A 172,236-nucleotide genomic window follows, 5' to 3' on the forward strand; every position below is an offset into this window, starting at 1 on the left:
TGAAGTGGTCATTCGTGGCAACTGGGATGAACTGATCGCAGTCAATCAGGATGTCCGTGATTTCACATGGCAAGCTGAGCGACTGGGAGCAGACAGAGTATCTTATTTGGCGAGCCTTCCCTTCAGTTATGAATTCAAATTAAGCGGACGCACTGTTCGATTAGTTCATGCTTCACCGCAAAGTGTATATCATCGCGTACAGCCATGGGATGAGATGGAGAAGCGACTGGCGATGTTTGATCCTCCGACGGATGATTCAGAGGCTGGTGCGGCTGACGTGGTGGGTTATGGCGATGTGCATAATGCATTTCTGCAATATTTGGACGGAAAAATGCTATTTAATACTGGCAGCGTAGGGAATCCACTTGATCTTCCGCAGGCTTCATATTGCATTCTTGAAGGGGAATACGGCGATGATAGTCAAAAACCGTTTAATCTTCAGTTTGTTCGGGTTCCTTACGACATTGAACATGAAGTACGGATCGCACAAAAAGCAGAAATACCGGCGCTTGAGGCATATATTCGTGAAATACGCTCAGGCATTTATCGTGGATTACAAGAGTAAATGGAGTGTCATGACCGAATAAAGCTGAACAATGACAGGACATACTACAATTTATGTCATTCAATCAGTAGTATCATGCCGGATCATCCTTAGAGCTTGCTTGTCTTACCGGACTAAAGCCCGTTAGGCAAAGGAGTGATTGTCATGCTTAATCGAAATATGCTAATCCAAGGGCTACCAGCCTTATGGACAGAGCGTCTTGTACTTCGGTCATTACGTCAAAGTGATTACATCACTTTATCGGAACTCTTATCTGATCCTCAAGTGATTCGGTACGTCAATCGTGGGAGCCAGCCTCCACCCATTCGGGCGAGAAAATTGTTAAACCAGATTCGGAGCAGCAGTGCCAAGCTGGATTCACTGCATTATGGCATCTGTTGGAAAGGCAGAGAGCAAGTGATCGGCATTACCTCTTTTCAGCATTGGAATGATCAAAAAGGGACTGCACAGATCGGTTACATCTTGGACAAGGCGTGCTGGGGTAAAGGCGTGGCAACGGAAGCGGTGCATCGTTTGCTGACATTCGGATTTGATGAGCTTCATCTGTGGAGGGTTGAAGCACGCTGTTATGAGGCCAATGGTTCCTCTGAACGGGTGCTGCTTAAAATGGGCATGACTTATGAGCGGAATCTTCCGTCATATGGACTGAACGATGAAGAAGACAACGCATTCGAAAGCTCGATGGATGTTAAGGTGTATGGTATGTACCGGGAACAGTTCCAGCATGATCTGTACCTCGAACGGCTTCATAAGTTGGCATCGAACAAGCCGGGAACTTCATAACGTAATAGAAGATAAGGTAACTGAAACGAACTTCAATCATTTGTTACACAATTGAAATATAGTTGCAATTGAACTCTAACAGACAAGGGGTAAACTTATCTCATGACCCCCTTTTTGATAATAGATAATGCTGTTGGAACCCGCGATGAGCGGGTTCATTTTTTTTATAGAAATATTGTGCTCAATCTACTAGGGAATTAGATAAAACAAGAAAAGAAAAGATCCTCACGCGTATTCTTGCTGCGTGGGGATCTTTGTGTTTCGCCATCTTTTATAGAGGAACAACTTGCATTTGCTTTTGTTTGAAATACACCCAATCGGTGAAACCGATCTCCCGCAGACGTGTGCGCACAAGGTCAAGCTCGTCTGCTACCCGGCCCGGGATATGAGCGTCTGAACCAAATGTCACTTTTACACCGTAGTGATTGGCACGCTCCAGAATAGCATCGGAAGGGTACCAACCGCCACTAAGCTTGGTTTTGCCCGAGGTGTTGATCTCAATCGCAACGTTGGCACCGGCTATCACCTGGAGAGCTTCGTCAATCGCATGGTCTGCAATAATTTCGGAGAACGGTGGATAATTGCCTTTCATCGCATCGATATGCCCAAGAATCTGGAACATGCCGCTACGGGCCGATTCTGCGATTAAAGCATAGTAGCCTTCTTTCACTTCAATTTTGCGAGCATTGCTTAGTCCGTTCCAGCGAGTTTTGTTGAAAATACTGATATCCTCCGTGTGATGCACGGAACCGATAATATAGTCGAACGGGTACTGTCCCAGCGTTGTCCGGTACAATTCAGCATGTTTTGGAAAGTAGTCGGATTCGATTCCAAGCAAAACGTCAATTTTTCCGGCATATTCTTCTTTTAACGCGAGCACTTCAGCTACATAATGTTGTAATTCGGATTTACCCATCGCAATTCGTGGATGTGCCTGCTCCAGTTCACTGCCAAAGTAAGGGGTGTGATCCGAGATTCCAATAGCCTGAAGTCCTGCCTCAATGCCTGCTTCAATGTAATCTCTGATGTTGCCGTCCGCATGACCGCAGCGGAAATGGTGTGTATGAAGATCAAATTTCATATGGAATCCCTACCCTTTCTTTGCCTATGTTTTTATTCCGAGCTAATAAATTGAGTCTCCGGCATGCCTTTGAGATCACTCAGAAACTGATGCATCGCCGAATTTAGATAACGACTGGATTTATAGATGACACCTACAGGATGGCTGACCTCCAGTTCACTTAAAGGAATCATTCGGAGTGTACCTTGCCGCAGCTCCTGTGCAACGGATTGTTTGGAGATAATGGCTGCACCGAGATCAATCTCCACCATTCGTTTCACTTCTTCACTACTCGACAACTCCATGACAACATTGGGTTCGATGTTATATTTTTTGAAAACGGCTTCCGTAAACCGACGCCCAACCGTATCCGGGGACAGGAGAATCAGAGGTGTGCTCCGCAGTACATCAACCGCGGCATGTTTTTTCTTCGCCAGCGGGTGGGAAGGGGATACAACAAGTTCAAATGTATCGTAGTATAGCACGGATGTACTAAGGTTAGGGTTCCGTTCTGTCAGATATCCAATTCCGATGTCCACCAGACCATTCTCGACCTGTGTATAAATCTGCGCGGAAGGCAGAGATTGTATGCTTGTTTTAATGAGTGGAAATTGATCCTGAAAGTAAGAGAGCACCCTGGGCAATATTTGAATCGCAATGGACGTTGTTGTTCCGAGTACAATACGTCCTTGTGGTGTTTCATCAAGATCGGACAGCTTTTGTTTCAACTCGTCTACAATATCGAGCATCCGTTCAGCATGTTCCAGAAAAACCTGTCCGCGATCTGTGAGGGTTACTGGCTGGTTCCGATCGACAAGCACGGTGTTGAATTCATCTTCCAGACTTTTGATCTGAGCGGAGACAGCCGGCTGTGTCAAGTTAAGAAGTTCTCCCGCTTTACGAAAACTCATCGTTTTGGAAATAGTAATCAGCGTTTCGAGTTGGCTGATGTTCATATACGGCCTCCTTGCAACAAAATATCCTCTGTATGTCATGTGTCATGCAGTGAATTCCGTGACGGGTTATGTTTCTTTTATCTTAAATTATAGGGGATTACGGAGATCAGAGCAATGAAGGGCAGATGCCTATTTGAAAGTAGACTAACGGACTAAATAAATGGAATAAATGTGAAGTAAGCCAAAATTTAAAATTTTAACTATATACATAACCGGTATAAAAGTCCTAGTTTCTTTTTACAGTGTCAATGAGGGAATAATATTTACTTCCAAAAGTGTAAAGCGACAAAAACAGCTATAAACATTTGCTATTCTAATGACGATAAATTATAGTACACAAGGTTTCCTGAATTCTTAATGAATTCTCGTACGTGATAAAGTATAATAAATTTAATGAATATGGGACTTTTGGTGTGTGACCAATAACCCAGTGTGAGGAGGACATATACAGTGAAAGCGGAAGTAATTAACCCATTCCTGGAATCTGCACGCAACGTTTTTGAACAGCTCATCCAGGTTTCGCCTTCCACCGGGAATCTTGGCGTCAAGAATGTAGAGTACATTGCTGACCATGTCTGGATCGTGATTGGAATGACGGGGCAGTTGAGCGGAAATATTGTTTTTGGTATACAAGAAACGGTGGCCTTGAAAATTGTTTCAGCTATGATGGGTGGTTTTGTCATCACCGAGATGGACGATATGAGTAAAAGTGCGATCTCTGAGCTCGGTAACATGATCAGTGGTAATGCAAGTACAATCCTGTCCAACCAAGGCGTTGTCGTGGATATTACGCCTCCTCAGGTTATGCAATCTGAAATTTTAGCCACATTTACTGCAACGAAGGCGCTTAGTATTCCTTTGTTGATGGATGGGATTGGACAGATGGATATTCAGGTGATGATCTCGTAAAATAGAAGCATAGGCCTTCATGAGGCCCAATGTGTTTTATTACGGGAGGACATCAACCATGCTGAAAGATCAGGTTGTTTTTATAACAGGAGCATCGAGTGGAATCGGTGCGCTCTGCGCGCAAATGCTGATCGAGGAAGGAGCCATCCCGATTTTGGCTGCCCGTTCGCGGGACAAGCTGGATCAGATTGGTGCTTCACTACAGGGGCGGCATGAACTGCTTACGCTGGATGTTACAGACAGTGAGCAGGTTCAGACGGCTGTAGATGCGATGTTACATAAATACGGACGAATCGATATTTTGCTGAATAACGCCGGATACGGAAAATTTGCTGCCATGACAGACATGTCTGTACAAGAATTCGATGAGATGATGGACGTGAATTATATGGGCATTGTCCGCTGTACCAAAGCAGTGCTTCCACATATGTTGGAACGGGGCAAAGGTCAGATTGTAAACGTTGCTTCGATGGCTGGCAAAATTGGTACTGCCAAATCAGCCTCTTATACGGCTACAAAGCATGCTGTACTTGGATTCAGTAATGCCTTACGTCAGGAACTGCGTAAGACGGGCATCACTGTGACGACGATTAATCCAGGTCCCATTGATACACCGTTTTTTGATCGGGCAGATCCTTCAGGGAATTACGTAAACAATGTGCGCTGGCTGATGCTGACACCACAGAATGTAGCGGGCCACATGATTCGCGCCATGAAGAAACGTAAGGAAGAAGTGAATCTGCCACGGCTGGCATCAGCGGGCATTTGGCTGTATCAGTTGTTTCCTAGACTGGCTGACCGCTTGTCACACGGTGTAATGAATCAGAAGTAGAATGTAACGAGTGCACTATATATCGGATGAAGAAGGGCTCCGCAGAGGGGCTTTTCTTTTTTTTGCGCAGACTTGAACATTTCGGCAATAAGATTTGGTAAGCGGGCTTTTTTCGCATATAATGAAAGATAATGTGATGACAGGCTTTGTTTTAAGCGTACAAGCAGGTTTATAGGCGAAATGATATATTTACACGATAACGGAGAGAGCAGAAAGAACCTGGAGAAGCGGAGCGGTCGCATTTATCACCGGATTTCTCCTTAATATAAGGGATAGAAAAAATCTGGGGATAACAGTGATCGGAATGTGATTCTGCTATCGAAGTGTTTAGTGTAAAAAGAAAAAATTGAGCCTGTAAATCATCAAAACGAATAAATTTAAAGGATGGAATACATGACGAATCAAACTTTTGCATCAATTGGCGTAGCAGAGGATCTGGGAGCATTGCTAGCTGAGCACGGCATTAACGAACCTTCCCCGGTACAGGCACAGACCATTCCAGTTATATTGGAAGGCAAGGATGTCGTATCCAAGTCGCAGACGGGAACAGGCAAAACGCTGGCATACCTGCTACCACTACTACAATCCATTAAAAGTGATATTAAAGGAACCCAAAAACTGATTATTGCACCAACGCAGGAACTTGCAATGCAAATCGTACGTGAGGCTCAGCGTTACGGTACGGGTCGTGGCATCGGTGTGCAAGGTCTGATTGGCGGCGCTGCCGTGAAACGTCAGATTGAGAAATTGCGTGAACATCCAGAATTGATTGTTGGTACACCTGGACGGTTGAAGGAACTGATCACACTTAAAAAGCTAAAAATGCACAATGTATCGACGATTGTTATTGATGAAGCTGATCAGGTGTTTCAGCTCGGCGGTGTAAGTGACGTGGAATTTGTGCTGAAAAGCGCGCTGCGCGACCGTCAATTAATCTTCCTGTCAGCTACAATTGACGAACATACGGCTACACTTGCAAAGCGCGAGATGAAAGAGCCTGTTCATATCGGTATTGAACCGGATCGTGCGACGGCTGCCGGACTTGAACATTATTATTTTGTGGAAGAGAGCCGCAACAAGATCGATATGTTGCGTCGTCTTGTTAGACAGTATAACCCGGATCGCGCTATCGTCTTTGTGAATGCAACGGAGGACATCGGTGAGGTTGAGGCAAAAATGAATCACCTCGGGCTGTCCGCAGCTGCGCTGTACGGAGATGCCGACAAAGTGACTCGCAGCAACGTACTCGCCGCCTTCCGTAACGGCAAAATTCAATTGCTGATCGCCTCCGAGGTGGCGGCAAGAGGACTGGACATTGAAGGTTTGCCAATGGTCATCAACTATGACCCTGCTTTTGACTCAGAGCACTATGTTCATCGTGCAGGCCGGACAGGCCGAATGGGACGTTCAGGAATTGTATTGTCCATCGTCGATGAAACGCAAATTTTCATCATGCGTAAATTCGCTCGCGAACTCGGCATTGAATTGCAGGAGCGTACGCTGTTCGGCGGTAAAGTGTTGGTGGCTGATCCGCGGCCAGATACGCGTCCTGAAGGGCATTCGTTCTCGCGGAAACCGGGACAGTCCCGTGATCGCAAACCAGCTCAGGGGAACCGGAAACCAGGGACGAGAGCAACCATTTCGAATTCGGGTCAGCGTCCCGCAAGCGGCAAGCCGAGTAGCAATGGAGGCCGCACAGATAGCGACCAGAACCGCAAAAACAAGGGAGCACCCAAGTGGAGCAAAGACAGAGCGCCGCGCTCTGAGGAATAATCGGATGAAAGGGGTGCAGGGATAGATGGAAAATGTTCAATCGCCTGTGCTGCAAATCAGCGGGCTTAGTGGTGGTTACAGTGCCAAACGGCCAGTGCTTCATGACGTGAATCTGGAAGTAGGCCGCGGAGAAATGGTCGGATTGATTGGATTAAACGGTGCTGGCAAGAGTACAACGATGAAACATATTCTCGGTCTGATGACTCCGCAACAGGGAGAAGTTCGGGTAATGGGCAAAAAACGGGATGAGGATGCACAGATCTACCAATCTGCGATGGCCTTTGTACCGGAATCTCCCGAATTGTATGATGAAATGACCGTCATGGAGCATCTGGAATTTACGGCGAGGGCGTACAATGTGTCCGAGGCGGATTTCAAACAACGGACAGAGAAACTGCTGAACTTGTTCCGCATGAATGAGAAAAGCACAAGTCTATCCACACATCTGTCCAAAGGGATGCGCCAAAAGGTCATGATTATGTGTGCTTTTGTGGCAGGACCGCCACTCTACATTATTGATGAACCGTTTCTGGGGCTCGACCCGCTGGGGATTCGCTCACTGCTTGATTTTATGCTGGAGATGAAAGCAGCCGGGTCTTCTATTCTGCTGAGTTCACACATTTTGTCCACGATTGAAAATTATTGTGATCGCTTCATTGTATTGCATCGTGGACATGTCATTGCTCAAGGAACACTGAACGAATTGCGTACGGAGTTCGGAGAGCCTGACACACCGCTGGAGCACATGTTCTATTCCCTCGTGCAAGGCAGGGATTAGTATGGATCTCAAGCTGTTATGGAAGCAACGTCGGACAGGTTTTTGGAATGGAATTTTACCTTATGTGGGCTATGTCATCCAGAGCGGTGTAGCGATGGTATTTCTGTTTCTCGTCATCGCTTTCTCCGCTTGGTATACATCCTTTGTACAGAATATTCCTGCGGGATTTCCGATTCGCTGGATTGCTTTATTGTTGCTGGCTCCGCTTGCACTGTTTAGCAGTTATCGTACATATCTGCTTCCGGCAGATATTGTCTTCTTGCGGCCGCAGGAGTACCGGATGCAGGATTATTTGAAAAACAGCTTTGTGCGTGGCGTAATTTATAAAATGCTGTTGTTACTTTTTGTATTTCTTACATTGTGGCCACTCTATGTAAGGGCAGATGTAGATGCCAAACCACTGGGCTGGTCAATGTTGTTTCTCGTGCTATGGAAAGTATTGTCCAGTTACGGTGCATGGCAAGAACTGAGGATGGTTCAAGCTGGGGCGTCCAAAGGATATCGGATACTCCGCTGGGCCATAGCTATCCTTGCCGTTGCAGCCTGGTTATGGCAACCGCCGCTACGAAGCCTTTGGTTTCTGTTGCTACTGGCCGCTGTTTATATCGTTGCACTGCGTGTACCTGTCAAACACCGAGTCGCTTGGGAACGTCTGATTCAGGTGGAGCAGACACAAGCAGGCAGAGTCATGCGTACATTAGGCTGGTTTGTCGATGTGCCATCGTCCGGGCAAAAGGTGAATTCTCGCCGCTGGCTCAGTAAATGGGGCAATGGTCTTCCATGGAATGCGGGACAGGCTTATCGATATCTCATGACCAAAACATTTATTCGAACGGAAGTATTCACCATTGTTCTGCGTCTGGTCATCCTGGGTATGTTGCTTTCCTGGTGGACGGCAGGCAGTTACTTCGGAATTGGGGTATATCTGTTCTTCCTGCTACTTACAGGCATTCAACTGGGGGTACTGCGCCGCAGTCACGGTGAATCCTTCTGGATCATGATTTATCCGATCTCAGGAGAGAACCGCCGTTCACAGGTGCTCGGTTTCATCTTCCAACTGCATGCTATAGCCGCATTGCTCATGTGGTTGCCGATGCTGGCAGCAGGAATGGAAGGACTGAGTATCACAGGCATTGCACTCATACTTGGTGTACTTGTCATCGTGCTGATGCGTCGTTCGCAGGGTAGCAAATGGCTCAAAGAGGAAGAGGACGAGTAGAAGAACCAAAGTAGCTTAAGCTTTCGCTGAGCCGTCAGGTTTATTCATCACAAGTGAATTATGCGTAGGAGCAAGAGAAGAAGGGTATTTCGGGCTGTGTCCCGAAATACCCTTCTTTTTGATGTGTGATGTAAACTCATGATGTCTTGTGCGTATACATAGCGAAGGCGTATTAGTACAGGAAGGATTTTGTGATGATGACGAGCAGGATGAACAGTACGAGAATGGCACCAATGTTTGTGAATCCTCCAACGCCACAGTATCCGTATCCGCCTCTTGTATCTTCAACTTGGGACATGGGTCATACCCCTTTCGAGTGATGGTTTGGCACGCCCTTGCGTACATCGTATATTATGTGCCATAGCGTTAGGCTGATTGGGCCTCTGCCCGTGTATATGTGTTTTGGGCTTCTGTCCAGAAAACAAAAGAACCCTTCGGCGATGACATTAGCTTTCGCAATGTGCCGAAAAGGGTTCTATTTTTGAAACCGTCTAAATTAGAAGGTTATATTTACTTATATGCTAAATCGTTTGTAGATCCTGAACGCCGCGGTAGATCGTATCGAACAGTTCTTGCAGACCTGCTTCCTCGATACAAGAGAAGGCAATCCGCAGATCGGATTCACCGAGTGCAATCGTGCCTACACCATATTGGTGCAACAGATGGCTACGGAGTGCTTCAGCACCGACTTGTTTCAGCTTCAGACACATGAAGTAACCGGAGTTGAATGGATAATAATCCCATACGTCTCCATACTTACCGCTGTCCAGGATTGCTTTAACTTTGTTGGCGCGGCCTTTCATAATCTCGAACTTTTCTTGTTTCTGTGCTTCAAACTCCGGTGCTTTCAGCGCATCCAGAACAAAAGTCTGTGAGGGATGTGGCCCGCTGGAAATCGTTGCACGGATGATGCCAAGTGTTTTTTGCTCCAATGCATGCAAAACAGCAGCATCTTCATGAGCAAATGTAATGAATCCTACACGGAAGCCCCATACGAATTCTTCTTTCGTTGCTCCGTCGATCTTCACCGTTAATACACGTGGATGAATATTGGCCAGTTTACCAAAAAGAGACTCATGAATGGAATCTTCAAAAAACAGACCGAAGTATGCATCATCTGTAACCACAACAACATTTACACCGGCTTCTGCAGCTTGACGAATGGCATCTACGATGGCATCTGCTTCTGCGCCGCCTGGCGTGTAACCTGTCGGATTGTTCGGGAAGTTCAGTAGAACAATGGCTTTTCCTTTGTCCTTCTGTGCAAGCAACGCCTGAAGCAGTCCGTTGCTGTTAAAGTTCAATTGATCATCAAACAATGGATAATGAATCAACTGGCCGTGTCGACGAATTCCGAAAGTCAGCTCGTAATTCTCCCAGTTTTTATCCGGATATATAACAGCGTCCCCTTCTTCAGTGAACAGGTCGGCTACGATGCTGAGTCCATGAGTCAGTGCGTTCGTTACAATCGGGTTTCCGAAAGATTTGCCTTCCAGTGAAGGGGTTTCTCTCAGCATCTTTTCTCTCCAAACGGTTCTTAATTCAGGTTTGCCTGCAGGCGGTGCGTAAGGATACAGATCCTTCGGCTGGAATGCGGACAACTTTTCCTGAATCACCGGAAGATGCATAGGCACTCCACCCTCCAGAGCGATACCGATCGTTGCATTATAGGTCTTGGCCAAGCTTGCTGCTTCCGCAGATTGACTTAAGATACCTTCTTTTGGAAAATAAATTTCTTTGCCGAGTTGTGACAGCATGGAGTAGACGTGACTGCTGCCGGCCTGAATACTTTCGTTCAACTGTTCAGCCAGTGGATTCATTTTTTTCATCCTTCCAAGTCTTTGTGATTCACTGCCTAACATTATAACACCTTGACATGGCCCCGTCACGGAAATTACGCAATATGACAGTTATATCACTTCACCGCGTTGTTGCGCGGGGTCAGAATGCAATATTAGCATAAATTTAAGGCTGGATCTGGCGTGTTACTCCTGATGGTACGGACAATATTTTCGCATCATTTCAGCCGTTTCATGATCCCGGCCTTCGTTTCGTTTATGCAATTCACCGCTGATATGATCAAATCGTTCAGGCGTCAGATTCTGCCCGAATTTAAACTTGGCGCTGAGTCGATCCGGTACGATTCGAACTACAGCAACAGCTTTGAGTCGCCCGGTGTAGCGGGAGTCTTGTGCATCAATCGGTACATAACCGCCTTGCGGCTGGAGTTTCTCCATAAACCGCTGCAGTACCTTGCCTTTAATATCAAGATCTTCTACACGCTCTGCCAGACCGGAGGCCATGACACTTTTGAAAAACGAGGTTGCAGGACAAGCCAGTTCAGGATCACTGAAAAAAGAAGGAATCAGCGAGAATTCCTCCGCCACGGTTAAGCTGACGGACGAGTGCTGTTTGATCTGTTTCATTTTTTCCCCGGCTAAACTTCCATGAAAATAAAAGCAACCATCCATATATACAAAATTCAGCGGTGTAACTCTCGGTTCTCCATCCGGGCTGACGGTACCCAGAAACCCAAAAGAGCACTGGTCCAAAAATGTAATGATTTCCTGTTCCTCTTCTACCGAAAATTCTTTGCGTCTCATGTGATTTCCCCCATTATTTTAGTAAGTATTAGAACATGTCAGAAATAGGATTGCAGTATTGTTTTTCATGAAGATAACCATAAAACGAATATTGACAGTAAAATAGATCCAATTTACATTGATTTTTATAGGCCAATTGGGATGGAAGATGATCTTAAGCAGGAAGTAAGACTAGGAAAAGATAGAAGTGAACATAGAAGTAAAGATCAAGAAGACATGTTAAGGGGGAGAACCACATGGAATTATGGCTGCCACTTGATTCATACGAACTCCAATATCGATATAAATATCAAGCGTTATATCACGCACTGCGGGATGCGATCCATTCAGGTACACTGGAAGCAGGAGCACGGTTGCCTTCTACGCGTTTACTGGCGAAACAGTACGACATGTCACGCGGGTCGGTAGCCCAGGTATACGATATGTTGCTTGCGGATGGATATGTCCATGCTTATCCGGGAAAAGGAACCTATGTTACGGAATCCTTGTCCGTGCATCACAACGATCATAGCGAAGCGGTGCTGTCTTTATCTCGATGGGGAGAGCGTCTTCGCGAATTAACCGCAGAACACAAACGTTCACGTGAAGAGATTCAACTGGAACAGGAATCCGTCATCAATTTTCGGATGCAGCGATTGCTTCCAGAACATTTTCCAAAAGCCGAGTGGAAAAGTGCACTCGCTGCGGTTCATCGCAGTGGCTGGCGAGATGTAGGTGGTGCAGCGGGTGATCCAGAGCTACGGGAAGCGATTGCCGCACATCTTCGCTGGACACGTGGTATTCAAACGGAAGCCTCCCAGATCGTACTGTTCAGTGGATCGATACAAGGCATTACGCTGTTGTCCCAATTACTCATTCACGAGGGAAGCCCGGTGGTGCTGGAAAGTCCGGGTTATCAAGGCGTTCTGCATGCGGTCAGATCCTGCGGTGGTGAGGTGATACCAGCTGAGGTTGATGAAGGAGGTATTATCCCGCAAGATTGGCAGGCACAAACGTTATTTGTCACTCCGACTCGCCAGTTCCCGACCGGAGCGGTACTAGGGCTGGAACGAAGGCGAGCCTTACTGAACTGGGCATCAAAACAAAACGCCGTTATTGTTGAAGATGATTACGACAGTGAATTCCGCTGGGGCGGACGACCGATTGAACCACTTAAGGTGCTTGATCGTGAGCAACGCGTGATATACATCGGTTCCTTCTCCCAAACGATGCCTGCTTCGTTCCGGCTCGGTTATGCGGTATTGCCAAGCAGTCTGGTCGAGCCACTTCTGGCTGCCAAAGCTCTGTATGAACCGGTGTCACCCGCGCTGCTGGAACAGCGTGCACTAGCCAGATTTATGACACGAGGTGGATATATGCGGCATTTACGTCGATTAACCCGGCTATATGGAGATCGGCATGACTTTTTTGTGGAGGAAATGAATCGGTGGTTGCCACAAGCCTTCACCATGCAACCAGGTGATGCCGGTTTGACCATTTATGCGATCTGGAACGGGGACAAAGCAAGTTATGAACGGTTTACCAGAGAGGTTTATAAAGAGGGCGTTTTGTTCCGGGATGTGGAGCAGTACCGCTTAACTCCGGGGCATGCTGCAATATGTTTCGGGTTTGCTCATCTGGAAAAAGCGGAGATTCGTGAAGGGATACGGCGGATGCAAGCCGCGTGGGAGAAGTGTACATTTTCGTTTCAGTGAATTCCGCTGTATAATGGGATAAGTGTTTAAAGAGATTAACTGTCAAGGGGGAGTGGCGACATGCTGCAGGCATCGCCGTCATCATTTGTAATTTTGCCCGCTGTCGCCAAAATAGTCTGTGAACCGGGCTGGAAGTGGCAGAAGCGAGAAAAACCGATGCAAAATTATGATTTATTTTACGTGTGGAGCGGTGAAGGCACGGTTATTTTGAATGATCAGCCTTACGAGGTTGGCAAAGGAAGCTGTTTCCTGTTTCGTCCGGGAGACCATACAAGCGCAACGCATAACAGGCAGAAACCACTGGTGCTTACATATATTCATTTCGATGTGGACGAGCCTGTTGTGGATGTGCCTCAGTCTTACCGTGAAGTGCAGGAGACTGTGGAGTTTGAGCATTTACTTGCACGTTACGTAAGGCTGTTTTTGTCCGATGTGTATGGACGTGATGAAGAGAGCAGGCTGATTCTGAAGCAGTTGATGATCCATTTACTGCGTGCGGATACGGAAGAACCTGTGGAGAAAAAGGTAAGTAATCAGTTGTCCGATGTGATTCAGGAGGTAGCGAATTATGTTCGCCAGCATCCCGGAATTACACATCGTGTAGAGGATCTGGCCGCGCGAGCCGGTCTGTCGCCGCGTTATTTCTCAATCAAGTTCAAGGAACTTGTCGGATCATCGGTACAGTCCTATATTATTCGTATGCGTATTGAACGGGCAGAACATCTTCTGGTGCATACCGGTATGAACGTGACCGAAGTTGCGGATGCACTGGGTTATCGGGATATCTTTTTCTTCAGTCGTCAGTTCAAGCAATATACGGGCAAAAGCCCGTCAGAGATTCGTTAAAACCATGTCAGCGTCTCGTATGCAAACATCACAACGTTTCAATGCTGGATGGCTAGGGTAAGTAACTAGCATTCCAGATGACCTTACAAGGAGGAACACGTGATGATGAACGGAAAAAGACGGGTTCGTAGCCGTAGAAATTCCATTAAGGGATGCAGTATTTTTCGGAAACGCCTGCGCCGGCTGAAACCCGTTGAAGAACTGCAGGACGTATGGTTTTAACGTTTGGAGAGATGGCTACACCTTATAATGAACTGGCGTTCCAACCGGAGAGAGGCAGCGCCATGCATGTATACATGAAATGATATTTAGTTAGGCAATTTAGAATGGTAACATTTCATATCATGAATTATAGGCAAATGAAGGATAGAGAATAAAGAGGATGGCATAACACCTGATTGCAGGTGCTGAGCCATCCTCTTTATTTACGTATGAAATTAGGGTTGTTTGGGTTTCAGACGACCAAGTAAAGCTCCCATTTTAACGGAATCTCCAGGTTTCAAATCAGGGAGCGGTTCGAAGGTATCGGTCTGCATAAGCAGTACAACGGTAGAACCGAACTCGAAATAGGCCAGATCATCTCCCTGAGCCCAAGTCTGGGTGTCAATATCGGCATATTGAATACTGCTGACATTCATTGCACCCACTTTGACGACAGCTACTTCACCATAATCATGCTGAATATACGTAATAAGCCGTTCATTGCGGCTGAGCACGGATTTCATATGGGTGAGTCCGAAATCATTCACAGGATAAACTTTGCCTTTGATATGTTCGCTCTCCATCTTACGACCGCTGACAGGTGCATGAATGCGGTGGTAGTCGCGCGGACTGAGATAGAGCACAAATACATAACCATGCTTGTACTTCTCCAGATGTGGAGAGTGGTTTAACAATTCAGCAAGTGTATAATCTTGTCCCTTTACATTCAGAATGGTTCCTGCAGAAATCGGGCCTGCTGCCGTAATTTTAGCGTCGACAGGGCTGATCAATGCATGTTCCGAAAGGTCTAGCGGGCGCATCCCGGGTTTTAATTTGCGAGTGAAGAAATCATTCAGGGAACGATATTCTTTCCAATCCTTCTCGGCTTCCTGTACAGGGATGTTGTAGGTCCGGACAAAATAAGGGATAAATGCTTTGCTTCCCCGGCTTTTGGAGAAAGCTCCCACGGTCCGGGAGATCCATTTGCGCGAAGAAAGCTCAGTCATTAATCGCAACAGCGTTTTTGCCATGAATATCCCCCTTAGGGTTAATACAAACTTCAAGGCCGCAAAAGCGGCCATTCTGCATAATATTGACACAAATCACGAATGAAATCAATACAATCCACGATCATAGGTTTGTGGCTGTCTTGGAATGCTGGAGTTGTGATTGACGAGCAGACGTCCGTACGCCATTGGTTTGTTATATGTCATCTGCCAATGTTCCTGCATGCCAGCCTTACGAAACCCATATCGCTGATCTCTGCCATTGCATTCGATAAAGTAAATGCCTCCATTTTGGGTTACGCCGAGGTCGAGGCCCAGATCAGCCAGATGAGGCAAGTTGGAAGCCAGCGTGTGAGCAATACGAAGGGCGACTATAGTTATTCGGGCTTGCAGCTGGAATAGCTCCGTACTCGGTTCAGCCAGACCAAGTGCTCCAGCCACAGTCATGACTTTGCCGCCTTGCGCAATGTTGGTGACAAACGTATGCGCCGGAGCTGCCTTGGCAAACATGCCAGTGACACTCCATACCCCATCTCCCCCGCGTTGCACGGATACTCTCAGATCAACGGGCCTTCCCTCATACCGGATAAGCGGAATCCGTTCTTCAATCAGATAAGCATGACGGAATATCCGCCTTAGTGTAGCGGAAGGCAACTGTCCCCGGTTCAGCTTGAAGGTGGCCCAGCCTTTACGCGATGCCCTCGTTTCACAGGTTAGTCTCCAATGTCCCTCCTGCTGGAAGAGACGCATAATGCCATGACCAATGCTGCCGCTACACGGTTTAATGACGAGATCCTTATGATGTTCCATCATGTAAGTGAGCGATTCGGGCGTTGCTTTGACTGCGTGTGGCAGATGATCTTTTAAAAAAAAGTCTTGCCGCAGCATATCATGCACATGGTCCTTCCGATAACGATTACGCACGTTATACACCTGGATGCCTTGCAGGAGCAAACGTGTAATCAGTCGCTGTTCCGCACGGCGAAGCTGGAGAGCACGGTTATGGATTACGGAAGGAAACGGTATACGCTCACGGACGTAACGACCTTCTTTTTTCACATAAGCCAGACATGTTTTACGATCCAGATCGATATCCTCCAGCCTTAAAAAGCAAGGCGTTAATCCGTAACAGGCTGCAGCCTGTTCATAATTGGCGAGTGATTCCTGACCGGTCCTTCCGGCCGGTATCCCCCGGTACATGCGTGAATCGAACATAATGCCGATCGTTTCTTGGAGCATGACCGTTCCTCCTTCATTGTTATCGCGCAACCATGAATTTTTTCAGTATGCCGGCCTGTCAATGCATGGTTTTAACATCGCGATAACGCAGACCGGTGTGCAGAGGCACTTTTATACATCCGTTGATGTCCAGACATCTTATCTTATGAAACGAGCGGATGCGGGGCGTGGACAGCCGCCTTCTCTCTTCACTTCGTACAGCCTAATTACGCCAGGGTAGATGTAACGTTAACCTGAGTAGACAGGAATCTGATCACGGATGTGCAAAAGTAGGGCCAGAAAAGTGGCAGATGCCCAGCTCAAAGCATATGATGCCGGAGATGAACGTTAGGGGAAGGAGCTGGCCTCATGAGTAAAAAAGGCAAAAAAAAGGTTGTGACGCCTAAACTGCGTCATATCAGTCCCAAATTCAGGGAGCTGGATCTGATGGATCGGCGACTGGAATTCAGCAAGCCGGAAAAAACAGTGAAAAAAGAGGAGGTTTCGACTTCGGATAGAGTTGCCTCCAAGGAAGTTATTGCTGATACCGTAACGACATCTGATCAGACGACGCCAGATGCATCGGTCAATAAATCTGAAGTTGTGGTGGAAGCGCAAGACATAGTGCAGGAGCAACGGCCCCGGCAGCCGCAACAAATTGCCCCATTAAATGCAGAAAAAAATAATGTGGAAAAGGAAAGCGCAGAAAAGGAACTTCAGATCAGAAGCATTGCGCACCTTCCATTGAAAGAACAGGATAACCCAAGCCGTTCAACAGGCAAGCAGCGTCTTGAACAATTAAACCAGAACCAGATGCCAGGCTATGAAGGACAGTATATTTATACAGATGACCTCAGTGAGTTTGCCGTCACGGAAAGTAAGCTGGCTCCTTTTTCGGTGGACGCCTCCAAGCTGAAATCAGGAGCTGTAGGAAGCGAGGCGCTTCAGGATTATGCAGTAACAAGTATTCATATTGCGGATGGTGCGATTGTTTCTGCTAAGCTGGCTGAGGCTTCGATTGCGGAGGAACATCTGATTGATGGCTCTGTATCAGGTCACAAAATCAGAAATGCATCCATCGCTGGAGACAAAATCCGGGATGGGAGCATTACCTCACAGAAGCTGGGCAATCAGGTCATTGATGCAGCCAAAATAGCGGATGGCTCCATCGGCACAAGGCATCTGAGTCGCCTGCTCGTCACAGAGGAATTAATCCAGAATCAAGCTGTTACTGGTGAAAAAATCGCGATTAGCGGGATCGAGACCCGTCATTTAGCTGGTGGGGCTGTCCATACCTCGAAACTGGCGGATGATGCGGTCACCAGTGCCAAGATTCGTGATGGAGCGGTGACAGGTAGCAAAATTGAAGAGCAATCTATTGATACACGCCACATTCAGGCCGGTTCGGTGAAACAGTCTCATTTGGCTGAAGGTTCTGTTGGACGTAATCAATTGCTGGCAAGCAGCATCGGCAGCGAACAGATTGAGGATGGCTCGATTCATACACGGCATATTGCCGAACATGCCTTGAATGGACGACATCTGGTGGATGGTTCGATCGGATCAGTACAGATTCGAGCTGCTGCTGTAGGGAGCGAACAGATCGGCAATGCCGAAATCGGTAGTGAGCATCTGGTCGATGGAGCGATCATTAGCAGCAAGCTGGCAGATCAATCGGTGGGAACAGCGAAATTGCTGGAGCAGGCAGTGACGGCTTCGAAACTGGCAGATCAAAGCGTTGTCGCTTCCAAAATATCCGATGAAGCTGTGCTCGGGAAACATCTGGCTAAAGGCTCGATTCGCGGGGAACATATTGCCAATCGAGGCATTACACCGGTTCATGTTGATAATGGTGCTATTCATTCCATACATTTGGCGAGTGGAAGCATCGAGACAACACATCTATCCGAGGGAAGTGTGTCTGCGGATGCACTGGCTTCAGGTGTTGTGCTGGAAAAACATCTGGCAGAATCTTCTGTAGGATCATTCCAATTGCAGGATGAAGCAGTCACAACCGCAAAGCTGGCATCAGAGAGTGTCACGGCTGATAAACTCGCTCCAAGTGCGGTTACAAGCAAAGCTATAGCCTCAGGTACGGTCAATTCGTCCCACTTGGCCAAAGCAGCCGTATCAACGGCTCATCTGGCTCCCGGCAGTGTGGATTCCGAAGCACTGAGGCCGTATGCAGTGAGAGCCGAGCACCTGACAGAGCATGCCGTAGGTGCCCCTCACCTGCAGCCGGGCAGTGTTCAGACCGATGCCATATCACGTGCGGCAATTACGACGGACAAAATAGCTCCGGGCAGCGTGACTTCAGCACAGATGGCAGGCGGTTCCATCTTTCCACCACATCTTACAGATCATGCTGTGACATCACCTAAACTCTCACCGGAAAGTGTCTCTACAGATAAGCTGGCTGATCTATCGGTCACCTCGGCCAAACTGGCTGACGGCAGTATCACTTCCGCCAAGATTATGGCTGAAAGCATCGTTGCCAAACATATCCCTGCTGAAACGATTCGTGGATATCACCTGAAGCAGCATACGATCTCGCTGGAGCATCTGTCCGATGAGGTGCGTACGCCAGAATTATTTGCAAACGGCAGCATCCCCGGTAGCAAGCTTCGTCAAAGAACAGTGACAACAGAACATCTGGCCACCGACTCGGTATCTGGCGAGGAATTACAGTACGGGGCAGTGGGAAGCGAACATCTGCAACGAGCATCCGTTGATTCCATGCATCTCGCTGAAGGCAGTATAAAATCAGATCATTTGACTGCTCAGTCTGTCCATAGCGCTCATCTGAGAGAAGAGGTCATTCGCAGTGAGCATATTACCGAGCAGGCGATATCTTCCAATCATTTGATGGCCGGAGCGGTGCATACAGAACATTTGGCTCCGCTCTCTGTAACAGAAGCACATTTACAGCCAGGGCTGATCAGTGGTTTGCATCTGCAGTTGGAATCTCTGGGTGCTACACACCTGCAGCAAGGTGCAGTTCAATCTCGTCATATCCAGGATGGGGCTGTTTTCTCCCACCATATTCAGGAGCGGAGTATTGGAACTGAACATCTGGAAGAAGAGTCTGTCCGCTCCGTCATCTTACAAGATGGTGCAGTTACTACATCTAAATTGGCGGATGGCAGTGTAGACGGCAGTAAACTGACAGAGGGTGCGGTATCCAGCATTCATTTGACCGATGAGAGTGTGCAGTCTGCACATATCGCAGAAGGTGCAATCCGTGCGGATCATATCGAGGATGGAAGCATCACGGCAAGCCATTTGACCGAAGAAGCTGTAAGCACAGCTCATCTGCAAGATGGTGCAGTTACTACGTCTAAACTGGCGGATAGCAGTGTAGACGGCAGCAAACTGACAGAGGGTGCGGTATCCAGCATTCATTTGACCAATGAGAGTGTGCAGTCTGCACATATCACAGAAGGTGCAATCCGTGCGGATCATATCGAGGATGGAAGCATCACGGCAAGCCATTTGACCGAAGAAGCTGTAAACACAGCTCATCTGCAAGATGGTGCAGTCACGGCATCTAAACTGGCGGATGGCAGTGTGGACGGCAGTAAACTGACAGAGGGCACGATATCGTCTGTGCATCTCGCTGATCGTGCTATTGATGGCAGCAAGTTAAGTGAGCAAAGTATCACGTCCAGTCACTTAAATGATGGAATCGTGGGCACATCACATCTAAGTGAAGAGATCTGGAATGCAATTCGTCAGGTCAGTGCAGAAACGCTGGAACAGCTTGCCGAGTTCAAAAGGCAAGAAGCCATGCAGGAAGTACAACAGTTTATACAGTCGGTTGGCCTGCCTAACGAAGGTCTGTTTACCTGGGGAGATGATGCGGAGTCGTCGCCGGATGCGCCTGCTGAGTTCCAAGCCGGAAATTTGAATCTTCAAGAGCTGCTTGGGCTACACAATGATTCGGAAGTAGATGCCATATTAACGGAAGGCGAGTCTGCTACGGGAATCACTGAAGCTGAAGATGCATCGGATGGAGAAAATGCATTATCGCCGGATGTAGCTGACACAGACTTATCCAACTCTATCACCCCTCAAGGGACTGATACAGAGGTGCCAATCTCCTATACCCTTAAGCCTCAGTCGGTAACACAAGAGCATTTGTGTGATGGTTCTGTAGGCAGTGAACAGTTGCAGACTGGTGCTGTTCAAGCCGAACATCTGGCATTCCAGCCGGTACGTAGCGTGAGTAAACAGCCTGCTGTGCAGCAGTTTGGCATGGAAGCTTTTGTTCTGCCGGAGAATGAAACGTGTACCGAAGTGACGATCGTTTTCGAAGAGGCGTTTGATTCAGAGCATTATGTCATTGTAGCCATGAGCAATGACCGTGGATTTCAGGTGTCGCTGTTATCCCAGAGTGAGGATGAAGCTGTGCTGGAAGTAACGCGGACAGCGGATTGCAAGCATACGTATGGTTTGTTGTCCTGGATCGCAGCGGGGCCATCGGCATAAAAATATACAAAAGCGGTGTCCAGAGTATGTCCCGGACACCGCTTTTATTTGATAAGCCTGACCGTTCGGACATGAGGGGTGCCGGAACGAGGCTACTTTTTAACACAAGAATAGAAGGGGAAATAATAAGTTCGGTATCGCTTTTTGTGAAGGTCGCAGATGCTACACACGATCAGTTAACGATTATAGTCCTACAGCCTGATAGGCTTTGGTGATGGCAGTTGCCTCGGCGGAATTCGCACCGTAGAGGTCTTTGGCGGCCTGAATCGTTGCTGTTTTGGCAGCTGCAAATTTCGATGTTGGTGTCAGGTAATTCACCAGCGTGCTATAGAAAACACGTACGGCCTTATCCCGGCCGATGCCGCTAACCGTTACACCGTTATGTGTACCGCCTTGGGCTGCAAGGTAGAACGCTTTGTTGATAATACCGCTGTTGGTGTGCACACCGCCGTTATCTGCACTGCCCGTGTAACGGTCACTATATTTGTCAGGCTGGTTGTACAGGGTAGGGTCGGCCAAAGAGCGCAATGCATCTCCTGGAATGTTAGGAGTATAGATGCCGTCACCCAGCAGCCAGTTTTTACTCTCGATGGTGTTACCCATAATATCAGCAAACGCTTCGTTTAATGCTCCTGATTCATTGCGGTATTCCAGATTGGCGGTGTACTCGATCACTCCATGTGTCAACTCATGACCCACAACATCGAGATCCCCGGAGAAGATACCGAACAGTGAGCCGTCCCCGTCACCAAATACAATCTGTGCCCCGTTCCAGAAGGCATTGTTATACTTGGAGCCATAATGTACGGTAGAGCGGATCAAAAGACCGTTGCCATCGAGGCTGTTGCGGTTAAATTTATTTTTGTAAAAATCATAAGTGGCAGCAGCATAAGCATGTGCATCAACAGCTGCACGGTCCGTCCACACGTTGTTAGAGCTGGTAGACAATGTTCCTGGTAACGAGGAGCGATTGTTTGCTGTATACGTTTGAATGCCTTTTCCACGAGTGGTATCTTTCAGCTGGTAGGTGCTGCCCGATTGCGTTGTGGTCAGCGTTTTGGTGTCACCAAACACCCCGGTACCTGTTCCTGTAGCAAAATTGATAATATCAAACTGGGATACGATGCTTCCGTCCACGGCGTTAATAAAATATTTGGTTCGCAGCGGGGCAGGTTCAAGCACGTTCACTTCGGTAATATAAACCAGATAGGTCTGACCGTCATCTTCATGATGATAAATTTGGAGTTCAGCCTTTGGCTCAAGCTCCGGTGCACCTAACTCGCCGATCCGGGATGTCGCTTCTTCCGAGGCCACTTTAATCGCGTCCTCTGCACTGATACCAGGGATTCCGTCATTAGGAATCGCTTGTTCTTCAACAGGCGGAAGTTCACCAAGAGCAGAAGTCACAGCTCCCGTTTTGTCCAGATGGAGGGTCTGCTCGGCACCGTAGACCGGAATACCTTTGATGTACTGTTGCAGACGGAAGTGCCTTACACCGGAAGTATCCGTGTTACGTTTAATGATTTTGAGCTGGCCTTTGACGTCAGAGTTCAGGAACTGTTCCTGTTGACCAAAATAATTATAGATCGTTTCGTCAGGATTGTTGTTCAAAAGGATACTCTCCTCGGAGGCATAAGGAGCCTCAAGCGGAATGGATAGATCAGATGGCGCTGCAGCAGCAGAGGATACGGAAGCGAGCAAAAGAGCTCCTCCAAGAATTGTTGGCATAACTTTGGCAAATTTCATTGTTAACTCTCCCATTCTCATCATATTTTTGGAAAAAAAGGGTTTATGCCTAACTCGGATGGATTTCCGTCTGCATCTGGCAGGGCGGAGTGAGGGGCTCAAACAGAAGTATGTTTAAGAAGCAGGGGTTGTCCCCCTAGTGATTGCGGCAAACCGAAGGTTCTACGGAGAACCGGGATGTTCAATCCGTGTGTGGAATGCGGGAAGAAGAAGCCGGGTTGGGAACGGCATCACTCCTTTCAAGTTCAAGGTCTGTTTGTGTACAAAACGGAGGAGATCAAACGTCTGAACTAACCGAAGGTCAATAAAAGGACAGAAAGAGGTTTTGGGAACGTGAGTTCTCGACAAGGTTAAAAATGTAAATTGTGTGGCTTGAATCGTATAGTATCACAGTGTAAAAGATTGGAAAAGATACAATTTTAAATTTTTTCGAAAATTGTGTCTAAGGACAGGGAAGAGATGTCATTTTTAAAAATATTGACGAATCTTGTTGGTTCACAGGATGGGTGTACTTACACTCCTGCCCAGAACCTAAGTAAGATAAGGACATACGCCGTTTCCACTGCTCCACGAATACATAGAATAACGTGTACTCCCTTGGCATGATCAGGATGGATTGTGGGAGGTGAATTTGTTGCGGAAACAACGTAATAGAGCCAGTTTTGCAACAAAAACAAGAAAAAAGCGTACCAGACGGGTATCTGAAAAAAGACGAATCCAATCGAGAAGGAAAAAGGGTACAAAGACCTATGTTTTCTCCTTACCACCTAACCACTCATTTCATGCGAACAATCGAAGAGAAGCACATGAGATGATTGGAGAAGTTACTGAGCAAGACAGAGAAGTTCTCCCGCAGCCTGTGCTATCGGTGATTATTCCAGCGATGAACGAGGAACGCACCATTGCTGCTGTAGTCCGTGAAGCGACACGTATATGCCGCGATGCGGAAGTACTGGTTATCGTAAACGGGTCAACCGATGGCACAGCCAATGAAGCTGAACGGGCTGGGGCACGGGTACTCCACTATCCTGAAGCGCTGGGACATGATGCAGGACGAAGAGTAGGGACAGCATCAGCCCGAGGGCAGATTTTGCTGTTCACGGATGCAGACATTCTGATCCCGGCCGAACACCTGGCACCTTTCGTTCAGGCTGTGCTAAATGGAGTCGATGTTGCACTGAACAATTACAACGGTCCGGTGACACGTAGCCCTGTTCATCCGGTCGTTGAAGCAAAACATATGTTGAACAGTCTGCTCTCCAGATCCGATCTTGGTGGTGCTTCTATGACAGCCATTCCTCATGCGCTTAGTAGGCAGGCACTTGAGATCATTGGCATATCTTCACTGGAAATTCCGCCACTTGCTCATGCCAAAGCGATATTTGGCGGCCTTCGGGTGCAAGCTGTTCATCATGTGCCTGTAGGAAAATGGAATGCTGTTCGTTCGACGAAACGAGGCGGTGCTGATCTACTTAGCCAAGTCGTACTGAACGATCATCTGGAGGCGATCCGCTGGATGACAGATACACGGGGGCCACGGGGGGGTTACCCTGATCTGCAGCGTGTTCGCAGTCTGGCTCAATAAGAAGTTTTAAGAAATGAGGGATTATGTGATAGAAACGGCAACATGCGGAGGTGACAGCGATAAAAACACGATCAGGAGTAAGGGCAAAGAGACGGACGCGAGCCAAGCGAATGGCGGCGGGCAGACCCCGGAGCAGAAAGCAAGCTGAGGGGAAACGCGCGCCACGTACCCAGCATCTTGGGTGGAGCCGGCGGAATGTCCGGAAGGTGATGCCGGATCTACGTCCATTTTGGAGAGCAGGCCGGCTTGCAGGCAAACAATTCAGGGCAGACTCCGACAACCTGAATAAACATGCTTCTGATACGTGGCAAGTACACGCGGCGAATCTGCCGGAACAGACTAGCTACGAAGCTGCATTGCAGGCAGGCAGGGTGTTTATTCAAGGCTATGCGAATTCCTCAGGCCATGTACCAGAGATTGTACCGCTTCCCCTTCGACATGTTGCTGCTGCCGTAGTCTGTGCCTGTAATGAGGAACGCACACTTGGGCAAGTGCTGGTACAACTAAGACGTCTACCCCTCCGCGATATTGTAGTTGTATTAAACGGTACGACGGATAACAGTCTGGAACACGTGCTTCAACATTCAGGCATTACACTCGTGTATGAACCGGAACGAGCCGGGCATGATGTGGGTCGGGCGCTTGGAGCCAAAATGACAGATGCAGAGACCGTTTTGTTTGTGGATGGAGACATGGTTATACCTGCGGAGCAGCTGGCGCCGTTCCTTTATGCGATTGACCGGGGGCAGGATGTAGCGTTAAACGATTTGACTTCTTTACTTCCTCCTTTTTCCAAGCAGGACGAAGTCAGCCGAATCAAAGCTTATTTGAACCATACATTAGGTCGGCGGGACCTTGGTTCGAATTCGATGACCGCTGTGCCCCATGCCCTATCTAGGCGAATGATTCAGGCTGTAAAATCTGCTTCGCTGGCCGTTCCGCCGAAGGCACAGATGCTTGCAATCCAGCAGGGATTTAAGGTATCCGCTCCATGCCAAGTGGATGTCATTCGCTCAAACCGACTGCGTGCCGGGAACACGGGTAGTGGTAATGGTGTTGCCAGATTGATTCTTGGGGATCACCTGGAAGCACTGGCAACATGGATGGGTACGAGTGAATATGCCCTTCGGACCAACCTTCCTTCCCGTGCAGAGGTAGCGTACAGGAGGAATGTGAGATGACGCTGACCAGCATCATTATACCCACTTATAACGGACTCTCATTGCTGAGGCCTTGTGTCGAGGCCATCCGAACATACACGGGAGAAGCAACATCGTATGAGATCATCGTTGTAGATAATGGGTCGACGGATGGTACTGCCGAATATTGTGCCAAGGAACGCATCCGGTTTGTTCGTTTACCCGAAAATCGGGGATTCCCTGCCGCTTGTAATGCTGGACTTCGAATGGCCTGCGGGGATGAATTACTCTTGCTGAACAACGATGTTACCGTTACATCATGCTGGCTCGAAAATATGCGCACAGCACTGTACAGTGAAGATGATGTTGGCATCATCGGGCCAGTCACGAACTATGCCAGTGGTATTCAGCAGGTTCATATGACGTTTCGGGATGTGCCACATTTTCAGGAGCTAGCGGCTGCCAATAATGTTTCGGATGTGTCCAGGTGGAAGGAAGTACGCCGAATCGTAGGGCTGTGTATGCTGATGAAACGAAGTGTACTGGAGGCCGTAGGCTGGCTTGACGAAGCGTATTCCCCTGGCCACTATGAAGATGACGACTATTGTTATCGAGCTAGGTTGCAGGGCTTCCGTTTGTTGGTATGCGGTGATGTCCTTGTACATCATCAAGGCAGTGCGAGTTTTCAAAAGACAGATCATACGGAATGGAAACAGTTGCTGGAGCGTAACCGTTCCATTTTCATCAATAAATGGCAAGTCGATCCGCGTGAATTTATGGACATATCCGATGAAGGAGGGAACAAGGAATGAAAGGTGTAATTCTTGCTGGTGGCACAGGAACCAGGCTGTACCCTCTGACCCGGCTTATCAATAAACATCTGCTTCCCGTCGGTAAACATCCGATGATTATGTATGGTATCGACAGGCTTCGTCAGGCAGGGATTGAGGATATTCTGATTGTTATCAACAAACATTCCGCTGGTTTGTATACGGAGTATCTTGGTGGCGGAGCGGATCATGGGGTTAGGCTGACGTATCGTATTCAGGAAAAGGCTGGCGGTATTGCCGAAGCGCTTGATCTGGCCTCATCGTTTGTTCTTCCGGGCGAAAAATTTGTTGTGCTTCTTGGTGATAATCTGTTCAGCGATGATTTGAAACCGTATGTAGAGCGATATATGCAGCAACCTGCGGGTACGGCGCGAGTGTTGCTTAAAGGAGTGGACGATGCGCGTCGCTACGGGGTGCCTGTCTTTGATGAACACCATCCGGAACGTATCGCGTACATTGAAGAAAAGCCAAGTCAGCCGAAGACCTCTTACTGTGTAACGGGCATATACATGTATGATGACCATGTGTTTAGCCTGATTCATAACATTGTACCGTCCGCACGTGGAGAGCTGGAGATTACCGATGTAAACAACCATTATGCATCCGGCGGCGGATTGGAGTATGACATTTTGCAAAAATATTGGAGCGATGCCGGCACATTTGAATCGCTCCAGGAGGCAGCTGTACGCATGAAAGGGCAGCTACCTTAACCGGAAATAACATGATACAGCCGCGGTGCGTTGCGTGGATCGAAACCGATGATCAGAGCAAATGTTGTAAACAAATGATGGAAACAGATGATGGAAACAGAATCCTCGCCGGAGCCTTGAAGTAAGCTCCGGCGTTTTGTGCAACGACCGCGGTCACTCGGGCAAGACGGTGAAGGTGTAAATTACAGTGAAGTGATGCTGGATGCGCAAGGCACGGTGAGAGTAGAGAATAGAAGAGGTATGGGTAATGCGAGTGGTGTGAAGAGTGGAGGCAGAGCGGTGCAAGTGAATAATGCAGGGAAGTGGGGCATGTGAAAGGTACCGTAAGAGCAGGGAGCAGCAAAGGCGGTAGCAGTACGGGTGGTGTGATCAGGATAAGTAAGGCAGGCCGGACTGGAGTTGTGTTGAGTAGGGGCAAGGCAAGTACGGCTGAAAGAGTTGGGAAAGCGAGTACGGCTGGAAGTGTGATAGTCGCTGGCAAAGCAGATCGGATTGGAAATGTGGGCAATGTGGGCAAAGCAAGTCGGCCTGGAGGCGGCATTAGGGTGGGCAAAGCAGCGAGGGCCCGGGGAGTGGGAAAGACGGACAAAGCGCGAAGAAGCAGCAGAGCCGCAGGTGAGAGAGCGAGCAGGGCAGGCGGGGCAGCGCTTGCCCCGCCTGCACAGAGCCGCCTGCGTCAAGGCCCCGACCCGCGCAGGCGCGCTTCTGCGCAGGGCCGGCGCGCCGCGGCCCGCGCCAAGCAGCGCACGGCGATGCGCCGTGCGCCCAAGCCAGCACCGCACACAAGCTCGCCACAGGCGATGCCTGCCAGCGGTGCTGGCCCCGCCCCGCGCCAGGCGACACACCCGCAGGGTGTCGTCGTGCCAGCGGGGCGGGAAGGCGCTGCCGCGAGTGCGGGCAGCGCAAACGGCGTGCCGCCGCCGGCTGCGGAGCATGCCGTGCAGGCGGCAGGGCCCGGCGGTTACGCCGCGGGTTACCGCGACGGCGTATTCGCCGGGGGCGAGGCGCTGGTGGCGCAGCACATCCCGCCGGATCATATTCTGCCCGCTGTCGCGGCGGCAGATTTGATCGCGGCGGGCTTCCGCCAGTATGCGCCCAGCCTGACCCGGCTGACCAGCCCTCATGAGATGGCTGGTCACATCATGGCGGCGCTGGATGCGCAGCGCCCCCTGTCTGTCGTTCGCCTCGGGGATGGCGAACTGCTTACGCTGGCAGCAGACACCGTGCTGCCAGCTACAGAAGTGCAGGAGCTGGCACCGTTTCTGCCTTATGCAGGGGTGCCATGCTCCACGCCGGACATCCGCGCGACGCTTGCGGAAGCGATTAGGGGTGCAGACTGGGTGGGTGTGCCCATCTCACGTGCTCCGACGTTTCAAGGACTATTATTCCCGGTTCTGCGCCATTTCGGAATCGATTGGTCCAGTCTGAAATTGACCAGTTCCACCATCAATTACAGTCTGCATCAGTCTCGTCTGTTGCTGCCGATCTTGCAAGGACGGCGTGTGCTGCTGATCGGCAGCCAGGCGGCAGAGCTGGGAGCCTTGTTACAACTGCATGGGGTGCAGGTTACAGGCATCATCCCTGCGGTAGCAGGCATGGCAGATATTCCGAGGGTAATGCAGCTGACGTCTGAGCACACCTTTGATATCGCTCTGGTCGCAGCGGGCATTCCAGCGGTGGTGCTATGCAGGCGTATCGCTGGAGAACTGGGCAGCATTGCCTTCGATTTCGGACATTTGGCTGACAAATTAGTGACAGGGGAGCTTCAACTCTAGTGAGTCGTCTGGGGCAGGATCACCGGGACCCTGCCTCTGGCACGAGTGGAATGGAGGAAGCAACATGAAGAAATCGGAAATACAGCCTCATCGTGTACGAAAAAATAATCAGAGCAACTTACAGCAGAGAAGTCAGCTTAGAGTGGGCGCGCAATTATCGGGTAGCCATCCTCATCGTATAGGTGCATCTGCTAAGGTTTTTCTTCATGCAGCCGGTGGCCGTAATCGGCGTAATGCTTCACGGAAAGGCAGAAGGGGTCATCGTATTCTTCGAAACACCAAGTTATACAAGCAAGGATATAACCGAGGTTACGAAGATGGTGTTCTTCAGGGACAGAATTCATTCGGAATTGTGTTTGAAGGTGTCAGCATCATCATTCCCACCTACAATCAGCGGGATTATGTACTGCAATGTGTGTCAAGCATTGAGAAACATACCCCGGCTCCTTACGAAATCATCGTTGTAGACAATGCTTCTCAAGATGGTACGGCCGATGCACTGCTTCGCAAAGGCGGTATGGTGAGGGTAGCTGCACTGGAGAAGAATCGGGGATTTGCCGGAGGCGTTAATCAGGGTCTGATGATGGCAAAGGGACGGCATATCGTTGTGCTGAACAATGATACCCTGGTTACCCCGGGCTGGCTGGAGAATATGATGACGTGTCTTAACAGTGATCCGCAGATTGGTGTCGTGGGTCCTGTCACGAACTACATTGGCGGAGATCAGCAGATTGAAGTGCCTTATCGTGAAGTAGAGGACATGTGGTCTTACGCCGCGAACCAGAATCGTCCCGACCCGGAGAAACATCGAGTGACGGATCGGCTCGTCGGATTCTGCTGGCTGTTTTCCAGAGATTTGTTTGAGCGTGTAGGGTATTTGGATGAGGGTTACGCCGTAGGTAACTTTGAGGATGACGATTGGATTGTACGGGTGCGGATGTTGGGATACCGACTTGCTGTAGCAGGTGACGCCTTTATTCATCATTTTGGAAGTGTCAGCATGAAAGCGCTCGGAGAGCAGGACTTTAACACAGTGAACAAGGGAAATGAACAATTTTACAGTCAAAAATGGAGAGATCCCCAAGCGCTCATCGCGGAAACCTCCAGGCTGACACAGACTCCGCACTCAGACCCTCAAACTCGATCTCAAGCGAACGTATCTTCGTTAGCGGCAAAAGGTGATTTACGCCAGAGGGCCGCAGGTTCCTCTTCTGTAAACAGTCCTGCAACATCACCGCTCAGACGAAGCAGTGATTTCTATCCAGAAGGTGCATTTCTTGTTGATCTGAAGGGTGATGTCTATGTACTAAGAAGCGGTCAGCGCCGAAAGCTGAACATTCCTGTTCCGCGCGGCATCTCGCCGGTGCTGGTCGCCAAACCTGATCTGTTGGGCATACCTGCGGGTGAACCGCTGGTGTCCGCTGGAGATATTCGGAACGGGTCGTTTGAACCTGACTTTCCTCTTGCCGTAATCTCTCCCGATCCTGCCGTGGAACCTACTGACTTGAGTATTGTATCTGTTGCTGATACACCGGAAGTTTGGTATCTGGTCACCGAAGGTAAACGTAGGAAGTTTGTATCCATCTATGCAGCGGAACGTTGGGGAATAAGCTCCAGACATGTGCATCAAATATCAACCGAACAACTCCATTCAATCCCGGAAGGATGGCCGATTATTGCTCCGCCCCAGTTGCTGAACAAGGATTTGTGATGGCCACCGCTCGTGGTTTGAAGCAACATGTAAACATGCGGAATGAACAACACTGAAGGGTGCGCTCTTCTTGGGCTGAACGCTCAGCTGATCTGTTCATTCCGTGTGAGGTCTTTCAATAATAGTTATATAATTAAGTGATCAGAGCAAGACTATTATATCTGTAAATACATATATGAAGTTGAAAGACTAATTTACTTCTAGGGAGCCGTAGGTAACGCATGTTAATAAGCTTGGAGGCTGAAAATGAAAAGAGCACTTTTTATTACTTTCTTAATCTTATTATTCTCTCAGGGTGTAATGATCTTGAAAAAATAGACATTAATTCACCATCTTACATGTTTAGCGAAAACTCCGGGATCGCTAGTGAAGTAAAAGTAAATTTAAATGGAATCTTTAACAAAAATGAAAATGCTTTTGAGGGATCTTTATCTATCAATGATATGGCTTTCGAAAAGGTAATCTTCATGCATAAATCTTTACTAATAACTTATGAAGGTGCAAAGAGAACCGTGTTAGGAGATATTATTTTGATAAAAAGGCTAATCAATTTGCGATTATTATTACAGAACCTGAACTATACATGAAATTAACGAATGGAAAATATCAGAATGAAACGTTAGTTATAAGTGCTCCTGCATCAAATCTAGAAGAAGCAAAGATGATTGAGGAGAAGTTAAAAGCATTGGAGTGAGTCTAAACTCACTCCTTTTTTCGAATCAAAATTGATACTGAATGGATAACTCAAAATTTAAATTTATTTTTCCTATTCTGTTATAGGATTGTTCTATTAGCAGAACCATTGACGATGCAAAGGGACGGGAGTACATTTATAGGCATAATTCTTATTTAACAGATTGGAATTAAAGGTATAGGTCGATCCGGTCTGTCTGATGATCTGGAACTATATTATGGAAATCGGAGGTATGTCGATGTCATCATCCCAAAAATGCGGCAGGATGAAGCAATGCTGTCTGAACGGAATGGATTAAGTTTAATAAGGCTAATGCAATAGGAGCACAACGGTTATTTTTACAGGGTGCCATATAGAAAAAATCTATTAGAAGCACGGTTGACCGGTTCGGCGGGGCAATGATAAGCTGTGTGAAATTAAAACAAACCAAACTCATAGGAATAATCAATTTTGATTTCGAGACTCAATCATTTATTTAGATATGCTACATTTTGGTACCATCAAATTACCTTATTTCAGGGAAGGCGGAGTGTACATGACAGCAAAACGAAGTTTGAAATTTGGAGCGATCATTCATGGTGTTGGGGGAAGCAACACAACCTGGAGACATCCGGAGGTTCTATCCGATGCCAGTGTCAACTTTGGATTTTACAAACGTCAGGCGCTGAAGGCAGAAGAGGGCAAGTTTGATCTGGTATTCATTGCAGACGGCCTGTATATTACGGAAAAATCCATTCCTCACTTCCTGAATCGCTTTGAACCGATCAGCATTCTTTCCGCTCTTGCTGCGGTAACTTCACGCATTGGACTTGTGGGCACACTCTCCACATCCTATAGTGACCCCTTTACAGTCGCCAGACAGTTCGGTTCGCTTGATCTGATCAGTGATGGTCGTGCAGGCTGGAACGTGGTGACATCTCCCTTGGAAGGTACCGCAAAAAATTACAGCAAAAGCAATCATCCAACACATCCGGAACGTTACCGTATTGCTAAGGAATATTTACAAGTAACCAAAGGATTGTGGGATTCATGGGAAGATGATGCATTTGTAAGAGACAAGGACAGCGGTGTGTTCTTCGATCCTTCGAAACTACACACGCTGAACCATGAAGGGGAGTTCTTCTCTGTACAGGGGCCATTGAACATCGCTCGTTCACGGCAGGGACAGCCGGTTATTTTCCAGGCAGGTTCCTCAGAGGATGGCAAAACACTGGCGGCACAAGAAGCCGATGCCGTATTCACTGGACACGATAACATTGAAGATGCACAGGCGTTTTATAAGGACGTCAAAACACGGGCAGCTTCCTATGGGCGCTCAGCACAAGATATTGTTATTTTGCCAGGCATTAACCCGATTGTGGGACGGACGGCAGAGGAAGCGGAACAGAAATATCAGGAGATCGCAAGCCTGGTAACCATTGATAAAGCATTGGACTACTTGGGACGTTTCTTCGAGCATCATGATTTCTCCCAATATCCGCTGGATGAACCGTTCCCTGAACTGGATGGCATAGGCAGCAACAGCTTCCGCAGTGGAACAGACAAGATTAAAAAAGATGCCAAAGAACAGGGGTTAACGCTGCGCGAAGTCGCTTTGCGGGCTGCAACACCACGAAGTCAATTCCTGGGCACGCCGGAGCAGGTCGCAGACAAGGTTCAGGAATGGTTCGAGGCAGAAGCGGCAGACGGATTCATTATTGCTTCGGAGTTGCCTAGCGGATTGTCCGACTTTGTCGAGTTGGTGGTACCTATTCTGCAGGAACGCGGCCTCTATCGCACGGAGTATGAGCATGATACGCTGCGTGGCAATTTGGGTGTCCAGGTGCCTGTAAACCGTTATACAGCAGCAAGGACACAGGAAGAGTCAAACGTCATCTAATCGAATGTCAAATGTCATTTAAATCGAACATCATCTAATTGTTGTAATTCATGTTAACTCAAACGCGGTGACTCTAACCTGTACTCACAATCCAATACATTCGGATCAAATACAAGAACAGTTCATCGTTAAAATGAAGCACAAATGCATCTGGATCATAGCGTTAATAAAGTTAATGAATCCTTTTTTTTCTTAAAACCTACTTTTCTCATAGGAAATATAAAATATATACAAGTTTGCTTGGCGTAGCACATTAATGACACCTGTATACACAGAGGGGGAAGCGATATGAACAGGTCTATCTCATGGACAAAAGTGGTGGCGTTGGCAGTAGCATTGGTGATGGTTTTGTCCGGATGCGGAGCAACATCAGGAGGCAAAACCAGCGGTGCGGCACAGGCTTCCGCCGGCGGGGGTCAGGCTGGTAAAGCGGAAGGGGGTAACCTCACCTTTGCACTGGCGACTTCACCGGATACACTCGATCCGCATCGTAGCGGTCTTGCTGTAGCCGTACGAGCGATTCGCACGATCTACGACAATCTGGTGGTTCAGCTGCCAGATGGTTCTATCAAACCTTGGCTTGCCAAGGAATGGAGTGTATCGAAGGATGGCAAAAGTTATACCTTCAAGCTGCGTGAAGACGTGAAATTCCATGATGGAACCCCGTTTAACGCTGAAGCGGTGAAGTACAATCTGGATCGGGTCATTGATCCTGCCACCAAAGCTGCCAATTCCCTTGCCCTGATTAGACCTTATAGCTCCTCCGAGGTCATTGATGAGTATACGATCAAAGTTAATCTGAATGCACCTTCGCAAGCGTTTCTCGGTAACCTGAGTCAGGCATTACTGGGGATCGTGTCTCCAACCGCTGCGAAGAAATATGGGGATCAACTAGGCAAAAATCCGGTGGGCACAGGCCCGTATACCTTTGTGAAATGGGATGGAAACGCGGATATCGTAGTGGCCAAAAACAAGGATTACAACTGGGGCCCGGAAACGGTCGAAAACAAAGGTGTTCCGCATATCGATACGATCACGTTTAAGATTGTACCGGAAGAAGCAACACGTATCGGAAGTGTGCAGAGTAAGCAGGTGCTTGCCGCAGAGACCGTACCACCGCAAAATATCGCTGCGCTGAAAAGTGATCCGAACCAGCAATTGTTGCAAGCCAATACGGTTGGTTTGCCGTATACCCTCTTTTTCAATCTGCGCAAGGCACCTTGGGATGATGTAAAAGTAAGGCAAGCGGTACAATCCGCTGTTGACGTCGAGTCCATTGTGAAAACCTTGTATCTAGGTAACTACGAGCGCGCATGGTCTGCATTGTCTCCAGGCATTCTTGGCTATGACAAGGCACTTGAAGGGAGTATCACCCCGGACATCAACCGAGCTAACCAACTACTGGAAGAGCAGGGCTGGGTTAAGGGGGCTGACGGGATTCGTGTCAAAGACGGGAAGAAGCTAACTTTGCGTTATGTAGATGGCTCCCCTAACCGGGAGAAACGCAATGACATTGCTGCCATCATCCAGCAACAGCTGAAACCGCTGGGCATTGCGGTAGAAGTGGTGATTACCAAAGACATTGCTACTGTGATCTATCAGAACTGGGATTATGATCTGTATGGTAACAGCCAGGTCAACTCCGATCCGAATGCCTTGTACGCCTTCTATCACACCAGTGCGGAAGGGGAGCGTCCGACATTATCCGGTTTATCTGAGCCAAAGATTGATCAACTTCTGGAGCAGGGAGCGGTAGAGACGGATTCGGCGAAAAGGGTAGACATCTACAGTCAGATTCAGAAATATCTCATTGAACAGGCGGTTATTTTGCCAATCTACGTATTTCCGTATACTGTGGCTGCATCCAAAAACGTGGAAGGCATCAAGTTCGATGCACTCGGTTATCCACTCTTTAATGATGTACGTATCCAGCCATAATGCAAATTGCATTATCCAGTCTTATCATTCCAACATGGCGTACAGCCTGTTCCGGTTTCAGAAAGGAGCCATTCCGGTATGATTCAACTGATCTTGTCACGGTTTGCAACGTCGCTTCTCGTTATATTTGGAGCTTCGGTGCTGGTGTACTGCATCATGTATCTTCTGCCGGGTGATCCGGTGCTGTTAATGCTGGACCCGTCCTCGGCTACCCCGGAGATGATTGCTAATCTCCGGGCACAGCTTGGGCTGGATCAACCTTTTTATATCCAGTTTGCGAACTATTTTGGCGATATGCTGCGCGGGGATTTCGGTCAATCCATGGTTAACTCCGATCCGGTATTGCCCAAAATTCTGGAACATTTCCCGGCAACGCTGGCATTGACGGCACTCAGTTCGCTGATTGCCATCACCATCGGAATTACACTTGGCGTTCTGTCGGCCATTCACCGGAATGGTGTGATTGATGTTGTGGCTCGGCTCGTTGGATTGTTCGGCATCTCGATGCCAACGTTCTGGACCGGCATTCTGCTTATTCTGTTGTTTTCCGTACAGCTCGGCTGGTTCCCTGCGATGGGGTCGGACGGATTCAGTTCCTTGGTGCTTCCGGCAGCTACACTCGGACTTGTCGGTGCAGGATTTATTGTGCGGATGGTGCGTAACAGCATGCTTGAAGTGATAAATGAGCCGTTTATCGTTGCTTTACGGGCCAAAGGATTGTCTGAACGGGCCATCATGTATGGTCATGCACTGCGTAATGCCCTGATCCCCGCCGTAACGGTCATCGGTATGTTAATTGGGGATTTGCTGGCAGGAACCGTGGTGGTAGAGACGGTATTCTCCAGACAAGGAATTGGTCGTATTATTGCTGATGCGCTAATGGCTAAGGATCTGCCGGTGGTGCAGGGCGTTGTATTTTTTACATCGATCATCTATGTCGTGTTGAATTTGCTGGTAGACATCTCGTATTCGTACATTGATCCTCGAGTTCGGCGGGCGGTCCGTACATGATCCATATCAGGAACACCGCATCAGGAACTTGCAAAATGTGAAGAGGCAGGAGAAGGAGGCGTTAATTTTTATGAGCATGAAACCTTTGACGGGACACAAAAAGACATGGGCAGGAAATGCCAGAAATACCGGAAGTACCGGAATTGTCGGGAAAGCTCGCCTGTGGAGATGGAACCGCCTGCCTTGGCAGCGCCGTGTTTCATCCGCAGTATCGCAATTGTTTTTGTATACCGCCCTGCTCATCGTCATCTTCACTGTGGCCTGTGCCATCGTACCAGGCTGGATTGCGCCTTATGATCCAACACAGATGATGACGGATGCCATTCTGCAGTCTCCTTCTGCTTCTCACCTGTTCGGTACAGACTATTTCGGCCGAGATATCTTCAGTGTGGTTGTGCATGGTAGCCGGGATTCCTTGCTGATCGGTTTTGCTTCCGTGCTTGTTGGTGGTCTCGTCGGCAGTGCTCTTGGCATCCTTGCGGGATATGCGGGAGGACTGGTTGATACGGTAACGATGCGGGCGGTGGATATTCTTATGGCCGTACCAGGCGTATTGCTCGCCTTATCTGTTGCTGCGGCGCTTGGGCCAGGACTGCTAAATATTGCACTGGCTGTTGCAGTAGCCTCGATACCAGGTTATGCAAGGGTGATGCGCGGTCAGGTGATGTCTGTCAAAAATCTGCCTTTCATTACAGCCACGCGTTCCCTGGGTGGTTCCAATGCCCGCATTTTCTGGAAACATGTCCTGCCACATTCCTTGTCTCCGCTACTCGTAATGGCAACGCTGGGTGTAGGTACATCCATCCTGACTGGGTCTGGACTCAGTTTCCTTGGGCTCGGGGTACTGAAAGAAATTCCGGATTGGGGTGCATTGCTGTCTCAAGGGAGAGGTTATCTGACAGTAGCTTGGTGGATTTGCACATTCCCGGGTCTGGCCATTACGCTGTTTGTTCTGGCTGTCAATCTGATTGGAGACGATATTCGCGACAGGCTTGATCCCAAAGTAAAAGGAGCGGCTTGACCGCTATTCCAAGGAGGAAAATAATATGTCACATGTTGTCATTATCGCCGGAACCCCGTCCAAGCGTTCACGATTGACAGGACTTACGGATTATAGCAGCCATACGTTAAGCAAAGCTGGTATTTCCGTTGAAGTGATTCAGGTGACCGATTTGCCTGCTGAAGATCTGGTACAGGCAAAGTTCGACAGCCAGGCCATTCAGGATGCACTTGCCATTGTGGATGGAGCGGATGCCGTTATTGTGGCTACTCCGGTATATAAGGCAGCTTATTCGGGCGTGCTCAAGCTGTTTCTCGACCTGATACCACAAGAAGGAATTCGGGATAAGGTGACTCTGCCTCTTGTCATTGGCGGTTCAATTGCACATTTGCTTGCTATTGATTATGCTTTGAAGCCTGTGCTTACCGCACTCGGCGGACGATATATCCTTGGCGGTGTATACGCAGTGGATCAGGGAATTGAACGCAATGAGGATGGAACATTTACACTTGCAGCAGATATTACCGCACGGTTAGATCGCTCTCTGGAAGAATTACGATTGACACTGGAAAAGGATGGGATTACGATATCCTAAAACCAAGTAAATTTATAGGGAAATAAGATGATACGGAGGTGCCTATGAATATTGAGAACATTGAAGCATTTGTATATATCAATCATTACGGAAGCTTCAATAAGGCGGCTGAAGTACTCTTCTTGTCCCAGCCTTCGGTTACGGCACGTATTCAATCACTGGAAAGGGAGCTGGGATGCAAGCTGTTCGACCGACTAGGCAAGCAGATTGTGCTGACGGATGAAGGACGCAAATTTTTGCCGTATGCACAGCAAGTGCTGCAAGTGATCCAGAAGGGTAAACAGAAAATTCAGCAGCGGAGAACGACACCTGAGGCATTGCGCCTCGGAAGCACAGTATCGGTGTCCAATTATGTCATCCCCGATTTTCTGCCCCGAATCAAAGAGTCGTACCCCGAAGTCAACATTAAACTGACAACAGCAACAACGGATCAACTGATTGCTAAACTGCTCAGTCAGGAGATTGATCTGGCGTTTGTACGCAAGGTCATGCACCCTGCGATCCGTACCGTTGCTTTTTACGAAGATCCGATACAGCTATACGTGTACAGAGGACATCCTTTCATTGAAAGCGGACATGTCAGCATGGAGGCGATCCGGAATGAACAGCTGGTCTTTTTCGAGTGTGGTTCACTGGACTGGCTTCGCATTCACCGGGCCTTCGACTCCCTGGAGTACCCGCCGGATATTACATATCATGTCGATAATTCGGAAACAGCGAAAAAACTGGTCATGCAAGGTGCGGGCATCGCTTTTCTCCCGGGGTTAACGGTGAAGAAAGAGGTACAGCGTCAGGAACTGTTCCCGATTCAAGTCCATGAGGTGGCAGGTGTGTCGCTACAGATCAGCGTGGTGACTTTAAAAGAAGAATATTCGCCATTTGCAGAGCCTTTTGGAGAACTGTTACGGCAATTATAGATGGACTGACAAGGCGAATCAGATTTCACCGTTATAGATTGGATAAATTAAGCATGAAAGGAGGGCTCAAGATGAAAAGTGATCTGGAGCAGACGAGAGAACAGCTTTTGCAGCCGGAGGAAGAGCAACAGCAAGTTGAGCAGAGCGAGCAAAAGCAGGAGTTCGCGGCACATCTGACCGCAATTCGACGGCATCTTCATCGCAACCCGGAGCTTTCTGGTGAGGAAAAGGAAACAACAGCAGCCATTCGCAGCTGGCTGGAGGAGGAAGGCGTTCGCCTTGCCGATGAGTATAAACTGCGAACAGGGCTTGTTGCTGAGGTAGGGCAGGGAAGTGGCCCTGTCGTAGCGCTACGAGCGGACATTGATGCCTTGCCTATTCAGGAGGAAACCAAGCTGGAGTTTGCTTCGCAGATTGCGGGCCGAATGCATGCATGCGGGCACGATGCGCACACCGCTATTTTGATTGGAGCTGCACGGTTGCTGAGACAGCGTGAATCCAGTTTGCCCGGGAAGGTGCGATTGATTTTTCAACCGTCAGAAGAGAAGGCAACAGGTGCCCGCCAAGTTATCCAGAGCGGCGCACTCGCCGATGTTCAGGCTATATTTGGTTTACACAATAAACCGGATCTGCGAGTAGGCACAGTGGGTATTCGCGAAGGTGCATTGATGGCGGCAGCGGATGGATTTGTCGTTAAAGTGCAAGGGGTGGGCACCCATGCGGCTGTACCTGAAGCAGGCATCGATCCGATTGTGGTTGCTGCACATATCGTTACCGCATTGCAAGCCATTGTCAGTCGGAATGTAGGTGCTCAGGAGAGTGCTGTACTCAGCGTTACGAAAATAAACAGCGGTACAGCCTGGAACGTTATTCCGGAGGAAGCGATACTTGACGGCACAGTGCGCACATTTGACGAGAAGGTGCGCGCCCGTATCCGGGAACGTTTCAACCAGGTCGTAGCTGGTGTGGCTGCAGCCTACGGCACAACGGCGACGGTACGCTGGATTCAAGGGCCACCTGCTGTGGTCAATGATGCATCGCTGGCATTGGACGCAGAACAAGTCGTGAGTGAACTTGGGTTGAATCGTGTCAGACCACTGCCTTCGCCGGCAGGAGAGGATTTTTCCTTTTATCAAAAAGAAGTGCCGGGCCTGTTCCTCTTTCTCGGGACATCGGGCCCGCACGAGTGGCATCATCCGGGCTTTGATGTAGATGAGCAGGCTTTGCCAATTGGTGCACATCTGCTGGCAGAGCTGGCTGAACAGGCTTTGAAACGTCTGCAAGCCTAAATGGCAGTGATGTTGAAAAAAGTTGGACTTTTAATTTTGAATTCAAAATATATTCCTATTCTCGATCTGTAACATTTGTTTCAGAGCTGGCGCTAGTCGTCAGCTCTATTTTGTTTTATGTTCAAAAAATCGGGCAATCCGCAGGAACTTTTCGGTTATTCTAACACCGGAGTGTACGCATAAAATCCGGTTGTACAACAGGTATAGATGGAAATATTTGTTGACGACCCCCAATGAGTGTGCTATATTTTTCTCGTCCTTTAATCGTAATTATTACTATTAATGTCGAAATATGCAACGGAGAACTTCAATTCGAATCCAAAGAACAGGAGCCGCCGCCGCGATGAAACAAGAGATTGATTTTATCAAATGTAGTCCGACACAGAACATGACCCTTCTGGTGAGAACGGATCACGCATCCGAACATTACAGTGATATCGCTTCCAGCCTGATGTCTTATGATCATGTTCACGCTGAACAAGTCGGGTTCATCAAGCAGACACGAAGACCAGAAGCCGTTGCCCGCCTGGAGATGGCAGGAGGAGAGTTTTGTGGCAATGCTTGTATGGCGCTGGCAGCTCATATTGCAGCAGAAGCAGGGCTGGAGAAGCAAGCGTCCATGAATATCAAGCTGGATGTTTCAGGCACAGAGCGCTTGATCAGCTGTCAGGTGAAGCGGCGAGAGCATCGGTATGATTGCCGGGTTACGATGCCTGTTCCCGATCAGATCGAGCGGCGGAAGATTACGTTTGAAGGTATGGAGCTGGAGATAATCATTGTCCGGTATGCCGAATTCATTCACATCGTGATTGAAGTGCAACACGTTGATGACCTGATGAAGCGAAAGGCAGAACACCTTGCACGGTTACTTGGACTCACGATGGGAGACAAAATGATCGGTGTGTTGTTATATCACCCTGCTACGCAAGAGATGGCGCCCCTCATTTATGTCCCGCAGCTGGATAGTCTGATCTGGGAGAGAGGGTGCGGATCAGGTACGGCCTCTTTAGGAGCTTATCAGGCCTGGCTTAGGCAGAGCGAAGTCACCCAGTTGGTCAAGCAACCTGGAGGTGCAATTAAGGTGACCGCTCAGTGGGGGAGCCAAGGGGTGAAGGCCATAACGATTGAGGGAACTGTTGGCATTGTTGCCTATGGCACGGCTTTTATTGATACCTTACAGGAGCAGAGCAGGAGCGTTGTAGAGGTCTGAGCAGGTACCTGAGACTGAGATGTATGATGGTTGACCATGACAAGGTGAGGAGGAGAGGGAATGATCACGTTGATCCACTTGGAAACGAGACTACGTGTTTTTGCCGAACAATTTGGCAAGCTTGCGGTTAGATATGATCAGACGCTTGAGCACAGCGCGGAACTGGAAGCGGTGATTAACGGGTATTCACGGTTTGTGACCGACCCTGATCACAAGATCGCTTGGGGGATGTTGAGGCAAGCAGAACTGAAGGAGCTTGATCCGTTAGTTCAAGCGCTAAGACAAAAGTCCGCTCAGTGTGTCGCGATTATGGAGAAATATCGGGCATTGAAGCTGCAGGATGGAGAAGTGCAGATTGCGGATTATTTTAAAAATATCGAAGAGTGCATCGACAAAGAGTTTGGCAGCTTTCAGGTGACACCTGAATCCAAAGTGCTGCTGGTGGGTTCCGGTTCGTTTCCGATGACCCCTTTACTGATCGCTAAACGTACCGGAGCGGAGGTCGTTGGCATTGATATTGACGCAGAGGCGATTACGCTGGGGAGAAAAGTTATAGAGAAGCTCGGTGCTGGCTTGAACATTCGTTTAGAGCAGCAACTGCTGGAGGATCTGGCGTATACAAGGCAGGCGACACATGTTATTTTCAGCTCCACGGTGGCTAACAAGTATGACTTGCTCGATCAATTATATGCATTGACCAATGAACAAGTCGTTGTAGCTATGCGGTACGGCAATGAGTTGAAATCACTGTTTAATTATCCTATGAAAGAGACGGACGGTAGTAAATGGAGGCTCGCAGACAACATTTTGCGCCCGCATGATGTGTTCGATATCGCGTTGTACCAGAAGGCGTAAGAAGTCGAGTGAAGTGTAATCTGGTCTATGATTTTTTACAGGGAGGTATATATGAGCGGCGTTGAAAGAGTTCTGTTATGCGGCACGGGTCCTGTGTCCATTCAGCTTGCGGTAACTTTGAAAATACATCTGGGCTGTCACGTGGGTATGGCGGGTAGGGAATCGGTGCGGTCAGCATCGTTCTTTGCATCACTGGAACAGAGCAAGCAACACGTTCAGGTGACGATTCAAAATGAGAACCATCGACCCTTGGCAGGGGAATGTACGGTGGATCAGGTGTTTAAGGGATACAACACCCTTGAAGGGGAGTGGGATACGCTGATATTGGCAGTCACCACCGATGCTTATATCGATGTACTCCAAGAAATCAATGATGAATTCGTTAAACAACTGAAATTCGTTGTTTTGGTTTCCCCAACCTTCGGTTCCAGTCTTCTGGTGAGCCAGTATTTGCTTGAGCGGAATGTATCCCCGGAAATCATCAGCTTCTCCACCTATCTGGGCGATACCCGCTGGGTGCATGAACAACCGTCCAATGAAGTGATCACCACGGGAGTCAAAAGGAAGGTTTACATCGGCTCCACGGTTCCCTCTTCAACCTATGTACAGCAATTAAGCGAGTTATTTGAGCGGTTGCATATTTCACTCGCCGTCATGTCTTCCCCACTGGAAGCCGAAACAAGAAATATTTCGCTCTACGTTCATCCACCGCTTTTTATGAATGATTTTTCGCTAGAAGTGATTTTTGGTGAGCAACGTGTTCAAAAGTATGTTTACAAGCTTTATCCCGAAGGGCCGATTACACCCGCGCTCATTCGCAGTATGCGGTCACAGTGGCAGGAGATCCGGCAGATTACAGACAGACTTCATATTCAGGGAGTAAACCTGCTGCAGTTTATGACGGATGACAATTATCCGGTTCGATCAGAGAGTTTATCACGTCAGGATATCGAGCAATTTGATCAATTCGAGGCTATCCATCAGGAGTTTTTATTATACATACGGTACGCCTCATTATTGATTGATCCGTTCTCGGAACCGGATGCTAACGGCACATATTTTGACTTCTCCGCAGTTCCGTTCCGCCGAATATTTATAAACCGCGAGGGTGAACTCGACGTTCCGAGAATGCCCAAGGAAGACTATTACCGCATCAAAATGATTCAGGGCATCGCGAGACATGTGAATGTCGCCTGTCCAACGATAGATCATTTCATTGCCACATATGAAGCAAAGCTTCAGGAAGTGACGCGTACACATCCAGATCAGCGTTTGTCGACCGCGTTTGTGATCCAGTCGTTTGGGCAGGATGTTCGCATGATCTGTAACGGACTTACGGGCGGTAAGGTCTAGTTATATCTGAAGAAGCAGAGTTCAAAGTTTTCTGAAAGAAAGCCGTATTGCGAGATGGTACTGCAATCGAAGTGGCATGGAGTAACAAGCAATGATCTGCTTGAATCTTATTTGTTTATCAGGGGGAACTATGGTGAGAAAAAGGCGTACTTTTACACGCATTATAACACTGGTTGCTGTCATTGCGATGATATCGGGCTGTGCTCAGCGTGCCACAAAGGAAAATACCGAAGCGGCATCATCAGTCGGTAGGATCAATAATGAAATTATCTATGCTTCCGCGAAAGATATTAACGATATGAACCCGCATCTGTACACAGGCTCGATGCCTGCGCAAGGCATGGTGTACGAATCTCTGGTCGAGAACACGGCTGAGGGAATCAAACCATTGCTCGCTGAATCATGGGACATCTCCAAGGATGGCAAAACGTACACCTTTCATCTGCGCAAAGGGGTGAAGTTCCATGACGGCGAGCCATTTAACGCCGAAGCGGTCAGACAGAATATCGAAGCGGTTCAGGCCAATGCCGAGAAACATGCCTGGATCAAGCTCTCCACGAAGCTGAAGGATGTCAAAGTGAAGGATGAATACACCGTGGAGTTGGATCTTTCCGATGCCTATTATCCGACGCTCGTAGAGTTGTCCATGACCAGGCCGTATGTCTTCATCTCACCAAAGGATTTCAAAAATGGTGGAACCAAGGACGGGGTGAACGGTTTCCATGGGACTGGGCCGTACAAGTTGACGGGGCACAAGGTCGAAGAAAACGCCACCTTTGAAGCCAATACGGAATACTGGGGTGGTATACCTGCCATTCAGAAAATTACGGCCAAAGTGCTCCCCGCTGGAGAAACAACCTATTTGGCACTGCAAAAAGGGGAGATCAACTTTGTCTTCACGGATGACCGCGGGGCAGACAGCATTGATGTAGAAGCGATGGATCAACTCGCTACATCCGGTGAGTATCAGGTGGTGCGAAGTGATGCGATGAACACGGCGATGATTGTGGCGAATAGCAGCAAGCAGAACAGCCCGGTTCATGAAAAAGCGGTGCGGGAAGCGTTATGGATCGGTATCGATCGGGAGACGATCAGCAAGGATATTTTTAATGGCACGCAGACGGTAGCAAGTACGTTGTTTTCATCGAATGTGAACTACGCCAATGTCGATCTAAAGGTTCGAACGTATGATCCGGAAGCAGCTAAACGTCTGCTGGATCAGGCAGGCTGGACTTTGGCAGAGGGCAAGACGGTGCGTACAAAGAACGGCAAACCTTTAGCGATGAAGCTGTATTACGACAGCAACTCGTCCTCACAGAAAATGCAGGCGGAGTTCATCCAATATGCGATGAAAGAGATCGGTATGGAGCTTGATCTGACAGGTGAGGAGTCCTCTTCCATTGCGAACCGAAGAGCGACCGGGGAATATGACCTGTTGTTCAACCAGACCTGGGGACTAGCGTATGACCCGCAGAGCACCATCGCCGCGTTTACATCGGATTCGGCGTACAAACATACGACAAGTGGCATTGCCGAAGCGCATGAACTGTATCGGAAAATCGATCAGGTGATGAGCTCGACCGACGATGACTCAACAACCGCATCTCAACATGGGGAATCGAGAAAAGCACTTTATGCGGATATTTTAAACATAGTACATGATGAAGCGGTGTTCATCCCGCTTACGAACGGGCGTGTCACCATTGTTGCTCCGAAACGCCTGCAAGGCATTACCTTTATACAGACACAGTATGAATTGCCTTTTGAAAAGATGAAATTCGAGTAGAGGGGGAGGGATATGGGAAGTTATATTGCCAAACGACTGCTGCTGACCATCCCTTTGCTGGTCGTCATTTCGTTAATTACTTTTCTGTTGATCAATCTTTCCCCACTCGACCCGGCCGTCGTTGTCCTACAGGCTCAGGATGTACCGCAGATCACCGATGAACTGATCGCTCAAACGAATGAAGCGCTGGGTTTTAACCAGCCTTTCCTCGTTCGTTATATGGACTGGATGGCGGCCGTTGTACAGTTTGACTTCGGATATTCTTACGTGTCCGGTGAGTCGGTGTGGTCTTTAATCGGGCCGGCTTTACTGAATACGTTAAAGCTTACGCTGGTGTCATCCGTCTTCATCATCCTGTTATCCATATTACTTGGCTTACTATGTGCTTTGAAAGAAGGGAAGTTGCTTGATCAATCGGTCAGAGGCGTCTCCTTTTTTCTGACAGCGATGCCGTCTTATTGGCTTGCCGCCATCCTGATCTGGTACTTTTCAGTGAAACTAGACCTGCTGCCGACCAGCGGCATGGATTCTTATCGTAGTTACATTCTGCCTGTGCTGGTGATCACGGTCAGTTATACGGGCATTTATTTTCGGACGGTACGCAGTGCGATGCTAAGCAACATGAATGAGGATTATGTGTTATATGCGCGCGCGAGCGGCCTTAGCGAGCGGAAGGTCATGCTGCACATCCTGCGTAACTCCTTGCAAGTCGCGGTGTCCATCTTCTGCATGGCGATTCCGATTGTACTGGGCAGTACCGTTGTTATTGAAAATGTATTTGCGTGGCCGGGGCTTGGCCGGCTAAGTGTAAAGTCGATTCTGAGCCGGGATTTTCCGATCATTCAGGCCTATGTGCTTATTTTGGCGGTAACGTTTGTGGTATTTAACATGCTTTCGGACCTGATCAATGCCGCGCTTAATCCTCGTTTAAGAAAGGAAATCTGATGCGACTATTCAAAAATCTGAGCCGTGACAAACTCGCCGTGACCTCTCTTGCCGTTATTGTCGTGACCCTTGTTCTGGGAATCTGTGCACCTCTCGTTGCACCTCATGACCCTGGAGCTGTCAACATGAAACTACGCTATGCCTCACCTTCCTGGCCTTATCTGTTAGGCAATGACCACCTTGGCCGATGCGTCTTATCCAGACTGATCTACGGTATCCGTCCGAGTGTGTTATGGGTGCTGGCGGCACTCGGTTTCTCGGTACTGATCGGTGCGGCGGCGGGATTTGCCGCAGGGTATTTCAAAGGTAAAGTGGATGCGTGGTTGATGCGGATCTGTGACATTATGCTGTCTTTTCCCGGGTATGTGATGACGCTGGCGGTGGTTGGCATTTTGGGGGCGGGACTGGAAAATATTCTGATCGCCTTTGTCTGCATGAAATGGGCCTGGTTTGCGCGTGTCATTCGTACTTCCGTTATGCAGTTTTCGGACATGGATTATGTGAAATTCGCCAAAGCTTCCGGCATACCCAGTTGCACGATTATTACACGTCACATCATTCCGGTAACCTTTGCCGATATCGCGGTAATCTCCAGTGGTGCAATGTGTTCCATGATGCTTCAGGTATCGGGGCTATCTTTCCTTGGTCTGGGCATTCAGGCACCCCATGCAGAGTGGGGCATGATGCTGAATGAGGCGAGAGAAGTCATGTTTTCCAGACCTGAATTGATGCTTGCACCGGGGCTTGCGATCGTTGTTGTGGTATCGGCTTTTAACTTTTTATCGGACGCACTTCAGGTGGCACTAGACCCGAAATTGATGACCTCTCCTGACAATCGGGATAAATCTCGTGAAAGAGAGGTGAGAAAGGCAGCCTATGAATATAGTCGAGGTTGAGCATCTGAAAGTGTGGGATACCCATACCAATCAGGCCATTGTTCATGACAGTTCATTTATGGTGCGGCAGGGAAGTTGCATGGCGATTGTTGGGGAGAGCGGCAGCGGCAAATCCGTCACATGCAGAGCGCTGATGCGGCTGAATAAGCCCAATATGCGCCAATCGGGAAAGATGCTGTTTCAGGGCACAGATCTGAATCAGCTCTCCGAAAAGGAGATGCGGCGTCGACGAGGCAAGCAGCTGTGTATGATTTTGCAGCAGGGCATGAGTGCATTTGATCCTTCCTGTATGATCGGTGTACATATCCGGGAGACGTTGCAGACGCATTACCATTGGAATACCCGTGAGCTAGAGCGGAGAATGCGGCTCGCAATGGAAAGTGTCATGCTCCGAAATCCGATGGACATTCTGAACAAATATCCACATCAGCTGTCTGGCGGCATGTTGCAACGAATTATGATTGCACTCGCACTTGTGCTCGAACCGGATCTAATTATTGCGGATGAGCCAACCACGGCGCTGGATACGATCTCCCAGTACGAAGTGCTGGAGCAACTGATTCAGCTGCGAGAACGTATGGGATGCTCCATGATTTTTATCTCCCATGATCTCGGCGTTGTGCGGAAGATTGCAGATGATGTGATGGTTATGAAAGACGGGAAAATTGTTGAGCAGGGTAACATGCAGTCTGTTTTGCAGGAGCCTACCCATGCCTATACCCGTTATCTCGTATCTACCCGGCTGGAACTGAGCAATCATTTCAAAGCATTGATGCAGGAGGGATCATAGATGCTAACGGTAGAGCAGGTTGAAAAATCATATGCACAAGGCGGATTATTCTCGAAGCATCGACAGCAGGTGTTGAAAAAGGTGACCTTGGAATGCCGGCATGGTGAATGCCTCGGCATTATTGGCGAGAGTGGCAGCGGCAAATCTACACTGGGTCGGTTGATGCTGGGACTGGAAAGCCCGGATCGCGGGGCCATCCGGCTGGAGGGAAAAGATGTGAAAGACCGGCGCGTGCGGATGGGCCGCATCAGCGCAGTTTTTCAAAACTATACCTCATCCATCAACCCGTTCCTTACGGTGCAGGATGCAATTATGGAGCCGATGAAGGCACTCCAAAAGTCAGCACAAGGACAACAGATTCATGCAAAAGTAGATATATTGCTTGCCCAAGTTGGACTGGACTCATCGTACCGACCCAAGTATCCACATGAGCTGTCCGGCGGGGAAGCACAACGAGTCTGCATCGCGAGAGCAGTGTCGACAGAGCCGCAGTACCTTGTACTGGACGAAGCCGTCAGCTCGCTGGATGTGTCGGTCCAGATTCAGGTTTTGCAGTTGCTGAAATCATTGAAAAGCCTGTACAAGATGAGTTATGTCTTCATTACGCACGACATTCAGGCGGCAGCCTATATCTGCGACAGGTTTGTTTTTTTCAGAGAAGGCCAGATTGAAGAAACGGTTTCGGTTGATCAGTTAAAACATGTAAAGTCTGACTATGCTCAACAATTGTTAAGCCATCTCATTTCACTATAGCGTGGAGAAGTGGGGGAGAAGGTTGTGATTGAAAGGAGGGAATATCCGTTGTGAGTGGGGCAATGTCATGGCCTTTTTTGCGTTTGTACATTTTGGTGCTGCTCTATTTCAGTGCCAATGCCATTCTGAATGTGATTATTCCGTTGCAGGGGGCATTCCTGGGTGCGAGCAGTACGACGATCGGGCTGATTATGGGTGCGTATATGTTTACCACGATGTTTTTCAGACCGTGGGCAGGCAAAATGATTCAAAAGCACGGGCCGATCAAAATCCTGCGGATCATTCTGATAATCAATGGATTTGCACTGATCCTCTACACGTTTACAGGGCTTGGCGGTTATCTGCTTGCCCGTATTTTGCAAGGGGTATCGACAGCCTTTTTTTCCATGGCGCTACAGATGGGCATCATTGATGCACTACCGGAGAAAGACCGTTCTCAGGGCATTTCTTATTATTCGCTGTTCAGCTACATTCCGGGCATTGTTGGCCCGGTGCTGGCTTTAGCCGTTTGGCAGACCGGAGGCATGGATTATTTTACAGTGGTGCTGATCGGGATTGCAGTTTGTACGGGGGTATTTGGATATACCGCCAAGATGGAACAAAATAAGGAGAGGACACAGACGGCTGCAGATGTATCCGGGCAGAACGTGAGTATGTGGGAGTCCTTCGGACAGCTGGTGAGAAATCCATTGTTGTTCCGTTGCTGTGTGCTGATGCTGAGTGCATCGGTGGTATTTGGCGCGGTCACTACATTTATTCCGCTGTATGCAAGTCAGGTTCCTGGCGGCAATGCTGGCGTATACTTGATGTTGCAGGCGGGTACAGTGGTGCTGGCTCGAATCGCACTCCGCAAACGCATTCCTTCGGACGGGAAGTGGCATTCACCGTTTATGATGACCACGATGCTGTTGCTGGCAGTTGCGGCGCAGTGTGTGAGTTTTTCGGTTACGGGAGGCATGCCCTTCTTTTATTTGGGTGCTGTTCTGATGGGAATCGCTCAAGCCATTTTGTATCCAACACTCACGACGTATCTGTCCTTTGTTTTGCCTCAGCTGAACCGCAATGTACTCATGGGTTTGTTTATTGCGACGGCTGATTTGGGCATTTCGCTCGGGGGTGTGGTCATGGGACCGATTGCTGATCTGTCGTCCTATTCATTTATGTACACGATCTGTGCTATTCTAGGAGCGGTAATGATCGTTTTTGCCTATGAACGGCGTAAAGCGACTACCAGAACCTCATGAGCTGACGGCCAGAGAACGTGGGTACGTGTTAGAGAAAGCAGGTATGATCTATTGAAAGATTCTAGAACGAAAACATCCAGTGGAAAATTAAACCCGGTATCGTTTTCCTTTATCGGGTTTTACATACTGGCTTTTTTATTTTTTGCGGCGAATGCGGCGTTAACGATTATTTTGCCTTTGCGTAGTGAAGCCGCCGGGTTAAATCAGGCTGAAATTGGTCTGATGATGGGCAGTTACATGTTCACCTGTATGCTATTGCGACCATTTGCTGCACAGATGCTGGGCAAATATGGACCGCTCCGGGTTATGCGATGGCTGCTGATGTTACATGCCGGGACGTTGCTACTGTTTATCGTGTCCGGGGTGGAAACGTACCTGTGGCTACGGGCATTGCAGGGCGTGGCGACCGCATTTTTCTCAATGACGATGCAGGCAGGCATTGTAGAAAGACTGGAGGATAAGGATCGTGCGCAAGGCCTGGCGATGTACACCCTGTTTACGATGGTGCCTTCGCTAGTCATCCCGATTCTGGCCGTGCAAATCTGGCAAAACGCCAGTGAGCTGGCGTTCACGCTGTTGATGATTGGACTGGCGGCACTCCCCTTGTTGCTCGGATACAAGGTGGATTTACCACAGAGTACGGTGCAGAACAAAACGTATACGCTGGGGGATATGCTTCGCTCGTTCAGTGGCATCTGGCGCAGTACACCCCTGCTCGTCAGCAGTGTGGTGATGCTGTTTGCATCCTGTGTATTTGGTGCGACAGCGACCTTTCTTCCGCTATATATGGTATCGACTGGTATGGCGAGCGCGGGTATCTTTTTGACGATTCAGGGTCTCGTGGTGATCCTGTGCCGATTCATTTTGCGCAAAAAAATACCGTCAGACGGCAGCTGGAATACGTGGCTTATGGCAGGTCTGATGTTATCTGCGGCACTGGGGACACAGCTGCTTAGCCTGATGGATATGCTGGGGCCATTTGTGTATATCTCTGCGGTGTTTAGCGGTTTTGCCCTAGCTTTATTGTATCCAACGCTGACCACGTATTTGTCCTTTGTATTGCCTGCGGATTCGAGGTATGTGCTTATGGGCATATTTATGTCCTCGTATGATCTCGGTTTTTCACTGGGCGGGCTGGCGATGGGCGTTGTGGTACAGATTAGCTCTTATTCCGTGATGTTTACCGTTTGTACGATGCTCTCTGTTGCGGCATTGATTGTCGTGGTGCTTTTCAGACAGCGGATGGAAGCCGGGAATAAGGTTATTTCTACATCAGTGAATTGAGTTGGAAGGCTGAAGGAAAGGCAGAGGTACGATGTAGATTTAGGTGTAGAGCTATAAATGAGACGGTAATGAGACGGTACAGTTAAAGCTTATGGTTCTTCTGCGAAGCGCATCATGGATGCGAATGTGCAGGGGATTCATAAGCTTTTTTTAATTATTTTTTACACGAGATACGAAAAAAGATTTGACAATGGCGTCAGGCAGGATTATAGTCATTGTTGTTAATCGTAATTATTACTATTAGATTCGGAAATCCATCGATCAAGGTGAACTGTACCTATAAGGAGTAGATCTATATGACACAAAAGCAAATACCGGTGACCGTTCTCAGCGGTTACCTTGGGTCAGGCAAAACGACGGTTCTGAATCATGTGTTGCACAATCGGCAAGGGCTGAAAGTCGCTGTGATCGTGAACGACATGAGTGAGGTCAACATTGATGCGGCGATGGTGAAAGGGGAGGCTACACTCTCTCGTACCGAAGAGAAACTGGTGGAAATGTCTAACGGTTGCATTTGCTGCACTCTTCGTGATGATCTAATGCAGGAGATTGAAAAGCTCGTAAACGAAGGCAAGTATGACTACATCCTGATTGAGTCGACAGGCATCAGCGAACCTGTTCCGGTGGCACAGACATTTACATACGCCGATGAAGAGACGGGCATCGATCTGACACGATTGGCGAAGCTAGATTGTCTCGTGACTGTCGTTGATGCTAACCGTTTCTGGCATGACTATGCTTCGGGACAAAGCTTGCTGGATCGGAATCAGGCAACCGGGGAAGACGATACCCGTGATGTAGTGGATTTGCTCATTGATCAGATCGAAACCTGTGATGTGTTGTTGCTGAACAAGTGTGACCTTGTGGAAGAAGCGGAGCTTCACAAACTGGAGGGTATTATCCGCAAGTTGCAGCCGAGTGCCAAAATCATTCGTACGGTGAACGGACAGGTGAACCCGGTAGAGATTCTGAATACGGGACGGTTTGATTTTGAGAAAGTGAGCATGTCGGCTGGCTGGATTCAGGAGTTGGAAAAAGAGTCCCACACACCTGAGACCGAAGAATACGGTATCGGATCATTTGTGTACCGCCGCAGGAAGCCGTTCCATCCTTCCCGTCTGGCTGATTTCATGAGCTACTGGCCGGAAGAGGTTGTACGTGCCAAAGGGCTGGTATGGCTTGCCGCTGAAGGAGATGTGGCTGCCAGTCTGAGTCAGGCGGGGCCATCCATTCAGTTTGGGCCTGCCGGACATTGGGTTGCCGCGCTGTCGGAAGCGGACAAGCAAGAGATTTTGCGGACAGAGCCGGATGTGGTTGCAAAATGGGATGCCGAGTGGGGCGATCGCCAAACGGAACTGGTCATGATCGGCATTGATATGGAGCGTTCCATCATTGAAGATGAACTGGATCAATGTCTGCTCAGCGATGAAGAGATGCTGGCGGATTGGGGACATTTTGAAAATCCGTTACCGTGGCCTGTCGAGGCTGTGTGAATTAATCAAATACTATACAAAACTTAAGAGGATAAGGAGCTGTTGAAGATGGCTAAAAAATCAAAGGTCGTGCGTGAGAAACAACGTCAGGCAATCGTAGCGAAGTATGCGGATCTACGCCGGGAACTGAAGAAAAAAGGTGATTATGAGGCGCTGCAAAAGTTGCCCCGTAACGCATCACCAACGCGATTAAAAAGTCGTTGCGAGATCACTGGTCGTCCGCGTGGATATCTGCGCAAATTCAAAGTTTCCCGGATCAAATTCCGTGAACTGGCTCATCAAGGTCAGATTCCGGGTGTTACTAAGTCCAGCTGGTAAGATGATAAGCGGAGTACTCGATAAGGAGGTCTCTCCCATGTTGGATATGTTTACGCAGCGGCGCATTGTATCCTTGATGAACGGTTATGTCCATGAGAAAGTACCGGCAGAGCTACGGACGATGGTGAAGTTAACCTACGAGATGAAGGATAATGAGTTGATTCTCAATGAAGAACGTCCTGCTGGACAACGACATCAGTGGGAGCGAATGCCGATCGCTCGCTTTTACTGGGAGGGAAACCAGTGGAAGGTGTACGCTAGCGATGATCAGCACAGCTGGAGTCCGGCGGACATTGTTGTGCCATGTTTCGATTTCGAGGATGCGTTGGAGCAAGTGGAACGTGATGAATCCGGGATGTTTTGGCGCGAACGTGATTAAACAAATAATGATGCGCTTGGTAATAGAACTGAAATAACTGGAATAACTAAAATAACTGGAGAAGCTCGCATTGGCTATACGGGGATCGAAATCGTGAACAACGATTGGGGTCCTCTTTTTGTTTGTTTATGGTGGAAGATTGCACATACGGAGATGGAATACCATAATGTTAGACACTGGAACAGGCTGGTAGAAAGAAGAGAAGTGAGAGAGTAGGTGGAACAGCTGATGGTGCGAACAAGTGGAGTATGTGAATGAAACTGCTGCAGTAGGCCCGACTCGTGCACCTGAAATTTTCTAGTCCAAAATTCTAACGATCCCCAGAAACGCTATTCATCTCAAAAAAGCGGGTTTGAAATTCTAACGATCCGTAGAAGCGTTATTTTGCTAGAATTAGCACTTTTGGTGGGAAAATCGGTGTTATTCAGCCGAATAAGCTCCCTGATGATCGTTAGATTTTTCAAACTGCGAAATGTGGCTAAATAAGCTCTGTGGTGATCGTTAGCGTTAGGAAGTGCAGGTGGAGTAGCAGTCATTTGTTGAAGAGAAGACATTGAACGTACTAGAGTACACGGGTTTCCTGCCACCGTAGACCGTACAACCGTACAACCATACAACCATGCTACTATCTACACACTGCCATCCTTCCCCCTCTATCCCCGTTCACAACTCCTCCTTCATTCGTACACACTCCAAGCTACTCACCTCTCCCACAGCTATGCCTCGAATAACACTTCGCCCGTACGCGATACGTCATATCCTTCAAATGCTCGCAGTTCTTGTCTGAACTCTGGAGATCGGAGGATGTGCAGAACGGATTCAATCCAGGCCTCGTTCCCCTGTTTTCTCAGCATGACCAAGTCGTAGCGCTCCTGCACGAGAGGAATGAAATCGACTTGCCCGACAAGGCGAGCGGCCTTCTCTATGCCGACACCTACATCGGCTTCGCCGGAGCTGACTTTGGCTGCGACGCCCATATGACTTGTTTCCTCCACATCATATCCGAGTAGTCCAGCAGCAGAAATCCCGTGTAGCCGTAACTGCTCGTCCAGCAGCACTCTGGCGCCAGAACCTTTTTCCCGATTCGCGAGGCGCAGGTTAGATTGGTTTAGATCGGTCCAGTCGTTCAATTGACGGGGATTACCGCGTGGAACATATAGACCGGCAGGGCGAGACAGCAGATTGACAACGACACAGGACCAGCCTGTTAAAATTTTGCGGATATAGGGAAGATTATACTCCCCCGTGTCTCCGTCCAGCAGATGAGTGCTGACCAGGTCGGACTCCCCCCGATACATCGAGATTAGCCCATCCAGACTACCCATGAAGGAGCGAAGAGGACGAATGTCTCGGGATTGCTTCTCCATATGACGCATCAGAATATCCAGACTGACATCCTGACCCGTTATAACGAGATGTCGCGCCGCACCCGCGATGTTCTGACTGTAGCTAGCCGAAGAACTAGCGAATGAAGGTGCAGCAATCATTGGAGAAGGGGACGCTATCCTATGATTAGATGTCATCGCATGCTGAGACTCACTTTGATCCGTGACTGTGGATAAGCCAGCAACTGGGCTATGCTTCTGGACAGCCTCGGTCGATAGTTGCTCGGTTGTTGTCGTTCCAGGCAATACATTTGGCCTCGCCTGTGCCGGGGACTGGAGTTGCTTGGAACGGCGTTTGTAAGCATCCAGATCGGCAGCATCGATGCGCATCTGTTTGCCCACACGGTAGGCGACAAGGTCTCCCTTTTTGATCAAATCATAGACAGTTAGTTTGGATATTTTAAGCAGCTTGGCTATTTCTTCGGTTGTGTAGGATTGCTCCTCCGTCATTAGTGAAGAACCTCCCTCTATATTATAAAGGCGTTAAAATTTTATATTAAAACCCTATATGTGTAGTCCACTCATATTCTAATTCTTATTCCCATCGATACAATGGCGTTTCTTGTACTATACCATTATTTGAAGACACGCATAAACCTTAGAACGCACAATAAAAAGCTGACATATTGTCTCGGATGTAGAATGTGATTAATGTCACCTTCCTATTTCGTATGTTCTGTGTATAATTAGTTATAATCAATTATATCTAGTTATAACTAAACATGATATTAAACATAAATATGGGGGAGAACAAATGAACAAACGAATTACATATGTACTTGGAACTATGTCACTGGGGCTGGCGCTTGTACTGGCTGGTTGCGGAGCCAACACAGACACAAACAAGCAAGATGCGGCTTCTTCCGCAACTCAACCAGCAGCTTCTGCACCAGCGGCATCCGGTGAAAAGACAACACCGGCAGCGACTGAGCCACTGGAAAAAGTCGAGCTGACGATATCCGCTGCAGCAAGTCTGACCGATGCAATGAAGGAGATCCAGACGAATTTTGAACAAGCCAATCCCAATATCAGCCTGAGCTTTAACTTCGGAGCGTCCGGTGCATTACAGCAGCAGATTGAGCAGGGAGCACCGGCAGATATTTTTGTATCCGCGTCTGCGAAAAATATGAAAGCCTTGGTTGATGAGAACCTGATTGCCTTAAGCGACCAGAAGAACCTGCTTCAAAATTCATTGGTAGCTATTGTACCGGCGGATGGGACAAGCGCAGTAACCAGTGAGAAGGATTTAACGAATGATGGCATCAAAACGGTAGCCATTGGCATTCCAGAGAGCGTACCTGCAGGTACTTATGCGAAGGAAGCTTTGACCAATGCGAAGCTTTGGGATCAGCTTGAGAAGAAGCTTGTTCAAGGCAAAGACGTAAGACAGGTTCTTCAATATGTAGAAACAGGTAATGCGGATGCAGGTTTTGTGTATAAAACCGATGCGCTGACTTCCAAGCAGGTAAAGATTGCGTTTGAAGTAGATAAAAACAGTTACACACCTGCCAATTATCCGCTAGGCATCATTGAAGGTACGAAACATCGCACGGAAGCTGAACAGTTCTATGCTTATCTGCAAACACCTGAAGTGCTGGATATCTTTGCGAAATACGGATTTTCGATTCCGAAATGAATATGAACGCGATCGATTGGTCCGTGTTCTGGCCCCCGGTGCGTCTGTCCCTTCAGGTGGCGTTGTTATCCAGCGTTATAGCGGTTGTAGTGGGGGTAGCTGTCGCTTGGAAAATGTCACGTACTACATTTCGCGGCAAAATTTTTCTGGAAACGATTCTGATGCTTCCGCTTGTGCTTCCTCCAACGGTGGTTGGATTCTTGCTACTGGTTATTTTGGGTCGCAGAAGTCTGCTTGGACGCTGGATCGAGGCGATCTTTTCGGCCCCTGTCATTTTTTCGTGGTGGGCTGCGGTCATTGCTTCTGTCGTTGTGGCCTTCCCACTGGTGTATCAGACGATGAAATCCGGTTTTAACGGGGTGGATCGAGACCTAGAGGATGCAGGCAGATCGATTGGAGCTAATGAATGGCAGGTCTTCCGCTACATTACGTTGCCACTGGCAGGCAGAGCGTTGATGACAGCTTTTATTTTGGGTTTTGCCCGTGCACTGGGGGAGTTTGGCGCAACATTGATGATCGCTGGCAATATCCCAGGCAAAACACAGACGGTGCCAACGGCCATTTATGTCGCTGTGGATTCAGGAAATCAGACGATGGCCTGGGCTTGGACGATATCGATTGTGATCATCTCTTTTCTAATGTTACTTATGACGAGACAGCAGCGCGATAGCAAAGCATCCTTTTAGTTTAAATAACTTGCGAATCATTGGTAATAATCTGCTGTAATAGGCAAAATGATATAAAACCCGCTCAGAGAATTTATTCTCGGATTGCGGGTTTTTATTATGAATCTGATGACATATGTCCTCAAAAGGGATGAAAATCATCATTATGGAAAAGTAAAGCCCTTTTGAACGAAAAAAAACAAATATTTTCCCGAAATTTTACCTTTCAGCACTCGCTTTCCATGGGCTTGTTCCTGTAAAATAGGAGGTAACTGATTCCAGCCAAGCATTGAAATAAGGAGAGACGACGATGAAGACTAAACCTGATTGCGACATATCGTTGCAAATCGATGATTATCTGGATCTTTTGCATTTTGCCATCCAAATTCAAGATCAGGAATGGCGCCAGTCCCTTATCCAGCAACTCAAAATATTTCAAACGGCACCGGAGCAGCAACATACTCCTGAAGAAGAATTATGGATGAGATTCGATTATATCAACAGCAAACTAACAGGTCTGTGTCATCAGATCCACGCCGCTCATTCTGTGGATGAACGCAAGAAGTTTGAAGAACGTGTTGGCGTTTTGCAACTACAGCGAGTGGAAGTGGCACGTAAAATCAAATGGGCAAGTCGCAGATAGCACGAAGTAAACAACATTGAAATACTACTTTGAAGTACAACGATGAATTACCCAATTCAAGAACAAAGCCATTCTCCTGTTCAGTCCAGGAGAGTGGCTTTTTTGCTTATGAATAAAAGTTTGCCCTAGTCATTTCCTCAGCTGTTATTTTCCTGGCAGAAGTATGTAATTTGAGGACATCGAAGCCAAGTAATTCATAGGATATGGGGATTATGCAATTTAACGATATAGGCGCAAGCTGGAGTAACTGACGCTCCCGGCCCGGCATATGCTGTAGCAGGCAAATGCTGATAGGCCGGTTTTTTTCTATGGGTGAAGCAGGCCTTAACCGAAAGGAGGAGCACCATGCAGAGCAAAATCGATGAAATTATTAATCATATCGCGCATTCCCACCAGCAGATTGCACGGGTATTGGACGCCAAACGTCAGGTTGCTGTGCGCATGTCGGAGATCATTCACCATTTGCCGGATAACGAGCCGGAACTAGATGGGGTTGAAGGTTTGCTGGACAGCTCGGGACAGATTAACAAAAGCATTATCTCCTACCTGGGAGGGCTTGCGGATCTGGAAGAAGCTGTGGCTGAGACGCTGACCCAGGTTATGCGGGAGATCGCGGTACAAGAGGAAGAATAGGCCCGGAAGGCGGGTGATGAAACATGAGCAGAGAACAAAGTCTCATTCTAATGCTGGATGCTGCAGCCAAAATGCAGTGGAACATTGCGTTAATTCTGGAAGCCAAAGCCATTGAGGCGGAAAAAGTACGGAATTGGACGCTGAATCATCTGAACGGGGACAGCTTTTTAACTCATGGCGATCAGGTTGGTGAACCTCTTAAAATGCATGAGCAACTGGTGGAATTGCTGGAAGGATTAACGCGCATGGAAACGGGACTGTGCAACAACCTTAAAGCTGTGATGGTCCAGAATGACAGCGAAGATGGCGGCGGAATGGACGGGGGCATGTTTGGCGGCATGGATCTCGGGGATCTGGGAAAATGAGTCTGTTGCAGCGTGAGCAGGAGGTCAAACTGGCACTCATCGAATCGATTGCACATAGTCAGCAGGCGCTCGCCCGCATTCTGGACAGTGTAGCCAGTGTGTCTTCTCATTCGGAAGTATCCGCTCGCAGTCTCGCGGAGAATATACGTCTGCTTAGTCGTTATCAGGAAGAGATGTCTCGTATGATCACGGGGATCAGGCTGGCCCGAATTCGCCATGGGGAGCCGGGTCTGCCTTGGCTCAAAGACCCCGGATGTGTCGTTCGTACCGCCGGGGACCTACAGGAGGAATGCTGATATGTTAAAAAAGAAGTCCAGATTAAAATCCAAACGTGCTTTATTAGCGCGTGGTGCCCGCTTGCGTAAGATCCGCAAGTTGCGTGCGCTGAAATCTAAACGTGTCGTTCACAAGCGCACTGGCAAAGGACGTAGCGCGTGGCTGAAAAAAAAGAAACGTACGGTGCAGAGGCACCGGAACAAAAAACTTGTTCGACCTGTCGCCCCGGTTACCCCTACCGATCCAAACCCGGACAGTGCGTACAGTCAGGGATACAACGAGGCGTACAACGAGGGATTCAACGCGGGTTTCGCCAAGGGATTCGAGGACGGACATCAACTGGCATACAAAGCGCAGTAATCGATGGAGTTGTTCAAGACATAGCTAATACTGACAATGCTATAAAAGATACAGATGATCCGGATATTTCGGCTAAAGAAAAAAGCGAATGACAACCATATCTCGATGATTGCTTATGGAGAATATACAGGTTAAGGCTACAGCCCGGAGGGACAGATCCCTCCGGGCTATTTGCATGACCGCAGTAGCGGACATGCCCGTGCAGGCGAACATGGAGGGCAGACGCCAATTTTGAGCCTTGCAGGACACCCGTCCATGATGCATCTGACCCCGAGGCATATCCTTTAGAGGGAAGACCAATCTCGTGGAGAGTCAGGAATGAGATCTCCTTGAAGGAAGACAGGGTGAAGAATGTGGCAAAACGAAGACACCGCCCGCTGACTGAAGCGGAGGCGGCCTACCGCGGCGGATATGCAGAAGGCCGCAGGTTTGGCGGCTGTCAGGCCATCATGGAGCGGGTGCAACCGTTCGAACCGACCCTGCGGGACATGAAGGTACTGTATATCCCGCAGGGATTCGATGCCATTGATCAGGGTGTCATTCTGGCACTGCAACAGTCGGTTCGAGAATGCGTTGTTGGATCGCCAGCAGCGATGTTGCAAGAAGCCAGCCAACACCGGCCTGATGTTGTTCTTGTGATGAACGGTCTGCACGTATTTCCCGAGAATCACCTGGAGCAGGTGAAGGGAATACGTGAACTGGGGATTCGAACGGCGGTATGGTTTGTCGATGATCCCTATTTCACGGAGGATACTGCGACCATCTGTCAGCATTACGACATCGTGTTTACTCATGAAGAGGCAGCTGTACCCTTCTACACAAACCAGGGAGCAAGGCGGGTCATTTACATGCCACTGGCAGTAAATCCAGGCATGTATCATCCGCGCCGCACCGAGCCGCAATATCAATACGATGTTTGCTTTATTGGCACTGGATTTTGGAACCGGATTGATCTGTTTAATCAGCTTGCACCTTACCTTGCGGATAAAAAAGTGTTCATTGCCGGAAGTCAGTGGAATCGGCTGGCACGGCTGGATGTACTGGGGCAGTTCATTCACGAAGGATGGATTGACCCGGAGGCAACGGTTGATTATTACAATGGCGCCAAAATCGTGATTAACGTACACCGAACTTGCGAGAATGGTGAGGATAATCGAAACACCCATCATTTACAGGGGAGATCGATCAATCCGCGCACCTATGAGATCGGTGCCTGTGGCACGATGCAGATTACCGATACTCGCGGAGATTTGCCCCGTTATTATCAGCCAGGGTATGACATTGAAACGTTCTCCTCAGCGGCAGAATTGCAGCGCAAGATCCACTATTACTTGCATCATGAAGAAGAACGCCAGACTCTCGCTTGGCGAGGTCTGCTCACTACCATGAATCGTCATACGTTTAACCGCCGCATTACCGAGTTGTTAGGACATCTGTAGTGTCTCTTCAGTGGAAGGGCAACCTCAGGAAGCAACGTTATCCCAAATAAAAAGGAGTGGCGGTATGTCTATCAAACACCGTAAAACCAGAAAGGTTCATCAACCACCTATACTCAGCCTGGCAGATCAGGCTCGTAAAAATGGAAGGCAGGCCGGATTTGACGCAGGCAAAGAAGAAGGGTATCTGCGGGGCCGCGCCAACTATATTGTAAATTGTGCTCAGGAGCCGCTACCTTTCCGGCAACTTCATGTGCTCTATGTTTCTTCGGGTAAAGGCTTCCCTTACTCTCCGCTGGATGAAGCCATTATGTCTACGCTACAGGGGATGGTTGCTCAGGTGACGCTGTCTGATCCTCGCCAGCCGGTCTCTCAAGTTGCACTGGAAACCCGTCCTAACCTGGTGCTTGTGCTGGACGGGATGGATATCCCTATCGAGCAGATCGATGCCATACGCCAAGCGGGTATTCAGACGGCGATCTGGCTCACAGATGATCCGTATTATACGGATATGACTCTGGAGATCGTGAAGCATTATGATCATGTATTCACACTGGAACTGAATTGTGTAGAACTGTATCGCCAGCATGGCTGCGCATCCGTGCATTATATGCCTTTTGCCGCTTTTACGAACCACTACTTCCCAATCACAACCCCTTCCCCACTGAAAAGAGATGTCAGCTTTATCGGCTCGGCATACTGGAACCGCGTATATTTCTTCAACCCGATTATGCCGCAACTCATGTCACATAATACAGTCTTTAACGGCATCTGGTGGGATCGACTGCCTGACTATACGGCTTATGGCGAGAAAATTGAGCTGGGTCGCTGGATGAGTCCTCAAGAAACAAATGATGTGTACAACGGCACCAAAATCGTTATCAATCTGCATCGCTCCCATGAGGATGACTCAGTCAACAATAATCAGATCAAAATTCCGCCAGCCTCACCAAACCCGAGAACGTTCGAGATTGCCGCCAGCACAACATTGCAGTTAACCGATGCGCGCGACGATCTGGCGCGTTTCTATAAACCAGGGGTAGAGATCGAAACGTATTCTTCACCGCAAGAAATGCTTGAGAAAGTCGATTATTACCTCGCACATGAGAAAGAGCGGCGTGAGATTGCCCTGCGTGGGCTTGAACGGACATTAAAAGATCACACGTATGATCGAAGAATCAATGAGTTGCTAAGCATTATATTCCCTTAATCTCGGCCAGGAGGAGGTGTGCACAGTGCCCCGTATCAGCTTGGCTGTTGTATACGGGGTCCGTGTGCGGCCATGGCAATGAAACCAAAACTGATGCTGTTTTCCCATGTGTGTAATACCCGCAGTATTACAGGAGCGGAGAAGCTTTTGCTTCATTTTATGAGAGAGATTGGCACGATCTTTGAATGTGTGCTTGTTGCGCCGCAGGAAGGGAAACTTACCGGGCTCGCACGAAGGTTTGGCATTCAGGTTCATATATGTAATTTGCCGATGCTTCATGGTGTGTACACACCGTATCAGGGGATTGCACAAGATGCGGAACATCTGCGGCACACTCCGGCATTTCAGGATGCGCTCTGGCTGATCCGAAGTCACGAGCCGGATATGGTTTTGACTAATACCTGCGTGAATGTCATGCCTGCTGTAGCGGCAAAATCGCTCGGGATTCCAGTCATCTGGAAAATTACCGAGATTATTCAAACGAATGAGCATACACCTGAAACGATCCAGATGATTGGCCGGTATGCAGACTGGATTATCGGGATTTCCGAGACGGCAGCGTTACCGTTCAAACAAGCAGGTATGAGTGACAGGGTGACGATTATTCCTCCGACATGGGAGCCTGCTCTGCCTGCACCGGACCGCTGGCTTCATCTGCGTGAGCGAAAACGTAAGGAGCTTAGATTCAAGTCTTCGCACACCTGTATCGGTTATATTTCTTCCTTTATATATGATGCCAAAGGATTAAAACCCTTTGTTGATATGGCACTGAAGCTGTGTGAGGCCCATTCACGCTGTCGCTTCTGGATCATAGGCGCACCGTCAGACAAAAAGTATTACGACGAATGTGTTTATCAGGTGAAACGCTCCGGGTATGCAAGGCGCTTTACGTTTACCACGTTTGAGGAAAATGTATCGTTGGCCTACTCCGCAATGGATATTGTGGTCATTCCCAGCATGGTAAAAGAAGGCTTCGGTATGACTGCGCTGGAGGGGCTTTATTTTGCCAAACCAGTCATCGCTTTTGCCCAGGGTGGCCTCAGTGAATTGATGGAATCCGTAGGTAGCGGTGCATTTCTGGCTCCGCCTGGGGATAGTGATTCACTCGTTACGCTGGCTACGACATTACTGAATGATCCCGAGCTTGCTTCCGATACCGGATGGCGTAACCGGACAGAAGCGGAAAAGCTGTACGGAATCGAAACCTACCGGGTGAAGTTGCATACGATGGTCACACAGTGGTTATTGCGTTTTCCCGGATGGTTCACATATATCCAGCCACCGAGTGGTCCTGTGCTGGCGTGGGGAGAAGGCGGACTGCGTACAGTGATGAATCCCGATCCGGCCCTTATTCGAACGTTGTTGCTTCCAGAGAGTATTGTACAGCTTCTTCCTCGTTCTTCGTTGCCTCCGATAACCGTAACACAGCAGGGAGAGGGGGCAGGGAAACCCCGCGAAGAAGATCAACGGACTGAGCCAGAAATTCTTGTAGGTAAACGCCATCGTAAAAAACAGGTTCCCACTTCTCGCCGCAAGCTCAAAGAGTTGAAACGAACGATTCAAACCGGGAAGAAGAGCCGTTCGGCTCGTACTCGTAAAGTCAAAAGGCGGCACACATCTGCCTCGAATTTGTCCACTCGCAGACGCTCTCCCAGGAACAGACGACGTAGCCGGACGGCACGCAAAGGTTCCAAGTCACGGTAATAGACAAGGTTCATAATGCACGTTAAAAGAGAGGGACTTTAATACAAGAAAAGGGGTTTCTAACACACGACAGAAGGCAGGGATGACGATGAAGATCATGACGGTGCTGGGTACGAGACCTGAGATTATTCGACTCAGCCTGATCATTTCCAAGCTGGACCAGTATGCGTCCAAACATATTCTGGTGCACACGGGACAGAACTTCACAGAAAGTCTCAGCGGTCTTTTTTTCAAGGAAATGGGTCTGCGTGCCCCGGATTACGTTCTTCAGGATGAGGCTGCCTCATTGGGGCGACAGCTGTCCTCCATGTTTACTCAAATGGAAGATTTAATTCAGCAAGAGAAGCCTGACAAATTGCTCCTGCTTGGAGACACCAATAGTGCATTGTGTGCGGTACTTGCTGAACGTATGGGCATTCCGGTAATTCATATGGAGGCTGGCAATCGCTGCTTCGATCTGGATGTACCAGAGGAGAAAAACCGCCGCGTGATTGATGCGATCTCGACCATTAACATGCCATACACCGAACAAAGTAAGAAACATCTTGTCAGTGAAGGTGTGCCTAGCCGCCGCATTGTGCTTACGGGCAATCCGATTTACGAGGTAATGGAACATTACGGTCCACAGGTCAATGCCAGCAAAATTTTGAAAAAACTCAAGCTGAAGCCCGGACAATATTTTCTCGTTACCGCTCACCGAGCTGAAAATGTCGATCACCCTCCTCATCTGCTGGAGATTATGAAAGGGCTAAATCAAGTCGCGGAGGAACATGGGCAACGCGTGATATGCAGCATTCATCCGCGAACAGCGATTCGTATTGCTGAACATCTGCAGCTGGAGATGCATCCGCTGGTGGAATTCCATGAGCCGTTTGGATTTTTCGACTTTGTCATGCTGGAGCGACATGCACGCTGTGCGCTCACAGACAGCGGAACGGTTCAGGAGGAATGTTGCATCATGGGGGTGCCTACCGTAACGATGCGTCGCACGACAGAACGTCCGGAAACGGTAGACTGTGGCAGCAATGTGGTTTCCGGCCTGGATGCCGCGCGCATTGCGGATTGTGTGAACGTGATGACAAAACTGCCAAATGACTGGGATTGTCCGCAAGGTTACAAGGCAACAGATGTGTCCAGTAAAGTGGTCAAATTTCTGCTTGGAGGGAAAATGCATGTTTGAAAATAAGCGTATACTCGTGACTGGCGGTACGGGATCATGGGGGTATGAGCTTGTCGCTCAACTGTTGCCCCAGCAGCCAAAAGAAATTATTGTGTACTCTCGCAACGAGTCCAGTCAGGTAGCGATGAGTCGTGATTTTGAAGACCCGCGCCTTCATTTCCGCATTGGTGATATTCGTGACAAGGATGCCTTGACGGCAGCCTGCCAGCATGTGGACTATGTTTTCCATCTGGCTGCACTCAAGCATGTACCGGTATGTGAAGACCAGCCGTATGAAGCACTCAAAACAAATGTGATCGGCACACAGAATGTCATTGAAGCGGCGATTGAAAATAAAGTGAAAAAAGTCATCTATATTTCGACCGACAAAGCGGCCAATCCTTCAAACTTCTATGGAATGACCAAGGCGATCGGTGAGAAATTGATTGTTTATGCGAACCTGCTTCATAGTGATACGAAGTTTGTCACGGTACGGGGCGGCAATGTGCTCGGCACCAACGGCAGTGTAGTGCATCTGTTCAAAAACCAGATTCGCCAAAAAGGCCAGGTATCCATTACGGATATGGGCATGACCCGGTTCTTCCTTACACTTAAGGACGCGATCAAACTTCTGTTCAAAGCCTCGGTAGAAAGTGTTGGCGGCGAAATCTTTGTTATGACGATGCCAACATGCAAGATTGTCGATCTTGCCGAGGTTCTCATTGAAGATTCCGGTGTTGAAAACGTAGCGATTGTAGAACGTGGCGTTCGTCCAGGTGAGAAAATCCATGAAATTCTGATGAGTGAATTCGAGAGCATGACGACGGTTGTCTACGACGAACAGTATCTGGTGATTTTGCCTACGCTCGGCATTCCAGGATTGCGTGAACATTACACCAACTGCCCACCGGTGCCATACAGCAGCTTTAGTTCCGAGCACCAACTTATGACCAAAGAAGAGATTCGTGAAATTCTGAAGCGCGGAGGGTTTCTATCATGAAGTTGCTGATTCTTGGGGGAAACGGAATGGCCGGCCATATTCTGGTCGACTATTTCCGCCGTCAAGGTGTGCACAGCGTCTTCTACACCACGCGGGACGTGACTGATCCGAATGGGTTGATCCTGGATGTGAATGACAGCTTCATGGTCGACAGGCTTGTAGAAGCGGTGCACCCGGACGTCATCATTAACGCGGTTGGTGTGCTGAACAGCTTCGCGGATGAAGATAAAATTGGTGCCTATCATATCAACGGTTTTCTGCCGCATCGCCTGCGGCGGATGGCCGATTCCATTGGTGCACGTCTAATCCATATCAGCACAGACTGTGTATTCAGCGGTGATCGCGGAGCATATCGGGAGGACGATGTGACGGACGGTACGTCCTCCTATGCGATTACGAAAGCACTCGGTGAAGTACAGGATGAAGGGCATCTAACGATACGGACGTCCATTATTGGACCTGAAATCCGGCAGGGTGGTATCGGTCTGATGCAGTGGTTTATGTCCAGCACGGGTGAGGTCGGCGGGTACACACGTGTCTTCTGGAATGGCGTAACCACACTTGAACTTGCCAAATGGGTAGACCATTATCTGGATTCTCCAGTCAGTGGCCTGATCCATCTTGCTCATCCTGCACCAGTCAGCAAACATGATCTGCTTGTATTGTTCCAGCAGGTCTGGAATAAACAGGATGTGAAGATTATACCGGATGATAGCATGGTTCAGGATCGCACGCTGGTATCCACCCGTGAGGATGTGAAGACAAACCTGCCGGACTATTCAACTATGCTGAAGGAGCTGGCATTATGGATGGAGCAGAGCTGACGGGCAAAAAAGTACTGATTACAGGCGCCTCCGGTTTTACAGGACGACATGCTGTAACCTATTTTCAAGGTGCCGGTGCGGATGTTGTGGCCGTTGTAAGGCGGCCGGATGTATATTCGTTTGGTAAAAACGTGGACGTATATGTCTGTGATCTCAATAATAAGGAACAAGTTCGTGAACTGATTCAGGAGATCGAGCCGGATTATGTGCTTCATCTCGCTGGCAAAAACTCGGTACCGGATTCCTGGGCTGATCCACTGTTAGTGCTAGAAACGAACGTAATGGCGGTGCTATACCTGCTGGATGCTCTACGCATCTGTCCGAAGGCGAGAACGGTAATTGTAGGGTCCAGACTCAAGTACACACCGGAACCTGGGCGCATACCCCAGCCACCACATCCATACAGCTTGAGCAAGGCGCTGGAAGAGATGGTATCACTGTCTTGGAAGTCCCTGTTCGGTCAGCAGATCATGCTGGCAGAACCGGGTAATCTGATTGGTGCCGGGCCCTCTACGGGCATCTGCTCTCTGCTTGCCCGCCATGTGGTTGCTTGTGAGCAGACGGGCAAAACAGAAGCGTTTCGTCTATCCGGGCGAGATAATACACGTGATTTTCTGGATGTACGGGATGCGGTTCGCGCGTATGCTACCTTACTGGTGCATGGCACCAGCGGAACCGTATATCCGGTGGTGTCCGGGGTGGAACGGAGCCTTGGCGAGATCGCTGATCTGTTGATGTCGATGACAGAAGCCAAAGTACCGATCCGCTGGGATGGTACTTCATCTGGGCCGGATGGAGCAGGGAAACAAGAGGAAATGTCGGAACTGCGCAAATTGGGCTGGCAACCGCAGATCTCATTTGAGGCATCACTACGCGATATTTTGAGTGATGTTCGTACCCAGCAAGGGAGGACAACAGGATGAATCCGCGTGTATCGATTGTGATTCCGTTCTACAATTGTCCTTATGTGCCAATGGCAATTCAGAGTGCACTGGATCAAACCTATCCAGAGGTCGAGATTATCGTTGTTAACGACGGCTCCACAAGACATGCGGAGCTGCTCCAGCCCTATCTCCCATGGATTAATGTACTTGGCAAAAGCAACGGCGGCACCGCCTCTGCACTGAATCACGGCATTCGGCATGCTTCGGGGGATTATGTGGCTTGGCTGAGCTCAGATGATTTCTTTTATCCTGATAAAATTCGTTACCAGCTTGAATTCATGCAACGTGAAAATGTTCTGGTCTCCCATACGAATTTTCACTATATCAATGAACATTCGGCGGTGACCAAAATGCATGGCGGGCCTGAGCCGATGTCTGAACTGGATTGTCTACGCCGTTTTAATGGCGGTAATCCGGTCAACGGATGCACGGTCATGATTCGTAAGGATCTATTCAGCGGCGTAGGGCTGTTTGATGAACTGTTGCCTTATACGCATGATCTGGATCTATGGCTGCGAATGCTGCTTAATGGTCATCGCTTCCCGTACCTGAATGAGCCGCTAACGGCGTATCGCTGGCATGGGGGGATGGGATCGGTGCGTCATGCGGACGTGATCGGCAGAGAAGCGTCCATGGTCTGGTCGAGGTACCGCGAACCGTTGTTGCAGCGTATTGCTACGCTTGGCGGGTAGCGAAGGAGGCCGTTATGAAGCCACGCTTGCGTGCTGATTAACGGCTTCTTTGGCGTAGCCTTTTGTAAGAGAGAGAAGGGGCAGAGAACGGGACGTACGCATAATCATGAGCTCTATGTGTATGAAAGTGCCGGAGGCTGTGACGGTTCTGCGCTATGCTACAAAATGTACGTTAACCCTGCTATGAACGCCCGATACGGCCGGTAGAAACCTTCATATACTGGAGGAGACGCAACAGTTTGCAGAGATTTGAGGAGGAAGGGGATGCCCGGATGGAGCCGAAGGTTTCGATCGTGATTCCTTTTTATAATTGTCCGTATATCGAGCAGGCCGTTCACAGTGCCCTTCACCAGACGTATCCGCATATTGAGGTGATCGTGGTGGATGATGGGTCGACCAAACATGTGGAGCGGCTACAGCCGTTTATGGAAGAGATTCATTATATTCGCAAAGAGAATGGCGGCACAGCGACCGCACTTAACGAAGGCATCAAACATGCAACAGGAGACTATTTTGTTTGGCTCAGCTCGGATGATGTGATGCTGCTGAATCGGGTGGAAAAACAGCTGAAGTTTATGCTTGATGTCAAAGCGTCGTTCTGTCATGGGGCGTATCATTACATCAATGAACATGGTGAATGGCTGGATACGGTGCAGCCTGAGGTGGGAAGCCGTCTGGAGATGTTACAGGTACTGATGGAAGGCTGCCCGATTAATGGCTGCACCGTAATGGTGGAGATGGAGGCGTTTGAGCGCTTTGGGGTGTTCGACACGGATTTTCGGTATACGCATGATTATGAGATGTGGCTAAGGCTGTTCCCGCTGTATGAACTGTTCTACTTTAGTGAACCACTGATGTGTTACCGGCTGCACGAGTCGATGGGCACGAAACGTCATTTCAAGGAACTGGTCGCGGAGATGGAACGTGTTCAGGAGAAACACCGTCCAATCCTGCTTAATTTGTTGCACGTTGGCGGGTATTGGAAATGATGGACGATTGCAATTGTAGGTCTATCTAGCAGAGCAACATGGATCAGCAGGATGATTAGCTAAAATACGGAGTATGAGGAGCGAATACCTGAGCAGCAGTGGAAGATGCTACTCAGGTATTCGCTCTTTTTTTGAAAAGGATGAGATAGCGAAATTCCTGTATAATGAACGGTGACTTGTACATAGAAGGGACTGAATGATGCGCAGATATCAATATTGGATAACCGGACTATTAACTACTAATAATGGAGGTTAACGTATTGATTACCGAATTACACACGACAAGACTACATTTAAGTCAAATGAAAGCTTCCGACTCGACTGAGCTCTTTCAGGTATGGTCTGACCCAGAGGTCGCCATGTTTATGAATATTTCCCCGTTCTCGGATGAAAAACAAGCGCTGGAGATGATTCAGTTGCTCGCTGATCTGGCTGAGGAAAAGAAGGCTATCCGCTTCTCCATTATTGAAAAGGAATCGGGTGTGATCATGGGCTCCTGCGGTTATAACTATCTTGATAATGAACAAGCTAGAGCCGAGATCGGGTACGATCTGGCCAAAGCTTACTGGGGTAGAGGGTATGCAATGGAGGCTGTATCTGTTCTATTAACTCACGGCTTCTCTTCTTTGAAACTCAATCGGATTGAAGCAAAAGTTGATCCCCGTAACGTGAGCTCTATTAAACTGCTGGAGAAGCTAGATTTCACGCGGGAAGGAACGCTGAGAGGTTACGAGAGAGCAGGAAGTGGATCAGAACCAGGTTCGATGGATACGTTTAATGATCTGTATATGTATTCAAAGTTGGCATCCGACTAAATAGAAAAAGTGTTGAGGTATGAGTAGATTATGAAAAAAAGAAGCTACAGATTTAGATCTGTGGCTTCTTTTTGTAATGCTTGCACATTAGCCTTGAAGAGGCTACTCGGAGAGTAATTTTTTAGTCCTTTTCATTCAAAATAACCATGGATACCGGATCGGGAAACACATATCCTTTCGGAAGCTTTTGCATAAGTGCGTTCATCGTCTCGTAATCCACCTCAATGTGGGGCGTGGAGACGGGAACGGAAAACCAGCGATTATACAGATCACTTGGAACAAGCAAGGTCATGCCCGGAGTCCTCCTCTATAGATCGCTTCTTGATATACATCCAGTGTACGTAATCCCATTTCTTCCAAGGAGCGATGCTGTTCAGCCCATGATTTGGCGGCGGCTCCTACCTTTTTGCGAGTTGCATCATCCTCAAGCAGCGCATGCAGCAGCTCGCTGAGTGAATCGGCATCTTGCGTGGGAACGACCCACCCGGTGTGCCCCGGTTCAACCATTTCGGGCATGCCCGCTGTGCCGCTGACGATGACGGGAACGCCTGCAAGCTGTGCTTCGGTAACAGAAAAAGGCTGTGTGTCCTGAAGGCTTGGCTGCACATAAATGTCCGCTTGTTTGAGAAAAGAAGGGATGTTGTCCAGCTTGCCCCAGAATATGATATCTTCGGCAATACCAGCGTTAGAAGCCTGACCACGTAACTCATCCAGCAGATTGCCTTCTCCTGCAATCCAGCACACCCAATCCGAACGTTTGGTCTTCAGGCTGGCGAGCGCCTTGATCAGCACATGAACCCCTTTGATATATTCAAGTCTTCCGGTAAAAGCAATAACCTTCTTGCCCGCAGGTGCGCGATGAGGGAACCTGGCAGCGGCAGCTTTACGATAATTCGGCAGATCGACAGCATACGGAATTTGTCTGAATTTGGACTCCGGCACGCCGAGTTCAGTCACCGTGCTTTTAATCCAGTGACTCGACACCAGAATCAATTCAGATTGCGCCGCGCTGCGTTGCTCCAGTGAGAGGAAATAACGTCCGCGTTTGGATTGCAAATAGGCAGATAGTGTTAACTGTGGATTGGAATTTTGCTCATCGTAGAACGCTTCGCGAGCAAGAGCTCCATGGTAACTTGTAACGAGCGGTATGTTTCGCTTCATAATCCGTTTGATCGCTACAGCTGCAACAGGGTCTTGAGCATGAATAACGTCATACTGTTCCACGCCAAGATAGGAAGCAGCCATCTCAAAAGCATATCTGTTCAATTCGTAATAAGCCAGCAGTGAGTCAGCTGTGAATTGTGGAAGGTCGTTTGGGTTAAGCTTGGCTTGCAACATGGGCCATACCAGATCTTTCGAGAAAGAACGATTGAGATTACGAACATATACTTCATTTTTGGCGCTGTTTGTGCCCATGATATCCACTTCAACACCGAGGGCACCGAGTCTGTCGGCGAGTTGTTTAATATATGTCCAGATGCCTCCCATATGTGTAAGTTCCCAATACGTAACGAGCAGAACTCTCATAATGACCTCCTTGTCGCGGCCTGCACAGGCCGAACTCCTATCCTGTTATTCTATGAAATAAACGGGAGTTCAGGTCGGGCATCCGTTGCAATCCTTAAAATTAGGTGACTGTACATGCCAATGGACGAGAAGAAACATATTCTGTCTACAGGGAGAATTGCGAAGAATTCAGGCTCCGCAGGAGGGATACAAGATGGCCGTATATATCATCCAGATGCATGAGAATTTGCTTCAAACGTTTATTCCTGTGAAATATATGGATGTGGAAGTTGCTTATGTTGGAGATGGGGAAGGAACAGATGTATACGTTGGAGTAGGCGGAATTTACGGAGAAATGTACCGAAACTTATTTCATGTAAACCCAGGCTCCGGAACGGCAGCAAATAGCTATGTCATTCATAATCTGAATGTGTCCGGCGAAATCTGTGAGTTGAAAATCATAAGTAATAGTTCAGTACCAAACCATCTGTTGATTCGAATCTACTGTCGCAGCGGGGATGGACAGCTCATCGGCGTATTGTCGGAGCATCAGATGATCAAACTTGCTGATTAATGTGTACACAACGATACGGAGCAGGCGAGAGGCCTGCTTCTTTTTTTGTCGTTTTTTTATATAAAACGGTGCCTTGAAAAATAGCTTGACAGCAAAGGTATTTTCATTAAAATTAAACCAGTATAAAACGAAAGTTTAAAACAATGATTTAAAACGATGGTTTGAAACAATCGTCATTATAGGCAGTCCGCAGGCCCGATCATCCTGAAGCCATTGCGACGCCGGAAAAGAGAGTGAATGCGTGAAACAACAAACATCAGTACCACAGGAGACAGAAGAATTTTCAATTAAGACGATTATTCTGCCTCTTCTATCGATTATCGTCGGCATGATTATGGTCATTCTGGACAGCACGGTCGTTAACGTAGCTATTCCAAATCTGGTACAGTACTTCGAGACAGACCTGAAAACCATTCAATGGACAGTTACAGGGTATACACTCGCCTTGTCCGCTGTAATTCCACTAGCAGGATGGCTGACCGACCGTTTCGGGGCCAAAAGAGTATTTTTATTCACGATTGCCATGTTTACCCTTGGCTCTGTATTGTGTTCGATTGCTCAATCACCAGAGCAGTTGATTTTATTTCGTGTCATTCAAGGACTTGGCGGAGGTATGGTTGCTCCAATCGGGATGGCCATGGTGTTTCGTCTGGCTCCGCCAGAACGCAGAGGTTCCATTATGGGTATGCTCGGTATTCCGATGCTGCTTGCTCCTGCGCTCGGTCCGGTATTGTCCGGCTGGTTTATTGAATCGGTCAGCTGGCACTGGATTTTCCTGATTAACCTGCCGATTGGTATTGCGGCTTTCATACTCTGTGTTCGCTTCTTACCGGATACCGACCGTGGTCGCACACCTGCTCTGGATTTGCTGGGTATGATCCTTGCACCGATTGCTTTCTCCATGCTGGCTTACGGTGTAAGTGAAGGCGGCACGAGCTGGACGTCTGCGACAACACTTACGGGCGTTATTGTTGGCGGTGTAGCGCTTATCCTGTTTATTATCGTAGAGCTTCGTCAAAAAAATCCGTTGCTTGAGCTTCGGGTGTTTACCTCTTCCGACTTCTCCAGAGGTATTGTCCTAGCTTGGGTAGCCCAAGTGGCATTGTTCGGCTCCATGATTCTGATCCCGCTCTACTTGCAGCAGATCAAAGGATACACGGCACTCGAGACAGGACTAATCCTGCTGCCTCAAGCGCTGGCTTCCGGGATTTCCATGCCACTGGGTGGCCGATTGTTTGACAAGATTGGAGCAAGACCACTGGCCTTTGTAGGTCTGGGTATTATTTCAGGAGCGTTGTTTATTTTGTCCTCGATTACAGCTACGACAGGGCTGGGTCTTATTATTACAGCCTTGCTTATGATGGGATTTGGTATGGGCTTGTCCATGATGCCACTGAACACACACGTATTGAATGCGGCACCGCGCAAACTGGTGGCACGTGTGACACCTCTGACAGCTGCTGCGCAGCAGGTCGTGGTATCCTTTGCGGTAGCAGGTCTTACCGGGTTTCTTACCTCTCGTGTGACAAGTCACACCATGGGTACGGAGAAAGCGGATATCGTAAACGGACTGGTGAGCGGATTCAATGATACGTTTTTCCTCGCAGCGTGCATTGCGCTGTTCGGTTGTGTGCTTAGTCTGATTCTGCGTAAACCAAAGCGTGTAGCTGAATCGGAACCGGAATTGCAGACAGGAGATAGTCCTGACCCTGCAATGATGATGGGACATTAATAGGTATCTGCCTGACAAAGGCAGTATGCAATAAATTGAAGGCAGTCCAGAAGCATATGCTCTCTGGACTGCCTTTTTGCATACCCATCGTGCTCAATGAAAAATTCTCAAAGCCGTCATCATTTCGCGGAAAGAGGCTGCGTATCGGTCGGGTGAAAAGGATATACTCAGATGCTGTCTTCCCTGGATACGAATATATTCCCGAAGTTTCTTGTTGTTCATTAGATCCATTGCCTCGTTTACTGCGGCATGCACATCGCCAATCGGATAGAATTTACCCGTTTTGTTGTGAGTAATAAATGAACGAACGCCATCCGAATCTGTACTGAGTACAGGGCAACCACAGCTAATGGCTTCGGCTACGGCATAACCGAAACCTTCGAGTAAAGAAGTGGATAACATAATCCCTCCTGAAGCAGCAACCATGGAATAGAAGGTTGGCATTTCCGAGTGGGGAACGTTCACAAAGATCCCGATGCGATCTTCTAATCCATACTCGGCGAGCAGATGCCGAAACATGACCTCATCTTCCGGATTAGCCAAGGTGGGATCGTGGAAGAGCCACAGCCTGGCTTTTGGTTTCTTTTTAATAATCGCATGGGAAATTTCGAGGAACTCACGCCAGTTTTTGTTGTGCTCCAGACGTCCGACCCACGCAAGAACCGGGTAAGGCGGAGTGTCCACAGTGATCGGGGCAAAAGCATCCGTATCCAGCATGTTGGGGATGACAAAACGATGAAGCCAAGGGCAAATATGGATGAACATATCCAGTAGATGATCGGTTGGGGGTATTACAGCAGCATCGCAATGAGCTTGAAGGTAGGGGACAGCCATTTCAATGGTTTCCAGTGCTTGTTCTCGCGTGCCCAGACCTTGTGCTTCAAAAATGATCCGACCTTTGTAACCCAGTCCTCTCAAACGACCAGGCATGGCAATATCCGAAGTGGTAATAATGGCATCATAGTGCTGACTGTGGATTAGATGATGAATATCCTGGTCACTGGATGCGGTGAAAATACGAGTATCACTGTTATTCTGCAAGCCTGAGCCTGTATTCAAATACAATAGATGTGCCTCTATGCCATGACGTTTCAATACAGCGGTTCGCAGTCGGTTAAGCGTATCCACACCGCCGCTGGGAACATAGAACGTGAACAATACTTTCACACGATTCACCCTCTGACTTTTGGTCAGGAGCTCATTCTCCTGTACTGTATGTTACGTATGACCCAAGGGCGGGGTGTGGGTACAATGTTGAAAGTTCACAATTTAGACAAAAAAAATTAAGCTTTATTTTAAGTGATCTTAAGCTGCGGCTAGCGTACATCCCATATCATACAAATAACTTCCCATGTTGTGTTTAATCGCGCTACATGGGTATTTTTAACGGGAAAGGATGAAGGACGTGCTCGAAGTGAGACAGGTGAGCAAAGTGTACGAGGGCCAACGCGGTGTGCACCAATTGGACTTCACCATGGAGCGAGGCGAGATCGTTGGATTTCTGGGACCCAATGGTGCTGGCAAAACGACGACGATGCGAATGATTACAGGATATCTGCATCCAACAGAAGGTTCAGTTCTGGTCGATGGTGTATCGGTCCATGATCAGGGGCGTAGTGTTCGCTCGAAGATTGGGTATCTTCCAGAAACGCCGCCGCTTTATCCGGATATGACGGTGCAGTCATATCTTAAATTTGTCGCTAATCTGAGGGATGTTCCGGCGCGTGAGGTCAAACTTCGGATTAGTGAGATGGTCAGCAGGCTGGGATTGCAGGGCAGGGAAAAACAACTGGTGCGCGGATTATCCAAAGGTTATAAACAGCGGCTGGGATTAGCAGGAGCGATCATACATAAGCCAGACCTGCTGGTGCTGGATGAACCTACCTCTGGACTTGATCCGAACCAAATTATCGAGATTAGAGATTTGATTCGGGAACTGGGTGAAAATCATACCGTATTACTTAGCACGCATATTTTGCCTGAGGTAAGCACACTATGTAACCGAATGCTGATTATTAATCAAGGGAGGCTTGTGCTCGATGGATCTCCGCAGGAACTTGGGTCTGCAGTGGGAGAGCGTTTCAAAGTGTCCCTTGAAGTCAAAGCAACGGAGCAAGAACTGCTACAGGTGCTGAATCCTTGGGAGAAGGCAAAAAGTGAAGTTATTCCATTATCATCAACGTCTTCGTTGTCTTCATCCTCTAAAGGTAACACAGAAGCAACAGCAAGTGAACTAGCAGGGGAAGATCATACAGCGGCTTCAGTAGCAGAGACAACCGGTACACCAGATACAGTAGAAACAGCATCTCATCTAGCTTCTACTGTTCACGTAAGGCTCACCGGGGAAACGTCCGAGGATTTCCGGGAAGAGCTGTTTTATCTGTTATCGGGTGCAGGTTTGCCAATTCTGGAGATGAAACGTGAAAACCTGAGCTTGGAGCAAATATTCCTGAAGTTAACAACGTCCGAACCAGAAAACTACGATGCTGCAGACGCGCAGGACGTATCTGATCCCAAGGTCTCAAATACGGGTTCAGAGGAGGGAAGCCAATGAGAAGAATGCTGGCAATCTGTAACAAGGAGCTACAGGCGTATTTCCTGTCACCAACCTCTTATTTTGTTTTTGCCGTATACGTGCTGATGACGAGTCTGTTGTTTTACTCCAGCTTTGTATATGTTCAGCCGAGCATTGTAGACTATCGCCTGGTCTTGGGTGATACATTGTCCATGCTACTTTTTGTCGTGCCATTGTTAACGATGCGACTCGTTGCAGAGGAGTTCAGGCAGGGAACAGACGAGCTACTGTTGACTTCACCGACACGAGTGACCGAGATTATTTTCGGAAAATATTTGGCTTCACTGGCCATTTTGCTCGTGCTCATTCTGTGCAGTCTAGTGTATCCATTCATCATGTCTTTCTACGGGAAGCTGGATCTGACATCCGTCTGGTTGTCTGCACTTGGTTTGTTCTTCCTCGGCGCCAGCATGATGGCGATTGGAGTGTTTGCTTCCACGTTGTCTCAGCATCAGATGGTGTCTGCGGTGGCGGGTTTTATTATGTTGCTCGTTTTGTGGATGCTTGATTCATTCGCAGGTAATACGGGGTCCATTTTACAGAAATGGCTTGATCCGTTTGCGCTGACAAAGCACTTTGACAACTTTACCAAAGGTGTGCTGAGCGGACCGGATGTTCTATACTATGTCACACTTACGGGTGTGTTTTTATTGTTAAGTATTCAAATCGTGGAACGGAAGCGGTGGAGGTGAGAAGATGAAAAAATGGTTAAGTCATACCAACAGTACCGTCTTGTCCGTCGCGGTGATTGGCATCTTTATTTTGCTAACCCTGTTCCTGAATTCGCTTGGCGGCTTCCAGCTCGACCTGACCTCGAATAAACAATATACACTATCCGACCAGTCCCTAACGGCGATCAAAAATGTCAAAGATGATGTCAACATTCTCGTGTTAACGGTTGAAAATGCAAACAATACCGTCCTGAACCGCGAAGTGGCGGATATGGTTGAAGAATATACTAAACGCAGCAGTAAGCTGAAAATGAAACAGTATAACTTGACGCAGGAACCAGCGCTTGCCTCCAAATACGGGATCACGGGCAGCTCGATTGTGCTGGAGCAGGGAGACCGGCATAAGGTCATCGATATTGCCAGCTTGTTCACTGCAAACGGGGACGGTAGCGACGGGTCTTACCAGTTTACGGGTGAGGAGAAATTAACACAGGCACTGATGAACCTTTCCTCTACGGAGACGAAAAAAATGGTATTCCTGACCGGACATGAAGAACTAAGTCTGGATCAGATGGGCACTTTACGCTCTTCACTGGAACAGAATAATGTCACAACAGAGGAGTTGCAACTGAATCAGGCTGGCAAAGTACCTGAGGATGCCGATGTACTCGCTATTATTGGGCCACAGCGTGATCTGAGTGATGCTGAGCTTAAGGCCGTACGGACATATATGAGCAGTGGAGGTAAGCTGTTATTATCCCTCGGTTTTGCAGAAGATATGAAGTCCAGTTGGAAAAATATCGATGCATTGATCGCTGACTACGGTGTAGTTGATGAGCATGCAGTTATGGTGGATAACAATCAAGCCAGTACAATGGGCCCGCTGTGGGTGTCCCCTGAGTACGGAAGTCATGCGATCACAGACAAGCTTGCTCAGAACAAACTGTACCCGATGCTGTCTCTGTCGATTGCACTAACCAGCAAGGAGCAGGACAAATACAAGCTGTCTCCGTTAATGCATTCCTCCAATGAAAGTTACGGAGAGACCAATATTAGCGGTTTGCTGCAAAATGAAACGAACAATGACAAGGAGGTGGACATCCAGGGCCCTGTCGAACTCGGTTATGCCGCGGATACGTTGGATGGCAAACCCAAAGCCGTCATTCTGGGGTCGTCCATTTTCATGCAGGATTCGGAAATTGCGAGTGGCGGCAATCGGGATTTCATTTTGAATACCGTGAATTATTTGAGTGAAAAACAAGACGGTCTGACGATTCGTCCACGCGTACAGGCTGGTTATGAGATAGCGTATCTGAATGGTCAGCAGGCCAGAACGATCTTTTTTGTAGCGATTGTGGCATTCCCGCTTATCTTTGTGATCATCGGTGTACTCTTATGGTGGAGGCGCAAACGGGTATGAAAAAATTAATACCAACGTTGGTGGTCGTTGTTATATTGATTGCAGGCTGGGTGTATGCGGCCAATCAGAATTATTTTCGAGAAGAAGAGACCGTGCAGGCCAAACTTCTTGGTATATCATCAGCAGATATTCAGGCGATTACACTGCATGAGGGGACTGAAGATAAGTCCGGAACAGGTACAGATTCAGATGCTGTGTCAACGTTAGAACTAAAGGACGGCATCTGGCATATGACTGAGCCGAAGAACTATCCTCTTAATGAGTACAGTGTTGGTAGTTGGCTCGATGCGATGAGTAGTGCTGACCAGGAGATGGTTGTCGAAGAGTCGCCAAAGGATGTTGAGAAGTACGGCTTGGGCACTGCGGCTACACGTCTGGATATCAAAGTGAAAGACGGGCGTGAATTCAAACTTGCTATTGGTAGCCAGTTACCTGCGGGGGATGCACATTACGTTCGGGTGAATTCGGGAGCGGTGGTTGCTGTGAAAAATGATGCGGTGACCAACATTGCTCTCACACGCCGCCAACTGCTGGATACAACTCCATTTAATATGGATGAATCTAATGTGCGTACGCTGGAATGGGAAGGCGAAGAATCGAGCTGGATGTTGAAGGCATCAGCAGAAGGGGATACGGCGTCTGAACATACGTGGACCATCAATGGAAAATCCATTAAGGCAGAAGATGCGATATCGCTGATCGGTCAAATTAAAAATTTGACTACCGCCGATGACGTTCGTAAGGCGTCCGAATTAAAAGATGCGATTCCTCGATCCACTTTGTCAGCCCAGCAACAGGTAAACGGGAAAGAGACGACTACGGTATATCGGTTGCTGACGACCTCTTCCGAGCCAGATACCATCTGGGTGATCACTCCGGATGAAGGGTGGGCCTATACGATGGATGCGGCTAGTTTGAAAGAAATGGAGAAGGTTGCGGAAAAACTCAAAACTTCCACAGTGTCTTCGGAGCCTGCAACGTCCCAGACATCTTCGAAGAAGTGAGGTAAGTTAGAACAGAGCAGTGTTGCTATATATGCAACACTGCTGTTTTTTATTTTGCATGGGGAAAAGTACAGAGTTAAATACATAAACCTATAAAAATGAGTCAGCTTGGCAGGTTAAAGTGCCATATCCTTTCAGCATATCGGTAACTTCATACGAGCATCCTATCTATGTGAACCAAACCAACCACATTGGAGGATGAACATTACATGCCAACAGTCAAAAAGGCAAAAGCGATTACGTTATCATTATCTACTGCAATTTTTGTAATGGCCGGCTTGACGGGTTGTGGAAATCGCGATAATAACATGAATACCCAAAGTGTTCGTGAACAAGCCCATGGTATCAATCGTTACGGCGTTGAAACCAACGGCATGGACGGCATCCGTGCAAGAAGTTACCGGATGCACAATGTCACAGACCTGAGATCCAGCGATGAACTGGCAAAGCGCATTACTGAAATGAAGGAAGTCGAGTCAGCTCACGTCATGTTAACGGACCGTAATGCTTATGTTGCTGTGCGTCTGGCTCATGGGCATGCAGGCAAGCTGGGTAGCAAATCGATTGGTCAACCGGGCAGTCGTCTGAATGGCACCATGCGTAACCATGCCAGCGATACGATGCGTGGTGGCTTGATGAATGAGGATATGGGCGGTATGCGCGTTCATGGCGGTTCGGGCACAAATTCCCCATACAGTACAAGCGGAATCGCTCCGGGACTTAATACGGGTACAGCAACTGACCGTAGCCATATGGGCAATGATCGCGGCATCTATGGCACGATGGGCACGGGAACAATCGGTATGATGCGCGGTTTGACGGATAGTGGCAAAGCCCGCCCAATAAACGAAAGTCAGTATGGCACAAGAAGCGAGCGTCCACGTATGATGGACAGTTCGGATGACAACACACCTGAGGAAATCAAAGGTAAAATTTCAGCCAAAATCAAGCAGTTTGCACCAAACGTGGAGAACGTATATGTGTCTGCTAACCCCGATTTCGTAGGCCAGGTGGAGAACTATGCAACTGATCTGCGCAATGGTAAGCCAGTCAGCGGTATGATTGATACGTTCCAGTCGATGGTGGAGCGCATTTTCCCAACGAACGCAGGTGATACCCATAACCGTGACGGTATCCTGGGTGATGGCGTTATGAATCGTAATCACGATGGTCTAATGAATCGTAACCATAATGATGGCGGCATGATGAACCGTGTGACTCGGTAAAACAGTGAAATGAACAAATGTGCCTTTGCAGAAGATGTCTATCCACTGCAAAGGCACATTTGTTTCTACATAAGTACATTACTTGGCCAAAAACACTAAATATCTATTAAGATTCATGAATGCTAATTAATTTATGCATGAATTTCTTTAACTCTTTGGTCGTTGCGTTCAAGTGGTTAATCGTTTCCATAAATTCGCTGACGAGCTCAGCCTGTTCCTGTGAACTTGCCGTAATTTCGCCAAGGTCGTTATCTAACAATTGGATGGACTGTCTCACTGTCAGTAAGGACTTCTCAATTTCGTTAGTGGCGTTTTTAGTATCAACAGACAGTTTGCGAATTTCCTTGGCAACTACCCCAAAACCGGCTCCTGCATCCCCGACACGTGCGGCTTCAATGGCCGCATTAAGGCCCAGTAAGTTCGTTTGCTCGGAGATCTCACGAATAAATCCGGCAACCTGAGTTACACCGCCAGAAGTCTGAACAGCTTTTTTCGTATTGCCTAACATCTCTTCGGAGGTAGCGCTCAGCTCTTCCGAATGAGCTGCAACATGCTGCACACTGTCCACCAGTTGGCTGGTTAGTCCTTCAACGATGTTCATTAGCTGCTGTAGCTTATCCTGGTCTTCCATGCTATATACGAGGGTAAATACTGCGACAATCTCGTTAGCGACGTTTTTGACAGGGATGAAAGCAACATCAAAGGGGATGCCAAATACCTCCTTCGGAAAGTGACTGTATGTCGTTGTTGTGCCGTTTTGCAGATCTGCAAAATTCCGATTAGCTTCAGGGAGTGGATCTCCCGTCTTAAATTTCAGTTCCTTCAGCGATTCTCCTGAAGAGAAGTACAGATATTTCTCTCGATCAATTAAGGATAAGGTCACATCTTGTCGGATGGCTAACCGAAAATAAGGCATGCTTTCAATTAGTGCTTGGATAATGTCCATTAATGTGTGGCTCCTTTTATTGAACGCTATCAATTGTAATACAAGTTGTTTTAGGTATATCGGTTCTCTAGTGAAGAAAATGAATAAAAGAGTAAGCACGAATTTGAAATACTGCAAGCATACAGAATTCACTTGTTCTTTCACAATGAAAATGGAGCAAGCAATGATTGCTTAAATGGATTGTTATGTGCTGACCCACCTGAACTGCCCATCCACCTGCCCATTTTTCTTATAAAACTGAACCAACGCCCTTGATCTGACATAAGATGAGTTGACTGTATCCCCTTAACCTTGTTACACCAACACAACCCGAGCAAGGAGGGGTGAACATTGAAGGGTATCGATCATCATAAAAGCAAATTTTTGTTAACCCACCGTGAACGCGAAGTATTCGAATTGCTGGTTCAGGACAAAACAACGCGTGACATCGCAGGGCAGTTATTCATCAGCGAGAAAACGGTGCGTAACCATATCTCCAATGTGATGCAGAAACTCAATGTTAAGGGTCGTTCGCAGGCTGTTGTAGAGCTAATTAAGCTCGGAGAACTTAAGATTTAGCCTGCGAATTACAGTTAAAAATGAGGGTAACACAAAAGCCTTTCTCTATCCTTCAGTATGAAGCATGGGGAAAGGCTTTTATGTTTGTATTTTGGAGCAATAATCCCAATCCACCTCTTGATCACTTTAGTGGAGCCTGCTTATGCTTCTGAAAAAACCTTCCATCTTTTCCTCGAAAACGGCTGATAAAATAACTGCTCTAATTCCTTATACTGTGCCTCATTTAAATGCAAAAACAATGCCTTTTTGGCGATTTTAGCGGCAGGCTGTGATGAGTTAGCGCCTCCCGCCACTTTTCGTTTGACCGGCACACGAAATTGCAAAAAATCTTCGTAACGTGTCCAACCTTCCCAGCTCAAGCGGGCTCCTCGTTTCCAGTCAATGGCATAGAGAGCTAAGTAATTGTGGGCGGTGTCACTACGCTTGGCGGCAATGATCCAAATGTTTGGGACGATTTTATTACGCTGTCTACGATTCATGAGCAGTTCCCCTTTTTATATCCTTGAAAGTATCATCACATATAGACTCATCCATTTGTTCTGTTGTTGTTAAATTACATACGATTAACTTTAGCAGACTGTGTGAAAACTTCAAATGAACTGAAGGTGTGACTAAGCCTGATTGATTAACATAATGGACTTATATCAACTCCAGCGAAAATCCTCTTGCTTTGCCAGAGCGCCTTGCTTAAAATAAGAATATAAAAATAATTTTCTTTTTAAACTATAAAATAATAAAAATAATTTTCATATTAAAGAGGTGCTTATGGCAGCCATCTTACATGCATTGAAGCAAGAATTGCACAATTTGCCCTCTCAGGAGAGACGAATCGCCGAGGTGATTATTCAATCGCCATCGGACGTGCCGGGGATGACCATCAACCAGTTGGCTGAAGAGAGCGGGACAAGCGCGGCGACCGTGACTCGTTTTTGCAAATCATTTCATTTCAAAGGTTTTCCCGATCTCAAAATGAAACTCGCCGCCGAGCTGTCGCAATCACCTAATGAAACAGCTTATCAGGATATTGTTGCAGGCAACCCGTTATCCAAAATCGTCGAGGCGATTGAAGCGAATCATCTCGCCTCGATTGCAGATACCACACGTTTGCTGGATTTGGGCAGGCTGGAACAAGCCGTACAGTTATTATGCCAGGCCGGGCGTATTGACCTGTACGGGGTCGCAACGTCGTCTATTGTTACACAGGATTTTTACCAAAAGCTTGTGCGGATCGGCAAAAGCTGTACTGCCTTTTCCGATTCCCATATGCAGATTACATCCGCTTCCTCACTGGGGCCAGGAGATGTGGCGATGGCCGTGTCCTACTCAGGTGAAACCCCGGAGACCATCGATGCCCTGACTTGTGCCAAACAGGCTGGAGCTTCCACCATCTCGCTGACGTCATATGGCAGTAACTCACTCGCTGCCGTATCGGATATCCCGCTCTTCACATCTTCTCTCGAAGAGGGGATGCGGCGCGGGGACATGGCTTCACGCATTGCGCTGCTACATGTGATTGATATTTTGTTCACAGGCATGGTGAGCGCGGATTTTGATCAATTTATACCTAAACTTGAGCAGTCGTATCACAATGTGCAGTCCTATCGTTTCCATCACACCGGAGGTGCTTGACAGATGAATATTCGTATTTTTGAAAATGAAGAAGATTTGAACGCGACAGGTGCAGGCTTGATCGCCAGCTTGCTGCAAACGAAACCTCGTGCCGTACTCGGACTTGCAACAGGTAGTTCACCTGTCGGTATTTATAAACAGTTAATTACGCTGTATCAAAAAGGTTTGGTGAGCTTTGCCCAGGCCTCTTCTTTTAACTTGGATGAATATGTAGGTTTACCTACAGAGCATCGTGAAAGTTACCGCAGTTTTATGAATGAACAGCTGTTTAATCATATCGACATCGATCTATCCCGCACGAATGTGCCCAATGGCGAGGCAGTAGATTTGGAGGAGGAATGTGTGAATTACGAGCTACGTTTGGAGGATCGTGGGCCTGTGGATCTGCAACTGCTCGGGATCGGACATAACGGCCATATCGGTTTTAATGAACCTGGAACGGAATTGACGGGGCGCACCCATGTGGTGGGTCTGAAGGAAGAGACCAGAAAGGCGAACGCCCGCTTTTTTGATAGCATCGAGGAAGTACCAGCGCAAGCGATTACGATGGGGGTCGGTTCCATTTTAAAAGCGAAACAGATCCTGCTCATTGCCCGTGGAGAAGAGAAAGCGGAGATTATTCGCGAAGCGTTCATGGGTCCGATTACCACATCCTGCCCGGCATCTTTGCTGCAATGTCATCCGAACGTGGTTGTATTGCTGGATCGTGCGGCAGGGAGGCTGGTTAGATGACCGAAACCAATCCTAAAGTCAGTGAGGCTGAAGGTGAGCTAAACATAACCTTGCTTCGCGGCAGACTGCTACTTGCCAATGAATTGTTGGAAGACGGCCTGATCGCCTGGCGGGCTCGGAAAATTGTATATGTCGGCATACCGGAAGGTCTGCCTGAACAGATTCGTCGGGAAGCTGGATCACTTCCTGCCCAAGGGAAAGGCTTAATTGTGCCTGGTTTTATCGATATCCACGTTCATGGCGGCAATGGAGAAGATTTCATGGATGCCAGTCCTGACGTGCTGGACAAGATCACTTCATTTCATAGTTCGCAGGGAACAACAGCGATGCTGGCGACATCGATGACAGCTCCGAAGGAACGTCTGGATCATGTTTTGGCTGAAGTAAATCGCTACCGTTCGGATGAAATGCCGTACGCTCAGCTGGAGGGCGTGCATTTAGAGGGACCTTTTTTTAGTCCAAAGTGGCCTGGTGCGCAAAATCCGGATCATATCGTGCTTCCTGACGTTAGCTGGCTACAAGGATGGGAAAAGCAATATCCCGGTCTCATCCGTCAGGTGACGTTGGCACCAGAACGTGAAGGTGCACTGGAGGTCATCTCCTGGCTACGGGAACAGCGGATAACGGCTGCGCTTGGTCACACGGATGCAACTTACGATGACGTACAGCGCGCAGTGGAGGCGGGATTGCATCATGCCGTGCATACGTTTAACGCGATGACACCGCTACACCACCGTGAGCCGGGAACAGCAGGAGCCGTGCTAAGTGATCCGCGTATTAGTGCCGAAGTCATTGCCGATGGCATTCATGTGCATCCCGCCGCGATTTCGATCCTTGCTCAATTGAAACAAGGCAATGATCAGCTGGTGCTGATTACCGATGCGATGTCAGCGGCAGGGCTGGAAGATGGCGAATACAAGATCGGTGATCTGCCCGTTATTGTGAAGAACGGCGAAGCGCGTTTGAAAGAAGGCGGTGCTCTGGCAGGAAGCACGTTGACTATGGTTCGTGGATTCCGTTATCTTGTGCAGGAAGCAGGGCTGAGTCTGATCGCTGCTTCTAGAGCAGCGAGCCTTACGCCAGCACGTTTGCTAGGTATCGACCATCGAACGGGTTCCCTGACGAAGGGGAAACAGGCAGATATCGTTTTGCTGCATGAGGATTTGGAGATTGATACGGTGTGGGTAAAGGGCAGAAGGATCAGCTGTCGAGAGGAAATATGCTGAACAATATGTTAAAATAGATCTCAAAAATGAGATCTGCGGATCATTAACGGAGGCATGAATCATGGAACGTAACGCCATGCTGGAACATGATCCGTTTATCCCCGTGCTGGCGGAGAAGCTGCACATTCACGGATATTATGCTTTTTATGGCGAGCATTACAATGAGACGGATATGGAACAGTACCGCAAACATCTGTTCACAACCTTTAATAACATCGTATGGATTGAACTGGATGAGCGTAAAAAATACATGATTGTGGATCATCGTGGACGCAATACGGTCATGAAACTCATCGAAGGTATGTTAAATACGCGCAGAACGCTACGAGCTAATCAGGCAATGGCGGGAACTGATACGAGAGGGGTAGATCAGGAGATCGCTCATTTCTCCAAGCAGGTGCACATGCTGAAATTTACTACGTTTCGCCCGTAAAGTTAAAGTAAAGACAGAGTTGGTCAAGAATGGATAGATGGATGGAGGCCTGCCTGTAACTTTATCCTGACGAACAGTAGGGTGGGGAACGAAGTAATAACCCAAATATGTCGAAGAAGTATCGAATTATGCTTATTTTTGGCTGACCACCTCGTCATGAAGCAGGGCACTCGTGCTGGGAGCTGCACACCCTCCTCATGAAGTGGCCCTGCGTGCTGGGAGCTGAACGCAATGCGCAGAGTTCACACTTTAAACCGTTGCGGCAAGTAGCGAGTAGCGAGTCAGACTGTGACAATTATGCTTGAAGCTCTAACGATCCTGAGGGAGCTTATTTTCCATATTTTGCAGTGTTCTCCATTCTAACGATCACCAGAAACGCTATTTCATGTAAATGAGCAGTTTTGGGATGCAAAAGAGGCGTTTCATCTCAAATAAGCTCCCTGGTGATCGTTAGATTTTTAGAAGTCTCTAAAAGTGTGAAATAAGGTTTCTGGTGATCGTTAGAGCATCAAGTAGCTAGTTTTTGTCTATGTTTTTTGGTTTGCTCTTTGTTTTTTTGTTTGGTGCTCTCGCGAAGGGGTTATGCCTAGCATTGACACTTCTATTTATGGGTTTTGTTCTTACATACTTTATAGTTTTACAAAAGATACATCCGCAAAAAAGAGTCCTGTCCAAGAATTAAAATGTCTTTTATCAAGGGTACATTTTAGATCTCACAGGGCTCTTTTAATAGTTTCATTTGATTTTTTCTATATTAACATTCATAGATATGACTCAAATCACATTACATCAAATCTGGGCTTCAAGTTAGTTAACTATTCAATTACTATCTAAACGAAGTCACGAAACTGCTGAACAGCGTCCGCACGTCGTATTGATATTGATGGATCGGCTCAACCGGACGGTTGATACCAAGTAAGGTGTAGACGGCGATGCGTGCGGCGCGAACCGAATATTCCTCCGTGAACACGACATCATCAGGAATCTCGCAAAATTGACTGATAAATGCCAGATTCGTTGAACCTTCCGGCACAACTTGAGGGCGGTCACTGTTCAGCCTTGGCATGAATTGTGCGGTGATATACGGCATCATACAAGGGATACAGTTGGCTGTAGCCAGGATCTCTTCTTGGTGCTCCTGAAAATGAAGATGGCCGATCAATTCTTGCATAATCTCTTCACCGGTACAATCACACATTCTTTTTTTCACAAAATCCCCTACGTTGTCAGGGTATAACCCATAGCCCCAGAAGACTTTGACATGTTCAGGCTGATTCCGGAAATGCGGCTGGAAGGCCAACACGACTGACATGAACCAGCTCGAATCTTTGAATGTAACAAGGGCTCCAGTACCCGCTCGGTTGCGTGTGAATTTTTCCATCAGATCAAAGAAAACGGAATCCTGGAAAGTGACGGTAAAAGATTCCCATTTGGACTCATCGACGTGATCATCGAACGAAGAAGGGTTGCCTAGCATCGGTTTTTTCGCCGCAATGTTCTCCCACAGCTTCCAAGAGCTACCCTTGCCATTCAGTTTGGGAGCGGAAGTCATCGAACCAAGGTCAGCACCTTCCGTCATCGAGCCGTTCGTAACAATGACCAGGTCATCCTCATGAATGTCGATCATTTCCTCGATACCATTCCGCCGCACATGCATACCTGTGACCGTGATTCCGTCGCCCTCTTTGAAGTCCAAATCCGTAACGGTGCATTTTAGCGTGAAATCTACGCCGTACGGCTCCAAATATCGATGCAACGGCAGAATGATGGAGTCATATTGGTTGTAGGGGGTACGTGTAACCCCTTCGAGCGTTTGAATTCGTGGAAATTCATGAAAAAAGCGAAGCATATATCGTTTGAACTCCACCGCACTGTGCCAAGGCTGAAAGGCAAACGTCGTTGCCCACATGTACCAGAAGTTCGTTTGGAAAAAGTGGGGTGCAAACCAGTCGTTGATTCTCAATTTACCCAGCGTGTCTTCAGGAGTAATGATGAGTTTGCCCATCGCCAGCCGATCGGCCATATCAAATCCCATAGACAAAACGTCTTCCACTTGACCATCGCGATTAATTAACCGTGCATTGGAATGAGTGGGGTTAGCGTTGTCAAAGGCCGTAATTTCTTCTCTGACCGATATACCCGGCTGTTCAATAGAAGGGATGGTCTTCAGCAACTCCCATAGATTTTCATATGCCTCATCGTTGAGCATCCGTCCACCGCGAATGACGTAACCTTGTTCCGGATTACCTGCACCGTCATTGCTGCCCCCGAGAATCGGCATCTCCTCAATGATGTGAATATTCTCCCCAGGGAAATCACAGTCTCTGACTAAATAGGCTGCTCCCGCGAGAGAAGCAATACCGCCGCCGACAAAATAAACCTGTTTAGAGCCATGTTCTTTTTTCACGATCAATCGCCTCCAAAAGATGGTGTATTCTTCACATTTCCAATGTAAACCTGCACCGGGAAAGAAGGTATGATCAAAAGAAGATAGCTGTCTGTTTTTTAGTCACTTTTGGAAAAATGTCTAGTTTTAGGTCAGTAGATCGAGCGATGACTTGATGCTATCTGCGATCATAGAAAAACAAGCCGCACATCCTTAACGGGATGGCCGCTTGTTACGTGCCTTATCTACATTCCTATTAGTTCTTTATCCTTTAATCAGTGCTGATACTTATGCTCATACTTATGCAGTGCTCTGACTACATTTCCTTCAATCAGCTCACTCAACTTGTCGATAATGTGTTTGGGTGGTTCTTTCATGTCATTCCGCATCCATTGGATAATGAGACCCGTGAAAGCCAGTGTATAGAAATTAGCAATAAATTCTTTATCCTCTCCGCGAACCTTGACTCCGCAAGCAAGCTCATCAATGACACCCATAATCAGATCATGCGTCACTTGATAGAGATAACCATCCAGATGAGAACGTCCAAGGGATTCAAGGGTATTGCAGCAAAAGGCCTTATTATTTTCGATGTAACAGAAAATTTTGTAGAACCCTTCTGTCCACGTATCATAACTGCGGTATTCATGGATACTTTCCACCGCTTCCGTTTCGTAAATCCACCCAAGCAGGGCGTAGATATCCTGAAAATGATAATAAAACGTTTGCCGGTTTACACCGCAGCCATCCACCAGATGCTTCACTGTAATTTTATTGAGCGGCGTGTGTTCCATCAGGCATTTAAGCGAATGGGCCAGCGCGGTTTTGGTCAAATGGGAAGCAGACATTACCGTTCACCTCATCATTCAGAATCATTCAGATTGTGGTCATCATACGACTTGAGTGTACTACTGAAAACGTACATAAGAAGGCTACCACATTTTACCTAAATATGGTATTGCAATGATCACTGCAAAATACAGAAAATAAAAAAACGATGACCGTTTAGGCCATCGTTTTTACGTTATTACATTATTGAAACGAGAATAACAGCGATCAAAAGAACGGTTCGCCACCGGAGCGCCTCCACAAGCGCGCCCTGTGTTATTGTGCTCATCCCCGAAAAAGCTAGATTACGTTTTTAAAACGACTTATAGGAACGCGCATAACGTAGTGGAGGGGGCGAAATCGATTCTGAAGAAGCGAACCACCTCTCTTATACATTATCCTCTATAGGGGTTAAATAAAAATTTACACGTTAAACGGAGTGGGGAGAAAAAAGCTGTAGAAGCGAAGCGCTCGCCTTTATTCCCGGATTTCTCCCTTTAGAAAAGGGATCAAAGAAATCTGGGAATAACAGCGATCGAAAGCTTATTCTCCCTGCGCAGTGACCTCCGTGTAAGCGTGTTTTTTAACGATTATAAGCTTTTCATAAATTCCACGACCGTCAGCAACCCTTTATCAAAGTTCTCCAGATTAAAGTGCTCGTTTGGTGCGTGCAGATTTTCGTCTGGCAGACCAAAGCCCATCATCACGGCAGGCACGCCAAGCACGCGGGAAAGCTTCTCTACGATTGGAATGGAGCCGCCATCTTTGGTGAAGAGAGCACGCACGCCATATACTTTTTCGTAAGCGTCTGCGGCTTTTTGCAGGATCGGATCAGTCGGATCGGTATTGAAAGCAAAAGCCTTCTCAATCTGTTTGATCTGCAATGTCGCCCCTGGTTGTACATGAGTACGCAGGTGAGCTTCAATCGAATCAAGCACATGTTGCGGATCTTGGTCAGCGACAAGACGGCAAGTGATTTTAGCGTGAGCTTCTTTTGGAATAACGGTTTTACTGCCTTCGCCCTGGAAACCGCCCCATACGCCGTTCAATTCGAGGGTTGGGCGCGCCCCGACACGTTCCACAAAGGAATACCCTTCTTCGCCATACAATTGCTCCAGTCCGAGATCTTGACGAAGCTGTTCTTCATTGAAGCCTTGCTTTACGAATTCTTCTCTCATCTCAGGAGACAACGGTAGAACGCCGTCATAGAATCCATCCACGCTCACGCGGCCTTGCTCATCGTGCAAAGATGCCAGCAGGGAGACGAGGGCATGAAGCGCATTCGGTACACCGCCACCGAAGGAACCGGAGTGCAGGTCGGTATTGGCGGTGAACAGATCCACATGCATCGAGCACAGGCCGCGCAGGCCCGTGGAGATGGCAGGTTTTCCTTTTTCCAAAAGAGATGTATCCGAGATTAACACCATGTCTGCTCTCAGTTTGTCCGTATTATCGTTGAGATAGATTGGCAGGTTCGGGCTGGAGATTTCCTCTTCGCCTTCGATGCAGAATTTGATGTTGATCGGCAACTCTTTATTTTCGGCAATCAGTGCTTCAACGGCTTTGATATGTATAAAAATTTGTCCTTTATCATCCGTTGCACCCCGAGCATACAGCTTCCCGCCACGAATCGTTGGTTCGAAAGGTGGTGTCTCCCACAGATTTAGCGGATCAACAGGTTGTACATCATAGTGTCCATAGATCAGGGCTGTTGGTTTGCCCGGTGCGTGCAGGTGGTCTGCATAAACAATGGGATGACCAGCTGTTTGGATAATCTCGACATTTTCCATACCCGCACGTGTAAGTGCATCCGCTGCCCATTGTGCCGCACGTTGAATGTCTTCTTTATGCTCAGAAATGGCGGAAATACTCGGAATGGATAACCATTCGTTCAGTTCTGCCAGATGTTTGTCCCGGTTTTGCTCAAAATATGCTTGTTCGTTCATTGAAAAAGGCCTCCTTCAAATCTGCTTTCAATCTATTGTAATCCATTTTGCCATGTTAATAAAACATTGGTTAAAAAAATGCTTCCTAATGCTGGGTTCCCATATTGATAGTTCTTTTTACTTATGTATTAATAAAAGAGTAAGAACATTACTTTTATATGGAGGAATAGTGTTGAAGAAAAGACCAGCATATCAGAGATTCACTACAATTCTGGGCATTTCATTCTTGGTACTCATTGCGTCAGTACTTATGATACCGAGGGTTGCGCTAGCAGCAAACGAGCCAGTTTATCATGAGTGGGACAAGGCGCAGGAACATGTGGGATTGAGCCATCTGTGGTTCACTGACCGAGCAGATAATGGACTCATACCGGTTCGTCAAAACTGGCAGTGGGGATTCATCAATTACGAAGGGAAATTTGTTATTAAGCCACAGTTTCAATTAGCAAGAGATGCGTTCAACCAGGGTGTAGCAGTCGTAAATAGAAATCAGTTAATAAATAATAAAGGTAAAGTGATATTTCAGGACAAAAGCATTGAATATATTGGTTGGTTTGATTATGGGCTCGCAATCGCTAAGAAAAATGGGAAGATTGGTTACATGAATACGAAAGGCAAATTTGTTATTTCTCCTTCATATGAAGAGGGAACAAGCTTTTACAATCAAGTCGCAATGGTCAAAAAGAATGGTAAGTGGGCATTAATCAATACCAAAGGGAAATTACTAACGACATTTAACATCGAAGAAATGGATTATAGAATAGATTATCGTAAATCCGGGGTATTTCCTGTAAAGATCGATGGGTTGTGGGGAAGTATGAATTATAAGGGGCAGCTCGTGGTACCTGCAGAGTTCAAAAACAAACTTGAATTTACAGGTAATACGTTAGATTGGGGGCTCCGCCGCGATAACCATAGCGCTATTGTTAGGCAAGATGGCTTAATTGTTTCGTTCAATGAATATTATTCCAAGTTAGGCGAGCCACAGAGTGGACTTTGGAAAATAAAGCAAAATGGCGAAGGCATCGTGGATGTATCTGGGCATATGATTGTAGAACCTCAAAGTGACCAAAAGGTTATTCTTTCAGGAGATGGAAGTTACGCGGTAAGAGATATAAAAGATGAAAGTTCCGGGTGGACTTTTTATAAAAAGGATCAAACCCTACTATTTGAGTCCAGTTATACAGACATGCAGGCTTTTTCAGAGGATCTGGCGGCTGTGAAAGTTAATCAAAAATGGGGATATGTTTCGAAGAATGGAGACATTAAAATACCCGCTCAGTACGAAGAGGCCAATCTTTTTCAAGCGGGAAGTGCTGTCATTCGTAAGAATGGTAAATATGGATTGATCGGAACTCGTGGTGAGTCCATACTAGCTGCGAAATACGATGAAATGATTCCACTTATTGAGCGAACGAATTACATGAATAACCAGATTGAGAAATTGACAACAAAAAATCCACTATACCGAGTAAAGTTAAATAAAAGCTATGGGATTGTGGATAGTCGAGGGAACATCGTGATGGATGTGAAATACGAGATTATGGATCTTGATCGTACCGACTATTATCACGACATTGATCCGATCGCAACAGTTCAATATGCATTAAAAGCTAAGGATGGTTCAATCTCGGCATCAATCAATATTAAAACGGGCAAACGGATATTTCCAGCCTATTCCATGGTAAACTACCTTGGTGACGGAATGTACAGCGGGGTGCCGGTAGGGAAGAAGAGTCATTATGTTATTTTCAATGCAAAAGGAAAAGAAGTATTCCGCTCAGGTTTAGAAGGTTAGATCTTTTCGTTACATCAGTGTTTGGGATTATGAGCCGTAGTATAGTTACCATGTCATTGGCTTTCATATGATTCGTTGTATGGGAGCCAAGAAAAGGTGCCTCAACAGAGGCACCTTTTTAGGTCGTTTATTTTAAATATTTGAGTTCAGATATGAACACTAACTGATTTAACTATACGTGAGTCTAAATTTACTGTCTTTCTTTTCTGTTTAAAATAACTCCAGCTGCTCAGGACCCTCTTCCTTTTCTGGCTCGGTGCGGTCGGGAAATGGTTTGATAGGCTGACCTAGCAGTTCCATCATCATCTGGGCGTTGGTTGCTGCATCTCCGGCAGAGTTATTGTTAAAAATAACAAACACATCTTCACTCTGCTCCTGCAGCTGTTCCAGATAAACTTTCCATTCCGACAACTCCTGTTCGTTGTAGCGATACAGATAACGAGTCTCACGCCAATTTGGTGCGCCGTTTTGTTGCCAGCCGGATACGTTGCGTCCATGCATGCGAACGAGTGTCATCCGGGAATCCGTTGCGACGGGCACAATGGGAATAGAACCTGGCCCTGCCTGTGGTTCGTCACAGACGCTGTGAATCCATCCTTGCTCTTTTAGAAAATGAAGCGTGCGCTCACGCATGTTGTCCGCATACCAGCTTTGGTGACGAAATTCGATTACGCATGGAATGCCCTCCATACGGAGCTTCACTTCCCGTAGTTCATTGACGTTGTCCCGGTTGCATTCAAACCAAGGCGGATATTGAAACAAGGCAGCCTGCATTTTGCCTGCTTCGCTCACAGGTTCAAGCGATTCACGAAAAGCTTTGTACATCTCGGACGTGCTGGTAAAATACGGCTTGCCCCGTAGATGTCCCGTCATTCCCTGATAGGCTTTCACGATAAATGAAAATGATTCAGGAGTCTCCGAAGCCCAGCGGGCCATCCGGTCGCGAGGTTGCACGGCGTAGAAGGAACTGTCTACCTCCACCGTGGAAAAATATTGTCCGTACAGACGAAGCTTGTCCTTTGCTTGGGTACGGTTTGGATAGAGGTCTTCCTGATCGCCCCATCCCGTAAGTCCGATACGAATCATAAGAACACCTCCTGTTGTATGTATTTAACCGATTCGTAGGAGCATGATATGTCTAACATTATATCTTGCGTTGTAGAGGCGTTCAATGAGGATGGCAGACGATCATTTTGAGTTTGGGTTCTAAAGCGTTACAATAATTCGAAATGATTCAAAACAGACACCAGTCGTAGCTTAGCATAAGGTGGTCTGGCCAGCAAAATCAGCCAATGCGGATATGGTTCACTGAAGATACGGAGGGCGAACGTTGACATGAAGGAATGGTACGAAACAAGTTTTGGCGAAGATTATCTGCTCGTATACAAACACCGGGATGTGCATGGTGCTTATGAGGAAGTACATAAGATGATTAACTGGTTGAAGCTTCGCCCTCGTGCAGAAGTGCTCGATCTCTGCTGCGGGATGGGCAGGCATTCTCTTGCGCTTGCGGACGCTGGCTTCCAGGTGACGGGAGTCGACTTGTCCGATGTGCTTCTGCGTGAAGCGAGAGAACTGGATGCCGATCATCGGGTTAGATGGTGTCATGCCGATATGCGCAGAATCCCCCTGGACGGTGGATTCGATGCCGTAGTTAACCTGTTCACTTCGTTTGGATACTTTCCCGAGGATATTGAACAATTGAAGGTTCTGCGCGCCATCCATCGAATGTTGAAGCCTGGAGGCAGTTTCATTCTTGATTTTATCAATACAGCTTATGTGCAAAAACATCTGGTGCAGCACTCTGTTCGTGAAGATGAAGGGCAGCGGATTGAAGAATTTCGCAGGATACGAGAGGGGTTTGTGCAAAAGGAAATACATATCACGGACATCTCTGCCGGGGCTGAACCGCGAACCTACAAGGAAAGTGTCAAGCTTTACTCGCGAGAGCAACTGAGTGAAATGCTGGAGGATGCAGATCTTCAGGTTGATCAGGTTCACGGGGGATACGATGAAGAGAAGTATGACGAGCAGACTTCGCCGCGCATGATCTTTGTAGGACATCTTCCTACTGACTAATTGACTCGAGAGAGGGGAAAGATCATGAAACGTACAAGAACCGAATCGTTATCTATGCCAGAGGGAATGCACCGTATTCAAATCACGATGTCTTTTCCACTTCGATGGGTAAACAGTTATATTTTAACCGAACCGGATGGCAAGGTCAGCATTATTGATCCAGGACCGCGTACAGCGGAGACGGAGCAGGAGTGGCATGAAGCGTTGGCTGGACTCGGCTTGACCTTTCAACATATTCATCAGATTGTACTGACCCATCATCATCCTGATCATCTGGGATTGTCCGGCTGGATGCAGCAGATGTCGGGTGCACCCGTGTTAATGTCAGCACGCTCCCGCCAGGAGACAGATTTTATGTGGGGAACCGGGGCGAGCATTGAAGAGAGACTGCCGGAGTATTACCTGCTTCATGGTATGCCGCAACAAAAAACGGTTGAAATTAAGGAACATATGAAAACATTTATCTCACAAATTACACCGCTTCCGGAGGTAACCATCGTTGCAGATGGTGAAACCGTCCATATGGGTGGAAAAGCATGGACCGCTGTGGAAACGGGCGGACATGCCCCGGGTCATCTCTCATTCTATGCTCCTGAATCAAGAGAGATTCTGTGCGGAGATGCTGTTTTACCCCAAATTTCGCCCAATATCAGTTTGCAACCGGGCAGTGATACAGAACCTCTACTGTCATACATGGATGGATTGCGGCGTCTGAGCACTTTTACAGTGGAACGTGCATATCCGGGTCATCGAAATCCGTTTACCCGTTTTACGGAACGAACCATCGAATTGCTCGCTCACCATGAAGAGCGTCTGGGCAAACTGACGGAACGTATGCAGGAAGACCCTGCGCACGCATATGATATCTGCTTGCATTTGTTTGGTGATCGGCTTGGAATACATCAATTACGTTTTGCCATGAGCGAAACACTGGCGCATCTGCAGGAATTAACTCGGCGTGGTTTGGCGGGACAGGTACAACAGGCTGACGGAATCATTTATTTTCAACATTTAACTAGCTAGTAGTCATAGGTTGCATATAAACACATTTTGGCACAGATGTTAATAGCTTTTTTTCAATAGTGATCTCATCCCTATCCCTAAGCAGGATTTACCTGTTTGGGGCTTTTTTTGTGAGAAAAACAAAAAGCTTTAGGCGCGGTTAACCGTTTATTCAGCTTCTTTTAAGCCAGGGAGCCTATCATACAACTATGAACTTCGCTATGGAAAGCAGGGATAAGCGATGACAAGACGTAAACGGAACCAATGGCGGAAATGGCAAGCTTCGGCTGCGGCTACATTAACGGTGGCTGCACTCTTTCAATATGTAAGAACCTCGGATGCATTTGACGTCGCTTATGCGGCGGCGAATGGGACAGACACTGGAATAACAGCTTCCACACGGGTGGATTCACGTGACGATGTGATGGATGAATGGTCTCCAGACGGTACGGATCAGTACAATTGGGATACAGACGGGTACTCGGTTGGGTCAAATCAGGATCAGACCAATTCGCTGCGCTCGGGCTCTGAAAGCAATCATGGCAATTATCAGTCACGCACAGGTGCATCATGAGCCGCACAGAGCAGGCTGTACGTCCCCTCCGATTTTATTTTCACGCGATGAACACGAAGGTAGAAGTGCAGTTTCTGGCAGATAGAGAACAGGCGGAACACGCCGCCTCCCTCGTCAAAAACTGGTTCGAAACACAGGAGCAGCGTTTTAGCCGTTTTGTGGCTGATAGTGAATTAACTCGTCTGAATGAGAGTCATGGATGGATCTCTGTCTCGGCTGCGATGGATGAGGTGCTCAGCTTAGCATATGGATATATCGGACAAACGGAAGGCATCTTCCAACCCGGCATCATGAAAGCTCTTCGTTCATCGGGATATGATACAAGCTTTGAAAAGATACATCAGCGAGCATCCCAGCGGCCTTTGCTGGAGCGTCTATTACCTATATTAAAATCGGAAGCCGCTGGCATGAGGGAAGATCCATATGACTACAGTCGTCCAAGCTGGATACAGCGGGAAGGGAGCCGGATGGTGCATCTCGACCTGGGAACGGAGCTGGATCTTGGCGGTATTGTAAAAGGCTGGGCTGTAGAACGTATCGCGGACTGGCTAAAGAAGAGAATGAACATTCCTGCGGGAATGATTAATGCAGGCGGTGACATTCAGGTATGGGGTACAACAGACCATCCTCATTGGACGCTGGAGGTAACCAGTCCGTTTCCACAGATGCAAGATGTGTCGGGGGCGGTACGCCTACAACGAGGGGCTGTCGCCACATCAGGGATTACACGTAGACAGTGGCAAGATGACAAGGGTTATACAGCACATCATCTTATCGATCCCCGGACGATGAAACCGGCAGACACAGACATTTTACAATGTACCGTCGTTGGTCAGCATGCTTCGCAGTGCGAAATTATAGCCAAGACCGTATCGATCTTGGGGAGTGCAGAAGCAGTGAACTGGCTTAACCGACATTATGACCGACATGATGTTCTTTGGATCACTCGAGAGGCAAACGTTTATTTTAGAGGAAATTCATCAACACTTGCTGAGCGCTGGCCTGGCTTCGACCCGGATCATCGTTTTAGCTTGATCGAATAGGAACGGGAACAAGTCTTATAGATTTGGGGGAACCGGTTATGGCACAGTGGATTGTAGATTACCTGCCAACGTGGAATATCATTCGTATTAGTGGGATTGCTGCATATGTACTGCTTTTTGCTGGTGTATTTCTAGGGATTGCTCAAGGGATGCCTATCGCCAAGGGGAGACCAAAAGCTGTCATGTTTGAGTGGCATACACGAACAACCTGGCTTGCTTTTGGACTTGGCATCACACATGCACTCACATTGGTTATTGATCACTACAGCCCGTTTACCTGGAGAGAACTGTTGATTCCTTTTACAGCGTCAGTGCACCCGTTTGGCACGGGGCTGGGCACGCTAGCTTTCTACGGCTTGCTGATCGTGTTATTGTCCAGTGATCTACGCACCAAGCTGGGGCGCAAATGGTGGTTTATGTTCCACATGTTATCCTATCCGGTATTTGCCGGGTTATTGATTCATGGCATGGTAACGGGAAGTGATTCGGGTCACGTGATCATGCGTCTGATGTATGTATTTACCGGAATCAGCATTGTTGGTATCACGGTATTGCGTGGTCTGATGCGAGAGCGAAAAGGACCGGAGATCACGATTGGACCCAAACGGAATGAATCAGAATCGATGAAAGATAGAAAATGGGCAGAAACCTACGGATTGGCTGTGCCTTTGGGGCAAGAGCAACTCAAATAGGTGTTGCAACATGAATTAGCCATATGAAATAGAGAAGCGGCCTGCACTGGCCGCTTTTTTGACTCGTTTTTCTTCGACTACCCATCTAAAACTAAATCTTGTCGTCGCTGACTGGCTTTTCTCCGAGTGCCTCTTCCATCTCGGATTGTTTGCGGTGAGCAATCCGGCTACTCGCGGCTGAAGCGATGGCCCCGACAATATCGTCGAAGAACGTATGCACAGGTCCCAGGCTTTTGTCATTGAGACGTTCCAATACCCCAGGTTTCAGCTTGTCCACATAACCGTAATTGGTAAATCCGATACTGCCATATACATTCACAATCGAGAAGGCGAGAATTTCATCTACGCCATACAGTCCTTCATCGTTCTCAATCATCTCTTGCAAAGGAGAGATCAGTTGTCCTTGTTCTGCCAGCAGATCAAGCTGGATACCCGTCAGGACAGCGTTCTGAACCTCACGTTTTTTCAAAACCATCTCCACGTTCTCTATGCATTCTTCCATCGTCAGTCCAGGATAATACTTTTTCTGAAGAAGCATGACCAGTTCTGCGATCTCAGGGATCGTGACGCCCCGTTTGTGTAACCATTCCCTTGTTGCTTCAGCAACTTTGCGGCTATTCAGACTGTAAGGGATTTTTTCCTGCTCCGGATGTTCCATGGGCGAATCCTCCTCTGGTGTAAAAAAAGTTCGTTCAACTTATATATCGATGATTGCATACATCTACCTTACATACGTTATTAACCGTATCGCGTTGCTTTTATGTTGGTATCACATGAAGATTGCCAGATTGAGCAGGAGCTTGTGCAAAAAGTAGTTATTTTTTGAACGAAGGCCCGTATACATGGTAGTACAAACTGTAAAAATGATGAGGGGGAACGTGAATCATGAGAAAAATCCCATCTTTACGTAAGGCATCGGCAGCGGCTTTGCTTGGCATTCCTGTCGTATTATCTGGTTGTGGAATGTTCGGTGCCCAATCTTCAGAAGCGATTGATCCGCCGCCACGTATTCAGGAAGCCGCTATGATTCAGGCCGCTGAAGGTAATGGAAAGCTCGCAACGCTTCCGCTCACGACGGTGTATTTACAAGACCAGCAAGGGATGCTCGCTCCAGTCTCGTTAACCCTTCCATCCGGAACCGATGTAAGTAGCCCGAAGACAGCTCTGGATACTTTGGTTACAGGCGGAGCATATGCTGGAATGTTACCTGAAGGCTTCAAGGGTGTATTGCCACAGGGAACGGTAGTGCAGAATGTAACCATTCACTCGGATGACAAGCTGGCTGTTGTCGAGTTCTCGGGTAACTTTGCCAAATATGATGCCAAAGATGAGCGTAAAATGCTGGAAGCCGTGACGTGGACGCTGACAGGAACGCCTGAGGTAAACCATGTACAGATTTGGGTGGATGGCAAAAAGCTGAGTCAAATGCCTGTCAATAGTACACCTCTTCCAGAGCCGTTGAATCGCGCGGTAGGCATTAATCTGGATTTAGGTGAATCCTTCACAACGAACAGCAGTCCTGTGACGGTTTATTTTTCAGCCGCTTCTCCTGCTGGTGTGCAATATTATGTTCCAGTTACACGGCTAGTTGCTCCAAGTGGAGACCGCGTTCAGGCCGCTTTAAACGAGTTGATCAAGGGACCAGCCAAGGATGGAGAACTGGAAGAAGTGATGACAGGTGGAACGGAATTGCAGTCGGTTAAGACGTCTGAGGATGGCACGGTAACGGTTGCGCTGAAGGATGATATGTTCACAGAAGGGGACATGGTACCTAGTGAGTTGTTGCAGTCCGTTGTCCTGACAACCGCGGAGAATACAGTCAGCAAAGATGCCAAAGTGCAGATTGAATGGAACGGGCAGAAAACGGTCAAAGGTGATGATAACCGGGATTACAGTGCGCCGGTGTCCAAGCCAGAATACATTAACGAAATCCCGATTTAACAGATAAGAGAGCCCCGAGGGTGCTTTTAACTGAACTCTTTGGTAAAATATAAAGGATGGTTGCAAGAGAGAAGAAGTTCAACATTACAGGATGCTTAAGTCGTAGGAGGCAGAAAATATGAGATCTAACGGACGAACTAGCGAACAGCTACGCCCGATGAATTTAACAATTAACACGAATAAATACGCCGAGGGCTCTGTATTGATTGAAGTCGGTGATACAAAGGTAATCTGTACGGCAACGGTGGAGGAACGTGTTCCGCCTTTTATGAAAGGACAGGGCAAAGGCTGGGTTACAGCGGAATACTCTATGCTTCCGCGTGCTACTCATACTCGAAACCAGCGTGAAGCGAATCGCGGCAAGCTGACAGGACGCACGATGGAGATTCAACGCCTGATCGGCCGTGCTCTTCGTTCGGTAGTGAACTTGCAGGCACTTGGGGAGCGCACCATTACGCTGGATTGTGATGTCATTCAGGCAGATGGAGGCACACGCACAACATCCATTACCGGTTCATTTGTGGCGCTGGCGCTCGCTGTGAACAAAATTGCGCAGCAACATAAACTGCAGGTGTTCCCGATCACGGATTTCCTTGCTTCCGTGAGCGTAGGTGTTGTCGGAGAACAGCCGGTACTGGATCTGAATTATGATGAGGATTCCAAAGCCAAAGTGGACATGAATCTGGTGATGACGGGCAGCGGGAAATACGTGGAGCTTCAGGGAACAGGTGAGGAAGCACCCTTTGACCGCCGTGAATTGAACGCGATGCTGGAACTTGGCGAACAAGGAATTTTGGAAATGATCGAGCGGCAAAAAGAAGCTCTTGGACCGATTGCGCTGAAGATTGGTTCACGTGGATTGGGTGAGGCTTAAGATGAGTCTGGACAGCCCGGTTATCATTGTTGCCACCCGCAATGCAGGAAAAGTGCGTGAATTCGCGCATGCTTTTGCTCCGCTGGGCAAAGAGGTCAAAAGCATGTTTGATTATCCGGAGCTGCCGGATGTCGTGGAAGATGGTGTTACCTTTGCCGAGAATGCGTGGAAAAAAGCAAAAGCCGTTGGTGATGCGCTCGGGCTTCCTGTTCTGGCAGACGATTCAGGACTTTGTGTAGATTTGCTGAACGGAGAACCGGGTGTTTATTCCGCAAGATATGCTGGTGAAGGTGCGACTGACGCCCAGAACAATGCCAAGCTACTGGATGCTCTTGCTGCGTTAAAATCAGGTGAGGATTCCCAGCAACCGTTGTTAAGTCCTGCTCAATTTGTGTGTGCACTGGTGCTTTACGATCCAGCAAGTGGAGACAAGTATGAAGCTGAGGGTTCGGCTGATGGCTGGATTACAGCTGATGCTGCAGGCGAGGGTGGCTTCGGATATGATCCCCTCTTCTATGTGCCGGAGTATGAGAAAACGATGGCAGAACTTACGTTGGAACAAAAACAAGCGATCAGTCATCGGGGTCATGCACTGCGAGCACTGATTTCTCGCTTGCAAGCATAAAAGAAGAGGTAGGCTACATGCTTCGCTAGTGTGCTGAATCGATTGACTTTCTTGATTGTATGAAGCAAGTGGAGCATTGAATTCATCAAGGCGTTAATGGAAACAACTTTCATTCCTATGGGATCGGATAAGGTTGTTACTCTGTTAACGTCTTTTTGATATGCGTTGTTAAGCTAATCAAGTGTGGTCCTTCCATGTACCTAGATATCATGACTGATTAAGGATTTTAGATATGGGGAACATGTGTTCTTTTTCCTATACCGAACAGGAGGTGGTTTGCACGATTGGGAATGGCATTGGGACTGGGGTTGGAAGAAGTTGCAAGTCATGCCGGGTATGGGTTAACATTCAGATTAGTGAAAGATGATACACCTTATACGGGAGGGATTTGGCATGCAAGAAGTGAAGCTGGTTGTAAATTACGATGACTATGAAGAAGGTATTCGAATGGAGACACTTCTTCAAGATTTGGCAGCAAAACCGGAAGCGGCTACGCTGGAAAGTCTGATCATTGGAGATTGGGGACAAGCTTATGAAAATTCTCCGCAGGAATTCAAAGATACGTTAATTCAGCTTGCACCAAGTTTTCCGGCTCTAAAACAATTGTTTATCGGAGATATGGAGTCCGAAGAGTGCGAAGTTTCCTGGATTGTTCAGACGAATCTTGCGCCAATTCTGCAAGCTTTTCCGAATTTGACCTCGTTTGTGATCAAAGGCAGTAGCGGACTTGAACTTGAGCCTCTTCAGCACAGCAAGCTGGAAGAGTTAGTGATTATCTGTGGTGGTCTTCCGAAAAAAGTGTTACATTCCATTGCCTCCGCTGAACTTCCCGAATTGCGCAAGCTCGAACTGTATTTGGGTGTGGAAGACTATGGATTTGACGGTTCATTAGAGGACGTACTGCCATTGCTTGAAAAAGGACGTTTCCCTAAACTGGAGTACCTTGGTTTGAAGGACAGCGAAATACAGGATGAGATTGCCAAGGCTACTGCAGATGCATCGATCTTGGAACAGATTCAGATACTTGATTTCTCCGAAGGCACATTATCCGATGAAGGTGCAGAGGCACTGCTTGCCAGCGAACAAATCAAACAATTAAAACATTTGAAGCTAAGCTATCACTTCATGACGGACGAAATGATGGAGCGCTTTAAGCAATCAGGCATGTCGGTAGATGTCAGTGACCAACAGGAAAGTGATGAGGATGACTGGCGTTTCCCGATGCTGACAGAATAAATGATGTGGCATGAAAAAGATCTGTTATTAATTAGCAATCCAGATAATCGACGAACGGCAGGGATACAAGAAGCCAGAAGACAAATGGGGATGAAACCTGCGACGGTGTTGTCTTATGAGAATCTGCTCCGTACCTGGAGACAGGGAGGCGGTCTTGCCGAACTTGTGCAATTCATCTCACCTAGCCCGCTGATTCGACTGGATGCTCCCGGGGAAGATTGGGAGGTAGAACGCGGGCTGTTACATCTCGGGGCAACCGACTACGAAGGCTTTGACGGTACAGTATTGAGCACTCCATCGCCGAGTTTTGAGGGCTGGAAGTTTAGCTCGCCAAATGAAGCGATATCTTCGGTGAAATGGTCACCAGGTGAATCTTTCTCTGCCGAAGCAGCGCTCACATTAGAGCAACAATGGGGCAGAATTTACGCGCCTGCCCAATGGTTCAGAGGCTGGAAGGTTTGTCTTGACCGAATCGCCCAAGAAGCGCGTGAAGTATGGCCTGGTGTGCAATTCTGGAATGATCCTGATGAGATTGGCATGATGTTTGATAAAAGAGAATGCCAGCTTCACCTCATGCGTCAAGGAATTTCGGTGCCACCGATATTACCTTCTTCCGAGCCAATTCAGTGCTGGGAACAGTTGCGAGCAGCGATGGATGCATCACGGATGCATCGCGTTTTTATTAAGCTAGCCTGTGGCTCGGCTGCTTCTGGAGTAGTTGCATATCAAGTGAATCCGCGAACAGGTGTAGAGATTGCTGTGACAACCGTAGGTATGGAGACCAGCCAGGGTCAAACGCTCTTTTACAATGAAGGTAAACTGCAAAAGTATACACATCCTGAAGAAATTCGTACGCTGCTGGACTGGCTTTGTGCTGAAGGAGCTCAGATAGAACGGTGGATGCCCAAAGCTATGCTGGATCAACGTGTTTATGACATTCGCCAACTTGTGATGGCAGGACAGGCCGGTCATGCAGTCATGCGTCTTAGCCGTACACCAATCACCAATCTTCATTTACGGAATGAGCGCATGCTACCGGCGGAAGCTGGTCTGCCCGACCCACATATGTCGATGATCCAGAGAGTAGCTCGTGATACGATGCTGGCTTTTCCCAATTCATGGTCGGCAGGCATTGATGTGATGCTTACCAGTGGCATGGAACCACGAGCGTACGTGCTGGACGTGAACCCGTTCGGAGACTTGTTATACCGAGTCAGACATCAAGAGTTGACCCCGTATGAATGGGAGATGAAGCTTTTGCGAAAGGAGCCTGTTAGACATGCCTGATATGAACACCATTGTAGGCTCCCATGATATATTGATGATTACACTGGATACGCTACGATATGATGTTGCCAAGCTGGAAGAACAGCATTGCCCCAATCTGTGTGGCTCCGGTTCGTGGGAGAAACGGCATACCCCGGGGAGCTTTACGTATGCTGCTCACCATGCTTTTTTTGGCGGTTTTATGCCCACACCTGCCAATACAGACAAAGCATCGCATGTAAGGTTGTTCCATTCTCGAAATACGGGACTTCAAACTCATCCTCATACTTGGTTGTTTGATACGCCGGATATCGTGTCCGGCTTTGCCGCTGAAGGGTATCGAACGATCTGTATCGGTGGCGTCATATTTTTTACGAAAAAGAATCCTCTCGCCAAAGTGTTGCCTGGTTATTTTCAGCAAAGTTATTGGCGCATGAATTTTGGGGTTACCAATCCAAGGTCAACAGAGAATCAAGTCAACCATGCCTTAAAGTTACTCGATCAGACTGGGCCAGACGAGAAGCTTTTTCTTTTCATGAACGTTTCTGCCATTCACGGCCCCAACCGATACTTCGTTGAGGGAGCCCGGGAGGACTCGGTAGATACGCAGCGAGCCGCATTGCGATATGTGGACAAGGCGTTAGGACCTTTGTTTGAAGCGATGAGAGCGCGCGAACGGCCAACGTTCTGCCTTGCTTTTTCTGACCATGGTACCGCCTATGGTGAAGATGGATATCACGGACACCGACTGGCGCATGATGTAGTTTGGACGGTGCCGTACCGTGAATTTATTTTATAAGGAGGGAAGCCCGATGAGTGAGTATGCAGAGCGAACTACAGCAGGTGCCACACAGTCTGGCTCCGATCCAGCAGCAAGTCTTCGTGATGTGCTGACATTCCCTTATCGTTCCTATCTGTACTCTTACCCGCATAAGACAGCATATCGTGAACTGAATCCGCCCATTCCGCTGCAATCTCTGTGGGATAAGGAAGACACGGAGACTTACTTTTTATACATGCACATCCCTTTTTGTGCTGCTCGTTGCGGGTTTTGCAATCTGTTCACACTGCCGGACAAGCGGCAGGACAGCCATGAACAGTATGTGGACGCACTTGAACGTCAAGCGAAGCAGTGGGCGCCAGTGACTTCGCGTAGACCGTATTCGAGGTTTGCAATTGGTGGGGGAACACCCACATTGTTGAATGAGACACAGCTAAGCCGTCTGTTTGACATTGCTGAACATACGATGGGACTAGATACGTCGCAAGCTTCGATATCGGTGGAGACATCCCCGGACACTGTTACGGATGGGAAATTAAGCATCTTGAAGGAACGGCGTGTGGATCGGGTGAGTATGGGGATTCAGAGTTTTATTGAAGCAGAGGCTTCAGCCATCTATCGACCGCAAAAACCTCAAGAGGTAGAACGCGCGCTGGAGAAGCTGGTTCGTTATGATTTTCCGTTATTGAATCTGGATCTGATCTATGGTTTACCGGGTCAAACCGAGGCGACATGGATATATTCCCTTGAACGTGTTCTGGCTTATGATCCGGGTGAAGTATTTATTTATCCTCTATACACAAGGGAAAACACGATCGTAAAGCCAGAGGATATTCAGCGTCAAGGACCCGATATACGAATGCAACTTTACCAAGCTGCACGTGAACTTTTAAAAAGCAAAGGGTACACCCAATATTCGATGCGCAGATTTGCGAAGGAGCAGTCTTCTGCCAAAGCACTTTTACCGTACAGTTGTCAGGAAGAGGGCATGGTCGGTCTGGGATGTGGTGCCCGTTCCTATACGAGCGAGGTTCATTATGCATCTAAATACGGTGTGACCTATAAGGCAACACAAAGCATTATTGCAGACTATGTAGGCACCGAGCGTTATGATGTAGCTGATTATGGCATTGTGTTAAGCCGCGAAGAGCAGAAACGCCGATTTATATTAAAAGCGCTGCTACATCGGGAAGGACTCATGTTGTCCGCTTACCAGGAGAGGTTCGGAACAGATGTGATGTCTGACTACCCTTGGCTGAACGAATTGTTGGTCGAAGAGATGGCATGCTTCGATGTCGAAGAAAATGAGCGAGTACTGCGTTTGACAGAGAATGGACTTGGATATTCCGATGCCATTGGAGACTGGCTTATTTCTGCGGATATTCGGGAGCAGATGGAAGGATTTGTTTTCTCATGAGAGCGACCTTATATTACCGGGGGAAGTTATCCTCTTGTAACTATGACTGTCCCTATTGTCCGTTCAGCAAAACAGTGGATTCCAAAGAAACGTTAAATGTGGACGAACAGCAGCTACGCCAATTTGTAAACTGGGTCAGAGAACAGGAGATTCATGGGCATCGATTTTCGATATTCTTTAACCCCTACGGAGAAGCTTTGGTGCGGCGCTGGTATCGGGAAGCGATGGTTGAATTGTCACATATGACTCATGTGGATAAGGTAGCGATTCAGACGAACCTTTCTGTGAAACTGGATTGGGCAAGTGAGTTGCATGTAGACAAAGCGGCCTTTTGGGCAACGTATCACCCTCGCGAGACCAAAGAGACTTCCTTTGTGAACCAATGTATGACATTACGGCAGATGGGGCTGTCTTTCAGCGTCGGCACGGTTGGACTACGCAGTGCATTTCCAGCCATAGAATCCATGAGGAATGCCCTACCTGACGATGTATATATGTGGATCAATGCGTTCAAAGATCGGCCGAACTACTACACCCCGGACGAAATCAAGTTTCTCAAGGACATTGACCCGTTCTTTGAGGGGAATCTGCAGGACTATGATAGTTTGGGCAAGCGCTGTGCTGCAGGCACGGATGTGTTTTATGTTCAAGGCTCGGGTCATGTAAAAAGATGTTATAAGGATCGACGGATCATCGGTCATCTCTATCGTGATGGCTTGCAGGCTTTGGCTAAAGATCGTCCTTGTGGCATGAAAAAATGCGGCTGTTACATCGGTTATATTCATATGCAGGATTCCCCGTTCAGAGAAACATTTGGCACAGGGCTACTGGAACGGAATCCGACCTTTATTCATCAATAAATTCATCTTACAGTAAGTGCTTGCCTCAAACCTTAAGGTTTGTTTGCAAGTGTACTGGAAGGTGTTTTTTTTATTTTCTGTAATAAAGAAATAATTCGAAAACCCTTGATAAATAGGTCTTGACTTATTTTATTGCAAATTCAAAATAATTTCTGATTCAAGTTTTGGTGGTTTTGGGTTAGTATTAATTAGGAATAAAGACCCGTTTATTAAATGATATATATAATTATTATATTGTTTTATATCATATTATAGGTCTTTAGTCTAGTTTAGGGGGTGAATATGAAAAAAATATATCATCTTACATACTTGTATTGAAATTCGGGAGGAACTCAACGTGAAAAGGATATCCATCAGTCAAAAGTTACTTATCGGTTTTTCATCCGTTCTATTGTTGTTGATAGCGGTTACAGCTATTTCGTACTTTCAATTTGTGAGTTTGGAGAAAACATTCACCGATTTAATCAATGATAGAACAAGCAAATTGCTTAAAATTAAAAATATGACGATTGACCTGAAATCACAACAAGTGGCTTTGAGAAATTACATCATGAAACCTGACCAGGGGAATGAGGACGCATTTCAGCAAGCGTATGAAGATTACATAAAATTGAGCGAAGATCTAAAAGCGACAGTTACGAGTTCCAATATGAAGCAATATCTGGCAGACTCGAGCGAATTGATGATCAAATATTATGACATTGCCAAAAATATAATGTCTTTGACTAAGCAAGGGAATGTGGAGGAAATATCCGGGTTAATGGAGAATACCGTCCCGCCGCTTATTACTGAATTTGAAAACATTGTCGAGTCGATGGAAAATCATCAACAAAAAGCAATGGATGAAGGGATCGCCGCGGCCAATGTCCAGACAGCTACGGTTCTTCGATTGATCATTATCCTAGGTATCGTGTCTATTCTTATTGGTTTAGCAATCGCAACGATCATCGGCCGAATGATCTCCAAACCGGTGCAGGCTGTTGCACAAGCCGCTAGCCGTATTGCTGAAGGTGACTTAACAGGGGAACCATTGAAGGTTCGTAACAAAGACGAGATCGGGGAGATGGCTGAAGCATTTAATGTGATGTCCGTCAATTTGCGTTCGCTGATTCATCAGGTGAATGATGGTGCAGAACGTGTAGCAGCTTCGTCGGAAGAATTAACAGCAAGTACCGAACAGACGGCTATAGCTAATGAACAAGTAGCCACTACGATGGGTGAGATCGCAACAGGGATGGATGCCCAGGTTCGTATGGTCAGCGAAGGATTCCAGACGATGAATGAACTGGCTACCGGTTTCCGGCAAGTGGCTGAAAATACAACTGTTGTTTCCGAGAAGGCTGCTGAAGCTTCTGCTCAGACGATATCGGGTAGTGAATCCATTCGCACAGCGGTTGGTCAGATGAATTCCATTCAGAATACAGTTTCGAGCCTTGCGGGAGTTATTGAAGAACTCAGTAAGCACTCGACAGATATTGTGAAAATGGTAGGCGCGATCTCGGAAATATCTGCCCAGACGAATCTGTTATCTCTTAACGCAGCCATTGAAGCGGCGAGAGCTGGAGAGCACGGAAGAGGATTCCAGGTCGTGGCTACCGAAGTTCGAAAATTGTCAGAGCAATCTGCACAGTCTGCAGGAGAAATTGTCGGACTTGTTTCTTCCATTGAGACAGGCATGAGAAATGCTGCGCATTCGATGAGTGTGGTATCTTCTGAAGTGCAAGAGGGAATTCAATTAGTGCACCAGGCAGGATCTACTTTTGACCACATTCGAACTTCAGTTAGTGGTGTTGCGGGACAAGCGCAGGAGGTGTCTGCTTCCATTGAACAGATGAATGCTGGTGTAGAGCAGATTAATGCGTCTATGAAATCAATCATGGACGTAACGGAGAACGCGGCAGCGGGCACAGAAGAAGTAAGTGCAACAACCGAAGAACAATTGTCTGCAATGCAAGAGATTGCATCGGCTGCGAATGATCTTTCATCTATGGCGGAGATGTTACAGCAGTCTGTTGCTCGTTTTAAAGTTTCTTAATTTAAGAAAAGGTAAATATGAGAAATGCCCCTGCACCATGTTAATGGTACGGGGCATTTTTTATTGTGGTTTTGTGGATGAACGCTCTAATTATCAGGATAGCTTACAGGGAAGTGCAGTGCTTAAAGTTGTACGTGAAAGAAGGCGAATTGAATTATCGGATCGCAACGTTATATGTTTTCAGCCAGCTATTGATTTGAGTCAGATAAGCGAACAACTGGGGCCCTGACATTAATTGACCAAACCACGGCAGATTGGATGAAGCATCTGGTGAAGAGGCGAGATTACGAATCTGTACTTTGTCGATAAGAGGCAGTAATGGTGATGTTGGATCATCCAGTATTTCAAGGACCTGTTGCTTGACTGCTGCAAGATACTGAGGATTATGTGTTTTGGGATAGGGGCTCTTCTTACGATACAGCACATCGTCAGGCAGGACACCTTCAAGCGCTTTTCGCAAAATGCCTTTCTCTCTTCCACCGGTAATTTTCATTTCCCAGGGAATGTTAAACACATATTGGATCAGCCGATGATCGCAATAAGGGACGCGGACTTCCAGACCAGCACCCATACTCATCCGGTCTTTTCGATCCAGCAGGGTAGGCATGAAGCGGGTAATATTCAAGTAAGACATAACACGCATCTGAGCTGTTTTCCCCGTTTCCCCTTCCAGTAACGGAACCTCTGCTACGGCATCCGAGTATCGGTCTGCAAGGTAGTCGAGCGGTCTGATCCACTCCCGAATGTCTGGGGATAACAGCCCTGCTCGCATGTCGGGTGCAACGGACCAAGGGAATGTACCTGAATTCAGCATTTCATCTCGGTGGAACCACGGGTACCCGCCGAATACCTCGTCAGCAGCTTCGCCGGAGATGGCGACAGTTGCTCCTTTTTTGATTTCTTTACAGAATAGATACAAGGATGAATCGACATCTGCCATACCCGGCAAATCTCTTACCAGCATAGCTTGAGTCAGTGCATGAACGAGTTCACCATTTTCAATCTCGATCCAGTGATGATCGGTTTTGAGCTCATCCACCATCCGCTGAATCCATGGGCCATCTGCCCCGGGCTGAAAGGAATGGGCTTGAAAGTGTTTCGCATTATCCACATAATCAACCGAATACGTACTCACTTGACCTTGCCCTGTTCGGTTATAATAATCGACAGCCAAAGCTGATAAAGCACTTGAGTCAAGGCCGCCGGATAAAAGAGAACATACAGGAACATCGGAAGCTAACTGGCGTTCTAGCGTATCCTGCAACAGACGGCGTACTTCAACTGCAGTCTCTTCCAGATTATGTTCGTGTTGCACCGATTCTAACTTCCAATAGGCATAGGTCTTGATCCCATTCCGGCTGTATATCATGGCGTGAGCGGGCTTCAGTTCATGAAGTGAAGAGTATACACCATGTCCTGGTGTTCGTGCAGGTCCTACAATAAATACTTCGGCGAGTCCTTCGGGTCCTACTGCAGCTTCCACATCTGGATGAAGGAGCAACGCTTTGGGTTCTGAACCAAATACAAGTGTATCTTTTGCATTACTGTAAAACAGAGGTTTGACGCCCAGCCGGTCACGGGCTAAGAAGACCTGTTCTCTTGCGCCGTCCCATATTGCAAAAGCAAAGATACCGTTAAACTTTTCAACACATACCGGCCCCCATTCGATATACGAAGCGAGCAGAACTTCTGTGTCACATTGCGTACGGAAATGGTGCCCACGCTGAAGCAACTCTTTTTTTAATTCGGGTGCATTGTATAGTTCTCCGTTATACACAACGGTATAGGAGGTGTCTCCTTGTAACGCATGCATGGGCTGTGCCCCGTTCTCCGGGTCCATTACGCTGAGGCGGCGATGTCCAAAAGCACAGGGGTTGGAAATCCATGTACCCGAAGCGTCGGGGCCACGGTTCGATAAGCTATTCGTCATCCGAACGAGCAACTCCGATTCCTGTGTCAAATCCCGATTCCACTGTACGAAGCCGGTTATACCGCACATGGTTTGTTCATCCTTTCTTGATCGAGTCATTCATCCGTATGCTTCCAAAAATCGAAAGCAGTTAGCAAATGTTGTCTTTTTCGTCAGAGGTCGTAACAAATATATGCCGAATGCAGGCATAAAATGTCTGTCCTCTTCGGAAACTACATGTAGGGATAACAGCTTTAAGCGCCTGTGAAGGGGAGTGCATGCAATGGACAGGACCAACTATTATGTGTCCGTCATGGGCCGCTCTGTCATACCGGATTCGTCTGTAACGTCATATGAATGGGTGATTCAGGCAACGCCGCAGGAAGCCGAACATTTACTGGGATTGCTATATCTTATGCAGGAAAAGGAAGAAGAAGCTTTTCCAGGAATGGTATTTCCTTGGCCGGACACGCCAGAACATGATGTGAATCGTGCTTATGAGACTGTTTTGCAACAGGTATACCGGGAAATTTACCGGTTGGGAACGCCAGAGACCAAGCACCAGATTGAACAAACGACATGAACAGAGTGAGCAACATGATGAAAACGAAGCGATTAATACAATTGCAAATGATCAGAACAAAAGGAGAAGATGACGATGTATGCCATTCAGGACGCTAAAATACGCAGATTAACGGAAGTGGACGGGTTATCTTGTGCAGAGGTTGAAGTACAGCCTGGCAATGCGGGAGATCCATCATTACTTGTATATGTAGCTAGTACTCAGCCCGCCAATGAACTGCAAGTGGTACGTATTGTGCGGAATCACTCGGATGGAGCCATTGACTGGTATAACAACAACATGCATACCGCCTTTGAAGATGCGACGGAAACGGCATTTGAAAATAGCGAGGGCATTACGGCAGAAGAGGATAAAGCTCAATTTCAAAGTAATTTGTTTGCTTTTGGATTGCTTGGCCCTACGCTGCAACGGTACCTGATTGGTCAGGGGTAATCAGATAGCACAATTGTACAAGTGATAAGTGTTAGGGTAGTGAAGAAATGGGATGTGAAGTAGAGGAAGTTTCGAGTAACAGAAAACAACGTAGCGTAACGTATGCAGAATAAAGAGTAGTGTTAATAGACAAACAACCCGCCGTAACATCATAGCGGGTTGTTTGTGGTAGGGCATATTTTGATATCGATGTGCTAGTATTAGTAACATTCAGTATTATCAGTAATATTCACGTAGAACTTGAATTCCTTTTACCACATTGTATACAAAACTCAAGCCGTATATGACAAAGAACAGAACGACAAACCCGATCGCTGATGCTAAACTGTGGGCTGTTATGAAGAAATACAGTAGCGGGATCGCCGCAAGGAAAGGGAAGACATGGGAGAAAAGTGCTCGCTTCGCATGTCCTTCAATGTATTCATCTCTCGCCACAATCCATACGATAATGGGAAACAGAAACGGGGCAAAAAAAATGCTGAAATAGGATAGTGATGATAAAAGTTGTCTCATAAATATTCTCTCCTTCAATAGAATGTCATAATGTATGTATGCAACAGATTACCCAGATGGAAGGGTGCTGAATAAGTATACACTCGGTACGGTTACGATTGATAGTTCTCGTTATTACTTCAATATTACCTCAAAAAGATTAGCTTATTCGGCTTTTTGTCTAAGTATACATACTCATACGATACTGGTTGTTATTGGGATGCATTATTAATTTTTAATAAAACTATTGCTAAAAATAGAAATCGGAGTATAATAGAGATCGTGCCGAATTTTATTGTACATATTTGTCTCAGTAGCTCAGCAGGATAGAGCAACGGCCTTCTAAGCCGTCGGTCGGGGGTTCGAATCCCTCCTGGGACGTCAGCAGAAAAAGCTTCCTTCGGGAAGCTTTTTTTGCGTTATGGGGAAAAGAACTTCGGGCGATTCGCCGGAACATCCGCATCGATAGGATGCATGTGATGTGCATATTTCTCTTTCATCTTTTTCCTTCATCGAGCTAAGCATTGGTTCTGCTTACAACATTGTTGTTTAATTGGTTTTTCCTATAAGTGAAATAGAATATATATATTTTATCAATAAGAAAATCTGTGCCACAATGAGGATATCAACAGTGAAAGCGACGGTGGAGCAGATGAAATCAATTAATCAGTGGCAGGCGCAAGAGTATGACAATCAACTGGCTTTTGTATCGGAGTATGGAAAAAGTCTCATACCCTGGCTTCGTCCGACAGAAGGAGAATCTATCCTTGACCTTGGCTGTGGAACCGGTGATTTAACGCAAGAGATTTCCCAATACGGGGTAGCAGTGACTGGTATAGACGCTTCCTCAGATATGATTGCTCAAGCGAAAAAAAAGTTTCCGGAATTGGAGTTCTGGGAAGCGGATGGTCAGCAGTTCGAAACAGAGCGACAGTACGATGCGGTCTTTTCTAACGCTGCGTTGCACTGGATGCGAAAGCCTCGAAATGTTGTAGACGGTGTGTGGCATGCACTGAAGCCTGGAGGACGATTTGTGGCCGAATTTGGCGGTAAAGGGAATGTGCAGATCATCGTTAACGCACTGGAGGAAGTGCTGGAACGGCATACAGGGATCAAGGCTTCCGAACGTAATCCATGGTATTTTCCGACGATTGCACAATACAGCACTCTTTTGGAAGACAGAGGCTTTGTGGTTCGTCAGGCCTATCACTATGACCGTCCTACCAAACTAGCAGATGGGGAAGATGGAATCATAGGCTGGTTGGCTCATTTTGGAGATGACTATTTTGAGGGTTTCAGCTCTGAGCAGGTGAAGGAATGGTGTCAGGAGATTAGCGAGATCGTGATTCCTAAGCTGTGGAAAAACGACGCGATCTATGCCGATTACAAACGTATTCGTATTGAGGCATTCAAACCCGAAGTTTAAACATTGAACCACTTAAAGATAATGTTATATGAATTTAAATCGCTTAACTGGCAACGTTTCTCTCCCGATCTTACATCGGTGAAAATCGTATAAAACCAATCAAAACTGAAAATCCGCAATGGAAATCATAGAAAACCATGCCTTTCTTTCGTTCAGAAAAGCGTGGTTTTTTCCTGTTTTCATATTAGAAATTTAAAATTTAAATATCCAAACGACAAAAATATACAAATGCGAATATTCACCCTACTAAAGACCCATATAAGTAATTTCTATATCAAAATGTAAGTAATTAGAAGGAATTTGTGATATTTTGGTAGAATAATTTACCAGGGGTCAAACATCTTGCAGATTGGCGGTGAACTTGGTCGAAAGTATTGCAGTGCTTCTGGCAGCAAGATCCCATTGGTGAGGCATCTACACGAAGAAGGAGGGCATAGCCTTGAATAAACGATTGATATCTATGTTAATGAGTGTCCTTATGGTTTTTTCCCTTATCCTGCCTGCAGCTGGAGCTGCTTCTGCGGACTCCGCAATTCAACTGGATAACACATTAAACAGCACCAAAGCAAAGCAAATGAGAGAAGTGCTTGCCAATAGGGAAGCTCGAATTGCTGCCGATCCAGTTTTGGATAAAAGCCTGAATGGTCTCGGCGGAGAGAACACACGAGTCATTGTTGAGCTTTCTAACAAACCTGTTGCTGTAGCTCAAGGCGAATCAACCCTCTCAGGAAGATCATTTACCTCCTCTATGGAAACAAAGGCTGTGACTCAAGTTGAAAACCAACAACAGTCATTTGTACATAGCCTCACTCAGAAAAAAATCAAACACGAAGTGCTGGACAATTATGCATATGCTCTTAATGGTGTAGCCCTTGAAATAAAAGGGAACCAATTGGGACAATTGCTTCAAATACCAGGTGTAGTCAGTGTATATCCTGACTATGAAGTGACGCTTGCGCCTGACACAGGCGAAGTGAATCCGCACATGAAAGATACAGCCCCTTTTATCGGAGCTCCTGAAGTATGGGATCTGGGGTACAAAGGAAAAGGTGTGAAAGTTGGCGTTATTGATACCGGTATTGACTACAATCACCCGAATCTGCGCGATGCTTATAAAGGTGGATGGGATTTTGTAGATAACGATGATGACCCATATGAAGCGACCTATCAGGAATGGAAAGCATCAGGCCAGCCTGAGCTTAATGAAAGAGGAAGCTCTTATTATACTTCTCATGGTACACACGTTTCAGGTACGGTCGCTGCTCGTGAAGCGGGAGACTATGGGGTCGTCGGGATTGCTCCTGAAGCGGATATTTACGCTTACCGTGTTTTAGGACCTTATGGCAGTGGACAGACGTCATGGGTACTCGGCGGAATTGACCGCTCAGTAGCGGACGGAATGGATGTCATCAACCTGTCGCTTGGTGCTGAAGGTAATGATCCGAGCTATGTCACTTCGGTTGCATTGAACAACGCGATGCTGTCTGGTGTAACTGCGGTTGTATCCAGTGGTAACAGCGGGCCTAATCGTTATACCTTGGGTTCACCAGGGGCTTCCGCTATGGCAATTACCGTAGGTAACTCCACAGGGCCTAGTCAGGTCATTACGGCGAATACACATTTCTGGATCGGTGAAGAAGGTGAGGAAACTCCGGAATTGGGGAATGCACCTGAAACGCAGGAACCTGCCGTTACACCAGTAATTGCGCCAGAAGGTGGAGCGGAAGCGACTACATCGGAAAACGGAGTAGAAGATGCTGCATCAGCACAGCCTGAATCTGATCAGGCTGAAGCTCCAGTAGCCAATGCTGACAATGAAACAGCGGACGAAGTGACATCCTTATCTGTTACCGAATCTGTATATCGTCTGGATGTGATGGGATGGAGTCTTGCGGCTGATCCTGAAGCGGTTTTGACAGGTCGATATGATGTTGAATTTGCAGCTTTGGGTAAACCAGCTGACTTTGAAGGTAAAGATTTTACAGGCAAAGTCGCGTTGATTCAACGCGGAGAACTTGCTTTTGTCGAGAAAATTGCCAATGCCAAAGCGGCAGGAGCGGTGGCAGTTATTGTGTATAACAATATTCCTGGTCCGATTGGCGTAAGTCTTGGTGATAACTTCGACCTGATTCCGACACTGAGCATGTCGAAGGAAGATGGTGAAGTCATTAAAGCTCAACTGGACGCGGGGCAACCTGTTGAAGTAAGCTTTAGTGATTTTGAGCGCAGTCAAACACCTGGGGATGAGATGAGTTCTTCCAGTTCCCGCGGGCCTGCGAAAGTAACGTTGGATATCAAACCGGATGTTGTTGCACCGGGCTCCAACATTCTATCCACCGTCCCTGCTTATGGTAAAGATGAGCCAGGTGCCGATTATGCTCAATCGTACGATCGCAAAAGTGGAACAAGTATGGCTGCACCACATGTAGCAGGTCTGGTTGCGCTGTTGCTTGAAAAGCACCCGGACTGGACACCTTTTGATGTCAAAGTTGCTTTGATGAATAATGCCAAAATCATGGACACAGCTAAATATGATGTGTTTGATCAAGGTGCAGGCCGCATTCAAGCGGTGAAATCCATTGATCCAGCCGCTTTTGTCAAAGTCATGGATGTGACTCAGTATACCGAGAGTGGATCGGTTGTTGAGAAAGAAAACATCACAGGAAGCATTAACTACGGTAACTTCTTAAGTACGGATGCAAAAACAGTAACCAAAACGATCAAGGTTCAGGCCTTGAACGGAAGCGGTGGCGAGTACACGGTGAATGTCAATCCGACTCGTACCGTGCCTGGGGTATCTGTTGCCGTTGATAAAACTTCATTCACTTTGAATGGGGAAGAAGAACTCGCTGTAACGGTTACGGTTCCTCGTGGTGTCACTGCGCTAACCGAGGCACAGGGCTACATTGAAATTACAAATGGAACCAACACGTTTACAATGCCGTATGTGGCTCACTTTAATGTGACTTCAAGCGGTGTGAAATATATTGAAACGGTAAAAGGAACTACGAAAAATCCGTTCTATTATCCGTTGAAAGCAGACGGTTCGCTGGATACACTGAACGTTGCAATGGAATTCCATAATCCAATGACGTTTGCACTCATTGAAATTTATAACGGCCTTGATCCAGACGGTGGTCATTATCAAGATGGATACATTGGCTCGATCTTTGGTAATTACTATAACTTCAACGCAAATGCCAGATACACGCTGGCTTGGGATGGTCAGTATTCGGATTACACAACGGAAGAAGCCACCGAACTTGCGGATGGTTTGTACACCGTAGATATCACGACCATCGGCACGGATGGCAAGACCTACAAAGAAGATACACCTCCGTTTTTGGTTAAAAAGACAGCTCCAGCAGTAACTGCTCCGCAATCGTTGGATTTCAAAGCGGAGGATGCTATTGTTATTGGCGGTACGGTGGATGATTTGTATTTCCGCGTTGCGCCTGCACTGGCTAAAGGGTGGAGCATTACACTTGATCCGACGACAGCGCTTAAAGCATCCTATGTGGTGAAAAAAGAAGATGGCTCAACGTTGAAAGAAGGCACGTTTAATGTTCAGGCGGACGGTAGCTTCCAATTCCCATTGGAAGGTGTTGAAGGTGGAACGTACACGGTGGAAACAACGGTAAAAGATGAGCAAGGTCTTGTTGGTACGGCTAGCACTACCATTAAAGTGGAATCTGCACAGACTGAACCTGAAACTCCGGCTACGAAAGCGCCTGGAACACCTAGTTTGTCCCACAATAACGGCTTTGTGAATGGTCTGTTAGGGGGCGACTACACGGTGTCCATGAACATGTGGTGGGGTGAGAATGCGACGAGCTACAAACTGTATGAGGATGGCGTGTTGGTTGATTCGCAAAAATTGACTTACAATGCACCTTGGGCTCAGTTCGCTCAAACGAAAATTAAAGGTAAAACCAATGGTACCTACACGTATGTTGCCGAACTGGCCAATGACAAAGGCGTGACGCGCAGTCAGACGCTGACTGTACGAGTAACCGATGCATTACCTGGCAAAGCAGTACTCTCCCATGATAACTGGGATGTAGACGGCAATTACAAAGTGATGATGAACTTATGGTGGGGAACAAACGCAACAGAGTATCGTCTTTACGAGAATGATGAGTTGATCGATACACAGTCACTCAAAGCGACAACACCTCTGCCTCAATTTGCTATAACCGCGGTGAAAGGCAAAGCATCTGGTACGTATACGTACCGTGCCGAGCTGGTTAACGCTGCCGGGGTGACAACCACCAATACCATTACGGTGAAGGTGAAGTAAGGGCAGCACGCATTAATGGGTAATGAGCTAGAAGTATTGGTTGTGAGCTAAAGCTTTTACTTCAAGCAGATAGTTTGGGAAAAGTAGTGCCTCGTCCCCTGACCGGCGTAAAGCCGGTAATCGGGACAAAGGATAAGAAACGGCCTCTCCCTGTTAAGCGTACAGGGGGAGGCCGTTTTTTGTTGTTGTTTCCAGGGAAGGATAGCTATCCGATCTCCTGGTGAACTTTTTTTATAAAACTAAGAAACAGTTCGGTCTTTGCTCGCTTGGAGTCCTGTCATAAGCAGTCCGATCGCAAGAAGAACCTGTACGAGCAGAGGGAGAGACCATCCATGGGTCCAGTCATGCATTAAACCAAACAGTAAAGGGCCTCCTGCAGCAAGCATGTATCCAATGGATTGAGCCATTCCCGAAAGACTTGCTGCCTCTCGCGCATGACGTGTGCGAAGGACAAAAAACATCGTGACCAGACCAAAGGAGGCCCCGGCACCAATCCCGGCTAGCGCAACCCCGATGGTGACGAGAACAGGTGCAGTGCTGAATAGTAACGCATATCCGACGATGAGACATAAACACGTTAAGGTGGTGAGTAGCCGTTGATCTCGTGTTTTTCCAGCCAGAATCGGCACGATGAAGGTAGCAGGTACACTAACCATTTGCATCAAAGACAACATCCAGCCAGCTGAGGCAGCACTAAAACCTTGATCCCCGAGGATCTCGGGAAGCCAAGTTATCGTTGTATAGAAGATTAACGACTGAATGCCCATGAACAACGTCACGAACCAAGCAAGAGAAGAAGTGCGTAGACGTGTGGGTGCCTTCTCGCTCTGGGAAGTGATATAGAGCATCTGTTTGCGCCCTCTCTGTGCCTGCGGAAGCCATAGAAAGACAGCCAGTAGGGATAGAATGGCCCATACCCCTAATGAAGCCCGCCAACCAAGCGAGGAGGCTTCTGCCACGGGTACACTAATACCTGAAGAGATTGAGGCGAACATATTCATCGAAACGGAATACAGTCCAGTGACAATGCCGACTCGTAACGGGAAATCACGTTTGATCAGACTTGGCAGAAGTACATTGCTAAGAGCGATACCGCATCCTAGAAGCGCTGTTCCCGCATAAAGAGACAAAACAGAAGGGAGTAGCCGCAAGGTGATTCCGCTGGTAACAATAATGACAGCAAGCAGGAGTGCGGTCTCCAGCCCAAAACGTTTGGCAAGACGCGGAGCAAAAGGTGAGACAGCTGCAAAAGCGATCAAAGGCAGTGACGTTAGTAATCCAGCCATCGTATGTCCGATACCGGTGTCTGAACGGATTAATTCCACGACGGGACCAGTGGCTGTAATGGGCGACCGCATCGTAGCGGCGATAACAATAATTCCAGCGAGTAATAACCCGAATTTTTGAGGGGTTTGTTGAGACTGTTGTTCTCCCCCGGAAGGGACGGAATGCTGTTGTTGTGTAGATGAGGACATCATTAATCTCCTGTTTCTATATAAATATTTAAAGGCAGTTACTAAACCGACGAAGTACAGCTTCTATAGGAAGTTGATATGTATGAATTGGCACAATTCATTAAGTAAGCATAACATTGTGTGTCATATCGGGCAATGGAGAGTAAATCTTAACAAATAGTCGGTCTGCTCTTTCTGATAGTTTTAAATTAATATTACTAGTTGGATTAAGTGGTGTGATAGATGATTTTTAGTATGATGTAAGTACTTGGCACGCCCTGTCCCTAGCATGACTTGAGTGATTGTAAGGGAGCCGGAGTAGAATCGTAATTGGCTCAATATGGACACTTTATTCTAACGATCACGAGAAACCTTATTTGGAGGAACAAGAGCTTTCTCGAATTCTAACGATCCCTAGGAACGCTATTTAGACAATTTAGGGCGAAAAAACACAAAAAAAGCACGAAATCGATGAAATAAGCTCTCTGGTGATCGTTAGAAAATAAAAACGGTGAAAATGGGAGGAATAAGCTTCATGGTGATCGTTAGAGGTTTTGGTACGATGACGAGGTGCTGATGTATTTGTTAAATGGTTTAATAGCTTTCAGGAACGGTTTGCTTCCTTGAGTCAGAGCCATGAGGTAAGGAGGGACGAAGTGAATACCTTAGAAACAAGGCAACCGAACCTAATGCTTCAACGAACTGCCCGAGGTTCTCATCCCCAGAACGCAAAAAAAAGCTTCCCGAAGGAAGCTTCTTTTTTGACGTCCCAGGAGGGATTCGAACCCCCGACCGACGGCTTAGAAGGCCGTTGCTCTATCCTGCTGAGCTACTGAGACATGGAAATTTTTCAAGCAAAAATGATTATATCATAAGTAAAAAAATATATCAAACGTTTTATTTTAAGCTTGTTTTCATATATGATATTTGGCGGCCGCAACGTTTTTTTCTTTCTAATTAAGGTTATGTTAGAATATCAGAAGAACTCAGAAAATAGATCCATATTTCCTTGATATATATCTATTCACGGTCGATTTGGGCTGGAGATTCAGGAACAGAGGAGGTGCCCTTATCAAGGAATCCACAACTCCGGAAACCGAGCACAACAATAAAATTGTGTTGTTTCCAAAAACGTTGGACTATTACCAGATACAGCTGACGGTTATGCTTGAAAATGAACGTTACGGTGAAGCAATGAACTTGCTTCGCTTTTTGTTGCAATGCCAAGGACAGGAAGAACGTCACTATGACGAGTGGAGAGCGTTGCTGGAGTGGTTGCAGGCTGCTTTCCCTCTATATGAAGAATCAGAAATGCAGACCATTCGAGAAGAAGAGGAAGAAGACATCAGCGAAGAAGAGATGGCAAGGCAACACGCCAAGTCGAAACTTGCTCAGGACGATGGTTACGCAGATAAGTTGCTCGGGACAGTTATGGAAGGCCCACTATCTGAACAGACGATGCTGGCTCTCGAACAACTGGCATTTTTGGACGTTCCGAAAGTGGATGAAGAACTGATTAGGTGGCTGCAAACGAAGGTGCTTCATCCACTATTACAGTTCAGAGTCATGCAAACCCTGCGTCGTCGGGGGGTACAAGACATCATTCGTTTCACTAGAGGTGACGAAGAAGTAGAGGTTGATATCGCTAACGTTCCACTTAAACCGGAAGAGTTTCCACTTCAGATTGTGCAGATCTTGGAACGAGTAGCAGACCAGACGGAGGTTCATGAACCTACGCTCTTTTATTTTGCCCAGGAACTGTGGATACAATATGTTATGGCGGTTTATGGGACACGGGATTACCAGTCCATGCTTGAGCAAAATGATGATATGGCGGACATTTGGGCGGCTGCGCTACATATGACGGTTGCAGACAGCCTGGGTGGCTCGCACGATGAGGAAAATACGCGCTCGATGTACGCTGTGACAGGTGCAATGAGGTTTCGACTAGAGCAGGCATATCGCTCTATGAAACAGTTTGTTTCCGCCGGTTTGGACGGTCATTAAGAGGCGGAAACGTTTACCTTAAACCGTATCAAGGGATTCCCCTTGAAAAAGAATGTAAACTTGTTTATACTAAAATGGTTATTTTGTACGTGATCGCCTACGTGAACATGTGAATTTTGGAGGGGAAAGTATACAATGAAAGCAACTTGGGAAAAGATAGAGAAGAACCTTGGGGTTCTTGAGGTTGAAATCGGTGCAGAGCGTGTAACAGAAGCACTCGACAAAGCTTTTAATAAAGTAGTAAAACAAGCAAACGTGCCTGGATTCCGTAAAGGTAAAGTGCCACGTCCAATCTTCGAAGCTCGTTTCGGAGTGGAAAGCCTTTATCAAGAAGCAATCGACATCTTGCTTCCAGAAGCTTACACAGAAGCGATTGATCAAACGGATATCTTCCCGGTAGATCGTCCTGATGTGGACATCGAGCAATTCGGTAAAGGACAATCCTTCAAATTTAAAGCGAAAGTAACTGTGAAACCAGAAGTTACCCTGGGTGACTACAAAGGTATCGAAGTTGCTGTAGCTAAAGGTGAAGTAACGGATGCAGAAGTTGCAGAAGAGCTGGAGCGTTTGCAACAGCGTCATGCTGAACTGGTTGTAGTAGACGAAGGTGCTGCAGCGAACGGCGATGTTGCTGTAATCGACTTCGACGGTTCTGTTGATGGTGTACCTTTCGAAGGTGGACAAGCTGAGCGTTATTCCTTGGAACTGGGTTCCAACACATTCATTCCAGGATTTGAAGAGCAAGTAGTGGGTCTGTCCACTGGCGACTTCAAAGACGTTGAAGTGACTTTCCCAGAGAGCTACCATGCAACAGAGCTGGCTGGCAAACAAGCAGTATTCAAAGTGAAAGTTCATGAAATCAAACGCAAACAACTTCCTGAACTGGATGATGAGTTTGCTAAAGATGTTAGCGAGTTTGATACTCTTGAAGAGTACAAAGCTGACCTCAAAACACAACTGGATTCCCGTAAAGCAGATGAGTTCAAAGCTGCACAGGAAAACGCAGTTGTAGAAAAAGTAGCTGAAAACGCTGAAGTGGACATCCCTGATGCAATGGTTGACAGTGAAGTACAGAACATGATGCGCGATTTCGACAACCGTCTTCGCAGCCAAGGCATGAACCTTGAAATGTTCATGAGCTTCTCGGGTCAGACTCAAGCTGACTTGAGAGCACAAATGCAAGACGATGCTTCGAAACGTGTTCGCAACAACCTGGTGCTTGAAGCAGTAGGAAAAGCGGAAAATATCGAAGTTTCTGATGAAGAAGTGAACCAAGAACTCGAGAAAATGGCTGAATCTTACAAGCGTCCTGCTGAAGAGATCCGTGGCATCCTCGAAGGTAACGGTTCCCTGGACAGCCTTCGTGATGAAGTTAAATTGCGCAAAACAATCGAAGTTCTCGTTGAGAACAGCAAAGTTGTTGAGCCAGTTGAAGCTCCAGCCGAAGAAGCTGCTGCAGAAGCTGACGAAAAATAAGACAAGCTGTGTGATTTTGACAGCTATATAAACGATAAGGCACGTGAGTCATTGCGTGCCTTATTTTTAAATTGCGACATCCATTTTATAGAAAAATGAGTGTTGATATGGATTCTCATTCATTTTATTGCAAGGTGTCCAATTTCCGTTGATTTCAAACCTTTGTTCTTGGATGGAAATAAAAAAATACCAAGACGGCATAGGATGGATGTAATTTGCACATACATAGAAAACATGGTTAAATATGATCAGGCTAAATCGTAAATATCCCTAAGATAACGTGTTTTCTGAAAAATGACATTGTCACAGGAACATGTTAAAATGATTTTGGGTTTGCTTTACAGTCAGCCTATGTCTAATTACATGTAGAAAAGAGGTTGGTCTCATGAGTCTGGTGCCAATGGTTGTTGAACAAACCAATCGAGGCGAGCGTTCTTACGATATATATTCACGTTTGCTGAAGGATCGCATTATTTTTCTGACCAGTGCGATTGATGACGATGTAGCCAATCTTGTCATAGCTCAGCTTTTGTTTTTGGCAGCCGACGATCCTGAGAAGGATATCAGCTTGTATATTAATTCACCTGGTGGTTCTGTTACGGCAGGGATGGGTATATACGATACGATGCAATTTATCAAGCCGGATGTATCGACCATTTGCGTAGGCATGGCAGCAAGCATGGGCTCTTTATTGCTGACCGCGGGCGCTCCAGGCAAAAGATATGCGCTTACGAACAGTGAAGTCATGATTCACCAGCCGCTTGGCGGCGTTCAAGGACAGGCTGCGGACATTAAAATTCACGCAGAATGGATCATTAAAACTCGTCAGAAACTGAATCAAATATATGTTGATCGTACAGGTCAGCCCCTTGATAAAATTGAGCGGGATACAGACCGTGACTTTTTCATGAGTGCGGAAGAAGCAAAAACGTACGGCATTATTGACCAGGTGCTCAGCAGACCGATCAATTCCTAAAGGGGTGGTTTCATGTTTAAATTTAACGATGAGAAAGGGCAGCTGAAATGCTCTTTTTGCGGTAAATCTCAGGAGCAAGTTCGCAAGCTGGTCGCTGGACCAGGCGTATACATCTGTGATGAATGTATTGAACTTTGCACCGAAATCGTAGAGGAAGAACTCGGTCACGATGAAGAAGTGGACCTGAAAGATATTCCGAAACCAAAAGAAATCCGTGATATTCTTGATCAATATGTTATCGGTCAGGAACAAGCAAAAAAATCTTTGTCCGTAGCTGTGTACAACCACTACAAACGGATTAATACTCAAAGCAAGATTGAAGATGTAGAGCTGTCGAAGAGTAACATTTTGCTGTTAGGACCTACGGGTTCCGGTAAAACGTTGCTTGCACAAACGATGGCGAAAATTCTGAACGTTCCTTTTGCTATTGCGGATGCAACTTCATTGACAGAAGCGGGATACGTGGGTGAGGATGTCGAGAACATTCTGCTTAAGCTGATCCAAGCGGCTGACTATGATGTAGAAAAAGCAGAACGCGGCATTATCTATATTGATGAGATTGATAAAGTAGCACGTAAATCGGAGAACCCGTCCATTACTCGTGACGTATCCGGTGAAGGTGTTCAGCAAGCTTTGCTGAAAATTCTTGAAGGTACAGTTGCTTCGGTTCCGCCACAAGGTGGGCGCAAGCATCCACATCAAGAGTTCATTCAGATTGATACAACCAACATCTTGTTTATCTGCGGTGGTGCCTTTGATGGTCTGGAGCAAATGATCAAACGCCGGATCGGTAAAAAAGTCATCGGCTTTAACGCCGCAACGGAGCAAAAAGATCTGAAACCGGGTGAGTACCTCGGTATGGTATTGCCAGAAGATTTGCTGAAATTCGGTTTGATTCCGGAATTCGTAGGTCGTCTGCCAGTAATCTCTACTTTGGAGCCGCTGGATGAGGATACATTGGTACGGATTCTGTCCGAACCGAAAAATGCGCTGACGAAGCAGTACCAAAAACTGCTTGAGCTGGACAATGTGAATCTGGTGTTTGAACCGGGTGCATTGCTGGCGATTGCCAAAGAAGCAATCAAGCGTAACACGGGTGCACGTGGTTTGCGTGCAATCATTGAAGGCATCATGCTGGAAATCATGTATGAAGTTCCTTCACGTGAAGACGTGACCAGCTGTGTCATTACTGAAGAAGTTGTTGAGAAAAAAGTTGTGCCTGAACTTGGCCAATCAAAGGACGATAAGCAGGAAGAGAGTGCCTAATTGGCATTCTTTCAGCTGAGCTTTGAAATATAGACTTGTCAGTTCTCCACTTGGGCAGAAGGCGTATATATGGTCTTTTGTCAGAGTGGAGCTTTGACGTTGTGGGGAGAGAAATCACTCATGTATTTAAGACAGGACACCCGTCCCGTAAAAGTAGGGAACTTGACCATTGGTGGCAGTAACGAAGTTATTATTCAAAGTATGTGTACGACCAAAACAGCAGACGTTGAAGCGACAGTTGCAGAGATTTTGCGATTGGAAGAAGCCGGATGCCAAGTGGTACGTGTAACGGTGAATAATGAGGAAGCTGCGGCAGCGATTAAGGAAATCAAGAAGCGGATTCACATCCCGCTCGTGGCAGACATTCATTTTAACTACAAGCTTGCCTTGCTTGCTATCGAGAATGGCATTGATAAAGTTCGGATCAATCCAGGTAACATCGGTAAACGTGCTAAAGTCGAAGAGGTCGTCAAGGCGTGTAAGGAAAAGGGGATTCCGATTCGAATCGGGGTAAACGCGGGTTCACTAGAGAATCATCTGCTTGAAAAGTATGGCTATCCTACTGCGGATGCTATGGTCGAAAGTGCGCTGTTCCACATTGGTATTTTGGAAGAACTTGATTTCCACGATATTATCGTTTCACTCAAAGCGTCGGATGTACCGATGGCTATTGAAGCTTATACAAAGGCAGCTCAGATTATTCCTTATCCGTTGCACCTCGGCATTACCGAGGCAGGAACTCTGTTTTCAGGCACGATCAAAAGTTCAGCGGGTATGGGCGCACTGCTCTCTATGGGAATTGGTTCAACGATGCGTATTTCGCTTAGTGCCGATCCAGTAGAAGAGATTAAAGTTGCGCGCGATCTGCTCAAAACTTTTGGACTCATCTCCAATGCGGCTACACTGATCTCTTGCCCAACTTGCGGGCGTTTGGATATTGATCTCTTCTCCATCGCCAACGAAGTGGAAGAGTATATCTCCAAGCTTAAGGTGCCGATCAAAGTATCTGTACTGGGCTGTGCGGTAAATGGCCCAGGAGAAGCTAAAGAAGCGGATATTGGCATTGCCGGTGCCCGTGGAGAAGGTCTTTTGTTCCGTCATGGACAAATGATCCGTAAAGTGCCGGAAGAGATTATGGTAGAGGAATTGAAAAAAGAAATCGACAAAATTGTTGAAGCTTATGAAGAAACAGGGGTTATCCCTGGGCGTTCGCACTAATTTTTTTGTACAAGTGTTCCCAAAAAGAAATGGCTCCTATCATCCAAGCGATAGTGATACGTTTAAATAGTTGTAATGTGAAAGCCTGCCATACGTGGCGGGCTTTTTGCTTGCTCATGAATAAATTATCAAGCACAAATTCGTCTTGTTCCGTTTACGTCTCGTCGAAAAGGCTATACTACCAAGTATTAGCATGATTACAGATGAGAAGAAGGACAGAACAGGAGGATGTTGAGATATGGGTGAGTTTGGCATGGTATTCATGTTGATACAGTTATTTTTTGGCGTGGTGATCGGATTATACTTCTGGAACTTGCTACGAGGCCAGAAAACGAATCGAACTGCTGTTGAGCGTGAATCGCGAAAAGAACTGGAGAAGCTGCGCAAGCTACGTTCGATATCACTGACGAAGCCACTGGCGGAGAAGACACGTCCAGCCACCATTAACGATATTGTTGGGCAAAAAGACGGACTACGTGCACTCAAGGCCGCTTTATGTAGTGCCAATCCGCAACATGTGATTATATATGGCCCGCCGGGAGTAGGGAAAACGGCAGCCGCAAGGGTAGTGCTGGAAGAAGCGAAGAAAAACCCGACTTCTCCCTTCAAAGCCGATGCTAAATTTACGGAGCTGGATGCCACAACGGCTCGTTTTGATGAGCGAGGTATTGCGGACCCACTCATTGGTTCCGTTCATGATCCGATCTATCAGGGAGCAGGAGCTATGGGCGTGGCGGGAATTCCTCAACCGAAGCCGGGTGCGGTGACCAAGGCACATGGTGGTATGCTTTTTATTGATGAAATTGGAGAATTACATTCCATTCAGATGAATAAACTGCTCAAAGTGCTGGAAGACCGCAAGGTCTTTTTGGAAAGTGCGTACTATAACTCCGAAGACACGCATACTCCTGCTTATATCCATGATATTTTCCAGAATGGGTTGCCTGCTGATTTTCGTCTGGTTGGAGCAACGACACGTTCCCCGCATGAGCTTCCTCCTGCCTTACGTTCACGGTGTATGGAGGTCTATTTCCGTCCATTGTTACCAGAGGAGATTGGAAGGATTGCGGAAGATGCTGTTCAGAAAATCGGGTTCAGTCCTTGTCCGGATGCCGTTGATGTGGTCAAGCGATATGCGACCAATGGGCGTGAAGCGGTCAATATCATTCAGCTAGCCGCTGGACTTGCACTCACTGAAAAGCGTGAGACTCTTCAGGCTTCTGATGTCGAGTGGATTGCTGGGAGCAGTCAGATCCAGCCAAGGCCGGATCGTAAGGTGCCTTCACAGCCGCAGGTCGGGTTTGTCAATGGGCTCGCTGTTTACGGACCGAATATGGGTACCATTTTGGAGATTGAGGTGTCAGCGGTTCCTGCACCGAAAGACCAGGGCCGCATCAACATCACAGGCGTCGTGGATGAGGAAGAGATTGGAGGCGGTTCCCGTACACTACGGCGGAAAAGTATGGCTAAAGGTTCGGTTGAAAATGTGTTAACCGTCTTGAAAGCGATGGGTATCCGCACGAGTGATTATGATTTACATGTGAATTTTCCGGGAGGCACGCCGATTGATGGTCCATCGGCCGGAATTGCCATGGCTACAGCAATCGCTTCAGCCATTCAAGGACGCCCTGTAGACCACGAGATTGCTATGACAGGCGAGATTAGTATCCATGGCCGCGTTAAACCGATTGGCGGTGTACTGGCGAAGGTGGAGGCGGCTTTCCAGGCTGGGGCGAAGACGGTCATTATACCGGCGGAGAATTGGCAGTCCATTTTTGACAATCTGGATGGCTTGCGGGTGATCCCAGTAGATACGGTTCAGGATGTATTCCGTGAAGTCTTTGGTTGGGAACCGGGAGCGCAACAAGTGGAACAGCAGGTAGTTGCAGAAGAGACGGCATTACCTAAACCGGAGATCTTTCCTCCGGCATCCGCCTCCTTTTTAAGGGCAGAGTCACCTCGTCCAGGGCGAGTTACAGATTCGGGAAGCTGCTAAGCGCTTCCCTTCATTGGTTTTTTATGTGAACATTTGATAGAATAATGAATGACTACAACCTGAGAGCCATTGGAGGTGCGAAAGCGATGGGACCGAGCAAATCGAAAGGTCGTCGTTTTCCTTTACTGCCTTTAAGAGGACTTCTCGTCTACCCGAGTATGGTGCTGCATCTCGATGTGGGCCGGGAGAAATCGGTCAAGGCTTTAGAAAAAGCGATGGTAGAAGAACATTTGATTCTCCTATGTTCCCAAGCCGAGGTAAATATTGAGGAACCTACACGAGAGGATATTTTCCGCATTGGAACCGTAGCTAAGGTAAGACAGATGTTAAAGCTACCCAACGGAACGATCCGAGTACTTGTGGAAGGCTTGGAACGGGCTGAAATTATTGAATATACGGACAACGAAGAATACTACGAGGTGCTGGCGCTAGAACTGCCTGAGGAAGAGAACGCTCATCCCGAGACAGATGCCCTCATGCGTACCGTTCTGAACCAGTTCGAGAATTATATCAATCTGTCCAAAAAAGTAACCCCCGAGACACTCGCTGCCGTATCAGACATTGAAGAACCGGGGCGTCTTGCGGACGTTATTACAAGCCATTTGTCTCTGAAAATCAAGGACAAACAGGAAATTCTGGAGACCATCGACGTTCGGGAACGTCTGGAGAAACTGCTGGACATCCTGAATAATGAGCGTGAAGTGCTGGAGCTTGAACGCAAGATCAGCCAACGTGTAAAGAAACAGATGGAGAAAACCCAGAAAGAATACTATTTGCGTGAGCAGATGAAGGCGATTCAGAAGGAACTCGGTGAAAAAGAGGGCCGTGCGGGCGAAGTGGAAGAACTTCGTAATCAGATGGAAAGTCAGGGCCTGCCGGACAAGGTGAAGGAGAAGGTCGAGAAGGAAATTGATCGACTGGAGAAAATGCCTGCAAGTTCTGCCGAGGGTGGTGTCATCCGCAACTATGTGGATTGGCTACTTGCGTTACCTTGGAGCCAGGTGACGGATGATGATCTGGATATCCAGAAGGCCGAAGATGTGCTAAACGCCGACCATTACGGTCTGGAGAAACCCAAGGAACGTGTATTGGAGTATCTGGCCGTGCAGAAACTTGTCAAAAAACTCAAAGGTCCGATCCTTTGCCTAGTTGGCCCTCCAGGGGTAGGTAAAACCTCTCTGGCCCGTTCAATCGCAAGATCACTCGGTCGGGAATTTGTGCGTATCTCCCTCGGTGGCGTGCGAGATGAAGCAGAGATTCGTGGACACCGCCGTACCTACGTAGGTGCGATGCCTGGACGTATTATTCAGGGGATGAAAACAGCAGGATCGCTTAACCCTGTATTTTTGCTGGATGAGATCGACAAAATGGCTTCAGACTTCCGTGGAGACCCTTCGTCTGCATTGCTGGAGGTGTTGGATCCGGAGCAGAACAATACGTTTAGTGATCACTTTGTGGAGTTGCCTTTTGACTTATCTAACGTTATGTTCATAACTACTGCGAACACGGTGCACAACATTCCGCGTCCATTATTGGATCGTATGGAAATGCTGAATATTCCGGGTTACACCGAGCTGGAGAAGTTGCAAATATCCAAAAACTATTTGCTTCCCAAACAGAAGAAGGATCACGGTCTCGAAGAAGACCAACTGGAAGTGCCAGAGGATAGCTTGCTAAAAGTCATTCGTGAGTATACGCGTGAATCGGGTGTGAGAAATCTGGAACAGCAAATGGCATCACTTTGCCGGAAGGCGGCTAAAAATATCGTATCCGGTGTAGAGGGTCAGATCGTGATCTCGCCGGATGATGTTAAGGACTATCTCGGTCCGGGCAAATTCCGCTATGGCATGGCTGAGCTGGAAGATCAGATTGGTACGGTGACCGGGCTTGCATGGACTGAGGTGGGCGGAGACACGCTTGTGATCGAAGTAACCGTGGTGCCGGGAACAGGCAAGCTGACGCTTACGGGTAAGCTCGGAGACGTTATGAAAGAATCTGCTCAGGCAGCTTTCAGTTATACACGTTCGAAAGCAGCACAGCTCGGCATTGCGTCTGATTTCCATGAGAAGAACGACATTCACATCCACGTACCGGAAGGTGCCATCCCTAAAGACGGCCCATCAGCCGGTATTACGATGGCAACAGCCTTGATCTCAGCTCTGACGAATAAACATGTGTCGAAAGACATTGCTATGACAGGTGAAATTACATTACGCGGACGGGTGTTGCCGATTGGCGGCTTGAAAGAAAAGTCACTTGCAGCCCACCGTGCGGGTTACAAAAAAATATTGTTACCTAAGGATAACGAAAGAGATCTGCGCGACATTCCGGATAGCATCAAGGAAGATGTGGAATTTGTGCCCGTAGCTCATATGGATCAGGTGTTGCAGCATGCTCTTGTGGAACAGGCAGGCATTCATCTGTAACCGACACTTATCCGCAAAGATTAAATGGAGAGTAGACCGTTCGGCGGGGGCTTCGGCGTCCGCTTGAACGGTTTTTTTCGTGATAATCTGATGTTTTTCGAGTACAAAAGTTGTTTTTTTGGGTACAGGAGAGGTTTTTTTTGATATGATAGAAGGAATGATGGCATAATACGGGATGAAAATGTGGAAATGTTATGCTTGCAAGACAGGAGTTTAAGAGAGGAAAGATGCAATTTGAAAGTCAATCAATCTGAATTTATAATTAGTGCCGTTCGGCCTGAACAATATCCAGATGACGGTCTGCCGGAGATTGCCCTGGCGGGGCGCTCCAATGTGGGCAAGTCATCACTGATCAACCGATTGATCAATCGTAAAAATCTGGCGCGTACAAGTTCAACTCCGGGTAAAACCCAGCAACTGAACTATTATAAGATCAATCAGGATCTGTATTTCGTCGATTTTCCGGGTTACGGGTACGCCAAAGTATCCAAAGAGCAACGTTTTGCCTGGGGTAAAATGATGGAAAAGTACTTGCTACAACGGGATGAATTGAAGCTTGTGATGCAGATGGTGGACATGAGACATGAGCCATCCAAGGATGACAAAATGATGAATGAATGGCTACGCCATCATGGTCTGCCGCTGGTCGTTGTGGCTACGAAAATGGACAAGATTCCCAAGACACGCAGAGCCAAGCACATTAAAGTCATCAAGGAAGCACTGGGTCTTCGATCAGGCGACTTGTTTGTCCCTTTTTCATCCGAGGAAGGTCTGGGCAAGGAAGAACTGTGGGATATTATTACCCGCCACGCCCGCGTAGACAAGTACGCACCAGTTGAAGAAGAGGCGGATCACGAGGCTGGAGAAACTGTTCAAACAGCTGGGGATGACAATTACTAACCTATAATATTTGAAACAACACATCATGTATCCCGCACCTAGATAGTCATGGAATGATTCCATGACTATTTGTTATAAGCAGTCTTGAACAGGTTTGCAGAAATCTCCGTTTTCTCAAATATTCACTATTCGTTCCATATAACGAATAAGGGTGTACATTCGTGAGACACTACAATATATCACAATGCATATGATAATCATCATGTTGATTTCATAAACATTTCATAAAAATGGGCGAGTGATGGACTTGATGTGTGATATAATTAACTATGTCAATCTGAACTGGATAGAGATATACAGTAAGCACTTTGATTGGAAATTTATTAGGCAGGTGAACTTGCAATGCACATCGTTGTTGTTGGTTTGAATTATCGCACGGCGCCTGTAGAGGTCAGAGAACGATTCACATTTGCAGAAAAGGACTTGTCTGAAGCGCTGCAGCAGCTCAAGCTGACCAAGAGTGTATTGGAAGGTGTAATCGTAGCCACTTGTAATCGTACGGAATTGTACGTTGTGGTCGACCGTCTTCACATGTGCGGTTATTTTATTCGAACATTCATGGAGCAATGGTTTAACGTTCCGCGGGAAGAATTTACGCAACACTTATATATATATGAGGATGATCAAGCCATGCGCCATCTGTTCCGGGTCATTTGCGGACTGGATTCGATGGTCATTGGAGAGACTCAGATTCTCGGCCAAGTGAAACAGGCTTTTTTCAAAGCACAGGAAGAGAAAGCTACCGGAACTTGGTTTAACCAATTGTTTAAACAGGCGGTTACCTTGGGCAAGCGGGCACATTCGGAAACTTCCATCGGGGAGAGTGCCGTTTCTGTCAGCTATGCTGCGGTTGAACTGGGCAAGCGGATTTTTGGTATGTTTACAGACAAAAAGGTACTTATTTTGGGTGCCGGCAAAATGAGTGAACTTACCGTAAAACATCTGTATGCCAACGGTGCATCTGAAGTTATCGTGGCCAACCGGACGCTTGCCAGAGCCGAGGAACTTGCCAGCAAATTCCGGGGAACGCCGTGTACGATGGAGCAGGCACTCACGAGACTGGGTGAAGTAGACATCGTCATCAGCTCTACAGGAGCAGAACGTTATATTCTCGATGCAGGTATTGTCCGGGAGAGCATGAAGCGCCGGCAAGCACGTCCGCTGTTCCTGATTGATATTGCCGTACCACGCGATATTGATCCGGCAATTGGCGAAATCTCTAACGTATTTCTCTACGATATTGATGATCTGGAAGGCATTGTGGAGAGCAATCTGGAGATGCGTAAGGTCGAAGCTGCGAAGATTGAGAGAATGATCGAACTGGAGATGGAAGATTATTACCAGTGGCTCAGAACACTCGGCGTTCGCCCAGTTATTCGGGCGTTGCAAGAGAAGGGCGTATCCATTCATGAAGAAACAATGGATAGTCTGTTCAACAAGCTTCCGGAGCTGGATGAGCATCAGCGTAAAGTCATTCGTCGTTTGACAAAAAGCATTGTCAACCAAATGACAACCGATCCGATTAATCGGATTAAGGAAATGGCAGGTACGAAGCAAGGTGATGAAGCACTGCGCATGTTTACGCAGATTTTCGCGCTGGAGGATGCAGTGGAAGTGGCTGCAGAAAAAGTGAATCAGAGCGATGCAACAGCTCTGGGCAAACCAGCGATTCACCTGAACGAAAACCGGCAAGACCCCGTGCCGGCTTATGTCCCGGCAGGCGTATAAGGCAGGTGGGCAACTTGACCCTTGCTGAACAAGTCTATGAAGCTTTAATTTATATGTATGCCCTGAGCCTACTGTTCTATTTCTCGGACTGCATTCGACGCAATGCGGGGGCGAAGCGGACAGGCACAGGGTTTCTTGTTGTTGTTTGGGGACTGCAAGTGACCCATGTTATCATGCGAATGTGGGCTGAAGGTCACTTCCCGATCTATACTACATTTGATTTTTTGTTTATTTTTTCGTTCAGCATTGTGCTGATGTCATTGATTATGACCCGGGTTCAACGCTCAGAGTTTGTTATCCTGCTACTCAATATCGTTGGATTCTCGGTAACGGTTTTGAACCGGTTGTGGTTTACAGCGGGCGAAATCTCGTTGCACAACTGGCAGACGGTTCACGGTTTGTTAATTATGCACATTACACTGGCTAATCTGGGCTTTGCAGCTTTAACGGTTGCTTCGGTCTTTGCGTTGTTGTACCTGTTCTTGCACCATAAGTTGAAAAACAAAAAATGGAATGATACGGTACGGCGTTTACCCAGCTTGGAGGTCATTGGAAAATATATGGATGGTGCCACATTGATTGGTACTCCGCTTCTGGGAGTATCCGTTGTACTGGCTGTATTGTCCATCGTTGCGGAACGACGGTGGCATCTGTTGCTTGATCTGAAGGTGATTGCGACGGGTCTCGCGATTGCCATCTATGTTGGTTATTTCGTAGTCAAGAGAAGAAAGCAATTTTCGATGATGATCATGTCCAGATGGACATTGATTGGATATGCACTTGTCATCATGAGCTTTTTATCCAATGCGTATTCGGCGTTTCATCGCTGGACGGGAGAGTGAAGGATATGGAACACTACACGCCGATTTATGTAAATACTTCAGACAAATCTGTTCTCGTGATCGGTGGAGGACGTGTTGCTGAGCGTAAAGTAAGAGGATTGTTGCAGACTGAGGTCCGAATTACGGTCGTCAGCCCTCTGCTTACGCCCACTCTCGAACAATTGCATCAGGAATCCCGAATCGAGTGGATAGCCCGGTCCTACCGCAATGGAGATTTGCGGGGGGCCTTTCTCGTATATGCAGCAACGGACGATCCGCATGTTAATTATGCAGTAGTTCAAGAAGCTGAAACTGGGGCAATACTGGTGAACGATGCGATGTCTTCCGGTAATAGCAGTTTTATTACGCCGAGTGTGGTTAGACGAGGGCGGTTAAGCATTGCCATCTCGACTGCCGGTGCAGGACCTGCCGCGGCGGCCGAGATTCGTGCTTTGCTTGAACAACAGTTTGGAGATGAATACGAGACGTATCTTGATTTTTTACATCAGATGAGAATGGAGATTAAATCTCGCGGGCTGCCTCCAACTGTAAGAAGTACGCTACTGCGCCGTCTAACGGAAATGGACATTTTGGATACGATACGAACGGGTCAGTTTGAGTGGTGGAGCGAAGAAAAAATCGGGAACTGGATATCCCGTAATCAGGAGGAAATGTAGATATGCGGACAATTAAAGTGGGCAGCAGACAAAGCGCTCTGGCACTAACCCAGACCGGCTATGTGATTCAGGACCTACGCAATATTTGTGAGCGGGAAGGTTTAGCTTTTGACTTTGAGGTACATAAGATCGTGACAAAGGGAGATCTCATTCTGGATGTGACTTTGTCCAAAGTAGGTGGTAAAGGTTTGTTTGTTAAAGAGATTGAACAGGCAATGCTTGATCACACCATCGATATGGCCGTGCACAGTATGAAGGACATGCCTTCCGAGCTTCCTGAAGGGCTTGTTAACGGTGCCGTTCCCCGTCGAGCTGATCCTCGGGATGCGTTAGTCTCTCGCGGCGGGCTTACGCTGGATCAACTCCCAGAGGGTGCCCGGGTTGGAACAAGCAGTCTGCGGAGATCAAGTCAGTTGAAGGCGTACCGACCTGATCTTCAGCTGGAATCGATTCGTGGCAATATCGACTCACGTCTGCGGAAGCTCGAAACCGAAGGCCTGGACGCCATTATTTTGGCAGCAGCAGGCTTGTATCGGATGGGCTGGGAGGATCGAATTACCGAATATTTGTCTGAGGAAGCCTGCCTTCCTGCTGTAGGCCAAGGCGCTCTTGGCATTGAGTGCCGTGAGGATGACGAGGAGCTACTACATTTGCTCACCCTCTATAACGATCCAGCAACAGCTGCGCCGGTCATGGCAGAGCGTCGTTTCCTGAGTGTCTTAAACGGAGGGTGCCAGGTGCCGATCGGCGCACATGCGGTGTGGATGCCAGGAGATGATTCCCTGAACAGTGAAAACAAGTTACAATTAACGGGAATGGTTGGGATGCCGGATGGCAGGCTGATTTTGAAAGAAACATTGAGCGGCAAAGATCCGGTTCGCCTGGGAGAAGAAGTGGCTTGGAAGTTAATTGATCGCGGGGCTGAACAGATACTGGCAGAAGTTAGGGGATGAAGGCATGGCGGGGAAAGTCTTTTTGGTAGGTGCGGGTCCTGGGGATGCAAGGCTGATTACGGTAAAAGGTTGGGAAAGCATAGGCAAGGCTGACGCCGTGGTTTATGATCGACTCGCGAGTCCGCGATTGTTGAAACTGATGAAACCCGGTGCAGTCAAAATTTATGTGGGGAAACGACCGGATCGACATACGATGAAACAGGAAGAGATTAACCAGCTACTTGTGGATTTGGCGCTTGAAGGCAAAGTGGTTGTGCGTTTGAAAGGCGGAGATCCGACCATATTCGGACGGGTAGGGGAAGAGGCAGAGTTGCTGCACAAAAACGGTATTCCGTTTGAGATTGTACCTGGAGTAACCGCAGCCATCAGCGTGCCGGCATATGCAGGTATTCCGGTGACACATAGGGATTATGCTTCCTCCATCTCGATCATTACCGGACATGAAAGTCCAGACAAGCTGGATCGCAGTATTCAATGGGATAAAGTAACCAACGCTACGGGCACACTGGTGTTTATGATGGGGGTTGCCAAGATCGGCTATATTAGCGAACAGCTCATTCGTCATGGCCGTCCGGCCAGCACACCTGTGGCGCTTGTACGTTGGGGAACTCGGGCGGAACAGGATACCATCACGGGAACGCTGGAAAATATCGAAGCCAAAGTCATTGCGGCGAATTTTCAGCCACCAGCTGTCATCGTTGTTGGAGATGTGGTCAACCAGCGGGAGCAATTGAAATGGGCAGAGGTGCTGCCGCTGTTTGGCAAACGAATTCTGGTTACCCGTGCTCGCAGTCAGGCGAGTGAACTGGTGAATCGCATTGAAGAACTCGGTGGTGAACCCTATGAGTTCCCAGTCATTGAGACGGTTATGCCGTCTAGTGAATCCTCCAAACAAAGTGTCAAAGATGCGCTGCATGCGTTAAATACGTTTGATTGGGTCTTTTTCACAAGTGTCAATGGCGTGGAGTTTTTCTTCCGTCATCTGGAAAACGAAGGTAAGGACATTCGCTCGCTTCATCAGGCGAGAATTGCAGCAGTAGGACCATCTACGGCAGAAGCACTGCGCAAGCACGGTATTGCACCCGAAGTTGTCAAAGGGCCTTTTCAGGCGGAAGGCATGCTTGAAGCATTTGAAAGTGAGTTGAAGGCAGGCCAGAACGTGCTGATTCCACACGGTGATCTCGCACGGTCGTGGTTGCCGGAGCAATTGTCAGCACGCGGACTGCACGTTACCGAGGCGATCATCTATGACACCATTCTTGCAGGTGAGGATGATGATGAATTACTTAAGCTTCTTGAAGAGGGCGGTATTCATGCAGTGACCTTTACAAGCTCATCCACCGTGAAAAACTTCATGAAGATGCTGAAACGAATGGGTGTGGAAGATCCGTTGCCGTTGCTGAAGGGAGTAGAGGTTGCTTGTATTGGTCCGGTTACCGCGAAGACTGCGGAGGCTGCCGGACTGGAGGTTACTCTTATGGCGAAAGAAGCGACAATGACTAGCTTGATCGATGTTTTGTGTGAGTGGAAACGTGCTGGCAGTGTCGGTATTGTCAACAATTAAGTTGGACTAGCTTCGGCTGAACATATGAAGCGTGCTGAATTCGAGAAGAACCAGCGCGCTTCCCTTTTTACAAAATGAAATTCTAGGAGGTAAAAGATAGATGGGTTTTCCAATCGTACGTCATCGCCGTTTACGTCAATCGGCAGGTATTCGCAACATGGTAAGAGAGACACACTTGACTGTGGATGATTTTATTCAACCGATCTATGTCACATACGGTGAAAATGTAAAGTCCGAGATTAAATCGATGCCGGGTGTATTCCGTTTCTCGCTGGACCGTCTGCAGGAAGAAGTCACGGAAATCGCAGAGCTTGGCATTCCGGCTGTACTGCTGTTCGGGATTCCGGAAACAAAAGACAGTGTAGGTTCATCCGGTTTTGCAGAGGATGGCATTGTGCAGGAAGCGACGAGATTGATCAAATCCTGGTACCCCGAATTGCTGGTGATTGCAGACACTTGTCTATGTGAATTCACCGATCATGGTCACTGCGGAATGGTGCACACTACGGAGATTGATGGACATATCTGCGGCGATGTTCTGAATGACGAGTCCTTGGAACTGCTGGTGAAAACGGCCGTATCGCAAGCGAAGGCAGGCGCAGATATTATCGCACCGTCTAATATGATGGATGGATTTGTACAGGCTATTCGTGCAGGGCTGGATGAGAATGGATTTAATCATATTCCGATTATGTCTTATTCCGTCAAATACGCTTCAGCATTTTATGGCCCGTTCCGTGAAGCAGCAGATTCCACACCGCAATTCGGAGACCGGAAATCCTATCAGATGGACCCGGCGAATGCTCGAGAAGCGTTGCGCGAAGCGGAAACGGATGTGCTGGAGGGAGCGGACATGCTGATGGTGAAACCATCACTTTCCTATCTCGATATTATGCGTACCATCAAGGATCAGTTTGATCTTCCGCTCGTTGCTTATAATGTAAGCGGGGAGTATGCAATGGTGAAGGCGGCCGCAATTCAAGGATGGATTGATGAGAAAAAGGTGGCCATGGAAATCTTGCTCAGCATGAAACGTGCCGGGGCAGATATGATTATTACGTATTACGCCAAAGATGCATCAAGATGGCTGGCTGAAAAGTAAACCAATGACTACCAACGAGTAACCATATATGTTCTTTATCTATGCCAATAAAACCTATAGACCTTGCTTTTTTAGAGAGTGGTGCGGCAGACTATGTAAGTTGAACAGATCATTTACACTGAAACGGAGAGGGCAGCTTGAGTTCAACTTATCTAGTCATTAAATGCATCAGTCTCTCTGCAAGCGAGGCCTTTACAATAAGGAGGATGTTCATTGACTGCACAACAAGGCAATCGTCGCAATGATGAGCGCTCACGCAGCGCATTTGAGGAAGCCAAGCAGTACATACCTGGAGGAGTGAATAGTCCGGTTCGGGCATTCAAATCTGTCGGACTCACACCGATCTATGTCGAACGCGGTGAGGGCTCCAAAATCTACGATATTGATGGCAATGTGTTCATTGATTACGTAGGTTCATGGGGCCCGCTGATTATGGGACATGCTCATCCTGAAGTTGTGGAAGCACTCCGGGAGACAGCTCTTAAGGGCACAAGTTTCGGTGCACCAACCCTGCTTGAGACAGAGATGGCAAAGCTGGTGTGCGAGCGTGTGCCTTCCATCGATATCGTGCGCATGGTGAATTCCGGTACGGAAGCAACGATGAGTGCCATTCGATTGGCGCGCGGGTCAACGGGACGTAGTAAAATTTTGAAATTTGAAGGTTCCTACCATGGCCATGCCGACAGTTTGCTGATCAAAGCTGGATCAGGGGTAGCCACCCTGGGATTGCCGGACAGTCCTGGAGTGCCCGAAGGTGTGGCCGTGAATACAATCACGGTTCCTTACAATGATCTGCAGTCCGTGCGTCTTGCCTTTGAACGATACGGAGAAGAAATTGCGGGTGTAATCGTGGAGCCAGTTGCTGGCAATATGGGTGTCGTACCTCCAGCTGCCGGTTTTCTGGAAGGATTGCGTAGTGTGACTACGGAGTATGGAAGCCTGCTCATCTTTGATGAGGTGATGACGGGTTTCCGTGTAGGACTTCACTGTGCACAAGGTCGTTTTGGCGTTACACCGGATTTAACGTGTCTGGGTAAAGTTATCGGCGGCGGTCTTCCTGTAGGAGCATATGGCGGTCGCCGAGATCTGATGGAACAGATTGCGCCGACAGGCCCAATCTATCAGGCGGGTACACTAAGTGGTAATCCGCTGGCTATGGCTGCAGGTTATACGACGCTGAAACTTTTGACACCGGAAGTTTATGATCGTTTGGAGATGTTGTCTGCACGTTTGCAGGCTGGATTCGAGAAAAATGCAGCAGAAGCAGGTGTGGCGGTAACAATTAACCGTGTCGGTTCAATGGTGTGCCCATTCTTCAGTGCTGTACCGGTAACGAATTATGATATTGCCAAAGAAAGCAACCTGGATCAGTTCCGCCGTTATTTTGCAGCGATGATTGATCAAGGCGTTAGCGTGGCGCCGTCCCAGTATGAAGGGATGTTTGTGTCCGGTGTGCATACGGAGCAGGATATCGAGGATACCATTGAGGCCAACCGTAAGGCTTTGCAGTCGCTATGAGTATAAAAAGCTGGAAACGTCGCGGTCAATGGCTTGAGCTGATGCCAGGCAAGGCGGTGACTGGAAAAGAGGACAGACAAGCTGCTGCTGAACAGTGGCTCCTGTCTGAACTCAAGTTCCCGGAGAAGTTGCTGCGTCAGCTCAAGGCAACCCAGGGAGTACAGCTAGCAGGGGACCGGCTTCGGCTGGCCCTTTTTGCTGTGCAACCGCTGGGTGTGGAGACACGCTGGGCTGATCTGGATGTATTGTATGAGGATGATTTCTGTCTCGTCGTGCACAAACCGGCCGGTATGAAGCTTCATCCGGATGGAAGTCGTGAAGAACAGGTCGTTACGCTGGATCATGCGGTAGCTTCGTATTATGAGATCAATGGGATCGAGACCAGTGTACGTCATGTTCATCGTCTGGATGAAGATACGACCGGTCCTGTTTTATATGCCAAAAATGCTTTTGCGCTCGCGAAACTGGATGAAGCGATGCGTCTCAAAGCAATTGATCGTCAGTATGTTGCTATCACAGGCGGACAAGTACCCAGTGATCTCCGCAAGATTGATGCGCCGATTGGTAAGGACAGGCACCACAAGCAACGCAGACGTGTCTCCGAAGGAGGCCAGGATGCAATTACTCATGTGGACATCGTGCATGTATGGGAGAGGGCAACGCTGGTACGTCTGAAGCTGGAAACAGGGCGTACACACCAGATTCGCGTGCATCTCAGCTATGCTGGCTACCCTCTTGTCGGTGACAAACTGTACGGGGGGCGTTCGGACATCATAGGCAGGCAGGCATTGCATGGCGAAGTGCTGAGCTTTAACCATCCATTAACCGGAGCCTTAATTGAAGTACAAGACCCCTGGCCAGCGGATTTTGAACAATTGGCAGCGAGGGAGAGTCATAGCGTAGAAGGACAGACCTGATTTACTGGGTCTGTTTTTTTGTTTTTGGCTTTCTAAGGTGTTTAAAAAGTGTATCAAACAGAACGGGCTTTTTTAACAAAGGTGGCATGCCCACCCTAGTTCAGGCATATAGATGGGTAACGAAGGATTGGACCATGGATCAGTCCCATGAGAAGGATCATGGTGAACATATGCCGAAAGGAGGACGCCACCTTTGTTGAATCAACCATACGGTTTGCGGTTCGATATTTATGAGCGCGTTCATTTGTCTGAGGGAGTGCCTGCCATTGAGGAATTGGAGGAAATTGAACTCTATCCGCGTATTCAGGTGATTGGACAGGACGACCATGCCACCTTGAGGGGGCATCTGCTACTTACAGGAACATACCGGGGGGAGAGCGAGGATTCGGAGGAATTAAAGCATTTTATTCCAGTCGAAATTACCGTGCCATTGAACCGGGTTAGATCCATTGATGATATTTCAATCGAGATTGAAAATTTTGATGTAGACCTGTTATCCAGTCGAAGTCTGAACATTACAGGTGTACTGTCCCTGCGAGGGATTGAAGGTTTCCCGGTCGAGGAGCCACAAGTGTGGTCGGCAGATGAATTCACGGTTGTTCATTCCCCCGAGGCTCAGCCTGACAGCAGAGAGAACGAATTGAGTCAGACAGAGCAGTCCGAGCTGTTGGAGCTGTCGGAACAAGCCGGGTTGCGTAACGAAGAGCAAGAGCTGGCGAATGCGGCTGAGCTTGTTGCATATGGTTCTCCGGAATCTGCTGATTTGTCGCCAAGAAGTGAACAGCAATCAGGGTATGAAGAACTATCGCAAGCCTACTGGAACCAGTCATCTGCCGAGCCACTACCATCTGATGTTGCTTCAACGGATGAATCGGATGAAAATAGATTGCCTGATTCAGATGAGGGGATTGTACCATCACAGGCATCACATGAAATGCATGAAGTCCCTTCTCCAATCTCGTCATTCATGGCTGAAACGGCTGACAGACTAGCTTCTTATCCTGAAGCGGAGCCATTGCTTCCGATAGAAGATGAAGCCTCAGCATGGTCTGAACCTTCGGTAAATAGTGTATCCGAAAATTCAGGATTATGGAGTTCAGAGGCTTCTGAGCAGGCGCGTTCTGAAGCAGCTTGGAAACCTCTTGAAGAGACCACGCCTGAGGTATGGCACTTTGAAGAAGCGCGGTCAAGTGGTTCGCAAGAAGAGCAGTTCATTTCGAATGCTGTGGCACAGCCGCAGACCGAGAACTGGCAAGATGTATTTGCTGGATCTGAACCGGCTCAGCCCGAAGAAGATCGGCCTTCACTGGAAGTGGCAGAGGAAGCCTCGCTGTTACAGAATGAGGAATTCCTCCCTGAGGCAATAGCTGAGGCGGAAGACAAGCCAGAGCTTAAGGTTGCTTTTGGTAGCAAGAAAGAATCGTCACGAAGAGAAGAAGAAGGCGTGGGCATTTCTTCTCTGTTATCATCCGGCCGGGCCGTCCGTGAAGTTGAGGGTGAACGCAGTGAGGAGGTTTCAGATGGAGTTGTTTCGGAAGAGGATCGTCAGGCAGAAGATGTAGAATGGAAAAATCTGTTCCTGGGTACGATTGTGGATCAGACGCCATTCCGCAAAGTCAAGCTGTGCATCGTACAGCGCGAAGAAACACTCGATGCCATTGCAGACAGATATCAGCTTAGCACCAGGGAGCTTCAGTTATATAATCGATTAACTGAACAGGTTGTTGAAGAAGGACAGATTCTATATATTCCTTAGTCACTGGGTTCAGGATACCGTATCCTATAAAACAGCCCGTAATTCCTCATAGGAATTGCGGGTTGTACCTGTTTTTGAACATTTTGGTTGTCTAATAACCTCGTTCCGCTGTTGTCAGGTTGACTATCACGCACGAGCAAGGTATGATGTGTTTAGGATTTTTTGAATAATGACGTGGATCGGGAGTAGTAGACAGTATGACCTTTCAGAGAGTGGGATCGATGCGCTGTGAGATTCCGCAGGAACCAACTGATCGAAGTCGCCCGGGAGTTGCCTGTTTGAGTACTGGAGGTGGATGTAATACATTCATTAACCTCGGAGGTAGGATAGGCCGGTCGCAGCCGTTATCTGCTTGAAGTGTCACGCCGTCCGATTGAGAGCATGAACCATGATCTCTGTTATCAGCGTGAAACAAAGGTGGTACCGCGAAAGCTAACCTTTCGTCCTTTGATGGATGAAAGGTTTTTTTGTTTTTTTAGCGATGAAGATGACGTAACGGAGGAATGAAACATGTCTGAACAAAAAAAAGCAACAACTGAAATGCCGACGACTTACGACCCGAAGGCGGCAGAAGATAAATGGTACTCCACCTGGACGGAGCGCGGGTATTTCCAAGCGGGTAAACGCAAGGATGCCGAGCCATATACCATTGTAATTCCACCTCCGAACGTAACGGGGATGCTTCACATCGGTCATGCACTTGACTTTACCCTACAGGATATCCTTATTCGTACAAAACGGATGCAGGGATATGACGCACTTTGGCTACCGGGTTCTGACCACGCAGGGATTGCGACCCAGACGAAAGTGGAACAGAAGCTGCGTGAAGATGGATTAACGCGTTATGATCTGGGACGTGAGAAGTTTCTGGAGAAAGTCTGGGATTGGAAAGACCAGTACGCTACAACCATTCGTCAGCAATGGGGCAAAATGGGTCTGTCTCTCGACTACTCCCGTGAACGTTTTACGCTGGATGAAGGTCTATCCAAAGCGGTGCGTAAAGTATTTGTGCAGTTATATGAGAAAGGACTTATTTATCGCGGTAAACGTATCATTAACTGGGATCCGGTGAATCGTACTGCGCTCTCGGATATTGAGGTTGAATATAAGGAAGTTCAGGGTCATCTCTATCATCTGCGTTATCCGCTCAAAGACGGGAGTGGTCACATTACTGTGGCAACGACACGTCCGGAAACGATGCTGGGTGATTCTGCTGTTGCCGTTCATCCTAAAGATGAACGTTATGCAGACATGATCGGTAAAACACTCGTATTGCCTATCATCGGTCGTGAGATTCCAGTCATTGCGGATGACTACGTAGACAAAGAGTTCGGTAGCGGTGCAGTGAAAATCACACCTGCGCATGATCCGAATGACTTTGAAGTAGGTTTACGTCATGACTTGCCTCAAATTACCGTTATGGATGAAAGTGGAACAATGAATGCGGAAGCTGGCAAATATCAGGGGCTGGATCGTAGCGAATGCCGCAAACAGATCGTGGCTGATCTGAAAGAACAAGGTGTCCTGATTAATATTGAAGATCATATGCACCAGGTTGGACACAGTGAGCGCACCGGAGCAGTAGTGGAGCCTTACTTGTCCACACAATGGTTCGTAGAGATGAAACCACTCGCGGAGAGAGCAATCAAAAAGCAGCAAAGCGGCGAAGGGGTTAACTTTGTTCCGGATCGTTTTGAGAAAACGTATCTGAACTGGATTGAAAACGTTCGTGACTGGTGTATTTCCCGTCAACTGTGGTGGGGACATCGTATTCCTGCTTGGTACGACGAAGAAACAGGTGAAGTGATTGTATCCGCAGAAGATCCAACAACATTGCCTGAATATGCAGGGCGCAAGCTGAAACAGGATGAGGACGTTCTGGATACGTGGTTTAGCTCGGCACTATGGCCGTTCTCTACATTGGGCTGGCCTGAAAATACAGATGATCTGAAGCGTTATTATCCAACAAATGTACTCGTTACAGGTTATGACATCATTTATTTCTGGGTGGCGCGTATGATCTTCACTGCCCTGGAATTTACGGATGAAATTCCGTTCAAGGATGTACTGATGCACGGTCTTGTACGTGACGCTGATGGACGTAAGATGTCCAAGTCTCTTGGGAACGGTGTAGACCCGCTGGATGTTATCGAGAAGTACGGTGCAGATGCGATGCGTTACATGATCTCGACCAGCAGTACTCCGGGACAGGATTTGCGTTTCCGCTGGGAGCGGGTCGAGCAGGCTCGTAACTTCGCCAACAAAATCTGGAATGCTTCCCGCTTTGCGTTGATGAATCTGGAAGGTTTCACTTATGAAGATCGTGACATCAGCGGTGAGCTTGGAACAGCGGATTATTGGATTTTGCATCGCCTCAACGAAACTTCCCGAGATATTACGCGTCTAATCGATGCGTATGAGTTTGGGGAAACAGGGCGTGTATTGTACAACTTTATCTGGGATGATCTGTGTGACTGGTACATCGAATTCGCCAAGCTGTCATTCTACGGAGAAGATCCGGTTGCGAAAAAGAAAACACAATCGGTGCTGGCCTACGTGCTGGATCAGACCATGCGCCTGATTCATCCGTTCATGCCATACATCTCGGAAGAGATCTGGCAACATCTTCCTCATGAGGGAGAGACCATTACACTTGCTTCCTGGCCAGTATACGACCCTGCGCTGGAGAATCCGGGAGCTGTTGCGGAGATGAACTTGCTGATGGATACCATTCGCGCTGTTCGGAACATCCGTGCCGAAGTGAATGTGCCGATGAGCAAAAAGATCGAATTAATGGTCAAAGCGAACAGTGAAGAAGCATCTAGTATTATCGAACGCAACAGTCATTACATCAAACGCTTCTGTAATACATCCGAATTCGAGAGCGGATTGGATCTGAGTTCACCAGACAAAGCCATGACAGCGATCATCACGGGAGCGGAATTGTACTTGCCGCTCGCAGGTCTGATTGATATTGAGCAGGAAGTAGCTCGTCTGGAGAAAGAACTTCAGAACCTTGAAGGTGAAGTACTCCGTGTAGAGAAAAAACTGGCGAATGAGGGATTCGTAGCGAAGGCTCCTGCTAAAGTTATCGAGGAAGAACGCGCTAAACAAGCGGATTATTCGGATAAACGGGATAAAGTCATCGCACGAATCAAAGAGCTCAAAGGTTAATATCAAAAAGAGTCGGATGGAACGCTTTTGGCGCCATCCGGCTGCTTTTTTCAATCTTCAATCAAACAGGGAACTGAAGGTGAATCAGATGACGGAATTAAACGGGACAGATAAAGCTACTCCTTTACAGACGTATGATGAGGCCGTGGATTGGATCAATGGCCTTATTCCTTTTGGTATCAGGCCTGGGCTTGAACGTATTGAAAGCCTGATGTCACAGCTTGGCAATCCGCACCAACGGCTCAAATTCATTCATGTCGCGGGAACGAACGGTAAAGGTTCGACTTGCGCTTTTTTGACGTCAGTACTGCTTCAAGCGGGATATGACGTTGGAACGTTTACATCACCTTATATCACCAAGTTTACAAACCGTTTTCAATATAACGGTGAAGACATCCCAGAAGAGACATTGTTAAAGCTGTCGAATCGTTTGCTTCCTCTCGTAAAAGAAATGGCGTCAACACCGCTCGGATCACCGACGATGTTTGAAGTATCGACGGCACTGGCACTGCTATATTACGCGGAAGAGTGTTACCCCGATATTGTAGTATGGGAGACTGGGCTTGGGGGAAGGATGGACGTAACGAATATTGTTACTCCCGTTGTGTCCGTCATCACCAATATCGGTATGGATCATACGGATATCCTTGGAGATACCGTTGAGCAGATTGCACATGAAAAGGCGGGCATCATTAAGCCGGGTGTACCCGTTGTAACCTGTGCCGTACAACCTGAAGCCGTAAAGGTCATTCAGGAGAGAGCGAAGCGATTGCGATCAACGGTGTACTTGGCTGGGGACCAATTTTCATACCAAAGGCTTGAAAGTAGCAAGGATGGACAAACGCTTCAGTTCTCCGGTCCATTCCGTGATCTGAATATTCACATTCGTATGCAAGGTGTATATCAATGTGATAATGCTGTTGCTGCATTAATGTCTCTTGAATTACTAAGACAATATATGGCATTTATGCTGGATGAAGACGATATTAAACTTGGTTTTGAGAATGCCTTCTGGGCGGGAAGATTTGAGAAAGTCAGTGACAATCCACTGATTGTACTCGATGGAGCGCATAATCCTGAAGGGGCAGAATCGCTTGCCAAGAGCATTATCGACGGTTATCCCCAAAAAAAGTTAATTTTGATGATGGGTATGCTGGCGAATAAGCATCACGAAGCATATTTGCAGCATATACTGCCACTAGTGGATACGCTGATCCTGACCGAGCCAGATTTCCGCCGTAAAATGGCTGCAACCGAATTGTTGCAGATTGTCGAACGGGTACGTCCCGCCATTGCGAAGCAGGAACTGGATATCATCGTCGAGCCGAACTGGGCAAAGGCACTTGATCTATTGAAGTCACGGACGGAAGCGGAGGATCTGGGGGTGGTTTCCGGCACGCTTTATCTGATTGCGGACGTGCGGGCGGCCCTTTTGCATCAAACCGATTCTGAAAAAGGTTGGTGAAAGTTTTGTTAAACACATCGGAACATGTTCATTTTATAGGGATTGGCGGTTATGGCATGAGTGCCATCGCCCGGGTTATGCTGGAGATGGGATATACCGTTACCGGATCGGATGTCGCTTCACAGGAGTTGACAGAGAAGTTGGCAGCCAAAGGGGCGAAAATATATATTGGACATACCGCGGAGCATGTGAACGGAGCGGATCTTGTCGTTTACTCTACAGCAGCTCCTGCGGATAATGTGGAACGTGTAGCTGCGGAGCAGCTAAACATACCTATCCTTCATCGCGCTCAAATGCTGGCACGTTTGTTAAACGAGCGCAAAGGCGTGGCCGTTGCAGGTGCGCATGGCAAAACGACAACTTCTTCCATGATCGCACTGGTTATGGAGCAATGTGAAATAGATCCTACCTATATTATAGGTGGAGAAATCATGAATTTGGGAACCAATGCCAAAGCAGGTCAAGGCGAGTGGGTTGTCGCGGAAGCGGACGAGAGCGATGGCTCTTTTTTACAGTACCATCCTTGGCTTGGCATCGTAACGAACATTGAAGCTGACCATCTAGAGAATTATAACAGTGACTTCGAGGAACTAAAGAAAGCCTATGTACAGTTCCTCAGTCAGATTCGTCCAGAGGGCACAGCCATTGTATGCGCTGATGATGAAAATGTGCAGGCTATTTTGCCGCATCTCAAGTCTCGCATTACAACTTACGGCATCGAGCAGGTTGCTGATTACACAGCTACAGATATCGTTCTCGGGGATCGCCGTATCTCGTTCACCATGAATCATCGAGGTACAGCGATGGGAACAGTGGAGTTGTCAGTACCTGGTAAACACAACGTCTACAATGCGATGGCTACGGTTATTACCTGTCTTGAAGCAGGCATTCCGTTTGAGAAGATTACAGCAGCGATCGTGCAATTCCATGGGGCGAAACGCAGATTTCAGGTGTTGGGTGAGGCGCGTGATATGCTCATTATCGACGATTACGCTCATCACCCTACAGAAATTGAAGCTACAATTAGTGCGGCGAAAGCGACAGGTAAACGAATAATTGCTGTATTTCAGCCACAGCGTTATACAAGGACATTTTTCCTGCTGGATGCGTTCAGCCGGGCTTTTGCCGAGGCGGATGAGGTGCTGATTACCGATATCTATTCTCCTGCCGGTGAAAAGCAGATTGAAGGTGTCCACTCCGCAAGACTCGTTGAACTGATCGTACAGAACAGCAATGCATCAGCAAGATACCTGCCGACCAAAGAGGAAGTTGTGGCTGATCTAGAGCCGCGGCTACAACCAGGAGATCTTGTGCTTACGATGGGCGCAGGGGATATTTGGAAAGTGGGCGATATACTCGCCAAAGGTTTGAAATAATTTTGTGATTTCAAAATGATGCAAGTTGAACTTAGGGATCAACAAATTGGGGAACAATCGCTACTATTCTTGTGATTTCTCATCGGAGTATATGTTCCAAGGACCTTTTGATCAACGGGTACCGTACTATAAAACGTCTGTCTTCTTCATGAGGCCAGGCGTTTTTGGCTTGGGATTCATATGATTAGAAAGTCTGAAGATTTAATCATTCCGTGGAATGTTATCCTCCATCTCAACATATAGATGATATAAATGGGACAAAGGAGAGGGTACGGGTGAGCAACGCCAGAATGACGTTTCGCTTCGGAGATCAGGAGTCGGACAAGCTGGAAAAGCAGGGGATGACGGCATCCAGTACACTGGTCACAATGAACGAAAATTTGCCTAATACAGTACAGTCGTTGCCGAAGCCTGAACCAGACACAAACAACACCTCTAGTTCATCAATGGCAGTAGAGGACATGCCTATGGATTGGGGAGGGACGATTCTGGCAGATGCTTCCCGTTCACCCCATACAAACTACGCCTCAGATCGGAATATGCAGGATGATAAATATGAATTTGATTCGGAAAGAAGTCAAGATCTGGATCAGGGCCATAACTGGATGATCGAATCGGAGAACTATTCATATAAACGAAATCGTCCTCCCAGAGGCTGGAAGATGATCGGCTCTGTTTCAGGGGCATTGGTAACCGGAGCACTGTTCGGTATGGTTATTTTGTCCCTTTTTAACAAGGAGAACGTGGTGAAACCGGATGAAATGCTTCCTGTGAATCAGAGCATTTCTACTGTGTCAGGTCAGGAGGGGGAGGCCGGAACAGCAGGGCAACTTGAAATTTCATCTGCAGGCGGTACATATTATGCCCTACAATATGGAGTGTTTAGTTCTCCGGAGCGAGCGGAACAAGCGAAGCTTGAACTCACCCAAACGGGCTTAGCTGCGAGTTCGGACCCTGAAGATGGCAATCGCGTATATGCCGGCATCTCTGCGGATCGTGAGGAGGCCAAGCTCCTCAGTAGCAGACTAAAGTCTCAGGGAGTCGAATTATATGTCAAAGAGATCGTCAATCCGGCGGTGGATCCGGCGATCTTTGGTAATAAGCATGAGGACGTTGCTCTTTTCTTCAAAAACAGCTCCGCGCTTATCGATCAGTTATCAACACTCTCGATCCAGCAATTGGGTCAGTCAGTACAAGCAGCCATTTCACCAGAGATGATGGAAGCGCTACAGACGCAGCATCAAACGTGGTTGACCGGCATAAAGAGCCTTGCGCCTGGAATGGCGGTAGACGTTCAACCGGTTGTGACCAGCATGGAGAAATCGATGAACAGTGCGATAACAGCCATTGCAGAGTATAATAAAAATCCGGACGCTGTTCACATGTGGGCGGTACAGTCAGATTTGATGGAGTATGTGCTCCAACAGAAAAAGTGGCTTGAGTCTATAAAGCAATAAAGCTCCTATTCCCATAACAACGCCTCAAAACTCCTATCCGGCAAGGAACTGGAAATAGTTCCCCCTGCCGGATTTGTGTTTGTATTGACGTACAAAACCCCGTATAATAATGTGGGTGTCAAAAAATGGCGAGGGAAGATTAACCGATGAAAAAAAACTTCGGCGTGTTATTATTGTTTCTGCTGCTTGGCTGGATGGCCGGAGCGTGGATCGCCAAGGCACTGCAGCCTGTTAAAGCTGTAGCCTTTTTAACCAAGGTCACGACGATTCGCTGGTCGCCCCAGGCTGATCTCGATATTTTCAGTTATGACCTTTCATTTCAATTTCAAATGAGCCTCCTGAGTCTGATTGGTATTATTGCGGCTGTGTGGCTGTATCGCAGACTATAGGAGAATGACGAATGTTGACCAAAAAAATAAACTAGTGACATCTATTATTGTGATTCGGACAGATGTTGCCGTAGTATAAGGAGCCGTTAATGTCGAATAACACAGAACAGCGCCCGATTATTCTGGCCTCCACATCGCCGCGGCGCAAGGAACTGATCGCGTCACTCCATTTAGCGTTTGAAGTTATACCGAGTTATGCCGATGAGAATACACCATTAGACTGGACCCCAGAACAGACCGTGCAAGAATTGGCTCTTCGCAAGGCGCTTGCTGTGTATCGTGGACTGGAAGGTAGCAGTAAGGATGCCATTATCGTCGGCAGTGATACCGTTGTTGTGCTTGACAATGAGATTCTGGGCAAGCCTGTGGATGAGTCTGATGCTGAGCAGATGTTGTCACGTCTGCAAGGACGGGAACATCGTGTGTTTACGGGTGTTGCTTGTATCGATGCAGCTACCGGACATTCGGTGGTGCATTATCGTCAGACGGATGTAACGATGAAGGAACTGTCTGAAGCTACGATTCGTGCGTACGTGAAGACGGGAGAACCTTCAGACAAAGCAGGGTCATATGCTATTCAAGGCATTGGCGCTTCACTGATCGACCGCATTGAAGGATGTTATTTTAATGTGGTAGGCTTGCCACTATCTCTGCTCAGTGACATGCTGGAGGGATTTGGCGTGTACGTGTTGCCACAAACATAATCAAAACGGATGCTGTGAAAAGAGGGAACGTATGGAGTCGCCTCAATACATGATGCGCGACATCCCCCAGGAAGATCGCCCGAGAGAACGCATGATGGAATATGGGGCGGGCGCCTTGAGTCATACCGAATTGCTTGCTATATTACTTCGAACAGGAACGAGACAGGAATCCGCCATGCATATGGCACAGCGGATACTGAATCAAGCAGGTGGCATCCGTTCGTTGATGGATCTGAGCCTTGAAGAGATGACAGCTATGAAGGGCATTGGACAAGCCAAAGCGGTTCAGCTTAAAGCAGGTATTGAACTGGGCCATCGGATTGCCAAGAGTCGGCTTGCTCCATCGACATCGATCCGTACACCGCGTGATGCTGCGGATATTCTAATGGAACAACTGCGTTATTTGCAGAAAGAACATTTTGTGTGTCTTTTTTTGAATAGCAAAAATCATATCATAGCTCAGGAAACACTCTCCATGGGCAGCCTGAATGCTTCAATTGTACATCCGCGTGAAGTATTTCGTGCCGCCATCAAATGTAGCAGTGCCTCAATTGTGTGCGCACATAACCATCCCAGCGGTGATCCAACGCCTAGTCCGGAAGATATTCAGATAACCAAAAGACTGATTGAAGCCGGCGCAATCGTGGGCATTGACGTTCTGGACCACCTTGTTATTGGTGATGGAACATACGTAAGTTTGAAGGAGAAGGGCTTGGTATAATATAATGGTTGGCGTTGATGTTTTCCTATGAAATGATAACGGACGTGTCCGTCAAAGATATGTTCACTTTACTTTGCAGATTCAGATTCAAAATACTACATGCGAATATTAGCTCCACGGTTTCGTGGGAATGAAAGTTATGCTCTTGTAATGAAACAGGAGCAGCAATATGAGGCAGAAAAGGAGAATACGTCATGTTTGGTGGTTTTACGAAAGATTTGGGTATTGATTTGGGGACAGCGAATACGCTGGTTTATGTACGTGGAAAAGGAATTGTGGTGCGCGAGCCTTCGGTTGTCGCACTGCGTACGGATACAAAAAGTATCGAGGCTGTGGGTGAGTCCGCTAAAAAAATGATTGGACGTACACCTGGCAATATCCGCGCTATTCGTCCAATGAAAGATGGCGTAATTGCTGACTTCGATACTACTGCAACGATGATCAAATACTTTATTCGTCAGGCACAGAAGCAACGCTCTATGTTTCAGCGTCATCCTAACGTGATGGTATGTGTACCATCCGGAATTACGGCCGTGGAACAACGTGCAGTTGAAGATGCAACCAAACAGGCAGGGGCACGTGAGGCTTACACGATCGAAGAACCATTTGCAGCCGCTATTGGTGCAGATCTGCCCGTATGGGAACCGACAGGCAGTATGGTCGTTGATATTGGTGGAGGTACAACTGAAGTGGCAGTCATTTCTCTAGGTGGTATCGTAACCAGCCGTTCGGTGCGTGTAGCAGGTGACGAGATGGATGAATCCGTGATTCAGTACATCAAACGCCAATACAATCTGATGATCGGTGAACGTACATCCGAACAGTTGAAGATGGATATCGGTTCAGCTATGCCGCTGGAACAAGTGGAAACGATGGAAATCCGCGGACGTGATCTGGTAACAGGTCTGCCGAAGACGATTACCATTACTTCTGATGAGATCAGCGAAGCTCTGGCAGACACCGTGAATGCTATTGTTGAAGCGGTAAAAGTAACACTTGAGAAGTGCCCTCCTGAGCTTGCAGCAGACATTATGGATCGGGGAATTGTCCTGACAGGCGGCGGAGCTCTGCTTCGCAATCTGGATAAGCTGCTTGCTGGAGAGACAGGAATGCCTGTCATTGTTGCGGAGAATCCGCTGGATTGCGTAGCGATCGGCACAGGTAAAGCGCTGGAAAATATTCATATGTTCAAAAGCAGAAGCAGTTCAGCAGTTCGTTCCAAGCGTTAATGGATTGCTTGCCGTCTGATCCTTGATTGGCCGGCAACACTTCAATGTAGAGTACCCGGATATCCCGGGAGAGCTATAACCCGCTTAACAGGGGAGGATCGATTGATATTCTCGCAGGGACTTCAGGTCTGATGTCTCCCCACCGGGCTGGGCTCGGAAGAGAATAATGGATGTTAGAGGGTGTTGGAACTGTTTAAACTGCTTGGCAACAAAAGACTTTTTGTTTTGCTGGTGGGCCTTGTTACATTTATCGCGCTGATGGGCTTTACGCTTAGTCCGCGAGCCAATTTATCCTGGCCGGAGAAATTCCTGAAGGATTCAGTTGGATTTGTACAATACGTATTTTACAAGCCCGCTTCTTATGTAGCGGGCTTTTTCAAAGATGTGGCGAACATGCGTGCGGTATACGAGGAAAATGAAGAGCTTCGCATCGCGATGGGACACTATACACGTGACCGATTGAAATACAATGACTTAGAGCAAAAAAACAAGCAACTCGAGCAAGCGCTCAATTTTACAAAAGAACAACAGAATCGATACAATTATGGTTCTCGAATTGCCCAAGTAATAAGTGCCAATTCCGATCCGAACAGTAGAACGATTAACATAGACATCGGGGAGAATGCAGGCATCAAACCAGGTATGGCTGTTACATCACAAGAAGGTTTGGTTGGGGTGATCAGCCATGTCAGTTCGTATACATCAACGGTGAACTTGCTAACTTCAATGGATGCTAATGACCCAACATCGAATGCGATTGCGGCTACGGCTGTAGGCAAAGAGAAAGTGTTTGGTATGATCGAGAGTTATGATCCGAAGAGCGGTATGTTAAAGATGACCAAGATTGCAGAGGATTCCAATATCGCAAAAGGTGATGAAATTATCTCATCTGGTATCATCAACAATTTTCCAAAGTACATGCGTATTGGAGAAGTGAAAAGCGTCGAGAAGAGCGAATACGGTTTAACACAGACGGCTACAATTAAACCCTATGCCAACTTCCTCGATTGGAAAGAACTGATTGTGATCATTCCGCCTGAGGTTAAACAATAATGGTTACGCGCAAACAGGTTCTGTTTCTGTTACTGTTCATTCTGTTCATTGCTGAAGATACGATTCTGCCGCAGATCATTCCTTCAGCCTGGCAAATGCGTATATCAGCCAACCTGGTTTATATCGTTATTTTATTTTTTGCTGTGTATTATCACAGGCATACAGCCCTTGTGCTCGGCATATTATTTGGACTCTTGCATGATGTCGTCTTCTACGGGGAGATGATTGGCCCTTACGGATTCTCCATGGGATTATCTGCTTATATGATGGGACTTATATTTCAAGCACCGCGTGCACCGATGCCCATCATGGTTTCAGTTGTCCTGCTTGGAAGTTTGCTGAATGATACAATGTTATTTTTCTTATACAAGCTCTTCCAGCTCAATCATGTGACCTTTGACTGGGCACTGATTGAATACATGATCCCTAATCTGTTTGTTCACTTTGTGTTTACCCTGATCATTTATGTGCCTCTGCGCAAACAGCTGGAGAAGATCGGCACACCTAAAAGTAAAGCAGATGAAGCTTCCTGATGACATTTATGGAGCGAGAAGCAGGAACTTGGGAACCGGGGCACGAAATGTAATGAGATGGGAGGGACAGGCTTATGACGGTAAAATCGAATCACGTAACGATTAAAGGCATCCGAGACGGCTTGGTTTTCCTGTTGGACGATCAATGTGAATTCGAGGAATTGCTCTATGAGCTCCGCTATAAGCTGGAACACAGCCATCAAAACATTTTGACCGGACCGATTGTTCATGTGGATATCAAACTGGGAGCGCGAGAAATTACGGAAGATCAGAAAGAAGAGATTCTGGATATATTGAAGCAAAAAGGGAATCTACTGATCCGATCCTTTGACTCGCCTGCACTTGTACAGGAGGTCAAAGGTCCCCCGCCGATTGTGACGATGTGCGGCATGGTACGATCAGGTCAGGTGCTTCATCATGAGGGGAATCTCCTGTTTCTCGGAGATATCAATCCAGGGGGCACGGTGACGTGTACTGGGGATATATATGTTTTGGGTTCACTCAGAGGTATGGCTCATGCCGGAATCAGCGGGGACGAAGAGGCTATTATCGCAGCATCGGTATTTGCGCCAACACAGTTGCGTATTGCCGATGTAATCAGTCGTCCTCCAGATGAATGGGAGAGTCATGAAACCGGAATGGAATTTGCTTATTTGCAGGACAATCAGATGCAGATCGACAAGATGAGCAATATCGTTCGGTTGCGCCGAGATTTTAATGTGTTTAAAGGAGTGTAGCTCATGGGAGAGGCGATCGTGATCACTTCGGGTAAAGGCGGTGTGGGTAAGACGACCACCTCGGCAAACATCGGGACAGCCCTGGCGCTGCTTGGCAAAAAGGTTTGTTTGGTCGATACCGATATCGGCCTTCGTAATCTGGATGTTGTGATGGGACTCGAGAACCGCATTATTTACGATCTGTGCGATGTTGCGGACGGCCGTTGCCGTTTGAATCAGGCTTTGGTAAAAGACAAGCGTTTCGAAGAATTATACATGTTGCCTGCAGCGCAGACGAGAGACAAAAACTCTGTATCGCCAGAACAGGTGAAAGATATCATCCTGGAACTCAAAAAAGATTTTGAATACGTCATTATTGACTGCCCGGCAGGGATTGAGCAGGGATTCAAAAATGCAGTAGCAGGAGCAGATCAGGCCATCGTGGTCACTACACCAGAAAATGCAGCAGTGCGTGATGCGGACCGTGTCATCGGCTTGCTGGAGAGTTCACACATTCAGTCTCCTAAGCTGGTAGTGAACCGGATTCGCAACAATATGGTGAAGTCAGGTGACATGCTTGATATCGATGGTATTTTACAAGTACTTAACATCGACCTGATTGGCATCGTGCCAGATGATGAACTTGTCATCAAGGCTGCCAATTCTGGCGAACCTACAGTGATGAACCCAGATTCACTTGCAGCCATTGCTTATCGCAATATTGCAAGACGAATTTTGGGAGATACCGTGCCATTAATGCAGATGGAGCAGAAGAAGGGCGCATTTTCCCGTTTCAAGAAATTTTTCGGGATGGGTTAAAGGGTACTTAGAGCGTGAAATAAATTTAGTTAAATTGAACTTCAAGTAACAGCCGGGGCAGCGTGTCCGGCTGTTTTTTTGTGTATGCCTCGTTTACTCACTGCTCACAGGCATTGCTTTGTCGTACAACTCCTACATGGCAACATGGCATCTGTGAAGCTGGAGCTTTATTTTGGTTTTGGGTCCAGGATAGTATGGAGGCTTGTTCATATTCTTTGCTGTTGATTCATAGGATGTAGTAAACAAGCCTCAGCGGGAGGACATGGCATGAATACAAAACGGAGAATCAAACAGAGACGAGAAGAGCGGATACGGCGGCTTATGGATGGGGCAGTGCAAGAAGTGTTGCAAGAACAAAAGCCGGTTTTTCGATGGGATCGTGTAAGAGAAGGAGATCAGGGCAGTGAAAGAGAGAGAAATGCAGACATAAGCATAGACGGAAGTAAAGATCAAGGTAGAAATAGCGAGTATGATGAAACGAACCGGCAGAAGCCGTTTGTTTTTGTAGAGGAACCAGCGGAAAGAGACCCGGAATGGTTGTGGAAGAAGGAAAATGGACATTTCGGCCCTACAGGGCGTTCTGGTTTTAATTTGATTCGATCGTTCCTACGGCGTACGGTAGTCAGTGCAGTACTATTTGCAGGCGTGTGGGGACTGTTTCAATTAAATGCATCATGGACGATAGCACCTAAAACCGTTATTGCTGATGTACTTCATAACGATATGGATTTTGCTGCGGCTACGGCATGGTATGAACGGAATTTCGGTGGGACACCTTCTTTCCTGCCGGTACTTGGACATACCACTGATGTAGTAAACGGCTCAGGAATCCGGCAGCTTCTCGGTAAACCAATTTCAGGTACGGTCGTTCAGCCATTTGCTTTAAGTATGAAGGGGATTGAGATTGTTCCAGATGCCGCTACTACAGGAGGGCTCGTGCAAGTCGTCAGCTCAGGTGCTGGGCGTGTGCTTGAGGTTCTGGGGGATGCAACCAGCGGGTATACCGTCGTTATCCAGCACGCTGGTAAGGTGACCGCCATATACGGCCGGATGAACGAGAGTGACGTTCAGGTGAATGATTGGGTCGAAGCGGGGAATGTGGTGGGACGCTTAAAGGGTGGAAGCACGGATCAGCCTGCTACGCTTTATTTTGCGATAAAAGAAGGAGAAGAGTACGTAGACCCTGCGGAAGTCGTTGCCCTTGATTAGGGTGTGGGGAGTGCGAATCTCGCTTCATCCGTTTTTTGTCATCATCATGATGACCTCCCTGCTAACTGGACATTTTATCGAACTGATCACGCTGTTTGCCATCGTATTTATTCATGAATGCGGACATGCTGCCGCGGCGGCCCTTCTGGGCTGCCGTGTATTGTCTATACAGATGCTTCCGTTTGGGGGAGTGGCTGTTATTGAAGATGGAGGCAAACTGACGGCTTACCGCGAGATTGTCATTGCCTTGGCTGGACCGTTGCAGAACATTATGATGGTCGGCATAGTACTGCTTCTAAGCCGATTTCAGTTGGGGGACCCACTGTTTCTGGATTATATAATCCAAGCCAACCTGCTCATTGCTTTGTTTAATCTGTTGCCAGTACTGCCTTTGGACGGGGGAAAGATCGTTCAGGCGATTGTCAGCCTGTGGGCTCCTTACTATACTACACTCATGTGGACTTATCGCATCAGTATCCTGTGTAGCGCAGGGGTTATTTTGGTTGCGATTAGCCGGTGGCTTTCCGGCGATTACGGGCTACCGTTGAACCTTTTATTAATAGGCCTTTTTTTGTTTTACTCCAATTTTACCGATTATCGGAACGTGCCTTATCGTTTTATCCGTTTTCTGATGAACCGGGAAGCTGTTTTTGTACGGTATGCAACTACAGGTGGCTTGGCCCAACCGATAATCTCGTTCCCAGCGAAACCTTTGGACACTATTTTGCGTCTATTAAAAAGGGAACAGTACCATATGGTATACGTGATGAATAAGCAGGGACGTATCCTGGCGGTTTTGCCTGAACAGAGAGTGATTGGCTCGTACTTTCAACAAAATACCGATAAATTGTGAAGCCTACTGATGAACCTGCTCTCAAACGGGGTAATACATTTATGATCGTTATTGCCTATAATATGAAATGGATGTGGATAAATTGAAGGGTCTTCTAGAGGTGAAGCCATGAAACAAATGATTGTACATAATGAACATAACCTCATGCAAATGGCGCTTCTGGAAGAAGGCAAAGCTGTGGAGTTCACGGCAGAGCGTACACGCGAGCGCGGGTTGCTAGGTTCCTTTTTCAAGGGACGGGTAGTGAATGTGTTACCGGGTATGCAGGCTGCCTTTGTGGATATTGGTCAAAGAAAGAATGCGTTTCTGTATGTGGATGATGTGCTCCACCCCCATCTGGAGAAGCAACCTAAAATAAAACCTTCCATCTCGGAGTTGCTGCGTCCGGGTCAGGAATTAATTGTACAGGTTCTGAAGGAACCGGTAGGAAGCAAAGGAGCCCGGGTGACGACTCATTATTCACTTCCGGGCCGTTGGCTTGTCTACATGCCTGTAGCGGGTTATGTGGCTGTTTCCAAAAAGATTGCCCGGGAGGGGGATCGTTCCCGCCTCAAAGGGATGGGAGAGCGGTTGCTTCGGGACGAAGAAGGGCTGATTATTCGTACCGTATCTGCGGAAGAAGCGAATGAGGCGATTCAGACTGATTTGGAGGCATTACGAGCTCAGTGGCTTCTGATTCGAGAAAAAGCAGACAGTTTGCCTTCTCCAAGCTTGTTGCACCAAGACCAAAGCATGATTCAGCGAGTGATTAGAGATGTGTATACTCCTGGTAGTGACGAGGTGATCACGGATAGTGAAGGACAGGCTCGCGTAATACGGACGTTGCTTGAAGAGATCTGTCCAGGGCATGAGCCTCGAGTTCAGGTGTATTCCGGAACGGAATCTATCTTTGATGCTTACGGTGTACAGGAACAGCTGAACAAAGATTTTGCCCGCAAAGTTTGGCTACCCGGAGGTGGGTATATCGTTATTGATCATACCGAAGCGCTGACCGTGGTTGATGTGAATACAGGCAAGTATACCGGAGCAGGTGGAGACAGTCTGGAAGAGACGGTAACCGAAACCAACATGCAGGCTGCAGTGGAGATTGCCCGGTTAATGCGACTACGGGACATTGGCGGCATGATTATCGTTGACTTCATCGATATGGAAGAGGCATCGAATCGGCATGATGTAGCGTCTGTGCTGGAGCAGGAGCTACGTAAGGATCGGACCAAAGCTTTTGTAATGGGATGGACGAAACTCGGGTTGCTTGAACTGACTCGCAAAAAAGTAAGAGAAGAAAGTACCTTGCCCTACGTGGAAGCTTGTTCTTCCTGTCATGGCACGGGGAAAAGATATATTTCTCCTTTGCATTGATTTTTAATATACTGCGTGATATAATCATCAAGTATGTGTTTAAGCCTATTGGTCTTGCACATGCTGTAACCGCACTGACCAGGTTTAAGAACAGTTCCGCAAGGTACTGTCACCTGAGAACGGGCGAGTCTGAGACATGAGGAGGTGCAAGGCAAATGTACGCAATTATTGAAACAGGCGGCAAACAGTACAAAGTCCAAGAGGGCGATGTTCTGTTCATCGAGAAATTGAATGCGAACGACGGCGAAAGCGTAACGTTCGACCGTGTCCTGGCTGTATCTAACGATCAAGGTTTGACAGCAGGTACACCATTGGTTTCCGGAGCTACTGTAACGGCTAAGGTTGAGAAACATGGCAAAGGTCAAAAGGTTGTTGTATACAAATACAAACCGAAAAAGAACTACCATGTGAAGCAAGGTCACCGTCAACCGTACACTAAAGTAACTATCGAAAAAATCAAAGCGTAAGAAGGTGCGATAAGTGATTATCGTTCAAATCTTTCGTGATGAGGACGGGAACATCGAACGCTTTTCTATCGAAGGGCATGCCAATTTTGCCAAGCGTGGAGAAGATATCGTATGTGCCGGGGTATCTGCTGTTACAGTAGGTACAGTGAACTCGATTGAAGCATTAACTGGTATCGAGATGGATGCCAAGATGAAGAATGGTTTTTTAAGCGGTTCTTTACCGGTGCTGGTAAAAGGGGAAACTTTTTCTCAGGTACAGTTGTTGCTCGAATCCATGGTAGTTATGCTCTCTAATATTGCAGAGTCATACGGGAAGTATATTCAAATACAGCAACACCAATAAGCAAAGAAGGAGGAAAACCAATCATGTTGAAATTAAATCTTCAGTTGTTCGCATCGAAAAAAGGTGTAGGTTCCACGAAGAACGGACGTGACAGTAATGCACAACGTCTGGGTGTTAAACGTGCAGATGGCCAAACTGTAACTGGTGGTAGCATTCTCGTTCGCCAACGCGGAACGAAAATTCACCCAGGAACAAACGTAGGTATCGGTAAAGATGACACTTTGTTCGCGAAAATCGACGGCGTTGTTAAATTCGAACGTTGGGGTCGCGATCGCAAAAAAGTAAGCATCTACCCTGTAAACGTTGCTCCAGTAGCAGCTGCAGTAGAAGCTTAATATCGGCATTCCGCCTAAGGAGCCTTCGGCATTTTTGCCGGAGGTTTTTTGCATTCTGCGACTATTCGATAATGAACTGGCAGAAAAGACATGTTATACTTGGTTACGGTGGGTTGAAACCAACCTAGTTTGGTAGAACGGGGAGAAGCCATGAAATCCTGGAAAAGAGTGCCGTGGATTGCGGCATGTTCACTTGTGATTCCTTTGGTTTTCGTTATGTTGTATCCAACGTCTTTTGCGAGCGTTGTATGCGCATTTTGGTCCGTCGCAGTGATGTTGGTATCAGGATATGCGATGAAAAAGCAGGCGGAGGCGGAACGCAGAATCATCATTCAATCCATGGAAAAAACAGCAATAGCTTCATTAAATCATCATCGGCATGACTGGATGAACGATCTCCAAGTGTTATATGGATATCTTAGGCTGGGCAAACTTGATAAATCCCTGCAATGTGTGGAAAGAATAAAAGAGCGGGTAACGGAAGAAAGCCGTATATCTAAATTAGGTATACCTTCTCTCGTCTTTTATTTGCAATCTTTTCGGGCCAGTGGAGCTGCACTGGAATTGCATGTGGAAGTAGAAGAAGAGCTGCAGCTCAGTGCTCTGGTCTCTCCCGAGGATGGCGAGTCGCTTACGGGGGCGATTGCGGATGCAATTCGGGCCTATCAGTATGGCGGTGGCCGGTCGTCTTGGGGAGAGGTACGCAAACTGACCTTGAACTTCGGACAGGATCACGGAGATGTCGTCGTCCGGTTGGACGGAGATCAAACCCCGGATCCAGAAACGCTGCGGCAATTAACAGCTGTACTCAAAGGTAAAAAAGTCAGAACGGAGCAGCTTCCGTCTGGGGATACGTTTGTACAATTCAGAATGCCTTGTGGAATATAGGAAGAAGGGGTAACCAATGTTTGTTGATAAAGCGAAGATTTATGTAAAAGCAGGAGATGGAGGAGACGGTATCGTCTCTTTCCGTCGTGAGAAATATGTACCGGAGGGTGGCCCTGCCGGCGGCGATGGCGGCCGGGGAGCCGATATTATTTTCCGGGTAGATGAAGGTCTGCGGACATTGATGGACTTTCGTTATCAGCGTCACTTCAAAGCCCCACGTGGTGAGAAGGGACGTAACAAAAGCCAGCATGGTGCCAATGCAGAGAACATGATTGTGCGTATCCCGCCGGGTACGACGATTGTGGATGAAGACAGTGGCGAAGTGTTAGCTGATCTAACGCGTCACGGGCAGCAGGTGGTTGTAGCCAAAGGTGGCCGCGGCGGGCGTGGTAACATCCGCTTTGCAACGCCAAGAAACCCGGCACCTGAACTTGCCGAGAACGGTGAGGAAGGCGAAGAGCGTTATATCGTGCTTGAGCTTAAAGTCATGGCGGATGTGGGACTAGTCGGGTTCCCGAGTGTGGGTAAATCTACGTTGCTGTCCGTTGTATCTGCTGCCAAGCCGAAGATTGGGGCATACCATTTCACAACCATTACCCCTAACTTGGGTGTCGTTGATGTGGGTGAGGGCCGCGGTTTTGTTATGGCCGATTTGCCGGGTCTGATTGAAGGGGCACATGAGGGTGTCGGACTGGGACATGAGTTCCTGCGACATGTTGAGCGAACGCGAGTTATTATTCATGTTGTGGATATGTCGGGTTCTGAAGGGCGCGATCCTTTCGAAGACTGGCAGAAAATTAATGATGAGCTGCGACTATACAATCCGGTGCTTGCCGAGAGACCGCAGGTTGTAGCTGCGAACAAAATGGATATGCCGGATTCCGAAGCTAATCTGGAGCAATTTTTGCAACAGGTTCGTGAAGTGAAGCCAGATATTGAAATCATGCCTATTTCGTCGCTGACTCGTCAAGGTATTCAGGAACTGTTATACCGAGCGGCTGATCTGCTGGATCAGATTCCGGATGAGCCTGAGGTAGAAGAAGTAGCCGATCTTTCCGAGCGTAAAGTATACAGTTTGGACAAAAAAGAGGACGAAGGTTTCCGTATTGTGCGTGAGAACGATACATTCATTGTGGAGAGTGTCAAGATTGATCGCATGATGAAACGGATGCAGTTGAATTCACACGAGGCTATTCTGAAGTTGGCGCGTACACTTCGTCACATGGGTGTGGATGATGAGCTTCGTAAACGTGGTGCCGTGGAAGGTACGATTGTGCGTATTGGAGATTTTGAGTTTGAATTTGTGGAAAGCAGCAGTTACTACTAAGCCGCTAGGCCAAAAAAATTGTGAACATCATCGGCTGATGATTGCTTAATAAAAATGAGAAACGCAGTGAAGCGGGAAGTTACCGTGAGGCTGCGTTTTTTTTGTTTGTTTTCTGACATGAGAAAGAGAAGTCTGTATAATGTGAGAAACAGTTTTTGAAAAATAGACATGTCACGTATTGCCCTTTTGTGATTCATCCTATATAATGTCCACTATATGAATACATGAGTCTTTGAGGAGAGGACGTTCTGTGAATGAACGCTATTACTTAGTACGGGAAGATATTTTGCCTGAAGCTGTGGTAAAAACGATGCAGGTGAAAGAGCTGCTTGCTTCCGGTGATGTTAAAACAGTGCATGAGGCCGTCGAGCAGGTCGGATTAAGCCGAAGTGCCTTTTACAAGTACAAAGATGGAATCCATCTGATCAATCAGCTGGAGCGTGAGCGAATCGTAACGATCTCGATTGACCTGGAGCATCAGTCTGGTATTCTGTCTCGTGTGCTTGGACATTTTGCAGGTTATGGAGCCAACGTGCTTACGATTAATCAGAGTATTCCGCTTCAGGGCAGAGCCAATGTTGTCATTTCCGTGGAAACGACGCATCTGCATGGAGAGATTGGAGAAATGCTGGATCGAATGCAAGATATGCCTGGGGTGAAGCGTACACGGATCGTAGGCCAAGGTTAATCGGGCTTAGAGAATATAGGATTAGACAATAGGGGGTAGGTCGTTAGTGAAACCGGTAAAAGTCGGATTGTTGGGCCTGGGCACGGTTGGAACGGGCGTTGTCCGAATTGTGGAAGGGAATCAGGAGGATTTGAGCAGCCAGGTGGGGTCGCCAATTATCATTGAGAAGATTGCAGTGAAGAACACGGAGAAGGATCGTGTTATTCCTATTGACCGGGCGAAGCTAACAGAGAACCCTTGGGATGTCATTCGTCACCCGGACATTGATGTTATCGTTGAAGTGATGGGCGGCATCGATCAGACGAAAGAATATATTCTTGAGGCATTGGAACGTGGGAAACATATCGTAACAGCGAACAAGGATCTTATGGCATTGCACGGTTCAGAGATTCTGGCTAAAGCGCAGGAAAAGCAATGTGATGTGTTTTATGAGGCCAGTGTGGCTGGAGGCATCCCGATCATCCGCACGCTGATTGAAGGTTTCTCTTCGGACCGGATCACGCGGATTATGGGGATTGTGAACGGCACAACGAACTATATTTTGACGAAAATGAGTCAGGAAGGCGCATCCTATGAAGAGGTGCTAGCGGAAGCACAAGCTTTAGGGTACGCGGAAACAGACCCGACCTCAGATGTAGAAGGACTCGATGCTGCTCGAAAAATGGCAATCTTGGGTACCCTCGGTTTCCGGACGAATGTGGAATTGAAGGATGTTACCGTTAAGGGGATCTCCTCCGTCACGCGTGAAGATATAACGTATGCTAAAAGACTGGGATATGAGTTGAAGTTACTTGGCATCGCAGATCGCATCGATGATGAGATTACGATTAGTGTGCAACCAACGATGGTGAGAAAGAACCACCCAATCGCATCGGTAAACGGTGTGTTCAATGCAGTGTATGTACACGGTGAGGCGGTAGGCGAGACGATGTTCTACGGAGCAGGGGCGGGTGAATTGCCAACAGCCACTTCCGTAGTTGCTGACATTGTTGCCGTAACGAAAAACCTCAAGCTTGGTGTAAACGGATTAAAAGCAATCGTGCCATATAAACAGAAGAGACTGCAGAGTGATGAGCAGATTTTTTCGAAAAATTTTATATTACTGCACGTGGACGACAAAGCAGGGGTGCTGGCGCAGATTACGCAGATTTTTGCCGAATATGAAGTCAGTCTCGCTTCTGTTGTGCAACAGCCGAATGAGCACAATCCAGACGCTGAGATCATTATCGTTACACATAATGCAAGTAAGGCGAGCATGGACAAGGTGCTTAAGCATTTTGAATCACTCAACGTGATTCGCCGCATTAAGAGTGTTTATCGTGTAGAAGGTTAGTTGTTGAGTCATTTTAAAATATAATTAGTTTATATTTTTGTTTTGCAAGCAAATCATCATTTCATGAATCTAGATCATTAAACCTAAAGGAGTTTACCCACAATGAGATATCAAGGATTACTGCAAACTTACAAAGAACACCTTCCAGTCAATGAAAATACGCCACAGCTTACACTTCAGGAAGGAAATACGCCGCTGATTCATGCAGAGAATCTGTCGAAGGAACTCGGATTGAATCTGTATTTCAAATATGAAGGCTTGAATCCTACAGGTTCTTTCAAGGACCGCGGAATGGTTATGGCTGTTGCCAAAGCAATGGAAGAAGGCAGCCGTACGATTATGTGTGCATCTACTGGTAATACATCCGCAGCTGCTGCAGCCTATGCCGCACGTGGTGGGTTGAATTGTATCGTATTGATTCCAAATAACAATATTGCATTGGGTAAACTCGCTCAAGCGATGATCTATGGTGCCAAAGTCATCGCGATCAATGGTAACTTTGACCGTGCCCTTGAGATTGTACGTGAAATTACGGCTAAACACCCGATTACACTCGTAAACTCTGTGAATCCATACCGGATTGAAGGACAGAAGACAGCTGCTTTTGAATTGGTTGAGCAATTGGGAGATGCACCGGATGTTCTGGCTATTCCGGTTGGTAACGCGGGTAATATTTCAGCATACTGGAAAGGCTTTAAAGAGTATAAAGAGGCAGGGAAATCGAACACATTGCCGCGTATGGTCGGGTTTGAGGCAGAAGGAGCTATGGCAATTGTTAAGGGAGAACCCATTCTTGAGCCAGAAACTGTAGCTACAGCGATTCGAATCGGTAACCCTGCCAGCTGGAAAACAGCAGTGGCTGCAGCTGAAGAGTCAAATGGTCAGATTAACTACGTTACGGATGACGAGATTTTGGCGGCATACCGCATCATTGCGGCACGTGAAGGGGTGTTTGCTGAACCGGCTTCTGCTGCATCCGTGGCTGGTGTGTACAAATTGCATAGTGAGGGCTACTTCAAAGGCGGAGAAACGGTTGTATGCGTGTTAACAGGTAACGGCCTGAAAGATCCGAATGTAGCAATTAAAACGGCTGCTGTGGAGCCGCTGGTCGTTGAAGATACAGAAGAGGCAGTTATGGCAGCTATTGCCCAACTGGAACAACAGTCTGTATGAGCTTGCGTGATAAAGTAACCGTAAAAATCCCGGCAAGCACAGCCAATCTGGGTCCAGGGTTTGATACCCTGGGCATGGCCTTGTCTTTGTATGCCTGGCTTGAGATCAAACCGGCATCTGAGACCACATTTCATCTGTATGGAGAACATCTAACGGGCTTGCCTTCGGATAAATCAAATCTCCTTTATGAAGTTGCACAAATGGTATTTGGTGAGGCAGGAGTCTCTGTGCCTGAGCTTGAATTTTCGATGTATTCCGACATCCCCCTCACTCGAGGCCTTGGAAGCAGTGCATCAGCAATTGTTGGTGCGCTTGTTGGTGCCAATGCATTGATCGGCAGTCCGTTATCTAATGATAAGCTGCTAGACATGGCTACAGCACTGGAGAAACATCCAGACAACGTTGGTGCATCGTTATATGGGGGTATCATTACAGCAGCTTGGGATGGTCAACGCGTCGACTATCTTCGCATTGAGCCTCACCAGGATTTGCAGGCTTTGGTTATCGTGCCAGACTTCCAGTTGTCCACATCTAAAGCGAGGGATATCGTTCCCAAGCAGTTTGGCATGCCTGATGTCGTACACAATGTGAGTCGTTCTTCATTGCTCGTTGCTGCATTAGCCAGCGGGCGACTCGATATGATCCAAAAGGCGATGTCGGACCGGATTCACCAGCCTTATCGTGCCTCGTTGGTACCCGGCATGACGGAGATTTTAGATCATGCTACTGAACATGGTGCACTGGGTGCTGCGCTAAGCGGAGCTGGACCAACTGTTCTTACACTGGTAGATCGTCACGATACCCGGAAGGAAGAACTGGAACAGTACTTGCTGGGTATTATGAAGCAGGAGGGAATCGCGGCCTCTGCCTTATGGCTGGACCCGGACCTGGACGGCGCCCTCATACTGCCGGATCAAGATGAACGTCCTTTTTTGGACAGGATCAAAGGGGAAGTTAACGCATGAAACGAATTGCAGTTTTACCAGAAGGATCAGTCTCACACGAAGCAATCGATTTTCTTTTCGATGGGGAAGCCCTCGATTTGCAGCACTCCAAACTCATTTCGGACATTTTTCGTGCGGTTGATAGCGGGAGTGTGCAGTACAGTGTGATTCCGATTGAAAATACAATTGAAGGCTCCGTTAGTCTGCATATGGACTGGCTTGTCAATGAAGTGGATATCCCAATGCAGGCGGAGTGGGTGTATCCCTCCATCCAGAATGTTATCGGACATGGGAATGAATTTGTCACGGACGATGGCACATATGATTTTGGTAAAATCACCAAGATTCTATCCCATCCTGTGGCCATCCCGCAGTGTCAGAATTTTATTCGGCAACATTCACCTGATGCAGATCTTGAAGGCGTGAACAGCACAGCTGAAGCGGTGGAGATCGTGAAAAAAAATCCAGGTAAGGGCTGGGTAGCAATCGGCACGAAGCTGGCTGCGCAAAAGCATGGTCTCGATATTATGGCTGAACGTGTGACGGATCATGACAATAACTACACCCGTTTTGTACTAATTGGCCATGAACCGGTCGATATTCCGCGTGAACCGGATCATGTGAAGACAAGCTTGCTTGTTACATTGCCTGAGGATGCACCGGGTGCACTCCATCAGGTGTTGTCGGCTTTTGCATGGAGAAAGCTGAATCTGACCCGTCTTGAATCTCGTCCAACGAAGAAACGTTTGGGCAGTTACTATTTTTACATTGATGTGATTGAAACGGTCGATTCCGTATTGCTCACGGCAGCCATGGCCGAAATCGAGGCTTTGAATTGTCAGGTTCGTGTTCTTGGTAGTTATCCATGTTATACATACCCTTCACGGAAATAACCGGTAGTGGTTGGATAATGAATGCAAAGAGATCATTCGGCGTCTATGTGAAATAAGAGAGTTTTTCCGTTATTTTTGTTGTAAAATGGACAGGTTCATTATGTTCCGGAAATATAGGAAATGCATATTTAATGGAGGTGCAGTTAGTCATGGCAGAACAATGGATCTATTTGGATGGTCAGTATGTAACCAAGGAAAATGCAAAAGTTTCGGTGTATGACCATGGATTCTTGTACGGAGATGGGATCTTCGAAGGTATTCGGATTTACAATGGAAATATTTTCAGATGTAAGGCTCACTTGGATCGCTTGTATGATTCGGCAAAATCCATCAGTTTGAACATTCCGCTGTCCTACGATGAGATGCTTGAAGTGATGGCTGAAACGGTACGCCGCAATGATATGCGTAACGGTTATATTCGTCTGATCGTTTCACGCGGACCAGGGAACCTGGGCCTTGACCCGACGCGTTGCCCTAAAGCTTCCGTGATCATTATTGTAGAACAGCTAGCAATCTATCCGGAAGAAGCGTATCTTACTGGATTGAAGGCCGTCTCCGTATCCCAGCGTCGTAACATCCCGGATGCGTTGAATCCGAAAATTAAATCCCTCAACTATCTGAACAACATCCTTGTCAAATTGCAATCGAACTTTTCGGGTGCAGGTGAGGCTATTATGCTAAACTCGCAAGGCTACGTAACCGAGGGCTCAAGCGATAACATTTTCATTATCAAAAATGGTGTGGTGTATACTCCGCCTTGTTACCTTGGAGCACTCGAAGGCATCACCCGTCAAGCGATTATTGATCTGTGCGGGGAGTTGGGTATTGAGTTAAAAGAAGTGCCTTTCACGCTTCATGATGTGTACATTGCAGACGAAGTATTTTTCACAGGCACGGCTGCGGAGGTTATTGCGGCTTGTGAAGTGGATGGCAGAACAATTGGTTCGGGTGTAGCGGGTCCGGTTACATTGCAATTACTTGAAGCTTTCCGCCAGATTGTTGACAAAGACGGCTACAAGGTGTGGGAATAATCACTACGTCGAATTGAATAAATAACAGGAATTCTCCTTGTCCGATAAAATGTAACATGCCTCGTGTATGTGGGATTTTAGAAGGCGGGAGGATTTTTTTTGTTCAAATGATGTCATTAGCCCGGTTGTTGCATAGGATGTAGTAACGGTATGGGCGAATGTACTGCCCAAGTATGACGTCTAGGAGGTTAGTTCCCTGTGAAAATACACATGGTGAAAAAAGGCGACACCTTATATCTGCTGTCCCAAAAATACAATGTTGCACTGGACAAATTGATTGCGGCCAATCCGCAGATCGCAGATCCCGACAAGTTGGATATTGGTATGAAGGTCAAAATTCCCACGCAGCCGGTAACACCAAAGCCAGAGGGCGTACTGCACAGTCACAAGGTAGTACAAGGAGATTCGTTATGGAAGTTGTCACAAGCTTGGGGAGTTCCGTTGAAAGACATGATCAATGCGAATCCGCAATTAAAGAATCCAAATGCTCTTCTGGTTGGAGAGACCGTCTATATTCCTTCCATGCATACACAAGGTAATCAGGCCGCGAATACCCAAATGGGGAATATGGGTACGCAAGAAAAATTATCACCTGAAGGCAAAGAGTATACGGGTGTAAAAGAAGAAACGGCACCTGTTGTACCAGCTCCTCCACCGCAGGCAGTTGAAACGCCAGTACCTGTCCCAGCATCAGTGCCTGTTGCACCGGCTAAGCCCAATATCATGCCTGAATTGGAGGCTTTGCCTCAGTTACCTGTAATGCCTGAAATGAAGCCTGAGAAGAAACCAGACAAGAAAGAGGAGATGAAGTCTGAAGTTCAAGTCCAACCTGTAAACGAAGCAAAAAAACCTCAAATGCCTAATCTTTCACCTGAAGTGATGCCTCTGCCTGTAATGCCTAACATCGAACCGGCTGTGAGTGTTGAGCCATCGGTTAAGGCGCCGTGTGGCTGTGGCCAAAAAATGCTCCATGCTCCGATGGAACATCCTTATATGCAGGTGCCTGTACCTACACAAGAGGTATACGCTGTTCAGCAAAACAACATGTATACGGCAGGGATGGCCAACAACTCTCCTTTCCCTGGTGTTCAGGATGTTGGTGCTTATAATATGGGTAGCATGCCAAATAGCCCATGGATGGGAGCAGAACAGACTTTTAATCATAATAACGTAATGCCAAATATATCTCCTGAGATGACGAATAATGCATTTCCAATTTCGCCAGCAGCTCAAATAAACAGTCCTTTCCCAAGTATTGCAGCTGCAACGAACCAGATGAACAATCAACCGCCATTTATTTCTCCGTACTCCATGCTTCCGTACCCTCCATGCGGATGTGGATCGCATACACATGCTCCTCAATATACTTATCCTGCGTATGGTTATCAGGAACCAGCTTGGGGAATGTATGGTCACCCGAATGGTATGCCGCCTGAAATGTCCACATCTGTTATGCCAAATCATCCGATGGAATATGCTTATCAAAATCCGTATCCGGCTCAAAATATGGTTCCGCCATCTCCGCTTGGTGCTTTTGGAGAGATGTACCCTTCTCAAGTCCATGATGCCAACAGTGGGAAAAAGGGAGGGCGTGACAATGCGAACTTAAGTCAGGCCGCTTTTGAAGAGGTTGATCCGGAATCTGACGCGAAACCGAAATCAACGCCGTCTAAAAATGGAACGGCAAAACGAAGAACAAGTAAAACACCTGCGAAAAGTAAATCAAAGGTATCTGTGTCTGGAAAATCTGCTAGAGAAAATACGACGTCAACGAATTCACAAAAACCAGCCAAGAAACGTCGTAATCCCTGGATTCAACATTAAGAGTAATCTGAAATAGAATGATGGTTGTTGCGAAAAGGTCAGTTCAATAAATTAGAACTGGCCTTTTCGCTTGAGCAGTTACAACGAGAATAGACGATGTGTTTGAAATGATGGAGGTGTCGAATAAACAAAATATTGCTGATAACGTTTGAAAGCCCGTTCAAAAATATGTTATAATATGTATGCGCTTTAATTTCAGGTTGAAACTAGCTTTGAATTGAAGTGTACATGCAAAACTCTGTAGAAATAAAACTATAATTCAAAAAACTCTTGCATTAATTTTGGCCATGTGTTACATTATTTAAGTCGCCGCTGAAACACGTTGGTGACTAAATAAGAAGTTTGATCTTTGAAAACTGAACAACGAGTGAGTAAACATTCTGCTTGCAGAATGACGTGAAGGTTTTGGTGCATGCTATCTGGCTGTATGAAAACTGGAACACAAATGAGATTTTAATCTCGTCAGATTCAAAATGAGCTTATCGCTCTTTTCAATACCCCGATGAGTTACACAGCGTTTAACGACGCTGCGAAATTCATCTTTATTGGAGAGTTTGATCCTGGCTCAGGACGAACGCTGGCGGCATGCCTAATACATGCAAGTCGAGCGGACTTGAAGAGAAGCTTG

General features: G+C 47.5%; 151 protein-coding genes, 2 tRNA genes, 1 rRNA gene and 2 other annotated features (1 of these 156 only partly in view). Of the genes, 131 read left to right on the plus strand and 23 right to left on the minus strand.

What is annotated here, in order from left to right:
• Positions 1-565, plus strand: the 3' portion of a protein-coding gene (locus J2T16_RS20185; protein ID WP_336121926.1) for a metallophosphoesterase family protein. Its footprint begins 167 nt before the window's first position; the window shows 565 of its 732 coding nt (coding positions 168-732); the start codon falls outside the window, past its left edge; it ends in the stop codon at positions 563-565.
• Positions 566-709: 144 nt separating this feature from the next.
• A complete protein-coding gene (locus tag J2T16_RS20190) occupies positions 710-1,348 on the plus strand; it encodes a GNAT family N-acetyltransferase (RefSeq protein WP_336121927.1) in 639 nt (212 codons plus the stop codon).
• Between the two features lie 271 nt (positions 1,349-1,619).
• Here the strand turns inward: J2T16_RS20190 and J2T16_RS20195 are convergent, their stop codons facing one another.
• Together J2T16_RS20195 and J2T16_RS20200 are read right to left on the minus strand one after the other, a co-directional pair.
• Complete coding sequence (locus J2T16_RS20195; RefSeq protein WP_336121928.1) at positions 1,620-2,429, minus strand: histidinol-phosphatase; 810 nt, start codon at positions 2,427-2,429, stop codon at positions 1,620-1,622.
• 32 nt (positions 2,430-2,461) lie between these two features.
• Entirely contained in the window at positions 2,462-3,364 is a 903-nt protein-coding gene (locus J2T16_RS20200) for a LysR family transcriptional regulator (RefSeq protein WP_090919420.1), read from the minus strand.
• A gap of 450 nt (positions 3,365-3,814) precedes the next feature.
• On the opposite strand from J2T16_RS20200, the gene J2T16_RS20205 reads away from it, so the two are divergent.
• From J2T16_RS20205 to J2T16_RS20225, 5 genes are all read left to right on the plus strand, one after another.
• Entirely contained in the window at positions 3,815-4,273 is a 459-nt protein-coding gene (locus tag J2T16_RS20205; protein WP_090919417.1) for a chemotaxis protein CheX, read from the plus strand.
• A 58-nt stretch (positions 4,274-4,331) separates the two neighbouring features.
• Complete coding sequence (locus tag J2T16_RS20210; protein WP_090919414.1) at positions 4,332-5,105, plus strand: SDR family NAD(P)-dependent oxidoreductase; 774 nt, start codon at positions 4,332-4,334, stop codon at positions 5,103-5,105.
• Between the two features lie 393 nt (positions 5,106-5,498).
• Entirely contained in the window at positions 5,499-6,878 is a 1,380-nt protein-coding gene (locus J2T16_RS20215; RefSeq protein WP_464678226.1) for a DEAD/DEAH box helicase, read from the plus strand.
• A gap of 25 nt (positions 6,879-6,903) precedes the next feature.
• Positions 6,904-7,656: an ABC transporter ATP-binding protein gene (locus J2T16_RS20220; RefSeq protein ID WP_090919407.1), complete on the plus strand. Its 753-nt coding sequence runs from the start codon at positions 6,904-6,906 to the stop codon at positions 7,654-7,656.
• A 1-nt stretch (position 7,657) separates the two neighbouring features.
• Positions 7,658-8,875, plus strand: a complete 1,218-nt coding sequence (locus J2T16_RS20225) for an ABC transporter permease (RefSeq protein ID WP_336121930.1) — start codon at positions 7,658-7,660, stop codon at positions 8,873-8,875.
• A gap of 172 nt (positions 8,876-9,047) precedes the next feature.
• Here the strand turns inward: J2T16_RS20225 and J2T16_RS20230 are convergent, their stop codons facing one another.
• The 3 genes from J2T16_RS20230 to J2T16_RS20240 all read right to left on the minus strand — a co-directional run bounded on the left by J2T16_RS20230 (position 9,048) and on the right by J2T16_RS20240 (position 11,478).
• A complete protein-coding gene (locus J2T16_RS20230) occupies positions 9,048-9,173 on the minus strand; it encodes a YjcZ family sporulation protein (RefSeq protein ID WP_208606778.1) in 126 nt (41 codons plus the stop codon).
• Positions 9,174-9,396: 223 nt separating this feature from the next.
• Positions 9,397-10,695, minus strand: a complete 1,299-nt coding sequence (locus tag J2T16_RS20235) for an aminotransferase class I/II-fold pyridoxal phosphate-dependent enzyme (protein WP_336121931.1) — start codon at positions 10,693-10,695, stop codon at positions 9,397-9,399.
• A gap of 165 nt (positions 10,696-10,860) precedes the next feature.
• The gene (locus J2T16_RS20240; RefSeq protein ID WP_499019119.1) at positions 10,861-11,478 is read right to left on the minus strand and encodes a pyridoxamine 5'-phosphate oxidase family protein; all 618 of its coding nucleotides are present in this window, start codon (positions 11,476-11,478) and stop codon (positions 10,861-10,863) included.
• Between the two features lie 236 nt (positions 11,479-11,714).
• Here J2T16_RS20240 and pdxR point away from each other — a divergent pair, with 236 nt between their 5' ends.
• Positions 11,715-13,172: a MocR-like pyridoxine biosynthesis transcription factor PdxR gene (pdxR, locus tag J2T16_RS20245; RefSeq protein WP_499019120.1), complete on the plus strand. Its 1,458-nt coding sequence runs from the start codon at positions 11,715-11,717 to the stop codon at positions 13,170-13,172.
• Positions 13,173-13,232: 60 nt separating this feature from the next.
• Positions 13,233-14,018, plus strand: a complete 786-nt coding sequence (locus J2T16_RS20250) for an AraC family transcriptional regulator (RefSeq protein WP_090919385.1) — start codon at positions 13,233-13,235, stop codon at positions 14,016-14,018.
• A 437-nt stretch (positions 14,019-14,455) separates the two neighbouring features.
• Here J2T16_RS20250 and asd read toward each other — a convergent pair whose 3' ends face one another.
• A complete protein-coding gene (gene asd, locus J2T16_RS20255; RefSeq protein ID WP_221789938.1) occupies positions 14,456-15,250 on the minus strand; it encodes an archaetidylserine decarboxylase in 795 nt (264 codons plus the stop codon).
• A gap of 84 nt (positions 15,251-15,334) precedes the next feature.
• Positions 15,335-16,465, minus strand: a complete 1,131-nt coding sequence (locus J2T16_RS20260) for a YheC/YheD family endospore coat-associated protein (RefSeq protein WP_221789937.1) — start codon at positions 16,463-16,465, stop codon at positions 15,335-15,337.
• A 348-nt stretch (positions 16,466-16,813) separates the two neighbouring features.
• Here J2T16_RS20260 and J2T16_RS20265 point away from each other — a divergent pair, with 348 nt between their 5' ends.
• Entirely contained in the window at positions 16,814-20,932 is a 4,119-nt protein-coding gene (locus J2T16_RS20265) for a WIAG-tail domain (protein WP_499019121.1), read from the plus strand.
• Between the two features lie 183 nt (positions 20,933-21,115).
• Here J2T16_RS20265 and J2T16_RS20270 read toward each other — a convergent pair whose 3' ends face one another.
• Complete coding sequence (locus J2T16_RS20270; protein WP_499019122.1) at positions 21,116-22,678, minus strand: M4 family metallopeptidase; 1,563 nt, start codon at positions 22,676-22,678, stop codon at positions 21,116-21,118.
• A 634-nt stretch (positions 22,679-23,312) separates the two neighbouring features.
• On the opposite strand from J2T16_RS20270, the gene J2T16_RS20275 reads away from it, so the two are divergent.
• From J2T16_RS20275 to J2T16_RS20405, 27 genes are all read left to right on the plus strand, one after another.
• Positions 23,313-24,263, plus strand: a complete 951-nt coding sequence (locus J2T16_RS20275) for a glycosyltransferase family 2 protein (protein WP_499019123.1) — start codon at positions 23,313-23,315, stop codon at positions 24,261-24,263.
• A gap of 50 nt (positions 24,264-24,313) precedes the next feature.
• On the plus strand, positions 24,314-25,444 hold the full coding sequence (locus J2T16_RS20280) for a glycosyltransferase (RefSeq protein ID WP_499019124.1): 1,131 nt from the start codon (positions 24,314-24,316) through the stop codon (positions 25,442-25,444).
• Positions 25,441-26,214 carry a glycosyltransferase family 2 protein gene (locus J2T16_RS20285; RefSeq protein ID WP_221790825.1) on the plus strand — a complete coding sequence of 258 codons (774 nt, stop codon included), beginning with the start codon at positions 25,441-25,443 and terminating at the stop codon, positions 26,212-26,214. Before J2T16_RS20280 ends, J2T16_RS20285 begins: the two co-directional genes overlap by 4 nt.
• Positions 26,211-26,942, plus strand: a complete 732-nt coding sequence (locus J2T16_RS20290; protein ID WP_154959666.1) for a sugar phosphate nucleotidyltransferase — start codon at positions 26,211-26,213, stop codon at positions 26,940-26,942. The genes J2T16_RS20285 and J2T16_RS20290 overlap by 4 nt, the downstream gene beginning before the upstream one ends.
• Positions 26,943-27,080: 138 nt before the next feature.
• Entirely contained in the window at positions 27,081-27,257 is a 177-nt protein-coding gene (locus tag J2T16_RS20295) for a hypothetical protein (protein WP_221790823.1), read from the plus strand.
• A gap of 749 nt (positions 27,258-28,006) precedes the next feature.
• Positions 28,007-28,717 carry a GT-D fold domain-containing protein gene (locus J2T16_RS20300; RefSeq protein WP_499019125.1) on the plus strand — a complete coding sequence of 237 codons (711 nt, stop codon included), beginning with the start codon at positions 28,007-28,009 and terminating at the stop codon, positions 28,715-28,717.
• A gap of 64 nt (positions 28,718-28,781) precedes the next feature.
• Positions 28,782-30,428, plus strand: coding sequence for a glycosyltransferase family 2 protein (locus J2T16_RS20305; protein ID WP_499019126.1), 1,647 nt, complete (start codon positions 28,782-28,784; stop codon positions 30,426-30,428).
• 1,229 nt (positions 30,429-31,657) lie between these two features.
• Positions 31,658-33,001 (plus strand): LLM class flavin-dependent oxidoreductase, encoded by a 1,344-nt coding sequence (locus tag J2T16_RS20310; RefSeq protein ID WP_154891034.1) that lies wholly within the window; start codon positions 31,658-31,660, stop codon positions 32,999-33,001.
• 288 nt (positions 33,002-33,289) lie between these two features.
• The gene (locus tag J2T16_RS20315) at positions 33,290-34,939 is read left to right on the plus strand and encodes an ABC transporter substrate-binding protein (RefSeq protein WP_221790819.1); all 1,650 of its coding nucleotides are present in this window, start codon (positions 33,290-33,292) and stop codon (positions 34,937-34,939) included.
• A 78-nt stretch (positions 34,940-35,017) separates the two neighbouring features.
• Positions 35,018-35,950, plus strand: a complete 933-nt coding sequence (locus tag J2T16_RS20320) for an ABC transporter permease (protein WP_251508932.1) — start codon at positions 35,018-35,020, stop codon at positions 35,948-35,950.
• A 70-nt stretch (positions 35,951-36,020) separates the two neighbouring features.
• Entirely contained in the window at positions 36,021-36,971 is a 951-nt protein-coding gene (locus J2T16_RS20325; protein ID WP_221790815.1) for an ABC transporter permease, read from the plus strand.
• Between the two features lie 25 nt (positions 36,972-36,996).
• Positions 36,997-37,545, plus strand: coding sequence for an NADPH-dependent FMN reductase (gene ssuE / locus J2T16_RS20330; protein WP_221790813.1), 549 nt, complete (start codon positions 36,997-36,999; stop codon positions 37,543-37,545).
• 44 nt (positions 37,546-37,589) lie between these two features.
• Entirely contained in the window at positions 37,590-38,462 is an 873-nt protein-coding gene (locus J2T16_RS20335) for a LysR family transcriptional regulator (RefSeq protein ID WP_221790811.1), read from the plus strand.
• A 71-nt stretch (positions 38,463-38,533) separates the two neighbouring features.
• Positions 38,534-39,751 carry an amidohydrolase gene (locus J2T16_RS20340; protein WP_154985037.1) on the plus strand — a complete coding sequence of 406 codons (1,218 nt, stop codon included), beginning with the start codon at positions 38,534-38,536 and terminating at the stop codon, positions 39,749-39,751.
• A gap of 343 nt (positions 39,752-40,094) precedes the next feature.
• Positions 40,095-40,961 carry a histidine racemase CntK family protein gene (locus tag J2T16_RS20345; RefSeq protein WP_253491593.1) on the plus strand — a complete coding sequence of 289 codons (867 nt, stop codon included), beginning with the start codon at positions 40,095-40,097 and terminating at the stop codon, positions 40,959-40,961.
• 60 nt (positions 40,962-41,021) lie between these two features.
• On the plus strand, positions 41,022-41,816 hold the full coding sequence (locus tag J2T16_RS20350) for a methyltransferase domain-containing protein (protein WP_253491595.1): 795 nt from the start codon (positions 41,022-41,024) through the stop codon (positions 41,814-41,816).
• A gap of 51 nt (positions 41,817-41,867) precedes the next feature.
• Positions 41,868-43,169 carry an opine metallophore biosynthesis dehydrogenase gene (locus J2T16_RS20355; RefSeq protein ID WP_308723091.1) on the plus strand — a complete coding sequence of 434 codons (1,302 nt, stop codon included), beginning with the start codon at positions 41,868-41,870 and terminating at the stop codon, positions 43,167-43,169.
• A 133-nt stretch (positions 43,170-43,302) separates the two neighbouring features.
• Positions 43,303-44,955, plus strand: a complete 1,653-nt coding sequence (cntA, locus tag J2T16_RS20360) for a staphylopine-dependent metal ABC transporter substrate-binding lipoprotein (RefSeq protein WP_499019128.1) — start codon at positions 43,303-43,305, stop codon at positions 44,953-44,955.
• A 12-nt stretch (positions 44,956-44,967) separates the two neighbouring features.
• Complete coding sequence (gene opp1B, locus J2T16_RS20365) at positions 44,968-45,900, plus strand: nickel/cobalt ABC transporter permease (protein ID WP_308723093.1); 933 nt, start codon at positions 44,968-44,970, stop codon at positions 45,898-45,900.
• The gene (gene cntC, locus J2T16_RS20370) at positions 45,900-46,796 is read left to right on the plus strand and encodes a staphylopine uptake ABC transporter permease subunit CntC (protein WP_499019129.1); all 897 of its coding nucleotides are present in this window, start codon (positions 45,900-45,902) and stop codon (positions 46,794-46,796) included. Before opp1B ends, cntC begins: the two co-directional genes overlap by 1 nt.
• Complete coding sequence (gene cntD, locus J2T16_RS20375; protein WP_499019130.1) at positions 46,777-47,586, plus strand: staphylopine uptake ABC transporter ATP-binding protein CntD; 810 nt, start codon at positions 46,777-46,779, stop codon at positions 47,584-47,586. Before cntC ends, cntD begins: the two co-directional genes overlap by 20 nt.
• Entirely contained in the window at positions 47,587-48,339 is a 753-nt protein-coding gene (locus J2T16_RS20380; RefSeq protein WP_154891022.1) for an ABC transporter ATP-binding protein, read from the plus strand. It abuts the gene before it with no gap.
• Positions 48,340-48,389: 50 nt separating this feature from the next.
• A complete protein-coding gene (gene cntE, locus J2T16_RS20385) occupies positions 48,390-49,583 on the plus strand; it encodes a staphylopine family metallophore export MFS transporter CntE (protein ID WP_154891021.1) in 1,194 nt (397 codons plus the stop codon).
• A 51-nt stretch (positions 49,584-49,634) separates the two neighbouring features.
• Complete coding sequence (cntE, locus tag J2T16_RS20390) at positions 49,635-50,867, plus strand: staphylopine family metallophore export MFS transporter CntE (RefSeq protein WP_253491628.1); 1,233 nt, start codon at positions 49,635-49,637, stop codon at positions 50,865-50,867.
• 296 nt (positions 50,868-51,163) lie between these two features.
• A complete protein-coding gene (locus J2T16_RS20395; protein ID WP_336121952.1) occupies positions 51,164-52,360 on the plus strand; it encodes a GTP-binding protein in 1,197 nt (398 codons plus the stop codon).
• A gap of 48 nt (positions 52,361-52,408) precedes the next feature.
• Positions 52,409-52,678: a 30S ribosomal protein S14 gene (gene rpsN, locus J2T16_RS20400; RefSeq protein ID WP_154985026.1), complete on the plus strand. Its 270-nt coding sequence runs from the start codon at positions 52,409-52,411 to the stop codon at positions 52,676-52,678.
• Between the two features lie 37 nt (positions 52,679-52,715).
• Entirely contained in the window at positions 52,716-53,057 is a 342-nt protein-coding gene (locus J2T16_RS20405; protein WP_336121953.1) for a DUF3024 domain-containing protein, read from the plus strand.
• A gap of 716 nt (positions 53,058-53,773) precedes the next feature.
• Here the strand turns inward: J2T16_RS20405 and J2T16_RS20410 are convergent.
• Positions 53,774-54,892 carry a helix-turn-helix transcriptional regulator gene (locus J2T16_RS20410; RefSeq protein ID WP_336121954.1) on the minus strand — a complete coding sequence of 373 codons (1,119 nt, stop codon included), beginning with the start codon at positions 54,890-54,892 and terminating at the stop codon, positions 53,774-53,776.
• Between the two features lie 304 nt (positions 54,893-55,196).
• Here J2T16_RS20410 and modA point away from each other — a divergent pair, with 304 nt between their 5' ends.
• The 17 genes from modA to J2T16_RS20495 all read left to right on the plus strand — a co-directional run bounded on the left by modA (position 55,197) and on the right by J2T16_RS20495 (position 69,793).
• Complete coding sequence (gene modA / locus J2T16_RS20415) at positions 55,197-56,078, plus strand: molybdate ABC transporter substrate-binding protein (RefSeq protein ID WP_499019131.1); 882 nt, start codon at positions 55,197-55,199, stop codon at positions 56,076-56,078.
• Positions 56,075-56,764: a molybdate ABC transporter permease subunit gene (gene modB / locus J2T16_RS20420; RefSeq protein WP_186809759.1), complete on the plus strand. Its 690-nt coding sequence runs from the start codon at positions 56,075-56,077 to the stop codon at positions 56,762-56,764. Before modA ends, modB begins: the two co-directional genes overlap by 4 nt.
• A 289-nt stretch (positions 56,765-57,053) precedes the next feature.
• Complete coding sequence (locus J2T16_RS20425) at positions 57,054-57,386, plus strand: hypothetical protein (RefSeq protein ID WP_090919294.1); 333 nt, start codon at positions 57,054-57,056, stop codon at positions 57,384-57,386.
• Between the two features lie 345 nt (positions 57,387-57,731).
• Entirely contained in the window at positions 57,732-58,019 is a 288-nt protein-coding gene (locus J2T16_RS20430) for a nucleoside-diphosphate sugar epimerase (RefSeq protein ID WP_090919291.1), read from the plus strand.
• Between the two features lie 23 nt (positions 58,020-58,042).
• On the plus strand, positions 58,043-58,384 hold the full coding sequence (locus J2T16_RS20435) for an alpha-helical endospore appendage domain-containing protein (protein WP_145335438.1): 342 nt from the start codon (positions 58,043-58,045) through the stop codon (positions 58,382-58,384).
• Complete coding sequence (locus tag J2T16_RS20440; RefSeq protein WP_090919286.1) at positions 58,381-58,680, plus strand: hypothetical protein; 300 nt, start codon at positions 58,381-58,383, stop codon at positions 58,678-58,680. Before J2T16_RS20435 ends, J2T16_RS20440 begins: the two co-directional genes overlap by 4 nt.
• Position 58,681: 1 nt before the next feature.
• Positions 58,682-59,020, plus strand: a complete 339-nt coding sequence (locus J2T16_RS20445) for a hypothetical protein (protein WP_090919282.1) — start codon at positions 58,682-58,684, stop codon at positions 59,018-59,020.
• A gap of 344 nt (positions 59,021-59,364) precedes the next feature.
• Entirely contained in the window at positions 59,365-60,459 is a 1,095-nt protein-coding gene (locus J2T16_RS20450; RefSeq protein WP_154891013.1) for a CgeB family protein, read from the plus strand.
• Positions 60,460-60,523: 64 nt separating this feature from the next.
• Positions 60,524-61,666 carry a CgeB family protein gene (locus J2T16_RS20455; protein ID WP_244159292.1) on the plus strand — a complete coding sequence of 381 codons (1,143 nt, stop codon included), beginning with the start codon at positions 60,524-60,526 and terminating at the stop codon, positions 61,664-61,666.
• Between the two features lie 72 nt (positions 61,667-61,738).
• Positions 61,739-63,370 (plus strand): glycosyltransferase family 4 protein, encoded by a 1,632-nt coding sequence (locus J2T16_RS20460; protein ID WP_499019133.1) that lies wholly within the window; start codon positions 61,739-61,741, stop codon positions 63,368-63,370.
• A gap of 88 nt (positions 63,371-63,458) precedes the next feature.
• Positions 63,459-64,550 carry a non-hydrolyzing UDP-N-acetylglucosamine 2-epimerase gene (gene wecB / locus J2T16_RS20465; protein WP_090919756.1) on the plus strand — a complete coding sequence of 364 codons (1,092 nt, stop codon included), beginning with the start codon at positions 63,459-63,461 and terminating at the stop codon, positions 64,548-64,550.
• Positions 64,543-65,529, plus strand: a complete 987-nt coding sequence (locus J2T16_RS20470; RefSeq protein ID WP_090919276.1) for a polysaccharide biosynthesis protein — start codon at positions 64,543-64,545, stop codon at positions 65,527-65,529. The genes wecB and J2T16_RS20470 overlap by 8 nt, the downstream gene beginning before the upstream one ends.
• Entirely contained in the window at positions 65,526-66,353 is an 828-nt protein-coding gene (locus J2T16_RS20475) for a dTDP-4-dehydrorhamnose reductase family protein (RefSeq protein WP_145335428.1), read from the plus strand. The genes J2T16_RS20470 and J2T16_RS20475 overlap by 4 nt, the downstream gene beginning before the upstream one ends.
• Complete coding sequence (locus J2T16_RS20480) at positions 66,335-67,276, plus strand: NAD-dependent epimerase/dehydratase family protein (RefSeq protein ID WP_154985021.1); 942 nt, start codon at positions 66,335-66,337, stop codon at positions 67,274-67,276. Before J2T16_RS20475 ends, J2T16_RS20480 begins: the two co-directional genes overlap by 19 nt.
• A complete protein-coding gene (locus tag J2T16_RS20485) occupies positions 67,273-67,989 on the plus strand; it encodes a glycosyltransferase (RefSeq protein ID WP_221790785.1) in 717 nt (238 codons plus the stop codon). The genes J2T16_RS20480 and J2T16_RS20485 overlap by 4 nt, the downstream gene beginning before the upstream one ends.
• A 239-nt stretch (positions 67,990-68,228) precedes the next feature.
• Positions 68,229-68,978: a glycosyltransferase gene (locus J2T16_RS20490; protein ID WP_260511111.1), complete on the plus strand. Its 750-nt coding sequence runs from the start codon at positions 68,229-68,231 to the stop codon at positions 68,976-68,978.
• Positions 68,979-69,238: 260 nt separating this feature from the next.
• Complete coding sequence (locus J2T16_RS20495) at positions 69,239-69,793, plus strand: GNAT family N-acetyltransferase (protein WP_221790783.1); 555 nt, start codon at positions 69,239-69,241, stop codon at positions 69,791-69,793.
• Between the two features lie 121 nt (positions 69,794-69,914).
• Here J2T16_RS20495 and J2T16_RS20500 read toward each other — a convergent pair whose 3' ends face one another.
• Both J2T16_RS20500 and J2T16_RS20505 read right to left on the minus strand, forming a co-directional pair.
• Positions 69,915-70,085, minus strand: coding sequence for a hypothetical protein (locus tag J2T16_RS20500; RefSeq protein ID WP_167375712.1), 171 nt, complete (start codon positions 70,083-70,085; stop codon positions 69,915-69,917).
• Positions 70,082-71,320 carry a glycosyltransferase family 4 protein gene (locus J2T16_RS20505; RefSeq protein ID WP_221790781.1) on the minus strand — a complete coding sequence of 413 codons (1,239 nt, stop codon included), beginning with the start codon at positions 71,318-71,320 and terminating at the stop codon, positions 70,082-70,084. The genes J2T16_RS20500 and J2T16_RS20505 overlap by 4 nt, the downstream gene beginning before the upstream one ends.
• A gap of 193 nt (positions 71,321-71,513) precedes the next feature.
• Here J2T16_RS20505 and J2T16_RS20510 point away from each other — a divergent pair, with 193 nt between their 5' ends.
• Both J2T16_RS20510 and J2T16_RS20515 read left to right on the plus strand, forming a co-directional pair.
• Positions 71,514-71,873, plus strand: a complete 360-nt coding sequence (locus J2T16_RS20510; RefSeq protein ID WP_221790779.1) for a hypothetical protein — start codon at positions 71,514-71,516, stop codon at positions 71,871-71,873.
• 241 nt (positions 71,874-72,114) lie between these two features.
• Complete coding sequence (locus J2T16_RS20515) at positions 72,115-73,605, plus strand: DHA2 family efflux MFS transporter permease subunit (protein ID WP_499019134.1); 1,491 nt, start codon at positions 72,115-72,117, stop codon at positions 73,603-73,605.
• Between the two features lie 93 nt (positions 73,606-73,698).
• Here J2T16_RS20515 and J2T16_RS20520 read toward each other — a convergent pair whose 3' ends face one another.
• Positions 73,699-74,781 (minus strand): glycosyltransferase family 4 protein, encoded by a 1,083-nt coding sequence (locus J2T16_RS20520; RefSeq protein ID WP_312027653.1) that lies wholly within the window; start codon positions 74,779-74,781, stop codon positions 73,699-73,701.
• A gap of 229 nt (positions 74,782-75,010) precedes the next feature.
• On the opposite strand from J2T16_RS20520, the gene J2T16_RS20525 reads away from it, so the two are divergent.
• The 5 genes from J2T16_RS20525 to J2T16_RS20545 all read left to right on the plus strand — a co-directional run bounded on the left by J2T16_RS20525 (position 75,011) and on the right by J2T16_RS20545 (position 80,501).
• On the plus strand, positions 75,011-76,159 hold the full coding sequence (locus J2T16_RS20525; RefSeq protein ID WP_339832364.1) for an ABC transporter ATP-binding protein: 1,149 nt from the start codon (positions 75,011-75,013) through the stop codon (positions 76,157-76,159).
• Positions 76,156-76,872 carry an ABC transporter permease subunit gene (locus tag J2T16_RS20530; RefSeq protein ID WP_154959638.1) on the plus strand — a complete coding sequence of 239 codons (717 nt, stop codon included), beginning with the start codon at positions 76,156-76,158 and terminating at the stop codon, positions 76,870-76,872. Before J2T16_RS20525 ends, J2T16_RS20530 begins: the two co-directional genes overlap by 4 nt.
• Before the next feature lie 4 nt (positions 76,873-76,876).
• Complete coding sequence (locus tag J2T16_RS20535) at positions 76,877-78,271, plus strand: Gldg family protein (RefSeq protein ID WP_154959637.1); 1,395 nt, start codon at positions 76,877-76,879, stop codon at positions 78,269-78,271.
• Positions 78,268-79,275 carry a DUF4340 domain-containing protein gene (locus J2T16_RS20540; protein WP_186811752.1) on the plus strand — a complete coding sequence of 336 codons (1,008 nt, stop codon included), beginning with the start codon at positions 78,268-78,270 and terminating at the stop codon, positions 79,273-79,275. Before J2T16_RS20535 ends, J2T16_RS20540 begins: the two co-directional genes overlap by 4 nt.
• A gap of 209 nt (positions 79,276-79,484) precedes the next feature.
• On the plus strand, positions 79,485-80,501 hold the full coding sequence (locus tag J2T16_RS20545; RefSeq protein WP_499019135.1) for a YhcN/YlaJ family sporulation lipoprotein: 1,017 nt from the start codon (positions 79,485-79,487) through the stop codon (positions 80,499-80,501).
• Between the two features lie 106 nt (positions 80,502-80,607).
• Here J2T16_RS20545 and J2T16_RS20550 read toward each other — a convergent pair whose 3' ends face one another.
• Positions 80,608-81,447, minus strand: coding sequence for a methyl-accepting chemotaxis protein (locus tag J2T16_RS20550; RefSeq protein ID WP_336121964.1), 840 nt, complete (start codon positions 81,445-81,447; stop codon positions 80,608-80,610).
• Between the two features lie 330 nt (positions 81,448-81,777).
• Here J2T16_RS20550 and J2T16_RS20555 point away from each other — a divergent pair, with 330 nt between their 5' ends.
• Positions 81,778-82,005 (plus strand): helix-turn-helix domain-containing protein, encoded by a 228-nt coding sequence (locus J2T16_RS20555; protein ID WP_090919235.1) that lies wholly within the window; start codon positions 81,778-81,780, stop codon positions 82,003-82,005.
• A gap of 140 nt (positions 82,006-82,145) precedes the next feature.
• Here J2T16_RS20555 and J2T16_RS20560 read toward each other — a convergent pair whose 3' ends face one another.
• Positions 82,146-82,484: a hypothetical protein gene (locus J2T16_RS20560; protein ID WP_499019136.1), complete on the minus strand. Its 339-nt coding sequence runs from the start codon at positions 82,482-82,484 to the stop codon at positions 82,146-82,148.
• A 286-nt stretch (positions 82,485-82,770) separates the two neighbouring features.
• Between J2T16_RS20560 and J2T16_RS20565 the strand changes: the two genes are divergently transcribed.
• The 4 genes from J2T16_RS20565 (at position 82,771) to J2T16_RS20580 (ending at position 86,025) form a co-directional block, all read left to right on the plus strand.
• The gene (locus J2T16_RS20565) at positions 82,771-83,634 is read left to right on the plus strand and encodes a MurR/RpiR family transcriptional regulator (protein WP_499019137.1); all 864 of its coding nucleotides are present in this window, start codon (positions 82,771-82,773) and stop codon (positions 83,632-83,634) included.
• A 3-nt stretch (positions 83,635-83,637) separates the two neighbouring features.
• Complete coding sequence (gene nagB / locus J2T16_RS20570; RefSeq protein WP_090919223.1) at positions 83,638-84,366, plus strand: glucosamine-6-phosphate deaminase; 729 nt, start codon at positions 83,638-83,640, stop codon at positions 84,364-84,366.
• On the plus strand, positions 84,363-85,592 hold the full coding sequence (gene nagA, locus J2T16_RS20575; protein ID WP_499019138.1) for an N-acetylglucosamine-6-phosphate deacetylase: 1,230 nt from the start codon (positions 84,363-84,365) through the stop codon (positions 85,590-85,592). Before nagB ends, nagA begins: the two co-directional genes overlap by 4 nt.
• A 61-nt stretch (positions 85,593-85,653) precedes the next feature.
• On the plus strand, positions 85,654-86,025 hold the full coding sequence (locus J2T16_RS20580) for a hypothetical protein (RefSeq protein WP_090919216.1): 372 nt from the start codon (positions 85,654-85,656) through the stop codon (positions 86,023-86,025).
• Between the two features lie 826 nt (positions 86,026-86,851).
• Here J2T16_RS20580 and J2T16_RS20585 read toward each other — a convergent pair.
• The 3 genes from J2T16_RS20585 to J2T16_RS20595 form a co-directional block, all read right to left on the minus strand.
• Positions 86,852-88,432: an oleate hydratase gene (locus J2T16_RS20585; protein WP_499019139.1), complete on the minus strand. Its 1,581-nt coding sequence runs from the start codon at positions 88,430-88,432 to the stop codon at positions 86,852-86,854.
• A gap of 254 nt (positions 88,433-88,686) precedes the next feature.
• Positions 88,687-89,259 (minus strand): TetR-like C-terminal domain-containing protein, encoded by a 573-nt coding sequence (locus J2T16_RS20590; RefSeq protein ID WP_090919210.1) that lies wholly within the window; start codon positions 89,257-89,259, stop codon positions 88,687-88,689.
• A gap of 570 nt (positions 89,260-89,829) precedes the next feature.
• Positions 89,830-91,185: a dipeptidase gene (locus J2T16_RS20595; RefSeq protein ID WP_499019141.1), complete on the minus strand. Its 1,356-nt coding sequence runs from the start codon at positions 91,183-91,185 to the stop codon at positions 89,830-89,832.
• A gap of 172 nt (positions 91,186-91,357) precedes the next feature.
• On the opposite strand from J2T16_RS20595, the gene J2T16_RS20600 reads away from it, so the two are divergent.
• Complete coding sequence (locus J2T16_RS20600) at positions 91,358-92,983, plus strand: WG repeat-containing protein (protein ID WP_499019142.1); 1,626 nt, start codon at positions 91,358-91,360, stop codon at positions 92,981-92,983.
• A 210-nt stretch (positions 92,984-93,193) separates the two neighbouring features.
• Here J2T16_RS20600 and J2T16_RS20605 read toward each other — a convergent pair whose 3' ends face one another.
• A complete protein-coding gene (locus J2T16_RS20605; protein ID WP_499019143.1) occupies positions 93,194-94,069 on the minus strand; it encodes a DUF72 domain-containing protein in 876 nt (291 codons plus the stop codon).
• Between the two features lie 249 nt (positions 94,070-94,318).
• Here J2T16_RS20605 and J2T16_RS20610 point away from each other — a divergent pair, with 249 nt between their 5' ends.
• The 5 genes from J2T16_RS20610 to J2T16_RS20630 all read left to right on the plus strand — a co-directional run bounded on the left by J2T16_RS20610 (position 94,319) and on the right by J2T16_RS20630 (position 98,373).
• Positions 94,319-95,062 (plus strand): class I SAM-dependent methyltransferase, encoded by a 744-nt coding sequence (locus J2T16_RS20610; RefSeq protein WP_499019145.1) that lies wholly within the window; start codon positions 94,319-94,321, stop codon positions 95,060-95,062.
• Positions 95,063-95,086: 24 nt separating this feature from the next.
• The gene (locus tag J2T16_RS20615; RefSeq protein ID WP_499019146.1) at positions 95,087-96,085 is read left to right on the plus strand and encodes an MBL fold metallo-hydrolase; all 999 of its coding nucleotides are present in this window, start codon (positions 95,087-95,089) and stop codon (positions 96,083-96,085) included.
• A gap of 220 nt (positions 96,086-96,305) precedes the next feature.
• On the plus strand, positions 96,306-96,638 hold the full coding sequence (locus tag J2T16_RS20620) for a hypothetical protein (RefSeq protein WP_154960713.1): 333 nt from the start codon (positions 96,306-96,308) through the stop codon (positions 96,636-96,638).
• Positions 96,639-96,685: 47 nt separating this feature from the next.
• A complete protein-coding gene (locus J2T16_RS20625; RefSeq protein WP_499019147.1) occupies positions 96,686-97,681 on the plus strand; it encodes an FAD:protein FMN transferase in 996 nt (331 codons plus the stop codon).
• Between the two features lie 38 nt (positions 97,682-97,719).
• Entirely contained in the window at positions 97,720-98,373 is a 654-nt protein-coding gene (locus J2T16_RS20630; protein ID WP_499019148.1) for a ferric reductase-like transmembrane domain-containing protein, read from the plus strand.
• 91 nt (positions 98,374-98,464) lie between these two features.
• Here the strand turns inward: J2T16_RS20630 and J2T16_RS20635 are convergent, their stop codons facing one another.
• Positions 98,465-99,031, minus strand: coding sequence for a phosphatidylglycerophosphatase A family protein (locus tag J2T16_RS20635; RefSeq protein WP_090919184.1), 567 nt, complete (start codon positions 99,029-99,031; stop codon positions 98,465-98,467).
• Between the two features lie 227 nt (positions 99,032-99,258).
• Here J2T16_RS20635 and J2T16_RS20640 point away from each other — a divergent pair, with 227 nt between their 5' ends.
• From J2T16_RS20640 to J2T16_RS20680, 9 genes are all read left to right on the plus strand, one after another.
• The gene (locus J2T16_RS20640) at positions 99,259-100,314 is read left to right on the plus strand and encodes a GerMN domain-containing protein (protein WP_336121970.1); all 1,056 of its coding nucleotides are present in this window, start codon (positions 99,259-99,261) and stop codon (positions 100,312-100,314) included.
• Between the two features lie 118 nt (positions 100,315-100,432).
• Positions 100,433-101,188, plus strand: coding sequence for a ribonuclease PH (gene rph / locus J2T16_RS20645; protein ID WP_090919178.1), 756 nt, complete (start codon positions 100,433-100,435; stop codon positions 101,186-101,188).
• A gap of 1 nt (position 101,189) precedes the next feature.
• Complete coding sequence (locus tag J2T16_RS20650) at positions 101,190-101,813, plus strand: XTP/dITP diphosphatase (RefSeq protein WP_154985506.1); 624 nt, start codon at positions 101,190-101,192, stop codon at positions 101,811-101,813.
• A gap of 393 nt (positions 101,814-102,206) precedes the next feature.
• On the plus strand, positions 102,207-103,049 hold the full coding sequence (locus J2T16_RS20655) for an STM4015 family protein (RefSeq protein WP_221791483.1): 843 nt from the start codon (positions 102,207-102,209) through the stop codon (positions 103,047-103,049).
• Positions 103,050-103,052: 3 nt separating this feature from the next.
• Positions 103,053-104,336, plus strand: coding sequence for an STM4014 family protein (locus J2T16_RS20660; RefSeq protein WP_499019169.1), 1,284 nt, complete (start codon positions 103,053-103,055; stop codon positions 104,334-104,336).
• The gene (locus J2T16_RS20665; RefSeq protein ID WP_154890980.1) at positions 104,329-105,114 is read left to right on the plus strand and encodes an STM4013/SEN3800 family hydrolase; all 786 of its coding nucleotides are present in this window, start codon (positions 104,329-104,331) and stop codon (positions 105,112-105,114) included. The genes J2T16_RS20660 and J2T16_RS20665 overlap by 8 nt, the downstream gene beginning before the upstream one ends.
• A 13-nt stretch (positions 105,115-105,127) precedes the next feature.
• Positions 105,128-106,513 carry an STM4012 family radical SAM protein gene (locus J2T16_RS20670; protein WP_499019150.1) on the plus strand — a complete coding sequence of 462 codons (1,386 nt, stop codon included), beginning with the start codon at positions 105,128-105,130 and terminating at the stop codon, positions 106,511-106,513.
• On the plus strand, positions 106,510-107,373 hold the full coding sequence (locus tag J2T16_RS20675; RefSeq protein WP_090919162.1) for an STM4011 family radical SAM protein: 864 nt from the start codon (positions 106,510-106,512) through the stop codon (positions 107,371-107,373). The genes J2T16_RS20670 and J2T16_RS20675 overlap by 4 nt, the downstream gene beginning before the upstream one ends.
• Positions 107,374-107,710: 337 nt before the next feature.
• Positions 107,711-109,408, plus strand: a complete 1,698-nt coding sequence (locus J2T16_RS20680) for a methyl-accepting chemotaxis protein (RefSeq protein WP_499019151.1) — start codon at positions 107,711-107,713, stop codon at positions 109,406-109,408.
• A gap of 154 nt (positions 109,409-109,562) precedes the next feature.
• On the opposite strand, the gene asnB is transcribed toward J2T16_RS20680, so the two are convergent.
• Positions 109,563-111,407 (minus strand): asparagine synthase (glutamine-hydrolyzing), encoded by a 1,845-nt coding sequence (gene asnB / locus J2T16_RS20685; protein WP_090919159.1) that lies wholly within the window; start codon positions 111,405-111,407, stop codon positions 109,563-109,565.
• Positions 111,408-111,600: 193 nt separating this feature from the next.
• On the opposite strand from asnB, the gene J2T16_RS20690 reads away from it, so the two are divergent.
• Positions 111,601-111,900, plus strand: coding sequence for a hypothetical protein (locus J2T16_RS20690; protein ID WP_090919156.1), 300 nt, complete (start codon positions 111,601-111,603; stop codon positions 111,898-111,900).
• Positions 111,901-111,975: 75 nt separating this feature from the next.
• Complete coding sequence (locus tag J2T16_RS20695; RefSeq protein WP_090919153.1) at positions 111,976-112,332, plus strand: hypothetical protein; 357 nt, start codon at positions 111,976-111,978, stop codon at positions 112,330-112,332.
• A gap of 219 nt (positions 112,333-112,551) precedes the next feature.
• Here J2T16_RS20695 and J2T16_RS20700 read toward each other — a convergent pair whose 3' ends face one another.
• The gene (locus tag J2T16_RS20700) at positions 112,552-112,845 is read right to left on the minus strand and encodes a magnetosome magnetite crystal formation protein family (RefSeq protein ID WP_221791476.1); all 294 of its coding nucleotides are present in this window, start codon (positions 112,843-112,845) and stop codon (positions 112,552-112,554) included.
• 286 nt (positions 112,846-113,131) lie between these two features.
• Here J2T16_RS20700 and J2T16_RS20705 point away from each other — a divergent pair.
• The 3 genes from J2T16_RS20705 to J2T16_RS20715 all read left to right on the plus strand — a co-directional run bounded on the left by J2T16_RS20705 (position 113,132) and on the right by J2T16_RS20715 (position 118,550).
• Positions 113,132-113,205 (plus strand) — tRNA-Arg (locus J2T16_RS20705).
• Between the two features lie 250 nt (positions 113,206-113,455).
• Complete coding sequence (locus J2T16_RS20710; RefSeq protein WP_499019152.1) at positions 113,456-114,250, plus strand: class I SAM-dependent methyltransferase; 795 nt, start codon at positions 113,456-113,458, stop codon at positions 114,248-114,250.
• Positions 114,251-114,689: 439 nt separating this feature from the next.
• Positions 114,690-118,550, plus strand: a complete 3,861-nt coding sequence (locus tag J2T16_RS20715) for a S8 family serine peptidase (protein ID WP_499019153.1) — start codon at positions 114,690-114,692, stop codon at positions 118,548-118,550.
• A gap of 239 nt (positions 118,551-118,789) precedes the next feature.
• On the opposite strand, the gene J2T16_RS20720 is transcribed toward J2T16_RS20715, so the two are convergent.
• Both J2T16_RS20720 and J2T16_RS20725 read right to left on the minus strand, forming a co-directional pair.
• Complete coding sequence (locus J2T16_RS20720; protein WP_499019154.1) at positions 118,790-120,025, minus strand: CynX/NimT family MFS transporter; 1,236 nt, start codon at positions 120,023-120,025, stop codon at positions 118,790-118,792.
• Between the two features lie 744 nt (positions 120,026-120,769).
• Positions 120,770-120,843: transfer RNA gene (locus J2T16_RS20725), tRNA-Arg, on the minus strand.
• Positions 120,844-121,123: 280 nt separating this feature from the next.
• Here J2T16_RS20725 and J2T16_RS20730 point away from each other — a divergent pair.
• The 45 genes from J2T16_RS20730 to J2T16_RS20950 form a co-directional block, all read left to right on the plus strand.
• Positions 121,124-122,011, plus strand: coding sequence for a hypothetical protein (locus tag J2T16_RS20730; protein ID WP_499019155.1), 888 nt, complete (start codon positions 121,124-121,126; stop codon positions 122,009-122,011).
• A gap of 135 nt (positions 122,012-122,146) precedes the next feature.
• Positions 122,147-123,487 carry a trigger factor gene (tig, locus tag J2T16_RS20735; protein ID WP_499019156.1) on the plus strand — a complete coding sequence of 447 codons (1,341 nt, stop codon included), beginning with the start codon at positions 122,147-122,149 and terminating at the stop codon, positions 123,485-123,487.
• Between the two features lie 385 nt (positions 123,488-123,872).
• Positions 123,873-124,463 carry an ATP-dependent Clp endopeptidase proteolytic subunit ClpP gene (clpP, locus tag J2T16_RS20740; protein WP_090919143.1) on the plus strand — a complete coding sequence of 197 codons (591 nt, stop codon included), beginning with the start codon at positions 123,873-123,875 and terminating at the stop codon, positions 124,461-124,463.
• Between the two features lie 12 nt (positions 124,464-124,475).
• Positions 124,476-125,729: an ATP-dependent protease ATP-binding subunit ClpX gene (clpX, locus tag J2T16_RS20745; protein ID WP_090919142.1), complete on the plus strand. Its 1,254-nt coding sequence runs from the start codon at positions 124,476-124,478 to the stop codon at positions 125,727-125,729.
• A 120-nt stretch (positions 125,730-125,849) separates the two neighbouring features.
• Positions 125,850-126,947 (plus strand): flavodoxin-dependent (E)-4-hydroxy-3-methylbut-2-enyl-diphosphate synthase, encoded by a 1,098-nt coding sequence (gene ispG / locus J2T16_RS20750; RefSeq protein WP_090919140.1) that lies wholly within the window; start codon positions 125,850-125,852, stop codon positions 126,945-126,947.
• A 238-nt stretch (positions 126,948-127,185) separates the two neighbouring features.
• On the plus strand, positions 127,186-128,943 hold the full coding sequence (gene lonB / locus J2T16_RS20755; RefSeq protein WP_499019157.1) for an ATP-dependent protease LonB: 1,758 nt from the start codon (positions 127,186-127,188) through the stop codon (positions 128,941-128,943).
• 86 nt (positions 128,944-129,029) lie between these two features.
• Positions 129,030-131,369: an endopeptidase La gene (gene lon, locus J2T16_RS20760; RefSeq protein ID WP_499019158.1), complete on the plus strand. Its 2,340-nt coding sequence runs from the start codon at positions 129,030-129,032 to the stop codon at positions 131,367-131,369.
• Between the two features lie 234 nt (positions 131,370-131,603).
• On the plus strand, positions 131,604-132,269 hold the full coding sequence (gene yihA, locus J2T16_RS20765; protein WP_221786602.1) for a ribosome biogenesis GTP-binding protein YihA/YsxC: 666 nt from the start codon (positions 131,604-131,606) through the stop codon (positions 132,267-132,269).
• Positions 132,270-132,611: 342 nt separating this feature from the next.
• Positions 132,612-133,997: a glutamyl-tRNA reductase gene (hemA, locus tag J2T16_RS20770; protein WP_090919132.1), complete on the plus strand. Its 1,386-nt coding sequence runs from the start codon at positions 132,612-132,614 to the stop codon at positions 133,995-133,997.
• 14 nt (positions 133,998-134,011) lie between these two features.
• The gene (ccsA, locus tag J2T16_RS20775) at positions 134,012-134,839 is read left to right on the plus strand and encodes a cytochrome c biogenesis protein CcsA (protein WP_373323281.1); all 828 of its coding nucleotides are present in this window, start codon (positions 134,012-134,014) and stop codon (positions 134,837-134,839) included.
• 5 nt (positions 134,840-134,844) lie between these two features.
• On the plus strand, positions 134,845-135,495 hold the full coding sequence (locus J2T16_RS20780; RefSeq protein WP_499019159.1) for a precorrin-2 dehydrogenase/sirohydrochlorin ferrochelatase family protein: 651 nt from the start codon (positions 134,845-134,847) through the stop codon (positions 135,493-135,495).
• Between the two features lie 2 nt (positions 135,496-135,497).
• Positions 135,498-136,448, plus strand: coding sequence for a hydroxymethylbilane synthase (gene hemC / locus J2T16_RS20785; protein WP_154960637.1), 951 nt, complete (start codon positions 135,498-135,500; stop codon positions 136,446-136,448).
• Positions 136,449-136,452: 4 nt separating this feature from the next.
• The gene (gene cobA / locus J2T16_RS20790; protein ID WP_253491734.1) at positions 136,453-138,012 is read left to right on the plus strand and encodes a uroporphyrinogen-III C-methyltransferase; all 1,560 of its coding nucleotides are present in this window, start codon (positions 136,453-136,455) and stop codon (positions 138,010-138,012) included.
• A 100-nt stretch (positions 138,013-138,112) separates the two neighbouring features.
• Entirely contained in the window at positions 138,113-139,114 is a 1,002-nt protein-coding gene (hemB, locus tag J2T16_RS20795; protein ID WP_090919123.1) for a porphobilinogen synthase, read from the plus strand.
• Between the two features lie 213 nt (positions 139,115-139,327).
• Positions 139,328-140,632 carry a glutamate-1-semialdehyde 2,1-aminomutase gene (gene hemL / locus J2T16_RS20800; RefSeq protein ID WP_154960640.1) on the plus strand — a complete coding sequence of 435 codons (1,305 nt, stop codon included), beginning with the start codon at positions 139,328-139,330 and terminating at the stop codon, positions 140,630-140,632.
• Entirely contained in the window at positions 140,629-141,549 is a 921-nt protein-coding gene (locus J2T16_RS20805) for an RluA family pseudouridine synthase (protein WP_154890969.1), read from the plus strand. Before hemL ends, J2T16_RS20805 begins: the two co-directional genes overlap by 4 nt.
• A gap of 193 nt (positions 141,550-141,742) precedes the next feature.
• Positions 141,743-143,305, plus strand: a complete 1,563-nt coding sequence (locus tag J2T16_RS20810) for a LysM peptidoglycan-binding domain-containing protein (RefSeq protein ID WP_221786611.1) — start codon at positions 141,743-141,745, stop codon at positions 143,303-143,305.
• Between the two features lie 166 nt (positions 143,306-143,471).
• Positions 143,472-143,756: a binding site (T-box leader), on the plus strand.
• A gap of 59 nt (positions 143,757-143,815) precedes the next feature.
• Complete coding sequence (locus J2T16_RS20815) at positions 143,816-146,479, plus strand: valine--tRNA ligase (RefSeq protein WP_154890967.1); 2,664 nt, start codon at positions 143,816-143,818, stop codon at positions 146,477-146,479.
• Between the two features lie 88 nt (positions 146,480-146,567).
• Positions 146,568-147,944 carry a bifunctional folylpolyglutamate synthase/dihydrofolate synthase gene (locus J2T16_RS20820; protein ID WP_090919739.1) on the plus strand — a complete coding sequence of 459 codons (1,377 nt, stop codon included), beginning with the start codon at positions 146,568-146,570 and terminating at the stop codon, positions 147,942-147,944.
• Between the two features lie 5 nt (positions 147,945-147,949).
• On the plus strand, positions 147,950-149,320 hold the full coding sequence (gene murC, locus J2T16_RS20825; RefSeq protein WP_090919112.1) for a UDP-N-acetylmuramate--L-alanine ligase: 1,371 nt from the start codon (positions 147,950-147,952) through the stop codon (positions 149,318-149,320).
• Positions 149,321-149,595: 275 nt separating this feature from the next.
• Entirely contained in the window at positions 149,596-150,777 is a 1,182-nt protein-coding gene (locus tag J2T16_RS20830) for an SPOR domain-containing protein (protein ID WP_499019162.1), read from the plus strand.
• Positions 150,778-150,923: 146 nt separating this feature from the next.
• Positions 150,924-151,166 carry a DUF4321 domain-containing protein gene (locus J2T16_RS20835; protein WP_090919108.1) on the plus strand — a complete coding sequence of 81 codons (243 nt, stop codon included), beginning with the start codon at positions 150,924-150,926 and terminating at the stop codon, positions 151,164-151,166.
• 89 nt (positions 151,167-151,255) lie between these two features.
• Positions 151,256-151,870, plus strand: a complete 615-nt coding sequence (locus tag J2T16_RS20840; protein WP_339832258.1) for a Maf family protein — start codon at positions 151,256-151,258, stop codon at positions 151,868-151,870.
• Between the two features lie 31 nt (positions 151,871-151,901).
• Positions 151,902-152,591, plus strand: a complete 690-nt coding sequence (gene radC / locus J2T16_RS20845) for a RadC family protein (protein WP_090919105.1) — start codon at positions 151,902-151,904, stop codon at positions 152,589-152,591.
• A 194-nt stretch (positions 152,592-152,785) separates the two neighbouring features.
• Positions 152,786-153,820, plus strand: a complete 1,035-nt coding sequence (locus J2T16_RS20850; protein WP_090919103.1) for a rod shape-determining protein — start codon at positions 152,786-152,788, stop codon at positions 153,818-153,820.
• 180 nt (positions 153,821-154,000) lie between these two features.
• A complete protein-coding gene (mreC, locus tag J2T16_RS20855; RefSeq protein ID WP_090919101.1) occupies positions 154,001-154,873 on the plus strand; it encodes a rod shape-determining protein MreC in 873 nt (290 codons plus the stop codon).
• On the plus strand, positions 154,873-155,406 hold the full coding sequence (locus J2T16_RS20860) for a rod shape-determining protein MreD (protein WP_090919098.1): 534 nt from the start codon (positions 154,873-154,875) through the stop codon (positions 155,404-155,406). Before mreC ends, J2T16_RS20860 begins: the two co-directional genes overlap by 1 nt.
• A 74-nt stretch (positions 155,407-155,480) precedes the next feature.
• The gene (gene minC, locus J2T16_RS20865) at positions 155,481-156,143 is read left to right on the plus strand and encodes a septum site-determining protein MinC (protein ID WP_090919095.1); all 663 of its coding nucleotides are present in this window, start codon (positions 155,481-155,483) and stop codon (positions 156,141-156,143) included.
• Positions 156,144-156,146: 3 nt separating this feature from the next.
• Positions 156,147-156,941 (plus strand): septum site-determining protein MinD, encoded by a 795-nt coding sequence (gene minD, locus J2T16_RS20870; RefSeq protein WP_090919093.1) that lies wholly within the window; start codon positions 156,147-156,149, stop codon positions 156,939-156,941.
• A 267-nt stretch (positions 156,942-157,208) separates the two neighbouring features.
• Positions 157,209-158,150, plus strand: coding sequence for a peptidoglycan DD-metalloendopeptidase family protein (locus J2T16_RS20875; RefSeq protein WP_499019164.1), 942 nt, complete (start codon positions 157,209-157,211; stop codon positions 158,148-158,150).
• On the plus strand, positions 158,143-159,003 hold the full coding sequence (locus J2T16_RS20880; RefSeq protein WP_336122794.1) for a M50 family metallopeptidase: 861 nt from the start codon (positions 158,143-158,145) through the stop codon (positions 159,001-159,003). Before J2T16_RS20875 ends, J2T16_RS20880 begins: the two co-directional genes overlap by 8 nt.
• Positions 159,004-159,111: 108 nt before the next feature.
• Positions 159,112-160,362, plus strand: coding sequence for an Rne/Rng family ribonuclease (locus J2T16_RS20885; protein WP_336121988.1), 1,251 nt, complete (start codon positions 159,112-159,114; stop codon positions 160,360-160,362).
• Positions 160,363-160,419: 57 nt separating this feature from the next.
• Positions 160,420-160,503: a sequence feature (ribosomal protein L21 leader region), on the plus strand.
• 14 nt (positions 160,504-160,517) lie between these two features.
• The gene (gene rplU / locus J2T16_RS20890; protein WP_090919085.1) at positions 160,518-160,829 is read left to right on the plus strand and encodes a 50S ribosomal protein L21; all 312 of its coding nucleotides are present in this window, start codon (positions 160,518-160,520) and stop codon (positions 160,827-160,829) included.
• A gap of 13 nt (positions 160,830-160,842) precedes the next feature.
• On the plus strand, positions 160,843-161,172 hold the full coding sequence (locus tag J2T16_RS20895) for a ribosomal-processing cysteine protease Prp (RefSeq protein WP_336121989.1): 330 nt from the start codon (positions 160,843-160,845) through the stop codon (positions 161,170-161,172).
• Positions 161,173-161,195: 23 nt separating this feature from the next.
• Positions 161,196-161,507, plus strand: coding sequence for a 50S ribosomal protein L27 (gene rpmA, locus J2T16_RS20900; RefSeq protein WP_017692622.1), 312 nt, complete (start codon positions 161,196-161,198; stop codon positions 161,505-161,507).
• 150 nt (positions 161,508-161,657) lie between these two features.
• Positions 161,658-162,395, plus strand: coding sequence for a Spo0B domain-containing protein (locus tag J2T16_RS20905; RefSeq protein WP_221786622.1), 738 nt, complete (start codon positions 161,658-161,660; stop codon positions 162,393-162,395).
• 16 nt (positions 162,396-162,411) lie between these two features.
• The gene (obgE, locus tag J2T16_RS20910; protein ID WP_499019166.1) at positions 162,412-163,722 is read left to right on the plus strand and encodes a GTPase ObgE; all 1,311 of its coding nucleotides are present in this window, start codon (positions 162,412-162,414) and stop codon (positions 163,720-163,722) included.
• A 250-nt stretch (positions 163,723-163,972) separates the two neighbouring features.
• Positions 163,973-164,410 carry an ACT domain-containing protein gene (locus tag J2T16_RS20915; protein WP_110898886.1) on the plus strand — a complete coding sequence of 146 codons (438 nt, stop codon included), beginning with the start codon at positions 163,973-163,975 and terminating at the stop codon, positions 164,408-164,410.
• A 46-nt stretch (positions 164,411-164,456) separates the two neighbouring features.
• Positions 164,457-165,743 carry a homoserine dehydrogenase gene (locus J2T16_RS20920; protein WP_221786623.1) on the plus strand — a complete coding sequence of 429 codons (1,287 nt, stop codon included), beginning with the start codon at positions 164,457-164,459 and terminating at the stop codon, positions 165,741-165,743.
• Between the two features lie 102 nt (positions 165,744-165,845).
• Positions 165,846-166,916, plus strand: coding sequence for a threonine synthase (gene thrC / locus J2T16_RS20925; protein WP_221786625.1), 1,071 nt, complete (start codon positions 165,846-165,848; stop codon positions 166,914-166,916).
• Positions 166,913-167,881 carry a homoserine kinase gene (thrB, locus tag J2T16_RS20930; protein ID WP_221786627.1) on the plus strand — a complete coding sequence of 323 codons (969 nt, stop codon included), beginning with the start codon at positions 166,913-166,915 and terminating at the stop codon, positions 167,879-167,881. The genes thrC and thrB overlap by 4 nt, the downstream gene beginning before the upstream one ends.
• Entirely contained in the window at positions 167,878-168,753 is an 876-nt protein-coding gene (gene pheA, locus J2T16_RS20935) for a prephenate dehydratase (protein ID WP_154890957.1), read from the plus strand. Before thrB ends, pheA begins: the two co-directional genes overlap by 4 nt.
• 149 nt (positions 168,754-168,902) lie before the next feature.
• Entirely contained in the window at positions 168,903-169,784 is an 882-nt protein-coding gene (gene ilvE / locus J2T16_RS20940; protein ID WP_090919067.1) for a branched-chain-amino-acid transaminase, read from the plus strand.
• A 198-nt stretch (positions 169,785-169,982) separates the two neighbouring features.
• The gene (locus J2T16_RS20945) at positions 169,983-171,608 is read left to right on the plus strand and encodes a LysM peptidoglycan-binding domain-containing protein (protein ID WP_499019167.1); all 1,626 of its coding nucleotides are present in this window, start codon (positions 169,983-169,985) and stop codon (positions 171,606-171,608) included.
• Between the two features lie 542 nt (positions 171,609-172,150).
• Positions 172,151-172,236 (plus strand): 16S ribosomal RNA (locus J2T16_RS20950); the annotation flags it as partial.

The organism is Paenibacillus intestini (assembly GCF_030803945.1).
Lineage (GTDB): Bacteria > Bacillota > Bacilli > Paenibacillales > Paenibacillaceae > Paenibacillus > Paenibacillus polysaccharolyticus.

Coding starts and splice junctions, on each gene's coding strand:
- J2T16_RS20630 (WP_499019148.1), top strand. CDS start 97,720: ATGGCACAGTGGATTGTAGATTACCTGCCAACGTGGAATATCATTCGT.
- J2T16_RS20240 (WP_499019119.1), bottom strand. CDS start 11,478: ATGAGACGCAAAGAATTTTCGGTAGAAGAGGAACAGGAAATCATTACA.
- J2T16_RS20860 (WP_090919098.1), top strand. CDS start 154,873: ATGGTTACGCGCAAACAGGTTCTGTTTCTGTTACTGTTCATTCTGTTC.
- nagB (WP_090919223.1), top strand. CDS start 83,638: ATGAATATTCGTATTTTTGAAAATGAAGAAGATTTGAACGCGACAGGT.
- J2T16_RS20695 (WP_090919153.1), top strand. CDS start 111,976: ATGTATGCCATTCAGGACGCTAAAATACGCAGATTAACGGAAGTGGAC.
- J2T16_RS20235 (WP_336121931.1), bottom strand. CDS start 10,695: ATGAATCCACTGGCTGAACAGTTGAACGAAAGTATTCAGGCCGGCAGC.
- J2T16_RS20190 (WP_336121927.1), top strand. CDS start 710: ATGCTTAATCGAAATATGCTAATCCAAGGGCTACCAGCCTTATGGACA.
- minD (WP_090919093.1), top strand. CDS start 156,147: ATGGGAGAGGCGATCGTGATCACTTCGGGTAAAGGCGGTGTGGGTAAG.
- cntC (WP_499019129.1), top strand. CDS start 45,900: ATGCGACTATTCAAAAATCTGAGCCGTGACAAACTCGCCGTGACCTCT.
- J2T16_RS20470 (WP_090919276.1), top strand. CDS start 64,543: ATGTTTGAAAATAAGCGTATACTCGTGACTGGCGGTACGGGATCATGG.
- J2T16_RS20835 (WP_090919108.1), top strand. CDS start 150,924: ATGAAAAAAAACTTCGGCGTGTTATTATTGTTTCTGCTGCTTGGCTGG.
- J2T16_RS20340 (WP_154985037.1), top strand. CDS start 38,534: ATGAAAAGTGATCTGGAGCAGACGAGAGAACAGCTTTTGCAGCCGGAG.
- J2T16_RS20605 (WP_499019143.1), bottom strand. CDS start 94,069: ATGATTCGTATCGGACTTACGGGATGGGGCGATCAGGAAGACCTCTAT.
- modA (WP_499019131.1), top strand. CDS start 55,197: ATGAACAAACGAATTACATATGTACTTGGAACTATGTCACTGGGGCTG.
- rpsN (WP_154985026.1), top strand. CDS start 52,409: ATGGCTAAAAAATCAAAGGTCGTGCGTGAGAAACAACGTCAGGCAATC.
- clpX (WP_090919142.1), top strand. CDS start 124,476: ATGTTTAAATTTAACGATGAGAAAGGGCAGCTGAAATGCTCTTTTTGC.
- J2T16_RS20290 (WP_154959666.1), top strand. CDS start 26,211: ATGAAAGGTGTAATTCTTGCTGGTGGCACAGGAACCAGGCTGTACCCT.
- opp1B (WP_308723093.1), top strand. CDS start 44,968: ATGGGAAGTTATATTGCCAAACGACTGCTGCTGACCATCCCTTTGCTG.
- tig (WP_499019156.1), top strand. CDS start 122,147: ATGAAAGCAACTTGGGAAAAGATAGAGAAGAACCTTGGGGTTCTTGAG.
- wecB (WP_090919756.1), top strand. CDS start 63,459: ATGAAGATCATGACGGTGCTGGGTACGAGACCTGAGATTATTCGACTC.
- J2T16_RS20220 (WP_090919407.1), top strand. CDS start 6,904: ATGGAAAATGTTCAATCGCCTGTGCTGCAAATCAGCGGGCTTAGTGGT.
- J2T16_RS20665 (WP_154890980.1), top strand. CDS start 104,329: ATGCCTGATATGAACACCATTGTAGGCTCCCATGATATATTGATGATT.
- J2T16_RS20230 (WP_208606778.1), bottom strand. CDS start 9,173: ATGTCCCAAGTTGAAGATACAAGAGGCGGATACGGATACTGTGGCGTT.
- J2T16_RS20885 (WP_336121988.1), top strand. CDS start 159,112: ATGAAACAAATGATTGTACATAATGAACATAACCTCATGCAAATGGCG.
- obgE (WP_499019166.1), top strand. CDS start 162,412: ATGTTTGTTGATAAAGCGAAGATTTATGTAAAAGCAGGAGATGGAGGA.
- asnB (WP_090919159.1), bottom strand. CDS start 111,407: ATGTGCGGTATAACCGGCTTCGTACAGTGGAATCGGGATTTGACACAG.
- J2T16_RS20405 (WP_336121953.1), top strand. CDS start 52,716: ATGTTGGATATGTTTACGCAGCGGCGCATTGTATCCTTGATGAACGGT.
- J2T16_RS20560 (WP_499019136.1), bottom strand. CDS start 82,484: ATGAATCGTAGACAGCGTAATAAAATCGTCCCAAACATTTGGATCATT.
- hemA (WP_090919132.1), top strand. CDS start 132,612: ATGCACATCGTTGTTGTTGGTTTGAATTATCGCACGGCGCCTGTAGAG.
- hemB (WP_090919123.1), top strand. CDS start 138,113: ATGGGTTTTCCAATCGTACGTCATCGCCGTTTACGTCAATCGGCAGGT.
- J2T16_RS20840 (WP_339832258.1), top strand. CDS start 151,256: ATGTCGAATAACACAGAACAGCGCCCGATTATTCTGGCCTCCACATCG.
- lon (WP_499019158.1), top strand. CDS start 129,030: ATGGGACCGAGCAAATCGAAAGGTCGTCGTTTTCCTTTACTGCCTTTA.
- J2T16_RS20620 (WP_154960713.1), top strand. CDS start 96,306: ATGACAAGACGTAAACGGAACCAATGGCGGAAATGGCAAGCTTCGGCT.
- J2T16_RS20505 (WP_221790781.1), bottom strand. CDS start 71,320: ATGAGAGTTCTGCTCGTTACGTATTGGGAACTTACACATATGGGAGGC.
- ispG (WP_090919140.1), top strand. CDS start 125,850: ATGTATTTAAGACAGGACACCCGTCCCGTAAAAGTAGGGAACTTGACC.
- pheA (WP_154890957.1), top strand. CDS start 167,878: ATGAAACGAATTGCAGTTTTACCAGAAGGATCAGTCTCACACGAAGCA.
- J2T16_RS20460 (WP_499019133.1), top strand. CDS start 61,739: ATGGCAATGAAACCAAAACTGATGCTGTTTTCCCATGTGTGTAATACC.
- cntD (WP_499019130.1), top strand. CDS start 46,777: ATGAATATAGTCGAGGTTGAGCATCTGAAAGTGTGGGATACCCATACC.
- J2T16_RS20815 (WP_154890967.1), top strand. CDS start 143,816: ATGTCTGAACAAAAAAAAGCAACAACTGAAATGCCGACGACTTACGAC.
- J2T16_RS20380 (WP_154891022.1), top strand. CDS start 47,587: ATGCTAACGGTAGAGCAGGTTGAAAAATCATATGCACAAGGCGGATTA.
- J2T16_RS20720 (WP_499019154.1), bottom strand. CDS start 120,025: ATGTCCTCATCTACACAACAACAGCATTCCGTCCCTTCCGGGGGAGAA.
- J2T16_RS20550 (WP_336121964.1), bottom strand. CDS start 81,447: ATGGACATTATCCAAGCACTAATTGAAAGCATGCCTTATTTTCGGTTA.
- J2T16_RS20640 (WP_336121970.1), top strand. CDS start 99,259: ATGAGAAAAATCCCATCTTTACGTAAGGCATCGGCAGCGGCTTTGCTT.
- J2T16_RS20820 (WP_090919739.1), top strand. CDS start 146,568: ATGACGGAATTAAACGGGACAGATAAAGCTACTCCTTTACAGACGTAT.
- J2T16_RS20480 (WP_154985021.1), top strand. CDS start 66,335: ATGGATGGAGCAGAGCTGACGGGCAAAAAAGTACTGATTACAGGCGCC.
- radC (WP_090919105.1), top strand. CDS start 151,902: ATGGAGTCGCCTCAATACATGATGCGCGACATCCCCCAGGAAGATCGC.
- J2T16_RS20530 (WP_154959638.1), top strand. CDS start 76,156: ATGAGAAGAATGCTGGCAATCTGTAACAAGGAGCTACAGGCGTATTTC.
- J2T16_RS20410 (WP_336121954.1), bottom strand. CDS start 54,892: ATGACGGAGGAGCAATCCTACACAACCGAAGAAATAGCCAAGCTGCTT.
- thrB (WP_221786627.1), top strand. CDS start 166,913: ATGAGCTTGCGTGATAAAGTAACCGTAAAAATCCCGGCAAGCACAGCC.
- J2T16_RS20305 (WP_499019126.1), top strand. CDS start 28,782: ATGAAGAAATCGGAAATACAGCCTCATCGTGTACGAAAAAATAATCAG.
- J2T16_RS20610 (WP_499019145.1), top strand. CDS start 94,319: ATGAAGGAATGGTACGAAACAAGTTTTGGCGAAGATTATCTGCTCGTA.
- J2T16_RS20320 (WP_251508932.1), top strand. CDS start 35,018: ATGATTCAACTGATCTTGTCACGGTTTGCAACGTCGCTTCTCGTTATA.
- J2T16_RS20335 (WP_221790811.1), top strand. CDS start 37,590: ATGAATATTGAGAACATTGAAGCATTTGTATATATCAATCATTACGGA.
- J2T16_RS20615 (WP_499019146.1), top strand. CDS start 95,087: ATGAAACGTACAAGAACCGAATCGTTATCTATGCCAGAGGGAATGCAC.
- J2T16_RS20540 (WP_186811752.1), top strand. CDS start 78,268: ATGAAAAAATTAATACCAACGTTGGTGGTCGTTGTTATATTGATTGCA.
- J2T16_RS20260 (WP_221789937.1), bottom strand. CDS start 16,465: ATGCTCCAAGAAACGATCGGCATTATGTTCGATTCACGCATGTACCGG.
- J2T16_RS20875 (WP_499019164.1), top strand. CDS start 157,209: ATGAATACAAAACGGAGAATCAAACAGAGACGAGAAGAGCGGATACGG.
- J2T16_RS20310 (WP_154891034.1), top strand. CDS start 31,658: ATGACAGCAAAACGAAGTTTGAAATTTGGAGCGATCATTCATGGTGTT.
- thrC (WP_221786625.1), top strand. CDS start 165,846: ATGAGATATCAAGGATTACTGCAAACTTACAAAGAACACCTTCCAGTC.
- rplU (WP_090919085.1), top strand. CDS start 160,518: ATGTACGCAATTATTGAAACAGGCGGCAAACAGTACAAAGTCCAAGAG.
- J2T16_RS20445 (WP_090919282.1), top strand. CDS start 58,682: ATGTTAAAAAAGAAGTCCAGATTAAAATCCAAACGTGCTTTATTAGCG.
- J2T16_RS20700 (WP_221791476.1), bottom strand. CDS start 112,845: ATGAGACAACTTTTATCATCACTATCCTATTTCAGCATTTTTTTTGCC.
- J2T16_RS20200 (WP_090919420.1), bottom strand. CDS start 3,364: ATGAACATCAGCCAACTCGAAACGCTGATTACTATTTCCAAAACGATG.
- J2T16_RS20440 (WP_090919286.1), top strand. CDS start 58,381: ATGAGTCTGTTGCAGCGTGAGCAGGAGGTCAAACTGGCACTCATCGAA.
- J2T16_RS20355 (WP_308723091.1), top strand. CDS start 41,868: ATGAGCGGCGTTGAAAGAGTTCTGTTATGCGGCACGGGTCCTGTGTCC.
- clpP (WP_090919143.1), top strand. CDS start 123,873: ATGAGTCTGGTGCCAATGGTTGTTGAACAAACCAATCGAGGCGAGCGT.
- J2T16_RS20315 (WP_221790819.1), top strand. CDS start 33,290: ATGAACAGGTCTATCTCATGGACAAAAGTGGTGGCGTTGGCAGTAGCA.
- J2T16_RS20690 (WP_090919156.1), top strand. CDS start 111,601: ATGGACAGGACCAACTATTATGTGTCCGTCATGGGCCGCTCTGTCATA.
- J2T16_RS20850 (WP_090919103.1), top strand. CDS start 152,786: ATGTTTGGTGGTTTTACGAAAGATTTGGGTATTGATTTGGGGACAGCG.
- J2T16_RS20625 (WP_499019147.1), top strand. CDS start 96,686: ATGAACACGAAGGTAGAAGTGCAGTTTCTGGCAGATAGAGAACAGGCG.
- ilvE (WP_090919067.1), top strand. CDS start 168,903: ATGGCAGAACAATGGATCTATTTGGATGGTCAGTATGTAACCAAGGAA.
- J2T16_RS20270 (WP_499019122.1), bottom strand. CDS start 22,678: ATGAAATTTGCCAAAGTTATGCCAACAATTCTTGGAGGAGCTCTTTTG.
- J2T16_RS20510 (WP_221790779.1), top strand. CDS start 71,514: ATGGCCGTATATATCATCCAGATGCATGAGAATTTGCTTCAAACGTTT.
- minC (WP_090919095.1), top strand. CDS start 155,481: ATGACGGTAAAATCGAATCACGTAACGATTAAAGGCATCCGAGACGGC.
- J2T16_RS20535 (WP_154959637.1), top strand. CDS start 76,877: ATGAAAAAATGGTTAAGTCATACCAACAGTACCGTCTTGTCCGTCGCG.
- asd (WP_221789938.1), bottom strand. CDS start 15,250: ATGGCAAAAACGCTGTTGCGATTAATGACTGAGCTTTCTTCGCGCAAA.
- J2T16_RS20905 (WP_221786622.1), top strand. CDS start 161,658: ATGAAATCCTGGAAAAGAGTGCCGTGGATTGCGGCATGTTCACTTGTG.
- J2T16_RS20500 (WP_167375712.1), bottom strand. CDS start 70,085: ATGACCTTGCTTGTTCCAAGTGATCTGTATAATCGCTGGTTTTCCGTT.
- rph (WP_090919178.1), top strand. CDS start 100,433: ATGAGATCTAACGGACGAACTAGCGAACAGCTACGCCCGATGAATTTA.
- J2T16_RS20425 (WP_090919294.1), top strand. CDS start 57,054: ATGAAGACTAAACCTGATTGCGACATATCGTTGCAAATCGATGATTAT.
- modB (WP_186809759.1), top strand. CDS start 56,075: ATGAATATGAACGCGATCGATTGGTCCGTGTTCTGGCCCCCGGTGCGT.
- J2T16_RS20215 (WP_464678226.1), top strand. CDS start 5,499: ATGACGAATCAAACTTTTGCATCAATTGGCGTAGCAGAGGATCTGGGA.
- J2T16_RS20780 (WP_499019159.1), top strand. CDS start 134,845: ATGGAACACTACACGCCGATTTATGTAAATACTTCAGACAAATCTGTT.
- J2T16_RS20455 (WP_244159292.1), top strand. CDS start 60,524: ATGTCTATCAAACACCGTAAAACCAGAAAGGTTCATCAACCACCTATA.
- J2T16_RS20545 (WP_499019135.1), top strand. CDS start 79,485: ATGCCAACAGTCAAAAAGGCAAAAGCGATTACGTTATCATTATCTACT.
- J2T16_RS20670 (WP_499019150.1), top strand. CDS start 105,128: ATGAGTGAGTATGCAGAGCGAACTACAGCAGGTGCCACACAGTCTGGC.
- J2T16_RS20655 (WP_221791483.1), top strand. CDS start 102,207: ATGCAAGAAGTGAAGCTGGTTGTAAATTACGATGACTATGAAGAAGGT.
- J2T16_RS20285 (WP_221790825.1), top strand. CDS start 25,441: ATGACGCTGACCAGCATCATTATACCCACTTATAACGGACTCTCATTG.
- J2T16_RS20590 (WP_090919210.1), bottom strand. CDS start 89,259: ATGTCTGCTTCCCATTTGACCAAAACCGCGCTGGCCCATTCGCTTAAA.
- ssuE (WP_221790813.1), top strand. CDS start 36,997: ATGTCACATGTTGTCATTATCGCCGGAACCCCGTCCAAGCGTTCACGA.
- J2T16_RS20210 (WP_090919414.1), top strand. CDS start 4,332: ATGCTGAAAGATCAGGTTGTTTTTATAACAGGAGCATCGAGTGGAATC.
- J2T16_RS20265 (WP_499019121.1), top strand. CDS start 16,814: ATGAGTAAAAAAGGCAAAAAAAAGGTTGTGACGCCTAAACTGCGTCAT.
- J2T16_RS20430 (WP_090919291.1), top strand. CDS start 57,732: ATGCAGAGCAAAATCGATGAAATTATTAATCATATCGCGCATTCCCAC.
- J2T16_RS20650 (WP_154985506.1), top strand. CDS start 101,190: ATGAGTCTGGACAGCCCGGTTATCATTGTTGCCACCCGCAATGCAGGA.
- J2T16_RS20195 (WP_336121928.1), bottom strand. CDS start 2,429: ATGAAATTTGATCTTCATACACACCATTTCCGCTGCGGTCATGCGGAC.
- J2T16_RS20250 (WP_090919385.1), top strand. CDS start 13,233: ATGCTGCAGGCATCGCCGTCATCATTTGTAATTTTGCCCGCTGTCGCC.
- J2T16_RS20660 (WP_499019169.1), top strand. CDS start 103,053: ATGTGGCATGAAAAAGATCTGTTATTAATTAGCAATCCAGATAATCGA.
- J2T16_RS20345 (WP_253491593.1), top strand. CDS start 40,095: ATGAAACAAGAGATTGATTTTATCAAATGTAGTCCGACACAGAACATG.
- J2T16_RS20580 (WP_090919216.1), top strand. CDS start 85,654: ATGGAACGTAACGCCATGCTGGAACATGATCCGTTTATCCCCGTGCTG.
- hemC (WP_154960637.1), top strand. CDS start 135,498: ATGCGGACAATTAAAGTGGGCAGCAGACAAAGCGCTCTGGCACTAACC.
- J2T16_RS20805 (WP_154890969.1), top strand. CDS start 140,629: ATGAGTATAAAAAGCTGGAAACGTCGCGGTCAATGGCTTGAGCTGATG.
- cobA (WP_253491734.1), top strand. CDS start 136,453: ATGGCGGGGAAAGTCTTTTTGGTAGGTGCGGGTCCTGGGGATGCAAGG.
- J2T16_RS20435 (WP_145335438.1), top strand. CDS start 58,043: ATGAGCAGAGAACAAAGTCTCATTCTAATGCTGGATGCTGCAGCCAAA.
- J2T16_RS20565 (WP_499019137.1), top strand. CDS start 82,771: ATGGCAGCCATCTTACATGCATTGAAGCAAGAATTGCACAATTTGCCC.
- J2T16_RS20485 (WP_221790785.1), top strand. CDS start 67,273: ATGAATCCGCGTGTATCGATTGTGATTCCGTTCTACAATTGTCCTTAT.
- J2T16_RS20350 (WP_253491595.1), top strand. CDS start 41,022: ATGATCACGTTGATCCACTTGGAAACGAGACTACGTGTTTTTGCCGAA.
- rpmA (WP_017692622.1), top strand. CDS start 161,196: ATGTTGAAATTAAATCTTCAGTTGTTCGCATCGAAAAAAGGTGTAGGT.
- pdxR (WP_499019120.1), top strand. CDS start 11,715: ATGGAATTATGGCTGCCACTTGATTCATACGAACTCCAATATCGATAT.
- J2T16_RS20595 (WP_499019141.1), bottom strand. CDS start 91,185: ATGAACGAACAAGCATATTTTGAGCAAAACCGGGACAAACATCTGGCA.
- J2T16_RS20395 (WP_336121952.1), top strand. CDS start 51,164: ATGACACAAAAGCAAATACCGGTGACCGTTCTCAGCGGTTACCTTGGG.
- J2T16_RS20675 (WP_090919162.1), top strand. CDS start 106,510: ATGAGAGCGACCTTATATTACCGGGGGAAGTTATCCTCTTGTAACTAT.
- J2T16_RS20475 (WP_145335428.1), top strand. CDS start 65,526: ATGAAGTTGCTGATTCTTGGGGGAAACGGAATGGCCGGCCATATTCTG.
- lonB (WP_499019157.1), top strand. CDS start 127,186: ATGGGTGAGTTTGGCATGGTATTCATGTTGATACAGTTATTTTTTGGC.
- nagA (WP_499019138.1), top strand. CDS start 84,363: ATGACCGAAACCAATCCTAAAGTCAGTGAGGCTGAAGGTGAGCTAAAC.
- J2T16_RS20635 (WP_090919184.1), bottom strand. CDS start 99,031: ATGGAACATCCGGAGCAGGAAAAAATCCCTTACAGTCTGAATAGCCGC.
- J2T16_RS20325 (WP_221790815.1), top strand. CDS start 36,021: ATGAGCATGAAACCTTTGACGGGACACAAAAAGACATGGGCAGGAAAT.
- J2T16_RS20225 (WP_336121930.1), top strand. CDS start 7,658: ATGGATCTCAAGCTGTTATGGAAGCAACGTCGGACAGGTTTTTGGAAT.